Annotated in this window: 190 protein-coding genes, 3 tRNA genes, 2 pseudogenes and 1 riboswitch (2 of these 196 cut by a window edge); of the genes and pseudogenes, 105 read left to right on the forward strand and 90 right to left on the reverse strand. The window is 59.1% G+C overall.

Going from position 1 to position 230,686, the window contains the following annotated elements:
* The 4 genes from KQP88_RS02310 to KQP88_RS02325 form a co-directional block, all read right to left on the reverse strand.
* Positions 1-1,756, reverse strand: the 5' portion of a protein-coding gene (locus tag KQP88_RS02310; RefSeq protein ID WP_216704742.1) for a TonB-dependent siderophore receptor. The gene continues 662 nt to the left of window position 1, outside the view; the window shows 1,756 of its 2,418 coding nt (coding positions 1-1,756); its start codon is at positions 1,754-1,756; its stop codon lies off the left edge, out of view.
* Positions 1,757-1,844: 88 nt separating this feature from the next.
* On the reverse strand, positions 1,845-2,843 hold the full coding sequence (locus KQP88_RS02315; RefSeq protein ID WP_216704743.1) for a FecR domain-containing protein: 999 nt from the start codon (positions 2,841-2,843) through the stop codon (positions 1,845-1,847).
* Positions 2,840-3,358 carry an RNA polymerase sigma factor gene (locus KQP88_RS02320; RefSeq protein WP_216704744.1) on the reverse strand — a complete coding sequence of 173 codons (519 nt, stop codon included), beginning with the start codon at positions 3,356-3,358 and terminating at the stop codon, positions 2,840-2,842. Before KQP88_RS02320 ends, KQP88_RS02315 begins: the two co-directional genes overlap by 4 nt.
* Positions 3,359-3,587: 229 nt before the next feature.
* Positions 3,588-4,409 carry a DeoR/GlpR family DNA-binding transcription regulator gene (locus KQP88_RS02325; protein WP_198724278.1) on the reverse strand — a complete coding sequence of 274 codons (822 nt, stop codon included), beginning with the start codon at positions 4,407-4,409 and terminating at the stop codon, positions 3,588-3,590.
* 151 nt (positions 4,410-4,560) lie between these two features.
* Between KQP88_RS02325 and KQP88_RS02330 the strand changes: the two genes are divergently transcribed.
* The 3 genes from KQP88_RS02330 (at position 4,561) to KQP88_RS02340 (ending at position 6,334) form a co-directional block, all read left to right on the forward strand.
* Positions 4,561-5,400, forward strand: coding sequence for a DMT family transporter (locus tag KQP88_RS02330; RefSeq protein ID WP_216704745.1), 840 nt, complete (start codon positions 4,561-4,563; stop codon positions 5,398-5,400).
* Positions 5,401-5,411: 11 nt separating this feature from the next.
* On the forward strand, positions 5,412-5,810 hold the full coding sequence (locus KQP88_RS02335; protein ID WP_216704746.1) for an MAPEG family protein: 399 nt from the start codon (positions 5,412-5,414) through the stop codon (positions 5,808-5,810).
* Positions 5,811-5,890: 80 nt separating this feature from the next.
* Entirely contained in the window at positions 5,891-6,334 is a 444-nt protein-coding gene (locus KQP88_RS02340) for a c-type cytochrome (protein ID WP_253950539.1), read from the forward strand.
* Positions 6,335-6,504: 170 nt separating this feature from the next.
* Here the strand turns inward: KQP88_RS02340 and KQP88_RS02345 are convergent, their stop codons facing one another.
* On the reverse strand, positions 6,505-6,906 hold the full coding sequence (locus KQP88_RS02345) for a DUF1090 domain-containing protein (RefSeq protein WP_200993898.1): 402 nt from the start codon (positions 6,904-6,906) through the stop codon (positions 6,505-6,507).
* 53 nt (positions 6,907-6,959) lie between these two features.
* On the reverse strand, positions 6,960-8,642 hold the full coding sequence (gene ligB / locus KQP88_RS02350) for an NAD-dependent DNA ligase LigB (protein ID WP_216704747.1): 1,683 nt from the start codon (positions 8,640-8,642) through the stop codon (positions 6,960-6,962).
* Positions 8,643-8,827: 185 nt separating this feature from the next.
* Here ligB and KQP88_RS02355 point away from each other — a divergent pair, with 185 nt between their 5' ends.
* Positions 8,828-9,448 carry a LysE family translocator gene (locus KQP88_RS02355; protein WP_216705870.1) on the forward strand — a complete coding sequence of 207 codons (621 nt, stop codon included), beginning with the start codon at positions 8,828-8,830 and terminating at the stop codon, positions 9,446-9,448.
* 7 nt (positions 9,449-9,455) lie between these two features.
* Here the strand turns inward: KQP88_RS02355 and KQP88_RS02360 are convergent, their stop codons facing one another.
* From KQP88_RS02360 to KQP88_RS02370, 3 genes are all read right to left on the reverse strand, one after another.
* Complete coding sequence (locus KQP88_RS02360) at positions 9,456-9,875, reverse strand: hypothetical protein (protein ID WP_216704748.1); 420 nt, start codon at positions 9,873-9,875, stop codon at positions 9,456-9,458.
* 335 nt (positions 9,876-10,210) lie between these two features.
* Positions 10,211-11,401 (reverse strand): methionine adenosyltransferase, encoded by a 1,191-nt coding sequence (gene metK / locus KQP88_RS02365; protein ID WP_025258222.1) that lies wholly within the window; start codon positions 11,399-11,401, stop codon positions 10,211-10,213.
* Between the two features lie 20 nt (positions 11,402-11,421).
* Positions 11,422-12,417, reverse strand: a complete 996-nt coding sequence (locus tag KQP88_RS02370; protein ID WP_200993896.1) for an ArsR/SmtB family transcription factor — start codon at positions 12,415-12,417, stop codon at positions 11,422-11,424.
* A 256-nt stretch (positions 12,418-12,673) separates the two neighbouring features.
* On the opposite strand from KQP88_RS02370, the gene tkt reads away from it, so the two are divergent.
* The 7 genes from tkt to fba all read left to right on the forward strand — a co-directional run bounded on the left by tkt (position 12,674) and on the right by fba (position 19,183).
* A complete protein-coding gene (tkt, locus tag KQP88_RS02375; RefSeq protein ID WP_216704749.1) occupies positions 12,674-14,671 on the forward strand; it encodes a transketolase in 1,998 nt (665 codons plus the stop codon).
* 182 nt (positions 14,672-14,853) lie between these two features.
* A complete protein-coding gene (epd, locus tag KQP88_RS02380) occupies positions 14,854-15,903 on the forward strand; it encodes an erythrose-4-phosphate dehydrogenase (RefSeq protein WP_216704750.1) in 1,050 nt (349 codons plus the stop codon).
* Between the two features lie 16 nt (positions 15,904-15,919).
* Positions 15,920-17,083, forward strand: a complete 1,164-nt coding sequence (locus KQP88_RS02385) for a phosphoglycerate kinase (RefSeq protein WP_025258226.1) — start codon at positions 15,920-15,922, stop codon at positions 17,081-17,083.
* Positions 17,084-17,111: 28 nt separating this feature from the next.
* Positions 17,112-17,342 (forward strand): putative periplasmic lipoprotein, encoded by a 231-nt coding sequence (locus tag KQP88_RS02390; RefSeq protein ID WP_095067256.1) that lies wholly within the window; start codon positions 17,112-17,114, stop codon positions 17,340-17,342.
* Between the two features lie 82 nt (positions 17,343-17,424).
* Positions 17,425-17,622 (forward strand): hypothetical protein, encoded by a 198-nt coding sequence (locus KQP88_RS02395; RefSeq protein ID WP_095067255.1) that lies wholly within the window; start codon positions 17,425-17,427, stop codon positions 17,620-17,622.
* Positions 17,623-17,676: 54 nt separating this feature from the next.
* Entirely contained in the window at positions 17,677-18,003 is a 327-nt protein-coding gene (locus KQP88_RS02400) for an MliC family protein (protein ID WP_095067254.1), read from the forward strand.
* A gap of 115 nt (positions 18,004-18,118) precedes the next feature.
* The gene (gene fba, locus KQP88_RS02405) at positions 18,119-19,183 is read left to right on the forward strand and encodes a class II fructose-bisphosphate aldolase (protein WP_025258230.1); all 1,065 of its coding nucleotides are present in this window, start codon (positions 18,119-18,121) and stop codon (positions 19,181-19,183) included.
* A 214-nt stretch (positions 19,184-19,397) separates the two neighbouring features.
* Here fba and KQP88_RS02410 read toward each other — a convergent pair whose 3' ends face one another.
* Positions 19,398-19,811 (reverse strand): DUF3010 family protein, encoded by a 414-nt coding sequence (locus tag KQP88_RS02410; RefSeq protein ID WP_095067253.1) that lies wholly within the window; start codon positions 19,809-19,811, stop codon positions 19,398-19,400.
* Between the two features lie 56 nt (positions 19,812-19,867).
* Positions 19,868-20,278, reverse strand: a complete 411-nt coding sequence (locus KQP88_RS02415; RefSeq protein WP_095067252.1) for a lysozyme inhibitor LprI family protein — start codon at positions 20,276-20,278, stop codon at positions 19,868-19,870.
* Positions 20,279-20,506: 228 nt separating this feature from the next.
* Between KQP88_RS02415 and KQP88_RS02420 the strand changes: the two genes are divergently transcribed.
* The 6 genes from KQP88_RS02420 to etfB all read left to right on the forward strand — a co-directional run bounded on the left by KQP88_RS02420 (position 20,507) and on the right by etfB (position 28,278).
* A complete protein-coding gene (locus tag KQP88_RS02420) occupies positions 20,507-21,484 on the forward strand; it encodes a dipeptidase (protein WP_025258233.1) in 978 nt (325 codons plus the stop codon).
* A gap of 85 nt (positions 21,485-21,569) precedes the next feature.
* Positions 21,570-22,100 carry a 4-vinyl reductase gene (locus KQP88_RS02425; RefSeq protein ID WP_216704751.1) on the forward strand — a complete coding sequence of 177 codons (531 nt, stop codon included), beginning with the start codon at positions 21,570-21,572 and terminating at the stop codon, positions 22,098-22,100.
* A 15-nt stretch (positions 22,101-22,115) separates the two neighbouring features.
* Positions 22,116-24,176: an NADH:flavin oxidoreductase gene (gene dgcA / locus KQP88_RS02430; protein ID WP_216704752.1), complete on the forward strand. Its 2,061-nt coding sequence runs from the start codon at positions 22,116-22,118 to the stop codon at positions 24,174-24,176.
* 109 nt (positions 24,177-24,285) lie between these two features.
* Complete coding sequence (gene dgcB, locus KQP88_RS02435; RefSeq protein WP_216704753.1) at positions 24,286-26,247, forward strand: (Fe-S)-binding protein; 1,962 nt, start codon at positions 24,286-24,288, stop codon at positions 26,245-26,247.
* Entirely contained in the window at positions 26,247-27,467 is a 1,221-nt protein-coding gene (gene etfA, locus KQP88_RS02440; RefSeq protein ID WP_216704754.1) for an electron transfer flavoprotein subunit alpha, read from the forward strand. The genes dgcB and etfA overlap by 1 nt, the downstream gene beginning before the upstream one ends.
* On the forward strand, positions 27,457-28,278 hold the full coding sequence (gene etfB / locus KQP88_RS02445; protein ID WP_216705871.1) for an electron transfer flavoprotein subunit beta: 822 nt from the start codon (positions 27,457-27,459) through the stop codon (positions 28,276-28,278). The genes etfA and etfB overlap by 11 nt, the downstream gene beginning before the upstream one ends.
* A 717-nt stretch (positions 28,279-28,995) precedes the next feature.
* On the opposite strand, the gene gbcA is transcribed toward etfB, so the two are convergent.
* Positions 28,996-30,294 (reverse strand): glycine-betaine demethylase subunit GbcA, encoded by a 1,299-nt coding sequence (gene gbcA, locus KQP88_RS02450; RefSeq protein ID WP_025258239.1) that lies wholly within the window; start codon positions 30,292-30,294, stop codon positions 28,996-28,998.
* A 323-nt stretch (positions 30,295-30,617) separates the two neighbouring features.
* Between gbcA and gbcB the strand changes: the two genes are divergently transcribed.
* The gene (gbcB, locus tag KQP88_RS02455) at positions 30,618-31,718 is read left to right on the forward strand and encodes a glycine-betaine demethylase subunit GbcB (RefSeq protein WP_095067248.1); all 1,101 of its coding nucleotides are present in this window, start codon (positions 30,618-30,620) and stop codon (positions 31,716-31,718) included.
* Positions 31,719-31,905: 187 nt separating this feature from the next.
* On the opposite strand, the gene KQP88_RS02460 is transcribed toward gbcB, so the two are convergent.
* Positions 31,906-32,166 carry a hypothetical protein gene (locus KQP88_RS02460; protein ID WP_216704755.1) on the reverse strand — a complete coding sequence of 87 codons (261 nt, stop codon included), beginning with the start codon at positions 32,164-32,166 and terminating at the stop codon, positions 31,906-31,908.
* A gap of 362 nt (positions 32,167-32,528) precedes the next feature.
* Here KQP88_RS02460 and KQP88_RS02465 point away from each other — a divergent pair, with 362 nt between their 5' ends.
* Both KQP88_RS02465 and KQP88_RS02470 read left to right on the forward strand, forming a co-directional pair.
* The gene (locus KQP88_RS02465) at positions 32,529-33,497 is read left to right on the forward strand and encodes a WD40 repeat domain-containing protein (protein ID WP_253950540.1); all 969 of its coding nucleotides are present in this window, start codon (positions 32,529-32,531) and stop codon (positions 33,495-33,497) included.
* Positions 33,498-33,630: 133 nt separating this feature from the next.
* A complete protein-coding gene (locus KQP88_RS02470; RefSeq protein ID WP_216704756.1) occupies positions 33,631-34,467 on the forward strand; it encodes a 23S rRNA (adenine(2030)-N(6))-methyltransferase RlmJ in 837 nt (278 codons plus the stop codon).
* A gap of 97 nt (positions 34,468-34,564) precedes the next feature.
* On the opposite strand, the gene msrA is transcribed toward KQP88_RS02470, so the two are convergent.
* From msrA to aceE, 4 genes are all read right to left on the reverse strand, one after another.
* Positions 34,565-35,212, reverse strand: coding sequence for a peptide-methionine (S)-S-oxide reductase MsrA (gene msrA / locus KQP88_RS02475; protein ID WP_216704757.1), 648 nt, complete (start codon positions 35,210-35,212; stop codon positions 34,565-34,567).
* Between the two features lie 89 nt (positions 35,213-35,301).
* Entirely contained in the window at positions 35,302-37,995 is a 2,694-nt protein-coding gene (locus KQP88_RS02480; RefSeq protein WP_216704758.1) for a sensor domain-containing phosphodiesterase, read from the reverse strand.
* Positions 37,996-38,301: 306 nt separating this feature from the next.
* Positions 38,302-39,927 (reverse strand): dihydrolipoyllysine-residue acetyltransferase, encoded by a 1,626-nt coding sequence (gene aceF, locus KQP88_RS02485; RefSeq protein WP_216704759.1) that lies wholly within the window; start codon positions 39,925-39,927, stop codon positions 38,302-38,304.
* 151 nt (positions 39,928-40,078) lie between these two features.
* The gene (aceE, locus tag KQP88_RS02490; RefSeq protein WP_216704760.1) at positions 40,079-42,724 is read right to left on the reverse strand and encodes a pyruvate dehydrogenase (acetyl-transferring), homodimeric type; all 2,646 of its coding nucleotides are present in this window, start codon (positions 42,722-42,724) and stop codon (positions 40,079-40,081) included.
* 384 nt (positions 42,725-43,108) lie between these two features.
* On the opposite strand from aceE, the gene glnE reads away from it, so the two are divergent.
* From glnE to KQP88_RS02530, 8 genes are all read left to right on the forward strand, one after another.
* Positions 43,109-46,066, forward strand: coding sequence for a bifunctional [glutamate--ammonia ligase]-adenylyl-L-tyrosine phosphorylase/[glutamate--ammonia-ligase] adenylyltransferase (gene glnE, locus KQP88_RS02495; RefSeq protein WP_216704761.1), 2,958 nt, complete (start codon positions 43,109-43,111; stop codon positions 46,064-46,066).
* Positions 46,067-46,287: 221 nt separating this feature from the next.
* A complete protein-coding gene (gene waaF, locus KQP88_RS02500; protein ID WP_200993885.1) occupies positions 46,288-47,322 on the forward strand; it encodes a lipopolysaccharide heptosyltransferase II in 1,035 nt (344 codons plus the stop codon).
* Positions 47,323-47,324: 2 nt separating this feature from the next.
* The gene (gene waaC / locus KQP88_RS02505; protein ID WP_216704762.1) at positions 47,325-48,389 is read left to right on the forward strand and encodes a lipopolysaccharide heptosyltransferase I; all 1,065 of its coding nucleotides are present in this window, start codon (positions 47,325-47,327) and stop codon (positions 48,387-48,389) included.
* The gene (locus KQP88_RS02510; protein ID WP_216704763.1) at positions 48,389-49,513 is read left to right on the forward strand and encodes a glycosyltransferase family 4 protein; all 1,125 of its coding nucleotides are present in this window, start codon (positions 48,389-48,391) and stop codon (positions 49,511-49,513) included. Before waaC ends, KQP88_RS02510 begins: the two co-directional genes overlap by 1 nt.
* Positions 49,510-50,316, forward strand: a complete 807-nt coding sequence (rfaP, locus tag KQP88_RS02515; RefSeq protein ID WP_198724325.1) for a lipopolysaccharide core heptose(I) kinase RfaP — start codon at positions 49,510-49,512, stop codon at positions 50,314-50,316. The genes KQP88_RS02510 and rfaP overlap by 4 nt, the downstream gene beginning before the upstream one ends.
* Entirely contained in the window at positions 50,316-51,050 is a 735-nt protein-coding gene (locus KQP88_RS02520) for a lipopolysaccharide kinase InaA family protein (protein WP_198724326.1), read from the forward strand. Before rfaP ends, KQP88_RS02520 begins: the two co-directional genes overlap by 1 nt.
* Positions 51,047-51,802, forward strand: a complete 756-nt coding sequence (locus KQP88_RS02525; protein WP_200993882.1) for a lipopolysaccharide kinase InaA family protein — start codon at positions 51,047-51,049, stop codon at positions 51,800-51,802. The genes KQP88_RS02520 and KQP88_RS02525 overlap by 4 nt, the downstream gene beginning before the upstream one ends.
* On the forward strand, positions 51,802-53,235 hold the full coding sequence (locus tag KQP88_RS02530; RefSeq protein WP_216704764.1) for a lipopolysaccharide kinase InaA family protein: 1,434 nt from the start codon (positions 51,802-51,804) through the stop codon (positions 53,233-53,235). The genes KQP88_RS02525 and KQP88_RS02530 overlap by 1 nt, the downstream gene beginning before the upstream one ends.
* Before the next feature lie 19 nt (positions 53,236-53,254).
* Here the strand turns inward: KQP88_RS02530 and KQP88_RS02535 are convergent, their stop codons facing one another.
* A complete protein-coding gene (locus KQP88_RS02535) occupies positions 53,255-59,362 on the reverse strand; it encodes a membrane-targeted effector domain-containing toxin (protein WP_216704765.1) in 6,108 nt (2,035 codons plus the stop codon).
* A 321-nt stretch (positions 59,363-59,683) separates the two neighbouring features.
* On the opposite strand from KQP88_RS02535, the gene KQP88_RS02540 reads away from it, so the two are divergent.
* Genes KQP88_RS02540 through KQP88_RS02550 form a run of 3 tightly spaced genes read left to right on the forward strand, consistent with a single transcriptional unit; the run spans position 59,684 to position 63,283 of the window.
* Positions 59,684-61,438 (forward strand): carbamoyltransferase family protein, encoded by a 1,755-nt coding sequence (locus KQP88_RS02540; protein WP_216704766.1) that lies wholly within the window; start codon positions 59,684-59,686, stop codon positions 61,436-61,438.
* Complete coding sequence (locus KQP88_RS02545; protein WP_200993878.1) at positions 61,431-62,327, forward strand: glycosyltransferase family A protein; 897 nt, start codon at positions 61,431-61,433, stop codon at positions 62,325-62,327. The genes KQP88_RS02540 and KQP88_RS02545 overlap by 8 nt, the downstream gene beginning before the upstream one ends.
* Positions 62,327-63,283: a glycosyltransferase family protein gene (locus KQP88_RS02550; protein ID WP_216704767.1), complete on the forward strand. Its 957-nt coding sequence runs from the start codon at positions 62,327-62,329 to the stop codon at positions 63,281-63,283. The genes KQP88_RS02545 and KQP88_RS02550 overlap by 1 nt, the downstream gene beginning before the upstream one ends.
* A 15-nt stretch (positions 63,284-63,298) precedes the next feature.
* Here KQP88_RS02550 and KQP88_RS02555 read toward each other — a convergent pair whose 3' ends face one another.
* Positions 63,299-63,892 carry a BUD32 family EKC/KEOPS complex subunit gene (locus tag KQP88_RS02555; RefSeq protein ID WP_236249914.1) on the reverse strand — a complete coding sequence of 198 codons (594 nt, stop codon included), beginning with the start codon at positions 63,890-63,892 and terminating at the stop codon, positions 63,299-63,301.
* A gap of 57 nt (positions 63,893-63,949) precedes the next feature.
* Here KQP88_RS02555 and msbA point away from each other — a divergent pair, with 57 nt between their 5' ends.
* The 4 genes from msbA to hldE all read left to right on the forward strand — a co-directional run bounded on the left by msbA (position 63,950) and on the right by hldE (position 69,567).
* Positions 63,950-65,737 carry a lipid A export permease/ATP-binding protein MsbA gene (msbA, locus tag KQP88_RS02560; RefSeq protein WP_200993875.1) on the forward strand — a complete coding sequence of 596 codons (1,788 nt, stop codon included), beginning with the start codon at positions 63,950-63,952 and terminating at the stop codon, positions 65,735-65,737.
* Entirely contained in the window at positions 65,737-66,633 is an 897-nt protein-coding gene (locus tag KQP88_RS02565) for a GNAT family N-acetyltransferase (protein WP_216705873.1), read from the forward strand. The genes msbA and KQP88_RS02565 overlap by 1 nt, the downstream gene beginning before the upstream one ends.
* 14 nt (positions 66,634-66,647) lie before the next feature.
* Positions 66,648-68,075, forward strand: coding sequence for a PIG-L deacetylase family protein (locus KQP88_RS02570; RefSeq protein WP_216704768.1), 1,428 nt, complete (start codon positions 66,648-66,650; stop codon positions 68,073-68,075).
* Between the two features lie 70 nt (positions 68,076-68,145).
* Positions 68,146-69,567 (forward strand): bifunctional D-glycero-beta-D-manno-heptose-7-phosphate kinase/D-glycero-beta-D-manno-heptose 1-phosphate adenylyltransferase HldE, encoded by a 1,422-nt coding sequence (gene hldE / locus KQP88_RS02575; protein ID WP_200993873.1) that lies wholly within the window; start codon positions 68,146-68,148, stop codon positions 69,565-69,567.
* A gap of 87 nt (positions 69,568-69,654) precedes the next feature.
* Here the strand turns inward: hldE and KQP88_RS02580 are convergent, their stop codons facing one another.
* Genes KQP88_RS02580 through KQP88_RS02595 form a run of 4 tightly spaced genes read right to left on the reverse strand, consistent with a single transcriptional unit; the run spans position 69,655 to position 73,022 of the window.
* Positions 69,655-70,617 carry a metal ABC transporter ATPase gene (locus KQP88_RS02580; protein WP_117167285.1) on the reverse strand — a complete coding sequence of 321 codons (963 nt, stop codon included), beginning with the start codon at positions 70,615-70,617 and terminating at the stop codon, positions 69,655-69,657.
* 36 nt (positions 70,618-70,653) lie between these two features.
* Positions 70,654-71,469, reverse strand: a complete 816-nt coding sequence (locus tag KQP88_RS02585) for an aldo/keto reductase (RefSeq protein WP_216704769.1) — start codon at positions 71,467-71,469, stop codon at positions 70,654-70,656.
* Positions 71,466-72,641 carry an NAD(P)/FAD-dependent oxidoreductase gene (locus tag KQP88_RS02590; protein ID WP_216704770.1) on the reverse strand — a complete coding sequence of 392 codons (1,176 nt, stop codon included), beginning with the start codon at positions 72,639-72,641 and terminating at the stop codon, positions 71,466-71,468. The genes KQP88_RS02585 and KQP88_RS02590 overlap by 4 nt, the downstream gene beginning before the upstream one ends.
* Before the next feature lie 48 nt (positions 72,642-72,689).
* Positions 72,690-73,022, reverse strand: a complete 333-nt coding sequence (locus KQP88_RS02595) for a DMT family transporter (RefSeq protein WP_198724345.1) — start codon at positions 73,020-73,022, stop codon at positions 72,690-72,692.
* A gap of 136 nt (positions 73,023-73,158) precedes the next feature.
* Here KQP88_RS02595 and waaA point away from each other — a divergent pair, with 136 nt between their 5' ends.
* Positions 73,159-74,436 carry a lipid IV(A) 3-deoxy-D-manno-octulosonic acid transferase gene (waaA, locus tag KQP88_RS02600; protein ID WP_216704771.1) on the forward strand — a complete coding sequence of 426 codons (1,278 nt, stop codon included), beginning with the start codon at positions 73,159-73,161 and terminating at the stop codon, positions 74,434-74,436.
* A 46-nt stretch (positions 74,437-74,482) separates the two neighbouring features.
* On the opposite strand, the gene KQP88_RS02605 is transcribed toward waaA, so the two are convergent.
* Positions 74,483-75,922, reverse strand: a complete 1,440-nt coding sequence (locus KQP88_RS02605; RefSeq protein ID WP_095067237.1) for a TolC family outer membrane protein — start codon at positions 75,920-75,922, stop codon at positions 74,483-74,485.
* A gap of 157 nt (positions 75,923-76,079) precedes the next feature.
* Positions 76,080-76,184, forward strand: a riboswitch (TPP riboswitch).
* A gap of 141 nt (positions 76,185-76,325) precedes the next feature.
* On the opposite strand from KQP88_RS02605, the gene thiC reads away from it, so the two are divergent.
* Positions 76,326-78,215 (forward strand): phosphomethylpyrimidine synthase ThiC, encoded by a 1,890-nt coding sequence (gene thiC, locus KQP88_RS02610; protein ID WP_216704772.1) that lies wholly within the window; start codon positions 76,326-76,328, stop codon positions 78,213-78,215.
* 63 nt (positions 78,216-78,278) lie between these two features.
* Here the strand turns inward: thiC and KQP88_RS02615 are convergent, their stop codons facing one another.
* On the reverse strand, positions 78,279-79,025 hold the full coding sequence (locus KQP88_RS02615; protein ID WP_198724351.1) for an RsiV family protein: 747 nt from the start codon (positions 79,023-79,025) through the stop codon (positions 78,279-78,281).
* A gap of 208 nt (positions 79,026-79,233) precedes the next feature.
* Between KQP88_RS02615 and KQP88_RS02620 the strand changes: the two genes are divergently transcribed.
* The 9 genes from KQP88_RS02620 to KQP88_RS02660 all read left to right on the forward strand — a co-directional run bounded on the left by KQP88_RS02620 (position 79,234) and on the right by KQP88_RS02660 (position 88,482).
* Positions 79,234-79,851 (forward strand): NUDIX domain-containing protein, encoded by a 618-nt coding sequence (locus KQP88_RS02620; RefSeq protein WP_025258272.1) that lies wholly within the window; start codon positions 79,234-79,236, stop codon positions 79,849-79,851.
* Entirely contained in the window at positions 79,842-80,294 is a 453-nt protein-coding gene (locus KQP88_RS02625; protein ID WP_025258273.1) for a DUF1249 domain-containing protein, read from the forward strand. The genes KQP88_RS02620 and KQP88_RS02625 overlap by 10 nt, the downstream gene beginning before the upstream one ends.
* 99 nt (positions 80,295-80,393) lie before the next feature.
* Complete coding sequence (gene cpdA, locus KQP88_RS02630; protein WP_200995044.1) at positions 80,394-81,200, forward strand: 3',5'-cyclic-AMP phosphodiesterase; 807 nt, start codon at positions 80,394-80,396, stop codon at positions 81,198-81,200.
* 89 nt (positions 81,201-81,289) lie between these two features.
* Entirely contained in the window at positions 81,290-81,925 is a 636-nt protein-coding gene (locus KQP88_RS02635) for a YqiA/YcfP family alpha/beta fold hydrolase (RefSeq protein WP_216704773.1), read from the forward strand.
* A 16-nt stretch (positions 81,926-81,941) separates the two neighbouring features.
* Complete coding sequence (parE, locus tag KQP88_RS02640) at positions 81,942-83,846, forward strand: DNA topoisomerase IV subunit B (protein ID WP_200995042.1); 1,905 nt, start codon at positions 81,942-81,944, stop codon at positions 83,844-83,846.
* On the forward strand, positions 83,843-84,823 hold the full coding sequence (locus KQP88_RS02645) for an esterase-like activity of phytase family protein (RefSeq protein WP_216704774.1): 981 nt from the start codon (positions 83,843-83,845) through the stop codon (positions 84,821-84,823). Before parE ends, KQP88_RS02645 begins: the two co-directional genes overlap by 4 nt.
* Positions 84,820-85,341, forward strand: a complete 522-nt coding sequence (locus tag KQP88_RS02650; protein WP_216704775.1) for a retropepsin-like aspartic protease family protein — start codon at positions 84,820-84,822, stop codon at positions 85,339-85,341. Before KQP88_RS02645 ends, KQP88_RS02650 begins: the two co-directional genes overlap by 4 nt.
* Positions 85,342-85,351: 10 nt before the next feature.
* Positions 85,352-87,607: a DNA topoisomerase IV subunit A gene (gene parC, locus KQP88_RS02655; protein WP_216704776.1), complete on the forward strand. Its 2,256-nt coding sequence runs from the start codon at positions 85,352-85,354 to the stop codon at positions 87,605-87,607.
* Positions 87,608-87,786: 179 nt separating this feature from the next.
* The gene (locus tag KQP88_RS02660) at positions 87,787-88,482 is read left to right on the forward strand and encodes a PqiC family protein (protein ID WP_216704777.1); all 696 of its coding nucleotides are present in this window, start codon (positions 87,787-87,789) and stop codon (positions 88,480-88,482) included.
* Between the two features lie 179 nt (positions 88,483-88,661).
* Here KQP88_RS02660 and KQP88_RS02665 read toward each other — a convergent pair whose 3' ends face one another.
* Positions 88,662-90,200 carry a histidine kinase gene (locus tag KQP88_RS02665; RefSeq protein WP_216704778.1) on the reverse strand — a complete coding sequence of 513 codons (1,539 nt, stop codon included), beginning with the start codon at positions 90,198-90,200 and terminating at the stop codon, positions 88,662-88,664.
* Between the two features lie 129 nt (positions 90,201-90,329).
* Between KQP88_RS02665 and serB the strand changes: the two genes are divergently transcribed.
* Complete coding sequence (gene serB, locus KQP88_RS02670; RefSeq protein ID WP_216704779.1) at positions 90,330-91,544, forward strand: phosphoserine phosphatase SerB; 1,215 nt, start codon at positions 90,330-90,332, stop codon at positions 91,542-91,544.
* Positions 91,545-91,592: 48 nt separating this feature from the next.
* On the opposite strand, the gene KQP88_RS02675 is transcribed toward serB, so the two are convergent.
* The 4 genes from KQP88_RS02675 to KQP88_RS02685 form a co-directional block, all read right to left on the reverse strand.
* On the reverse strand, positions 91,593-93,377 hold the full coding sequence (locus tag KQP88_RS02675) for a molecular chaperone (protein WP_200995035.1): 1,785 nt from the start codon (positions 93,375-93,377) through the stop codon (positions 91,593-91,595).
* Between the two features lie 259 nt (positions 93,378-93,636).
* The gene (asd, locus tag KQP88_RS25205) at positions 93,637-94,500 is read right to left on the reverse strand and encodes an archaetidylserine decarboxylase (RefSeq protein ID WP_221528086.1); all 864 of its coding nucleotides are present in this window, start codon (positions 94,498-94,500) and stop codon (positions 93,637-93,639) included.
* 48 nt (positions 94,501-94,548) lie between these two features.
* Entirely contained in the window at positions 94,549-95,364 is an 816-nt protein-coding gene (locus KQP88_RS25210) for a rhodanese-like domain-containing protein (protein WP_221582478.1), read from the reverse strand.
* 44 nt (positions 95,365-95,408) lie between these two features.
* Entirely contained in the window at positions 95,409-96,944 is a 1,536-nt protein-coding gene (locus tag KQP88_RS02685; RefSeq protein WP_216704780.1) for an HDOD domain-containing protein, read from the reverse strand.
* Positions 96,945-97,144: 200 nt separating this feature from the next.
* Between KQP88_RS02685 and motA the strand changes: the two genes are divergently transcribed.
* Together motA and motB are read left to right on the forward strand one after the other, a co-directional pair.
* Entirely contained in the window at positions 97,145-97,996 is an 852-nt protein-coding gene (gene motA, locus KQP88_RS02690) for a flagellar motor stator protein MotA (RefSeq protein WP_025258287.1), read from the forward strand.
* A 3-nt stretch (positions 97,997-97,999) separates the two neighbouring features.
* Positions 98,000-99,016 (forward strand): flagellar motor protein MotB, encoded by a 1,017-nt coding sequence (motB, locus tag KQP88_RS02695; protein WP_200995031.1) that lies wholly within the window; start codon positions 98,000-98,002, stop codon positions 99,014-99,016.
* A 55-nt stretch (positions 99,017-99,071) separates the two neighbouring features.
* Here the strand turns inward: motB and rsgA are convergent, their stop codons facing one another.
* The gene (rsgA, locus tag KQP88_RS02700) at positions 99,072-100,103 is read right to left on the reverse strand and encodes a small ribosomal subunit biogenesis GTPase RsgA (protein ID WP_025258289.1); all 1,032 of its coding nucleotides are present in this window, start codon (positions 100,101-100,103) and stop codon (positions 99,072-99,074) included.
* A 107-nt stretch (positions 100,104-100,210) separates the two neighbouring features.
* Between rsgA and orn the strand changes: the two genes are divergently transcribed.
* Both orn and KQP88_RS02710 read left to right on the forward strand, forming a co-directional pair.
* A complete protein-coding gene (gene orn, locus KQP88_RS02705; protein ID WP_200995030.1) occupies positions 100,211-100,744 on the forward strand; it encodes an oligoribonuclease in 534 nt (177 codons plus the stop codon).
* Positions 100,745-100,843: 99 nt separating this feature from the next.
* On the forward strand, positions 100,844-101,455 hold the full coding sequence (locus KQP88_RS02710; protein ID WP_200995029.1) for a trimeric intracellular cation channel family protein: 612 nt from the start codon (positions 100,844-100,846) through the stop codon (positions 101,453-101,455).
* Between the two features lie 46 nt (positions 101,456-101,501).
* Here KQP88_RS02710 and queG read toward each other — a convergent pair whose 3' ends face one another.
* Entirely contained in the window at positions 101,502-102,584 is a 1,083-nt protein-coding gene (gene queG / locus KQP88_RS02715; RefSeq protein ID WP_216704781.1) for a tRNA epoxyqueuosine(34) reductase QueG, read from the reverse strand.
* Positions 102,585-102,647: 63 nt separating this feature from the next.
* Here queG and KQP88_RS02720 point away from each other — a divergent pair, with 63 nt between their 5' ends.
* The 12 genes from KQP88_RS02720 (at position 102,648) to KQP88_RS02775 (ending at position 117,669) form a co-directional block, all read left to right on the forward strand.
* Positions 102,648-104,144, forward strand: a complete 1,497-nt coding sequence (locus tag KQP88_RS02720) for an NAD(P)H-hydrate dehydratase (RefSeq protein ID WP_216704782.1) — start codon at positions 102,648-102,650, stop codon at positions 104,142-104,144.
* Positions 104,132-104,602 (forward strand): tRNA (adenosine(37)-N6)-threonylcarbamoyltransferase complex ATPase subunit type 1 TsaE, encoded by a 471-nt coding sequence (gene tsaE, locus KQP88_RS02725; protein WP_216704783.1) that lies wholly within the window; start codon positions 104,132-104,134, stop codon positions 104,600-104,602. The genes KQP88_RS02720 and tsaE overlap by 13 nt, the downstream gene beginning before the upstream one ends.
* Before the next feature lie 14 nt (positions 104,603-104,616).
* Complete coding sequence (locus KQP88_RS02730) at positions 104,617-106,032, forward strand: N-acetylmuramoyl-L-alanine amidase (RefSeq protein WP_308507693.1); 1,416 nt, start codon at positions 104,617-104,619, stop codon at positions 106,030-106,032.
* The gene (gene mutL, locus KQP88_RS02735; RefSeq protein ID WP_253950541.1) at positions 106,032-107,972 is read left to right on the forward strand and encodes a DNA mismatch repair endonuclease MutL; all 1,941 of its coding nucleotides are present in this window, start codon (positions 106,032-106,034) and stop codon (positions 107,970-107,972) included. Before KQP88_RS02730 ends, mutL begins: the two co-directional genes overlap by 1 nt.
* On the forward strand, positions 107,973-108,944 hold the full coding sequence (gene miaA / locus KQP88_RS02740; RefSeq protein WP_216704784.1) for a tRNA (adenosine(37)-N6)-dimethylallyltransferase MiaA: 972 nt from the start codon (positions 107,973-107,975) through the stop codon (positions 108,942-108,944).
* Between the two features lie 92 nt (positions 108,945-109,036).
* Entirely contained in the window at positions 109,037-109,297 is a 261-nt protein-coding gene (gene hfq / locus KQP88_RS02745; RefSeq protein ID WP_025258296.1) for an RNA chaperone Hfq, read from the forward strand.
* A 12-nt stretch (positions 109,298-109,309) separates the two neighbouring features.
* Positions 109,310-110,611: a ribosome rescue GTPase HflX gene (gene hflX / locus KQP88_RS02750; protein ID WP_200995023.1), complete on the forward strand. Its 1,302-nt coding sequence runs from the start codon at positions 109,310-109,312 to the stop codon at positions 110,609-110,611.
* Between the two features lie 96 nt (positions 110,612-110,707).
* Positions 110,708-111,886 carry an FtsH protease activity modulator HflK gene (gene hflK / locus KQP88_RS02755; protein WP_200995022.1) on the forward strand — a complete coding sequence of 393 codons (1,179 nt, stop codon included), beginning with the start codon at positions 110,708-110,710 and terminating at the stop codon, positions 111,884-111,886.
* A complete protein-coding gene (gene hflC / locus KQP88_RS02760) occupies positions 111,886-112,755 on the forward strand; it encodes a protease modulator HflC (protein ID WP_117167319.1) in 870 nt (289 codons plus the stop codon). The genes hflK and hflC overlap by 1 nt, the downstream gene beginning before the upstream one ends.
* 271 nt (positions 112,756-113,026) lie before the next feature.
* Positions 113,027-114,214: an ATP phosphoribosyltransferase regulatory subunit gene (locus KQP88_RS02765; RefSeq protein WP_198724385.1), complete on the forward strand. Its 1,188-nt coding sequence runs from the start codon at positions 113,027-113,029 to the stop codon at positions 114,212-114,214.
* 54 nt (positions 114,215-114,268) lie between these two features.
* On the forward strand, positions 114,269-115,561 hold the full coding sequence (locus KQP88_RS02770) for an adenylosuccinate synthase (protein WP_117167321.1): 1,293 nt from the start codon (positions 114,269-114,271) through the stop codon (positions 115,559-115,561).
* 173 nt (positions 115,562-115,734) lie between these two features.
* Positions 115,735-117,669 carry a methyl-accepting chemotaxis protein gene (locus KQP88_RS02775; RefSeq protein ID WP_216704785.1) on the forward strand — a complete coding sequence of 645 codons (1,935 nt, stop codon included), beginning with the start codon at positions 115,735-115,737 and terminating at the stop codon, positions 117,667-117,669.
* Positions 117,670-117,787: 118 nt separating this feature from the next.
* Here the strand turns inward: KQP88_RS02775 and KQP88_RS02780 are convergent.
* Positions 117,788-117,874 (reverse strand) — tRNA-Leu (locus tag KQP88_RS02780).
* A gap of 165 nt (positions 117,875-118,039) precedes the next feature.
* A tRNA-Leu gene (locus tag KQP88_RS02785) sits at positions 118,040-118,126 on the reverse strand.
* A 225-nt stretch (positions 118,127-118,351) separates the two neighbouring features.
* On the opposite strand from KQP88_RS02785, the gene rnr reads away from it, so the two are divergent.
* The 12 genes from rnr (at position 118,352) to azu (ending at position 136,009) form a co-directional block, all read left to right on the forward strand.
* Entirely contained in the window at positions 118,352-120,967 is a 2,616-nt protein-coding gene (gene rnr / locus KQP88_RS02790) for a ribonuclease R (RefSeq protein ID WP_216704786.1), read from the forward strand.
* Positions 120,964-121,725, forward strand: a complete 762-nt coding sequence (gene rlmB, locus KQP88_RS02795; RefSeq protein ID WP_198724388.1) for a 23S rRNA (guanosine(2251)-2'-O)-methyltransferase RlmB — start codon at positions 120,964-120,966, stop codon at positions 121,723-121,725. The genes rnr and rlmB overlap by 4 nt, the downstream gene beginning before the upstream one ends.
* Before the next feature lie 284 nt (positions 121,726-122,009).
* Complete coding sequence (gene rpsF / locus KQP88_RS02800) at positions 122,010-122,435, forward strand: 30S ribosomal protein S6 (RefSeq protein ID WP_002551828.1); 426 nt, start codon at positions 122,010-122,012, stop codon at positions 122,433-122,435.
* A 28-nt stretch (positions 122,436-122,463) separates the two neighbouring features.
* A complete protein-coding gene (gene rpsR, locus KQP88_RS02805; protein WP_002551829.1) occupies positions 122,464-122,694 on the forward strand; it encodes a 30S ribosomal protein S18 in 231 nt (76 codons plus the stop codon).
* A 39-nt stretch (positions 122,695-122,733) separates the two neighbouring features.
* Positions 122,734-123,630 (forward strand): YybS family protein, encoded by an 897-nt coding sequence (locus KQP88_RS02810; RefSeq protein WP_200995019.1) that lies wholly within the window; start codon positions 122,734-122,736, stop codon positions 123,628-123,630.
* Between the two features lie 20 nt (positions 123,631-123,650).
* A complete protein-coding gene (gene rplI / locus KQP88_RS02815; protein WP_025258306.1) occupies positions 123,651-124,097 on the forward strand; it encodes a 50S ribosomal protein L9 in 447 nt (148 codons plus the stop codon).
* Between the two features lie 124 nt (positions 124,098-124,221).
* Positions 124,222-125,616, forward strand: a complete 1,395-nt coding sequence (gene dnaB / locus KQP88_RS02820; RefSeq protein WP_200995018.1) for a replicative DNA helicase — start codon at positions 124,222-124,224, stop codon at positions 125,614-125,616.
* Between the two features lie 119 nt (positions 125,617-125,735).
* Positions 125,736-128,045 (forward strand): YgiQ family radical SAM protein, encoded by a 2,310-nt coding sequence (locus KQP88_RS02825; RefSeq protein WP_200995017.1) that lies wholly within the window; start codon positions 125,736-125,738, stop codon positions 128,043-128,045.
* Positions 128,046-128,409: 364 nt separating this feature from the next.
* Positions 128,410-131,682 carry a transglutaminase family protein gene (locus KQP88_RS02830; protein ID WP_216704787.1) on the forward strand — a complete coding sequence of 1,091 codons (3,273 nt, stop codon included), beginning with the start codon at positions 128,410-128,412 and terminating at the stop codon, positions 131,680-131,682.
* A 100-nt stretch (positions 131,683-131,782) separates the two neighbouring features.
* On the forward strand, positions 131,783-134,281 hold the full coding sequence (locus KQP88_RS02835; protein ID WP_216704788.1) for a circularly permuted type 2 ATP-grasp protein: 2,499 nt from the start codon (positions 131,783-131,785) through the stop codon (positions 134,279-134,281).
* The gene (locus tag KQP88_RS02840; protein ID WP_216704789.1) at positions 134,281-135,201 is read left to right on the forward strand and encodes a transglutaminase family protein; all 921 of its coding nucleotides are present in this window, start codon (positions 134,281-134,283) and stop codon (positions 135,199-135,201) included. Before KQP88_RS02835 ends, KQP88_RS02840 begins: the two co-directional genes overlap by 1 nt.
* A gap of 361 nt (positions 135,202-135,562) precedes the next feature.
* The gene (azu, locus tag KQP88_RS02845; RefSeq protein WP_025258312.1) at positions 135,563-136,009 is read left to right on the forward strand and encodes an azurin; all 447 of its coding nucleotides are present in this window, start codon (positions 135,563-135,565) and stop codon (positions 136,007-136,009) included.
* A gap of 152 nt (positions 136,010-136,161) precedes the next feature.
* Here azu and nadE read toward each other — a convergent pair whose 3' ends face one another.
* Positions 136,162-136,989, reverse strand: a complete 828-nt coding sequence (gene nadE, locus KQP88_RS02850) for an ammonia-dependent NAD(+) synthetase (RefSeq protein ID WP_025258313.1) — start codon at positions 136,987-136,989, stop codon at positions 136,162-136,164.
* A 27-nt stretch (positions 136,990-137,016) separates the two neighbouring features.
* A complete protein-coding gene (pncB, locus tag KQP88_RS02855) occupies positions 137,017-138,240 on the reverse strand; it encodes a nicotinate phosphoribosyltransferase (protein WP_216704790.1) in 1,224 nt (407 codons plus the stop codon).
* A 562-nt stretch (positions 138,241-138,802) separates the two neighbouring features.
* Between pncB and KQP88_RS02860 the strand changes: the two genes are divergently transcribed.
* The 6 genes from KQP88_RS02860 to KQP88_RS02885 all read left to right on the forward strand — a co-directional run bounded on the left by KQP88_RS02860 (position 138,803) and on the right by KQP88_RS02885 (position 145,415).
* A complete protein-coding gene (locus tag KQP88_RS02860; RefSeq protein WP_216704791.1) occupies positions 138,803-139,939 on the forward strand; it encodes an ABC transporter substrate-binding protein in 1,137 nt (378 codons plus the stop codon).
* 165 nt (positions 139,940-140,104) lie between these two features.
* Positions 140,105-141,019: an ABC transporter permease subunit gene (locus KQP88_RS02865; protein ID WP_216704792.1), complete on the forward strand. Its 915-nt coding sequence runs from the start codon at positions 140,105-140,107 to the stop codon at positions 141,017-141,019.
* 2 nt (positions 141,020-141,021) lie between these two features.
* A complete protein-coding gene (gene livM, locus KQP88_RS02870) occupies positions 141,022-142,323 on the forward strand; it encodes a high-affinity branched-chain amino acid ABC transporter permease LivM (RefSeq protein ID WP_216704793.1) in 1,302 nt (433 codons plus the stop codon).
* A complete protein-coding gene (locus KQP88_RS02875) occupies positions 142,320-143,195 on the forward strand; it encodes an ABC transporter ATP-binding protein (RefSeq protein WP_216704794.1) in 876 nt (291 codons plus the stop codon). The genes livM and KQP88_RS02875 overlap by 4 nt, the downstream gene beginning before the upstream one ends.
* Positions 143,192-143,908: an ABC transporter ATP-binding protein gene (locus KQP88_RS02880; protein WP_198724408.1), complete on the forward strand. Its 717-nt coding sequence runs from the start codon at positions 143,192-143,194 to the stop codon at positions 143,906-143,908. The genes KQP88_RS02875 and KQP88_RS02880 overlap by 4 nt, the downstream gene beginning before the upstream one ends.
* 742 nt (positions 143,909-144,650) lie before the next feature.
* The gene (locus KQP88_RS02885) at positions 144,651-145,415 is read left to right on the forward strand and encodes an SDR family oxidoreductase (protein WP_216704795.1); all 765 of its coding nucleotides are present in this window, start codon (positions 144,651-144,653) and stop codon (positions 145,413-145,415) included.
* Positions 145,416-145,554: 139 nt separating this feature from the next.
* Here the strand turns inward: KQP88_RS02885 and KQP88_RS02890 are convergent, their stop codons facing one another.
* The 6 genes from KQP88_RS02890 to KQP88_RS02915 form a co-directional block, all read right to left on the reverse strand.
* On the reverse strand, positions 145,555-146,685 hold the full coding sequence (locus tag KQP88_RS02890) for an AGE family epimerase/isomerase (RefSeq protein ID WP_216704796.1): 1,131 nt from the start codon (positions 146,683-146,685) through the stop codon (positions 145,555-145,557).
* A gap of 111 nt (positions 146,686-146,796) precedes the next feature.
* Complete coding sequence (locus tag KQP88_RS02895) at positions 146,797-147,597, reverse strand: carbon-nitrogen hydrolase family protein (protein ID WP_216704797.1); 801 nt, start codon at positions 147,595-147,597, stop codon at positions 146,797-146,799.
* Between the two features lie 18 nt (positions 147,598-147,615).
* The gene (locus KQP88_RS02900) at positions 147,616-149,295 is read right to left on the reverse strand and encodes a flavin monoamine oxidase family protein (protein ID WP_200995008.1); all 1,680 of its coding nucleotides are present in this window, start codon (positions 149,293-149,295) and stop codon (positions 147,616-147,618) included.
* A gap of 179 nt (positions 149,296-149,474) precedes the next feature.
* Positions 149,475-150,518, reverse strand: coding sequence for a methyl-accepting chemotaxis protein (locus tag KQP88_RS25370; protein WP_216704798.1), 1,044 nt, complete (start codon positions 150,516-150,518; stop codon positions 149,475-149,477).
* Positions 150,519-150,820: 302 nt separating this feature from the next.
* Complete coding sequence (locus tag KQP88_RS02910; protein ID WP_216704799.1) at positions 150,821-151,282, reverse strand: Lrp/AsnC family transcriptional regulator; 462 nt, start codon at positions 151,280-151,282, stop codon at positions 150,821-150,823.
* 11 nt (positions 151,283-151,293) lie between these two features.
* Entirely contained in the window at positions 151,294-152,361 is a 1,068-nt protein-coding gene (locus KQP88_RS02915; RefSeq protein WP_216704800.1) for an FUSC family protein, read from the reverse strand.
* A gap of 144 nt (positions 152,362-152,505) precedes the next feature.
* Here KQP88_RS02915 and KQP88_RS02920 point away from each other — a divergent pair, with 144 nt between their 5' ends.
* On the forward strand, positions 152,506-153,744 hold the full coding sequence (locus KQP88_RS02920; protein ID WP_216704801.1) for an acyl-CoA thioesterase/BAAT N-terminal domain-containing protein: 1,239 nt from the start codon (positions 152,506-152,508) through the stop codon (positions 153,742-153,744).
* Between the two features lie 122 nt (positions 153,745-153,866).
* Positions 153,867-154,757 carry a glycosyltransferase family 2 protein gene (locus KQP88_RS02925; protein WP_200995003.1) on the forward strand — a complete coding sequence of 297 codons (891 nt, stop codon included), beginning with the start codon at positions 153,867-153,869 and terminating at the stop codon, positions 154,755-154,757.
* Here the strand turns inward: KQP88_RS02925 and KQP88_RS02930 are convergent.
* The 12 genes and pseudogenes from KQP88_RS02930 to rpsU all read right to left on the reverse strand — a co-directional run bounded on the left by KQP88_RS02930 (position 154,747) and on the right by rpsU (position 170,640).
* The gene (locus tag KQP88_RS02930; RefSeq protein WP_216705874.1) at positions 154,747-155,949 is read right to left on the reverse strand and encodes an O-antigen ligase family protein; all 1,203 of its coding nucleotides are present in this window, start codon (positions 155,947-155,949) and stop codon (positions 154,747-154,749) included. The two genes, KQP88_RS02925 and KQP88_RS02930, sit on opposite strands and share 11 nt — an antisense overlap.
* A 531-nt stretch (positions 155,950-156,480) precedes the next feature.
* Positions 156,481-156,912 carry a hypothetical protein gene (locus KQP88_RS02935; protein ID WP_216704802.1) on the reverse strand — a complete coding sequence of 144 codons (432 nt, stop codon included), beginning with the start codon at positions 156,910-156,912 and terminating at the stop codon, positions 156,481-156,483.
* A 753-nt stretch (positions 156,913-157,665) separates the two neighbouring features.
* Positions 157,666-157,830 carry a recombinase family protein gene (locus tag KQP88_RS02940; protein ID WP_253950542.1) on the reverse strand — a complete coding sequence of 55 codons (165 nt, stop codon included), beginning with the start codon at positions 157,828-157,830 and terminating at the stop codon, positions 157,666-157,668.
* 132 nt (positions 157,831-157,962) lie between these two features.
* Positions 157,963-159,333 (reverse strand): DUF6602 domain-containing protein, encoded by a 1,371-nt coding sequence (locus KQP88_RS02945; RefSeq protein ID WP_216704803.1) that lies wholly within the window; start codon positions 159,331-159,333, stop codon positions 157,963-157,965.
* 439 nt (positions 159,334-159,772) lie between these two features.
* Positions 159,773-160,216, reverse strand: coding sequence for a hypothetical protein (locus KQP88_RS02950; protein WP_216704804.1), 444 nt, complete (start codon positions 160,214-160,216; stop codon positions 159,773-159,775).
* 35 nt (positions 160,217-160,251) lie between these two features.
* Positions 160,252-161,193, reverse strand: a complete 942-nt coding sequence (locus tag KQP88_RS02955) for a ParA family protein (RefSeq protein WP_216704805.1) — start codon at positions 161,191-161,193, stop codon at positions 160,252-160,254.
* Between the two features lie 280 nt (positions 161,194-161,473).
* The gene (locus KQP88_RS02960) at positions 161,474-162,550 is read right to left on the reverse strand and encodes a site-specific integrase (RefSeq protein WP_216704806.1); all 1,077 of its coding nucleotides are present in this window, start codon (positions 162,548-162,550) and stop codon (positions 161,474-161,476) included.
* A gap of 128 nt (positions 162,551-162,678) precedes the next feature.
* A tRNA-Ile gene (locus KQP88_RS02965) sits at positions 162,679-162,755 on the reverse strand.
* A 15-nt stretch (positions 162,756-162,770) separates the two neighbouring features.
* Positions 162,771-165,716: pseudogene (locus KQP88_RS02970) on the reverse strand (EAL domain-containing protein); the annotation flags it as partial.
* Between the two features lie 365 nt (positions 165,717-166,081).
* The gene (gene rpoD, locus KQP88_RS02975) at positions 166,082-167,932 is read right to left on the reverse strand and encodes an RNA polymerase sigma factor RpoD (RefSeq protein ID WP_200994996.1); all 1,851 of its coding nucleotides are present in this window, start codon (positions 167,930-167,932) and stop codon (positions 166,082-166,084) included.
* 67 nt (positions 167,933-167,999) lie between these two features.
* Entirely contained in the window at positions 168,000-169,955 is a 1,956-nt protein-coding gene (gene dnaG / locus KQP88_RS02980; protein ID WP_216704808.1) for a DNA primase, read from the reverse strand.
* A 469-nt stretch (positions 169,956-170,424) separates the two neighbouring features.
* Complete coding sequence (gene rpsU / locus KQP88_RS02985; protein WP_002551877.1) at positions 170,425-170,640, reverse strand: 30S ribosomal protein S21; 216 nt, start codon at positions 170,638-170,640, stop codon at positions 170,425-170,427.
* 198 nt (positions 170,641-170,838) lie between these two features.
* Between rpsU and tsaD the strand changes: the two genes are divergently transcribed.
* Positions 170,839-171,864: a tRNA (adenosine(37)-N6)-threonylcarbamoyltransferase complex transferase subunit TsaD gene (gene tsaD / locus KQP88_RS02990; RefSeq protein ID WP_200994994.1), complete on the forward strand. Its 1,026-nt coding sequence runs from the start codon at positions 170,839-170,841 to the stop codon at positions 171,862-171,864.
* A gap of 39 nt (positions 171,865-171,903) precedes the next feature.
* Here tsaD and plsY read toward each other — a convergent pair whose 3' ends face one another.
* The gene (plsY, locus tag KQP88_RS02995) at positions 171,904-172,473 is read right to left on the reverse strand and encodes a glycerol-3-phosphate 1-O-acyltransferase PlsY (RefSeq protein WP_200994993.1); all 570 of its coding nucleotides are present in this window, start codon (positions 172,471-172,473) and stop codon (positions 171,904-171,906) included.
* Positions 172,474-172,547: 74 nt separating this feature from the next.
* On the opposite strand from plsY, the gene folB reads away from it, so the two are divergent.
* Together folB and folK are read left to right on the forward strand one after the other, a co-directional pair.
* Complete coding sequence (gene folB, locus KQP88_RS03000) at positions 172,548-172,901, forward strand: dihydroneopterin aldolase (protein WP_198724423.1); 354 nt, start codon at positions 172,548-172,550, stop codon at positions 172,899-172,901.
* Positions 172,892-173,407: a 2-amino-4-hydroxy-6-hydroxymethyldihydropteridine diphosphokinase gene (gene folK / locus KQP88_RS03005; RefSeq protein ID WP_200994992.1), complete on the forward strand. Its 516-nt coding sequence runs from the start codon at positions 172,892-172,894 to the stop codon at positions 173,405-173,407. The genes folB and folK overlap by 10 nt, the downstream gene beginning before the upstream one ends.
* A 152-nt stretch (positions 173,408-173,559) precedes the next feature.
* Here folK and KQP88_RS03010 read toward each other — a convergent pair whose 3' ends face one another.
* The 11 genes from KQP88_RS03010 to KQP88_RS03060 all read right to left on the reverse strand — a co-directional run bounded on the left by KQP88_RS03010 (position 173,560) and on the right by KQP88_RS03060 (position 187,681).
* On the reverse strand, positions 173,560-174,801 hold the full coding sequence (locus KQP88_RS03010; protein ID WP_216704809.1) for a multifunctional CCA addition/repair protein: 1,242 nt from the start codon (positions 174,799-174,801) through the stop codon (positions 173,560-173,562).
* Positions 174,802-174,886: 85 nt separating this feature from the next.
* On the reverse strand, positions 174,887-176,449 hold the full coding sequence (locus KQP88_RS03015; protein ID WP_200994990.1) for a SpoVR family protein: 1,563 nt from the start codon (positions 176,447-176,449) through the stop codon (positions 174,887-174,889).
* Positions 176,446-177,717, reverse strand: coding sequence for a YeaH/YhbH family protein (locus tag KQP88_RS03020; protein ID WP_198724432.1), 1,272 nt, complete (start codon positions 177,715-177,717; stop codon positions 176,446-176,448). Before KQP88_RS03020 ends, KQP88_RS03015 begins: the two co-directional genes overlap by 4 nt.
* A 116-nt stretch (positions 177,718-177,833) precedes the next feature.
* Positions 177,834-179,756 (reverse strand): PrkA family serine protein kinase, encoded by a 1,923-nt coding sequence (locus KQP88_RS03025; protein WP_117166856.1) that lies wholly within the window; start codon positions 179,754-179,756, stop codon positions 177,834-177,836.
* A 335-nt stretch (positions 179,757-180,091) separates the two neighbouring features.
* The gene (glpE, locus tag KQP88_RS03030) at positions 180,092-180,412 is read right to left on the reverse strand and encodes a thiosulfate sulfurtransferase GlpE (RefSeq protein WP_200994989.1); all 321 of its coding nucleotides are present in this window, start codon (positions 180,410-180,412) and stop codon (positions 180,092-180,094) included.
* A 23-nt stretch (positions 180,413-180,435) separates the two neighbouring features.
* Positions 180,436-181,320 carry a symmetrical bis(5'-nucleosyl)-tetraphosphatase gene (locus tag KQP88_RS03035; protein ID WP_216704810.1) on the reverse strand — a complete coding sequence of 295 codons (885 nt, stop codon included), beginning with the start codon at positions 181,318-181,320 and terminating at the stop codon, positions 180,436-180,438.
* The gene (apaG, locus tag KQP88_RS03040; RefSeq protein WP_200994987.1) at positions 181,320-181,700 is read right to left on the reverse strand and encodes a Co2+/Mg2+ efflux protein ApaG; all 381 of its coding nucleotides are present in this window, start codon (positions 181,698-181,700) and stop codon (positions 181,320-181,322) included. Before apaG ends, KQP88_RS03035 begins: the two co-directional genes overlap by 1 nt.
* A 117-nt stretch (positions 181,701-181,817) precedes the next feature.
* Positions 181,818-182,624 carry a 16S rRNA (adenine(1518)-N(6)/adenine(1519)-N(6))-dimethyltransferase RsmA gene (gene rsmA, locus KQP88_RS03045; protein ID WP_216704811.1) on the reverse strand — a complete coding sequence of 269 codons (807 nt, stop codon included), beginning with the start codon at positions 182,622-182,624 and terminating at the stop codon, positions 181,818-181,820.
* On the reverse strand, positions 182,621-183,610 hold the full coding sequence (gene pdxA / locus KQP88_RS03050; protein WP_216704812.1) for a 4-hydroxythreonine-4-phosphate dehydrogenase PdxA: 990 nt from the start codon (positions 183,608-183,610) through the stop codon (positions 182,621-182,623). Before pdxA ends, rsmA begins: the two co-directional genes overlap by 4 nt.
* Positions 183,607-184,929, reverse strand: a complete 1,323-nt coding sequence (locus tag KQP88_RS03055; protein ID WP_200994984.1) for a peptidylprolyl isomerase — start codon at positions 184,927-184,929, stop codon at positions 183,607-183,609. The genes pdxA and KQP88_RS03055 overlap by 4 nt, the downstream gene beginning before the upstream one ends.
* Positions 184,910-187,681, reverse strand: coding sequence for an LPS-assembly protein LptD (locus tag KQP88_RS03060; RefSeq protein ID WP_216704813.1), 2,772 nt, complete (start codon positions 187,679-187,681; stop codon positions 184,910-184,912). The genes KQP88_RS03055 and KQP88_RS03060 overlap by 20 nt, the downstream gene beginning before the upstream one ends.
* A gap of 129 nt (positions 187,682-187,810) precedes the next feature.
* Between KQP88_RS03060 and KQP88_RS03065 the strand changes: the two genes are divergently transcribed.
* From KQP88_RS03065 to KQP88_RS03075, 3 genes are read left to right on the forward strand one after another with little or no spacing between them, the layout of a single operon-like run.
* On the forward strand, positions 187,811-188,824 hold the full coding sequence (locus KQP88_RS03065; RefSeq protein ID WP_216704814.1) for an aminoglycoside phosphotransferase family protein: 1,014 nt from the start codon (positions 187,811-187,813) through the stop codon (positions 188,822-188,824).
* Between the two features lie 46 nt (positions 188,825-188,870).
* On the forward strand, positions 188,871-189,545 hold the full coding sequence (gene murU / locus KQP88_RS03070; RefSeq protein ID WP_216704815.1) for an N-acetylmuramate alpha-1-phosphate uridylyltransferase MurU: 675 nt from the start codon (positions 188,871-188,873) through the stop codon (positions 189,543-189,545).
* Positions 189,546-190,313 carry a TerB family tellurite resistance protein gene (locus KQP88_RS03075; RefSeq protein ID WP_216704816.1) on the forward strand — a complete coding sequence of 256 codons (768 nt, stop codon included), beginning with the start codon at positions 189,546-189,548 and terminating at the stop codon, positions 190,311-190,313.
* Between the two features lie 106 nt (positions 190,314-190,419).
* Here the strand turns inward: KQP88_RS03075 and KQP88_RS03080 are convergent, their stop codons facing one another.
* Positions 190,420-191,379: an alpha/beta hydrolase family protein gene (locus tag KQP88_RS03080; protein WP_216704817.1), complete on the reverse strand. Its 960-nt coding sequence runs from the start codon at positions 191,377-191,379 to the stop codon at positions 190,420-190,422.
* A 106-nt stretch (positions 191,380-191,485) separates the two neighbouring features.
* On the opposite strand from KQP88_RS03080, the gene KQP88_RS03085 reads away from it, so the two are divergent.
* From KQP88_RS03085 to trpE, 9 genes are all read left to right on the forward strand, one after another.
* A complete protein-coding gene (locus KQP88_RS03085) occupies positions 191,486-193,498 on the forward strand; it encodes a sensor histidine kinase (protein ID WP_216704818.1) in 2,013 nt (670 codons plus the stop codon).
* A complete protein-coding gene (locus KQP88_RS03090; RefSeq protein ID WP_198724448.1) occupies positions 193,495-194,124 on the forward strand; it encodes a response regulator in 630 nt (209 codons plus the stop codon). Before KQP88_RS03085 ends, KQP88_RS03090 begins: the two co-directional genes overlap by 4 nt.
* Positions 194,125-194,395: 271 nt before the next feature.
* On the forward strand, positions 194,396-195,520 hold the full coding sequence (locus tag KQP88_RS03095; protein WP_198724450.1) for an ABC transporter ATP-binding protein: 1,125 nt from the start codon (positions 194,396-194,398) through the stop codon (positions 195,518-195,520).
* Positions 195,521-195,601: 81 nt separating this feature from the next.
* Positions 195,602-196,633 carry a polyamine ABC transporter substrate-binding protein gene (locus KQP88_RS03100; protein WP_198724453.1) on the forward strand — a complete coding sequence of 344 codons (1,032 nt, stop codon included), beginning with the start codon at positions 195,602-195,604 and terminating at the stop codon, positions 196,631-196,633.
* A 79-nt stretch (positions 196,634-196,712) separates the two neighbouring features.
* Positions 196,713-197,960 (forward strand): ABC transporter permease, encoded by a 1,248-nt coding sequence (locus tag KQP88_RS03105; RefSeq protein ID WP_198724455.1) that lies wholly within the window; start codon positions 196,713-196,715, stop codon positions 197,958-197,960.
* Between the two features lie 10 nt (positions 197,961-197,970).
* The gene (locus tag KQP88_RS03110) at positions 197,971-198,795 is read left to right on the forward strand and encodes an ABC transporter permease (protein WP_216704819.1); all 825 of its coding nucleotides are present in this window, start codon (positions 197,971-197,973) and stop codon (positions 198,793-198,795) included.
* A gap of 143 nt (positions 198,796-198,938) precedes the next feature.
* Positions 198,939-199,613 (forward strand): ribulose-phosphate 3-epimerase, encoded by a 675-nt coding sequence (gene rpe / locus KQP88_RS03115; protein WP_216704820.1) that lies wholly within the window; start codon positions 198,939-198,941, stop codon positions 199,611-199,613.
* A complete protein-coding gene (locus KQP88_RS03120; protein ID WP_216704821.1) occupies positions 199,610-200,428 on the forward strand; it encodes a phosphoglycolate phosphatase in 819 nt (272 codons plus the stop codon). The genes rpe and KQP88_RS03120 overlap by 4 nt, the downstream gene beginning before the upstream one ends.
* Positions 200,429-200,498: 70 nt before the next feature.
* Complete coding sequence (trpE, locus tag KQP88_RS03125) at positions 200,499-201,980, forward strand: anthranilate synthase component I (RefSeq protein ID WP_198724462.1); 1,482 nt, start codon at positions 200,499-200,501, stop codon at positions 201,978-201,980.
* A gap of 70 nt (positions 201,981-202,050) precedes the next feature.
* On the opposite strand, the gene KQP88_RS03130 is transcribed toward trpE, so the two are convergent.
* A complete protein-coding gene (locus KQP88_RS03130; protein ID WP_216704822.1) occupies positions 202,051-203,079 on the reverse strand; it encodes a bile acid:sodium symporter family protein in 1,029 nt (342 codons plus the stop codon).
* A gap of 85 nt (positions 203,080-203,164) precedes the next feature.
* On the opposite strand from KQP88_RS03130, the gene KQP88_RS03135 reads away from it, so the two are divergent.
* The gene (locus KQP88_RS03135; protein WP_253950543.1) at positions 203,165-203,968 is read left to right on the forward strand and encodes an AraC family transcriptional regulator; all 804 of its coding nucleotides are present in this window, start codon (positions 203,165-203,167) and stop codon (positions 203,966-203,968) included.
* Positions 203,969-204,202: 234 nt separating this feature from the next.
* Positions 204,203-205,099, forward strand: a complete 897-nt coding sequence (locus tag KQP88_RS03140) for a PA4780 family RIO1-like protein kinase (RefSeq protein ID WP_200994977.1) — start codon at positions 204,203-204,205, stop codon at positions 205,097-205,099.
* 237 nt (positions 205,100-205,336) lie between these two features.
* Here KQP88_RS03140 and cueR read toward each other — a convergent pair whose 3' ends face one another.
* The 3 genes from cueR to KQP88_RS03155 all read right to left on the reverse strand — a co-directional run bounded on the left by cueR (position 205,337) and on the right by KQP88_RS03155 (position 208,383).
* Positions 205,337-205,738, reverse strand: coding sequence for a Cu(I)-responsive transcriptional regulator (cueR, locus tag KQP88_RS03145; protein ID WP_200994976.1), 402 nt, complete (start codon positions 205,736-205,738; stop codon positions 205,337-205,339).
* Positions 205,735-207,933, reverse strand: a complete 2,199-nt coding sequence (locus tag KQP88_RS03150) for a heavy metal translocating P-type ATPase (protein ID WP_216704823.1) — start codon at positions 207,931-207,933, stop codon at positions 205,735-205,737. The genes cueR and KQP88_RS03150 overlap by 4 nt, the downstream gene beginning before the upstream one ends.
* A 69-nt stretch (positions 207,934-208,002) precedes the next feature.
* A complete protein-coding gene (locus tag KQP88_RS03155; protein ID WP_200994974.1) occupies positions 208,003-208,383 on the reverse strand; it encodes a hypothetical protein in 381 nt (126 codons plus the stop codon).
* Positions 208,384-208,529: 146 nt separating this feature from the next.
* Here KQP88_RS03155 and KQP88_RS03160 point away from each other — a divergent pair, with 146 nt between their 5' ends.
* Positions 208,530-208,730 carry a heavy-metal-associated domain-containing protein gene (locus KQP88_RS03160; protein WP_216704824.1) on the forward strand — a complete coding sequence of 67 codons (201 nt, stop codon included), beginning with the start codon at positions 208,530-208,532 and terminating at the stop codon, positions 208,728-208,730.
* A gap of 90 nt (positions 208,731-208,820) precedes the next feature.
* The gene (locus KQP88_RS03165) at positions 208,821-210,011 is read left to right on the forward strand and encodes a multidrug effflux MFS transporter (protein WP_216704825.1); all 1,191 of its coding nucleotides are present in this window, start codon (positions 208,821-208,823) and stop codon (positions 210,009-210,011) included.
* 48 nt (positions 210,012-210,059) lie between these two features.
* Here the strand turns inward: KQP88_RS03165 and KQP88_RS03170 are convergent, their stop codons facing one another.
* Positions 210,060-211,073: a zinc-binding alcohol dehydrogenase family protein gene (locus KQP88_RS03170; RefSeq protein ID WP_216704826.1), complete on the reverse strand. Its 1,014-nt coding sequence runs from the start codon at positions 211,071-211,073 to the stop codon at positions 210,060-210,062.
* 115 nt (positions 211,074-211,188) lie between these two features.
* Here KQP88_RS03170 and KQP88_RS03175 point away from each other — a divergent pair, with 115 nt between their 5' ends.
* Both KQP88_RS03175 and KQP88_RS03180 read left to right on the forward strand, forming a co-directional pair.
* Positions 211,189-212,100: a LysR family transcriptional regulator gene (locus KQP88_RS03175; RefSeq protein WP_216704827.1), complete on the forward strand. Its 912-nt coding sequence runs from the start codon at positions 211,189-211,191 to the stop codon at positions 212,098-212,100.
* Between the two features lie 436 nt (positions 212,101-212,536).
* A complete protein-coding gene (locus tag KQP88_RS03180) occupies positions 212,537-213,229 on the forward strand; it encodes an ArsR/SmtB family transcription factor (protein ID WP_200994969.1) in 693 nt (230 codons plus the stop codon).
* Positions 213,230-213,280: 51 nt separating this feature from the next.
* Here KQP88_RS03180 and KQP88_RS03185 read toward each other — a convergent pair whose 3' ends face one another.
* The 7 genes from KQP88_RS03185 to KQP88_RS03215 all read right to left on the reverse strand — a co-directional run bounded on the left by KQP88_RS03185 (position 213,281) and on the right by KQP88_RS03215 (position 220,294).
* The gene (locus KQP88_RS03185) at positions 213,281-214,234 is read right to left on the reverse strand and encodes an adenosine deaminase (RefSeq protein ID WP_216704828.1); all 954 of its coding nucleotides are present in this window, start codon (positions 214,232-214,234) and stop codon (positions 213,281-213,283) included.
* A 77-nt stretch (positions 214,235-214,311) separates the two neighbouring features.
* A complete protein-coding gene (locus KQP88_RS03190; RefSeq protein ID WP_216704829.1) occupies positions 214,312-215,280 on the reverse strand; it encodes a 2-oxoglutarate and iron-dependent oxygenase domain-containing protein in 969 nt (322 codons plus the stop codon).
* 80 nt (positions 215,281-215,360) lie between these two features.
* Positions 215,361-216,455 carry a BMP family ABC transporter substrate-binding protein gene (locus tag KQP88_RS03195; RefSeq protein WP_198724479.1) on the reverse strand — a complete coding sequence of 365 codons (1,095 nt, stop codon included), beginning with the start codon at positions 216,453-216,455 and terminating at the stop codon, positions 215,361-215,363.
* A 167-nt stretch (positions 216,456-216,622) separates the two neighbouring features.
* Entirely contained in the window at positions 216,623-217,414 is a 792-nt protein-coding gene (gene fecE, locus KQP88_RS03200; RefSeq protein WP_216704830.1) for a Fe(3+) dicitrate ABC transporter ATP-binding protein FecE, read from the reverse strand.
* A 4-nt stretch (positions 217,415-217,418) separates the two neighbouring features.
* Entirely contained in the window at positions 217,419-218,387 is a 969-nt protein-coding gene (locus KQP88_RS03205) for an iron chelate uptake ABC transporter family permease subunit (protein ID WP_216704831.1), read from the reverse strand.
* Positions 218,384-219,373 (reverse strand): iron-dicitrate ABC transporter permease FecC, encoded by a 990-nt coding sequence (gene fecC, locus KQP88_RS03210; protein ID WP_216704832.1) that lies wholly within the window; start codon positions 219,371-219,373, stop codon positions 218,384-218,386. The genes KQP88_RS03205 and fecC overlap by 4 nt, the downstream gene beginning before the upstream one ends.
* Positions 219,374-220,294 (reverse strand): Fe(3+) dicitrate ABC transporter substrate-binding protein FecB, encoded by a 921-nt coding sequence (locus KQP88_RS03215; protein ID WP_216704833.1) that lies wholly within the window; start codon positions 220,292-220,294, stop codon positions 219,374-219,376.
* 226 nt (positions 220,295-220,520) lie between these two features.
* Between KQP88_RS03215 and KQP88_RS03220 the strand changes: the two genes are divergently transcribed.
* Complete coding sequence (locus KQP88_RS03220; RefSeq protein ID WP_200994964.1) at positions 220,521-221,612, forward strand: calcium:proton antiporter; 1,092 nt, start codon at positions 220,521-220,523, stop codon at positions 221,610-221,612.
* Between the two features lie 175 nt (positions 221,613-221,787).
* Here KQP88_RS03220 and KQP88_RS03225 read toward each other — a convergent pair whose 3' ends face one another.
* From KQP88_RS03225 to KQP88_RS03275, 11 genes and pseudogenes are all read right to left on the reverse strand, one after another.
* Positions 221,788-223,146: an 8-oxoguanine deaminase gene (locus KQP88_RS03225; protein WP_216704834.1), complete on the reverse strand. Its 1,359-nt coding sequence runs from the start codon at positions 223,144-223,146 to the stop codon at positions 221,788-221,790.
* Between the two features lie 151 nt (positions 223,147-223,297).
* A complete protein-coding gene (locus tag KQP88_RS03230; protein ID WP_216704835.1) occupies positions 223,298-223,579 on the reverse strand; it encodes a helix-turn-helix domain-containing protein in 282 nt (93 codons plus the stop codon).
* Between the two features lie 2 nt (positions 223,580-223,581).
* Positions 223,582-224,022, reverse strand: a complete 441-nt coding sequence (locus KQP88_RS03235; RefSeq protein WP_407681811.1) for a type II toxin-antitoxin system RelE/ParE family toxin — start codon at positions 224,020-224,022, stop codon at positions 223,582-223,584.
* A gap of 56 nt (positions 224,023-224,078) precedes the next feature.
* Positions 224,079-224,765: an SDR family oxidoreductase gene (locus KQP88_RS03240; RefSeq protein WP_216704836.1), complete on the reverse strand. Its 687-nt coding sequence runs from the start codon at positions 224,763-224,765 to the stop codon at positions 224,079-224,081.
* 68 nt (positions 224,766-224,833) lie between these two features.
* A pseudogene (locus tag KQP88_RS03245) lies at positions 224,834-224,989 on the reverse strand (MerR family transcriptional regulator); the annotation flags it as partial.
* 128 nt (positions 224,990-225,117) lie between these two features.
* Positions 225,118-226,044, reverse strand: coding sequence for an ABC transporter permease (locus KQP88_RS03250; protein ID WP_216704838.1), 927 nt, complete (start codon positions 226,042-226,044; stop codon positions 225,118-225,120).
* Positions 226,044-227,144: an ABC transporter permease gene (locus KQP88_RS03255; protein ID WP_216704839.1), complete on the reverse strand. Its 1,101-nt coding sequence runs from the start codon at positions 227,142-227,144 to the stop codon at positions 226,044-226,046. Before KQP88_RS03255 ends, KQP88_RS03250 begins: the two co-directional genes overlap by 1 nt.
* 11 nt (positions 227,145-227,155) lie before the next feature.
* Positions 227,156-228,709 (reverse strand): ABC transporter ATP-binding protein, encoded by a 1,554-nt coding sequence (locus KQP88_RS03260; protein ID WP_216704840.1) that lies wholly within the window; start codon positions 228,707-228,709, stop codon positions 227,156-227,158.
* Between the two features lie 524 nt (positions 228,710-229,233).
* Positions 229,234-229,827: an IMPACT family protein gene (locus KQP88_RS03265; RefSeq protein ID WP_216704841.1), complete on the reverse strand. Its 594-nt coding sequence runs from the start codon at positions 229,825-229,827 to the stop codon at positions 229,234-229,236.
* 32 nt (positions 229,828-229,859) lie between these two features.
* On the reverse strand, positions 229,860-230,522 hold the full coding sequence (locus KQP88_RS03270; protein ID WP_198724497.1) for a TetR/AcrR family transcriptional regulator: 663 nt from the start codon (positions 230,520-230,522) through the stop codon (positions 229,860-229,862).
* A gap of 85 nt (positions 230,523-230,607) precedes the next feature.
* Positions 230,608-230,686: the end of a uracil-xanthine permease family protein gene (locus KQP88_RS03275; RefSeq protein ID WP_200994956.1), read on the reverse strand. Its footprint extends 1,319 nt past the window's final position; the window shows 79 of its 1,398 coding nt (coding positions 1,320-1,398); the start codon falls outside the window, past its right edge; its stop codon occupies positions 230,608-230,610.

Here is a 230,686-nt window from a genome sequence, read left to right on the forward strand (position 1 = left end):
AGATATACGGCGTGAAGCCATTATCGAAGACATAACTCAAGCCCGCATTGGCGCTGAAGTTCTTGTCGCTCTGGGTGCTGGTCACATCGTTGTTGTTATAGAACTTTGTGCCGGTATGCACCCAGTCTTCACGACCGCCGAGGGTCAGGCGCCACTTGTCCAGAGAGATCTGGTCCTGTGCATAAAGGCCGGTCTGTTGGGTTTTCTGGTTGTAGTCGTACAGTGACGAATAGAGCACGTTGGAGAAGTCAGCGCCGTACACCGGGCGGTTGACGTTGGTGCCCGGCACGTTGCCAAAGCCATACAGCCACTGATAGTTGGTATTGGAGCGCTGATGGTCCAGGCCCAGCAATACGGTATGGATCAAGGCGCCGGTCTGGAAGTCGGCCTGGAAGTTGTTGTCCACGGCAAACTGGCTGATGTCTTCGTTGACCACGCCTGTGGTGCGCCCGATGTTGCCGTCCGCATCGACGGCGGTCGGACCATTGTTGACGCTCAGAGCCTGGAACGACAGATCGCTCTTGGTGTAACGCAGGTTCTGGCGGAACTGCCAGACATCGTTCAGGCGATGATCGAATGCATAGCCCAGCGCGTAGTAGGTGCGGTCATAGAATTCCCAGTCTGGATCACCCAGGTTCTTGTGATGGGAAATCCTGCCGCTGGCCGACTCCAGTTTTGTGCCCTGCAAAGGCAGGAACTGGCCGGTGATCCCGGTATCGTCACGGGTGTATTGGGAGATGAACGTCAGGTGCGTGTCGTCATCGATATTCCAGGTCACGCTGGGCGCAATGTTGTAGCGCTTGTCCGGGATGTGGTCGATGGCCGAGCCGCTGTCACGCACGACACCGCTGACGCGATACAGGAACTGGCCGTCTTCGTCGATCTTGCCGGTGCTGTCGAAATTGATCTGCTTGTGTTCGTTATTGCCCACCTGCAGGCCGACTTCGTTGCTGCTTTCGGCTTGCGGGCGACGGCTGACCATGTCGAGCATGCCGCCTGGAGGCGTCTGGCCGTAGACCGAGGACGACGGGCCGCGCAGGACCGCGATGCGCTCAAGGTTCCATGGCTCGGGCTTGGGGTTGGCGTAGGAGCCGACCGGCATGGGCAGACCGTCAAGGAACTGGGTCGGGACAAAGCCGCGAATCCGCAGCCAGTCGTTGCGCGAGTCAGAGCCATAACCGCTGCTGACGACGCCTGCGGTATAGCGCAGGGCATCATTGAGGTTGAGTACGGAGCGATCATCCATCTGTTGGCGGGTCACCACCGAGATCGAACGCGGCGCTTCTACGATAGGCGTGTCTGTCTTGCTGCCGGCCGCCGTGCGGGTCGCGGTATAACCCGTGACAGGTCCCCATGCGGTTTCACTGTCACCCTGCGAGCCCTGAATGGTGGTTTCCGGCAAGGCCAGTGTCCCTTCCGGTGCGGCTTCCAGGCTGTAAGTGCCCGCGCTGCTCTGCACCAGTTGCAGACCTGTACCACGCAAGGCCTGACGCATGGCCGCAGTGGCCTCGAACTGACCTTGCACCGGCGCCGACATACGACCGCTGACCAGCGATGGGTTGATCGCCAGGGCCAGGCCTGCCTGACTGGCAATCTGATTCAGCGTGGTGGACAGCGCGGCGGCTGGCAGGTTGTAGGCGCGAACGCTTGAAGCCTGTTCGGCGGCAATCGGCGCGGTGCTCACCAGCGGCGCGCCGAGGGCGATTGCCAATGCCAGCAGGCTGGGACGCATAAGGGTTTCAAGCGGGCGAGACATACAAGGCTCCAGGGCAAACGGTATCTATTGCCTCTCTGCCGCACGAGTCTGAAAAAGTGACAGGGCTGCTGGTAAAAATATTTCCGGATCAGGGTTTTTCAGGCGATGCGCCGTCGTCTTGCCCGGTTCGTGCCTGGACTTTCACCCACCATGGCGTGTGCTGCACGATCTGCACCGGCAAGGTCGGCATCAAGGCCTTGAGGGCCAGATCGGTATTGCCCAGCGGGAAGCTGCCGGTAATCCGCAGATCCGCGACCTGAGGCGACACACCCAGATAGCCGACCCGGTAGCGGCTCAGTTCGTCGAGCATGTCGCCCAGGCGGGCGTTGTCCATGACCAGCATGCCGCGCGTCCAGGCATCGGCGCCTGAGGGCAGGCTCAGCAGCGGGCCGAGCCCGTTGGCTGTCAGCAGGACTTGCTGCCCTTCGCGCAAGACTTGCTCGTTCCCCTGGTTGCGAGGATTGGCCGCGACCGCCGATTGCAGCACGCTCAGGCGCGTGCCATCGGTTTCGCGCCTGACGAGGAAGCGAGTGCCCAGGGCGCGCATCCTGCCGTCGCTGGTTTCGACGATGAAGGGGCGTGGATCGTCATGGTTGCCGGTTTCGACCAGTATTTCCCCATCCTGCAGCACGACCCGACGCTGTTGCGCGTCGTAGTGCACATCGATTGCGCTGTGGGTGTTGAGGCGAATCAGGGTGTTGTCTGCCAGACGAATGTCCCGCTGTTCGCCGGTTGCGGTGCGCTGGTCGGCGAGCCAGTAATCCAGCGGCAGGTAGCGCTCGCTCATGAACAGCGCCAGGCCGCAGCTCACTAATACCCCGGCGAGTCCGCCGCCCAGCTTGCGTATACGACGGCGAAGGGTGCCGGGCGCCTGTTGCAAGGCCTTGCGTGCGGGACCTGCGGGAATGGCGAAGCGCTGGTTGAGCATGCCCAACTGGCTCCAGGCCCGGGCGTGCTCTTCGTTGGCGGCCAGCCATTTGCTGAACTCGTCCTGCTCGATCCCGTCGCCGGAATCCAGGCACAGTTGCCACGCAATGGCGGCATCCAGCACGTGGGCGGAAACGGGTCTTGAACCAGCGAATTTCATGTCGGCTCGCCATACAGGGCGATGTAGCACTGGCGCATGGCCTGGGCCAGGTATTGCCGGACCCGTGAAACCGAAACCCCCAGGCGCTCGGCGATTTCGCCATGGCTCAGGCCGTCCAGACGGTTGTACAGAAACGCCGCCCGGGCTTTGCTCGACAGCTTGCCCAGCATCCGGTCGATGGTCTTGAGGTCTTCAAGGATCAGCAATTGATCCTGCGGGGAAGGGTGTTCGGCTTCCGGGATCAGCATCAGTTCGTTGAGATAAGCCTGTTCCAGCGCTGCGCGGCGGAAGTAGTCGAACAACAGGCCTTTGGCGACCGCTGCCAGAAAGGCGCGTGGTTCATTCGGGGTCTTGAGTTCGTCACGTCCCAGTAGGCGTACGAAAGTGTCCTGGCTCAGGTCTTCGGCCCGCTGTGGGCAGGCCACATTGCGTCGAAGCCAGGCCAGCAGCCAGCTGCGATGGTCGCGATACAACACGCCAACGATCTCGTTATGAGTGCTTGGGGCTGACGACACGAATGGCCTCGAATGGAAATGTGTTAAATAACGAGAACGATTCGCGATTCTGTCAGAGCGCGTGGATACTGGCAATTGACGCTTATCGGAATACCAACTTCGCCCTGTGGGAGGGGGCTTGCCCGCGACGGCTTCAATGAAGCGGATAAAACAGTTTTTGACCTCACTGGCCCTGTCGCCGGCAAGCCGCCTCCCACAGTCATTGCCTGTTCATTCGCGAAACAAGAGATCAGCGCTTATTCCCGACCGGCGCCAGCAACAGCTCGATACGGTGCTTGCGAATACCATCGGCCGCGGCTTCTGCCAGTGCGGCATCGGTGATGATGGTGTCGAACTGTTCAAGGGCTGAAACCTTGTACATGCCGAAGGTGCCGTATTTCGAGCTGGTGGCGATCAGTACGGTCTGGGATGCCGACTGCATGGCCGCCTGTTTGACTTCGACTTTCAGTGCCGAAGGTGTGGTGGTGCCCCGTTGCAGGTCCCATGAGCTGGTGGACAGGAACGCCACATCCGTGGCCAGTTGACGCAATGTCGCAGCAGCCAGCCCGCCGACGCTGGAGCGGTTGGGATGGTCGAGCAGGCCGCCGGTATGAATGACATCCACATGAGCGGCATCGGCCAGGGCGTTGACGATGCCGAAGTCATTGGTGACCACGGTCATGCCGGACAGCGCCACGATATGCGGCACGATCTCCAGGGTGCTGGTGCCGGCGTCCAGATAAACGGTCATGTCCGGATGCAGCAACCCGGCTGCCAGCCTGGCCATGCCTTGCTTGTGAGGCAACTCCACGACAGCCTTGGATTGATGACTGGGTTCGCTGTGAACCTGGCTGGCGATACGTACGCCACCGGTCACCGAATAGGCGCGTCCTTCCTGTTCCAGCACGGCGATATCGCGGCGGATGGTCATGTGCGAGCACTCGAACATTTCCATCAGCTGGTGCACGCTGAGTACCTGGTGCTTGCGCAGTTGACGAAGCATCAGCTCGCGTCGTTGATCTGGGATCATCGGTGTACCGCCAACAATGGCGATATCCTCTTCGGTGGACATTCCTGCTCCTGTGCATCCATGAACGGCGGTCCTTGCATCTTAGCCAATCGCTCCGACAATCGCAGCAGCTCTCTCCACGGCAAATCTGTCGGCAACCGCTGAATCCACTATGCTCGCGCAGGTGCATGGAATTGTTTCAAGGAGAGTCTGAGTGCTGGCAACTGCTCTGGTATTGATGGCAGCGGTGCTGCATGCAATATGGAACACCCTCGTCAAATTCAGTGTCGAACGGCTGCTCGTGATTGCCAGCATGGATGCCGTGGCTCTGCTCTGTGCGCTTCTGGCGCTGGGGTTCGTCACTGCCCCGCAACCTCATATCTGGCCATGGCTGGTGGCGTCGGCGCTGTTCGAGCTGCTTTATCGCTATCTCTTGATCAAGGCTTATCGGGTCGGTGATCTTGGGCTGGTCTATCCGCTGATGCGTGGGCTTTCGCCGTTGGTGGTGCTGGGGCTGACTCTGGTGTTTGCGGGCGAGCAATTGAGTGGTCAGCAGATTTTCGGGATCTTGCTGATTCCTCTGGGGATGGTCTGTCTGCTTTGGCAGGGTGGAGGTGGCGCTCGTCTGCCGTGGTCGATGTTACCCGTGGTGGGCATGATTGGCGTATGCATCGGCAGCTACACTTGGATCGACGGGCAAGCCATTCGTTTGGGAGCACATCCGCTGGACTATCTGGTCTGGCTGACGCTGATCAGCGCCTGGCCTTTTCCGTTCCTGGCGGTCTGTCACAAGCGCTCGGCCTTCGTGTCGTTCTGGCGAGAGCAGTGGCAGTTGGGTCTGAGCGTCGGGTTGTGTGTCCTGTTCAGCTATGCGCTGGTGCTTTGGGCCATGCAGTCGGGATCGGTTGCCGAAGCGGCGGCACTGCGGGAGGTCAGCGTAGTGCTGGTGGTGCTGTTCGGTATGCGTTATCTGAAAGAACCTTTTGGCCGCCCTCGGCTGCTGGCTTGCGGGCTGGTATTGCTCGGCATGTTTCTAATGAAGTTCAAGTTATAGGAAGTTGAGGTATGACAGTTGCATTCTGGTGCGTATTGATTGCGATCATTTTGCCGATCGTTTGTGCTGGCATAGCCAAGATCGGAAGTGGCAGGTACAACAACAGGCATAATCACGATCCACGAAGCTTTCTCGATTCCCTGGGGGGGTTTCCCAAGCGCGCCCATGCGGCGCAATTGAACAGTTATGAAATCACTCCTGCTTTCGCTGCTGCGGTCATCATTGCTCACATAGCGGGCAATGCGCAGTTGGTCACTATCGATGTACTGGCCGTTCTATTCATTACCAGTCGGTTGCTCTACATCATCTTCTACGTTGCCGATCTGGCTACCATGCGTTCTGTGGTGTGGCTGATCGGTCTTGGTGCCATTGTAGGAATGTTTGTAGCTTCGGCTTTTCCGGCTGCCTGAGTGCAGCATTGCTGCACGTCTCTTCAACGGTGGTCAAGGACACTGGCCACCGTTGCCCATCCGATGCATCGAGCCCTGATTTGAAAAGACTGTGTGCTGTCCTGTTGTCCTGTCTGGTACTGAGCGCCTGTGGCGGTGTCGACCCCGATTCACCCTTGGGGCAGCGCAAGGCGATCTTCAAGGAAATGCTCAAGACCAGCGAGGATCTGGGAGGCATGTTGCGTGGGCGCATCGCATTCGATGGCCAGCGTTTCAGCGATGGGGCGATTCGTCTCGACAGCCTGGCCCATGAACCCTGGAAGCATTTTCCACAGGTCAGGGAATCCGACCATACAAGCGCAACGGATGCTGTCTGGCAGAAACAGGCACGCTTTCAGGACATGGCCCGTGCTCTTGAAACCGCAACCGGCAAACTGGTGAAGGTATCCGGCGTCAGGCCGTTTTCCGCCAGCAACCTGGCACCCGCAGTCGACAAGGTCGAGGCTGCATGCCAGGCCTGTCACCGGGAATTCAGGAATCACTGAATTCGCTACTGGATAATGCCGATCAGTCAAGGTCAATGAATCACTGTGTGGGAGGCAGCTTGCTGGCGACTTCAGCGTACGACGCAGAATATCTGTCAGTTTCAGGCCTTTTTCGCCAGCAAGCTGCCTCCCACATGTGTTGTTTGTGCTTTAACTGATCGGCACTATTCCTACTGGACTTTTTCCAGCTCGGTCTGGGCGTCCTGCAATTGTTTGCGCGACTCGGCGAGCTTGTCTTTGCGCTTGTCGATTTTCTCCGGGTCGCCCTTGGCCATGGCTTTGTTCAGGTCGTTCTGGCGGCGGCTCACTTCGCGCTTGGCATCCAGCACGTTCTGTTCCCGCTGCTTGAGCAAGGATGTCTCGGTGCAGTTGGCGTTGACCTCACTCAGGGCTTTTTCCAGGCCTGCCTGCTCGCGTTTATTGCCATCGGCCTTGGCTTCCTGAATCTTGCTGCTGATCTCCTGGCTCTTGACCAGGCACTCCGATGGAGGCGGGGCCTGTTCGGCAGCGAGTAACGGGGGGGCTGACAGCGTGAAGCTGCCGAGCAGAATAAGGGTGGAAAGAAACTTCATGTGAACTCCTTGAAAAACCATAACGTCCGGTCGCGCGGGCGATGAAAAAAATATTAAAAACCTGCGATACCTTGCTCCCGTAGCTGCTCGCGCAATGCCTGCACCTGCGGGTCCTGAAAAAACTGCCAGAGTCGTGCGGCCCTTCCTGGGCCTATACCCGGTTCGCTCTGCCATTGTTCGACACTCCTTGCAGCCAGCTCGTGCCATTCCATATCCGGCTTCAACCTGCCTGCCGGTGGAAGGCCGATAGCGACAAGCCAGGTCTGAAACGGCCTTTCGCGAGCGACCTGCAGGCTGTCGAGCAGTCTGGTGCTGCTGCGTTCTGCAAAGCCCGGAATTTTAGCAAGCTGCGCACGATCTAGGGTCATCCAGTCGAGCAGGCCGTTGATCTGGCCGGCTTCGATCAGTCTGTCCCATGTTCCCGGTCCAACCCCAGGCAATGCCAGACCCTTCTTGCCGCTGAGCCAGGCGAGTCTGGCCCGGAACTGACTTTCACATCCAGGTGTCGGCTGCCAGCAACTCAGACCATGAAAATCGCTTTGTTGTGGAACCGTCAGCACAATTCTTTCGCTATTGCGTGAAACCACCTTGTCCAGGCGGGGAATGGTAAGGCCTGCAAGGCTCAGGGAAACCTGATCGCCGGGGCGGATATCCAGTGTCTGCCAGCGTTGCAGTGAACCGACGCTGAGCCTGCTGATGGTCCGGTCATCCAGTCGCACAGGGCTCAGCTCCAGCACCGGGGTGATCCTGCCACTGCGTCCGATAGTGAAGTTGACCTTGCGCACTTCTGCCAGCACCTGGGCGTAGGGGTATTTCCAGGCTGCTATCCAGTACGGTGCCTTGGCTTGCCAGCGTTGGGCGGGTGGACGTTCACCCTGCCGCATGATGATGCCGTCAGTGGCAAAGGGCAGTGCATTGCGATACCAGTAATCCCGCCAGTCTCTGGCCTGCTCAAAGCTTTCCAGCGGCTGGGTGTAGGCGGCGCTGTCATCGAACCCTATGGCTTTCAGGCCTGCGATTCGTTCTTGCAGGGTTGCCGGCCCGGTGGGCCAGTCCCAGACGAACAAGCCGATCTGTTGAGCCTCGGTGGTGCTCAGGTCTTGCCGAGCCATCCACCCGGCAACCTTGCTGCGGGCATTGATGCTGCCAGCCGTGGCCTGCACATGCGCGGTCTGGCGCCAGTACAGTTCTCCTTGCAGAACCATGGAATCAGGCTGCGGCAATTGTTTGGGAATGGCGGATATGAGTTGTGCCTGATGTGTCCAGTCCTGGCCGTTGACACTGTCGCCACGACTGATGGCCTTGCTCAGCCTGCCGTTCTCATACACCAGCGAGACCGCTACGCCATCGACCTTGGGCTGTATCCACACGTCCTTGCGACCTTTCAGCCAGGCCTGCACAGCCCGCTCGTCTGCCAGCTTGGTCACGCCGGTATGGGGAACAGGGTGAGGAAGTGGCCCTCTGGCGGTTTTCAGAGGGTTGTCTTCGGAGGTGCCCGAGGCGAAGCAGGAGCGCAGGACACTCAGTCGCTGGCGGGACTGATCATAAATTTCATCTTCTATCAGGGAGACGCCTTCCCGGTGATAGCTGTCGTCCCATTGGGCGATTTGCTGCTGCAAAGACAGAATCTCGTTGTGAGCTCTGGCAGGCGACCAGTCGGGACATGGGCTGGCGGAAACCGCCGAGGCTATGAGAATCAGGGCTGCGCAGCCCACCAGACGTACAGCGTTCAACATCGAAGCATCCTTGCTTGAGGGAGTGGCTTTGAGGCTAGACGTTCTTCGCTGTCGCGAGGAATCAGGTGATTACCGGGTTTTTCAGCGGGTACAGATGAGGGCGAATTCTGTGAACAGCTGTGTCTTTAGTCTTTACTGCGAGCATGCAGAATAAGCATTCAGTTCAACTATCGATCGGGTGCCTCATGGATCTATCGACCCTCGCGGTTTTCATTCCTGCCTGTTTCGCCCTCAACATGGCGCCCGGCCCGAACAATCTGCTATCCATCAGCAACGCGACGCGCTACGGGTTTGTCCGGTCTTGTGTCGGTGGCATTGGGCGCTTATTGGCCTTTGTGATCATGATCTCGCTGGCTGCTGTGGGACTTGCGGCAGTGCTGCATACGTCCGAGTGGCTGTTCCATGTGATCAAGGTTGTCGGCGCGGCCTATCTGTTTTATCTGGCGGTGCAGTTGTGGCGAGCCAGTCCCCAGGATCAGGGCGATATGAGTGCTGTCTCGGCAAATGCATGGAGCCTGGCGCGCCAGGAGTTTCTGGTGGCCATCGGTAATCCCAAGGCGATTCTGTTGTTTACGGCTTTCTTGCCGCAGTTCATCGAACATACGGGCAATGTAACCAGCCAGTTCGCGATATTGGGCGGGCTCTTTATAGCTTTGGAGTGTGTGGCTATCAGTCTGTACGGCTACATGGGCGTGCATGCCCGCCGACTGTTTGCCCGGCCCAGCGGCAAGCGCTTGTTCAATCGCGCCTGCGCCGGGTTGCTTGCGGGAGCAGCTTCGGTGTTATTGGTGTCGCGGCGGGCTTGAGGGCCGGTTATTTCTGATGGTTTGTATCCTGCCCGCCAAAGATGTTGGAACGGCTGGTTGAGCTGCTGCCATCATTGTTTTGTGTGTCTTGCCCGCCGAAGATATTTGAGCGGCTGGTTGAGCTACTACCGTCGCTATATTGTGTGTCTTGTCCACCGAGGATGTTCGCGCGGCTGTTTGAACTGCTGCCATCATTGTTTTGTGTGTCTTGTCCGCCAAAGATGTTGGATCGGCTATTTGAACTTCTGCCATCACTGTATTGTGTGTCTTGCCCGCCGAAGATATTTGCCCTGCTCGTTGAAGTTGTTCCATTGTCATAACGGCAGTCATAACCGCCAAAGATGTTGGCGCTGCACGTATCGGCAAAAGCTTGATGCAGCGGTGAGGCGAGCAGAATGGAGCCCAACAGAATAGCCTTGAGTTTCATGATGTTCCTTACAATAAGTGCAGGAATAACGGGGCAAAGTCATCAGCCTCACTCGATACGGCGAGAGTGATTGAGTGGTTGGTGGCGGGGAAATATCAATGGCTTGTTTTTGGGACACCTCGTTAAGGTTCGAGTTAACAGGGTGGCCTTTTTCACCCTTTTAAATTTATACGAATATGGCGTTACGCCATTACTTATACAGACTGGATGTTCCAGGCTAAGTTTCGGGTGCAAGAAAATATATCGTCACGTCGCGTCGTCAGAGGCGGACTTGAAACGACAAAGCCCCGGACGAGCCAATCGTCCGGGGCTTTGTGTTGAAGCGTTAAAGCGTATTACAGACCGGCAGCCTTGCGCAGTGCGTCGGCGCGGTCGGTTTTTTCCCAGGTGAACGTGGTGAAGGTGTCGTCACCCACGGTCTTGGTTTGCGGCGTGCGACCGAAGTGGCCGTAGGCTGCAGTTTCCTGGTACATCGGGTGCAGCAGGTCGAGCATCGTGGTGATTGCGTATGGACGCAGGTCGAAGATGTCGCGAACCAGCTTGATGATCTTGTCATCGCTGATCTTGCCGGTGCCGAAGGTGTTCAGGGAGATCGAAGTCGGTTGAGCGACGCCGATGGCGTAGGAAACCTGGATCTCGCAACGCTCGGCCAGACCGGCCGCAACAATGTTCTTGGCAACGTAGCGGCCAGCGTAGGCAGCGGAACGGTCAACCTTCGATGGATCCTTGCCGGAGAACGCGCCGCCGCCGTGGCGAGCCATGCCGCCGTAGCTGTCGACGATGATCTTGCGACCGGTCAGACCGCAGTCACCTACCGGGCCGCCAATGATGAACTGGCCGGTCGGGTTGATGTGGAACTGGGTGTCCTTGTGCAGCAGCTCGGCTGGCAGCACGTGCTTGACGATCAGTTCCATCACGCCTTCGCGCAGATCGTTGTAGGAAACTTCAGGGTTGTGCTGGGTCGACAGAACGATGGCGTCGATGCCGACGACCTTGCCGTCTTCATAGCGGCAAGTGACCTGGGATTTTGCATCCGGGCGCAGCCAGGGCAGCAGGCCGGACTTGCGGGCTTCGGCCTGGCGCTTCACCAACTGGTGCGAGAACGCGATTGGCGCTGGCATCAGTTCGGCCGTTTCGTTGCTGGCATAGCCGAACATCAGGCCCTGGTCACCGGCGCCCTGATCTTCAGGCTTGGCACGGTCAACACCCTGGTTGATGTCAGGAGACTGCTTGCCGATGATGTTCATCACGCCGCAGGTAGCGCCGTCGAAGCCGACGTCGGAGCTGGTGTAGCCAATGTCGCTGATCACGTCACGAACGATCTGCTCGAGGTCGACCCAGGCACTGGTGGTGACTTCGCCAGCAACGATTGCAACACCAGTCTTGACCAGGGTTTCCACCGCTACGCGAGCGTGTTTGTCCTGGGCAATGATGGCGTCAAGAACCGCGTCGGAAATCTGGTCGGCGATCTTGTCTGGGTGTCCTTCGGACACGGACTCGGAGGTGAAAAGTGAGTATTCGCTCATCTCTACGGGTTTCCTGAATTTTACCGATGGTGAGTGTTGCCAGCCGGTCGCTGAAAGTGGCGAACCTGGATCTGGAAACCATTACGTAAGCCTACATACAGGCTTTCCCCGGGAACTAGCCCCGCAGCGATGGCCCAACGGGCCAGATCATCCTGTTCGAAACCTAACCAAAGATCGCCACAGGCCTCCCTGGCCCAGCTCTGGTCATGACTACACAACTCTGTTACCAGCAGGCTACCGCCGGGTTGCAATCGCTCGGCCAGTTGCCTCAAGGCTTCGGCCGGTGCGGCGAAATGATGAAGCACCATGTTCAGAACGACACAGTCGGCGCTTATTTTAGTGCCCGTAAGGGCGTCGGCCAGTACCAGCTCGACGTTATCCAGCTTCTCGCGCTCGCAGACGTCGCGGGCCAGTTCCAGCATCGCCGGGCTGTTGTCCATGGCTGTGACATGGGCAAAGCGCCTGGCCAGCTCAGGTAGAAAGCCTCCGTCGCCGGGGCCGACTTCCAGTGCTGTTGCCTGAGCGTTGAAGCTCAGTTTGTCCAGCAGGCTCAACAGGCTGTCGCGGTATTGGGCAAGGCCGGCGATCAGATCCTGCTGGGCGCGAAACTTTTCTGCCGTGCGGGCAAAGAAATCCTGACTGGCCTGGGCGCGCTGGCGGTGCACAAGGTCGATGCGCAGGCTGACATCCTCGGGGAGGGTCAGGACATCCACTTCATCGAGCAGGGCCGCGTGCAGCCTGCCGCCGGTCAACTGAGTGTGGGGCAGGGCGCGACGGTAAAAGATCGCGTTGCCTTCCCGGCGTGTCGCTACCAGAGAGGCCTGTGCCAGCACTTTCAGGTGATGACTCATGCCCGACTGGCCGATGGCAAAGATCTGCGCCAGCTCCAGTACGCCAAACGAATCGTTGGCCAGGGCGCGCAATACATTCAGCCGCAGAGGGTCGCCGCCGGCCTTGCACAGTGCAGAGAGGTCGTCGCAGTCGTCATGGCTGATTGCAGGCACACACAGGTTCATGGGGTCGCAGTCTAGTTAGCGACCGTTCCGGCTGCAAGAGCAATATCAAAAAGTTTTGATATTGCTTGGCGAGGGCTTTGTCCGTGATGGCCATCACGTTATTCCGTGGGCGAACCTTCATTACTGAAGGGAAATAAGGCGACAAGGCAGGAAAAACACCTGCCAACGACTATCTTTCATTGCTCCCAGGCAGTGCCTGAGAGAAAATGGTCGCCTTTTTTCCGATCCCATTCCTTCATTCTCCAGGAGATCAGCGATGCCAAGCCGTCGTGAGCGTGCCAACGCCATTCGTGCCCTCAGCATGGATGCCGTGCAAAAAGCCAACAGCGGCCATCCCGGTGCCCCCATGGGCATGGCGGATATCGCCGAAGTTCTGTGGCGCGACTATCTGAAGCACAACCCGGCAAACCCTTCTTTCGCCGACCGGGACCGCTTCATTCTGTCCAACGGCCACGGCTCGATGTTGATTTACTCGTTGCTGCATCTGACCGGCTACGACCTGTCCATCGACGACCTGAAGAACTTCCGTCAACTGCACAGCCGCACGCCGGGTCACCCGGAATACGGCTACACCCCGGGTGTCGAAACCACCACCGGCCCGCTGGGTCAGGGTTTTGCCAACGCCGTCGGTTTTGCCGTGGCCGAAAAGACCCTGGCAGCACAGTTCAACCGCCCAGGCCACAACATCGTCGACCACAACACCTACGTGTTCATGGGCGATGGCTGCATGATGGAAGGCATTTCCCACGAAGTCGCTTCCCTGGCCGGTACTCTGGGCCTGGGCAAGCTGATCGCCTTCTACGATGACAACGGCATCTCCATCGACGGTGAAGTCGAAGGCTGGTTCACCGACGATACGCCTAAGCGTTTCGAGTCCTACGGCTGGCAGGTCATCCGCAATGTCGACGGTCACGATGCCGACGAAATCAAGACCGCCATCGACACCGCCCGCAAGAGCGAGCAGCCGACCCTGATCTGCTGCAAGACCACCATCGGTTTCGGCTCGCCCAACAAGCAGGGCAAGGAAGAGTCCCACGGTGCTCCGCTGGGTGCCGATGAAATCGCCCTGACCCGTACTGCGCTGAAGTGGAACCACGGTCCTTTTGAAATCCCGGCCGATATCTACGCCCAGTGGGATGCGAAAGAAAAAGGCCTGGCTGCCGAAGCCGAATGGGATCAGCGCTTTGCTGCCTACTCCGCTGCTTTCCCTGAGCTGGCCAACGAATTCATCCGTCGCATGAGCGGTGAACTGCCTGCCGACTTCGCTGAAAAATCGGCTGCTTATGTGGCTGAAGTCAACGCCAAGGGCGAAACCATCGCCAGCCGTAAAGCCAGCCAGAACGCTCTGGGTGCTTTCGGCCCGCTGCTGCCTGAGTTCCTGGGTGGTTCGGCTGACCTGGCCGGCTCCAACCTGACCATCTGGAAAGGCTGCAAGAGCATCACCGGCGAAGACGCCAACGGCAACTACCTGCATTACGGCGTGCGCGAGTTCGGTCAGGCCGCAATGATGAACGGTATCGCCCTGCACGGCGGTTTCGTTCCTTACGGCGCTACCTTCCTGATCTTCATGGAATACGCTCGTAACGCAGTGCGCATGGCTGCTCTGATGAAGAAGCGCGTTATCCATGTGTTCACCCACGACTCCATCGGTCTGGGCGAAGATGGCCCGACTCACCAGCCGGTCGAGCAACTGACCAGCCTGCGTACCACGCCGAACCTGGACACCTGGCGTCCGGCGGATGCCGTGGAGTCGGCCGTGGCCTGGAAATACGCCATCGAGCGTAATGACGGCCCGTCGGCGCTGATCTTCTCCCGTCAGAACCTGCCTCACCAGACCCGTGACGAAACCCAGCTGGCGGATATCGCCCGTGGTGGTTACGTCCTGCGCGACTGCGCTGGCGAGCCTGAGCTGATCCTGATCGCTACCGGTTCGGAAATCGGTCTGGCTGTGCAGGCTTACGACGCCCTGACCGCTCAAGGCCGCAAGGTGCGCGTGGTTTCCATGCCTTGCACCAGCGTCTTCGAAGCCCAGGACCCGGGTTACAAGCAAGCCGTTCTGCCGTTGCAGGTCAGCGCCCGTATCGCCATCGAAGCTGCCCACGCTGACTACTGGTACAAGTACGTCGGTCTGGAAGGTCGCGTGATCGGCATGACCACCTTCGGCGAGTCGGCGCCTGCGCCTGCTCTGTTCGAAGAGTTCGGCTTCACTCTGGAGAACATCCTGAGCACGGCTGAAGAGCTGTTGGAAGACTGAGAAAGGATGCGGGAGCGGATGAATCCGCTCCTGCTCATGAATTAAAAGGAATTTGCGTAGGAGCGAATTCATTCGCGAGAGGCCCTTACATCCAGAGAAAATGTATTGCCTTCAATGACGTCTCGCGGATAAATCCGCTCCTACAGGTTTATGTGCAGTACGATTTGTCTTGCGAGACCACCATGCCTCAACACCGCCCTTACAAAGTTGCTCTGAACGGCTATGGCCGGATCGGTCGTTGCGTCTTGCGCGCGCTCTGTGAGCGAGGTGCGCGGGCAGGTTTTGAAGTGGTCGCGATCAATGACCTGGCCGATATGGCCAGTCTCGAATATCTCACCCGTTTCGATTCCACTCATGGCCGTTTCCCCGGCGATGTACGGGTCGATGGGGAATACCTGCACATCAACGATCACCGGATCAGAGTCCTGCGCAGCGCAACGCCCGAGGGTATCGACTGGGTGGCGCTGGGCGCGGATCTGGTGCTTGAGTGTTCAGGCGTCTATAACACCCGCGAAGATGGCCAGCGCTTTCTCGATGCGGGTGCGTCGCGGGTGCTGTTCTCGCAACCGATGGCCAGCGAATCCGATGTGGATGCGACCATCGTGTTCGGTATCAACCAGCAGAAGCTGACCGGCACCGAGCGCCTGGTTTCCAACGCATCCTGCACCACTAACTGCAGCGTGCCGTTGCTGCGCCTGCTGGATGATGCGCTGGGCCTTGAATACATTTCGATCACCACGATCCACTCGGCAATGAACGATCAGCCGGTGATCGATGCTTATCACCACGAGGATTTGCGCCGTACGCGCTCGGCTTTCCAGTCCATCATTCCGGTCTCCACTGGTCTGGCACGCGGAATCGAGCGGCTCCTGCCGGAACTTGCGGGCCGAATTCAGGCCAAAGCAGTTCGCGTACCGACGGTCAACGTCTCGTGCCTGGATATCACGCTGCAAACGGCGCGTGATACCGATGCTGTGGAAATCAACCGAATCTTGCGTGAGGCCGCCACCAGCGGCCCGCTCAAAGGCCTGCTGGCATACACCGAATTGCCGCATGCCAGTTGTGATTTCAACCATGACCCTCATTCGGCCATTGTCGATGCGAGTCAGACCCGAGTTTCCGGCCCCCGGCTGGTAAACCTGCTGGCCTGGTTCGATAACGAATGGGGTTTTGCCAATCGAATGCTCGACGTTGCGGACCATTTCTTGCGCGTCGCGGATCAACAACAGTAAAAAACAGGAACGCCTCATGACCGTGTTGAAGATGACCGACCTCGATCTGCAAGGTAAGCGTGTGCTGATTCGCGAAGACCTCAACGTCCCGATCAAGGACGGCGTTGTCAGTAGCGATGCCCGAATCCTTGCTTCGCTGCCGACCATCAAGCTGGCGCTGGAGAAGGGTGCTGCCGTACTGGTCTGCTCGCACCTGGGCCGTCCGACCGAAGGCGAGTTCTCGGCCGAGAACAGCCTCAAGCCGGTTGCCGACTACCTGAGCAAGGCGCTGGGCCGTGAAGTCCCGCTGGTTGCCGATTACCTCGATGGCGTCGACGTCAAGGCTGGCGATGTCGTGCTGTTCGAGAACGTGCGCTTCAACAAGGGTGAGAAGAAGAACGCTGACGAGCTGGCGCAGAAATATGCCGCACTGTGCGACATCTTCGTGATGGACGCTTTCGGCACTGCTCACCGCGCCGAAGGCTCGACCCATGGCGTTGCCAAATTTGCCAAGGTCGCTGCAGCAGGTCCTTTGCTGGCGGCCGAGCTGGAAGCACTGGGCAAGGCACTGGGCGCTCCGGCCAAGCCGATGGCGGCCATCGTTGCCGGCTCCAAGGTGTCCACCAAGCTGGATGTACTCAACAGCCTGAGCGCAATCTGCGACCAGTTGATCGTCGGCGGCGGCATTGCCAACACCTTCCTGGCAGCAGCCGGTCACAAGGTCGGCAAATCACTGTACGAGCCGGACCTGCTGGATACCGCCCGCGCCATTGCCGCCAAGGTCAGCGTGCCATTGCCGGTGGACGTGGTGGTTGCCAAGGAATTCGCTGAAAGCGCTGCCGCGACCGTCAAACTCATCGCCGATGTGGCCGATGACGACATGATTCTCGACATCGGCCCGCAGACCGCTGCACAGTTTGCCCAATTGTTGAAATCTTCCGGGACTATCCTGTGGAACGGTCCGGTCGGCGTGTTCGAGTTCGATCAGTTCGGCGAAGGGACCAAGACACTGGCCAAGGCTATTGCCGAAAGCGCAGCGTTCTCCATCGCTGGCGGCGGCGATACGCTGGCAGCCATCGACAAGTACGGCGTTGCACAGCAGATTTCCTACATTTCCACGGGTGGTGGCGCGTTCCTCGAGTTCGTCGAAGGCAAGGTCCTGCCAGCCGTTGAAGTGCTTGAACAGCGTGCAAAGGCCTGATTTTCCGGTTCAGGGAAGGGAGTAGTTCATGTTCAGGACGTTACCGTTATTGCTTGTCGCTGGGGTGCTGGCCGGTTGTGCGAGCAAGCCTGATGTTGACGATGCGGAACCTGAGCCTCAGGCGCAGCTGCTTCAATTGAGCTGCTATCAGGCCGGTTGGCAGGCTGAAACCGTGCCAGTGATCTACAAGCGTGGCGGTCAGGAGGTCTGGGACCGTTACGAGTTCATGCCTCGCACGGGAGATGTGGGCTGTCTCTGAGTCAGGTGAATGCTCGCAGGTAACATCTGCGAGCTTTGGCGGTCATTAAAGGGTGGGATCTTTTCCGAGAAGGAGTTTCGCCATGAAAATCGCCACCCTGGCTCTTGTGAGTTGCATTGTATTGGCAGGTTGCAGCAGTCCGGGCTCCAAAGCCCGAACCTGTGAAGTATTCAGCCCGGCTTCCGTGAATGTGCCGACGACCGACAACACCCAGCGGGTTGAGGCGCACGTCACGGGTGAACCGGCCAGTGATCGTAATCAGGAACAGAACTGCCCCTGATGTAGCGAAGCGAGCGGCACAGGCCGCGCTTCCCGGGGCAGGCCAGGAGACGTGATGAAAGGCTTGATTGCCCTTGCGGCATTTGCAGTGCTCGGTGGTTGCGCGACGTCAAAGGCGCCTCAGTCCAGTGATTCCTGGAACCACTGGGTATGTGACAGCAAGGCCGAGGTCCATTGGCGTTTTGCCGATTCGGCCAAAAAGGAAGTGGATGTACGCCTGAACCAGAGCGATCAGGTTTTCAGGCTCAAGGCCCAGCCTGGTGCTGCCAGCGGGACGCTCTACAGTAACAATGTGTTGGCGTTTGCCAACAAGGGTGACGAAGGCCTGATTTACTGGGACGCCACCAACGATTTGATCGGACGCGGCTGCAAGGCCAGATAAGTCGTAGCCGATGTACCACCTGCACGGCCCTTGTGGCCGTGCGTATAACTTGAATAGCAGTCGCCACTACGGCAGGCTTGCACGATTAACGACCCGACCGGGAGACACACAGACAATGGCACTTATCAGCATGCGCCAGATGTTGGACCACGCAGCCGAATTCGGCTACGGCGTTCCAGCTTTCAACGTAAACAACCTGGAACAGATGCGCGCCATTATGGAAGCGGCCGACAAGACCGATTCCCCGGTGATCGTCCAGGCTTCGGCCGGTGCCCGCAAATACGCCGGTGCCCCGTTTCTGCGCCACCTGATCCTCGCGGCAGTCGAAGAATTCCCGCATATCCCGGTGGTCATGCACCAGGACCACGGCACCAGCCCTGATATCTGCCAGCGTTCGATCCAGCTGGGCTTCAGCTCGGTGATGATGGACGGCTCGCTCGCCGAAGACGGCAAGACGCCTGCCAGCTACGAATACAACGTCGACGTAACCCGTCGCGTCGTTGCTTTCGCCCACGCCTGTGGCGTGTCGGTAGAAGGCGAACTGGGCGTTCTGGGCTCTCTGGAAACCGGTATGGCCGGTGAAGAAGACGGCGTTGGCGCAGAAGGTATCCTGGATCACAGCCAGATGCTGACCGACCCTGAAGAAGCCGCTGACTTCGTCAAGAAAACCCAGGTCGATGCCCTGGCAATCGCCATCGGCACCAGCCACGGCGCCTACAAGTTCACCAAGCCGCCTACCGGCGACATCCTGGCGATCGAGCGCATCAAAGAGATCCACAAACGCATTCCCAACACCCACCTGGTGATGCACGGTTCTTCGTCCGTTCCTCAGGAATGGCTGAAGATCATCAACGAATACGGCGGCGACATCAAAGAAACCTACGGTGTGCCGGTCGAAGAAATCGTTGAAGGCATCAAGTACGGCGTGCGCAAGGTCAACATCGACACCGACCTGCGTCTGGCCTCTACTGGCGCCATCCGTGAGTTCATGGCCAAGAACCGCAGCGAGTTCGACCCGCGCAAATACCTGGCCAAGACCGTCGTCGCCATGCGCGATGTCTGCATCGCCCGCTACGAAGCCTTCGGCACCGCTGGCAACGCCTCGAAGATCAAGCCGATCTCCCTGGATCGCATGTTCGAGCGTTACGCCAAGGGCGAGCTGGATGCCAAGATCAACTGAGTGTTGATCCGGTAATGAAAAACCCGCAGAGATGCGGGTTTTTTTGTGGGCGCGAATCGGGTGGCGCTCCGCTTATCTTCGCGGATAAATCCGCTCCTACGGTTTGCTCAGCAAATAAAGAGGGAGCGAATTCATTCGCGAGAGGCCCGTACATTCAAAGAAAATCTGTCGTCTTCAATGATGTCTCGCGAATAAGCGGAGCGCCGCCCGATTCCTACTTCATGAGGCTGGCACATGCCGCTTTATAGGCCTCATGCTGATACTTGTTCAACGTATCGGGCAGGGCGAAGTCGTGTTTTCTGTTCTGGGCATTGATGGTTTGCGGTGACACAAGGATCACGTCGCAGTCGGCCAGGAGCTGGAAGACGGTTTCGATCTTGAAGGTGGTGGGGCCACCGGCGAATTCGCCTTTCTTGCTGCGTTTCTTGATCGCGACATGGCTGATGCCGTTTTCCCTCACAAAGCTTGCGATCTTTGTGGCGAAGGCTTTGACGTTGCCAGCTTCGTCGTCATCCTCCAGGGCGATCTTTCGGGTTGCCAGCGGCACATGCGCGGTGCCGCCGTTCTGACGGGTGGCCAGGGCGAAGATGGCTTCACTGCCTTTGATTTCTACACCACAAATAATCATGGAAATGCCTGATGCCTTCGATTCATGTAAAGGAACAGGTTATCTCATCGCTGGCGTTATTCCTGCGCAATTGATTCCAGATATTCCGAACGCTCATCGCTCATGCGCGCAATGCAGTCGTTTTCGTTGATGCTGTAGGCCTTGCTACCCGCGGCAGACGGGAAGACTTCGACCGCGCAATCGGCGTCGCGCAGCTTTTCCCAGGCCTGTTGAGCGGTCTTGAGCTTGCTGGTGAAGTCGTTGTATTGCGACTTGTTGGCGACGAACTGCGACTGGACGCGATTGAGCAGGTTCTGAAAGTTTTCCTTGAGCAGCTCTTCTGCGGTGTGTCGGCTGTAGACCGAGCATTCCAGGGTCTGGTTGTCGCTGTCGACGCCGTCGCATGGCGTGCTGTCCGAATCTTGAGCCGCTTGTGCGCCAGTCACGGCGGTCGCCATGAGGGCCAGTGTCAGGAAAATCGTTTTCATCGAGTGGCTCCGATCCATTGATGCCTTGAATTCTGGCCTAAGCGCGAGGCAAAGAACAGGTTTACGACACATGCCGAGAGCGTCTCATGGCCCTTTGTCGCATCTTGACGCTTTCGGCAAACCCTCTGTCGTTTTTGCACCCGGCTCGCCGGACCCTCCGGCATATGCTGACCCCAATAGCGCCGACAGCCGATTCGGCGCGCAAGTACCTAAAAAGGGGACAGCCTGATGAGCCCAGCCGAACTGCACGCCGACAGCATCGTCATTGACGGGCTGATTATCGCCAAATGGAATCGCGAGCTGTTTGAAGACATGCGCAAGGGTGGCCTGACCATGGCCAACTGCACGGTATCGGTGTGGGAAGGTTTCCAGGCCACCATCAACAGCATCTGCACCAGCCAGAAACTGATGCGCGAGAACAGCGATCTGGTGATGCCGGTCCATACCACCGCCGATATCCGCAAGGCCAAGGAACTGGGCAAGACCGGCATTCTGTTCGGCTTCCAGAATGCTCATGCCTACGAGGACCAGATCGGCTACGTCGAGATCTTCAAGCAACTGGGCGTTGGCATCGTGCAGATGTGCTACAACACCCAGAATCTGGTGGGCACCGGCTGCTACGAGCGCGACGGCGGCCTGTCGGGCTTCGGGCGCGAGATCGTGGCCGAGATGAACCGCGTGGGCGTCATGTGCGACCTGTCCCATGTGGGCTCCAAGACTTCCGAAGAAGTCATCCTCGAATCGAAGAAACCGGTCTGCTACTCCCACTGCCTGCCGTCCGGCCTCAAGGAGCACCCGCGCAACAAGTCCGATGCAGAACTGAAGTTCATCGCCGATCACGGCGGTTTTGTCGGGGTGACCATGTTTGCGCCGTTCCTGGCCAAAGGCATTGAGTCGACCATCGACGATTACGCCGAAGCCATCGAATACACCATGAACATCGTCGGTGAGGACGCCATCGGCATCGGCACCGACTTCACCCAGGGCCATGGCCAGGACTTCTTCGAGTACCTGACCCATGACAAGGGTTATGCCCGTCGGCTGACCAGCTTCGGCAAGATCATCAACCCGCTGGGCATCCGCACCGTGGGCGAATTCCCGAACCTGACCGAAACCCTGCTCAAGCGCGGCCATTCCGAGCGCGTCGTGCGCAAGATCATGGGCGAGAACTGGGTCAACGTGCTCCGGGATGTCTGGGGCGAATAACTTTCTACGCGACGCCCCCTTTGAATTGATAACCCCGCTGCCCTGCGCGCAGTGGGCGTAACCCGAATTTCTGGAGTTTGACCCCATGGCTAAAATCGCCCCGCAACTGCCTATCGAAGTCGACAGCGAAACAGGCGTCTGGACCTCCGATGCATTGCCGATGCTCTATGTGCCGCGCCATTTCTTCGTCAATAACCACATGGGCATTGAAGAAGTGCTGGGTGCCGAGGCCTACGCCGAAATTCTCTACAAGGCCGGCTACAAGTCCGCCTGGCATTGGTGCGAGAAAGAAGCCGAATGCCATGGCATCGAAGGCGTTGCGGTGTTCGAGCACTACATGAATCGCTTGTCCCAGCGTGGCTGGGGGCTGTTCAAGATTCAGGATATCGATCTGGAAAAAGGCACTGCCAGCGTCAAGCTCGAGCACTCGGCGTTCGTGTATGTGTACGGCAAGGTCGGGCGCAAGGTCGATTACATGTTCACCGGCTGGTTCGCCGGTGCAATGGATCAGATCCTGGCGGCCAGCGGCAGCCCGATCCGCACCGTTGCCGAACAGGTTTACGGTGGCTCCGAAGAAGGTCATGACGACGGTCTGTTTGTCGTCAAACCGTTGTAAGTCGAGGATCGTGTTATGGCTTTCGAAGCAATGTTCCAGCCGATCCAGATCGGCAAACTGACGATCCGCAACCGTGTCCTGAGTACCGCTCACGCCGAGGTCTATGCCACCGATGGCGGGATGACCACCGACCGTTATGTGAAGTACTACGAAGAGAAGGCCAAGGGCGGCATCGGCCTGGCGATCTGCGGTGGTTCCTCCAGTGTCGCCATCGACAGTCCCCAGGGCTGGTGGAAGTCGGTCAACCTGGCCACTGACAAGATCATTCCGCACTTCCAGAACCTTGCCGACGCCATGCACAAGCACGGCGCCAAGATCATGATCCAGATTACCCACATGGGCCGTCGTTCCCGTTGGGATGGCGAGCACTGGCCGACCCTCATGTCGCCGTCCGGCATTCGTGAACCGGTCCACCGTGCGACCTGCAAGACCATCGAGCCGGAAGAGATCTGGCGGGTGATCGGCAACTACGCCAGCGCTGCGGCCCGTGCCAAGGCCGGTGGTCTGGACGGTGTCGAGCTGTCCGCGGTGCACCAGCACATGATCGACCAGTTCTGGAGCCCGCGGGTCAACAAGCGCACCGACGAGTGGGGCGGCAGTTTCGAGAATCGCATGCGTTTTGGCCTGGAAGTGATCAAGGCCGTGCGTAAGGAAGTGGGGCCTGATTTCTGCGTGGGTATCCGTATCTGCGGCGACGAATTCCATCCTGATGGCCTGAGCCATGAGGACATGAAGGAAATTGCCAAGTATTACGATGCCACCGGCATGATCGATTTCATCGGCGTCGTGGGCTCGGGTTGCGACACGCACAACACCCTGGCCAACGTTATCCCCAACATGAGTTATCCACCGGAGCCGTTCCTGCATCTGGCGGCCGGTATCAAGGAAGTGGTCAAGGCACCGGTACTGCACGCGCAGAACATCAAGGACCCGAATCAGGCCACGCGGATTCTGGAAGGCGGCTATGTGGATATGGTCGGCATGACCCGTGCCCACATCGCCGACCCGCACCTGATTGCCAAGATCAAGATGGGCCAGGTTGACCAGATCAAGCAGTGCGTGGGCGCCAACTACTGCATCGACCGCCAGTATCAGGGGCTGGATGTGCTGTGCATCCAGAATGCCGCCACGTCTCGCGAATACATGGGCGTGCCGCACATCATCGAGAAGTCCACCGGGCCGAAACGCAAGGTGGTGATTGTCGGTGCAGGTCCTGCGGGTATGGAAGCCGCTCGCGTGTCTGCCGAGCGCGGCCACGACGTGACGCTGTTCGAGAAAAAGGAATTCATCGGCGGCCAAATCACCACCGCCTCCAAGGCACCGCAACGTGACCAGATTGCCGGTATCACTCGCTGGTACCAACTGGAACTGGCGCGTCTGAAGGTCGATCTGCGCCTGGGGACGGCTGCCGATCCGGCGACCATTCTCGACCTGCGCCCGGACATCGTGGTGCTGGCAGTGGGCGGTCATCCGTTCCTGGAACAGAACGATCACTGGGGCGCGGCCGAAGGGCTGGTGGTCAGTAGCTGGGACGTGCTGGACGGCAAGGTTGCGCCGGGCAAGAACGTGCTGGTCTACGACACCATCTGCGAATTCACCGGCATGTCCGTGGCCGACTTCCTGGCCGACAAGGGCTCGCAGGTCGAGATCGTCACCGACGACATCAAACCCGGCGTCGCCATTGGTGGCACCTCGTTCCCGACCTACTACCGCAGCATGTACCCCAAGGAAGTGATCATGACCGGGGACATGATGCTGGAAAAGGTCTACCGCGAAGGCGACAAGCTGGTTGCCGTCCTGGAGAACGAATACACCGGTGCCAAGGAGGAGCGGGTGGTTGACCAGATCGTCGTCGAAAACGGCGTGCGTCCGGACGAAGAGCTCTATTACGGGCTCAAGGAAGGTTCGCGCAACAAAGGCCAGATCGACATCGACGCCCTGTTCGCCATCCAGCCGCAACCTTCGCTGAGCCAACCGGGGGATGGCTACCTGCTGTTCCGCATCGGCGACTGCGTGGCCCAGCGTAATACCCATGCGGCGATCTATGACGGATTGCGGCTGTGTAAGGATTTTTGAGGAAAGCTGCAAGCTATAAGCTGCAAGCAGCAAGAGAAGACAGCCGATCTGCTGTGCTTTTACTTGTGGCTTGCAGCTTATGGCTTGCACCTCGCCCGAGGTGATTCCGATGTTGAACACCCTTCTTCCCCTCCTGCTATTCACAGCCCTGGCCCTTGCGGTGCTGGGTGCTTTGCGGCGGGTAAAAATGTGGCGCAATGGTCGAGCCTCCAAGGTCGATCTGCTGGGCGGGCTGCTGGCCATGCCCAAGCGTTACATGGTCGATCTGCACCATGTCGTCGCCCGGGACAAATACATCGCCAATACCCACGTCGCCACGGCAGGTGGTGCGGTGGCGTCTATCGTGCTGGCGATTCTGGTGCATGGCTTCGGTCTGCATAACCGCTTCCTGGGCTATGCGCTGCTGCTGATGTCGGCGGTGATGTTCGTGGGGGCGGTGTTTGTCTTTCGTCGTCGTCTCAATCCGCCATCGCGCCTGTCCAAAGGCCCTTGGATGCGCTTGCCGAAAAGCCTGATGGCGTTTTCCGTCAGCTTCTTTCTGGTGACCTTGCCGGTTGCGGGAATTCTTCCCGAGAACTTCGGTGGTTGGCTGCTGGCCGTGATTCTGGGCGTTGGCGTGCTGTGGGGCGTCAGCGAACTGTTTTTCGGCATGACCTGGGGCGGGCCGATGAAGCACGCCTTCGCTGGCGCCCTGCACCTGGCCTGGCACCGACGTGCCGAGCGCTTCGGTGGTGGTCGTTCCACCGGTTTGAAGCCGCTGGACCTTACTGACCCAAGCGCGCCGCTGGGTGTGGAAAAGCCCGAAGATTTCACCTGGAACCAGTTGCTGGGTTTTGACGCCTGTGTGCAGTGCGGCAAATGCGAAGCCGCTTGTCCGGCGTTCGCTGCCGGCCAGCCCTTGAACCCCAAGAAGCTGATTCAGGACATGGTGGTCGGCCTCGCTGGCGGCACCGATGCCAAATTCGCAGGCAGCCCTTATCCATCCCTCGACGGCAAGGGCAAGCCCATCGGCGAACATGGTGGCAATCCGCATCAGCCCATCGTCAACGGACTGGTGGACGCGGAAACCCTGTGGTCCTGCACCACTTGCCGGGCATGCGTGGAAGAGTGCCCGATGATGATCGAGCACGTGGACGCCATCGTCGACATGCGCCGCCACCTGACCCTGGAAAAAGGCGCGACCCCTAACAAGGGCGCCGAAGTGCTGGATAACCTGATTGCCACCGACAACCCTGGCGGTTTTGCGCCGGGCGGTCGGATGAACTGGGCGGCGGATTTGAACCTCAGCCTGCTCAGCGAAAAGAAAACAACCGATGTGCTGTTCTGGGTAGGTGATGGCGCTTTCGATATGCGTAACCAGCGCACGTTGCGGGCGTTCGTCAAAGTCCTGAAAGCCGCGAAGGTCGACTTTGCCGTGCTGGGTCTTGAAGAGCGCGACAGCGGCGATGTGGCCCGTCGCCTGGGCGATGAAGCGACTTTCCAGATGCTGGCCAGGCGCAACATCCAGACGCTGTCCAGATACAGCTTCAAGCGCATCGTCACCTGCGACCCCCATAGCTTTCATGTGCTGAAAAACGAGTACGGCGCCCTGGGTGGTGACTACCTCGTGCAGCATCACAGTACTTACATGGCTGAACTGCTTCAGTGCGGCACGCTCAAGCTCGGGCAACACAAAGGTTCCAGCGTGACGTATCACGATCCGTGCTATCTGGGCCGTTACAACGGCGAGTACGAAGCGCCGCGCGAGGTATTGCGCGCCCTGGGTATCGAGATCAAGGAAATGCAGCGCTCGGGCTTCCGTTCCCGCTGCTGTGGTGGCGGTGGCGGCGCGCCCATTACCGATATTCCCGGCAAGCAGCGGATTCCCGACATGCGTATGGAAGACATCCGCGAAACCGGTGCCGAACTGGTGGCAGTCGGTTGTCCACAATGCACGGCGATGCTTGAAGGCGTGGTCGAGCCACGACCGATGATCAAGGACATTGCCGAGCTGGTGGCCGACGCCTTGATTGAAGAGCCGGTAGTCAGCAAGTCAGAGCCTGTAAGACGTGAACCAGCGGAGGTGCATTGATGAGCGACATTATCCGCCGCGACCCCCGTGCCGAATGGATCGCACGTAACCGTCTGCACCCTTTGCATGCCGCGATGCAGCCCGCACAGACCAGTTGGATGGGCCCCAACGGCCTCATGCGCAAGAACGTGCACGGTCTGGGCTTCATCGGCCCCAATGGCATCAAGCGTATCGACCGCAGTGGTGCGCAGCAGGGCGGGACGGTCAAACGCTCCGCAGCTGCCGAAATCAGCCTGCCGCTGCATCAAGTGCCGGAGCCTGCGTTTTACATCACCGTGGTGCCGGACATGGTCGGTGGCCGCCTGAGCAGTCATGACCGGGACCTGCTGGGGCTTGCCCATCAACTGGCGGGCAGCGCTGGGGCTGTATTGGCTGTGGTATTTGGCGAACACAAGGAAAGCACTTTCGAGACGGCGGGTGTCGACCGCCTGTTGGTTCTTGAAGGTGATGAGTTCAGCGGTTATTCACCGGAGCAGCGTGTGCAAGGGCTGCGGGCTGTGGATAACCAGTTCAACCCACGGCACTGGCTGCTGCCGGACAGCCGCAGCGGCGGTGGCGAACTGGGTCGGCGTTTCGCTGCCAGCCTGGGCGAACGTCCGGCGACTCGTGTCTGGCAGGTCAAGGATGAACAGTGCATCGGGCGTGCGGGAGCGGGGCGTGAAGACCTCGCTCGTCCGTTGGCGCGTCTGATTCTGGCGGCTGCCGAATGCGCCGAGCCGGTCAGTGAAACGCGCCATGAAGCGTTGCCGGTGGAGTTATCCACAAGTGTTGCGCGCAGTCTGGCACGCATCGAAGACCTTGGCGCGGTGGCCGTGGATCCTGCAGTTATCCCCATGGCCGAAGCGGAATTCATCTTATCGGGCGGTAATGGCGTCAAGGACTGGGACTTGTTCCATCGCACGGCAGCGGCTCTGGGCGCGACCGAAGGTGCGTCGCGGGTGGCGGTGGACGATGGTTTCATGAGCCGGGACCGTCAGGTGGGTGCCAGCGGCACCTGGGTCACAGCACGTGTGTATGTGGCTGTGGGTATCTCCGGTGCGATCCAGCACCTGCAAGGCATCGGCGCTTGCGACAAGGTGGTGGCGGTCAACCTGGATGCCAGCTGCGACATGATCAAACGCGCCGACCTGTCGGTGATCGGTGAAAGCGCAGCCATCCTCCAGGCCTTGATCGATGCGGTCGAGGCTTATCGCAACGAGGCAAAACGTGATGCGGCCTGAGCGCGGGAGTTCATCTGTGGATAATGCGTCATTGAACAAGGCCTCGTTGCAGGTCATGAGTCTGGTGTCCATCGGCGCTCACCCGACCTCGGGACGCGCCCGCCGCGCCGAGCAGGATGCCCGCGCCGTGGAACTGGGTTTGCAACTGGCTGGGGATAACTTGCAGGTGCTGCACGCCGGCAATGCCCAGGAGCCTGCACTGCGAGCTTATATGGGCATGGGTCTGGACGAACTGCAGGTGCTGGAGCAGCCTGAAGGCGCCGATGCACTGCCTGCGCTGACCGATTACATCCGTGATTCAGCGGTGCAGATCGTGCTCACCGGCAGCCAGGCTGAAACCGGCGAAGGCTCGGGCATGCTGCCGTTTCTGCTGGCGGAAAGGCTGGGCTGGCCGCTGGTGGTGGGGCTGGCCCAGGTGGAGTCTCTGGATAACGGCGTGGCCCTTGTCCTGCAAGCCTTGCCGCGAGGCCAGCGACGTCGCCTCAAGGTTCGCCTGCCGTTTCTGGCCACTGTGGATAACGCAGCGCCAAAACCACGCCAGAGCGCTTACGGTCCTGCACAGCGTGGGGCCTTGGGTGTGGAGCAGGTGGAAGTGGTGGAGGATGAGTTACTCACAGCCCATGGCCTGCAACCTGCCAAACCCCGCCCCAAACGCCTGAAAGTGATCAAGGCCAAGAGCGGCGCCGACCGCATGAAAGCCGCAACCGCCAAGGCCAGCGGCGGCACCGGGCAAGTTCTCAAGGGCGTCAGCCCGCAAGAGGGGGCCGCGGCGATCCTCAAGTTGCTGGTGGAAGAAGGCGTCATTCGATAAAACCCCTCAATTCTGTGGGAGCGAATTCATTCGCGAATGAATTCGCTCCCACAGGTGGAGTTGTGCACATTCCCTGTGCGCCCACCTGTGGATAACGTGTTCGCGGGTTTCTGAACCCCATGTAAACCGTGCCTTACAGGCCTCTGGTTGAAAAATGATCAACCTAACTTGCGGTTTTTACTGGCTTTTCCATGTGGATAAACAATCCACTGCTTCTCATCTCCTTGCTCAATTGCCCACAAACTCTGTTGGCCTCTCTGTGGACAAGTTGTTCGTGATCTCCTGTAGCCCATATAAAACGTGGCTTACAAGGTTTCGTATAAAAAATAATCAATTGATCGTCAATGGCTATAAATGCCGCTGTAAAGCCTTGCTGTATCACGCCTGGAGCAGTTTTCCACAGTGAGTGACTCACAAACCCGAAGTTGCCCCCAAAGTCTGTTGGCGCTTCTGTGGATAAGGTGTTCGTGATCCCTTGAAGGCCAATTAATACAAGGCTTTCAAAGGTTTGATCAAAAAATGAACAGTATGTCCCGCAATGGAGGCAATCAGTAAGTCACGGTTTTTTCAGGTTTTTTGAGAGCGAAAAAATCGACTTTCCCACAATTGCTGTGGGCTGCTCTGTGGATAAGTTGTTTGTTGTGTGCGGGAGAGGGCGGCAGGCTTGGTGTATGAGGGGGTTGGATGTTTTTTGATCAACATCCAACCCCCGCAGGGTCATTCGTGGTTGACCGCTACACCTTTGAGGTAGGGCGCAGGTTCTGCCCCGAGGTTTTCCAGTACCCGCGAGCTGTACCAGTCGATGAAGTTGACCACACCGAACTCATAGGTCTTGGAGTACGGGCCTGGCTGGTAGGCGCTGGAGTTGATACCGCGCTGGTTTTCCTCGGCCAGACGACGGTCCTGATCGTTGGTGGCGTCCCACACCTGACGCATGCGCTCAACGTCGTAATCGACGCCTTCCACGGCATCCTTGTGCACGATCCACTTGGTCGTGACCATGGTTTCCTGCGCGCTGATCGGCCATACCGTGAAGACGATGATGTGATCGCCCATGCAGTGGTTCCAGGAGTGAGGCAGGTGCAGGATGCGCATCGAGCCCAGGTCCGGGTTCTGGATACGGCCCATGAGTTTCTTGCAGCCGACCTTGCCATCCATGGTCATCGACACAGTGCCCTTGAGCAGCGGCATGCGCACGATGCGGTTGCGCAGGCCGAAGCTGGCGTGTGCGTAGGGAATCTTCTCGGCGTCCCAGGCAGCGGCGGAGGCGGCCACATGGTCCTTGAAGGTCTGATCGGCACGCGGGTCGGTGACGTCGTCCCATTCCAGCAGGGTTTTCAACAGCTCCGGGTGTGAGCCGTTGCAGTGGTAGCACTCGCGGTTGTTCTCGATCACCAGCTTCCAGTTGGCTTTTTCCATCAAGGTGGTTTGCACCGCCACCTTGGTGTTTTCCATGTCGTAGGGTTCCATGTAGTGCTTGAGCGTGGCCAGGAACTCATCGATGGCAGGTGGATTCTCCGCCAGGCTGATGAAGATATAGCCGCCTGCGGTTTTGACGTTCACGGGCTTGAGGCTGAAGTTCTTCATGTCGAAGTCGTCGCCCATCTCGGTGCCCGCGTACAGCAGGCGTCCGTCCAGCTCGTAGGTCCACTGGTGGTAAGGGCAGACCAGCTTGGCGACCTTGCCTTTCTCGCCGGTGCACAGGCGCGAGCCTCGATGGCGGCAGACGTTGTGGAAAGCATTCACGCTGCCATCCGGGGCGCGGACGACGAGGATCGGGTTCTTGCCGATCTGCAGTGTCAGGTAGTTGCCCTTGGCCGGGATTTCGCAGGTCATGCCCGCAATCAGCCATTCCTTGTGAAAGATTTCCTGCATGTCGATTTCAAACAGCCGGTCATCACTGTAGAAAGGCTGCGGCAGCGAATAGGTGCGCTCGCGGTTCTGCAGCATCTGGGCAGTGGCCTTGCGTGCAGGTTCCAGCGGGTCGCCAAGGCTCAGGGTTGCGGTGATGTCCATTGTTCAGATTCCCTCATGACCGCATCGTTGGCGGCCTGCGAATGTGGCTAATACGGTTCTTTGCAGCGCTGCACGCAAGGCGATTGGGGGTCGCTCATGCCGGTGAGTTTATTCATGGCTGTTAAGGGGCGAGTGTGGAGGCGGGCGCGGAGTGAACCTTATCCATGGGCGACATGGCCGAATCCGTTCCCGACTAGGGAACCCACGGTCTGTGGGGGCTGGTCGCCGTAAGTACGTGAATGTCGTTGATAGGTAAATGCGCCTCCTGCGCGTTACGCAGAATCCCCATCATAAAGGCCGACAGTCGGTCGTGGAGATCAAGCATGTCCCAGAATTTTCTCAACCCGGTAACCACCCAGACATGGGCCAATGGCCGCCATCTTGTGCGCGTCGTCAAGGTGATCCAGGAAACCTGGGATGTAAGGACCTTCTGCTTCATGGCAGACCAGCCGATCCTGTTCTTCTTCAAGCCCGGTCAGTTCGTCACCCTGGAGCTGGAAATCGATGGCGTGCCGATCATGCGCTCCTACACCATTTCCAGTTCGCCGTCGGTGCCCTACAGCTTCTCGATTACCGTCAAGCGCGTGCCGGGAGGCAAGGTCTCCAATTACCTGCACGACACGCTGCATGAAGGCCAGGAGCTGGCAGTGCACGGGCCTGTCGGCTTGTTCAACGCCATCGACTTCCCCAATCCGAAGATCCTGTATCTCAGCGGCGGTGTCGGTATCACGCCGGTCATGTCCATGGCCCGCTGGTTCTACGACACCAATGCCAACGTCGACATGGTGTTTGTACACAGCGCCCGCTCGCCCAAGGACATCATCTATCACCGCGAGCTGGAGCACATGGCGTCGCGGATCGATAACTTCAGTCTGCATCTGATCTGTGAGAAGCACGGCCTTGGTGAGCCCTGGGCGGGTTATCGCGGTTACCTGAACCAACGGATGCTGGAGTTGATGTCGCCGGACTACAAGGACCGCGAGGTGTTCTGTTGCGGGCCGACGCCATACATGGCTGCGGTCAAGCGCATGCTGCAGGAAAGCGGCTTCAACATGGCGCAGTACCATGAAGAGTCCTTTGGCGCGACGCCACCAGAGGTGCGCGCCGAAGCCGTGGAGCATGCGGAAATCGCTGCGGATGCGCCGGAAGTCGATTTGGCGGATCTGCATCAGGTGGAATTCACCGACACCGGCAAGAGCATTCGTGTTGCGCCGGGGGAAACCGTCCATGCGGCGGCTTCCAAGCTGGGCCTGATGATTCCCAAGGCCTGCGGCATGGGCATCTGTGGCACCTGCAAGGTCATGAAGCTCAGTGGCGAAGTGGAGATGGAGCACAACGGCGGTATCACCGACGAAGATGTGGAAGAGGGTTACATCCTGTCGTGCTGCAGCGTGCCCAAAGGGGATGTGCGGATCGAATATTGATCCACAGGGGCGCATGTCAGGGGCAATGAATCACTTTGTGGGAGGCAGCTTGCTGGCGACTTCAGCGTACAAACGCAGAATATCTGCCAGTTTCAGGCCTTTTCGCCAGCAAGCTGCCTCCCACAAGTGATAGACATACCTTGACTGATCGGCATTACATCGAAGGTGCGCCCGGTGCTTTCAGGTTTTACTTGTGACTCTGTTTGTAAGTCGCCAGTGCCGGCAGCAATTGCTGATCGATGGCCTGGCGCACCGCTGGCAGTATGGTCGCACTGCCCGTCAGCAATTGTTCAACCAGACGCCGCAAGGCTGTGGCGCGTTCTTCGGTCAATCCACATACCGCTTGTGCACAGGCCTGCTCGGCCGTTGAGCCAATTGGCATCTCGAACCCCAGCGCTCTGAGCTGGCTCAGCAAATCCTCTTGATCAACCAAATCCGCATGCATCATGACGAGTGTTCCTTTGATCGGGTAAGGCCCTGATTCTGGTAGCGCGTCACTGTCGCGGCAAGCCCGCCTGCCGGGGATGGCTTGATTACCTACGGGCAGGTCGCTTTTTGAACGGCTTGGTCCGGTAAAAAGCCGATCAGTGGTCAGGTTTATGCGCTTTACCTGTTATTTCTGACAGTACCCAACCCGTTGTTGCGGGTATTCAATAATGCCCTGTTATTCCTGATCCGATATGGAGGACGCGCTTTGGTAATGACTCATTCAATGGAGCACATCATTGATCTGTTAACGATTGACGTTTTAAAGGCAGCACCTGTTTTCTCGAATGATGGTCTGAACAGGCCAAGGGATTGGTGGGTTAAATGCAAAGAAAAATATTCACAGGTACGGCTTTCCTGAGCCAAAAGAAAGAATTTCCCTCCCATGTATCGTCTCCCCATGAAGCAAGACTTCTTGCCAGTATTCCTTTGAATTTTTCACCCAAGGAAATTGATGTAAGCCCGGATGACACTCTGCTTTTTGTTTCTCACGACGATGGGACCGGGGTCAGTTTTATCGATATCGAGAGCCGTGAAGTCGTATCCAGTATCAAGAGGGGTTGCGTAGGCGATGTGGCTGTCAGCCCGGATGGACGCAGGCTTTATGTCACAGGACAGAATGAATGCTCAGTGATTGATGTCCAGCGCAATGCACTGGTCGCGATCCTCGATTCGGAGGGTGTCGATAAAATTGCGGCCAGCCCGGACGGGAGTTTCATCTGCCTGTCTTTCCGCTACGCGCCCGGTGGGCTTATCCGTATGGTTGACGCCATTGATTACAATGCCGAAAGTGATTTCGACCTGGGCAAAATGTCGAATGCAGTTCTGGTCATGGCAATCAGTCCGGACGGCCATTACATCTATGCATCGGAACTTGCCGATGATCCCGACAGTGTTGTCGCGATGATCGATACGCGGGATTACTCGCAAGTGGATATTCCGGGCTTCAGAAACCCATGCTCCATGGCAGTCAGTGCGGATGGCAGTCAGCTTTATGTCGGCGGTTTTGATGAAATGTTCGTGACCGATACGGCCACGCAGAAGATTCTGTATACGCTGGAGTTCGGTTCAAGGGGTTACCCCGTCAATCTCATCGGTGGAACACCGGATGATCGCTATGTGTACGCCATTCATTCCTGCAATTTCGATTTGTACAGAATCGATACGATTGAAAGAACAGCCACGCGCATCGACTTCTTTCATTCGGTAGGTGGCGCAGTCTTGAACCGTAAAGGTGATCGTCTCTATACCACTCACCCAGACAGGAAGTGGATTTCCATTTATGCCTTGTAATGCGGGTAATGCCTGATCCTGTTACGTACAACTTGCCGGAAGGGTGATCAAAGCCGTTCACCCTTCGCCACAGAAAGCACTGTCTTGTTCCCGTCCGAGTTTTGCTAAACTGCGCAGCCTTCCAGGAGCTGCCATGAATTACCGTCACGCCTTCCACGCTGGCAACCATGCCGATGTGTTCAAACACCTGACCCTGACTCGCTTGATCGCCCTCATGGCGCGCAAGGAGCAACCTTTCGCCTATATCGACACCCACGCCGGGCTTGGGCTTTACGACCTCAAGGGCGATCAGGCCACCCGCACCGGTGAATGGCTGGAAGGTATCGGGCGCTTGTGGAATGCGTCGGACCTGCCTGCGCTGGCAGCCGATTACCTGCAAGTGCTGCACGACATGAACCCCGATGGCGAACTGCGTTACTACCCGGGCTCGCCGGAGCTGGCTCGTCGCCTGACCCGTGAACGCGAGCGCGTGCTGCTCAACGAGAAACACCCCGAAGACGGGCGGTTGCTCAAGGAAAACATGAAGGGTGACCGCCGGGTTGCCGTGCATCTGGGGGAAGGCTGGCATGTACCACGGGCCTTGCTGCCGGTTGCCGAGAAGCGCGCCGTGATGCTGATCGACCCGCCTTTCGAGCAGCTCGATGAAATGAAGCGCTGTGCCGTCGCACTCAAGGAAGCCATCGGCCGCATGCGCCAGACCGTCGCCGCGATCTGGTATCCGGTCAAGGACCAGCGTCAGCTCAAGCGCTTCTACCAGGACCTGGCCGAAACCGGCGCGCCCAAGTTGTTGCGCGTCGAGCTTCACGTTCATCCATTGGACACCCCGGCAAGCCTCAACGGCTCCGGCCTCGCCATCGCCAACCCGCCTTGGGGGCTGGAAGAAGAGCTGCGCGAATTGATGCCTTATCTGGCCGAGAAACTGGGACAGACCCGGGGTGGCTGGACGATGGATTGGTTGATAGCAGAATAGGGGGAGCTGCAAGCTGTAAGCCGCAAGCTTCAAGCGGGTTTTTCGCGAATGAATTCGCTCCTACATGGCCCGTAGGAGCGAATTTATTCGCGAAGCTTCAGGCCGGCAAACAAACCCCTGTCCCACCCAGCCCGCAATAACCCTGCGGGTTTTTTGCCAGGTATTGTTGGTGGTACGCCTCGGCGTAGTAGAAGGTCGGTGCCTGATCGATCTCGGTCGTGATCTCGCCCAGTCCGGCTTTGCTCAGCTCGGCCTGGAAGGCCTTTTCGCTGGCTTTGGCGGCTTCGAGCTGTTCTGGTGTGGTGCAGTAGATCACCGAGCGGTACTGGGTGCCGATGTCGTTACCCTGGCGCATGCCCTGGGTCGGGTTGTGCGCTTCCCAGAAGATCTTGAGCAGCGATTCGTAGCTGATCTCTTCTGGTTCATACACTACCAGCACCACCTCGCTGTGGCCGGTCAGGCCCGAGCAGACTTCTTCATAGGTCGGGTTGGGTGTCAGGCCGCCTGCATAGCCCACGGCGGTGCTGACCACACCCGGTTGTTGCCACAGACGTCGTTCTGCGCCCCAGAAGCAGCCCATGCCGAAGATGGCGAATTCGACCGTGCCCGAGAACGGACCCAGCAACGGGTTGCCGTTGACGAAGTGCTGTTCAGGAACGGCGATAGGTGTTTCACGGCCCGGCAGTGCTTGCTGGGCGGTAGGGAGTACATTTTTGTTCACTAGAATTTCCGAGCGAAGAGTCATGAACCATATCCTCTCGATAAGTGAAAACAGATTAGAGGGATAAACAGTCCGACAGTGTGCCCGAGAGTCCGGTGTACAGGGAAGAGGGGTCAGGCCGACGGTCTGCGCGTGTAGCGTTTCAGTTTCTCGATGAGTTCTTCGCCGGGAATCGGCTTGTCGAACAGGTAACCCTGCCCCACGTCGCAGCGATGGCGGCGCAGGAATTTCAGTTGGGCCGCGGTTTCAATGCCTTCAGCCACGACCTTCAGCTTGAGGTTATGGGCCATGGCGATCACCGCCGAGGTGATTTCCATGTCGTCCTCGTCGTCCGGAATGTCCCGGATGAAGCTGCGGTCGATCTTGATCACATCGATGGGGAATTTCTTCAGGTAACTGAAGGATGAGTAGCCGGTTCCGAAGTCATCCATGGCCAGCGACAGGCCGAGTTTTTTCAGCGAGTCGAGTTGCTGGCGAGTGTCTTCGGTGGCTTCCAGCAGCAGGCCTTCGGTCAGTTCCAGTTCCAGCAGGGATGCATCCAGCGCTTCCTCTTCGAGAATCGAGGCGATGGACGACACCAGATCCGGGTCCGAGAACTGCTTGGGCGAAACGTTGATCGCCACCTGCAGATTGCCGAAACCGGCTTCTGTCAGCGCCTTGCTCATGCGGCAGGACTGGCGGGCGACCCATTTGCCGATGGGGATGATCAGGCCGGTTTCTTCGGCAACGCTGATGAACTGATCCGGTCGGATCATGCCCTTTTCCGGATGGTTCCAGCGCAGCAGGGCTTCCATACCCAGCAAACGGCCGCTGCGCAGGCACAGCTTGGGCTGGTAGAAGACTTCGAGTTCATTCTGGGTCAGGGCGCGACGCAGGTTGTTTTCAACGAACAGCTTGTAACTGGCTTCGGCATTGAGCGCTTCGGTAAACACCTGGACCTGATGCTTGCCGTTGGCCTTGGCCTTGTGCAGTGCCAGACCAGCGTTTTTCATCAGGGTCTGCGGGTCGCGGCCATGCAGCGGAGCGCAGGCCAGGCCCACGGAGCCGGTGACACTGATCAACTGGTTGTCGACGAACATTGGCTTGTCGAGTGTCGCCAGCACCTGGCTGGCAACGTTCTGCCCGGCTTCAAGCCCGCTGTGATCGAGCAGCACGGCAAATTCGTTACTGGCAAAGCGCGCCAGAATGTCGGACGGGCTCAGGGTATTGCGCAGGCGCCGGGCCAGGCTGATCAGCAGCTTGTCGCCGGTCTGATGGCCCAGGCTGTCGTTGATGCGCTTGAAGTTGTCGATATCCACCAGCAACAGGCTCATGGGCGTGTCGCTGTCCCGTGCGAAGCGCTCGTCCAGGTTTCGGATGAAGGCTGGCCGGTTGCCCAGACTGGTCAGGTTGTCGGTGTAAGCCAGGCGCTCGATGCGCTGCTGCGCCAGCTTGCTCTGGGTGATGTCTTCGTAAATGCCGATGTAATGGGTCAGCTCGCGATTGTCGCCATAGACCTTGGAAATCGACAGCTGGCCCCAGTAGGGTTCCAGGTTCTTGCGTCGGCTCTTGAATTCACCTTGCCAGCTGTTGCTCTTGTTCAGACTGGAATTGGCATCGAGCAGCAAGGCATTGAGGTTTTCCAGGGCCGGCAATTCCGACAGCTTGTGACCGTGGACTTCTTCGGAGGTGTATTGCGTGATGGCCGTGAAGCTCGGGTTGACGTACTCGACCATACCCTCGCAGTTGACCAGCAGGAAAGCGTTGGCGCTTTGCTCGACGGCACGCTGGAACAGGTACAGCGCGTTGGTGGCGGCACGTCGGCTGTGGTTGTTGATGACCTGCGCGAACTGGTCGGCCAATTCACCGGCAAATGTTATTTCGTCAGGCTGCCACTCACGCTCCGAGCCGGTCTGCTCCAGGCACAGCACACCGACCACTTGGCCATCGATGCGGATACTGGCGTCCAGAATGGCATTCACGCCCCTTGGCAGCAGGGTGTCTGCTATCTCGCGGGTGCGCGGATCGTTCTGCACGTTGCTGACATCGATTGCCCGGCTGTTGTGCAGCGCATCGAGGTAATTGGGGTACTGGCTGATATCCAGCGGCTTGCGCACCTGATAGTCGCAGCTTTGCCGGTGATAGTCGGCAATCGACTCCAGGCGCTGCTCGTGCAGGCTCCAGATGCCGACCCGGTCGACATCGTAGATATCGCAGGCACTCTTGGTGATCAGTTCGGCGGCTTCCAGCACCGAGTTGGCGGTGGTGTAGCGATGGCGTGTCAGGCGCAGGATCAGCTCTTGCTGGGCGCGTACCCGCTCCAGGTGGGCGAGCTGATCACGTTGCGCACGCTGGTTGAGCTCCAGGGCGATCTGCAGGCGCGAGTTCTGGGTTTCCAGGTCCGGGCCGAAAGTCTGCTCTTCTTCTGCAAACAGTCCATCGACAACGAGAAAGTAGCCGCGCAGCAAATGACGATTGTGCTGTTTGTAGGCCTCACCGATTTCCAGAAGACCCAGCGGGCCTTTGGGGGTGTGCAGGGTATAGCGGACCAGATAGAAAGGAGTGGATGCCAGTTGCAACTGGATCTCGTCATGCAGCTTGTAGCGCGCCTCCGGCTCCATCAGGCTGGCGTAGGGCGAACCAATCAGGGCGCAGAGTTCCACGGCAGGCAGGCCGAACTGTTTTTCGCAGTTAGGATCGAGAAACAGCAGCGCCCAATTGGCTTCATTAAGCCGCTCGAAACGCAGCATGCCCAGGCGCGAGGGCACCGGCAATTGCGTTACTACCTCGGCTGCCGTTCTGCCGGCAGCATCGGTTTGGCTTTTCATGAACAAACTCGCTTCCGGAATTCTGATCGCGGTAGGGCATTGGCCCGGATTACTTTCGCGTATGGCAAGGTTGCATCATGCAGCTCGGGCTTACAAGAGAGGGCGGTGGCTTAGTGCTATAAAAGTGTCAGCCGGTTGACCTGGCTCGACAATACACCAGATGAGCGCAGAAAGCAGAGGTCTTGCCGAGCTATATAACCGGGACAGGCAGACAAAAAAAGCCCCGCTTGAAGGCGGGGTTGAGGTTCGAGCGTGGCAGCTCGCAAATACACGGCAAGGCCCGCCATGTGGCGGGCCTGCCCGGGCTTACAGCAGGATTGTGCGGATATCCGCCAGCAATTCGCTCAAGCGCTTGGTGAAGCGGGCAGCAGCTGCGCCGTTGATCACGCGGTGATCGTAGGACAGCGACAGAGGCAGCATTAGTTTCGGCTGGAAGGCTTTGCCGTCCCAGACTGGCTGGATGGTTGCCTTGGAGACACCCAGAATCGCAACTTCCGGTGCATTGACGATCGGCGTGAAGCCGGTGCCGCCAATGTGGCCGAGGCTGGAGATCGTGAAGCATGCGCCTTGCATGTCGTTCGCGGTCAGCTTCTTGTTGCGGGCCTTTTCAGCCAGTTCGGCTGCTTCGGCTGCCAGTTGCAGCAGGTTTTTCTGGTCGACGTTGCGGATCACAGGGACCAGCAGGCCGTCCGGGGTGTCCACGGCGAAGCCGATGTGCACGTATTTCTTGCGGATGACCGCTTTGCCGCTTGGTGCCAGCGAAGCGTTGAAGTCCGGAAGCTCCTTGAGCAGGTGCGCGATGGACTTGAGCAGCAGTGGCAGGATGGTCAGCTTGACGCCAGCCTTTTCGGCAACGGCTTTCTGCGCAACACGGAAAACTTCCAGGTCGGTGATGTCGGCCTGATCAAATTGCGTGACGTGCGGAATGTTCAGCCAGCTGCGATGCAGACCGCTCGCGCCCAGTTGCATCAGGCGGGTCATCGGTACTTCTTCGATTTCGCCGAAACGGCTGAAATCGACTTCAGGAATCGGCTGGATGCCCGCGCCGCCGCTTGCGCCGCCCGCAGGTGCTTCCTTGGCCTTCTGCATCATGGCCTTGACGTAAACCTGTACGTCTTCTTTCAGCACACGGCCGTGCGGGCCGGTTGCGCTGACGGCGCTCAGCTCGACGCCGAACTCGCGAGCCAGCTGGCGAACAGCCGGGCCTGCGTGAACCTTGGCACCGCTTTGAGCGGGGGCTGGTGCTGGAGCGGCTTCTGCCTTGGCGGCAGGTGCGGCAGCCGGAGCAGCTTCGGCCTTGGCCGGGGCCGCTGCCGGAGCGCTGGCAGCCGGAGCCGGTGCAGCAGCAGGAGCAGCGCCTGCGATTTTCAGTTTCAGGATCAGGTCGCCGGTACCGACTTCCTGTTCCAGCTTGACTTCAACGCTCTCGACCACGCCTGCGGCAGGAGATGGAATCTCCATGCTGGCCTTGTCGGATTCCAGGGTGATCAGCGATTGATCGGCCTGGATGCTGTCGCCTGGCTTGACCAGGACTTCGATGATCTTGGCCTTGCCCGACGAGCCGATATCAGGAACGTGGATGTCCTGAACGGTGGCGCTGGCAGCAGGAGCCGGTGCAGCAGCAGGTGCTTCGGCCGGTTCCTCGGCAGCGGCTGGAGCCGGAGCAGGTTCGGCAGCAGCGGCCGGAGCAGCCGCTTCGCCTTCGACTTCCAGCTCGAACAGCTCGTCGCCTTCTTTCAGGCGGTCGCCCAGCTTGACCTTCATGGCCTTGATGACGCCGGCCTTGGGAGCAGGGATTTCCATGCTTGCCTTGTCGGACTCAAGGGTCAGGATGCTCTGGTCGGCTTCAATGCGATCACCGACCTTGACCAGCAACTCAATGACTTCACCTTCACCGTTGCCGATGTCGGGTACGCGAATTAACTCACTCACAATGTTTCTCCTTCGCAGAACCTGTTCATTCGATTGCGCCGTATCCAGTTGCAACGAAACAGCCTTGGATGCTCATTTACGGGTGTAAATTCCGCATCCTCGGCTGTTTCACGCCTTTGAATGGCGCAGTTACCGATTTTGAAGCAGGTTCTTAACAGTCCAGTGGGTTGCGTTTTTCAGGATCGATACCGAACTTGGCAATGGCTTCAGCCACGACTTTAGGTTCGATGTCGCCACGGTCAGCCAAGGCTTCCAGGGCTGCCAGCACCACGAAGTTACGGTCGACTTCGAAGAAGTGACGCAGCTTGCGGCGGCTGTCGCTACGGCCGAAACCGTCGGTGCCCAGCACTTTGTATTCCTTGGACGGAACCCACTGACGGATCTGGTCAGCGAACAGCTTCATGTAGTCGGTGGAGGCGATGACCGGACCTTTACGGCCGCTCAGGCACTGCTCGACGTAAGTCTGCTTCGGCTTCTGGCCAGGGTGCAGACGGTTGGAGCGTTCTACCGCCAGGCCGTCACGACGCAGTTCGTTGAAGCTGGTGACGCTCCAGACGTCGGCGCCGATGTTGAACTCGTCGCGCAGGATCTTCGCCGCTTCGCGGACTTCACGCAGGATGGTGCCCGAGCCCAGCAACTGGACGTGGTGAGCAGCAGCCTTGGTGTCTTCTTCGAGCAGGTACATGCCCTTGATGATGCCTTCCTCGGCGCCGGCCGGAATGGCTGGCTGGGTGTAGGCTTCGTTCATCACGGTGATGTAGTAGAAGATGTCCTGTTGTTCTTCGGTCATCTTCTTCATGCCGTCCTGGATGATCACCGCCAGCTCGTAGCCGTAGGTTGGATCATAGGTGCGGCAGTTAGGCACGGTGGCGGCCAGGATGTGGCTGTGACCGTCTTCGTGCTGCAGGCCTTCGCCGTTCAGCGTGGTACGGCCGGCAGTGCCGCCGATCAGGAAGCCACGGGTGCGGCTGTCGCCAGCGGCCCATGCCAGATCGCCAATACGCTGGAAGCCGAACATCGAGTAGAAGATGTAGAACGGCAGCATCGGCTGGTTGTGGTTGCTGTACGAAGTACCGGCAGCGATGAACGACGACATGGCGCCCGCTTCGTTGATGCCTTCTTCGAGGATCTGGCCCTTCTTGTCTTCGCGGTAGAACATCACCTGATCTTTATCGACTGGCTCGTAGAGCTGGCCGACGGACGAGTAGATGCCCAACTGACGGAACATGCCTTCCATACCGAAGGTACGGGCTTCGTCCGGGATGATCGGAACGATGCGCTGGCCGATTTCCTTGTCCTTGACCAGTTGCGCCAGGATGCGCACGAAGGCCATGGTGGTGGAGATTTCGCGGTCGCCCGAGCCGTCCAGAATCGCTTTCAGCGTTTCCAGTGGTGGCGTCGGGATGCTGATGCTCTTGGCGCGGCGCTGAGGTACGAAACCACCCAGGGCGCTGCGGCGCTCGGCCAGGTACTTGGCTTCGGCGCTACCTTCTTCCGGACGGAAGAACGGCAGGTTTTCCAGCTCGGAGTCCTTGATCGGCACGTCGAAGCGGTCACGGAAGTGACGCAGGCTGTCGACATCGACTTTCTTGGTGTTGTGCGCGGTGTTCTTGGCTTCGCCTGCACCGGTACCGTAACCCTTGATGGTCTTGGCCAGGATGACAGTCGGCTGGTCTTTGTGGTTGACCGCCTGATGGTAGGCCGCGTAGACCTTGTACGGGTCGTGACCACCGCGGTTGAGTTTCCAGATCTCGTCGTCGGACAGGTCTTCGACCATGGCCTTGAGTTCAGGCGTGTTGAAGAAGTGCTCGCGAACGAACGCTCCGTCTTTTGCCTTGTAGTTCTGGTACTCGCCGTCGATGACTTCGTCCATGCGGCGTTGCAGGGCACCGTTGGTGTCCTTGGCCAGCAGTGGGTCCCAGAAACGGCCCCAGATGACCTTGTTGACGTTCCACTGGGCACCACGGAACACGCCTTCGAGTTCCTGGATGATCTTGGCGTTGCCGCGAACCGGGCCGTCGAGGCGCTGCAGGTTGCAGTTGATGACGAAGATCAGGTTGTCCAGCTTCTCGCGACCGGCCAGAGCGATTGCGCCCAGGGATTCCGGCTCGTCGGTCTCGCCGTCGCCCAGGAAGCACCAGACCTTCTGCTTGCCTGCCGGGATGTAGCCGCGGTTTTCCAGGTACTTCATGAAGCGCGCCTGGTAGATCGCCTGGATCGGGCCCAGACCCATGGATACGGTCGGGAACTGCCAGAAATCAGGCATCAGCCATGGGTGCGGGTACGAGGACAGGCCGTTGCCGTCGACTTCCTGACGGAAGTTGTTCATCTGGTCTTCGCTGATGCGGCCTTCGAGGAACGCACGGGCATAGACGCCTGGGGAGGCGTGGCCCTGGAAGTAGATCAGGTCGCCGCCGTGCTCGTCGGTCGGGGCCTGGAAGAAGTAGTTGAAACCGATGTCATACAGCGTCGCGCTGGAAGCGAAGCTGGAGATGTGACCGCCCAGGTCCGGGTCGTTCAGGTTGGTCTTGACGACCATTGCCAATGCGTTCCAGCGTACCAGCGAGCGAATGCGGCGTTCCATGAACAGGTCGCCAGGCATGCGTGCTTCGTGAGTAACCGGAATGGTGTTGCGGTATGGCGTGGTGATGGCGTACGGCAGCTGCGAACCACTTCTAGTGGCCAGCTCGCCCATACGGGTCATCAGGTAATGAGCACGGTCTTCGCCTTCTTTGTCGAGAACCGATTCCAGGGCGTCCAGCCATTCCTGGGTTTCGACGGGATCGAGGTCTTGCATGGCTTGCTCCAGGGCGGAAAGGCTTCCAGAATCGGTTGCCTGAGTTTGCGACTGGCCTTGTGGGCAGACGACATAAAATTCTTGGATTACCGGAGGGTTGTTCCGGCGGCGTGTAGTTTTACTACAAATCGACGACCATTTCAGCCCTTCGAGTTACATGCTCAGTAGTAAAACTACAGAGAAGCGACCAAATCGCTCCTGTCGTGTTGTGAGATAAAACGTTACCGTTGATGCGAATTTTATAATTTAGAGTGAAAAATTGGTGTTTTCTGCTAGCGATTCAGATTTTTCAGCAATTTATAACTTTTGTTCTACATTCGGCGGTTGCGCATGAAACTTGCGGACATGGCAGGTAGCCCATTGCACGCCGATCAAGGATAGACCATGAGCCTACCTTCGCTGGCCGATTTTCCGGCCATCCTGCTGCCTTTAGTTACCCGTGCACAACAGACATTTCGTACAGCGCTGGCTGCGTTGCAAGACGATTCGCTGGCCTCTTTCGAGGCCTGGCCCGAGTCGCGCCGCAAGGCGTTCGATCGTGTCTGTGCATCCAGCGACTTCGTCACCGAACAGGTTTGCCGCGACCCTCGCATGTTGCTGGAGCTGGCGGAGTCTGGCGAACTGGAGCGCAGTTTCAGCGCGGGCGAACTGCGCGGGCAAATCGCTGCCGCCGTACAGGCTGCCAGCAGCGATGATGAACTGGGGCGTAATCTACGTCGCCAGCGCATGCGTCAGCAAGTGCGGATTATCTGGCGCGATCTTACCCGTCAGGCAGAACTGATCGAAACCTGCCGTGATCTGTCCGAGATGGCAGATGGCTCCATCGATCTGGCGTATCAATGGCTGTATGAGCGTCACTGCCAGTTGCTCGGTACCCCGACCGGGCGCCGCACCGGTCAGCCACAGCATATGGTCATCCTCGGCATGGGCAAGCTGGGGGCGGTGGAGTTGAACCTGTCTTCGGACATCGACCTGATCTTCGCTTACCCCGAAGGCGGTGAAACGGTGGGCGCCAAACGCGCGCTGGATAACCAGGAGTTCTTCATTCGTCTGGGGCAACGGCTGATCAAGGCACTGGACCCGGTGACCGTCGACGGCTTCGTGTTCCGCGTCGACATGCGTCTGCGGCCTTACGGTTCATCCGGGGCGCTGGTGCTGAGCTTCAATGCGCTGGAGCAGTATTACCAGGATCAGGGCCGTGACTGGGAACGCTACGCCATGATCAAGGCTCGCGTCGTGGGCGGCGATCAAACGGCTGGCGAGCAACTGCTGCAAATGCTGCGTCCGTTCGTGTACCGCCGTTACCTGGACTTCTCTGCCATCGAAGCGCTGCGCACCATGAAGCAGTTGATCCAGCAGGAAGTGCGGCGCAAGGGCATGGCCGAGAACATCAAGCTGGGCGCTGGCGGTATTCGAGAAGTGGAATTCATTGCCCAGGCCTTCCAGCTGATTCACGGCGGTCGTGACCTGAGCCTGCAGCAGCGCCCGCTGTTCAAGGTGCTTAAAACCCTTGAAGGCCAGGGCTATCTGCCTTCTGCCGTCACCGACGAATTGCGCGAAGGTTACGAATTCCTGCGCTACACCGAACATGCCATCCAGGCTATTGCCGACCGCCAGACCCAGATGCTGCCGGACAACGAGCAGGATCAGGCGCGCATTGCTTTTATGCTGGGCTTTGCCGACTGGTCGGCCTTCCATGAGCAACTGATGCATTGGCGCAATCGGGTTTCATGGCATTTCCGTCAGGTGATTGCCGACCCGGATTCCGATGCCGATGACGAGCAGCAGGATGACGATGAAGTCATCGTGGGCGGTGAATGGTTGCCGCTGTGGCAAGAGTCTCAGGATGAAGAGGCGGCGTGCCGTCAGTTGTCCCAGGCCGGTTTTGTCGATGCCGACAAGGCTATCCGGCAACTGGCCAACCTGCGCGGCAGCCCGCAGTTGCGTTCGATGCAGCGCCTGGGGCGCGAGCGTCTGGATGCTTTCATTCCCCGTCTGCTGGCCCAGGCGGTCGAACATGAAAGCCCGGATCTGGTCATTGAGCGGGTATTGCCGCTGGTCGAAGCGGTAGCCCGGCGTTCGGCTTATCTGGTGCTGCTCACGGAAAACCCCGATGCCTTGCGGCGCTTGCTGACGTTATGTGCGGCCAGTCCCTGGATTGCCGAGCAGATTGCCCGCTTCCCGTTGCTGCTGGACGAATTGCTCAATGAAGGTCGTCTGTTCAATCCGCCGCTGGCGCCGGAGCTGGCGGCCGAGCTGCAGGAACGGCTGATCCGTATCCCCGAGGACGATCTGGAGCAGCAGATGGAGGCTTTGCGGCACTTCAAGCTGGCCCATCGTCTGCGAGTGGCGGCGTCCGAGATTTCTGGCAGTTTGCCGTTGATGAAGGTCAGTGATTACCTGACCTGGCTGGCCGAGGCGATTCTGGAGCAGGTCCTGGCCCTGGCCTGGCGACATACCGTTGCCCGACATGGCACGCCTTCGCGTCCAGACGGCAGTCTGTGCGATCCGAGTTTTGTCATCGTCGGTTACGGCAAGGTGGGCGGCATCGAGCTGGGACATGGCTCGGACCTGGATCTGGTGTTCATTCATGATGGCGACCCGCAGACCGAAACCGATGGCGCCAAGCCCATCGACGGGGCGCAGTTCTTCACTCGTCTGGGCCAGCGCATCATCCACTTGCTGACGACCCAGACCAACTCCGGCCAGCTTTATGAAGTCGATATGCGGCTGCGGCCCTCCGGGGCGTCTGGCCTGTTGGTCAGTTCGCTTGGGGCTTTTGGCCGCTATCAGGAAAATGAAGCCTGGACCTGGGAACATCAGGCACTGGTGCGTGCCCGGGTGCTGGTCGGCAGCCCTGATGTGGGCAACGAGTTCGGCAAGGTCCGGGCCACGGTGTTGGGGCGCGAGCGCGATCTGGACAAGCTTCGTGCAGAAGTCAGCGAGATGCGCGCCAAGATGCGCGACAGCCTGGGGACTAAACTGACGGTGGCGGGAACGGCGGCCAATGCTTTCGATCCGGCCATGGTGTTCGACCTCAAGCAGGATGCCGGTGGTATCGTCGATATCGAATTTATGGTGCAATACGCGGCCTTGGCGTGGTCCAGAGAGCATCCCGCCCTGCTGCGCTACACCGATAACATTCGTATTCTCGAAGGTCTTGAAGAGGCCGGGTTGCTGCCTGATGTCGATGCCAGCCTGCTGCGCGAAGCCTATAAGGCATACCGCGCAGCGGCGCACCGTCAGGCCTTGCAGAACCAGGCCGGGACAGTGGCCGGAGATCAGTTTGAAGTCGAGCGGCGCGAAGTGATGCGGATCTGGGCAGGTTTGGGACTGACCTGAACCATCTTGTAGGAGGCAGCTTGCTGGCGAAGTCGCCAGCAAGCTGCCTCCCACAAAGTAATTTATGCCTTAGCTGATGGCATTGTTGTAGGAGCGGATTCATCCGCGAAGGGACGTTCCTGCGTTTATCAAACGCTATATATAGCTATGACAGGGAGGCGTCAGGTTGTGTGGGAAGGTCACGCAATCTGAAAGCCTCCCTGGCTGTTTTTGGATCGAGCATGAAAATTTTGATCGTTGGGCCTAGCTGGGTCGGTGACATGGTGATGGCGCAAACGCTGTTCCAGTGTCTGAAGCAGCGTCATCCTGAGTGCGAAATCGATGTGCTGGCTCCGGAGTGGAGCCGTCCGCTTCTGGAGCGCATGCCTGAAGTGCGTGCTGCCTTGAGTTTTCCGCTGGGGCACGGCGCGCTGGAACTGTCGACCCGACGCCGGATCGGCAAGTCCCTGGCCGGTCAGTACGATCAGGCCATTCTGCTGCCCAACTCCCTGAAGTCGGCGTTGGTACCTTTTTTTGCCGACATTCCCAAGCGCACTGGCTGGCGAGGCGAGTTCCGCTATGGCCTGCTCAACGACGTGCGGATCCTGGACAAGCAGCGCTATCCCCTGATGATCGAGCGTTTCATGGCCATGGCATTCGACAAGGGCGCTGAATTGCCGCGCCCTTATCCCAAGCCGAGCCTGCAGATCGACACTCAGGTGCGCGATGCCGCGCTGGCCAAGTTCGGCCTGACCCTGGACCGGCCGGTACTGGCGCTATGCCCTGGTGCCGAGTTCGGTGAATCCAAGCGCTGGCCGTCCGAGCATTATGCCCAGGTGGCCGAGTCCCGGATTCGTGAAGGCTGGCAGGTCTGGCTGTTCGGCTCCAAAAAGGATCATCCGGTCGGCGAAAGCATTCGCGAGTACCTGATCCCCGGTCTGCGCGAAGAAGCCGTCAACCTCAGCGGCGAAACGTCCCTGGCCGAGGCCATCGACCTGCTGTCCTGCGCCGATGCGGTCGTCTCCAACGATTCAGGGCTGATGCACGTGGCGGCTGCGCTGAACCGTCCGCTGGTGGCGGTCTACGGTTCGACATCGCCGGGCTTTACGCCGCCTCTGGCCGATGAGGTCGAGATCGTGCAACTGGGGATCGAATGCAGTCCCTGCTTCGAGCGCACCTGCCGTTTCGGCCACTACAACTGCATGCGCCTGCTTGAGCCGGATTCTGTGGTTCAGGCATTGGGGCGTCTGGGCGGCACTCCGGTGGAGGTCGCCTGACTTTGCGGGTATTGCTGATCAAGACTTCTTCGCTGGGCGACGTGATTCATGCCTTGCCAGCGTTGACCGATGCGGCGCAGGCGCTGCCGGGCATTCAGTTCGACTGGGTGGTGGAAGAAGGCTTTGCCGAGATTCCCACCTGGCACCCTGCTGTGGATAAAGTGATTCCGGTGGCGATCCGCCGCTGGCGCAAGAACCTGTGGCAGACCTTCAAGACCGGTGAGTGGAAGGGCTTCAAGCAGCGCTTGCGCGAAACGCACTACGACGTGGTCATCGATGCCCAGGGTCTGTTCAAGAGTGCCTGGCTGACCCGTTACGTCAATGCGCCGGTTGCGGGCCTGGACAAGAACTCGGCCCGCGAGCCCATCGCCAGCCGTTTCTATGACCGGCCTTACCCGGTGGCGCGTGGACAGCATGCGGTGGAGCGGTTGCGCCAGTTGTTCGCTCAGGCGCTGGGTTACGAACTGCCTGCGGGCCTTGGCAATTACGGCCTCAAGCGCCTGTCGGCACTGGATGAAACGCTGCAGGCGCCCTTCGTGCTGTTTCTGCACGGCACCACCTGGGCGACCAAGCACTGGCCCGAGGATTACTGGCGGCAACTGGCGCAGTTGATGGCTGCCCGAGGGCTGCAAGTGCGTCTGCCGTGGGGCAACCCGGCAGAAAAGGCCCGGGCCGAGCGGATTGCCGAGGGCCTGGAGCATGCGCAAGTACTGCCGAAACTGAATCTGGCGGGTGTCGCCAGGGTTCTGGCCAGCGCCCAGGCCTGTGTCGCGGTGGATACCGGTATCGGTCATCTGGCCGCCGCACTGGATGTGCCGACCATTTCCCTGTTCGGGCCGACCAATCCCGGCCTGACCGGTGCCTACGGCAAGTCCCAGGTGCATCTGGCCGGCGATTACCCGGCGTGCGCCCCTTGCCTGCAAAAGAAATGCACCTATCAACCGACGGCTGACGATCAGCAGCGGTTTGACCTCAAACGCGAGTGGCCGATGTGCTTCACTCGCTTGAATCCCGAGCGGGTAGCGAGCCAGTTGGGCGCGCTGTTGCTGGCAAAGGAACACCACTGATGCAACTGGCTTTCGTACTCTACAAATATTTCCCGTTCGGCGGCCTGCAGCGCGACTTCATGCGCATTGCTCTGGAATGCCAGGAGCGCGGGCACCAGATTCGCGTCTACACCCTCATCTGGGAAGGCGATGTGCCGCCTGGCTTCGAGGTACTGGTGGCGCCGGTCAAGGCATTCTTCAACCATCGGCGCAACGAGAAACTCAGCGCCTGGATGGAAGCGGATCTGGCCAAGCGCCCGGTTGACCGCCTGATCGGCTTCAACAAGATGCCGGGCCTGGATGTGTATTACGCCGCCGATGGCTGTTTCGAGGACAAGGCGCAGAACCTGCGTAATTCCCTGTACCGCAAATGGGGCCGTTATCGCCATTTTGCCGAGTACGAGCGTGCGGTATTCGCCAGAGAGGCGAAAACCCAGGTCCTGATGATTTCCGAAGTGCAGCAGCCGTTGTTCATCAAGCATTACGACACGCCATTGTCGCGCTTCCACCTGCTGCCGCCGGGTATCTCCCAGGACCGTCGTGCGCCACCCGATGCGCCCGAGATTCGCGCCGGGTTCCGCAAGGAGTTCGGGCTGGCCGACGATGACCTGCTACTGGTGCAGATCGGCTCCGGTTTCAAGACAAAAGGCGTGGATCGCAGCCTCAAGGCGCTGGCCTCCTTGCCCGCCGAACTTAAAAAACGCACGCGTCTGTTTGTAATCGGCCAGGACGACCCCAAAGTATTCCAGCTGCAAAGCGCAGCACTGGGGCTGGGCGAACAGGTGACCTTCATGAAAGGGCGTAGCGATATTCCGCGTTTCCTGCTCGGCGCCGACCTGCTGATTCATCCGGCGTATAACGAGAACACCGGCACTGTGCTGCTTGAAGCCCTGGTGGCCGGCTTGCCGGTGCTGGTCAGTGCGGTCTGTGGCTATGCTCATTACATTGCCGAAGCCGACAGCGGCCTGGTGCTGGATGACCCGTTCGAGCAGTCACAGCTCAACGGTTATCTGGCCAGGATGCTCGAAGACGATGCGGCACGTCGAGCCTGGGGCGCGAATGGCCTGGTGTTCGCCGATACGGCGGACCTCTACAGCATGCCGCAGCACGCTGCCGATGTGATCCTGGCGGAGCACGATCAATGAAGCTGTTCCTCGCTGAGCCGTTCAAGAGCCTGTGGGCCGGGCGTGATGCATTCACTGAGGTCGAGGCGCTTGATGGTCAGGTGTATCGCGAGCTGGAAGGGCGTCGCACGTTGCGCACCGAGGTCGATGGGCGCGGTTACTTCGTCAAGATTCATCGTGGCATCGGCTGGAGTGAAATCGCCAAGAATCTGGTGACTGCCAAGCTGCCGGTGCTGGGCGCTGGCAAGGAGTGGGACGCGATAGCCCGTCTCAAGGAAGTCGGCGTGCCGACCATGACCGCCGTGGCTTATGGCGAACGTGGCAGCAATCCGGCTGCCCAGCATTCGTTCATCGTCACCGAAGAGCTGGCCCCCACCGAAAGCCTGGAAGATGTCAGCATCAACTGGCGTAACGAGCCGCCCGAGCCGCGCCTGAAACGGGCATTCATTGCCGAAGTCGCACGCATGGTCGGCATGATGCACCGCGCCGGGGTCAACCATCGGGACTGCTACATCTGCCACTTCCTGTTGCACACCGACAAACCGGTGACAGCCGACGATTTCAGGCTGTCGGTCATTGACCTGCACCGTGCCCAGACCCGCCGCGCAATCACGCCGCGCTGGCGTAACAAGGATCTTGCCGCGCTGTATTTCTCGGCGCTGGACATCGGTCTTACCAGACGCGACAAACTGCGTTTTCTCAAAGGTTACTTCCAGAAGCCATTGCGTGAAGTGCTGGCTCGTGAAGCCTCATTGCTGCGCTGGCTGGATAAAAAGGCGGACAAGTTGTATCAGCGTAAACTGCGTTACGGAGATGCGCTCTGATGGCGGGTTGGAATCTTGAGCCGGAATACGCCTTCCTGGCTGAGGACTTCGGCAATCTGGATGCGGTTTTTGCCTTGCAGGGCGAACAGCTGACCAGCGATCTGCTCTCCGAAGTGATTCGTGTGGAGCGTGGCGGCGTGACCTATTACGTCAAGCGCTACACCGGTGCCGGTAAAGGCCTGCGTCGTTATCTGGGGCGGCCACGGGTCAAGTCCGAATGGCAGAACCTCAAGCGTTTCGCCAAATGGGGAATCCCGACGGCCGACGTCGTGGCCTGGGGCCTGGAGCGCAAGGGCGCTGCCTACGATCGCGGCGCGCTTATCACCCGCGAGTTGCCACGTACCGAAGACCTGTCCGAACTGGCGCGTCATAAAGACTCGCGTCTGTCGGACCGTGCCTGGGTCGATGTCATCAGCCGGCAACTGGCCCGCTGCACCCGGATCATGCATGACCAGCACTTCACCCATAACGATCTGAAGTGGCGCAATCTGCTGGTCGACGATGAGTCCAGGCTGTTTTTCATCGATTGCCCCAACGGTGCGTTCTGGTGGAGCTTCATGCTTCGCTACCGGATCACCAAGGATCTGGCCTGCCTGGACAAGGTCGCCAAATACCATTTATCCGCCACCCAGCGACTGCGCTTCTACTTGCAGTACCGCCAGCGGGATCGTTTGAATGCATCCGACAAGAAGCGCATTCGTCATGTCGTCAGTTTTTTCGAGGGGCGTGAATGAGCGTTTTCATCGCCGATGCCGACCGTGCCCTGCTTGAGCGCCATGGTCTGGCCGACTTTCAGTCGCTGTGGGATATAAAGCTCGATGCTGTCGATGAGCCCAATACCGGGCGCGGCGGCTGGAGCAGTGTGTTTCGTCTGGAGCTGGAAGGTCAGGGCTTTTATCTGAAGCGTCAGAGCAATTACCTGACCCATACGCTGCATCATCCGTTTGGCGAGCCGTCGTTCTCCCGCGAGTTTCGCAATATCACACGCTATAAGAAGCTGGGTATCCCGGCGTTGCAGGCCGTGTTCTATGGCGACAGCAAGGTTGATGGCGAGCGCCGTGCGATTCTGATGACTCGTGCGCTGGACGGCTGGACGGACCTGTATGTCTTGCTTGAGCAATGGTCCAGCCTGGACGCCAGCCAGCACACCGCCATCATCAAGGCCTGTGGGCAACTGGCTCGCACCCTGCATCGGGCCGGGCAGGTTCACGGCTGTTTCTATCCCAAGCATATTTTCCTCCAGGCCCGTGGCGATGCTTACGTGGCGCAACTGATCGACCTGGAGAAAACCCGCCCGGTCTTTTTTGGCAAGCGTGATCTGATCAAGGATCTGGAACCCTTGCTGCGTCGTGCCACGGCCTGGGGCGCCGACGATTTGCGTGTGCTGCTGGCCGCTTATCTGCAGGCGGCTCCCGACAGTGCGCAGGTCGATGCCTGGTGTCTGCGCCTGGGCCAGCGTGGTCAACACAAGCGGGAGGCGCGCTGATGCGTTTGTCTGAACTCAAGAATGTCGGACGCACACCTGAGCTGCCTCTGAACGTGACGTTGGCCGACACCATTGGCCCGGCCGATCTGCAACTCTTGACGCTGCTGCGCGTGCTGCCGGGTCAACGCTATGTCGGCGCGGGTGTCTGGCGCGGTCGTACGGTGCTGGCGAAGCTGCTGGTGGGCAATAAGGCTGCCCGACATTTCCAGCGTGAGCTGGATGGCGTCCGTCTGCTGGCCGAGCAAGGCCTGACCACGCCACTGCTGCTGGCCGATGGCTTGCAGGAAGGCGAGGGCGGCTGGTTGCTGTTCGAGTTTCTGGATGGTGCCGAAAGCCTGGGCGATGCCTGGGAACAGGTCCGGAATCTGCCGCCGCTGGCCGATGAGCAGCAGTCGGTACTGGGTGAAGCGCTGTCAGCCATTGCCCTGCTGCATGCCAAGGGTTTGTGGCAGGAAGACCTGCATCTGGACAACCTGCTGCGCCATAACGGCCAGCTGTACCTGATCGACGGTGCCGGTATTCGTGTCGAAGAGGCCGGCAAGCCGTTATCCCGACAGGCCGTGCTGGAAAACCTCGGTGTGTTTTTCGCTCAGTTGCCCAAGTCGCTGGAGCCTTTCACTGAAGAGTTGCTGGTGCAGTATCTGTTGAGCAATGCCGAACACGCCTTGCCCATGGAAGCCCTGCAGAAGCAGATCGACAAGGTGCGTAGCTGGCGTCTCAAGGATTACCTGAACAAGACCGGCCGTGATTGCAGCCTGTTCAGTGTCGAAGACAGCGCTTCCCGGTTCCGGGCGATTCGCCGTGAAGAAGAAGCCGTTCTGTTGCCCGTTCTGGAACAGGCCGATGCGTTGCTCGACAAGGGCCACCTGTACAAGACCGGTGGCGCGGCCAGCGTGGGCCGGGTCGAAGTCAATGGTCGTCCGCTGGTCATCAAGCGCTATAACATCAAGAATTTCAGCCACTGGCTCAAACGCTTCTGGCGCCCGAGCCGTGCCTGGCATTCCTGGCGTGAGGCCAATCGGCTGGAGTTCCTGGGCATCGCCACGCCCAGACCGCTGGCGGTGCTGGAGCAACGTGTACTGGGCCTGCGCCGCAAGGCGTATCTGGTCACCGAGTTCTTGCAGGGGCCCGACATCATCAAGCGGTTCGCACCTCATGTGGAATCGGGGGATGTGCCGGAAAATGAACTGCTGGCACTGGACCGTCTTTTCGAGCAATTGATCCGTGAACGCATCAGTCATGGCGACCTCAAGGGCCATAACCTGTTCTGGCATGAAGACCGCTGGGCCCTGATCGATCTGGACGCCATGCAGCAACACAGTTCCCAGTCATCCTTTGCCGCTGCATTCGCCCGCGACCGTGCGCGTTTCATGCGCAACTGGCCGACTGACAGTGCGCTGCACCGGTTGCTGGAGCAGCGCTTGCCAAGGTAGGACACATCTGTGTCACGGATCAGGACACATACGTCATGTGGAACTCCTCAAGTGCTGCCACCAGTGCAAACATATTGTTGTAAGGCTTCATGTGGACGTTGGTCCAGGCCGGACGATCTATGTAGATCTTGCCTTCGGCATTGGTCTGGACCCGCGTGCGGTAAATGAATGTGTCCCGTGAGCGGTGAACGATGTTTTGCAGGCCGCCTTCCGATTGCTCGATCATGAACATTCCAGGCCTGAACAGTCGTTCCTCGATGGGCAGAGGCTGCTCGGGACGTAGGGAAATGGCCCGGGTCGCTCCCGGTATTTCCATTTCCACCAGATAGTCGCTTTTGATGGGCACGGTTTCAGTGCTCAGGCCGCGCCTTATGCTGTCGCCCGGATCGATTGTCACACCTCTGGATTGTCCGGGTGGCGCATCGGTAACCCGCAAGCCTATCCCTGCTTCCAGCTCGGCGATGCCCGGTATGATTTTCTGGTAGGTATTGGCGTGAGTGTTGCCCACCAGTGCGATCCACTTGTGCTTGCCCATGACTTCCTGATGTTTGCGAATGGTGATGTGAGCGAAGTAATTCATCATTTGCTGGCGGGAAGTGGGGGCTTCTCTGAGGAGACCCTTGAGGTAATAGCTCGCGGAGCAGTCGATTGCGCGGATTTCCACACCGTTCTGTTGTGCCTTGATCACTAACTGCTCGAAGTTATAGATCCCGTTCGGGTCGGTATGGTGGACTCTGTCGAGTATCTTGAGGTCATGCAGCAAGGTCTTGTTCATCTGTCCGGTTTCGAAAAACCGGTCCAGGTCCGCCTGATGCACGTCTGTCAGCAGATGTTCCATATACAGCGTCTTGACCTTCCGCTGCGATAACAGTGGCAGGTTGTCGATAATCAGCTTCTTGCTGGCCACTGCAGAGTGAGACTCGCCAATCACCAGCCCGTCGGTATGGTGGTAAAGCGTCTGCAGAAAGTCCGGCAATGGAGTTTGCGGATCGACGTTGGGCAGTTTCGGTCGTGCTGGCAGTTCGAGGGTGGCGATATTGCGGGCATCGGCTTGCAACTTGCTGCGCACCTTGAAGAACTTGTTCCTTACCTCGCCCAGTTCAGGGACCATGAAGAAGTAGTGCTGGTCCAGCCCCTTGTGTTCGAAGTTTGCCAACTGGTACAGAGTGGCTCTGTTCTCCACCGGAAGTTCGTAAGTAGCGTCTGCCAGCGACTGCTGGATGGCGCTCGGCGGGCTGTTGGGCGTCCATTGCTCGGGTTCTATGCGCAACCAGCCTTCGGTCTCGTTCCAGCGAAATCCGTATTCGCCGGCCCAGATTTGTACATTCTCCCGTCCTTGCCTGTTGCCCAGCTCCTTGAACAGGGCCATGTCCAGCAAAGTGCTTTCGGGTGGTTTTTTTGCCTGGCTGATGATCAACGGGTTGGCGAACTCTATGGTGAAGTCGCTGCGGGCTGCGTCGTCGGCTGAGGCCGTGCCTGCAGTGCTTCTGATCCTCGTATGGCTGCCGCTCGCAACTTCCTGGATATGAACGCTGGGCACGCCTTCAAGCTCGGCAATGCCGGGAACCTGGCCATGGGTCGTCGCCAGCTTTTCATCCAGCAGGGCGATCCAGCGCCTGGAGGGGTCGGCCGCCACATCACTGCTGATGACTTTATGGCCAAAGAAATTGCTCATTTTCTGGCCAGCGACCGCATCGTCAACGGCGGCCGAAACGGGGTGCCTGATGAGCGGGTAGCTGATCGAAGAGCTGAACGGGCGGACTTCGATGCCATGCCTGTGGGCCATCTTGATCAGGTGGTAATAATCGTACTCGGTCGTCTGGTTGTTCAGGGCCTTGTCGTTGATATATTCGAGATGCTCCTTGATTTCATGAGAGCCGGAGCGGGTCTTTTTGCCCAGTTGGCGATAGCGGGCAAGTTTTGGCAGATGCTTGTCAGTGAACAGATGTTCGATATACAGAATCTCCACCCGCTCCTTGGCCAGCAACGGCATGTTCTGGATCAGCAGTCGCTTGCTGGCGACCGATCTGGGCGTTTCGCTCAGGACCAGGCCGTTGTTCTGTGCAAGCAGGCTCTCGAACAGCGTGTCGATGCTTGCCTCGGGTTTCAGGGCAGGCAATGAGGGACGTGGTGGCAGGGTTGGGGAAGCAAAAAAGGCATTGGCATCGCGGTAAAGCTTTTCTCGGAGAGCGGTGAGTTTCCGGCGCATGTCCACGAAGTAGGTTTCGAAGTATGGCATCAGGCCCAGACCGCTCGGATCGTAGCCTTCCCCGCTGATAATAAGGTCCATATGAGGCCGCATCGACTCTGGTAGCTCGTAATCGCCCAGAATCGTGCCGGGGCTTGCAATCTCGTCCTCGGGTAATGGTCGGTAGTTCTGTGGGCTGTCACGTCCGCCGCCACGTAACTGCTGGCGGTCGGCGAGTCGCCATTTGCCCTGCTCGTCCAGACGAACGGGTTGTTTGCCGAAGAAGGCGAACGGGTTGTGAGGATCGATGATCTGCCAGCTGCGGATCTGCGCGTCGTATTGCACCTCGAAGCTTTTGCCGGAGAGTTCGATGTAGTGTTTGCCATTGACGATGCAGACGCCCTTGGCGTGACCATCGCCGATACGTGGGACTTTGTTCAGTGAAACATGGACTTCAAACCCGTGGTGCACCCCCGCATGGGACGGTGTTGCAATGTCGAGCGTCGAGCCCGAGGGCTGCCATGTCCCGCCAGCTCCGGGTTTGATGAATTGCCCGGTGCTGCCGACTTCGGTCGGGTAGCTGCTGACATTGCGCATGACCGGGAAGTAGCCGTTGCTGTCCGGTTTGCCGACCAGAAAAGTTTCATTGTTCAGGTTCACGGGATACAGGTCTTCGTAACGAGGTAACGAAGCTGTCCTTTGTAACGGGCGCAGTGCCGAGTCGGGAGGCGGTGGTGGGCCTGCCTGACGAACCACGCTGCCGAAACCCTTCAGGCCTGAATGCAGATCGCCTGCCGCTCCGAAGCTGTTGAGCATGGCGGTCAGTATGTAGGCGCTGGCGGTTTCGCTGTCGCCGTCACGCAATGACTGGAGCGCGCGTACGGTGTCATGCAGCGACAGCAAGGCACCCACGACAAAGCTGGCAGGCGGAAATGGCAGGGTGATAATGGTGGCTATCACTTCGACGCTGACCCAGATCAGACTGGTCAGCATGTCATTGCGCCCGGTGGTGGTTTCTTCCACATCTCTCAGTTTGCGCAGGATCGGACGGTTGAAGCAGGTATCCGCGAAGTCGGCAATGGATTCTCTGGGCAAAAAGGGTGCCTTGTTGGCGTTGCCCTTGCGCATATCGTTGAGAAAGAACGACAGGGTCTTGCGTGATTGCAGGCGGCAGCGGTCCTTGTAGTAATCGATCATGCCCGGCGTGCCCAGGGAATCGGTGAAGCTGCCGAACAGACGGAACTCGATGCCGTCCGGTGCCTGTGGCGTGTAAAGCAGCGCTGCCTGCCTGATGGACATTGGAAGAACGGCTATACAGCCTTGTACGGTTTCGACGTGAGTCAGGTTGGTGTCGGGGATGACCAGTTGATTGATACCTTCCAGTCTCGAGGCGATAAAGGGTTTGTCTATATGGATCTGCAAGGGATACAGCGGATATTGCGCGCGTATCGGGGCTCCGCTCAGGTGGGCGTGATCGATGGAGTCCCGCAGCCATTGATACTGCGTTGCGTTGATATGGCCCTTGAGCAGGCTGCGCAAGGCCGCGGCTTTCATCTGTAGCTGGGTTATCAGCAGGCTGGTATTGCGGCGGTATTCATAGCCTTGTGAGGCCGCATTGAGCAGAGTGCGCTTCACGAGAGCGATATATTCGTCGGCCAGCCATTGACTGCGTACCGACTCGGCGACTTTCTGCGGCGACAGCGCACTGAGGTTCACGCCTTTCGGACCGCTGAAACTGGCCTCGGTATCGGCGGTGCTGCGGATGATGCCTATGCTGTCGTCATAGCCATTGAGCAGCATGTCGGTGTAGGTGATGGTTTCGCGCTCACTGCGGATCACGATCAGGTCGGGGTCCACGCTGCCAGCCGGTACGCCGAGCAGCTTGCCGATCTGCTGGCTGGCCCGTTCGTGTACATAGTCCTTGAACGGCTGCATCTGGGTATGGGGTTTGTCGTCGTAATTCTTGCGTGCGCCGTTGGCGGCGTCTTCCAGGGCTAAAAGCTCCTGGCGCTGGGCGGGGCTGGCATTTCGGTACCAGGCAGGTGTGTGGTGTTCCTGTTCGGACATCGCCACGCGAGCATGCTGTTCGGCCAGGATGTTCAGAGCCCTGTCAAAGCCCGACAGGCTGACCAGTTGGAGAAAGTCCGCCGAAGGGTAGGGTTTGAGTTTCAGCGCCGCCAGTTTCTCTGCAAGTATGCTGCGACTCGTCACTTCGATCTGTTTGAGCAGGTAGTCGCACAACGGGGCCGAGGCGCTCCAGGAAACCAGCTCGTTGCGCAGTTGGGTTTCATTGTCAAAAGCCCAGAAGCACTGAGGCTGAGGAATGTCGAGCGCGACCATGATCAGGCGCTCCAGCTGGCCGCTTGCCGTTTCCTGGCGAATCACCAGCAGCTTGCTCAGTATCAGGCTGTTCATCTTGACCTGCTGGACCAGCAGCCGTGAGTTCGTTGTTGCCTGTTGCGGGTTCGTCACGGCTTCGACGGTTGTGACGTCTCCAGGCTGGATGTGGCCCTGCATTTTCGCCGCGTACGCCAGGGCGCTTATCTGACGGCGGGTCAGAAGCTCCATGAGTTGCTGGTTGTGTTCCTTGCGGTTCTCGGTCTGCTGAAAGGCGGCGAAAGTCAGTCGCAGATCGAGTTTTTCGATGACCTTTGCCAGATAAGCCGGAGTCAAGGAGGCGTAATCTTTTGCCAGCGGTTCGCCTTCAAGGCTGAAGGTCGTATGCTCCAGAAATTCCGAGCCTGCGGTTCGGTCACCGGGGTGCAGACCGTAGAGCGCCAGGTCTGCCAGTGAGCGGGGCACCGTGTAGGGTTCGCCTGTCACGGGAAGGGTGCGCTGAGTGCTTACAAGGAGCGCGCTCGGATCCAGTTCGTAACCCAGGTCGTTGGCCAGTCTCGTGCGCAGTTGTGCCCTGGCAAACTGCTCCGGGGAGGCGGCCGCATTCAGGGCGCTGATCGTGACGTTGCGGGCCTGATCGTACTGTCGCAGGCGCTCGGCATAGGCGTTGCGATCTTCCTGGCTGGCCATCTTGATCCAGTCCGGCAGGCTGCGGCGATAGCGTCTTTCCAGAGAGGCCAGCTCGCGCAGCTCCAGCATGGCGCCCGGTCCGAACAGGCCGCGCATGGCAATGGCATTCTGAATCCGTGTCTTGCGTGTTTTCCGGTCATCGCCCTTTGTCTGTGTGCAGGCGTAGCGGACATCTTCGTGCTGTTTATCCAGCAGCCTTTCCATGGCGTAGGTGTAAGGCGCACCGACGATGGGCGTGAGCAGCAGATCGGCGGCGGTGAAGGGGTCGAGATGCAGATCCGGATCGTTGTCGATGGCTGTCAGAACGTCCTGGTAGCGCTGTTCGGTGCAATTGAGCAGTGCATCTTTCAACGTCGGGTCATTGAGCCAGCCGGCGAGGGTTTTGCACATTTCTTCCAGGCTGGTGAAGCCCGCGACTCCGATGCCGGGCAGGACCAGCAGGGCAGGGCCCTGGTCCTGGGACATCACCAGGGCGCCAGCCACTTCTGCCCGTTCGTTTTCCTGAAGTTGCACATGCAGGGCAAAGTTTCTGGCTGGGGCCGCGCTGGTGCTGTCCGACCGACGGCGCGATGTGGGCAGGCATGCAAGATGCTGTGTACCGAGATCGCGCTCGTGAATCCTGATGCTCAGTTCGTCTCGCAGGGCTTGCTGCATGCCGGTCAAAAATTTCTCGTAGCGGGTTCCATCGGGCGCACTGGGCGCATCCCAGTAATCATTGATGCGCTGCAGCAGGCGGACGGTTTTATGCTCTTGCCGTGAGGCGTCTGCATCCAGCAGGGCGTCATCGACTGCCGGCAGCCCCTTGAGATCGGTGAGCAGGTCGATGCTCAGTTCCGAGAGTCTTTTGAGGGCGGCCGTAGCTGCCGGCAAGGTATCGTTGGGGAACCCGTGTGGAGGGGGTAATGTTTCCATCGTGTGTGTTTTCCGTTGAGCACTTTAAGCTCTGAGGTTTGATTGAGGGCCGTCGGGCCGACTGTGATGACCTTCAATCAATCAGAAACAGTGCGCAGCGGGGGCGTAGATAATTATTGGATGCCTGACATGGGGAAGGTATTCCCGCCTTTCGTTGATGGCACCTGGCTGTATATTCCCATCGGCTTTCAGTCCCCGAGCCAAATCCCCGGTCATTACGCTATAATCGCGCGCTTTAGCTGTCCCTGGCTCGCAGTGCGGGGGGCACACCTTATTCTCGGGCGCTCTGCGCCTGCATGCAGACTAAAGAGGCTAGACCCAGTGGCATTGACGATTCTTGGCCTGTCCGGCGCCCTTAGCCATGATCCTTCCGCAGCGCTTTATATCGACGGCAAGCTGATTGCGGCGGCTGAAGAAGAGCGTTTCGTTCGCGATAAACATGCAAAGAACCGCATGCCCTACGAGTCGGCGAAGTTCTGCCTGGAACAGGCAGGCATCAAGCCTTCGGACGTCGATGTGGTTGCGATTCCATTCGCGCCGATCAGCCTGTTCGGCAAGGCCCGCTGGCACTATGCCAAGCGCTACTGGTACGCACCTGATCGCGCACTCGATGCGCTGTTGATGGGCAACCGCCGCTACAAGCGCTATCGCAACAAGATTGTCTGGTGCCTCGAGCAATTGGGCTTCGATCCGAAAAAGATCAAGATCGAGCCGGTCGAGCACCACCTGGCCCACGCTTCCAGCGCTTACCATTGCTCCGGTTTCAAGGAAAAGACCGCGATCATGGGTATCGACGGCAAGGGTGAGTACGCCACGACCTTCTTCGGCTATGGCGAAAACGGCAAGATCCACAAGATCAAGGAATTCTTCGATCCGGACTCCCTGGGCGGCCTGTATGGCGCGATCACCGAGTTCCTCGGCTTCGAGATGCTCGATGGCGAGTTCAAGGTCATGGGCATGGCGCCGTACGGCGATGCGAGCAAGTACGACTTCTCGCGCCTGGCGACCTTTGAAAACGGCGAACTGATCATCAATACCGAGCTGGCCAACGTCATCGGCCTGCGTCGCTATAAAGAAAACGGCAAGGGCTTCTACTTCTCGCCGAAGCTGATCGAATGGCTGGGTCCGAAACGTGTGGGCGATGTGGCCGATGAGCCTTACATCCACTACGCCGCCAGCATGCAGGTGCTGTTCGAGAAACTGGCGCTGCAGATGATGGATCACTACCTGGGCGACATCCTCAGGGAAACCGGCAAGATCGCCTTCGCCGGTGGCTGTGCGCTGAACGTGAAGCTGAACCAGCGCATCATTGCCCGCCCGGAAGTGAAAGAACTGTTCGTCCAGCCAGCCTCCGGCGACGCCGGTACGGCGGTCGGTGCTGCTGCCTATGTGTCCCACGCCCGTGGCGTGCCGGTCGAGAAGATGGAGCACGTCTACCTCGGCCCGGCCTACAGCAACGAAGACGTGATCGCGGCCTGCGCCCGTCACCCGAACAAGCCGGTCTGGCGCCAGATCGAAAACACCCCTGAGCGCATCGCCAGAATCATGGTCGAAGGCAATCCGGTGGCCTGGTTCCAGGGCCGCATGGAGTTTGGTCCGCGTGCCTTGGGTGGTCGTTCGATCATCGGTTGCCCAAGCATTCCGGGCGTTGCCAACCGTATCAACGAACAGATCAAGTTCCGCGAGCGCTGGAGGCCTTTCTGCCCGTCGATGCTCGACACCGTGGCTCCACAGATGATCACCATCGATCACCCGGCGCCGTTCATGACCTTCACCTTTGAAGTGGCTGAAGAGTGGAAGACCCGCGTGCCGGAAGTCGTTCACGAAGACGGCACGTCCCGTGCCCAGGTGCTCAAGCGCGAATACAACCCGCGCTACTACGACATGATGAAGGCGCTGGAAAACCTGACCGGCAACGGTGTGTCGCTCAACACCTCGCTCAACCGTCGTGGCGAGCCGATGATCTGTTCGCCGACCGACGCGCTGAACATGTTCTTCGGGTCGGATCTGCAGTACCTGATCATGGAAGACATTCTGGTGGTCAAAGACGGCGTGGACACGTACGAGAATGCCTGAGCCACTGATCAGCGTCGTCATCCCGGCCTACAACTATGCTTCGTTGTTGCCGCGAGCGATTGATTCGGTGCTGTCTCAGTTGGCAGATGATGTTGAGCTGGTGATCGTCAATGATGGTTCCACCGACGACACCCGGCAGGTGCTCGATGACTATCAGGCTCGCCACGCAAGTGGCTTGACCGTGGTGCATCAGGCCAATGCCGGTGCGGCGGCGGCGCGTAACCATGGCGTGCGTCTGGCTCGGGGCCGCTATGCCCTGATGCTGGATGCCGATGACGAGTTGTTGCCTGATGCCCTGGCCGCGTTGCGCAAGGCCGTGACGGATAACCCTGACGTCGGGCTGGTGCTGGGTGGACAGGTTTCTGTCTACCCGGACGGGCGTGAGCGGGTTCGCCAGCCGACGCCGGCCCAAGGCAGTGCGCAGCAGTTGATTCGCCGGTATCTGTTGCAGAAGAAAATCGCGATTTCCCATTGCTGCACTCTGTTGCGGCGTGACCTTCTGCTCCAGCGTCCTTATCCGCAAAGCCTGCGTTCGGGCGAGGATATTCCGGTGTTTGCCTACGTCCTGGTCAGCGCACCTGTTGCGCTGGTGCAGCAGCCGATTGCGCGTATCTACAAGCATGCCGACAGTCTGCGCCATAGCCGGGCCGACGAAGAAAGCGTGGCCACAGGGCTGATCAAGGAAGTATTCGCACACTTGCCGGACGAGTGCCGTGTTCTTCTGCCTCGCTATTCGGCTCAGGTCTATCTTTCGTTGTTCCGTGCCGCTCAACTGGCTGGCGATTACTCCGTAGCGCGTCGCTATTACCTGCGTGCTCTTCGTTTCAGTCCCTTGCAGGCACTGAAGTGGAGTTACGTGCGCAAGGCGCTCAAGTTCGGGAAGCGCTGATGCGCATTCTGGTCCTGACCTGCACGCCGAGAGAGCCCGATAACCGCCAGCTGTGGCAGGGCCTCAAGCGCTTTGGCGATGTGGAAGTGCGCTACGTCGATCGCGAGCAGCACAAGCAGTTGGGCCGTGTCTTGAGCGGGATCGATTTCTCGCTCTATGACCGCGTCGTGGTCGATCTGCTCTTTCGCTATCTGTGCAGGCAGGCTCGTCAGCTCAAGCGTATTTCGGGGCTGCTGATCTACGAGGAAGACGCCTGTCAGGAGTTCATTTCCGGCTCGCGGTGGCAGGGGAAGTTTTCCGCTTTCTATCGCACGATACCCAACGCCAGGGTAATCATGACCGGCTTTCGGGTCGCCGAACGCTTTCGTGAAATGGGCGTCGATGCCCATTTTCTGGCCAAGGGCTATAACTCTTCCTCGTTATACGTCAGTGGCATCGAGCGTGATATCGAACTGGGCTTCATCGGTCGTCTGGGCAGTGATACGTACCGTGAGCGGCGGGATTTCCTGCAAGGTGCTGTTGAGCGCTACCAGCTTGAGCTCATGCGAACTGCGCCCGGCGACGAGTACCGTGAAGCGCTCAATCGCATCCGGGTATTTGTCAGTGCGGATATCGGACTTGGCGAATACATGGCGAAGAACTTCGAGGCCATGGCGTGCGGCTGTGTATTGCTGGCTTACCGCCAGGGGCAGGGCGAAGAGCAGGCGATCGGCCTGGAAGATGGCGTCAATGCCATGCTCTACGGCAATGAACGGGAGTTCTCGGAAAAGCTGGCACTGTTACGCAGTGATCCCGCGTTGCTTGCCCGTGTCGGGGAGCAGGGGATGCTTTTTGCGCAGCAGTATCTTGATTACTTCAAGCAGTCCGAAGTCGTTTTTCGGCACCTTTCGCAGGATTTCCCGGAGCCTGAGGCCATGAGCTTCTTTGACCGGCTGATGCTCAGGCTCGGAAGATAATCGCTCCGGCTTTTCTCAGGCCCTTGCCTGATTCGCAGCCACGTCATAAGCACGCATGAGCTCGTCCCACGGGAAATCGGAAATCTTGCTGCGCCGCAGGTAATTCTGCAGATGCTGGAAGTTGCGTCTTACCATCGACTTGCTGAGGGGCTTTCTCTTGAAACGGGTGTCGAGGAAGTCGATCAGGCCAAAACCCTGGTCGGGCGTACGCAGCACATTGCCAAGATGCAACGAGCGGAAATAGATGCCCCGTTGATGCAGGAAGAGGATGTAGCGGGCAAGTTCGGGCAGCAGGTTCATGAACGTTTCGAACGACTGCTTGTAGAGCGAGTCCAGAGGCGTGCCGGGCAAGGGTTGATACAGGCACGCGCTGATGCCTTTGGAAGGCTCGACCCAGAACACATCGTTGACCTGCGGCGTGCTGATGCCGCGCTCGCGCAGGCGGCAGCTTTGCTGATAAAAACGTTGAGCATCGGGGTTCAAACGAACCAGAAACGGATGGCGCCTGCTGCGAAAAATCTTCAATAGCTCACCGCTGGCAAGGCTGATGACCTTGGGGCCATGGCTGTCTTTTTCCAGAACGGTCCCTTCGGTTAGCCAATCTTGCATTTGGTTCGCTGTTACAATGCGCATCTGTCTCTCTTATGAATGGTACGGGGCGCTTTAATGGCCAGTTCTACCCAGCAGTCAAGCATGAAAATCTATCTGAGATTGTTGAAATACGTGGTCCCCTACTGGAGGTCGTTTGCCGTAAGTATCATCGGCTTTCTTCTGTTTGCCTCCAGTCAGCCCATGCTGGCCGACATGCTCAAACACTTTCTCAATGCCCTGCAGGAGCCGGATGGCAGCAAGTTTCTTGGCGTATCGCTGATTCTCGGGGTACCGCTGCTGATTGTACTCATTGCGGTCTACCAAGGCATAGGCTCATTTTTGGGTAACTATTACCTGGCAAAAGTGGCTCGTGGCGTCGTTCATGACCTGCGCTGCTCCCTGTTCGATAACCTGCTGACGCTGCCAAACCGTTATTTCGATAACCACAATTCGGGCCATCTGATCTCGCGCATCACCTACAACGTGACCATGGTCACCGGTGCTGCCACCGATGCAATCAAGGTGGTGATTCGCGAAGGCCTGACGGTTGTCTTCCTGCTCGCTTATCTGCTGTACAGCAACTGGAAGATGACCCTCGTCATGCTGGCCATCCTGCCGATCATCGCAATCATGGTCAGCAGCGCCAGCAAGAAATTCCGCAAGCAGAGCAAGAAGATCCAGGAAGCCATGGGCGACGTTACCCATGTGGCGTCCGAAGCTATCCAGGGCTATCGGGTTGTGCGCAGTTTCGGCGGCGAAACTTACGAGAAGCAGCGTTTTCATGACGCCAGCGCCAGCAACATGAACCGCAGCCTGGGGATGACCCGCACGCAGTCCATCTATACCCCGATGCTGCAACTGGTCATTTATGTGGCGATGGCGATTCTGATGTATCTGGTGCTGTACATGCGCGGTGACGCCTCTGCTGGCGAACTGATTGCCTACATCACGGCGGCAGGTCTGTTGCCAAAGCCGATTCGTCAGCTTTCGGAAGTGAGTGCGACCATCCAGAAGGGCCTGGCGGCTGCCGAAAACATTTTCGAGCAACTGGACGAAGAGCCTGAAGTGGACAGCGGCACCTGCGAGCAGGAGAACATCTCCGGTCGTCTGGAAGTGCGTAACCTGACGTTCTCCTATCCCAATGTCGAAACGCCTGTGCTCAAGGATATTTCCTTTACCGCCGAGCCCGGGAAAATGGTCGCGCTGGTGGGGCGTTCGGGTAGCGGCAAGTCCACACTGGCCAACCTGATTCCGCGTTTCTACCATCACAGCGAAGGGCAGATCCTTCTCGATGGTGTCGATGTCGAAGATTACAAACTGAACAATCTGCGCCAGCACATCGCGCTGGTGAACCAGCAGGTCACCCTGTTCAACGATACCGTTACCAACAACATCGCCTACGGTGATCTTGCCGGTGCGCCTATCGAAGACGTGCAAAAGGCTGCCGAAGCCGCCTATGCCGCCGAGTTCATCGTACAGATGCCTCAGGGCTACGAGACGCTGGTGGGCGAGAACGGTGTCCTGCTTTCCGGCGGGCAGCGTCAGCGTCTGGCGATTGCTCGTGCGCTGCTCAAGAATGCGCCGCTGCTGATCCTCGACGAAGCGACTTCGGCACTTGATACCGAGTCCGAGCGCCATATCCAGGCAGCACTGGATGAAGTGGTCAAGGGACGTACGACGCTGGTCATTGCTCACCGCCTGACCACCATCGAGAAGGCCGATCTGATCCTGGTCATGGACCGTGGGCAGATTGTCGAGCGCGGTACCCATGAGCAACTGCTTGCTCTCAATGGTTACTACGCACGTCTTCACGAGAAGGATTTCAAGGAAGAAAGCGAGGGCGTTACAGGAGGCGCCCTTTGATTCTCGGGCATCTTCGCAGTTGGCGTGAGCGTGGCTGGACCCCTGTTGATGCAAGCGAGTATGCCCGTATCTGGGAACGCTATGGTGGCAGTGTTGCCACCCATCCTCAGGTCATAGAGCGGTTGTCATCGCTGGTCGGCATCCCCGTGCGCTACCTGGCCGTAGTGCGCGACGGCCAGACGATTGCCGGGCTGCCAGCCTGGGGGCGTCATATTGCGCTTTCGCGTGATGTCACCAAGCGCAAGGGATTGCGTGGCATGTTCGATCTGGGCAACTCAGAGATCATCCTGCCCATAGCGGCAGATTGCACGGTGCCAGTGCGCCATCGCATGCGCTATGTCTCGGAACTCAACAGTGGCCGGGTCGGCAACCTGCGCCTTCAGTCCGAAGGCTTGGCGATGGCTCGTCGTCCCGAGGAATACAGCAAGAAGTTTCGTTATAACCAGCGTCGCGAGCAGCGCTTGCTGGAGGAGGCTGGCGGGCTGATTCGCCCGATGAGTGAGCTGACCTCCGCCGAGCAGGCTTCGATCTACGCAGACCTGTTTCACAAGCGCTGGGGGTTCGACGTACCCGGCAAGGATCATCTGACGGAAGTATTTTCCCTGTTGCGGGAATTCATGACGGGGTCGGTTGTGTACGTGGCCGACCGTCCTGCGGCCATACAGGTGCTGTACCGTGTCGATGCGCCTGAATGGGTGAGTCTCGAGTACGTCAATGGCGGCGTCGATCCGCAGTTCAATGAACTGAGCCCCGGTAGTGTCCTGAGTTTCGTGAACACCCAGACGCAATGGGAATACGCAGATTCCCTGGGCAAGCCATTGCGTTATTCGTTTGGTCGCGCAGACCGGGAATACAAAAGCCGCTGGTGTAACACTCACCCGGTGTATCAGATTTAAAGAAGAGGGCTGCCATGAGCGGGCGTAAGGACGAGTTGCTGAAGCGCCACAGGCGACGTAAGCGTTACCTGGCCGTTTCAGTGCTGATTGCACTGGTGCTGGTGGGTGTTCTTGTTACATGGTGGGTGCCGCCCGTGCTTGTGCTTCTGGCCTGGGTGGCTCACGAGGCCTGGTTTGCAGATCACCTGTTCTACGAGCCTGGCAGTGACTATTGCTACGACTTCCCGGACAGCGCCCGTGTTATTGAAGTCGGGTTGCGCAACGGCACGCTGGAACTGCCGACCGGAGCATCGCTGTCAGGCAGCGACACCCTGATTCTGGCTGTTGAACTCAAGGCCAACTGGCTGGGACGCTGGCTTGATCCTTATGTGCGTGTGGGTAACGATCGTCAGGATTTCGAGCGCGGGGTCGCAGGCAGGCGCTATCTGAACCTGACAGGCCAGGAAGCGGCATTGATGCAGGGGACGCTTTCACTTGTCCCGCACCGCTGCAAGGCCGTTGGTTCGCTCACGCTCTATGCCATGAGCAATCCCGATTACAGCGCTCAATCGCTTCTGGTGCTGGCCCCTCATGCCGATGATGCAGAACTTGCGGCCTTCGGCCTTTACAGTCGCGCACCTGATGCCGCGATCATGACCCTGACCCAGGGCGAGATAGAAGCCGAGAGCTACCGTCGCTTTGGTCTGGACGCTGAGCAGTCTGCGGTGCTCAAGGGGCGTCTGCGGACCTGGGACAGTCTGGCTGTGCCTTTGTGGGGCGGCGTGGCTCAGGATCATTGTGTCCAGTTGGGTTATTACTGTTTGCGTCTGCCTGAAATGCAGGCGCAGCCCACCGTGCCGTTCGGCTCCCGCGAGTCAGGGGAGAGCGATATCCGTCTCTGGCGCAAGGCCTCGGCCTTTGCCTTGCCTTCCGAGGCTGACGGGCTGGCGACCTGGAACAATCTGGTGGCTGACATTGTGCGTGTCCTGGAACATTTCAGACCGCAAGTAGTTGTCACGCCGCATCTGGAGCTGGATCCTCACCGTGACCATGTCGCCGCGACCGAGGCCTTGCTGCAGGCCATCGAGTTGAGCGAGTGGCGTCCCGGTACATTGCTGTTGTATGCCAATCACCTGCATGACAATGACCGCTGGCCCATGGGCCCGGCAGATTACGGTATAGCCTTGCCACCGGCGACGGCTGCGATGAAGCCTCTGGCTGTCTGCAGCATCCTTCTGGATGGCGCTCAACGCATGGACAAGGCAATGGCTCTGGCCATGCAGCATGACCTGCAGGATCCGCTGCCTTTCAAAAAGCAGGTCCGGCGGTGGATTCAGCAGTTGCTGGCTGGCAGGCGCTGGCCTGTTACAGGCAGTAACGAGTTTTTCCGCAAGGCTGTACGGCGCCATGAGCTGTTCTGGGTGCAGGATGTCAAACCTCGCACCAGCGCCGAAAAGGTATAGCTGCTTGCTGGCGTCTTGAGCCAAATTGGCTATGTTATGATCCGCGTCGTTTTTTGCCCCTGGAGTTTCCATGAAGTTGTCCATGCCGCGTTTCGATCAAGCGCCTGTCCTTGTGGTCGGCGATGTCATGCTCGACCGGTACTGGCATGGTGGTACCTCACGGATCTCTCCTGAGGCACCGGTGCCGGTCGTCAAGGTCGACCAGATCGAAGACCGTCCCGGCGGTGCTGCCAACGTTGCGTTGAACATCGCCGCCCTGGGTGCGCCTGCCGCGCTGGTTGGCGTGACCGGCGAAGACGAAGCTGCCGAAAGCCTGGCCAACAGCCTGAAGGCTGCCGGTGTGCGTGCGCACTTCCAGCGTATTGCCCATCAGCCGACCATCGTCAAACTGCGGGTCATGAGCCGTCACCAGCAATTGCTGCGCATCGACTTTGAAGAACCCTTCATGACCGACGCCCTGGCCTTGAGCGTGGAAGTCGATACCCTGCTCGATGGCATCAAGGTGCTGGTACTTTCCGATTACGGCAAGGGCGCCCTGAAAAACCATCAGGTGCTGATCAAGGCTGCACGTGATCGAGGCATTCCGGTGCTGGCCGATCCCAAGGGCAAGGACTTTGCCATCTACCGGGGTGCGAGCCTGATTACCCCGAACCTGAGCGAGTTTGAAGCCATCGTCGGCCATTGTGTCGACGAGAGCGATCTGGTCGCCAAGGGCGCAAAACTGATGAACGAGCTGGAGCTGGGCGCGTTGCTGGTTACCCGTGGTGAGCACGGCATGACCCTGCTGCGTCTCGACCATCCACCTTTGCATCTGCCGGCCCGCGCCCGTGAAGTATTCGATGTGACCGGTGCTGGCGATACGGTCATTTCCACACTGGCGGCAGCCATTGCCGCTGGCGAAGACCTGCCTCACGCCGTGGCTCTGGCGAATCTGGCGGCAGGTATCGTCGTCGGCAAGCTGGGGACCGCGGCGATCAGCGCTCCGGAACTGCGCCGTGCCATTCAGCGTGAAGAAGGCTCCGAGCGCGGTGTTCTGGGGCTGGAGCAACTGCTGCTGGCCATTGACGACGCTCGTGCCCACCAGGAGAAGATCGTCTTCACCAACGGCTGTTTCGACATTCTGCATGCAGGCCATGTGACCTACCTGGAGCAGGCCCGCGCTCAGGGTGATCGCCTGATCGTCGCAATCAATGACGATGCTTCCGTCAGCCGCCTCAAAGGTCCGGGTCGTCCGATCAACAGCGTTGACCGCCGTATGGCCGTTCTGGCCGGTCTGGGCGCTGTGGACTGGGTGATCAGCTTCCCTGAAGGCACCCCGGAAAACCTGCTGCGCCATGTCAAACCGGACGTGCTGGTCAAGGGCGGCGACTACGGAATCGATCAGGTGGTCGGCGCTGAAATCGTCCAGGCCTATGGTGGTGAAGTGAAGGTCTTGGGGCTGGTTGAAAACAGCTCGACCACCGCGATTGTCGAGAAAATCCGCGGGCAGTGATCGGCGGACAATGATTGTGGGAGCAAATTTATTCGCGAAAGGCTATTTTCGCGAATAAATTCGCTCCCACCTGTTATTTAGCAAAGCCTATTTACTCAGGCTCTTGCGCGCCATCTGCAGTAACTCCCTGGCCTTGCCGGTCAGGTTCTTGAGGCCGCTCTTTCTGGGTGGTGGTGTCAGGCCTTGCTGCCGGAGCCAGTCCTTCCAGCGAATCCGCTCTTCATGCACCACCCAGCCATCCTGGGCGGCGAAGCTTTCTGCCAGGTACAGGCCGCGTGTACTGACCGGCGCGAGCTTGTCCTGCTTGAGGGTATAAAGCTCGGGCAGCGGCACGCCGTTTTCCAGCGGCATCAGATACAGGTCGGGCTTGCTGCGGTTGAGGCGGGCGACCAGTTGCTCTTTTTCCAGGGTTTCATCCACATGAAACAGGCTCAGGGGACGTGCTTCCTTGGGAATCTCCAGGCGCATGTCGTAGATCAGTTGCAGTGACGCGGTCGGCAAATGCACGTAGGCGCGTGGACGCTCGATCAGGGTCATGCTGCCACAGCGCACCGGGCGTGCCGCGCCCGACAGTGAACTCAGACGAAAAGGCATGGCCTCGCGATAGTGCAGCGCCGCCGCATAAGGGGCCGGTAACCAGGTGTCGTTGAAACGCCCGCTCAGCCAGCCCTGAGGCGTTTCGATCAGGCACTCTTCAGCGACCTCCTGAATGGCGGTGTGCAGCGGCAGGGTGATTTCGTGAGCCGGTACGTAACCGGAAATCAGCTTGAGTACCACATCGCCACGGTCCTGGCGCCGTTGCCTGACCAGCACCCAGTAATCGCGATTCTGCCAGTTCAGGGTCAGCCGTATCGACACGCCCAGGTTGGCCAGCTCCGTGGCGAAGCGCTCGTTGTCCGGGACTTCGATCTTGCGGCGACGCTGCAAGGTCTGGGAAAAATTCAACGGCATCCCGACGCTCTGATAACTCAGGCTATCGGGAGTGGCTTCGACGAATAACGGCAGGGTCTTGAAGTCGCTGGGGTTTTTCCGGATCAGGGTTCGCGGCATATCGGCTCCTTCTTGCGTTGGGGTCGGCCGCCTGCATCAGGCTTGACGGCTAATCACAGCGGCTGCACATGCAACGTTGTGAGCCAGATGCAGGGGATTGATGGTCCCGACGATAGCACTGGCAACACCCGGATGTTCAAACAGCAACTGAAAACTGGCCTGTACCGGGTCGACTCCTGGGTTCAGACATATGTGACCGCTGGCGAGGGCCTTTTTCACCAGAATTCCTTTGCCATGAGCGGCAGCGTAGTCCAGCACCGGTTTTTCACCCTGTTCATTGAGATTGTAGGTGACCATCGCACAGTCGCCTTCGCGCAATGCCAGCAGGCCTCCTTCGACCGTCTTGCCGGAAAAACCGAAACCACGAATCTTGCCTTCACGCTTGAGCCCGGCAAGGGTCTGATAGACCTCTGTATCGTTGAGAATCGCCAGATCGTTGCCGTCCGAATGCACCAGAACCAGGTCGATGAAATCGGTTTCAAGACGTTTCAGGCTGCGCTCCACCGACAAGCGTGTATGTTCGGCGCTGAAGTCATGGCTCGATTGTCCCTCCACGAATTCTTCTCCCACCTTGCTGACAATCACCCAGTCCTGACGCTGGCCACGCAGCAACGGGCCGAGGCGTTCTTCGCTGGTGCCGTAGGCCGGGGCGGTGTCGATCAGGTTGATGCCCATGTCGCGGGCCATCCTCAAGAGCATCTGCGCTTGCTGATCGTCTGGGATCGTGAAGCCATTGGGGTACTTCACACCCTGATCCCGGCCGAGTTTGACGGTGCCCAGGCCCAGTGGCGAAATGCTCAGGCCGGTGCTGCCCAGCGGGCGATGCAGGTCGTGCAGGGTTTTCACGGTCATGGCAGCAGTTCATCCCAGACAGGTATCGCCAGAGGTGGCAAGGGCAGGTCGTTCATGGCCGGTTGAGGGGTTGGCTGAATGCCATCCTTCGACAAGGCCGCCAGGACGCGGTCTGCAAAGTCCGGTGCCAGTGCCAGTTTGGTGGGCCAGCCGATCATGAGGCGCTGCTGAACATCCACAAAGGCGTTGTCCGGACGCACCAGACCCGACTGAGCCGGTTCTGCACGGTCGACGCGCAAGGTTGCCCATTGTGCCTGGCTCAAGTCGACCCATGGCAGCAGCGACTCAAGCTCCTTGCGGGCCGCTGCGATCTGGGCCGCTGGCTCACGAGCCACGCCATCGGCTTCGGCAAGGTCGCCACCCAGATACCAGACCCACTGCCCATCGGCCGCTGGATGAGTGGTGACGGTAATGCGCGGCTTGGGTCCGCCGCCCAGGCAATGGGCGTACAGCGGTTTCAGGGTCGGGCCTTTGACCAGCACCATATGCAAAGGGCGACGTTGCATCTGAGGCTGGGAAACACCCAGTGCTTCAAGCAGGTCGGCATTGCCGGCGCCCGCGCTGAGCACCACACGCTGGGCGCGGATTTCCCGGCCATCCACACGCAAGCCTGCCAGTTCGCCATTTTCCTGAAGGGGTTCGATCTGCTGACCGGCGAGCAGGCTGTCACCGGCCAGTTCGGCCAGGCGTGCGATCAGGCTGGGGACATCGACCACCAGCTCTGCCAGTCGATATACCTTGCCTTTGAATTTGGGGTTTTGCAGCGCAGGTGGCAGTTGGTCGCCCTTGACCTGATCCACGCGCCCGCGCACCGCCTTGCTGGCGAAGAAGCTGGTCAGGTTGCCGGCGATGGTGCCAGGTGACCATAAATAGTGGGCTTCGGACAGCAGACGCACACCGGACAGGTCCAGTTCGCCTGTGCCATCAAGGGCTTCACGCCAGCGGCGCGGCATGTCGGCAATCGCTTCGGAGGCACCCGACAGCGCGCCATGCAGCGCGTACTTGGCGCCGCCATGGATGATGCCCTGAGACTTCAGGCTTTGCCCGCCACCCAGGTTCGCGCTTTCTACCAGCACTGTCGAGAACCCTTGACGACGTAACCGGGCATTGAGCCAGAGGCCGGCAATACCGCCTCCGACAATCAGGACGTCAGTGGAAATAACAGATGGCATGGGCACCTCAGTGGCGTGAAGAATGGGCCATTATAGGGGATCGTGATTTCAATGCCCGGCGGTTTTCGAGAACAACTGGATGACCACCACCCCGAGCACGATCATGCCCATGCCCAGCAGGGCCGGAAGATCCAGCTTCTGTCCGTAGATAAAGAACGCCGCGATGCTCACCATGACGATCCCCATGCCCGACCAGATGGCGTAGGTGATGCCCACCGGGATCGTGCGCATCACCAGAATCAGCATCCAGAAAGCAATGCCGTAGCCGACAATCACCAGCAGCAACGGCAGCGGCGTGCTCAGGCCTTTGACGGCTTTCATGGAGGTGGTAGCGATGACTTCGGCGCAGATCGCGATGGCCAGCAGATAGTAGGCAGGCATGGTGTCTCTCCTTTCAAGGCTGCGTATCTTAGCGATTTCTTCAAACAGCCACGGCACTCCATGCGCCGTGGGCAAGTGTGTTCATGCCTGCACGAGGTCGTGGCTTTGATGGGGTGTGCTGATAAACTCCGCGCCCATGAATAGAACTCTTTATACCCTGTTGTTTCATCTTGGCTTGCCGCTGGTTGCCCTGCGGCTGTGGTTGCGTGCGCGCAAGGCTCCGGCATACCGCCAACGGATCGGTGAGCGTTTCGCTGTCGGTCTGCCTGCGATGCAGCGCGGCGGTATCTGGGTCCATGCGGTGTCGGTGGGCGAGAGCATCGCTGCTGCCCCCATGATCCGTGCCTTGCTGGCTCAGTACCCCGGGTTGCCGGTTACTGTGACCTGCATGACCCCGACAGGTTCGGAGCGGATCAAGGCGATGTTCGCCAGCGAGCCGCGCATCCAGCCCTGCTATCTGCCCTATGACCTGCCATGGGCGGCGGGCCGGTTTCTGGATCATGTCCAGCCACGCCTGGGCATCATCATGGAAACAGAGTTATGGCCCAATCACATTCACCAGTGTGCCAGGCGCAATATCCCCGTGGTGCTCGCCAATGCGCGGCTGTCGGAGCGCTCGGCTCGTGGCTATGCACGTTTTGCAGGGCTGACACGCCCGATGCTGGCGGCCATGAGCTGGTTTGCCGTGCAGACCGAAGCGGAAGCCCAGCGCTTTCGTGACCTGGGTGCGCGTCCTGAATGCGTGGCAGTGACCGGCTCGATCAAGTTCGACTTGAGCATCGACCCGCAACTGCCCGAGCAGGCGGCTCAGCTGCGAGAACAATGGCAGGCTACCGGGCGACCGGTGTGGATTGCGGCCAGCACGCATGCGGGCGAAGACGAAAGTGTATTGGCGGCCCATCGTCAATTGCTGTCGAGCCATCCCGATGCCTTGTTGATTCTGGTGCCGCGCCATCCCGAGCGTTTCAACAGCGTGCATGAATTATGTCAGCAGCAAGGCTTCACCACTGTGCGGCGTTCGTCCGGGCAGGTGGTCACCCCGGATACCTCGGTGTTGCTGGGCGACACAATGGGTGAACTACTGTTTCTGTATGCCCTGGCAGACAGCGCCTTCGTCGGCGGCAGTCTGGTGCCCAATGGCGGGCACAACCTGCTGGAACCCGCTGCACTGGCCAAGCCGGTGCTCAGTGGCCCGCATCTGTTCAACTTTCTGGAAATTGCCGCGTTGCTGCGTCAGGCCGGAGCGCTGGAAGAGGTGAGCGATCCGGATGCGCTGGCAACGGCTGTGCAAAAGCTGTTCGATCAGCCGCAACTGGCGCGCAGCATGGCGGATGCCGGTATTGGTGTGATGAAGGCCAATCAGGGGGCGTTGCAGCGGTTGCTGGATGGGGTTGCCATTTGCCTTCGCGAATGAATTCGCTCCCACAGGGTGTGGGAGCGAATTTATTCGCGAAAAGGATTTACCGCTGTGCCGGCTTCTCGAAATTCTTCTGCGCTGCTGCGGCCAGGTCCGGTGGCAGGAAGTCCTTGTCCGGGTTGTAGTCGGATTTCAGGTAGCGGGACAGGTCCTGCAGGTCACCAGGGCTCAGGGTCCCGGCGGCCTGTTTCAGGCGCAGGTTATCGATGATGTAGTCATAGCGCGTGTTGTTGTAGTTACGCACCGAGGCATAGAGCTGACGCTGGGCATCGAGTACGTCGACGATATTGCGGGTGCCGACCTGATAGCCGATTTCCGTGGCTTCAAGAGCACTCTGGTTGGAGATGATCGACTGCTTGCGAGCCTGCACCTGTTCCACATCGGTGTTCACGGCACGGTGCAGGTTGCGGGTGTTTTCCACCACCTGACGGCGCAGGCTTTCCCGGCGCTGCTCGCTCTGGGTCAGGCGCGAGTAGGCTTCGCGAACCTGTGAGCTGGTCAGGCCGCCGCTGTAGATCGGAATATTCAACTGCACGCCGATGCTGCGTTGCTCCACATCACCGCCATAGTTGCGGCCCGTGTAGTTCGGGTTGCTGAAGCCCAGTGCGTCATTGTCGCCGCGCTGGTAAGTGGCGACCGCATCAAGAGTCGGCGCATGGCCAGCCTTGCGCTGGCGCAGGGTTTCTTCGGCTGCGCTGACGGCATAGTTGCTGGCCAGCAGGTTGAGATTCTGTTGCGCGGCAGTATCGACCCAGGCCTTGGCGTCGTTGGGGATCGGCGCCAGCACCGGCAAGGTGTGGACGATGCCTTCGATGGAGTTGTATTCGCGATTGGTCAGGGTCACCAGCGCCTGGAAGGCGTCATCCACCTGACGTTTGGCAATGATCCGGTTGGCCCGTGCGGTGTCGTAGCTGGCCTGGGCCTGCAGCACATCGGTCTTGTCGGAAAGGCCGACATCGAACCGCTCGTTGGCCTGATCCAGCTGCCGCTTGAAAGCGGCTTCTTCGGCCTTGGTCGAAGCCAGGTTGTCCTGAGCGCGCAATACCGCGAAGTAACTTTGGGCCGACTCCAGGATCAGGTTCTGCTCGGTGGCCGAGAGTTCCAGTGCCGCTTGCTCGTTGACGGCTTCGGCGGCCTGCAACTGGAACCAGCGATCGGCGCGGAAGATCGGCTGGCTCAGGGTCGCCTGATAGACCGTGCCGCTTCGGGTCGCAATGGCGCTGGGCTGATCGATGCTGGTGCGGGTGTTGTTGGCCTGTGCGCTTGCCGAAAGATTGGGCAGCAAGCCGGCGCGAGCCTGGGGGACGACTTCCTTGCGGGCATCGTAATCGGCGCGGGCAGCCGCAAGATCGGCATTGTTGTCCACGGCCTGTTGATAGACGTTGACCAGTCCGGTCTTGGTCGGAAGAGGCGCATCCGCGGCCAGGGCCTGTACGCTGCCGGCACACGACACGGCAATGACCAACGAAAGTTTGCGCAACATGAGGCATTCCCTGTTCATGGTAATGATGCCGGTTTGATGCAAAACCGGGTTAGCGAGTGTAGAGCCAGTTGTTGAGCGCAACAATCAGCTATTGGCCATTTATCGATGGCAGCATAAATAGGCTGGCATTTGCGGGGCCGACCATCATAGACTTGCGACGTTCTTGTCGGGGTGCCTTGCTGTGAGGCTGAGATCGGTTAAACCGGATCCCGTTGAACCTGATCAGGTTAGCGCCTGCGTAGGGAACAAGATTTCTCGTCTCCCGGCGAGTCCTCTTGAGTGTCGTCCGGGGTCGATTGTTCAAAAAATGAACAGCGCGCGCCTGCCGATACTCAGCACCTGTAAGGGTGCGTCCGTCCGTTTTATCAGGTTACTCCGACAACAAACTGTCTGGAGAGCCGTGATGAGTACAAAAGCAAAAAACGCCCCGCACTTGAGTGAGTCCGCCCAGGTCGATTCTGGATCGGTACAACCTTTTACCCGCTCGCAGAAAGTCTATGTCCAGGGTTCGCGCCCCGATATCCGTGTGCCGATGCGCGAGATCACCCTTGATGTGACCCCCACGGACTTCGGTGGCGAAATCAATGCGCCGGTAACGGTCTACGACACTTCCGGTCCCTACACCGACCCCAATGTGGTCATCGATGTGCGTCAGGGCCTGGCCGACGTGCGTTCGGCCTGGATCGACTCGCGCAACGACACCGAGCGTCTGGCCGGTCTGAGTTCGCACTTCGGCCAGCAGCGCCTGGACGATCCTGAGCTTACCGCCCTGCGCTTCGCCCACGTGCGCAACCCGCGTCGTGCCAAGGCCGGTGCCAATGTCAGCCAGATGCACTATGCCCGTCAGGGCATCATCACTGCCGAGATGGAATACGTCGCCATCCGCGAAAACATGAAACTGCAGGAAGCTCGCGCCGCGGGCCTGCTGAAGCAGCAGCACGCCGGTCACAGTTTCGGGGCCAGCATTCCGAAGGAAATCACCGCCGAGTTCGTGCGCGAAGAAATCGCCCGTGGCCGCGCAATCATTCCGGCCAACATCAATCACGTCGAGCTGGAGCCGATGATCATCGGCCGTAACTTCCTGGTGAAGATCAACGGCAACATCGGCAACAGTGCGCTGGGTTCTTCCATCGAGGAAGAAGTCGCCAAGCTGACCTGGGGTATCCGCTGGGGTTCGGACACGGTCATGGACCTGTCCACCGGCAAGCACATCCATGAAACCCGTGAGTGGATCATCCGCAACTCGCCGGTTCCGATCGGCACCGTGCCGATCTATCAGGCGCTGGAAAAGGTCAACGGCGTGGCCGAAGACCTGACCTGGGAGTTGTTCCGCGACACCCTGATCGAGCAGGCCGAGCAGGGCGTCGATTACTTCACTATCCATGCCGGTGTATTGCTGCGCTACGTGCCATTGACTGCCAAGCGCGTCACCGGAATCGTGAGCCGTGGTGGTTCGATCATGGCCAAGTGGTGTCTGGCGCATCACAAGGAAAACTTCCTCTATACGCACTTCGAGGAAATCTGCGAAATCATGAAGGCCTATGATGTCAGCTTCTCGCTGGGTGATGGCCTGCGTCCCGGCTCGATTGCCGACGCGAACGACGAAGCCCAGTTCGGTGAGCTGGAAACCCTGGGTGAACTGACCAAAATTGCCTGGAAACACGATGTCCAGACCATGATCGAAGGCCCCGGTCATGTGCCGATGCAACTGATCAAGGAGAACATGGACAAGCAGCTCGAATGCTGCGACGAGGCGCCGTTCTACACCCTCGGCCCGCTGACCACGGATATCGCGCCCGGTTATGACCACATCACCTCGGGTATCGGTGCGGCCATGATCGGCTGGTTCGGTTGCGCCATGCTGTGCTACGTCACACCCAAGGAACACCTGGGGCTGCCGAACAAGGATGACGTGAAGACCGGGATCATCACCTACAAGATCGCCGCCCATGCTGCGGATCTGGCCAAGGGGCATCCCGGCGCACAGATTCGTGACAATGCCTTGAGCAAGGCGCGTTTCGAGTTCCGCTGGGAAGACCAGTTCAACCTCGGCCTGGACCCGGACACTGCCCGCTCGTACCACGACGAAACCCTGCCCAAGGATTCGGCCAAGGTGGCGCACTTCTGCTCCATGTGCGGGCCGAAGTTCTGTTCGATGAAGATCACTCAGGAAGTACGCGAGTACGCCGCCAACCAGAAAATCGAGGCGGTTGACCTGTCGGTTGAAGAAGGGATGCGCGAGCAGGCGGAGCGTTTCAAGCAGGAAGGCAGTCAGCTCTACAAGAAAGTCTGACCTCTGGTTCAGCAGTGGGAGCGAATTCATTCGCGAATAAATTCGCTCCCACTGGTTTTAGGTTTAGCCGCGACCGGGGAACAGCTCCGGACGGATCACACCATTGAGCTGTGGATAAGGAATCTTCAGCTCGATATGGCCCATGGAGTAGGGCGCAATGGTGGTGACTGGATACTTCAGAATCACTGAACCATAGGTCAGGGCAATGTTGGGCGTTCGCTTGAACGGCCAGGTCTTCACGAACTCACTGTCCTGATTCATCTTGGTCGAAACCAGCCAGCCCTGATGGGCCAGTTCGGCTTTTGCCCAGAATTCGTTTTCTTTGCCCGGGATCACCATGTCCGCCAGTGTCAGGACTTTCTGTTGCTGGCGCGAATAGTTGATGAACGCTCTGCCGGGGTTGCCGTGGGCGCCACCGGTATCCAGATAACTCGACAGCTCGACTACCACGATACCGTCATGCTGTTCGCGTACCTTGGCTTGCAGATAGCTGCTGTTGCGACCCGAAGCGCTGCTCAGGAATTGTTCCTGATAGTCCTTGATCGACGCAGGCACCGGCGCGCCGGAATCCGTGCGGGTCAGTTGCAGCAAGGTCTTCTGGACAATGGCGTCCAGCCTTGGCTCGTCGGGGAAATGCACGGTATCGATATTGACCAGCGGGCAATCGGTGGTGGTGCAGCCCGGCTTGATCAGCTCGGAAGCATCGCGCTGGACTTGCAGCGGAGTACGCATGCCGGGTGTGAAAATGCTCTGGCAGGCGCCCAGCATCAGGCCCAGACAAGCCAGTGAAGTGATCCTCAATAACGACATGTTGGTCCTTGGCGATATCAATGGAGGCGGTTGCATTGTTCGTGTGCAGGCTGCTTGGACTGCAAACAATGTCTTCGGTTCGCCACTTGGCGGATTAGAAGTGTTTTATGCCATGGCCGTCTACCCTGCATCTTCAAGGGGGCTGCATCCTGGAGTCGATGCGCGTTAGGATGGTCTGAAGTCACAGATCACCGCAAGCGAGAAACCTATGCCCCAGAACACCCGATCAACGCCAACGGCTTTTGAGATCACCCGGCGCGAAAGCTGCTTCAAGGGGTTCTACAAGCTCGACAAGCTGTACCTGCGCCACGAGCTGTTTGCCGGTGGCATGAGCAATGAAATGAGCCGCGAACTGTTCGTTCGTCATGATGCCGTCTGTGTTCTGCCTTATGACGCCAAGCGCGATGAAGTGGTGCTGATCGAACAGTTTCGGGTAGGCGCGATGGAGAAAAGCGGCAACCCCTGGCTGATCGAACTGGTGGCCGGATTGATCGACAAGGACGAACAGCCGGAAGAGGTTGCTCATCGCGAAGCAGAAGAGGAAGCTGGACTTGTTTTCAGCGCGTTATGGCCGATAACCAAGTACTTTCCTTCGCCGGGTGGCAGTGACGAATTCGTTCATCTGTTCATGGGGCAGTGCGACAGTCAGGGGGCGGGCGGTCTGCACGGGCTGGAGTCCGAGAACGAGGATATCCGTGTGTCGGTCTGGTCGTTCGATGATGCGATCCAGGCGGTGGCTGACGGGCGAATCATGAATGCGGCAACCATCATTGCCTTGCAATGGCTGGCGTTGAACCGTACGGAAATAAGGGGGCTATGGTCGTGAATCTTTTGCGCGAGCGCTACCGTGTCGATCTTGCCGGGCTACAGGCGGCGTGCGAGGCCAACTACGCGCGCTTGATGCGTCTGCTTCCCGATATGCGTACCCAGAAAAGCTCGCGCCGGGTGGCGGTCACCCAGGGCGACCAGATGCTCGGCGTGCTGGCGGTCGAAGTGCTTCTCGACTGCCCGTACACCACAACCCTGCAGGTTCGCCAGGAGCACAGCCTGGCCTGGCTGCCGGTGCCGCGCCTCGAGGTTCAGGTCTATCACGATGCGCGGATGGCCGAAGTGATCGGCGCCGAGCATGCCCGACGCTTTCGGGGGATTTATCCGTATCCCAATGCCGACATGCACCAGCCTGACGAAAAGGCCCAGCTCAATCTGTTCCTGGGCGAATGGCTGAGCCACTGTCTGGCATGCGGTCACGAGTTTGAAGCGGTACGCTGACCCTGCCGCTCACTCAAATGTGATCCACGCACACTTTCCCGATTTACCTGCCTCCTCCTGCATCTCATAATCGCGCTGAATTCGCTCAAGGAGACGGCCTTGCCGAGCGCATCCCGATCATCGTCAGTTTTAGTGGTGCAACTATCCGACAGTCACCTGTTCGCCGAGGCGGATGGCACGCTGCTGGGCATGAAGACCCGTGACAGCCTGGAAAAGGTCGTCGATCTGGTGCTGGCCGAGCAGTCGGGCATCGATCTGGTGATTGCCAGTGGTGATATTTCCCAGGATGGCAGCGTGCAGTCCTATCAGGCCTTTCGTCAGCTCAGCGGGAGGATCGCTGCACCTGTGCGCTGGTTCCCCGGCAATCACGACGAATTGCCGCAAATGGCCCATGCCTCCCAAGACAGTGACTTGCAGCAGCCAGTGATGGATGTCGGCCAGTGGCGAGTGACGCTGCTGGATTCGGCGGTTCCCGGCTCGGTGCCCGGTTTCCTGCAGGAGCAGCAACTGCAATTGCTGGAGCAAGCCCTGAGCGAGGCTCCTGATCGTCATCATCTGGTTTGCCTGCATCACCATCCGGTGTCTATCGGCTGCGAATGGATGGCGCCCATCGGCTTGCGCAATGCCGACGCGCTGTTCGCGGTGCTGGATCGCTTTCCCCAGGTGCGTGCCGTTCTGTGGGGGCATGTTCATCAAGCGTTCGATCAACAGCGTAATGGCGTGAGGCTATTGGCTTCGCCTTCCACCTGTATCCAGTTCGCGCCGGGCAGTGTGGACTTCACGCTCGACACCGCCGCGCCGGGGTATCGCTGGCTGCGCCTGCACGATGATGGACAGCTCGAAACGGGCGTTTCCCGCGTGGTCGGTATGCAGTTTGAAGTCGATTATGGCGGCACCGGCTATTGATCCTTGTCGGGCTATGAATTCCCTTGAGGTCTTGAGCCATTTATCCCTGTAAACTACGCGGCTTTGTTCCGGGCTTCGGGAGAGACGGCTTGATCAGTGACACACCATCATTGCTGTACATTCACGGTCTGAACAGTTCTGCCCTGTCGAACAAGGCCTGTCGGCTGATCGCCCTGATGAACTCGTTGGGTATAGGCGAGCAATTGCGCGTCCCCGAACTTCATCACCATCCGCGCCAGGCCATGGTTCAGCTTGAGGCCGCGATACAGGCGCTTGGGCGGCCTTTGCTGGTCGGCAGCTCGCTCGGCGGCTACTATGCGACTCATTTGGCGCATCGGCACGGCCTCAAGGCGGTCCTGATCAACCCGGCGGTGAATCCGCACCAGTTGTTCGACGGCTACCTCGGTACCCAGCAGAACCTGTATACCGGTGAGCGCTGGGAATTGACCCAGGACCACATAACGGCCCTGGCGGAGCTTGAAGTACCGGCTCCACAGGACCCGGACCGCATCCAGGTATGGCTGCAGACCGGTGATGAAACCCTGGATTACCGCCGCGCCGAATCGTTCTACCGGGCCTGCGCACTGCGTATCCAGCCTGGTGGCGACCACAGTTATCAAGGCTTTGCCGAGCAGATGCCGGCCTTGCTGAGTTTTGCCGGATTTGCGCCTGATCTGTTGCGGGCAATCGATCTACCCGATTCGCGCCCTCGTACCCATGAATAATTGATGATGAGAACCCATGGCCAATCCCAGCGCTAGCTCTTATAACGCAGACGCCATCGAAGTCCTCTCGGGCCTCGACCCGGTTCGCAAACGTCCGGGCATGTACACCGATACCGCTCGGCCGAATCACCTTGCCCAGGAAGTGATCGACAACAGTGTCGACGAAGCGCTGGCCGGGCATGCCAGATCGGTCCAGGTGATCCTGCACGCCGACAACTCTCTGGAAGTGTCCGACGACGGTCGCGGCATGCCGGTGGACATTCACCCGGAAGAGGGTGTGTCCGGTGTCGAACTGATCCTCACCAAGCTGCACGCCGGTGGCAAGTTCTCCAACAAGAACTATCAGTTCTCCGGCGGCCTGCACGGAGTGGGGATTTCCGTGGTCAACGCGCTCTCGACCCAGGTCCGGGTCCGGGTCAAGCGCGATGGCAACGAATACGAAATGACCTTTGCCGACGGCTTCAAGGCCTCGGAACTGGCCGTTGTCGGCACGGTTGGCAAGCGCAATACCGGCACCAGCGTGTATTTCGCGCCGGACCCCAAGTATTTCGACAGCCCCAAGTTTTCCGTCAGCCGCCTCAAGCACGTGCTCAAGGCCAAGGCCGTACTCTGTCCAGGGCTGCTGGTCAGCTTCGAGGACAAATCCACCGGCGAAAAGGTCGAGTGGCATTACGAAGACGGCCTGCGCTCCTACCTTCAGGATTCGGTCACCGAATTCCTGCGCCTGCCGGACGAACCGTTCTGTGGCAGCTTCGCCGGTAACAAGGAAGCCGTGGACTGGGCGCTGCTCTGGCTGCCCGAGGGCGGCGACAGCGTTCAGGAAAGCTACGTCAACCTGATCCCGACCGCTCAGGGCGGTACTCATGTCAACGGCCTGCGCCAGGGCTTGCTGGATGCGATGCGCGAGTTCTGCGAATTCCGCAACCTGCTGCCGCGTGGCGTGAAGCTGGCACCGGAAGACGTCTGGGAGCGAATTGCTTTCGTCCTCTCGATGAAAATGCAGGAACCGCAGTTCTCCGGCCAGACCAAAGAGCGTCTGTCGTCCCGTGAAGCGGCCGCATTCGTGTCGGGCGTTGTAAAAGATGCTTTCAGCCTGTGGCTGAACACTCACTCCGAGCTGGGCCTGCAACTGGCGGATCTGGCGATCAACAACGCCGGTCGTCGTCTCAAGGCCAGCAAGAAAGTCGAGCGCAAGCGCATTACCCAGGGGCCTGCACTGCCCGGCAAGCTGGCCGACTGTGCCGGCCAGGATCCGGCGCGCTCCGAGCTGTTCCTGGTGGAAGGTGATTCCGCAGGTGGTTCGGCCAAGCAGGCGCGGGACAAGGAGTTCCAGGCCATCCTGCCGTTGCGCGGCAAGATCCTCAATACCTGGGAAGTCGATGGCGGCGAAGTGCTTGCCAGCCAGGAAGTCCACAATATTGCGGTCGCCATTGGTGTCGATCCGGGCGCTGCCGATATCAGTCAGTTGCGTTACGGCAAGATCTGCATCCTCGCCGACGCCGACTCGGACGGTCTGCACATCGCAACCCTGCTGTGCGCGCTGTTCGTCCAGCATTTCCGTCCTCTGGTGGATGCGGGCCACGTGTATGTCGCCATGCCGCCGCTGTACCGCATCGACCTGGGCAAGGAAATCTTCTATGCCCTGGATGAAAGCGAGCGCGACGGCATTCTGGATCGTCTGGTGGCCGAGAAGAAGCGCGGCAAGCCACAGGTCACCCGATTCAAGGGGCTGGGTGAGATGAACCCGCCGCAACTGCGTGAAACCACCATGGACCCGAATACCCGGCGTCTGGTGCAACTCACGCTGGATGACTTTGCCGCGACTTCGGAAATCATGGATATGCTGCTGGCCAAGAAACGCGCGGGTGACCGCAAGTCCTGGCTTGAATCCAAGGGCAACCTTGCCGAGGTTCTGGTTTGACAAGAAGCTGGCTTGCCGCCTTGATGCTGGTCGTCGCACCGGCCCTTGCTGCGCCTGTTGAAGAGCTGACACTGGTGTCCGAGCATCCGGTAGACGGTATGGTCGGCGGCAATCTGTCAGGTCTGGCGATGTGCAACGGCCGGTTGTGGACGGTATCGGATCGTGACGACAACCTGCTTTACAGCCTCGATACCACGAACAAGACCTGGGTGGCCGAGCCTCACGCCATGACTGTGCCTGAGCCGGTCAGCTACCTGCCTCTGAACCTGCGCTCGCTGGCCAGCCTGTCGTCCGTGATACGTGGCGGCAGTATGGATTTCGAGGGCGTAAGCTGTGATGCTCAGGGTAATCGGTATCTGGTCAGCGAAGCTCACGGCACTGTTCTGAAAGTACCGGTCACCGGCGATCCCGTATGGCTCGATCTGCCTGCGGCACTGATAGAACAGGCTCGTTCAAGAGGCATGCTGCAGCATTTCAACGCGATCTTTGAAGGCATCGCTGTCAATGCGGCAGGCGACAAGGTCTGGCTGGCGGCCGAGCGTGAGAGCCGCGGGCTGCTGGTGGTCCAGCGTGAAAAGGGCAAGTGGAACTGCAAGAAGAGTTGCGTGCTGCTTGTCGATCCGGGGCAGGCCGCTCCGCCACCGCAGTTGAAGGGCGACAAGTTATCCACAAAGGATTTCTCGGATATTTCACTGTTCAACGGCAAGCTGTTCACTCTGGAGCGTTCGGTCTATCAGGTCTGTCGCCGGACTCTGGAAACAGGTGAGGTCGAACATTGCTGGTCGTTCGCCAAAGAGGCCCTGCTGCCTGAGCGTATCTACGATCAGCCCTATGGCCTGACCGAAGCGCTGGTGGTCGATGAAACCGGAGCCTGGATCGGTATCGACAACAATTTCGGTGTCCGTGCCGATGGTGAGAAACGCCCGATTGTCTGGCGCTTTGCGGCTCCCGCCGGTGGCTGGAGTGCCGGGCAATGAACCAGGCGCTTCCCGGCAGGCGTGCGGGCAGGATCCTGATGTTCCTGGCCTGGGGCGCAGGACTGTTTCTGGCCACGCGCTTTTTCGGCGACTGGGAAGAGCGGCAGCAGAACCCCAACACCCAGGTCGTTTCGCAACACGGCGAGGGTTATATCGAAGTGCAATTGCTGGCTGATCGCCGCGGGCACTTCGTCAGCACCGGCAGGATCAATGGCCAGGTGGTCGAATTCATGGTCGATACCGGGGCAACCGATGTGGCGATACCGGCTGAAGTGGCTGACACGCTGCGCCTGTCGCGAGGCGTACCGGTTACGGTGAGTACCGCCAATGGCGAAAGCCGCGGCTATCGGGCCGTGCTCGACAGCCTGCAGGTGGGTGACATCACCCTGCGCAACGTGCGCGCCATTGTGGCGCCCGGCCTTGAAGGCGAGCAGATATTGCTTGGCATGAGCGCAATGAAACAACTCGAATTTACCCAGCGCGGCGGCACCTTGCTGCTGCGTCAGACGACAAAATGATGAGGCCCGCATGAGCGACTCCCTTGACCTCAGCCTGGATGGCGTAGAACGCCGATCACTGGCTGACTTCACCGAACAGGCCTACCTCAACTACTCCATGTACGTAATCATGGACCGTGCCTTGCCGCATATCGGCGATGGCCTCAAGCCTGTACAGCGACGCATTGTCTACGCCATGAGCGAGCTGGGCCTGGGTGCCGATGCCAAGCACAAGAAGTCTGCGCGTACCGTGGGCGACGTGCTCGGCAAGTTCCACCCGCACGGCGACTCGGCCTGTTACGAAGCCATGGTGCTCATGGCCCAGCCGTTCAGCTATCGCTACACGCTGGTGGACGGACAAGGCAACTGGGGTGCGCCGGACGATCCCAAGTCGTTCGCGGCCATGCGCTACACCGAAGCCAGGCTGTCGCGTTATTCCGATGTGCTGCTCAGCGAACTGGGCCAGGGCACGGCGGACTGGGTGCCGAACTTTGACGGAACCCTGGATGAACCTGCCGTCTTGCCGGCACGTTTGCCGAATATCCTGCTCAATGGCACCACCGGCATCGCCGTGGGCATGGCCACCGATGTGCCGCCGCACAACCTGCGGGAAGTGGCCAGCGCCTGTGTGCATCTGCTCGATGACCCCAAGGCCAGCATCGAAGACCTCTGCGTTCACGTCAAAGGCCCGGATTACCCGACTGAAGCGGAAATCATCACGCCTCAGGCCGACCTGCTGAAAATCTACGAAACCGGTCGCGGTTCGGTGCGCATGCGTGCCGTTTATCGCGTCGAAGATGGCGATATCGTGGTCACCGCGCTGCCGCATCAGGTGTCCGGTGCCAAGGTTCTGGAGCAGATAGCGGCCCAGATGCAGGCCAAGAAGCTGCCGATGGTGGCCGACCTGCGTGACGAGTCCGACCACGAAAACCCTTGCCGTATCGTCATTATTCCGCGCTCCAACCGGGTTGAAGTCGACGAGCTGATGCAGCATCTGTTCGCTACTACCGAGCTGGAATCCAGCTACCGGGTGAACGTCAATATCATCGGCCTGGACGGCAAGCCGCAGCTCAAGAACCTGAAGGCACTGCTCAACGAGTGGCTGGTATTCCGTATCGCTACCGTTCGTCGCCGCCTGCAATACCGCCTCGATAAAGTCGAGCACCGCCTGCACCTGTTGGACGGTTTGCTGACTGCCTATCTGAACCTGGATGAAGTGATCCACATCATCCGCACCGCCGAACACCCGCGTGCCGAGCTGATCGCACGCTTTGGCCTGACGGAAATCCAGGCTGACTACATCCTCGACACTCGTCTGCGTCAGTTGGCGCGCCTGGAAGAGATGAAGCTGCGCAGCGAGCAGGATGCCTTGCTCAAGGAGCAGGCCAAGCTTCAAGCCCTGCTGGGCAGTGAATCCAAGCTGCGCAAGCTGGTGCGTGCCGAGCTGATTGCCGATGCCGAAACCTATGGTGATGACCGCCGGTCGCCGATCGTGGCGCGTGCCGAAGCCAAGGCACTGTCCGAAAACGAACTGATGCCGACCGAGCCGGTGACGGTTGTGCTGTCCGAAAAAGGCTGGGTGCGTTGCGCCAAGGGCCATGATGTCGACGCCACGGGGCTTTCCTATAAAGCGGGCGATGGTTTCAAGACGTCAGCCACTGGGCGCTCCAACCAGTTTGCGGTCTTTATCGATTCGACCGGGCGCAGCTACTCGGTTGCGGCGCATACGTTGCCGAATGCACGGGGCCAGGGCGAGCCGTTGACCGGCAAGCTGCAACCACCGCCGGGCGCAAGCTTCGAGTGCGTGCTGCTGCCTGATGATGACGCGCTGTATGTCATTGCTTCCGATGCCGGTTACGGTTTTGTGGTAAAAGGTGAGGACTTGCAGGCCAAGAACAAGGCTGGCAAGGCACTTCTGAGCCTGCCGACAGGCGCAAAAGTCATTCTGCCGCGGCCTGTGGCCGATCGGGAGCAGAACTGGCTTGCAGCCGTGACCACTGAAGGCCGGTTGCTGGTTTTCAAGATCAGCGACCTGCCGCAACTGGGTAAAGGCAAGGGCAACAAGATCATTGGTATTCCGGGCGAGCGTGTGGCAAGCCGGGAAGAATACGTGACAGACCTGGCGGTAATCCCGCAAGGCGCTACGCTGGTGCTTCAGGCTGGCAAGCGCACACTGTCGCTCAAGGCCGATGACCTGGAACATTACAAAGGAGAACGTGGACGACGAGGGAACAAACTGCCAAGAGGCTTCCAGCGTGTGGATACCTTGTTGGTGGAAAACAGCTAGGAATATTCATGTAGAGCCAGCGGTCTTCATTTTGCCATGAAGATCGACGCATAATCGCTGGAGTCATGGCGAATATTCACGGATGATATGGTGTCTTGGGGTCTCGGCTGGCTTAGTGCCCGTACGAGCCTATAAGTATCTACACTGTGGCCGCCCGTGGTGGCCACCTGGATGGGACGATGAATTTTCTACGCCTTCCCTTTGTCTTGTTGATGACGGGCGTTTTAGGTCTGGCTGGTTGCAGCATGCATCAGCCGACAGCGCTTTATCAGCTCGATAGTGGTGACCCGGGCCAGCCGAAACAGAGCGCCGGGCTTGCCGTTTTGCTGGGTCCGGTTTCAGTTGCCGACTATCTGCAACGTGAAACCCTGCTGCAACGTCAGCCTGACGGTACGCTGACGGCTTCATCCGATGGCCGCTGGGCCGGCAATCTTTCCGCGGACATCGACCAGCTCCTGCTGCGTCAACTGGCCTGGAAGCTGGACAGTCAGCGAGTCGTACTGGCGCCTGCGGTTGCGAACTTCAAGCCTGATGTTCAGGTCGTGTTGTCCATCACCCGCCTGGATTCGGGGGCCAAGCAACCTGCCGTGCTCGATGCGCAGTGGCGTTTGCTGGACCGCAAGGGCAATGTTCGTGACAGCCGCCTGGTTCACCTGGAAGAGGTCCACAGCGGTGGCTCTGCCGATCAGGTCCGAGCGCAGGGTCTTCTGCTGCAACGACTGGCCGAGCAGGTCAGCATGGCGGTCAAGCCAATTGCCTGGCAGGTTGTTGACGAGCCGAAGAAGGCGCCGGTTGCGAAGGCCAAAGAGCCCGATAAACCGAAGATCCCGATGGCTTCACCGATACGCACAGACCTTGAAGTGTTCCGCTTCTAAGGAATGGCCCACAAAAAAGCCCGCAGCGATGCGGGCTTTTTTATTGGTCGGTTGATTGCTCGTGGGAGCGAATCGGGCGGCGCTCCGCTCATTCGCGAAAACGGTATTTCAAACGACGTTTATCTGTCGGATGTGATAACGCTTTCGCGGATAAATCCGCTCCCACGGGGCGGGGGTGATCAGGCCTTGTGCGTCTCATGCATCCGCGCCAGCTGGCGTTCCAGCATGGACGGGTAAGGCTCCATCAGGCGCTCGACGCAGCACGCACCTTCCGGGCTTGCGATCGGGCGGATGCGAGCGCGTTGGCGGATCAGGGTGTCGTCGTTGATCTTGCGCTCCACCAGCAGCAGGTTGCGGCTGTGCTGTGACAGCGCCAGTGCGTCCTGAGCGGTTTCGGTCAGCAGCAGATCGATCTGGCTCAGGCCGGACAGGCCTTCACCCAGCGTCAGGCCCAACTGCAATTGCAGGGTGATACCGCTGTCGGCGACTTCGATCTGCAAGGCATGGCTCAATGCGCGCAGCAGTTCGCCGCAGCAGATGGCATTGGTCAGGTAGTCCTCACCGCTTTCCTGGCTGTGGAACAGCATCAGTGTGCTGCCGTCATTCAGGGTGTGCAGTTCGCTGTCATACAACGAAGCCGCTTGATCGAGGCAGTCGCGATAGCGTTGCAGCAGGTCGGTCAGGCGAGCGCGTGGCAGGCGGCGCAGTTGGTCCTGAGCGCCCAGTTGCACGGCCAGTACGGCGCTGTGCTGTGGCTCGCCTGGAGTGGACAGAGCAGCAGGGCGAATGGCCGGAGTGTTGGAGCTGTCGCGAAGATCGGCAAACGGATCTTCCTCGTCCTCTTCATCTTCCTCGGCCACGAAGCGACGTTGCGCGGGAGGCGCGATCACGCGAGGCTTGGGCGTTTCATCGAAGCGGGTGTCCCGTGCCGAAAACGAAGGCGCGGGCTTCTCGTCTTCAGGCTCCAGGTACGCATCGTCGTCTTCGCTGTACTCGGGTTCCGGTGGTGTTTCAGGCTCGGGAACCGGTGGGGCGAAGGAGGAGCGCAGTTGCCGCGCCAGATCGCCGATTTCGTCCTGGCGGTCGGTGGCCGGTGTGTACGGGTCGATATCACGCAGCCAGATCCGCAGTTGCAGCAGTGGCGTGGAGATATGGCGGCCCAGGCGCAGGCTCAAGGTCAGCGCCAGCGCCAGCAGGATGCCCGCCAGAATGCCCATGCTTTGCAGGCTGATGGTCATGGGCTGCTGGAACTGCGTCATGTCCAGGCTGATGCGCAGGTGTCCGGCCATGACATCCTGGAAAGTGATCTTTATTTCATAAAGACCCTGGGCTTCACCCAGCAGGCTGTTTTTCGGACGTTGCCCGGCCTCCGCAAGGATGCGGTTGTCGACGCTATAGATAGCCGCGTGGGCCACCAGCGGGTTCTTGACCAGATTGCCCAGCAGCACGTTGAGGCTGAGGATGTCGTTTGACACCAGCAGCTCGGTGGCCGAGGTTGCAGTCTGTGTGGTCAGGGCCTGCCCCAGTGCGTCAGCCTGTTCGTGCATGGCCTGCTTGAATTGCAGGCCCATCACGCCAGCGTAAATCACCAACGCCAAGGCGACCAGGATCACGTTATGGCTGGCAATACGCAAAGCTATCGGTACACGGCGGTGGCGCAATGCACGAAAGATCAGCAGGAAGAAATTATCGGTTTTAACGGGCGTGGGCCGGTTCACAGAGCACGGCTCTTTCGGTGAAGTTGCGCGCAGTATAACGACCGTCCCAGTAGCGGCAAAGCGCTGGCTGTGCCCGACGGTCACAGAAAGTGGTTAGAATGCGGTTTTTTTCCACTGCTGGGGTGTGCCTTGCGCGAAATCGTCCTGATTAACATCACTGGTGTCGACCGTCCGGGTCTCACTGCGGCCATCACCGGCGTTCTTGCCCAGGGTGGCGTGAACATCCTCGATATTGGTCAGGCGGTGATTCACGACACCTTGTCGTTCGGCATCCTGGTCGAAATTCCGGATACCGAACAGGGCTCTTCCGTCCTCAAGGACATCCTGTTCACAGCCTACAAGCTCGATCAGCAGGTGCGTTTCACTGCGGTGTCCGAAGCGGATTACCAGCAATGGGTCGACGGGCAAGGCAAGGCACGGCATATCGTGACCCTGCTGACCCGCAAGGTTACGGCCGAGCAATTGCAGTGTGTCAGTTCCATCACCGCAAAATACGGCCTGAATATCGACCATATCGATCGTCTGTCCGGGCGCATGCCTCTCGACACGCCAGCCGACAAGGGCAAGGGCTGCATCGAGTTCTCCGTGCGCGGCGAGCCTGCTGACCCGAAGGCCATGCAGGCCGAATTCCTCAGCGTGGCCCAGGAGCTGAACGTCGATATCGCGTTCCAGCAGGACTCGCTGTTCCGCCGCAACCGTCGCCTGGCCGTGTTCGACATGGACTCGACCCTGATCGAGGCCGAAGTCATCGATGAGCTGGCCAAGGCTGCTGGAGTCGGTGAGCAGGTTTCGGAAATCACCGAGCGCGCCATGCGTGGCGAACTGGATTTCCGCGCCAGCTTCAAGGAGCGTCTGTCGCTGCTCAAAGGGCTGGATGTGAGCGTGCTGGATGAAATAGGTGCTTCCCTGCGCCTGACCGAAGGCGCTGAAACCCTGTTTGCCGAACTCAAGCGCCTGGGCTACAAGACCGCCATTCTTTCGGGTGGCTTCACTTACTTTGCCAAGCAGTTGCAGGCGAAGCTGGGCATCGACTATGTGTTTGCCAACGAACTGGAAGTGGTCGATGGCAAAGTGACCGGTGTGGCGGTCGAGCCGATTGTCGATGCGCAACGCAAGGCCGATCTGCTGCGCGAGCTGGCGAACAAGGAAGGTTTGAGTCTGGAGCAGACTATCGCGGTGGGTGACGGTGCCAATGACTTGCCGATGCTGGCGATTGCCGGCCTTGGGGTCGCGTTCCGCGCCAAGCCACTGGTGAAGCAGTCTGCAAAACAGGCGATTTCGACACTGGGTCTGGACGGGGTTCTGTACCTGCTGGGCTTTCGGGACCGCGAGGGTCGCGGCTGACACGCCCGATGTGTGTAGCTGTCGCAATCCTCTGAAGGCCTGCGGCAGCTACAGCGAACTCCACAACGAATCGAATTCCTGCCCCGGCTTCGGCTTTTCACTTTCCGTGGCCTTGGGCGCATCGTAGATCTTGTACTCGAACTGGTTATAGCTGGCGCTGCTGATGTGCCGGTTGCTCAGCGCTGCCCGGCGTTCTTCGCCATTGACGTTGATCATGACCTGGCTGTTTTCCTGAAAGGGCAGGCGCGGGGCGAGCACGGTCGGTGGCTTGCCCATGGCGCGGACTTCCGGAAGCATCAGGGTGCGCAGGTACTGGCTGTTCTGCCCTTCACGGATCAATTGCATGCCACAGGGCTGCGCAAACGGGGCGATCAGTTCGATGCCCATCTGCGTGCCGCCGCTGCGCACTTGCCTGACCCAGCGCACGATGGCGATGCTCCAGCCCTGACCGGCGTCATCCTGAATACCCACCAGTTCACCGGCCTGTAATTGTGGCGGGACCTCTTTGGGCCACGCCAGGCAATAGCCGCCGGGGCTGTGGTTGACGATATTCAGTTCGAAGGTCGCAAAGATGTTCTGGGCGTTGGACGCCGACTCGTTGTCGCCATCTACTGACTGGTATTCGATTTCCTCGAAAGGCAGCAAGACCGACGAGGTATTGCCGCGATGGGTATCGAAGGCGTTGGACCATGGGTCGTCGTTATTGTCGTTGACCAGCTTGAGGCTGAAGTCCGCCACGCTGCTCACGGCCGGCAGCAGCAATTGCTCGGTGAAGGACTTTTGCCCGCCGACGTAATAGTGCAGGGCGCTCATGCCGATGCACAGTTTGAGCGTGCCCTGGCCTGCGGTGCGCTGAAAGGTTCGCTCGGCCACATCGCCCCAGGCGGCTGCCAGATGTTGCAGCAGGTCGGTGGTGATACGAGACGGGACCAGTAATCTGGACTGCGAGCGCTGATCGGCGGGCAGTTCCAGGTATTTATTGAGGGCATCGGCCAGCGCCAGGGAATTGATCCCCAGCAGCTTGGGCAACTGCTCATCGGTAAACAGCGTGCGATAAAGCGGCGGTTTGTCGGACGTGGGGTCCAGAGCAAACAGGCTGTTTTCATTGGCTGGCGATTGCAGCGTGACCAGCGCGCTCCAGGCTTCCAGAGCTTCGGCCATCTTGCCGATATTCAGCTGGCGCATCTGATTGCTGCGTGAACAGCCCATCAGCAGCGCGATGGCGTAGGTCTGCTCGACGCTCAGGGTGCGAGTATGGGTGCCCAGCGGCTCGTTCACCGGCGTGCTGTGCAACTGATACTGGCGGGCAATCTGATAGATGTTGTGCAGCTCAAGCCAGAGACCGTCCTGCACCGGGCAATACAATTGGCTGGCGCGGATCAGGGGGCCGTTGAGTGCATGCATGGCGCGTTGCAAGGCGGTGGTGAGCAGAGCGCCCTGTTCCTTGCTGTAGCGTGCTGCCACATTCTGGATGATCTGTTTGTAGCCGGTTGCCAGGTGGTTTTGCAGCGCCTGGCAGAGATTGGCGACCTTGCGCGGACGCTCATCTAGCACGATGGCCTGATTGAGGAAGTGCCGCTCCAGATGGCTGCAGACGAAATAGACTTCCGGGCGCAGCAGCTCCAGCAGTTGGAGACGGTTTTCGCCGGGGGTCATCAGCAGGTTGAGTTCGGACAGCCCTTGATAGAGCTGGCGGGCCATTTCGCCGATGTTTGCTTTGGGCAGGCTGGAGATCCAGCGTTTCAGGTCGCGGGGATTGGGTTCACAGAATGACAGGCTCGACTGTGTTGGCGTGGGTGCACGCAACAACAGAGGTAAGCTCAAATTACTCATGTGACAGGCAGACTCCAGCTACTTCAAAGGCCCGAACGGTGGCTTTGATTGACGAACTTCATGCATCTTTGCAGTGAATTTATCGTGCATGCGTCAATTAAAGTGCGCTGCTTCCTGCAACACCGATAAGGCAACTTTAACAGCATCGGCACGTTCTCGCAGCTTTTATGGCCTCATGCCAGTACCTGTCTGCTTCCCTTGGAGCACTGGCTTGAGCACAGGTTCCTGAGAACCTGTGCATTTCAAGTCAACAGATGTTTCAGGCCTGTACAGGCGCTGCCATTGCTTGCCCCATTTGTACCTTGGAGCCAGCGGTCAGCTCCTCTGCCCATTTCACCTGATCCGGGCCAAACAGCACGATAGCGGTGGAACCCAGCTTGAAGCGACCCATTTCTGCACCTTTTTCCAGATGGATGGGCGCACGTGCGGCTTCGTCATAGCTCACGGTCTTCAGTTCGCGCTTGGGAGGTGTAACCAGCCCGGCCCAGACGGTTTCCACCGAGGCGACGATCATGGCGCCGACCAGTACCACGGCCATCGGGCCGCGCTCCGTATCGAACAGGCACACGACGCGCTCATTACGGGCGAACAGCTCGGGAACGTTTTCAGCGGTGGTCTGGTTGACCGAAAAGAGGCGGCCTGGCACGTAGACCATTTCGCGCAAGGTCCCGGCAAGAGGCATGTGGACGCGGTGGTAGTCCTTTGGCGACAGGTAGACAGTCGCAAACTGGCCGCCCATGAACGGGGCCGAGAGTTTTGGATCGCCGCCCAGCAGTTCGAGTGCGCTGAAGCTGTGACCCTTGGCCTGGAAAATACGACCGTGCTCGATAGGGCCCAACTGGCTGATGGCGCCGTCGGCCGGGCACAGGATGGCGCCGGGAGTGGTGTCCAGCGGACGTGCGTCCGGTTTCAGGGCGCGGGTGAAGAAGTCGTTGAAGTGCTCATAGGCAGTGAGGTCTTCGACCTGCGCCTGAGACATGTCCACCTGATAGCGGCGTGCGAACCAGGCGGTGAAGGCATTCTTGAACCAGCGCACGCGGCATTCGGCAACGCAGCCCGCCAGACGAGACAGAAGATGGTGTGGCAGCAGGTGCTGACTAAGGATGAACAGACGCTCTTTCATTTATATTCCTAAAGCTTGAGGGAGGAGCCGACTCGTTTGGAACTGATGTCACTTCTCGATCGGGGTGTCCGGGTGATTGCCCCATTCGCCCCATGACCCGGCGTAAGCCTTGACCCGTGGATAGCCGAGAGCCTTGGCCACCAGATAGGTGAAGCCGGAGCGGTGGTGGGTCTGGCAGTGGGTGATCACTTCCTTGTCGGGAGTGATGCCCAGGTTTTCCAGAATCTGGGGCATGTCCTGGCGGATGCGCAGGTTGCGGGCTTTATCCATGCCGGCAGTCCACTCGAAGTTGACTGCACCAGGGATATGGCCGCCTCGGGCTGCCAGGACTTTTTCCCCCGAATACTCGGTCGGGCCACGGGCATCCCAGATCGCCAGATCGGCAGCGCCGAGACGGGACTGGACATATTCGCGGGTCGCGGTGGGCTCGCCATGCAGGGTGAGGGCCACGGGAGCGGTCGCAGCCGCCGGCACATCGGTGGTCAGCGGCAAGGATTGCGCTTCCCATGCCAGCACGCCGCCATCCAGATAGTGATAGCCGGTGTGGCCGATGACATCCAGCAGCCAGATGAAACGTCCGGCCCAGCCGCCGCCTTCGTCGTCATAGACCACATAGACGGCGTCCGGGTTGTGGCCGAGTTCGCTGAACAGGAATTCCAGATCCCCATGAGCCGGCAGCAGGCCTGGCGCGGGAGGCTGGCCCAGTTGCGTACGTTTTGGGTCGACGAAGCGGGCGCCGCGGATATGACCAGCCTCGTAACGGGCGCTGCTGGTCAGATCGACGAGGATCAGTTGCGGGGCGTCAAGGCGCTCAAGCAGATCTTGTGGCTCGATGCCCAACGGCAAACCAGTGAAGACGGACATTTGCAGCCTCCGATAAAGGGGAAGTGCGAATTGTACGCCAGGCCTCAGGCTTTGCGTTGGCTAAAGATAGCCAGTGATCGCTCAATACATTGCGCGGTTTTTCCGAATGCCTGAACGGATATTTCCGACAATGGACCTCCACCCTGATCCGCGACCACCAGTAGCAGGACCCTGCCGTTGTTGCCCAATGAGCGGATCAACCAGTGCTCGCCCTTGAAGATGCTTTTCAGGGCGGCAGGCAGCAGCGCCGCAAATTGTGCGTGGTTGGTGGGGGTGATGCGCAGTTGGGTCGGTTGGGTCAGCAGGCGCTGCAGGAGCGTGCTTTCCTTGATGGAGAATTGCAGCCCCGAAACCTCTGGCGGCAGTCCACCGGCCAGATGCACGCGCAATATGCTGGCCGTCTTGTCCGCCATCAGCAGCATGACCCGCTCCATGCCGCAGGCCACCAAAGCGTCGCGAGCGGTCGTGGTCAGGTGCATGGAATTGAGGAACGGCGTGGGCTCGACCAGCAATTCGGCGCACTGCTTGCGCCACTGTTGCAGCGCGTCGGCGGAGGGGGGTGGCGCGACCTCGTTGTCGCGTCTGATGCGTCGGGCATCCCAGGGCCAGATCAGGGATTCGGCCGGATGCCACAAATCTGTTTCGGCATGGATGCGAGCGCTGCTGGCGGCGTTCTGGTGAGCCTGTTGCTGGACTTCTGCCAGTGGCTGTTGCAGATAAAGGCTGGCGAGCCGTTCCCAGCGCAGGCAATGCGGGCTGTTCCACGCCTGTTGGGCCGACAGCGCCAGACCATTGCCCAGCAGCACGGTATTGGCCGGCTGATTCAGCCAGCGACGCAGGTTCGGGTCGGCATCCATGAGTTGCTGCTGGCGCAACGGGTCTTGATCCTCCCGGGCGATGTGCAGGGCCTTGACCAGCTCTCGTCGCTCGTTGATCAGCACTTTGTAGCCGCGGGTGACCCAGACCGGCAGACGCCAGAACTCGGCCAGCGTCAGACACAGTTCCAGCAGGCTGACGCCGAACAGCTCTTTCTCGACCACACTGCTGGACTCGCCCTTGTGAATGACCCGCACTTCCCAGTCTTCCAGAAGCTTGGGGTGCGCGAGCGCCATGGGCCACAGCGGCGACAGAAACAACAGGCTGCCCAGATGGATGTCCTGCCACAGACGGGCGAGGCGACTGGCGAACAGCCCATTGGCCTGTTGCGTGGCATGCTGGCTGATAAGGATCAACTGGCGGAAAGCGGCCGGTATGTCCTTGGGGTCCTTGGCAGGCAGGCGACCGAGCAGGATTTCGGTGCGGGCCAGCCCCAGTCGGTTGATTGCAATTTCCAGACTTTCAGCCGGTTCCACCATGCCATGGCTTTTATGGTTGGCTTCACGCAGCACGCTCAATACCAGCTCCGGGCTTTCCTGCATCATGTCGGCGATTTCACGTAGCGAGCGGCGGCTGTCTTTCAGCGCGTCGCGAACGTGATTGTGGTTCACCGAGGGGATAGGCAAGTCAACGGCGTCCAGATGCTTGATCCAGGCATCGAGTGTCTTGGGTATCGAGTGCTTCACAGAGCTTGCGGTCGACATTGGAAGGCCTTTACAGCTGATTTTTTTATGCAGCGCAGGCTGCGATTCTTCAGGGCTGGACAGCTGTTTTCAAGCCTTTGTTCTAGTGGCGAACTGGTTTTTCACAAGAACTGACTATAGTCTGGACCAAGGAGGCCGATACGTAGAACAAGAGTTTCCGCACTTGCCCCTGAACCCGACTCGATAAGTATTTTCTACCTATGGCTAAAATTATCGGCATCATCGTCGTTTTCGCGAGCGTGCTCGGCGGATACGTTCTATCCCACGGACAGGTCGCAGCGCTGTTTCAGCCTTATGAAGTGCTGATTATCGGTGGTGCAGCCCTGGGTGCATTCCTCCAGGCCAACCCTGGCTATATGACCATGCACGTCTTCAAGAAGTCCTTGCAGATGTTCGGTACGCGTTTTACTCACGCCTACTACCTGGAAGTGCTTGGTCTGGTCTACGAGATCCTCAACAAGAGCCGCCGCGAAGGCATGATGGCGATTGAAGGGGATATCGAGGAACCGGCTTCCAGCCCGATCTTCGCCAAGTACCCTGGCGTGCTCAAGGATGCACGCATGACGGCCTACATCTGCGATTACCTGCGGATCATGTCGTCGGGCAACATGGCGCCCCACGAACTCGAAGGCCTGTTCGACATGGAACTGTTGAGCATGAAGGAAGAGCTTGAGCATCCTTCCCACGCCGTTACCGGTATCGCCGACGGTATGCCCGGTTTCGGTATCGTGGCAGCGGTACTGGGTATCGTGATCACCATGGCTTCCCTGGGTTCCGGCGACAAGGCCGCTATCGGTATGCACGTAGGTGCGGCTCTGGTAGGTACCTTCTTCGGTATTCTGGCGGCCTATGGTTTCTTCGGCCCGCTGGCCACTTCCCTGGCTCACGATGCCAAGGAAGAGATGAACGTCTACGAATGCATCAAGGCTTCCCTGGTGGCTTCGGCTTCCGGCATGCCGCCTTCGCTGGCCGTGGAGTTCGGTCGCAAGGTTCTGTATCCGGCGCATCGGCCCAGCTTCAGCGAGCTGGAACAAGCGGTTCGCGGTCGTTAAGTCATGGAAAATAATCAGCCGATAATCGTCAAGCGCGTAAAGCGCTTTGGTGGCGGACACCACGGTGGCGCCTGGAAGATTGCCTTCGCTGACTTTGCGACAGCGATGATGGCGTTCTTCCTGGTGCTGTGGCTGCTGTCTGCCGCCACGCCCGAACAGTTGATCGCCGTCGCTGGTTACTTCAAGGACCCGGTCGGCTTCACAGACAGTGGTTCGCCCTATGTGATCGATCTGGGCGGTTCGCCCGAGATGTCGCCGAACCAGACCCTCAACCCCGAGGTCAAGACCACGCCGTCCCCGGATACCGTGCCTATCGAGTCGGATACCTCTGAATCCAAGGCCGAGCAGGTCGAGCAGGAGCGTCTTGAGATGCTGTTGCAAGAGTTGCAGAACAAGGTTGAAGAGAACCCGCAACTGCTGAAGTTCAAGGATCAGATCCTGTTCGAGATCACTCAGGATGGCTTGCGGATCCAGATCATGGACGCTGATAACCGGCCCATGTTCGACTCCGGCAGCGCCCGTCTGAAGCCTTACTTCGAGGACATTCTGCTGGCCATGGCCGACACCATTCGCACGGTGCCGAACAAGACCAGTATCAGCGGCCACACCGACGCCAAGCCTTATGTGGGCAGCGGTGAGTTCGGGAACTGGGAGCTGTCGGCAAACCGCGCCAACGCTGCACGTCGTGCGCTGGTGGCAGGCGGTTATCCTGACACCCAGGTCGCCCGGGTGGTCGGGTATGCTTCTTCGTCGCTGTATGACCGTGAGCATCCGTTCAATCCGGTGAACCGTCGCATCGATATCGTCGTGCTGACCAAAAAGGCCCAGCAGCGTATCGAAGGTGATCAGGGAGGCGGTGCTGCGCCGCAGACCCAGCCTGCCCCGGCAGCGCCAGCGGCTCCGGGAGCGTCTACCACTACGCCGCCTGATCCGCAGGCCTATGCCCAGCCTCACGAGATTCGGCAAAAGCTGAACATCTTCGAGGAAGGCCAGTTGCGGGCTGAACCGGCCAAAAACTGAGTGGTGACAACCGATACAAAAACGCCGCGATCATCGCGGCGTTTTTGTGTGCGTTTCAGTAACTGTCTTGCGGCAGACTGGCGATGATCGAGCGGTAACTGTTCATGCGCTGCTGCTGAACCCGGCCATCTTCCAGAGCCTTGAGCAGGGCACAACCCGGTTCGCGGTCATGCTTGCAGTCGCGGAAGCGGCAGGTGCCGATCAGGTCGTTGAACTCGATGAAACCGGCTTCCACATCGGCACGGCTGACATGACCCAGGCCGAATTCGCGAATGCCCGGCGAGTCGATCAGGTCGCCGCCACGGGGGAAGTGGAACAGGCGGGCGGTGGTCGTGGTGTGCGTACCCTGGCCGGACAGCTCCGACAGCGGGCCGACACGTGTCTCGACTTCCGGCAGCAGGCTGTTGACCAGCGAAGACTTGCCCACGCCCGACTGGCCCACGAATACGCTGATATGGCCGTCGAGGCGGTTCTGCAACTGTTGCATGCCATCGCCATGGTGCGCCGACACTTCCATGACCGGATAACCCAGTGTGCGGTACACCGCCAGCAGGGCGTTGAGCGCCGGAGCGTTCTGCTCGTCGATCAGGTCTGCCTTGTTGAGCAGCAGCAACGGGTGAATGCCTGCATGTTCGGCAGCCACCAGATAGCGGTCGATCAGGTTGGCGTGAGGCTCGGGCATCGGCGCGAAGACAATCACGATCAGGTCGACGTTGGCGGCTACCGGCTTGAGCTGGCCGCGGGTGTCCGGTCGGCAGAGTTCGGTGGTGCGGGGCAGTTGGGCAACGATAACGCCAATGCCCTGGTTGCCGGCACGCCAGACCACCTGGTCGCCGGTCACCAGCGCTGGCAGGTTGGCGCGCAAGTGGCAGCGGAAAACCTGGCCACGCTGTTCGCCGTCCTGGGCTTCGACTTCAACCTGCACACCGAAGTGAGCGATCACAAGCCCGGTCTGCTCGGGGCCGAGGTCGCCGCCCTCCAGGGTTTCCAGAGCCTGCGTCTCGCGTTTTGCAGCGCGGGCAGCGCGCTCGCCCTGGATCTTTTCGATGCGCCAGTTCTGGCGGCGATTGAGTTGGCGTTTGGCCATGGGTGTTCCGAGTCGATAAAGCGAATGATTGGGTCGTACAGTGAATCGGGCGGAGTCTAGCACGCCGGGGTGAGCTAAACTGCGAAGCCTAGCCAAGGAGTCGTCACATGCAGAACAAGCAAAACCTGATCTGGATCGATCTGGAAATGACCGGCCTGGACCCGGACACCGATGTCATCATCGAAATGGCCACGATCATCACCGACAGTGAGCTCAACACGCTGGCCGAAGGGCCGGTGATCGCCATCCACCAGAGCGATGAAACGCTGGCGGGGATGGACGAGTGGAATACCCGTCAACATGGCGGCTCGGGCCTGACCCAGCGGGTTCGTGAAAGCACCATCAGCATGGCTGAAGCCGAGGCGCAGACCCTGGACTTCATCAAGCAGTGGGTACCGGAGCGCAGCTCGCCGATCTGTGGCAACAGCATCTGCCAGGATCGCCGCTTCCTGTATCGGCATATGCCGACACTGGAAAACTACTTCCACTACCGCAACCTCGACGTCTCTACCCTCAAGGAGCTGGCTGCCCGCTGGTCGCCGGAGTTGCGCTTCAAGAAAGGCAATACCCATCTGGCGCTGGACGACATTCGTGAGTCGATTGCCGAGCTGCGTTTCTACCGCGAGCACTTCATCAAGTAATGGGTTGCTGCGGGAGTGCGGCGAATAAACCTCGTCGCACTCTTTCAGTGCGTTGATCCGCTGGTTAGACTGCGCGCCTTTGTCGCAGGTGTAGTCGCCATGTTGCTGATGCTTTATCTGATTGCCATCACTGCTGAAGCCATGACCGGTGCCCTGTCTGCCGGGCGTCGCGGCATGGACTGGTTCGGTGTGGTGCTCATCGCCTGTGTCACCGCGCTGGGCGGCGGTTCGGTACGCGATGTGCTGATCGGTCATTACCCGCTGACCTGGGTCAAGCACCCGGAATACCTGGTCCTGACCAGCGTGGCTGCGCTGGTGACCATCTTCATCGCCCCCTTGATGCGCCACCTGCGCTCGCTGTTTCTGGTCCTCGATGCCCTGGGGCTGGTGGCTTTCACCCTCATTGGCTGCATGACCGCACTGGAAGCCGGGCACGGCATGCTGATCGCCTCGGTATGCGGCGTCATCACCGGCGTGTTCGGCGGCATCCTGCGGGATATCTTCTGCAACGACATCCCCCTGATCTTCCGCCGCGAACTCTACGCCAGCGTGTCCTTCCTCGCCGCCTGGTGCTTTTTGCTGTGCCAATACCTGGAACTGCCCACCGAGCAGAGCATCCTGATCACCCTCTCCGGCGGCCTCCTGCTACGCCTGCTGGCGATCCGCTTCAAATGGGAAATGCCGAAGTTCGTATATAAGGATGAACACTAGTGGGAGCGAATTTATTCGCGAAAACGGTTCGCGAATAAATTCGCTCCTACGTTTTGGTGTGTTGTTTCAGCGCCCATTCCACATGCTCGCGCACCATCTCTGACGGGTAATCGCGGCGGGCTTCCAGGGCCTGGAGGACGGGGATGGTGGAAGGGGCGTTGCCCAGGCCTACTGCCAGATTGCGCAGCCAGCGCTCGTAGCCGGCGCGTCGCAATGGCGAGCCTTCGGTGCTGCTGAGGAATTTTTCTTCATCCCACATGAACAGTTCGGCCAGCCCGGCGTTGTCCAGGTTGTGGCGTGGCTGAAAGTCGCTCTGGCTTGTGGGGCGGGCGAAGCGGTTCCAGGGGCAGACGATCTGGCAATCGTCACAACCGAATACCCGGTTGCCGATCAGGGGACGAAGCTCTTCGGGAATGGCCGTCTTGAGTTCGATGGTCAGGTAGGAAATGCAGCGCCGGGCATCCAGCATGTAAGGGCCGACGAAGGCGGCTGTAGGGCAGATGTCCAGGCACGCGGTGCAGCGTCCGCAATGCTCGGTCGCGTGCGGTGCATCAACCGGTAGCGGCAAGTCCACGAACAGTTCGCCAAGAAAGAAGAAGCTGCCCGCCTTGCGATTGAGCACCAGGGTGTTCTTGCCGATCCAGCCCAGCCCGGCCTGTTCGGCGATGGCCTTTTCCAGAACCGGGGCGCTGTCGACGAAGGCCCTGAAGCCGAACGGTCCGATTGACTGCTGAATGCGCTCGGCCAGTTGCTGGACGCGCTTGCGAACCAGTTTGTGATAATCGCGACCCAGAGCGTAACGCGAGACGTAGGCCTTTTCCGGTTCTGTCAGGCGCTGTGCCATTTCGGTATCGCCTGGCAGATAATCCATGCGTAATGAAACGACACGCAACGTGCCCGGCACCAACTCGTCTGGATGGGAACGTTTGCTGCCATGGGCTGCCATATAGTCCATTTCGCCGTGGTAACCCGCCTCGAGCCAGCGCTCCAGGTGCTGTTCATGCTCTGCCAGATCGAGCCCCGATATGCCGACCTGTTGAAAACCCAGCTCACGGCCCCACTCCTTGATCGATTGCGCAAGGCTGGTGAGGTCATCGGAAGTTGGAAGTTCAGCAGTAATAGCAGGCATGCGCAGAGAGAAACCGGGTCCAAGGTGCGTATAATTCTGCCAGACATCGGAGCCCGGATACGCATGTTCGACACTAAACCTCATTTACCCGACGCGCTGTACAGTGCCGATCAGGTCCGGGATCTTGATTCCCGGCTGATTTCAGCAGGTACGCCGGGCCTGGAATTGATGCAGCGCGCAGCCCATGCGACCTGGCGAGCGTTGCGTCGACAGTGGCCTCAGGCGGGTGAGTTGACGGTGCTGGCCGGGCGTGGCAACAACGCCGGGGATGGGTATCTGGTGGCGTCACTGGCACAGAAGGCCGGTTGGCGGGTGAGGGTGCTGGCGGTAGGAGATTCTGCCGCGCTGACGGGCGATGCCGCCACAGCCCATGGCGAAGCCGTTGCCACAGGTGTGGATATTCAGCCCTGGTCCGCTCAGGCGTTATCCGGTGTGGTGCTGGATGCCTTGCTGGGGACGGGTTTGAACGGCGAAGTGCGTGAGCCTTATCTGTCGGCGATCAAGGCAATCAACGCCAGTGGCTTGCCGGTTGCGGCGGTGGATATTCCGTCAGGCCTGAGTGCCGATACTGGACGAGTGCTCGGTGTTGCCGTACGTGCCGAACTGACCGTGACTTTTATCGGGCTGAAGCTTGGGCTGCTGACCGGTGAGGCGGCGGATCGGGTCGGTGAGCTGGTTTTTGATGATTTGCAGGCGGATTCGAGTCTGGTCGCGCAGACGCCCGTCAGTGCGAAACGCCTCGATACATTTAACTTGCCAGCGCTGGCGTCACGTCCCAAGGCTGCTCACAAAGGGCTGTATGGGCGGGTTCTGGTGATTGGCGGCGATCATGGTTTTGGCGGTGCGGCCCTGTTGAGTGCCGAAAGCGCATTGCGCAGCGGCGCCGGTATGGTCACTCTGGCGACCCGCAGTGAACATGTGCCTGCGGCGTTGGTGCGGATGCCGGAAGTCATGAGCGCGGCGATTCATTCTGCCAATCAGTTGCTGGCCCTGATCGAACCCGCTGCTGTGCTGGTGGTGGGGCCCGGGTTGGGGCAGACAAGCTGGGGCCGCAGTCTGCTGTCGGCAGCCGCTGTTGCCCGGCGACCTCAGGTCTGGGATGCGGATGCCTTGAATCAACTGGCCGGTGGCTTTGTGAGCCTGCCGCCAGACAGCGTGATTACTCCGCACCCCGGTGAAGCTGCGCGGCTGCTGGGCGTCAGCACCGCGGAAATCCAGGCAGATCGCCCGGCAGCGGCGCGTTCGCTGGCCCGTAAATTCAATACCGTCTGTGTGCTCAAGGGCAGCGGCAGCCTGATTGCCGATCCCGATGGGCGTCTGGCCTTGTGTGATCGAGGTCATCCGGCGATGGCTACTGCCGGTCTGGGCGATGTGCTGGCCGGGTTGATCGGCGCGTTGCTGGCGCAGCACATGACGCCATTCGATGCGGCCTGCCTCGGTGTCTGGCTGCATGCCCGCGCCGGAGAGCAGGCGGGTGCTTCAGGTCGCGGGCTGGCGGCCAGCGATACCATTCCAGCCATTCGTCAGTTATTGGAGGAGCTACAACCGTGTCTGAGTTAACGCTGCATTTGACTGGCGAAGAGGCCATGATGGGCTTCGGCTCGCGTCTGGGTCAGATCACCCAGGGTGTCGGCGTCATTTTTCTCGAAGGTGATCTTGGCGCGGGCAAGACCACGCTTTCCCGTGGCCTGATCCGTGGGCTCGGGCATGTGGGCGCGGTCAAGAGCCCGACGTTTACCCTGGTCGAGCCCTATGAAATCGGTTCGATACGCGCCTTTCACTTTGATCTGTATCGCTTGGTTGATCCCGAGGAACTGGAGTTCATGGGGGTGCGGGATTACTTCGATGGGGATGTGCTCTGCCTGATCGAATGGCCTCAGCGCGGCACAGGCTTTTTGCCAAAGCCCGACCTGACCATTACCATTAGGCCGCATGAGCAGGGGCGGTCTGTAACATTGAGCCCTCAAGGCTCCCGTGGCGAAACCTGGTGTGCCGCTTTGGCTTTGGAATTCAAATAGATATGGGGTTAGGTATGCGCATGCGCGCGCTGGTTACTGTAGTGGGCCTGCTAGTGATGGCCGTGGCCGTCGAAGCGCTGGCCGCTACCCAAGTACGAAGTGTCCGCTTATGGCGTGCACCGGATAATACCCGGCTGGTTTTCGATCTGTCCGGGCCTGTCCAGCACAGTGTTTTCACGCTGACATCGCCTGATCGCCTGGTCATCGATATCAATGGCGCGACCCTTGCCGGACCGCTGAATGTGGCAACGGCCAACACGCCGATCACCAGCATGCGTTCGGCTCAGCGTACTCCGACGGATCTGCGGGTGGTCATCGACCTGAAAAAGGTGGTCACGCCCAAGAGCTTCACCCTGGCGCCCAACCAGCAATACGGCAACCGTCTGGTGGTGGACCTGTTCGACAATGCCGCCGACGCCAATCCTGCGCCGACTATCCCGGACAACGTGGCCAATACCGCGCCCGCCGTTCCTGTGAGCCCGGCCAAGCCCGAAATCAAGCTGACGCCTGTGCCCAACGGCAAGCGCGATATCGTGGTCGTGATCGACGCCGGTCATGGCGGCGAAGACCCTGGCGCCTCCGGCGGCAGCGGCCAGCAAGAGAAACATGTGGTGTTGTCCATCGCCAAGGAGCTGCAACGCCAGATCAATGGTGAAAAGGGCTACCGTGCCGAGCTGACGCGCACCGGCGACTATTTCATTCCGTTGCGCAAACGTACGGAAATCGCTCGTGCCAAGGGCGCAGACCTGTTCGTGTCCATTCACGCCGACGCCGCACCTTCGAAAGCAGCCTTTGGTGCCTCGGTGTTTGCCTTGTCCGACAAGGGCGCAACCTCCGAAACCGCACGCTGGCTGGCGGACAGTGAAAACCGTTCCGACCTGATCGGTGGTGCCGGTGCGGTCAGTCTGGATGACAAGGACCGGATGCTGGCAGGGGTGCTGCTTGACCTGTCCATGACGGCTTCGCTGTCGTCGAGCCTGAACGTCGGGCAGAAGGTGTTGAGCAATATCGGACGGGTGACTTCGCTGCACAAGTCCCGTGTCGAACAGGCCGGGTTCATGGTGCTCAAGTCCCCTGACATTCCGTCGATCCTGGTGGAAACCGGCTTCATTTCCAACGCCAACGAAGCCAACAAGCTGACCACGGCTGCTCACCAGCAGGCGCTTGCGCGTTCGATCAACTCCGGCGTCAAACAGTTCTTCCAGCAGAACCCGCCTCAAGGCACTTACATTGCCTGGCTGCGGGATAACGGCAAGCTGGCGCAGGGGCCTCGTACCCATGTCGTGCGCTCGGGGGAAACCCTGGCGATGGTGGCTGCCCGTTATGACATGAGCGTGGCGACCCTGCGCAATGCCAACAACCTGAAGACCGATGCCCTGCGCATCGGCCAGGACCTGAGCATCCCGAGCACGGAGGTGGCGGCGCAATAATGAGTGACCTTCTTCTCGACGGCGATCAGGCCGATGCCGCGAATGCGGCCTTGAATGCAGCCCGTATCGAACTGCTCAGCCCGCGACTGGCCAACCAGATTGCTGCGGGTGAGGTGGTCGAGCGCCCGGCTTCGGTCATCAAGGAACTGCTGGAAAACAGCCTGGATTCCGGTGCCCGACGCATTGACGTCGATGTCGAGCAGGCCGGTATCAAGCTGCTGAAAGTCCGTGATGATGGCAGTGGCATTTCTTCCGATGACTTGCCTCTTGCACTGGCGCGACATGCGACCAGCAAGATTCGCGAGCTGGAAGACCTTGAGCGGGTCATGAGCCTGGGGTTTCGGGGTGAGGCACTGGCGTCGATCAGCTCCGTGGCGCGCCTTACCCTGACGTCTCGCACTCGCGATGCCGACAAGGCCTGGCAGGTTGAAACCGAAGGGCGCGACATGGCGCCGCGTGTGCAACCCGCCGCGCATCCGGTCGGTACTTCGGTGGAAGTTCGCGATCTGTTTTTCAATACGCCGGCGCGTCGCAAGTTTCTCAAGGCCGAGAAGACCGAATTCGATCACCTGCAGGAAGTCATCAAACGCATGGCGCTGGCGCGTTTCGACGTTGCTTTCCATCTTCGCCACAACGGCAAGACAGTGCTGAGCCTGCACGAAGCCCATGACGATGCTGCACGAGCGCGTCGTGTCGGGGCGATCTGCGGGCCTGGCTTCCTGGAGCAGGCGCTGCCGATAGAAATCGAGCGCAACGGCCTGCATCTGTGGGGTTGGGTCGGCTTGCCGACGTTCTCGCGCAGTCAGGCGGATCTTCAGTATTTCTTCGTCAATGGCCGTGCGGTGCGCGACAAGCTGGTGGCCCATGCGGTCCGTCAGGCGTATCGCGACGTGCTGTTCAATGGTCGGCACCCGACATTCGTGCTGTTTTTCGAGCTGGATCCGGCTGCCGTGGACGTCAACGTTCACCCGACCAAGCATGAAGTGCGCTTCCGTGACGGGCGCATGGTGCATGATTTCCTGTATGGCACCCTGCATCGTTCCCTGGGTGATGTGCGCCCCGACGATCAGTTGACCAGCGCGCCGATACCCGTGGTCGAGCGCCCAAGCGGGCCGCAGGCCGGGGAGTTCGGGCCGCAGGGTGAAATGCGTCTGGCGAACAATGTGCTGGAGCAGCCTCAGGGCGAGCCTTATGCACGACCGGCGTCTGGCGGTTCGGGCGGTGGCTATCAGTATCAGTACTCGCCACGTCCGACTTCTGCGTTGCCAACTGCCGAAGCGCAAAGTGCCTATCGCGAGTTTTTCGCGCCGCTGCCCGAGGCTGCACCGGCTTCGCTGCCGGAGTCGCAGAGCGATATTCCGCCACTGGGTTACGCGCTGGCGCAGCTCAAGGGCATTTATATCCTGTCCGAAAACGCCCACGGGCTGGTGCTGGTGGACATGCATGCCGCCCATGAGCGCATCATGTACGAGCGCCTGAAAATCGCCATGGCCAGCGAAGGCCTCAGCGGACAGCCGCTGTTGGTGCCCGAATCACTGTCGGTGAGTCAGCGCGAGGCCGATTGTGCTGAAGAGCACATCGCGACCTTCCAGCGCCTGGGCTTCGAATTGCAGCGCCTTGGCCCGGAAACCCTGGCCATCCGGCAGATTCCGGCCCTGCTCAAGCAGGCCGAGGCGAACCGTTTGGTCAGTGATGTACTGGCCGACCTGATGGAATACGGCACCAGCGACCGGGTGCAGGCGCATATCAACGAACTGCTGGGCACCATGGCGTGCCATGGCGCGGTTCGGGCCAACCGCCGTCTGGCCATCCCGGAAATGAACGCCTTGCTGCGCGACATGGAAAACACCGAGCGCAGCGGCCAATGCAACCATGGTCGACCCACCTGGACCCAGATGGGCCTGGACGACCTGGACAAATTATTCCTGCGCGGTCGTTGAATGAATGCTTTACCACCGGCCATCTTTCTCATGGGGCCAACTGCCGCTGGCAAGACCGATCTTGCCATCGAACTGACCAAAGTCCTGCCCTGCGAGCTGATCAGCGTCGATTCGGCGCTGGTCTATCGCGGCATGGATATCGGCACGGCCAAGCCCTCACGGGAACAGCTGGCCGAATTTCCCCATCGTCTGATCGATATTCTCGACCCGTCCGAAAGCTACAGCGCCTCCGATTTCCGTACTGACGCCCTGGCTGCCATGGCCGAAATTACCGCACGGGGAAATATTCCTTTGCTGGTGGGCGGCACTATGTTGTATTTCAAGGCTCTATTGGACGGGCTTGCCGATATGCCTGCCGCCGATGCACAGGTTCGAGCCGAGCTTGAAGCCCAGGCAAAGGCCCATGGCTGGCAGGCGTTGCATGATCAGTTGGCTGCCGTGGATCCGGTGTCTGCGGCACGTATCCATCCCAACGATCCGCAGCGTCTGATCAGGGCTCTGGAGGTGTATCGGGTCAGCGGGATGAGCATGACAGCGCATCGCGAGCAACAATCTGAGCAAACTGCTCAAGCCACAGCGTCCGGGCGTCAGCAATTGCCCTATACTGTGGCCAGTCTCGCGATAGCTCCGGCTGATCGCAAGGTGTTACATGACCGCATCGCGCTACGCTTTTTGCAAATGCTGGATCAGGGGTTTCTGGACGAAGTACTGGCTTTGCGCTCAAGAGGAGACCTGCATTCAGGGTTGCCATCGATAAGAGCTGTCGGTTATCGCCAGGTCTGGGATCACCTGGATGGGAAGCTGACACGGGAAGAAATGCAGGAACGGGGCATCATTGCCACGCGCCAGCTGGCCAAAAGGCAGTTCACCTGGTTACGCAGTTGGGAGAATTTGCACTGGTTGGACAGCCTGGCACGCGACAATCTGCCACGCACCTTGAAATACCTGGGATCGGCCTCCATATTGGGCTGAGTCCTTGCAATTGCCGTCTATCCTTGGGGGGTGGCCGGTTCAAGCCAATCGAATTCGTTTTATTATTATTGATCCTTAAAGGAGTGCGGCACATGTCAAAAGGGCATTCGCTACAAGACCCTTACCTGAATACCTTGCGTAAAGAGAAGGTCGGGGTTTCGATCTATCTGGTTAACGGCATCAAGCTGCAAGGCACCATCGAGTCTTTTGACCAGTTCGTCATCCTGCTGAAAAACACTGTCAGCCAGATGGTCTACAAGCACGCAATCTCCACTGTTGTTCCTGTTCGTCCGATTCGCCTGCCTAGCGCTACCGATTCCGATTCGGGTGATGCTGAGCCAGGTAACGCCTGATAGGAGTCTGCCTTGTTCTTTGAGCGCCACAGTGGTGGTGAGCGGGCCATTCTCGTTCACCTGGATGGTCAGGACCCTGAGGCGCGCGAAGATCCGCAGGAGTTTCAGGAACTGGCCATATCGGCGGGTGCCGATACCGTCGCGTTTATCAACGTGCCGCGTCATCGGCCATCGGCCAAATACCTGATTGGTACTGGCAAGGTCGAAGAGCTTCGCGACCAGGTCAGGTCCGAGCAGGCCGATCTGGTTATCTTCAATCACACCCTCTCGCCCAGCCAGGAACGTAACCTCGAGCGTGCATTCGAGTGTCGCGTGCTGGATCGCACCGGTCTGATTCTGGACATCTTCGCGCAACGTGCGCGCACTCACGAAGGCAAGCTGCAGGTCGAACTGGCCCAGCTTGAGCATATGAGTACCCGTCTTGTTCGTGGCTGGACTCACCTTGAGCGTCAGAAAGGTGGTATCGGTTTGCGTGGGCCGGGTGAAACCCAGCTGGAAACGGACCGTCGCCTGCTTCGGGTTCGCCTGCGGCAGATCAAGGCACGCCTGGAAAAGGTTCGCAGTCAGCGCGATCAGGCCCGCAGAGGGCGCAAGCGCGCCGATATCCCTTCGGTTTCACTGGTGGGCTATACCAACGCCGGCAAATCGACACTCTTCAATGCGGTGACGGACTCTGAAGTGTTCGCGGCCGACCAGTTGTTCGCAACCCTCGATCCGACCCTGCGCCGTTTGCAGCTCGACGACCTGGGGCCGATCGTTCTGGCCGACACCGTAGGTTTCATCCGTCACCTGCCGCACAAGCTGGTCGAGGCTTTCCGGGCGACGCTCGAAGAGTCGAGCAACTCGGACCTGCTGCTGCATGTCATCGATTCCCATGAGCCTGACCGCATGTCGCAGATCGAGCAGGTCATGGCGGTGCTGGGAGAGATCGGTGCCGAGGGCTTGCCGATACTCGAGGTGTATAACAAACTCGATTTGCTGGAAGGCGTAGAGCCTCAGATACAACGCGATGCCGATGGCAAGCCGCAGCGTGTCTGGGTGTCTGCCCATGACGGTCGAGGGCTGGACCTGCTCAAGCAGGCTGTGGCCGAGTTGCTGGGTGACGATTTGTTTGTCGGCACCTTGCGTTTGCCTCAGCGTTTTGCTCGACTGCGCGCACAGTTTTTTGAGTTGGGCGCGGTGCAGAGTGAAAACCATGACGAAGAAGGTGCCAGCCTGTTGGCAGTTCGTCTGCCGCGAGTCGAATTCAATCGCCTGGTGAGTCGCGAAGGACTGCAACCGCTGGAGTTCATTGAGCAACACACTTTGCAATAAAAGCGCGTTAAAGCCATTGTACGGCTTTAACGGGCATTCTGTAGCATTGGTTGGCGCGCCGTGGGCGCGTCTTTGCTTTATCAGATGGAGAGCGCTATGGCTTGGAATGAGCCGGGTGGCAACTCGAATAATCAAGATCCCTGGGGTGGAAAACGCCGTGGCGGCGACCGCAAGGGACCACCTGATCTCGACGAGGCCTTCCGTAAGCTGCAGGAAAGCCTGAATGGGTTGTTCGGCGGCGGTAAGAAACGCAGCAGTGACGGTAATGGCGGCGGTTCGGGTGGCGGCGGTGGCTTCGGCCTGCTGGGCATCGGCCTTGTCGTGCTTTTCGCTTTCTGGCTTTACAACGCCGTTTACGTCGTTGACGAGCAGGAGCAGGCTGTCGTTCTGCGTTTCGGCCAATACTACGAAACCGTAGGTTCGGGTCTGAATATCTATTTCCCGCCGTTCGATCGCAAGTACATGGAAAACGTGACTCGCGAACGTGCCTACAGCAAGCAGGGCCAGATGCTGACCGAAGACGAGAACATCGTCGAAGTGCCGCTGACCGTGCAGTACAAGATCAGCAACCTGCAGGACTTCGTGCTGAACGTCGATCAGCCTGAAATCAGCCTGCAGCACGCGACCGAAAGTGCGCTGCGCCATGTCGTGGGTTCCACGGCGATGGATCAGGTGCTGACCGAAGGTCGTGAGTTGATGGCCAGCGAAATCAAGGAGCGTCTGCAACGCTTCCTCGATACCTATCGCACCGGTATCACCATCACCCAGGTGAACGTACAGAGCGCAGCTGCACCGCGTGAAGTGCAGGAAGCCTTCGACGACGTGATCCGCGCCCGTGAAGACGAGCAGCGTGCCCGCAACCAGGCCGAGAGCTACGCCAATGGCGTGATTCCTGAAGCTCGTGGTCAGGCTCAGCGCATCATCGAAGACGCCAACGGCTACCGCGATGAAGTGGTTTCCCGCGCCAAGGGTGAGGCTGACCGCTTTACCAAGCTGGTTGCCGAATACCGCAAGGCGCCTGAAGTCACCCGCCAGCGTCTGTATCTGGACACCATGCAGGAAGTCTTCAGCAATACCAGCAAGGTTCTCGTGACCGGCGACAAGGGTCAGAACAATCTGCTTTATCTGCCGCTCGACAAGATGATCGAAAGCAGTCGTGGCGGTAGCACCGGAAACACCTCGGGTTCCGGTAGTCCATCCGCGACTGGAACGGATGTCGGTACGCGAGCGCCCGATACCCAGCAGCGCGATGTACGTACCAGGGAGAGTCGCTGATGAGCAATAAATCGCTGATCACCCTTATTGTTGGCGTGGTGCTGGCAATCGTTGCCTGGAACAGCCTCTATATCGTGTCTCAGACCGAGCGTGCGGTTCTGCTGCAATTCGGTCGTGTGGTCAAGGCCGATGTGCCGCCGGGCCTTCATGTGAAGGTTCCTTACATGAACCAGGTGCGCAAGTTCGATGGCCGTCTGTTGACGCTCGACGCGCCTACCCAGCGTTTCCTGACGCTGGAAAAGAAAGCGGTCATGGTCGATGCCTACGCCAAGTGGCGCGTGAAGGATGCGGAGCGTTTCTACACCGCGACTTCCGGCCTCAAGCAGATTGCCGACGAGCGCCTGTCGCGTCGTCTGGAATCCGGCCTTCGTGACCAGTTCGGCAAGCGCACCCTGCACGAAGTCGTGTCGGGTGAGCGTGACGCGCTGATGGCTGACATCACTGGCTCCCTGAACCGCATGGCCGAGAAAGAGCTGGGTATCGAAGTGATCGATGTCCGGGTCAAGGCCATCGACCTGCCCAAGGAAGTCAACCGCAGCGTATTCGAGCGCATGAGCACCGAGCGTGAGCGTGAAGCGCGTGAGCACCGTGCCAAGGGTAACGAGCTGGCTGAAGGTATTCGTGCCGATGCCGATCGTCAGCGCCGTGTACTGCTGGCTGAAGCCTATCGCGAGTCTGAAGAGACGCGCGGTGACGGTGATGCCCAGGCTGCTGCGATCTACTCCAAGGCTTACGGCCAGGACCAGGAGTTCTACGCGTTCTACCGTAGCCTGCGTGCCTACCGCGAAAGCTTCACGAACAAGAGTGACGTGATGGTGCTTGATCCGAGCAGCGAGTTCTTCCGCTTCCTGGAAAAAGCCAAGCCGTAATTCATCAACCCGCCGGGCGGCAAAACCGCCCGGTGGGGTGATCGTACGGTAAAACGTGTGTATGATGCGGCAGCCGGGAAATTCCCGGCTTTTTTGCGTCTGCACGATTGATTGGCCGCAGCCGACTTGGCGAGCGGCAAGATTTTTCGAGGAGAGTGGTCAGCAAGGCCTGTCTCGGGCGTTTGTCGTGCCCGTCATACGGGCGACCACTTTCTGCTTCACTCAAGGCTTGCCTCACGGCTGGCCACCCGGATCACAGGGGAATGGCGTAATGGCAACGGTTGACCGCTGGCTGCTACCAGATGGCATCGAAGAAGTACTGCCACCAGAAGCGGCGCGTATCGAAGTAGCGCGTCGTCAGGTGTTGGATCTGTTCCAGAGCTGGGGCTATGAGTTTGTCGTCACCCCGCATATCGAATATCTGGAGTCTCTGCTCACCGGAGCAGGCTCGGATCTGGATCTGCGCACCTTCAAGGTGATCGATCCGCAGTCGGGACGGCAAATGGGCTTTCGTGCCGATATCACGCCGCAGGTGGCGCGTATCGATGCGCACACCCTCAAGCGTGAAGGGCCAAGCCGTCTTTGCTATGCGGGCAGCGTCCTGCATGCCCAGCCGCGTGCCTTGTCGTCCTCGCGCAGCCCGATTCAGCTGGGCGCCGAGTTGTATGGCGATGCGAGCCCGAGCAGCGATGTCGAAGTCATCAGCCTGATGCTGGCGATGCTGCAACTGGCCGATGTCCCTGATGTTCACATGGACCTTGGGCATGTGGGTATCTATCGTGGGCTGGCCCGTGCGGCCGGTCTGTCGGGCGAGGTCGAGCAGCAGTTGTTCGATGCCCTGCAGCGCAAGGCCATCGATGAAGTCATTGCCCTGACGGCCGATCTGCCGCAAGAGCTGGCCACGATGCTGCGGGCTCTGGTCGACCTGTGTGGTGGTCGTGAAGTCCTGGCTGCTGCGCGCGACCGTCTGGCGAATGCGCCTGCGCCCGTGCTGGCTGCACTGGACGATCTGCTGAGCATCGCCGATCGCCTGTCTGCACGCTTCCCGCAGTTGCCCTTGTATTTCGACCTCGGTGAGCTGCGCGGCTACCACTACCATACCGGTGTGGTCTTCGCGGTGTTCGTACCGGGCGTAGGTCAATCGATTGCCCAGGGCGGTCGTTATGATGATATCGGCGCCGACTTCGGTCGCGCCCGTCCGGCAACCGGTTTCTCCACGGACCTGAAAACCCTGGTGACACTGGGCCGTGCAGAAATCGAACTGCCATCGGGTGGTATATGGATGCCGGACAGTACGGATGCAGCACTCTGGCAGCAGGTTTGCCAGTTGCGCAGCGAAGGGCAGCGTGTGGTTCAGGCTTTGCCTGGGCAGCAGGTGAGTGCAGCGCGTGAAGCCGATTGCGATCGGCAATTGATTCAGCATGGCGAGCGTTGGCAGGTAATGCCGCTGGCTTCTTGAGTATTCCTGCCGGCCGCCGCCGGCACCAAGTTTGCGTGAATGAGGACAAGTGTTATGGGTAAGAATGTCGTAGTCCTGGGCACCCAATGGGGTGATGAGGGCAAAGGCAAGATCGTTGATCTGCTGACCGAACATGCGACCGCTGTGGTTCGCTATCAGGGTGGCCACAACGCAGGTCACACACTGGTGATCGATGGCGAGAAGACCGTCCTGCACCTGATTCCGTCCGGTGTCCTGCGCGAAGGTGTGCAGTGCCTGATCGGTAACGGTGTGGTGGTTGCACCCGACGCGCTGCTGCGCGAAATCGTCAAGCTTGAAGAGAAAGGCATTCCGGTGCGCGAGCGTCTGCGCATCAGCCCTTCCTGCCCGCTGATCCTGTCGTATCACGTTGCTCTGGATCAGGCGCGTGAAAAAGCCCGTGGTGAACTGAAGATCGGTACGACCGGTCGCGGTATCGGCCCGGCTTACGAAGACAAGGTGGCGCGTCGCGGTCTGCGCATTGGCGACCTGTTCCATCGCGAGCGTTTCGCGGCCAAGCTGGGCGAGCTGCTCGACTACCACAACTTCGTGCTGGTCAATTACTACAAAGAGCCTGCCATCGACTTCCAGAAGACGCTCGACGAGTGCATGGAATACGCTGACCTGCTCAAGCCGATGATGCTCGACGTCACCGCTGCGCTGCATGAAATGCGTCGCGACGGCAAAGACATCATGTTCGAAGGCGCCCAGGGTTCGCTGCTGGATATCGACCACGGTACCTATCCGTACGTCACCAGCTCCAACACCACTGCTGGCGGCATTGCCACCGGTTCGGGTTTCGGTCCGATGTACCTGGATTACATCCTGGGCATCACCAAGGCCTACACCACTCGCGTCGGTTCGGGTCCTTTCCCTACCGAGCTGTTCGATGACGTCGGTGCTTTCCTGGCCAAGCGTGGCCACGAGTTCGGTGCTACCACTGGCCGTGCCCGTCGTTGTGGCTGGTTCGATGCAGTCATCCTGCGTCGCGCTATCGAGATCAACAGCATCTCGGGCCTGTGCCTGACCAAGCTGGACGTTCTCGATGGTCTGGAAACCATCAACATCTGTGTCGGCTACGAGAACGAAGACGGTGCAGTCATCGAAGCGCCTACCGATGCCGACAGCTACAACGGTCTGCGTCCGGTCTACGAGCAGATGCCAGGCTGGAGCGAATCCACTCTGGGTGCCAAAACTCTGGCAGAGCTGCCTGAGAATGCTCGTGCCTACATCAAGCGTGTTGAGGAATTGGTAGGCGCGCCTATCGATATCATCTCCACCGGCCCTGACCGCAACGAAACCATCGTTCTGCGTCATCCGTTTGCCTGATCGGGCTCGTTGAGCTATCTAAAAAGGGCCGCATCTTGCGGCCCTTTTTTGTTTCCGGCTGTCTGGTGTTCGGGTACTGGATTGTGCTTGCCGAACGGCACGGCGCTTGCTACACAGAAGCGTCAGAAAAGGTGCCATTATTTTAATGTCACCCATGGTGGAGGGATTCTCCCGTGTCAGCAGTGCTCTCTCTTTTACGCAGCCGCTTGCTGCGTCCGGTTTTCATCGCGCTTGGTATTGCCATTCTGGTGCAGGTGCTTGTTGCAGTCGCTCTTACCCGGAGCACCGTCACGGCGCTGGAGGCGGATCTCGCCAGCCGGTTGGGGGTAGATTCGCAACATTTGTCTTCTGAGCTGGAGCGGGCGAGTAGCGAGGTGACATCAAGTCTTGATGCGCTTTCTGCCAGCACCCGTCAACGCTTGAGTGCCGGCTTGTCTACGCGCCTCAAGGACGAACAGGTGCAATTGCGCGCTACGCTGGAAAAGAGTCTCAAGGATTCGGCTACCGATATGGCCGAGTTGCTGGCGGCGGTGGCGCCGCGGGCCATGTGGGATAACGACACGCCCACATTGTCCGAATTCGCCCGTCGTGCACAGCGCAATCCCAATGTGCTGTTCGTCGTCTACGACGATGCTGCCGGTGAGCACCTGACCCGTTATCTGAACCGTGACAACCCCTTGATCAAGTCGCTGCTCGCCAAGGGTGAAGGCGAGCGCGCCATGGACAAGGTCCTGAATGCCGCGAAAAGCGATCCATCGGTTTACTACATCGAAGCCTCCATCAGCCCTAATGGTGTCGAGATCGGCAAGGTGCGCATGGGGGTTTCCACGGCAGCGGTCGAGGAAAACCTGGTGGCGCTGGACAAGCGCTTCGCGTCCCTGATCACCAATGGCGAGCAACTGGTTTCTGAAAGCCTGGTGAGCGCATCGAAAGATAGCTCGGCAGCGCTTCGCACCCGCTTGCAGTCTGCCCAGAGCGCTGCAACTGCGATGACCAGCAATACAAGCCTTGCCGTTCAAGGTGCGGCTGAAGACCTGCGCTGGAGAATCGGGCTTGGTCTGGCGCTGGTCGGCCTGGGTGTGTTGCTGTTGCTGGCTGTGGTGCTGGGGCGTCGAGTGGTCAGCAAGCTGCATCTGCTGATTGCAGCCCTCAATGATCTGGCGGCAGGCGAGGGCGATCTGACCAAGCGTGTCAGGCTCGACAGCAATGACGAAATTGGCGATATGTCGGCGGCGGTCAACCGCTTCATCGACAAGCTGCAGCCGATCGTGCGCGAGGCGGGCGAAGTGGCTCAGCGTACCGGCGTTGAAATCGGTGTGATGAGTCAGCGTAACGCCGGCGCCGATGCGGCGGCTGAGCGGCAACGTGACGAAGTGGCGGCCAGCCTGAAGGCTCTTGAGCAGATGGCCGATGAGGCGCAGTCGGAAAGCAATGCCATGCAGGCTGCCTTGCAGCAGGTGGTTGGCATCAAGCAGGCGACCGACGAGAACACTCGCACCTCGAATCAGGTGGGAGGTTTGATCGAGGCGCTGGCCGGGCAGGTGGAAACCGGGGCGAAAGTCATCGAGCGTCTGGCGCAGCAGAGCGAGCAGATCGAAGTCGTGCTTGAAGTGATTCACGGCATTGCCGAGCAAACCAACCTGCTGGCCCTGAACGCGGCCATCGAAGCGGCTCGCGCTGGCGAAACCGGACGTGGTTTTGCGGTGGTGGCCGATGAGGTGCGTGCACTGGCCAGCAAGACCCAGAGTTCCACCGGAGATATCCAGGAGCATATCGGTGCCTTGCAGCGCGGTGCCAAGGAAGCAGTGGCTGCCATTGGTCTTGCCGGGCGGCAGGCCAAGGAAGGGTTGGCGGTTCTGCGCGATAGCGCGAAGCTGCAACAGACAGTGCAGGAGTCAGTCGAGCAGGTGCATGCGGCAATCGATCTGGCCACCAGGGCGGCGGAGCATCAGGCCGAAGGTGCTCAGGCGGTGCGTGGTCGTGTCGAAGTGATCCATGCTCAGGCCGAGCAGGCTGCCAAAGCGGTCGTCGAAACTACGGCCAGCGGCAAGGTGCTCAATGGGCTGGCTGCGCAGTTGAAGGCGAGTCTGGGGCAGTTCAGGGCTTAGTTGTGGGGTTTTCGCGAATGAATTCGCTCCCACAGTAGGGGAGAATTCATTCGCGATGCTACAAATTCCAAACCCCGAAAAGCACAAAACCGAGCGCTAGGCTCGGTTTTGTTTGAATTGGTGCCCAGAAGAAGACTCGAACTTCCACGACCTTGCGGTCACCAGCACCTGAAGCTGGCGTGTCTACCAATTTCACCATCTGGGCAGCATCTTCAGCGCTGTACGCCGTTGATGGGGCGCACTATACGGAGGGAGTTTCGATCTGTAAACCCCTGTTTTGGTTTTAATAATCAAAACCCTGAAATGCAAAAACCCGCTTTCGCGGGTTTTTGTTTGAGCCTGAAGATTGATGTAATCTGCAGCTCTGAATTGGTGCCCAGAAGAAGACTCGAACTTCCACGACCTTGCGGTCACCAGCACCTGAAGCTGGCGTGTCTACCAATTTCACCATCTGGGCAGTATCAACAAGTGTTTGCCTGTCGATGGCGCGCACTATACGGAGCGCCTTTTGAGCTGTAAACCCCTGTTGCCAAAAATATTTGGAAAATTTCGCAGGCGGCGTCCAGTACGGTTTTTCGCGCCATCCGGAAGGATTTTTAGAGGGGCAGGTGAGTCTGAAATTTCCCGTTTCAATAGGTGTATGCCAAACTAACCCACATATAGACAAGGTGAAAACTCTCTAATGGCCGATTGGCAGTCCCTCGATCCCGAGGCCGCTCGTGAAGCGGAAAAATACGAAAACCCTATTCCCAGCCGTGAGCTGATTCTGCAGCACCTTGCCGAGCGCGGTTCGCCGGCAAGTCGCGAGCAACTGGTCGAAGAGTTCGGCCTGTCCACCGAGGATCAATTCGAGGCCTTGCGTCGTCGTCTGCGGGCGATGGAGCGCGACGCTCAGTTGATCTACACCCGCCGCGGAACCTACGCGCCGGTGGACAAGCTGGACCTGATCCTGGGCCGCATCACCGGACACCGTGACGGTTTCGGTTTCCTGGTTCCCGATGATGGCTCCGACGACCTGTTCATGAGTCCGGCGCAGATGCGTCTGGTGTTCGACGGCGACCGTGCCTTGGCACGCGTTTCTGGCCTCGACCGCCGTGGCCGTCGTGAAGGTGTCATTGTCGAAGTCGTTTCCCGTGCTCACGAAACCATCGTTGGTCGCTACTTCGAAGAGAGCGGCATCGGTTTCGTCATCCCGGATAACCCGAAGATCCAGCAGGAAGTGCTGGTGACGCCCGGTCGCAACAACAATGCGAAAGTCGGTCAGTTCGTCGAGGTGAAAATCACCCACTGGCCGACGCCGCGCTTCCAGCCGCAAGGTGATGTGGTTGAAGTAGTGGGCAACTACATGGCGCCCGGCATGGAAATCGATGTCGCGTTGCGCACCTACGACATTCCCCATGTATGGCCTGAAGCCGTGCTCAAGGAAGCAGCGAAGCTCAAGCCGGAAGTCGAAGAGAAGGACAAGGAAAACCGCGTCGACCTGCGTCACTTGCCTTTTGTGACCATTGACGGTGAAGACGCTCGCGACTTCGACGATGCGGTCTACTGTGAAGCAAAACCGGGCAAGCTGCGCCTGTTCTCCGGTGGCTGGAAGCTCTATGTGGCGATTGCCGACGTATCGAGCTACGTGAAAATCGGCTCGGCGCTGGATGCAGAATCCCAGGTGCGCGGCAACTCGGTGTATTTCCCCGAGCGCGTGGTGCCGATGCTGCCTGAGCAGTTGTCCAACGGCCTGTGCTCGCTGAACCCGCTTGTTGATCGTCTGGCCATGGTTTGTGAGATGACCATCTCCAAGACCGGCGAAATGACCGACTACGTCTTCTACGAAGCCGTCATTCACTCCCATGCTCGCCTGACCTACAACAAGGTCAGCACGATTCTGGAGCAGCCGAAGACTTCCGAGGCCAAGGCGCTGCGTGGCGAATACGCTGAAGTGGTGCCGCACCTCAAGCAGCTTTATGCGATGTATAAAGTGCTGCTGGGCGCGCGTCATGTGCGTGGCGCAATCGATTTCGAGACTCAGGAAACCCGGATCATTTTCGGTTCCGAGCGCAAGATTGCCGAAATCCGTCCGACGACCCGCAACGATGCTCACAAACTGATCGAAGAGTGCATGCTGGCTGCGAACGTGGCCACTGCCGAATTCCTGAAGAAGCATGAAATTCCTGCGCTCTATCGTGTTCACGATGGTCCGCCGCCAGAGCGTCTGGAAAAGCTGCGCGCTTTCCTGGGCGAGCTGGGTCTGTCGCTGCACAAAGGCAAGGAAGGTCCTACACCGAAGGATTATCAGGCGTTGCTGGAAACCGTGCGCGATCGTCCGGATTACCACCTGATCCAGACCGTGATGCTGCGTTCGTTGAGTCAGGCGGTCTACAGCTCGGACAACAACGGTCACTTCGGTCTGAACTACGAAGCGTACACGCACTTCACTTCGCCGATCCGTCGTTATCCCGACCTGCTCACGCACCGGGCCATCCGCAGCGTGATCCGCTCGAAGCAGGATACGCCGCACGTTCGTCGTGCCGGTGCTGCAACGATTCCGAAGGCGCGTATCTATCCTTACGACGAAGCCATTCTGGAACAGTTGGGCGAGCAGTGCTCCATGAGCGAGCGCCGTGCCGACGAAGCTACGCGTGATGTGGTGAACTGGCTCAAGTGCGAGTTCATGAAGGATCGCGTGGGCGAGTCGTTCCCGGGTGTGATCACGGCCGTGACCGGTTTTGGTCTGTTCGTCGAGCTGACCGATATCTACGTCGAGGGTCTGGTTCACGTAACCGCCTTGCCGGGCGATTACTACCACTTCGACCCTGTGCATCACCGCCTTGCGGGTGAGCGCAGTGGTCGCAGCTTCCGTCTGGGCGATACGGTCGAAGTGCGTGTCATGCGCGTCGATCTGGATGAGCGCAAGATCGACTTCGAAGTGTCCGAGAAGACGACCAGTGCGCCTGTCGGTCGCAAGCGTCGCGGCCAGGAAACTGCGCCTGCACCTGCTGCCGAGAAGGAAAAGTCAGCGGCCAAGCCTGCCGGGCGTCGTGGTTCTTCGACCAAGGAAGCCGTATCCGAAGCCTATCGTCCCAGCGATGCCGCGGCGAAAAACGCCGAAGTGCGCAAGAGCCGGGAAATGAAAAAGGCTCTTCTGGATCAGGCAAAGACCGGCGGCAAGACTTCCTCGGGTAAATCCGACAAGTCGGGTTCTGCTGCGTCGAAACCCAGTAAACATCGTAAGGGTCCGTCCAAATCGGGCTCTGCTCCAGCTGCGAAAAGTGGCGGGGCGCGTAAACCCAAGGCCAAGTCATGAGTCAGTTGGAAAAAATCTACGGCGTGCACGCTGTAGAAGCGTTGCTGCGTCACCACCCAAAGCGGGTCAAGCACATCTGGCTGGCTGAAGGCCGGAACGATCCTCGGGTCCAGGTGCTTGTCGAGCTGGCTGGCCAGAATCGCGTCACTATCGGTCAGGCTGAGCGTCGCGAGATGGATGCCTGGGTCGAGGGTGTGCACCAAGGCGTGGTGGCAGATGTCAGTCCGAGCCAGGTCTGGGGCGAGGCGATGCTCGATGAGCTGCTGGACCGTACCGAAGGTGCGCCGCTGATTCTGGTGCTCGATGGCGTTACCGATCCGCATAACCTCGGCGCATGCCTGCGTACCGCCGATGCGGCCGGCGCGCTGGCGGTGATTGTGCCCAAGGACAAGTCCGCCACCCTGACGCCCGCTGTGCGTAAAGTTGCATGTGGCGCGGCGGAAGTCATTCCGCTGGTGGCCGTGACCAACCTGGCCCGCAGCCTGGAAAAACTCCAGCAGCGCGGTCTGTGGGTTGTCGGTACGGCTGGCGAAGCCGAGCAGGAGCTGTATCAGCAAGACCTCACCGGCCCGACCATCCTGATCATGGGTGCCGAAGGCAAAGGCATGCGCCGCCTGACTCGCGAGCACTGCGACTATCTGGTACGCCTGCCGATGGCCGGTAGCGTCAGCAGCCTGAACGTCTCGGTCGCAACCGGCGTCTGCCTGTTCGAGGCGATGCGCCAGCGCAGCGTCAAAGCGGCCTCGGCGAAGAAGTAGGTGTTAGCGGCAAGCTGCAAGCTATAAGCTTCAAGCGGTCATGGTGCGGCTTGTAGCGTGTAGCTTCCCGCTTGCAGCTTGCGGCTTGCGGCTTTCTCTTGCAGCTTATAGCTTGAGGCTTGCAACTTCCTCTTTCCCTTGCAGCTTCTTCTCCCCTTCTCTACAATTGCGCCCCTTGCTGTCACGGCAGGCGCTTTCGTGTCTGTCCCTGAGCAAGACTAACAGTGTCATTCACTCCTTGTCTGACCGCTTTGGCGGCAGGCTACAACCCGTAAGGAGCATTCATGCGTCATTACGAAATTATCTTTTTGGTCCACCCGGATCAAAGCGAGCAAGTCGGCGGCATGGTTGAGCGTTACACCAAGCTGATCGAAGAAGACGGCGGCAAAATCCACCGCCTGGAAGATTGGGGCCGTCGTCAACTGGCCTACGCAATCAACAATGTTCACAAGGCTCACTACGTGATGCTGAACGTTGAGTGCACTGGCAAGGCCCTGGCCGAGCTGGAAGACAACTTCCGTTACAACGATGCTGTGATCCGTAACCTGGTCATCCGTCGCGACGAAGCCGTAACTGGCCAGTCCGAGATGCTCAAGGCTGAAGAGAACCGCAGTGAGCGCCGTGAGCGTCGTGACCGTCCTGAGCACTCCGACAGCGCCGATGGCGATGACGGTGACAACAGCGACGTTAGCGATAACGCTGACGAGTAATCCACGGACCTTTTGAGGAGCCTATTACATGGCACGTTTCTTCCGTCGTCGTAAATTCTGCCGCTTCACCGCTGAAGACGTGAAAGAGATCGATTACAAAGATCTCAACACTCTGAAAGCTTATGTATCCGAGACCGGCAAAATCGTTCCAAGCCGCATCACCGGTACCAAAGCACGTTATCAGCGTCAGCTGGCCACCGCTATCAAGCGCGCCCGCTTCCTGGCCTTGCTGGCCTACACCGACAGCCACGGCCGCTGAGACCAGGTAGTCGACAAAACGTAACAAGGGATAGATAGCATGCGCGCCCTGGCTGAATTCATCATGCGCGGCCGTATGCAGGCCACTTTGCTAGTGGCTGGATGTGCGGCATTGCCGCTGTTGTTCTGGTTAAGTGCTGCTGCAGGTTGCCTTGTGCTCCTGCGACGCGGGTTCAGTGATGCCGTTGGTGTCCTGGCCTGGGCTCTGCTGCCGGCTTTGGCCTGGTGGTATTTCGGTGAGCCACGTACAGCCATGGTGCTGTTCGGTTCACTGAGTTTGGCAATGGTTTTGCGTGCCAGCGAGTCCTGGGTCCGCGTGCTGCTGGTCAGCGTGGCGTTGGGTATGTTGTATGCAGTGATTCTGGGCACGGTTTTCCGCGAACCCATTGAAGCGATGTCGCAGGAGTTGCAGAAACACCTGCCGGCAATGCTCACGGGGCTCTACGAGCAATTGAACGTAGAAGAGCGAGCGCGTCTTGGAGCACTGATTACACCGGTACTCAATGGCCTGATAGCGTCGTTGCTGCAAATCGTTACAGTGCTGACCCTGATCCTGGGGCGTTACTGGCAAGCGTTGCTGTACAACCCGGGTGGTTTCGGACGCGAATTTCGTGCCCTGAGACTCCCGCTGATACCAACATCGGTGCTGTTGGTGTGCATGCTGCTGGGGCCGAACTTCGGTCCGCAGATGGCGATGCTTACACCGCTGTGCAGCGTACCGTTGTTGTTCGCCGGGCTGGCCCTGATTCATGGGATGGTGGCTGAAAAGCGACTGGCCAGGTTCTGGCTGGTGGGGATGTACATAACGCTGCTGGTCTTCATGCAGCTGATCTATCCGTTGCTCGTGGTGATAGCCATTGTCGACAGCCTGATTGATTTTCGCGGTCGCCGGAAGCCGAAAGACTCCGGAGAAGGCCCTGCGAACGGTGAAGGTTAAAAGTTAAGAGGATTTTCCACATGCAACTGATCCTTCTGGAAAAAGTCGCGAACCTGGGCAACCTGGGCGACAAAGTAAACGTTAAGGCCGGCTACGGTCGTAACTACCTGCTGCCATACGGCAAAGCAACCGCTGCAACCGCTGCCAACCTGGCTGCGTTTGAAGAGCGTCGTGCAGAGCTGGAAAAACTGGCTGCAGAGAAAAAGGCTTCTGCCGAAACTCGCGCTGCCCAACTGGCTGAGCTGGAAGTGACCATCACTGCCACCGCTGGCGACGAAGGCAAGCTGTTCGGTTCGATCGGTACTCACGACATCGCTGATGCACTGACCGCCTCTGGCGTTGAAGTTGCAAAAAGCGAAGTTCGTCTGCCGAACGGCACTATCCGTAACGTCGGCGAATACGACGTTGCCGTGCACCTGCACAGCGACGTTGAAGCGACCGTTCGCGTTGTCGTGGTAGCAGCTTAAGCAGTACGCAATCGTCTGGCGGCTTTGCCGTTAGAGGATTAACATCGGGCACGATCCTGTTTACAGGTCGTGCCTTTTGTCTTTCTGCCAGCCCCTATTCTGTAAACCTCGAATTCAAGTGGCCATGAACGATATTTCCGCCCCCGAGCAATACGATCTGCAAACTGCTGCCCTCAAGGTGCCGCCGCATTCCATCGAGGCCGAACAGGCTGTGCTCGGTGGTTTGATGCTGGACAACAACGCCTGGGAGCGTGTGCTTGATCAAGTATCCGATGGCGATTTCTATCGGCATGACCACCGCCTGATCTTCCGCGCCATTGCCCGGTTGGCCGATCAGAACAGCCCGATCGACGTTGTGACCCTGTCCGAACAACTGGACAAGGAAGGTCAGACGTCTCAGGTGGGTGGTCTGGCGTACCTCAGTGAGCTGGCGAAAAACACGCCGTCTGTCGCCAACATCAAGGCCTATGCCCAGATCGTTCGCCAGCGAGCGACCCTGCGTCAGTTGATCGGCATCAGCAACGAGATTGCCGACAGCGCCTTCAACCCCGAAGGCCGTACCGCCGAGGAAATTCTCGACGAGGCCGAGCGGCAGATCTTCCAGATCGCCGAGGCGCGTCCCAAGACCGGCGGTCCGGTGGGCGTCAATGACCTGCTGACCAAGGCCATCGACCGTATCGACACACTGTTCAACAGCGATAACGCGATTACCGGCCTGTCCACGGGCTATACCGACCTGGATGACAAGACCAGCGGCCTGCAGCCGGCCGACCTGATCATCGTTGCCGGTCGTCCGTCCATGGGTAAGACCACGTTCGCCATGAACCTTGTGGAAAACGCGGTGCTGCGCAGCGACAAGGTTGTACTGGTCTACTCGCTGGAGATGCCAGGCGAATCGCTGATCATGCGTATGCTGTCTTCCCTGGGCCGTATCGACCAGACCAAGGTGCGTGCCGGCCAACTGGACGACGATGACTGGCCGCGCCTCACGTCGGCTGTGAACCTGCTCAATGACCGCAAGCTGTTCATCGACGATACGGCCGGTATCAGCCCGTCCGAGATGCGTGCCCGTACTCGTCGTGTTGCTCGCGAGCATGGCGACATCGCCATGATCATGATCGACTACCTGCAACTGATGCAGATTCCGGGCTCTGCCGGTGACAACCGGACCAACGAGATTTCCGAGATTTCCCGCTCGTTGAAAGCCCTGGCCAAGGAATTCAACTGCCCGGTCATTGCCCTCTCGCAGCTCAACCGCTCCCTGGAGCAGCGCCCCAACAAGCGCCCTATCAACTCCGACTTGCGGGAATCCGGAGCGATCGAGCAGGACGCCGACGTCATCATGTTCGTGTATCGCGACGAGGTGTATCACCCGGAAACCGAGCACAAGGGCATTGCCGAGATCATCATCGGCAAGCAGCGTAACGGCCCGATCGGTACGTCCCGTCTGGCGTTCATCGGCAAGTACACCCGCTTCGAGAACCTGGCGCCGGGCAGTTACAACTTCGACGACGAGTAGGGGCGAATGATTCGCCCTCATATGTGCTCAGTAATCCGACCACTATCGTCGGATTTGATCATTTTTTGTGCTATATTCCGCGCCCGCGATTTTTCCAACGTGCAAACGTAGGTCCTGACATGCAAGCAGCCAAGCCGTTATTTGACTATCCCAAGTACTGGGCCGAATGTTTCGGACCGGCGCCTTTCCTGCCGATGAGCCGGGAAGAAATGGATCAGCTTGGCTGGGATTCCTGCGATGTCATCATCGTCACCGGCGATGCCTATGTGGATCACCCGTCTTTCGGCATGGCGATCATTGGTCGCTTGCTGGAGTCCCAGGGTTTTCGCGTCGGGATCATTGCCCAGCCTGACTGGCAGTCCAAAGACGACTTCATGAAGCTCGGCGAGCCGAACCTGTTCTTCGGTGTCGCTGCTGGCAACATGGACTCGATGATCAACCGCTATACCGCGGACAAGAAGATCCGTTCCGACGACGCCTATACCCCGGGCGGTCTGGCCGGCAAGCGTCCGGATCGTGCGAGCCTGGTCTACAGCCAGCGCTGCAAGGAAGCCTACAAGCATGTCCCGATCGTGCTGGGCGGTATCGAAGCCTCGCTGCGCCGCATCGCGCATTACGATTACTGGCAGGACAAGGTTCGCAACTCGATCCTGATCGACGCCAGCGCCGACATCCTGCTCTACGGCAATGCCGAGCGTGCGATTGTCGAAGTCGCCCAGCGTCTGTCCTACGGCCACAAGATCGAAGAGATCACCGATGTGCGCGGTACGGCGTTCATTCGTCGCGATACGCCTGCTGGCTGGTATGAAGTCGACTCCACGCGTATCGACCGTCCGGGCAAGATCGACAAGATCATCAACCCGTACGTGAACACTCAAGACACCCAGGCCTGCGCCATCGAGCAGGAAAAAGGCCCGGTAGAAGATCCGAACGAAGCCAAGGTCGTGCAGATCCTGGCCAGCCCGCGCATGACCCGCGACAAGACGGTCATCCGCCTGCCTTCGGTCGAGAAAGTCCGTAACGACGCCGTGCTCTATGCCCACGCCAACCGCGTGCTGCACCTGGAAACCAACCCGGGCAACGCCCGTGCGCTGGTTCAGAAGCATGGCGATGTGGACGTCTGGTTCAACCCTCCGCCCATTCCAATGACTACCGAAGAAATGGACTACGTGTTCGGCATGCCCTATGCGCGCGTTCCGCACCCGGCGTATGGCAAGGAGAAGATTCCGGCCTACGACATGATCCGTTTTTCGGTCAACATCATGCGCGGCTGTTTTGGTGGCTGCACCTTCTGTTCGATCACCGAGCACGAAGGGCGGATCATCCAGAACCGTTCCGAAGATTCGATCATTCGCGAAATCGAAGAGATTCGCGACAAGGTCCCAGGCTTTACCGGCGTTATTTCCGATATGGGCGGCCCGACCGCGAACATGTATCGCATCGCCTGCAAAAGCCCGGAAATCGAATCGGCGTGCCGCAAGCCGTCCTGTGTTTTCCCTGGCATCTGCCCGAACCTGAACACCGACCATTCGGCACTGATTCAGTTGTATCGCAGTGCCCGCGCCTTGCCGGGCGTGAAAAAGATCCTGATCGCTTCCGGCCTGCGTTACGACCTTGCGGTCGAGTCGCCGGAGTACGTCAAAGAGCTGGTGACCCACCACGTGGGTGGTTACCTGAAGATCGCCCCGGAACACACCGAGGAAGGTCCGCTCAACCAGATGATGAAACCGGGCATCGGCAGCTATGAAAAATTCAAGCGCATGTTCGAGAAGTATTCGAAAGAGGCAGGCAAGGAGCAGTACCTGATTCCTTACTTCATCGCCGCCCACCCGGGCACCACCGATGAAGACATGATGAATCTGGCACTGTGGCTCAAGGGCAATGGTTTCCGCGCCGATCAGGTGCAGGCGTTCTATCCGTCGCCAATGGCTTCGGCAACTGCCATGTATCACTCGGGTAAGAACCCGCTGCGCAAGGTCACGTACAAGAGCGATGGCGTCACCATCGTCAAGAGCGAGGCTCAGCGTCGTCTGCACAAGGCGTTCCTGCGCTATCACGACCCCAAAGGCTGGCCGATGCTTCGCGAAGCGCTGGAGCGCATGGGCCGTGCCGACCTGATCGGCCCGGGCAAGCATCAGTTGATCCCGCTGCATCAGCCGGCGACCGACAGCTACCAGAGTGCCCGTCGCAAGAACTCGACGCCGGCTGGCAGTCACAAGGTGGGCAAGGGTGGCAAGACCAACCTGATCCAGACCCAGCACACCGGCCTGCCGCCACGTGGCAGCGACGGCAGCAAGCCTTGGGATAAGCGCGAAGAAGCCAAGGCCGCTGCGCTCGCTCGTAACAAGCAGGCTGCCAAAGAGCGGATGGAAGCCGCCAAGGGCGGAAAGGGCAAGAAGCCAGCCCGCAAGCCAGTGGTGCCGCGCTAACGGCTCAGCAGTCAAGGCCAATGAATCACTTTGTGGGAGGCAGCTTGCTGGCGACTTCAGCGTACAGACGCAGAATATTGGCCGGTTTCACAGGCCTTTTCGCCAGCAAGCTGCCTCCCACAAGTTTTGCGGCGTGACCCCGGGGGCGAATTCATTCGCGAAGCCCTTCGCGAATGAATTCGCTCCTACGATTGGGCTTCTGCCTCATTTTTGTGCGTCCCTTTGCACCACGAATCTGAATTGGCGCGATCCTGGTGCTGTGCTTAGCTGATCCAGTCACTTCAATATCGCTGGCGCAGGCTTTGTTCCGCATGGCATAAGTCTTGCGCGGTTCAATGACCGTCCAGGCCGCAGGAGGCACGCCGTGTCGATTCATATTGCCTTGCACCATGTCACGCATTACCGCTACGAACGTGCGGTTGAACTGGGTCCTCAGATTGTTCGCCTGCGCCCGGCCGCTCATAGCCGAACCCGCGTGTTGTCGTACTCGCTGAAAGTCTTGCCTGAAAACCACTTCATCAATTGGCAGCAGGACCCCCAGGGCAATTACCTGGCGCGTCTGGTATTCCCTGATAAAACCAAAGAGCTGCGGGTCGAGGTCGATCTGGTTGCCGAGATGGCAGTGTTCAACCCCTTCGACTTTTTTCTTGAGCCCTACGCGGAAAACATTCCGTTTTCTTATGCTAGTGAGGAACAGCGCGAGCTGGCGCCGTATCTGGAAAAACTGCCGCTCACGCCGCGCTTTGCTGCTTATCTCGAAAGCATCAGCCGTGAGCCGGTGCCCGCCATCGACTTTCTGGTGGGGCTCAACCAGCGCCTGAGTCAGGACATCGATTACCTGATTCGCATGGAGCCGGGTGTTCAGACCCCGGAGTTCACCCTGGAGAGCGCTTCAGGTTCCTGCCGCGACTCCGCCTGGTTGCTGGTGCAATTGCTGCGTCATCTGGGGCTGGCAGCTCGTTTCGTGTCGGGATATCTGATTCAGCTCAAGGCCGATGTCGAGGCGCTGGACGGCCCGTCCGGCACGGACGTGGATTTCACCGACCTGCACGCCTGGTGCGAGGTTTACCTGCCGGGTGCCGGTTGGGTCGGGCTGGATGCGACCTCGGGCCTTTTTGCCGGGGAAGGGCATATTCCTCTGGCGTGCAGCCCCGAGCCTTCTTCGGCGGCGCCGATCAGCGGGCTGGTCGAGCCGTGTGAAACCGATTTCAGCCATGAAATGTCGGTTGAGCGGATCTGGGAAGCGCCTCGCGTCACCAAGCCCTACACCGAAGAGCAATGGCAGGAGATCCAGGCCCTCGGGCATCAGATCGACGCCGATCTGGCCCGCGATGACGTGCGCCTGACCATGGGCGGCGAACCCACCTTCGTCTCCATCGATGATCGTGATGGCAGCGAGTGGAACACCGCCGCTCTCGGGCCGAACAAGCGGGCGCTGTCGGCTGAACTGTTTAAGCGGATGCGCGGACATTATTCCCCCAAGGGCATCGTGCATTTTGGCCAGGGCAAGTGGTATCCCGGTGAACAACTGCCGCGCTGGTCGCTCAACAGCTTCTGGCGCAAGGACGGCAAGCCGGTCTGGAACAACGATGCGCTGATTGCCGATGAAACCCTTGACTACGGCGCGAACGGTGAACTGGCCGGGCGCTTCCTGAGCAGCGTGGCCGAGCGGTTGAAACTGCCGACTCGCTTCGTCTTCCCGGCCTACGAAGACAATCTCTATTACCTCTGGCGCGAAGGCGCGTTGCCTGTGAACGTCACCGCCGAGGATTCCCGGCTGAGCGACGAACTGGAGCGGGCACGCTTGCGCAAGGTGTTCGAGCAAGGGCTGGATAAGGTGATTGGCCAGGTGCTGCCATTGGCGCGCACCGCTGCGGGTGATCGCTGGCAGAGCGGGCGCTGGTATCTGCGCGATACCCATTGCCGTCTGGTGCCGGGTGATTCCGCCCTCGGCTATCGCTTGCCTCTGGCTTCGCAGCCGTGGGTCAAGGCGGCGGAGTATCCGTTCATTCACCCGACCGACCACAACCAGGATTTCCCTGAGCTGCCTGAGCGTGACGAATTACAGTCAGACGCGCCGCTCGATACCGACCAGCCTCAGCCGGTCATCGACCAGTCCGCCGACTGGCTGACCCGCACCGCCTTGTGCGCAGAAGCGCGTGGCGGGCGTTTGTACCTGTTCATGCCGCCGCTGCAAAAGCTTGAGGAATACCTTGAGCTGGTGGCGGTGATCGAAGCCACTGCCGAAGAATTGCAGTGCCCGGTGCTGCTGGAAGGCTACGAGCCGCCGAGCGACCCGCGCCTGAGCAATTTCCGGATTACGCCGGATCCGGGTGTGATCGAGGTCAACGTGCAACCTTCCTCCACCTGGGACCAACTGGTGGAGCGCACCGAGTTTCTTTACGAGCAGGCCCGCCTGACGCGCCTGACCACTGAAAAATTCATGATCGATGGCCGCCATACCGGTACCGGCGGCGGTAACCACTTCGTGCTCGGTGGCGCGACGCCAGCTGATTCACCGTTCCTGCGTCGGCCTGACCTGTTGCGCAGCCTGATCAGCTATTGGCACAACCATCCGTCCCTGTCGTATCTGTTTTCCGGCCTGTTCGTCGGCCCGACGTCTCAGGCGCCGCGGATTGACGAAGCGCGCAACGACTCGCTCTATGAAATGGAAGTCGCCTTTGCGCAAATGCCCAAGCCGGGCGAGGAAGTTGCGCCCTGGCTGATCGACCGGTTGCTGCGCAATCTGCTGATCGATGTCACCGGCAATACCCATCGCGCCGAGTTCTGTATCGACAAGCTGTATTCGCCGGATGGTGCGACGGGGCGTCTGGGTCTGCTAGAGCTGCGCGCCTTTGAAATGCCGCCCCATGCGCGCATGAGCCTTGCCCAGCAATTGCTGTTGCGGGCGCTGGTCGCCCGTTTCTGGCGCGAGCCTTACGCACCGGCCAAGCTGGCGCGTTGGGGGACGGAGCTGCATGACCGTTTCATGCTGCCGTATTTCATCGAGCAGGATTTCGCTGACGTGATTGCCGAGCTCAATGACGTCGGTTATCCACTGCGGGCCGAATGGTTCGCCGCGCATCTGGAGTTCCGTTTCCCGAAAGTGGGCGACTACGCGGTCAACGGCATCGAGCTGGAGCTGCGTCAGGCACTGGAGCCTTGGCATGTACTGGGCGAAGAAGGTTCGGGCGGCGGCGCGGTGCGTTATGTGGACTCGTCTCTTGAGCGTTTGCAGGTACGGATCAATGGTTTGCCGCCGCAGCGCTACATGTTGACCTGCAACGGCATTGCGGTGCCTTTGCAGCCCACCGGTCGAGTGGGCGAGTTTGTTGCGGGTGTGCGCTATCGGGCCTGGCAGCCTGCCAATTGCCTGCAACCGACCATCGGCGTCCATGCACCGCTGGTCTTCGATCTGCTGGATACCTGGATGCAGCGCTCGCTGGGTGGCTGCGAGTATCATGTCGCCCATCCGGGCGGCCGCAACTATGAAACCTTGCCGGTCAACGCCAACGAAGCGGAAAGCCGGCGCCTCTCACGGTTTTTCCGTGTGGGGCATACCGCAGGCAAACTGGAGATTCCGTCGCTCAACATTAGCGATGAACTGCCGATGACGCTGGATATGCGCCTGCATTAATAAAACGGCTCAGTCAGTTGGATGCACACGGACGTGTCCACATCGGTGTGACATCTGACTGCGCTAACCTGAAGCCCTTATGCTGTTTGCCGAGCCTTCCATGCCTGATCTGCTTGACCGTTACCCGCTTTCCGAGGGGACCTATCACGAGATGCTCGATGCCAGCGGCGCTGTACGGCCGCATTGGCAGCGCCTGTACGAGCATATGCAGCGCAGTACTTCCATCCAGTTGACCCAGCGCCAGGCGCTGTTGACCCGCCAGATCCAGGAAAACGGCGTGACCTACAACGTCTACGCCGACCCCAAGGGCGCCGATCGCCCGTGGGAGCTGGATCTGCTGCCGCATGTCATCCCGGCAGAGGAGTGGCAGCATCTTGCGGCAGGCATCGCCCAGCGCGCCCGCCTGCTCAATGCCGTGCTGGCCGATCTGTATGGTCCGCAAGACCTCATCGCCAATGGCTTGCTGCCTGCCGAGCTGGTGTTCGGGCATAACAATTTTCTGTGGCCTTGCCAGGGCGTCAAACCGCCTGAAGGGACGTTCCTGCACATGTACGCCGTTGATCTGGCGCGTACGCCGGACGGGCGCTGGTGGGTCACTGCCGACCGCACACAGGCGCCTTCGGGTGCCGGTTATGCACTGGAGAACCGGCAGATCGTCGCGCGTGCGCTGCCGGAAGCCTACCGTGATCTGCAGGTCAGGCACTTGTCGGGTTTCTTTGGTGCCCTGCAACAGACTCTGGCCCGTCAGGCACCCACCAGCAGCGAAGCGCCGCTGGTGGTGCTGCTGACGCCAGGCCGTTTCAATGAAAGCTACTTCGAGCATTTGTACCTGGCTCGCCAGTTGGGCTATCCGCTGGTGGAAGGCGGCGACCTGACCGTACGTGATGCCACGGTCTACCTGAAGACCCTCAGCGGTCTGCGCCGGGTTCACGCGATCATGCGGCGTCTGGACGATGACTTCTGCGATCCGCTGGAGCTGCGCACCGACTCTGCGCTGGGCGTGCCCGGTCTGCTGGAGGCTGTGCGTCAGGGTAATGTTCTGGTGGCCAACGCCCTGGGCAGTGGGGTTCTGGAGTCGCCGGGGTTGCTGGGTTTCCTGCCGAAAATCAGCCAGTACCTGTTTGGCGAAGACCTGATCCTGCCCTCGGTTGCGACCTGGTGGTGCGGTGAGCCTCCCGTTCTGGCCCAGGCGCTGGAAAAGCTTCCCGAATTGCTGATCAAACCTGCGTTTCCGTCCCAGCGATTCGCACCGGTCTTCGGTCGCGACTTGAACGAAGAGCAACGCAAGGCACTGGCGGCTCGTATGCAGGCCCGGCCTTATGCTTATGTCGCGCAAGAACTGGCGCAACTGTCTCATGCGCCTGTCCTGCAGCCTGACTGCAAGGGGCTGCAACCTCGCGCGATTGGCATGCGGGTGTATGCGGTGGCGGGCATGGAGGGTTATCGCGTGCTGCCGGGTGGTCTGACCCGTGTGGCTGCCGAAGCCGATGCGGATGTGATTTCCATGCAGCGTGGCGGTGCCAGCAAGGACACCTGGGTGCTGGGCGAGCACTACTCGCATCTGGGCGAACCGTGGAAAGGGCAGCGCCCGCTGGGTGTCTACGACCTGATTCGTCGCGACCCGTACCTGCCGTCGCGGGTGGTGGAAAACCTGTACTGGTTCGGACGTTATTGCGAGCGCTGCGATGACAGCGCACGTTTATTGCGGATCATGCTGGCGCGCTATATCGATGGCGATGATCCTCTGGCCTTGCAGGCTTCCGTGGAACTGGCCGAAAGCCTGAACCTGTTGCCCGAGGCCGAGGAGGGCGAAGAGCTGCCCGATCGTCTGCTCACGGCGTTGCTGGGGGATGAGTGGGTGTTCAGTCTGCGCTCCAATCTGCAGCGCATGCAGTGGGCCGCGTCCCAGGTGCGGGGCAAGCTTTCCCGGGAGAACTGGCAGGCGCTGGTGGAGTTGCAGCGCGAAGCCGCAAGCCTGGAAACCAAGGAACCGGATTTCGGCGAGTTGCTGGACTTCCTCAACCGTCTGGTGATGTCTCTGGCCGCGTTGTCCGGGTTTGCACTGGACGACATGACCCGTGATGAAGGCTGGAGCTTCCTGATGATCGGGCGGCGTATCGAGCGCCTGCGGTTTCTCAGCACCAGTCTGGCCGCTTTTCTGCGGGCTGCGTCGGTGTCCGATCACTCGGGGCTGGACTGGTTGCTGGAGCTGGGCAACAGCAGCATTACCTACCGTTCGCGTTACATGGCCGTGCCGCATCTGATTCCGGTGCTGGACCTGTTGCTGCTCGATGAGCAGAACCCCCATGCCGTGTTGTTCCAGCTCAAGCAGGTGGAGCGTTCGCTGCGACGTTTGAACGACAGCTTCGGTGCGCCGCGGGACAGAAGCCTCGCGGTGTTGATCCAGCGTCTGTCCAGTTTCGACCTGGGCAGCCTGGAGAATCCATTGTTCGGTGACAGCAGCCTCAAGGCTGTGCTGGAAGGGCTGGCGGATCTGCTGCAAACCATCGGCGATGCCAGCGGACAGGTTTCCGACCGTCTGGCCCTGCGCCACTTCGCCCATGTCGATGATGTCAGCCAACGTACGGTATCCGTTTGATGAGTGCCCATTACCAGATTCTTCACGACACCCATTACAAGTACGACAGCCCGGTTTCCCTGGCGCAGCAACTGGCGCACCTGTGGCCGCGCAGCAGTCCGTGGCAACGTTGCAGCGAGCAGCATCTGGAAATCCTGCCGACGCCCACCACGCGCCGGGACGAGCTGGATGTGTTCGGCAATCCGCTGACTCGCCTGGCCTTCGAGCGTCCCCATGACGAGTTGCAGGTCAATGCCCGTTTGCGGGTGGAAGTGCTGAAGCGCCCTGAACTGGACTTCAACCTGTCGCCTGACTGGGAAGTGACACGCAGCGCCCTGACCTACAGCGCACAACGAATGAGCGCCGATCTTCTGGAAGCGTGCCGGTATCGCTTCGAGTCGCCCTACGTGCATCTCAAGCGCTCGTTCGCCGAGTTCTCGCAGGATTGCTTCCCGCCGGGGCGGCCTTTGCTACTGTGCGTGCAGGCCTTGATGGAAAAGATCTTCGAGGAATTCACCTTCGACGGCGAAGCCACCCAGGTGGCGACACCGCTGGTGGAAGTGCTGGAGCGGCGTCGCGGTGTCTGTCAGGACTTTGCCCATCTGATGCTGGCGTGCCTGCGCTCACGTGGGCTGGCAGCGCGTTATGTCAGCGGTTACCTGCTGACGCAGCCACCACCCGGCCAGCCACGGCTGATCGGGGCTGACGCTTCCCATGCCTGGGTTTCAGTGTTTTGCCCGGCGTCGGGCTGGGTCGACTTCGATCCGACCAACAACATTCAACCGGCACTGGAGCACATCAGCCTGGCCTGGGGACGGGACTTTTCCGATGTCTCGCCCTTGCGCGGCGTGATCCTGGGCGGCGGTAATCATGATCCCGAAGTCCGGGTGACGGTGATGCCCATCGGCGAGATGTATTCAGGCGTCGCCATTAATTCCTGAGGCCAGTGAATCGTTCATTAAGCGGCGCACTCGATTATCCGGCAGCGCGCCGCGCCTGATCGCAGGCATCGTGTGGACAACTGGCGCTGGCGCCACAGGCGTAAGCGGCAAGCAAACTGCGAAACAGGCTATTGAGCTGCATGACAGGCATTCCATGGGTGGCAATGCGCCGATGGTAGAGCCGCCTGCGCTGGCTGGCTGGCTGTTTGATTGTTTCGATGACGGCGATAGCCGGTATCATTCCGCGCCGCTGATCGATAAGCCTTCCTTGAGAGTCACGTTGACGCAGGTCATTGGAACCTGGCCCCGGATGGGGCAGTCTCTCATCACACTAATGAAGCACCCTGCCTTGGAGATTCATATGATTCGCAAGCTTGTAGCTATCTCTCTGTTGACGTTGGCCAGTGGTCAGTTGTTGGCTGCCGAATGCTCTACCACCGTCGATTCGACCGATCAGATGATGTTCAACACCAAAGCCATCGAGATCGACAAGAGCTGCAAGACGTTCACCGTCAACCTGACCCACTCCGGCAGTCTGCCGAAGAACGTGATGGGTCATAACTGGGTGTTGAGCAAAACGGCTGACTCGCAGGCGATCGCCACTGATGGCCTGAGCGTCGGTATCGACAAGGGATATCTGAAGGAAGGCGACACTCGCATTATCGCTCACACCAAGTTGATCGGTGCCGGTGAGACTGACTCCGTGACCTTCGATGTGTCGAAGCTCGACCCGGCCGAGAAATACCAGTTCTTCTGCTCGTTCCCGGGCCACATCAGCATGATGAAAGGCACCGTTACGCTGAAGTAGTGGGAATCACCCGCCGCCTTGGCGTCGCGCTGTCGCGCAGTAACCTGTAGGAGCGAATTTATTCGCGAGAGGCCCGTACATCCGAAGAAAATGTATAGCCCTCAATGATGTCTTCGCGAATGAATTCGCTCCCACGGGGTTGTGCTTGTTACTTACGGGGCATAAGGCAGTTCACGCTTGTGCTGGGTCTTGGAGTAGGTGTCGCAAATGATCCTGAACGCCTCTTCACGCACAGGTTCGCCGTGCAGGAAGGCATCGATCTCGGCGTAAGTCACGCCATGAGAGGCCTCGTCCGGTTTACCTGGCACCAGGTCTTCCAGATCCGCCGTAGGTACTTTTTCCACCAGTGATTCCGGTGCGCCGAAGTGGCGGGCGATGGCGCGTACCTGGTTTTTTACCAGGCCGCTCAGGGGGGCCAGGTCGCAGGCGCCGTCACCGAACTTGGTAAAGAAGCCCATGACCGCTTCGGCCGCATGATCGGTCCCCACCACCAGACCCTGATAAGCCCCGGCGATGGTGTACTGCGCCACCATGCGGATGCGCGCCTTGGTGTTGCCGAGCACGAAGTCCACAGTGCCAGCCGGTTTACCATCGAAGGCCCGGACTTCGGCGGCCAGTGCCTTGACGCTCTCGCCGATATTGACGGTATGACGCTCGTCCGGGTCGATGAAATCCACAGAAGCCTGGGCCTCGTGTTCGTCATGCTGCACCACATACGGCAGGCGTACGGCAACGAAGCGGTAGCTGTCGTCGCCTGTGCTGCTGCGCAGTTCCTTGACGGCGCGCTGGCACAGCAGGCCGGCGGTCAGTGAGTCGACGCCGCCGCTGATCCCCAGTACCAGCGTCTTGAGCCGTGCATTGAGCAGGCACTCCTTGATGAAGTCCACGCGGCGCGCCACTTCGGTCTGCAAAGCGTTGTGGTCGGCGAAAGGCGGCTGGACATTGAGCTGTTCTGCGATCTGCTGTTGTACGGCGTGCATGAGTCACTCCTCGTAAGTAGGGACAATTCAAACGGGTTTTTCAGGGGCAGTCAAAGCGGGCACCTTGAACACGTGTCGCAGGTACGAGACGAAGTTCGGGTCCTTGCATTGCGCCTTGCCTGGCTCATCGGAAATCTTTGCCACGGGTTGCCCGGCGCATGCGGTCATTTTCAGCACCATGTTCATCGGTGCAATACCCGGAATGTCGGCGGTGAGGTTGGTGCCGATCCCGAAACTGACATTGATGCGGCCGCGCAAGGCCCGGAAGATCTCCAGCGCCTTGGGCAGGCTCAGGCCGTCGGAGAACACCAGGGTCTTGCTCGTCGGGTCGATGCCCAGCCTCTGATAATGGCTGATGCATTTTTCAGCCCACTTCACCGGATCGCCCGAGTCATGGCGCAGACCGTCGAACAGCTTGGCGAAATACAGATCGAAGTCGCTCAGGAAGGCATCGGTGGTGATGCAGTCGGTCAGGGCGATACCCAGCAGCCCGCGGTATTCGCGAACCCAGCAGTCCAGCGCGGCGATCTGGCTGTCGATCAGGCGCGGGCCGAGTTGCTGGTGCGCCATGATCCATTCATGGGCCATGGTGCCCAGCGGCTTGAGATCAAGCTCGCGGGCCAGATGCACATTACTGGTGCCGACGAACTGGCCGGGGAAGTCACGTTTGAGCACTTGCACGATTGCTTCCTGCACGCCGTAGGAGAAGCGACGGCGGGTGCCGAAGTCAGCGACTTTCAGTTCGGCCAGCTCGTCCGGGCTGGCGTTGCTGGTCAGCCACTCGAACTTGTCGTAGAGACGTTCCCGCGCCTGACTGAGCATGATGTCCGGGTAACGATGACGATTGCGGACTTCGCTGACGATGGCCAGCAACGGCACTTCGAACAGAATCACATGCAGCCACGGACCGTGCAGGCGAATGCACAGCTCATCGTTTTCGATGCTGGTCTTCACATAGCGGGTATTGAAGCGGAACAGCCCCAGGAACCTGAGGAAGTCCGGTTTCAGAAAGGTGATGCGCTCCAGGAATGCCAGGTGTTCGTTGCTCAGCGACAGCTCGCACAGCAATTCGATCTGATGCCTGATTTCGCTCAGGTAGGGCCGCAGGTCTTCGCCGTTTCGGCAGCGAAACTCCCACTCCACATCGGTATTGGGATAGTTATGCAGTACCGCCTGCATCATGGTGAGCTTGTAGAAGTCGGTATCGAGCAGATTTTGCACGATGCGATTCGAGAAGGCGCTCCCGCTCATTGATTTGGATCTCCAGAGCAGCCGATAACGTTGGGCTCGCGAATGTCGTGTTCAGAGTGCTCGCGGCCTGCTGGGTTCCTATTGTCACCCTTAACTTGCCGGATGATCCAACTGTTCCCGCATTGCGTGCAGAAAAACCGGGACAGTGATGGGCGCGGAGAACTGTGGGTAACAGGTCGGCATGCCTCATGGCGGGGCTCGCAGTCCGGGTTTGTGCATCATCGCCAGCGTTTTCCTGTGCTTCCACTAACCTCAAATGGTGCGTCTCGTAGCGTATTCGCACTGGGGGTGTGCACTTCGGTGACGTGACCGGTTACAGCCGGGTTGCACGTCAGGTGGTGTGCGGTTTGCCGTTTATTCGCGCGACGGTTGCGCCATTTTTAAAGGTGGTTGCACCCTGTGCATTCCAGACGGTTGCACGGCCCTTTTTCAAGGGCTGATCACTGTCGGGGCGGCTGCGCGAACATTCCCGCCCGCCGAATGAAAAGTGATGGCACGCCCCTTGCTCTAAGCAATTCTTGTAGTTGCAGTGCTAATTAAAAAAACCTCAGGAGCACCACTCATGTCGCATACGTTTTACAGGAAAGGCTTTCTGGCAATCGCAGTGGCAACTGCATTGGGCGTGTCTTCGTTTGCTCAAGCTGACGTGAAGATTGGCGTTGCAGGTCCGATGACCGGTGCCAACGCATCGTTTGGCGAGCAATATATGAGGGGCGCGCAGGCAGCGGCTGATGCAATCAACGCGGCGGGCGGCGTCAATGGAGAGAAGATCGTACTGGTAAAGGGCGATGATGCCTGCGAGCCGAAGCAGGCCGTGGCTGTCGCTAACCGTCTGGTCGATCAGGACAAGGTTGTGGGTGTTGTGGGGCACTTCTGTTCGTCATCCACCATCCCGGCCTCTGAGGTTTACAGCGATGCCGGTGTGATTGCTATCACTCCAGGCTCCACCAACCCGACTGTCACCGAGCGTGGCCTCAAGGAAATGTTCCGCATGTGCGGACGTGACGATCAGCAGGGTGTTGTCGCTGGCGACTACATCGTGGACGTGCTCAAGGGCAAGAAAATCGCGGTTATCCACGACAAGGACACCTACGGTCAGGGTCTGGCCGATGCAACTCGTGCACAACTGGCCAAGCGCGGCGTGAAAGAGGTGCTGTACGAAGGCCTGACCCGTGGCGAGAAAGACTTCAGCGCCCTGGTCACCAAGATCCGTTCCGTGGGTGCCGATGTCGTCTACTTCGGTGGCCTGCACCCGGAAGCCGGTCCTCTGGTTCGTCAACTGCGCGAGCAGGGCCTCAAGGACGTCAAGTTCATGTCCGATGATGGCGTCGTGACCGATGAACTGGTGACAACCGCAGGTGGCCCTCAGAATGTGGATGGCGTGTACATGACCTTCGGTGCGGACCCGCGTCTGTTGCCTGACAGCAAGGCTGTGGTCGATGAGTTCCGCAAGTCCGGTTACGAGCCTGAAGGTTACACCCTGTATGCCTACGCCTCGGTGCAGGCACTGGCGGCCGGTTTCAATGGGGCCAAGTCCAACAAGGGCGATGCGGCTGCCACCTGGCTCAAGGCCAACCCGGTCAAGACCGTCATGGGCGAGAAGTCCTGGGACGCCAAGGGTGACCTGAAAGTCTCCGACTATGTGGTGTATCAGTGGGACGCGACGGGTAAATACAAGCAGCTTGAACAGCAGAAGTGAGATAGATACAGCGCCTGACCTGCCTCTTCGAGCGGGGCAGGCATGGTAACGGGCTCGCACCTCGGCGGGCCTGGACTCTTCTGTTGCCGCAGGACCTGCTCGTTGTGCCCCAGAGGGCAGGGCGAGCAGTGCCTTGAGCGGCCTTCAAGTGTGTGAGCGTGCGTGATGGACGGTATTTTCCTGCAGCAAATGGTCAACGGGCTGACCCTCGGGTCTGTCTACGGCCTCATTGCCATCGGTTACACGATGGTCTACGGCATCATCGGCATGATCAACTTCGCTCACGGCGACGTTTACATGATCTCCGCCTACCTGGCCGCAATCGGCCTGGCGGTCCTGTCTTTCTTCGGTCTGGAGTCCTTTCCATTCCTGATTCTGGGCACACTGATCTTCACCATCGTGGTGACAGGTGTCTACGGCTTCGTCATCGAACGGGTGGCCTACAAGCCGCTGCGCAACTCGACCCGGCTGGCACCGCTGATCAGCGCCATCGGTATTTCCCTGATCCTGCAGAACTACGCGCAGATCAGTCAGGGTGCCCGGCAGCAGGGCGTGCCCACGCTTCTTGAAGGCGCCTGGCGCTTCGAGATCGGAACCGGCTTCGTGCAGATCACCTACACCAAGATATTCATCCTGATTGCCGCTTTCGCCGGCATGGCGCTGCTGACCTACATCATCAAGTACACCAAGCTGGGCCGCATGTGCCGCGCCACGCAACAGGATCGCAAGATGGCGTCGATCCTGGGGATCAACACGGATCGTGTCATTTCCTACGTGTTCATCATCGGTGCTGCCATGGCCGCGCTGGCGGGTGTGCTGATCACCATGAACTACGGCACCTTCGATTTCTATGCCGGCTTCGTCATCGGCATCAAGGCGTTCACTGCCGCAGTGCTGGGCGGTATCGGCTCGCTGCCGGGTGCGATGCTGGGAGGCCTGATCCTGGGGGTTGCCGAGTCGCAGTTCTCCGGCCTGATCAACTCCGATTACAAAGACGTGTTCAGTTTCGGCCTGTTGGTACTGATCCTGATTTTCCGTCCTCAAGGCCTGTTGGGTCGCCCACTCGTGGCGAAGGTATAAGTATGTCTGCTCCTGTCGCTAAACCTATCGATATCAAGAAAAGCCTGATCGACGCCGTGATTGCCGGGCTGCTGGCGCTGATCGTCTTCGGCCCGATCGTGGGCGTCGTGCTCGACGGCTACAGCTTCAACCTGCAACCGACCCGTGTCGCCCTGCTGGTGGCGGTGGTCATGGCGGGTCGCTTCCTCATGAGCCTGTTCCTGCAGACACCCAAGGGCATTCGCATCAGCCAGAGTTTCGAGAGCTCCGGTTCGGGCGTGCATGTGCTCAAGCCCGATCACAAGTCGAGCCTCTACTGGATCATCCCGCTGCTGATCGTGATCGCCATCGTGTTCCCGATCTTCGCCAACAAGTACCTGCTGACCGTGGTCATCCTCGGGCTGATCTACGTCCTGCTCGGGCTGGGGCTGAACATCGTGGTCGGTCTGGCCGGGCTGCTGGACCTGGGGTACGTGGCGTTTTATGCCATTGGCGCCTATGGCCTGGCCCTGGGGTATCAGTATCTGGGCCTGGGCTTCTGGTCGGCGTTGCCTCTGGCGGCGATTGCCGCTGCATTGGCCGGGTGCATCCTGGGGTTTCCGGTGTTGCGCATGCACGGCGACTATCTGGCCATCGTGACCCTAGGGTTCGGTGAGATCATCCGTCTGGTGCTCAATAACTGGCTGTCCTTTACCGGCGGCCCGAATGGCGTTCCTGTGCCTTCGCCTACCTTCTTTGGCCTGGAGTTCGGACGTCGCGCCAAAGAGGGCGGCATTCCGATTCACGAATATTTTGGCTTCGATTACAACCCGGACCTGAAATTCCTGTTCATCTACACCGTGCTGTTCATCGTGGTGCTGGCCGTGCTGTTCATCAAGCATCGTCTGACCCGCATGCCTATCGGCCGCGCCTGGGAAGCGCTTCGCGAAGACGAGATTGCCTGCCGCTCGATGGGCCTCAACCATGTGCTCGTCAAGCTTTCAGCGTTCACCATCGGCGCTTCGACGGCCGGTCTGGCCGGGGTGTTTTTCGCCAGCTATCAGGGCTTCGTCAACCCTACTTCCTTCACCTTCTTCGAGTCGGCGCTGATCCTGGCCATCGTGGTATTGGGCGGGATGGGCTCGACGGTGGGCGTGGTGATCGCGGCCTTCGTGCTGACGGTGGCGCCCGAGCTGCTGCGCAGTTTCTCCGAGTATCGGGTGCTGCTGTTCGGCATTCTGATGGTGTTGATGATGATCTGGCGGCCACGCGGCCTGATCCGCATCAGCCGTACCGGCGTTGTGCCGCGCAAGGGCATGCTGACCAAAGAAGGAGCGGCGTCATGAGCAATGAAGTCATTCTTTCGGTCGAGCATCTGATGATGCATTTTGGCGGCATCAAGGCGTTGAGCGATGTCAGCCTGCAAGTGCGCCGCAACTCGATCTTTGCCCTGATCGGCCCGAACGGTGCAGGCAAGACCACGGTCTTCAACTGCCTGACCGGTTTCTACAAGGCCACAGGCGGACGTATCGAGCTGCATACCCGTGGCAAGACCACCAATGTGATCAAGCTGCTGGGCGAGTCGTTTGCCGCGACAGACTTCGTGTCGCCCAAAAGTTTCTTCAGCCGTGTGTACTACAAGATGTTCGGCGGCACCCATCTGGTAAACCGGGCCGGGCTGGCGCGCACCTTCCAGAACATTCGGCTGTTCAAGGAAATGTCGGTGGTGGAAAACCTGCTGGTTGCCCAGCACATGTGGGTCAATCGCAGCCTGATCAGCGGCATTCTCAATACCAAAGGCTACCGCAAGGCCGAGGAAGATGCGCTCAACACCGCGTTCTACTGGCTGGAAGTGGTGGATCTGGTGGATTGCGCCAACCGCCTCGCGGGTGAGCTGTCCTACGGTCAGCAACGCCGCCTGGAAATTGCCCGGGCCATGTGCACGCGGCCTCAGGTGATCTGCCTCGACGAACCTGCCGCAGGCCTCAACCCTCAGGAAACCGAGGCCCTGAGCGGCATGATTCGTCTGCTGAGGGACGAACATGACATGACCATCGTGCTGATCGAGCACGACATGGGCATGGTCATGAACATTTCCGACGATATTGTGGTGCTGGACCACGGCAACGTGATTGCCGCTGGCGGGCCGGAGCAGATCCGCAATGACCCGAAAGTGATCGCCGCGTATCTGGGCGCTGATGAAGAGGAATTGGTATGAGCAAGCCGATCCTCGAAATGAAAGAGATCGATGTGTATTACGGGCCGATCCAGGCTCTCAAGAAGGTTTCGCTGCATATCGATGAAGGCGAAACCGTGAGCCTGATCGGCTCCAACGGCGCGGGCAAGTCCACGCTTCTGATGTCGATCTTCGGCCAGCCGCGTGCTGCCAGCGGGCAGATCCTCTATCAGGGCATCGACATCACGCAGAAGTCGTCGCACTACATCGCTTCCAACGGCATTGCGCAGTCGCCGGAAGGGCGCAGGGTATTCCCTGACATGTCGGTCGAGGAAAACCTGCTGATGGGCACCATCCCCATCGGCGACAAGCATTCTGCCGAAGACATGCAGCGCATGTTCGACCTGTTCCCGCGCCTCAAGGAGCGCCGTAACCAGCGCGCCATGACCATGTCCGGTGGCGAGCAGCAGATGCTGGCCATCGCCCGAGCCCTGATGAGCCGCCCGAAACTGTTGCTGCTCGACGAGCCGAGCCTCGGCCTGGCGCCGATCATCGTCAAACAGATCTTCTCGACCCTGCGCGAACTGGCGGCCACCGGCATGACGATCTTCCTGGTCGAGCAGAACGCCAACCACGCACTCAAGCTGTCCGACCGTGCGTATGTGATGGTCAACGGTGAAATCCGCCTGTCAGGCACCGGGCAGGAATTGCTGGTCAATGAAGAGGTCAGGAACGCTTATCTGGGCGGGCACTGATTCCGTCAAAAAACAGCAGCGTTTATCCATGCGCCCCGGGTGTCTTTCGCTCGGGGCGCTGTTTTTTCAAATTGTGGAAAACAATTTTGACAGGCCACTCAAACGCGACATAAAGCCGCTGCAAACGGTTGTTTTGTCACGGTTTTGACTTGTTCAGGTTTACTGTGGAACTGACTGTTAATAACTTGGGAGTATTTGGCTGGAGGCCTTTAGATATAAGGGCTATAGCGCAGTGGTTGTTTTTTGATCAGTCATTTTTGGATGTTCTCTACAGGCTTTTGTCAACGCCTTGATACCTGTTTGTTCATACAGTCTGTGTGGTGGGCAAGCCTGTGGATAAGTCTGTGGGCAAGCGTTGGAAATAGTCGGGTAAGCGGCATTGTTATTGGTCTGGAGGGCAACACAGGGTTTTACCTGCTGTTACAGGGCTTGGAGGTTGGTTACAAAGTCAAGGGGAAAACTTCTCTCGATGCGCTGCAGCCCTTGAAATGCAAGCCATCAAGGGATTTACACTTGCCCCCAGAGATTGTGGGCCTGACTGTGGATAAGGTGGGCAAAACCCCTTGCAGGCCTTGTGATGCGTGGCTTTGCTGGCGTTGTTCGTTTTTTGTACAGTTATGATTTTTTCGGCGCTGATTTACCCACATGCTTGATCCAGAAGGCCAGGGGCGGGCATCCTGCCGGTCTTGCCGAATACTTATTAACAGGCTGCGCTTTCAGGGCGCCATGTCAGGAGAACGAAATGACTTCCACCGTATTCATCACGGGCGCTACTTCCGGGTTTGGCGAAGCTTGCGCCCGTCGCTTTGCCGAAGCGGGCTGGTCGCTGGTGCTGACCGGCCGCCGCCAGGAGCGTCTGGATGCCTTGAGCGCCGAGCTGTCAGCGCAAACCAAGGTTCATACACTGGTGCTGGATGTGCGTGATCGCGCCGCCATGGAAAGCGCCATCGCTGATCTGCCGGAAGAGTTTTCGACCATTCGCGGACTTATCAACAACGCAGGCCTGGCGCTGGGCATCGACCCTGCACCCAAGTGCGATCTGGATGACTGGGACACCATGATCGACACCAACGTCAAAGGCCTGGTTTACACCACACGCCTGCTGCTGCCGCGTCTGATCGGTCACGGCCGTGGCGCGAGTATCGTCAACCTGGGTTCGGTGGCGGGCAACTACCCGTATCCGGGCGGCAACGTGTATGGCGGCACCAAGGCATTCGTGGGCCAGTTCTCGCTGAACCTGCGCAACGATCTGGTGGGCACTGGTGTTCGCGTCACCAATCTGGAGCCGGGCCTGTGCGAAAGCGAGTTCTCGCTGGTGCGTTTCGGTGGCGATCAGGCCAAGTACGATGCGACCTATGCCGGTGCCGAGCCTATCCAGCCGCAGGACATCGCCGAGACGATCTTCTGGATCATGAACACCCCGGCGCACGTGAACATCAACAGCCTGGAGCTGATGCCCGTCAGCCAGACCTGGGCCGGCTTTGCGATCGACCGTAATCGCGGTTGATGCCGATCAGTCAAGGCACAAACAAAATGTGTGGGAGGCAGCTTGCTGGCGAAACGGCCTGAAAACCGACAGATATTTTGCGTCTGTTGAAGTCGCCAGCAAGCTGCCTCCCACAAAGTGATTTGTGATCTTGATTGTCCTACAGGTATTCGGCCAGGCCGATGTAACAGGTGGCCAGGTGATAGGGCGTTGTTGAAGGCATATCGCTGCGGCTGACCTTGCCTTCGGTGTCCAGGCATTCATGCCAGCCACCTGCATGCAGGAATCGTTGCTGCATCGCGATCATCTGATCGGCCAGACGGTTATCGTTATCCGGCCGTAGCGCCAAAGCCCGCAGGTATTCGGCCTGTGCCCAGATTCGCTGGGTGGCATCACGTACCACACCCTCACAGGTCAGCATCGCGGTTACCGCGCCGGTTTGCTGATCGACACCCTGAGCCTCTGCCAGCATGAATGCCCGGTTCAACGAGGCATAAAGCTCAGTGCTGTGCAGATCCCCAGAGGTGTGCAGCAAGAAGAACCACTCGAACTGGTGTCCCGGTTCATACCAGTTATCCACAGCCCCCAGCGGTTTTTCCAGCATCACACCCGTTGCCGGGTCGATGAAACGACGCTGCATGTGAGTGACCAGCCCATTCAGAGCCGATTGGGTCTTGGGATCCGGACGTACCGACAGTGTTGCCAGAAACGCCTCCGCCAGATGCATCAACGGGTTCTGCAAAGGCCCGCTGCCCAGCGGGGACCAGTCTTCATCCAGGCTCGCTTCGTAAAGACCTGCACCATCGTCGAAACGCTCTGCGACAACGTTCAGCGCGGCATTGAGTGCCGACTCGGCCAACGGCGCTTTGACCCTGGCCCAGTAATGGGCGAAGGCAAAGATGATGAAGGCATGGGTGTAGAGATCCTTGCGACGATCCAGCGGTTGGCCTTGTGGATCGATGCTGTAAAACCAGCCACCGTGTTCCGCATCATGAAAGTGTTGCTGCATGGAGCGAAACAGCGCGCCAGCGCGAGTCGCGGCGTCCGGAAAGTCCGGGTGACCGATCAGGCTGGAAAACAGGAACAACTGTCGGGCGCAGGCCATGGCTCTGTAGCGCTGTGGCGGCAGAGGATGGTGCTGCGCATCCAGCGCTTCATAAGGCAACGCCAGTTGCGCATTCCAGCCAGGACCTTGCCAGAGCGGCACGACGACTTTGAAGAAGTGTTCCTGAAGGCGGGTGAAGCTGGAGGTCAACTCAGACCTTGAGGCAGAACTGGAAGCATCGGGCATCGGCTGGCGTCACGGCAGTGTCGAGATGCGCGACATGTTAGCAGGCGGCGCTCGGGATTTGCGCCCAAGCCGCCGCAGGAGCGAATTTATTCGCGAACGATACGCTGAAACTCAAGACCTGGTCAGATCGCCGTACAACCCTGGCCGCCGATCATGGAAATAGGTTGTGATCGCCCGCGTGCCTTCCAGCAATGGCTTGTCCAGCTCACTGACCATCAGCGTTTCATCTCGCGCCGCCAGGGCCGGGCGGCTGCCGTCCGGTGCGCAAATACTGCTTTGTCCGCAGTAGTGAATCTCGCCCTCGCGGCCACAGTAATTGGCATACACCACATAACACTGGTTCTCGAACGCCCGCGCCCGCACGGTAATGTCGCAGACGAAATCGTAAGGCTCCATATTTGCCGTGGGCACCACAATCAGTTCGGCACCGGCGAGTGCCAGGCGACGGGTGTTTTCGGGGAATTCCACGTCGTAGCAGATCAGCAGGCCGAGACGCCAGCCATCAAGCTCCACCACCGGAAAGTCATCGCTGCCCGCCGTGAACATCGACTTGTCCAGATCACCGTACAGGTGCGTCTTGCGATAATTGGCCAGGCTCTGGCCGTGGCTGTCGATCAGTTGCGCTGCGTTGTAGATATGCCCGTCACTGCCGAGTTCGGGATAGCCATACACAATCGCGATACCGTGGTTCCGGGCAATGGCTGCGACACGAGACGCCGCCAGCCCGTCGGCCGGTTGCGACAGTTTGCGGGCGGCTTCTGCCCCGATGTTGTAACCGGTCAGGAACATCTCCGGGCAGACCAGCAGACCTGCCTTTTGCTCTGCCGCCGCCCGCGCCTGTTGCTCCAGCCGCAACAGGTTGGCGTCGATATCCAGCGGTATTGGCGTGCATTGATAGAGCGCGATACGCATGGCTGTTTTCCTCCTGAATCAGTCGGCCAGGGCGATGGGGCCGATCTCGTGGAAGACATCCCCCGGCCCCGGATTTTCCGGGAACGTCTTGCCGCCAAAGTGAGTCATGATGCCCCACACGGCGTTCAATGACGTCTGCACTGCGCCCTCGACCCAGGCGGGTGTCCAGGAAATATCGTCGCCGGCCAGGAACATGCCGCGGTGTTCTGCAGGCATGTCCTGCTGCATGAAGTGCGAGTACATCCGCTGGTTATAGCGGTAATGGCCCGGCAGCGCACCTTTGAAGGCCCCGAGGAAATGCGGGTCGGCTTCCCATGAAATGGTGATCGGATCACCGATGATGCGCGCGGAGATATCCACTTTCGGATAGATCTTCTTCAAGGCATCCAGCGCCAGTTTCACCCGCTTCTCGATAGGCTGCGGCAGCATCTTCAGGGCGTCGCTCATCCATGAATAGGACAGGCAGATCACACCCGGTTTGTCGTCACCGTTATCGAACAGGTAAGTGCCTCGGGTCAGCCGGTCGGTGAGGGTCATGCTCATGAGGTCGCGGCCGGTTTCCGGGTCTTTGTCTTTCCAGAACGGACGATCCACCATGACGAAGGTTTTCGAGGACTGCATGTAGCGGGTGCGATCCAGGGCCATCCACATCTTTTGCGAGAACAGCGACTCTTCACACTCGATCTGGGTGGTCAGCAACCAGCTCTGGCAGGTGGTCAGCACCGCCGAGTAATGCCGCGTATCGCCCCAGTTGTCGGTGACGGCCAGGTTGCCGTCCTCGGCCCGCGCAATGCGTTTGACCCCGGTGCGTGGCGCGCCGCGATGCAGTGACGACAGGCTGGTGCCTTCAGGCCAGTGGGCACAACGTTCCGGTACATGACGCCAGATGCCCAGTGGAACCTGTTCCACTCCGCCCACGATCAGGTGCTGGTTTTCGTCGCAGTTGGTCATGACTACGCGGAAGATTTCCAGCATCGAGTTGGGGAAGTCCGAGTCCCAGCCGCCCGTGCCAAAGCCTACCTGGCCGAACACTTCCCGGTGATAGAACGACAGTTTGGCGAAGGCTTTGGAGGTGGCGACAAAATCGTAGAACGTGCGGTCGTCCCAGAGCGGAACCAGCTTGTTCCACAGCTCCTTTAGGCGCGGCACATCGCGGTCGCGAATGGCCTGCTGGATATCGGCAAACTGCGAGCCGCACTCCAGAGCGTCCGCCCATGCATCAGCCACTTCCTGAAAAAGCGCAGGCAAGTCCGACAGTTTTTGTGCGTAGTAAGTCGTGCCTTCCAGGTCGATGACGGTACTGCCCGAAGCAGCCGTCAGCGGGTTGGGGAAGGGGCGGGACTCAAGGCCCAGCTTGTCGACGTAGTGATAGAACGCGGTGGACGATACGGGAAAGCGCATGCCGCCCAGTTCCGCGATGATGCCTTCGGCACCCTCGAACGCCTGGGAGCGCAGGCGGCCACCCATTTTCGAGGCTTCGTAAACCACAGGTTTGAGGCCCAGCTTCATCAGTTCATAAGCCGCCACCAGCCCCGCGATCCCGGCGCCAATGATCGCCACTTCCTTGCCGTGGTTTTCTGCCGGAATGCTGCCCAGGCCTGCCGGATGCTCGATCCAGTCATCAAAGGGAAAAGGAAAGTCAGGGCCAAAAATGGTGATCGGCTTTTTGCCGTCCTGGGGATGACGATTGTTTTTCATGACAGACCTTGATTCGGCTACAGCGAAAACAACAGTCTAGATAAGCGCGAGCACGTTAATAAGACGCAAAGTGTCGTCGTTATGATGTGATTTTGTTCGATGTGACGAGAGTCGCGGTCACTTTGTTGGTTTGGCTGCGCAAGCGAGCCAGTGGTGTCTGGCTCGCGGGTTTGGCCGCGTCAGGATTCTATGGCGGGAAGTTGCTGTTCGATCACGCCAAGCCATCCCATGCCTGGCCAGGTTTCAAAGCCGGGTGTCAGTGCATAGCCTTGAATGGCGTTATTCTGCTGAGTGCCGTAGCCGCTTTTTTGACCGGCCCTGGTTTGCAACTGGAGGGGTTCGCCGAGCAGGCTTTCTGTATCCGAACTGGCAATGATCCGGTGATTGGCATCGACCATCATGACCCGGCTGCGTGCGCGCTCTTCGTCACTCAGACGAACGCCGTCAATCACGGATTTGGCCTGGCTCTGCCAGTCGAAGAAAATGCCGATGACGCCGACGACGGGGCTATGGGAACCGGCGTTACTGCGCACGGCCGCACTGAAGGCGCATGTCTGCGAGTGGTTCAATAACGGTTCTACCGCCACCTGCCCCGCGTAGTACTGGTCGCTGGAGCTGTGACGCAATGCGTTCTTGAACCAGGGCTCTTCGGCAACATTGGCTCCCATGACTTTCTCATAAGTGCCAGCACGGCCACAGGCAACAACTCGACCTGTCGTGTCGGCAACCCAGATGTCCAGGTAGACGGTGTAGCTGTCCAGAATGATGCCCAGACGTTTGCTGGCATGAGCGCATGTCTGCGGTGTCTGAGTGGTCAGCATGTCGACCAGCGAGGCATCCGTTGCCCACCAGCGGACGTCACACGTTCGTTCGTACAGGTTGCGGTCGATGATTTCGATCATGTTCAGGGACAGGTCGGCCAGGCGCTGGCCGCGCATGTCGAAACACATGCTCTGGCCCAGTTCGATCAACTGATTGACCGAGGCTTGCAAGTCATGAGTCAGGGCGCCGGCGATCTTTGAAACACGCTCGGAGATATTCTTGACCTCTTCAGCCACGACCGAAAAACCTTTGCCTGCGCTGCCGGCATGAGCCGCCTCGATCAGGGCATTGATTGCCAGCAAGCGTGTCTGTCGAGTGATGACTTGAATATCACTGACGCCCCGATTGGCTAACGCCTCTACTTCTTTGGACAGGATGACGATCCGCTCTGGCTCAATCATTTTCGTTCTACTTGAAAAATGTGGGAGTGGCGGCAGCGTTCTCGAAATTCGAGAAAATAAAACTGAAAAAGGGCCTGTTGGCCCCCTGTCATATAGTTGTCCCTGATTTATTGTTTGTTTATTGATGGCGTCCTTGATGTGTGCAAACTATCTGAAAAACATCAGTAGTGTCATCTTGCTTGTATTTAGTTTTAGTTATTACTCAGCAATGTCGTAATAAGGTAGGCAGGTGTCGTAATCAGGTTTTCAAGGAGACCCAGTTACCCACTTTTCAGACTGATCAGCCCATTACAGAAGTCCGATCAAACAGCGTGACCACGATCGATCTTGCTGCTGAGAATGATCGAGGTCGTGGTCTTTTCCACACCGTCGATACTGCCGATCAGGTCCAGCAACTGGTCCAGCTGTTCCGGCGAATCGGTGCGCAGCCAGGCGACATAATCGAACTCGCCACTGACAGCACATAACTGCTGAACCTGCGCCAGGGTGCTGAGCCGACGCAGCACCTCTTTGCCCGAGCGAGGCTGGACGGTAATGCCGACGTAGGCCTGCAGGCCGCCACCCACGACACGCTGACTCAGGCGCACGCCATAACCGGTAATGACTTTGGTGCTTTCCAGGCGGGCGAGGCGTGAAGTGACAGTGGTGCGGGCAATCCCCAGTTGCCGCGCCAGCATGGCCACGCTTTCCCGGGCATTGAGTTGCAGGGCTGCAATCAACTGACGGTCGATATCGTCCAGAGCGAGAGGGCGGCTATCGGACACGGTGCTCTCCTTCAAAATTTCCAGCGTCTGGCGGTCTTGGACAGGCGCTCTTGCAGGCCGTCGAGGTTGTGCGCCAGTTGCTGAGTCATCAAGTGGTAACCGGTCAGCTCGGCAGGAATCGCAGCCTGGGTGGCAGTGTTTTCCGACGTGCGTGCCAGACGTTCGGTCGCACCGGTCTGCAGGGCGCGGGCCATGCCGATCAATTGCCTGCGGATCTGGCGGTAGTCGGCGTCCATGGAGGTTTTCAAGGCTGTGCCTGCGGCCTGATCGAGGTCGGCCGGGCGAATGTTGGAAAGGATCTCCAGCGTGCTCAGGCACATCCGGAAATGGCCCTGGATCGCATCCAGCTCGACCATGGAAATCTTCACTTCCTTGGACACCGACGGCAGCAGCGAGCGCAGTTGCAGCATCGTGGCGTTGAGTCTTGCGGTCAGCTTCAAGTGCTCATCGGCACTGATCGGCTCGCCCTGATGGATGCGCCCGTACACCTTGGCGCAATCGCGCAGGCCGCTGGCCAGGTTGTAGCGCCAGGAGAAGACTGCATAGAGCGGCAAGGCAAAGGAGAAAGCCAGGGCCAGCGCGATACCGATCATGATATCCAGCGTTCGCCACAGACCATCACTGATCGGGTTGACCCCATGCCCGGCCACGATAAACAGAGTGATGGCCGACAGCAGCGCGGTGTAACCGCCCTTGCCGATGGCGTGATACGCGAAGAACCCGCACATCACGGACATGATCACGTAAGTCAGCAACGGGATTTCCAGATACCCCTGCTGCACCACCACAAACAGCCCAAGGCCTGCGCCAATCAGCGTTCCGTATGCGCGCTCCACGGACTTCTTGCCGATATTGCCATGGTGCTGCAAACCGCCGATCACGATCAGCATCGTCACCGAAGCCCACTCGCCATGGGGCATGTTCAGACCGGACGTCAGCAGAATCGACACCAGCAGCCCGACCACGATACGCGCAGCATGAATCAGCCGCGCATGCCGGTAACGGCGATACGGATCAAGCACAGGGCGCAGAACAGGGCGGAGCCAGGAAGGGATGAAAACAGAGCGCGAATTCGTCATGCGTTAAATGGCCGCGAGGGTTGGGAAAGTGTCCATGCTTTGATGGTAGCGATGCCCAGTAAGCCACAACTGAAGGGGGAATTGTTTATTGCTTTGCTGCTTTGAGTCATTGTGGCGGGTAGCAATGACTCATGGGAAAAGCTGATGCCGCATTTATCAATCACTCCGCTGGATGCTCTGCTCGACGAGCCACGACGTATTTGTGTCGATGGGCTGGCCGCGGGCCAACAGATAACCCTCACGGCAACGACCCGTCGTGGCGCAGGCCTGCCGTGGCAGAGCCATGCGACTTTTGTGGCCGATGCCCAAGGGGTTGTCGATCTGCAACGCGATGCGCCGATAGCGGGCGATTACGCTGAGGTATCGGCCATGGGGCTGCTCTGGAGCCAGCGTCCGCAACATGAAGCGAGCAAGGAAATCTTCCCGGATTCGGTGCTCGAACCGCTGCTGACCGAAGTCGCGCTTTCGGACAGCGATCAATCCGTGACCATGATTCAGCGTCTCGCCGGACCAGGCGTCAGCCGCCGCGAGATTCGCGATGAAGGGTTGGTGGGCACGCTATTCATGCCCGCAGGTGACGGCCCCCATCCTGCCGTAATGGTCCTCAATGGCTCGGGTGGCGGTATCAACGAAGCACGAGCGGCACTCTATGCCTCGCGAGGTTATGCCGCCCTGGCTCTGGGTTATTTCAAGGCGCCCGGCCTGTCGGGCTACATCTCCAACACGCCACTGGAATATTTCCAGCAGGCGTTGCTCTGGATTCGTCGCGAGCTCAAACCGGAAAATGACTTCATTGCCCTGAGCGGCCAGTCCCGTGGCGGCGAACTGGTGTTGCTGCTTGGCAGTCTGTTTCCCGACTTGGTATCCGCCGTGATCGGCTATGTTCCCAGCGCTCTGGTTCATGGCGGACAAGCGGCTGCTGACCCGGCCATAGGGCGCGACGGCCCCGCCTGGCTGTATCGCGGCCAACCGCTGGATCACCTGTGGAACAACAACCGAACCGCCAATTGGGAAGCCCGCGACGCCGGACGCCGCAATGCCGAATCCATCCTCACCGCACTCGACGATCCTGAAGCGGTGGCTCGCGTAGGCATCGAAGTCGAAAGAATCCGCGGCCCGGTCATTCTCCTGTCCGGCACCGACGACGCTGCATGGCCCTCCAGCCTGTTCGGACGCATGGTCGAGCAGCGGCTGAAAAAGCATCAGCATCCATGGCCGGTACAGCACTTGGACTTCCAGGATGCAGGGCATACCATTCTGCTGCCTTACATACCGGCGACCTACAGCGATGATGGCAATCCGAGCGCGAATGCGCGGGCAAACGAGCTGTCGTGGCAGGGTGTCAGGAGGTTCCTGGAAGGGGCGCTCGCTACGAAAACATGACCGATTCAAGTAGTATTGCCCGCAACTATACCAACCAAGGTTCTCAAGCCTTGAGCCCGGCATTCACCCTGTTCAGCCAGGAAATACTGAATGCCGTACAGATTCGACCCAGGGGATTTTTTATGTCTGCTCAACGTCACGAGGTCAGTGACACACCGCTGGTGACAGTGATCATCGCTTCCTACAATCACGCTCGCTACATAGAAGACAGCATCAATAGCGTCATCAATCAGACCTACCCGAATATCGAACTTCTGGTCGTCGACGACGGCTCCAAAGACGAGAGCCCGGAGCTCCTGAAACAGCTTCAGGAAAAGCATGGTTTTGATTTGCGTTTTCAGGCCAACCAGGGCCTCGCCCGTACCCTCAATGACGCGATCGAGCGTGCGCAGGGCGAGTTGATTGTGCCGTTCGGCTCCGACGACATCATGTTTCCCCATCGTATTGCCACCCAGGTGGAATACATGAAGGACAAGCCCGAAGTGGGTATCTGCGCGGCCAACATCGAAACCATCGACCAGGACGGCAAGGTCATGGGCGAGCGTGAGCAGCGCAACCGCAATCTGGCATTCCGCCGCCTGGATTTCGACGACCTGTTCCTCAATCGCAAACCGGGACCGGCGTCAGCTACCTTGATGTTCCGGCGCGAAGCGTTGGACAAGGTCGGCGGTTTCAACCCCGAGATTCGTCTGGAAGATATCTACATCGAGTTGTCGATTGCCCGTGCCGGTTACTTCATCGACATTCTTGGCGAGGTATTGGCGCAGTATCGTGACCACCCCAGCAATACCTTCAAAAACGGCCGCTTCATGGTGGACAACGTCTTGAAGACGTATGAGGTATTCAGCGACCACCCTGAGTACGAAAGGGTGTGCATGAACTTTCGTAACTCCATGATGCTCAAGTATGCCAACCGCGATAAAGCACTGACCCGGGAAATCCTGGCGGATATCCCGGTCAAGTACTGGAACAGAAAAACCTTGCGCGGTATGTGGCGCCTGATCACTTCCTGAGTGCGCGTTCCTGCTTCCAGAGAATCAGCGACTGGGCGTAGATCAGCGCCATCGGCATCCAGATCAGGAACCAGTGCTCTTTCGGGCGTGACAAGAAGGCATTGCCTTCAGTCAGCCCGGAAGCAAATCCGAACACCAGCCAGGTCGCCGCAATGGTCACGGCGGCGTGACTGCGGTAAACCCAGCAAAAGCGGATCGCCAGGCCATACAGCGTCATCCACAGAGCCAACCCTACGATGCCGCCCGAATAGAGCACGCCCAGCTCCATATTGTGCGGGTCGGCAAGATTGTAGGACATACCTGGAATCACCACTGTCATCGATGTGCCGAAACCATGGCCCAGCCATGGGTGCTCGCTGATCTGGCGCAGCGACTCCATCCATATCGCGGGACGGTAGGACAGACCGCGTTGTGTGATTGCATCGGGATGAATCAACAGGACAGTGATCAGGACAGCAACAGTTGCTCCTATGGCCAACAGACTGCGGCGCCGATCGCCCACAAGCAACAGCCACCCCAGAGCTGCCGTCAACCCGATCAAGGGCGTCCTTGACCCGGTTGCCATGATGGCTGCGCCCAGAAACGCCAGGCAGATAATCGGCACCGGATTCCATGGCTTGCGCGCCTGAAACCAGGTGGCCAGCCAGAATGAAGCGAATGCACCCAATACATGAGCGGTGAGCAACGGATTTTCGAGCACGCCGTAGCCATTCAGGCGGTTCTCGCCGCTCGGCATCTCGATAAACATGAAGTAGGCCAGTGACAGGCAGGCGACCAGTGCTGCAAAGAGGGCCGAAAGACGTGTGTACTGGTCCAGCCTTGCGGGGTAATTCAAGGCAATGATGCCGGTAGAAAACAACAGCAGCATGACGTACATCGGACGTTTGATCAGGCCTGGGAGATCATCCTCCGTCACGGCCCACGCAATGCTGATGAGGATATATACACTGAAGACACTGAAGGCGATGAATAGCGGATTACAGATGAGGGGCTTCAGCAAGCGTGGCTGCAGGACCAGCGTCAGAAAGGTGGGGAAGGCCAGGAAAATATAAAAAAGCTTGTGGTAGAGCGCCCGATCCCAGATCCAGAAAATCCCTGTCAGGGTAATCAGCCAGCCCAGCGGTAGTAAGTATTTGTTGATCAGATTACTCAAGCGTTGGTTTCTACTCTCTACTGACGCATCAGCTGACATTTTTCGTGCCCATCTAAATAAACCCTTTAATTGTATGGGATACGCATCTGATTTATCAGGGGTATCTTGCGGGCTGTTTTTGGTTGGTGTTCCTGAAAACGGTGGGCCGTAGTTCCATGTCAAAAATCCAGGCAGCTACTCGTCTGTATAGCAGACCTGCGGTACTCCATCCCTGTACCTGCCAGCCATCCTCAACGTGACCGGTGCCCGTAGCTTACACGTCAGCGGGTGAAAAGGGCGTGTGGCTTTTATTCAAAATCGTTCCAAGTTCATCATCTGTATGGAGAAATCTCCAATTCAGCGGGGTTGAGAGGCTTCCATGAGGCGATTCGAGCGTCTCTGGCGCTGGAGGTTCCCGGATGGCTACGCAAGAGTGCCGGGAGCGCTGGACTGTGAGTTCTCGGTTATACCAGCTGTCATGGCTGCGCTTGATGAAATGTGATGACGGCCCTGTAGCAGGTTGCAACGCCGGAGGTGCAGAGTGGAGACGCATGTGCAGTGCCCCTCTCTGCAAGAGACAGATGCTCTTGGTCAGCTGTACACATTGACCATCTGTTGGCGTATTTCGGCGGCGGTCTTGCCTTTGGTTTCCACCATCATGCCCGGAGCCTGGATCCTGGCAATATCCATATCGTTCAATCCCAGACTGCGCAAGCCATCCACCCACCGCTGCAGACGTTCCGAAGCCGTATGCCTTGCATTGGGCCCTTTGGCCTTCAGGCAAGAGCTGCACATGTCATCCGGAAACGACCGGCTTTCCCATGTGCCGGGTCGACGGTATTCAAACAGCCCGCAATCACAGCGACACCACCAGAGGGTTCCCTTGCCTGAACGGCTTGGACGATACCAGGCAATCGCAGTCATCTTTCCGCGTCGCTTGCCAGTGTGATCGGCGGCGTTTTCGGGGCGGGGAGAGAGGTTTGGCAGGTGATTGAGGGGAAGTCGGGTCCTTGAGTTGTTCATGTTTGCTTCCTTGGGTGATCGGTTTCTGTCAGGCAGTGGAGCTTTTGGTATGGCGGCGACAGATTGATGGCTCGGGGCTGATACCAGAGGTTCAAGGCTAGCTAGGTGGGGTTGTTTTTAACAGGAGGTATATTTCCTGTTTTGGCTTCTGTTTATCGGGGGGAATGACCATTTTCTGAGCAGTCCTTGATGGACTGCGGCGTGCCTTAGAGTACTTGCGATGCCTGAAACGCATGGCTCGGGAAGGTTTTGGGGTGTTGGTGAGTGGGTGCTATGTCCGGATGTTGGAGAAAGCTAGTACTCGGCAATATTCGATCTCGCCTTGGTCTTGCAGGTGAGTCCGGTCACGCTGAGTACTTTGGTGTGGACGCGGGAAAACTGCTGAAAGATGCGCTGAGTGATGTGCAGGCTTTTGGTGAGCTTGAATTAGCGAGGTGATGCCGGGTTTATGGTGATCAGGTTTTTGCGGGTTGCTATGTCATTAACAAGGTGGATGCTGAGCTTGGTGGCATCTACGCCGATTGCCTGCGCTGTAATAGCTGGCACCCGTTTTCCTGTAGATATTTCAGAAAGCTGAAAGTAAGAAGGTCTGCCCTGAGGCTGGCCTTTCTTTGATCTAGTGGGTCCACACGGACTCGAATTCTTATGGGGGAGGCTAGGGGAATAAAAAGGAAATCCTAGGAAATACAGTAGGCTGGAGAGGTTTCAAAGGTGCACGCAGAGGACATATTTAAAGGACACATATGAACGTTGCTATGGCAGATCGAGCATGCGTGTAAGCTCAGGCCTATCACGCTTTGCACCACTGACCTTTCCTTCGAAGATTCGGGCGCAGTTCAACGTGGTTAGCTGTGCACGCTGCTGTTCGAGGTTCAGGCCTTGTATGGACACCCTTGCGTAGCCATTAAGGTGAGTCATGAATATACCGCGATCTGCGACAGACTTATGCTACAGGCGTGAAGTGTGGACCCGGCAACCCCGGCCTTGTCGCATAACTTAGAATTCGTGCGACGAATCGTCTTCGTCGCGGCCCGCAAGGTGTCGATGTCGCTAGGTGATTGTTTTCTGTGATTTTGTTTTTTTCAGTTTTTTATCGCATTGCGGACATGTTTGTACCAGCTCTTCTTTTACTTGGTAATAATAAGGAATGCACATGTTTAGGCCGCTGCTTTCTATGACGTCGAACGCAAGCGCTTTTGTAGAAATCAATCTGCCTTCATAATAGCTGTTAGCGTCACGCACCAATACTTGAGTGAGTGGAAGGCTTTCAGGATTGTAAATTCTAATATCTCCTGGCTGTCTGGCGTAGGCCTCAGTGTTGGTGCCATCATGACCATAGGCTAGTTCAGTGGCTTTGATCCAGTTAATAGGCTCGGCGGTTTGACACCATGTGATTACCCTTTCTAGTTTTTCTGGTGTGTAGGACCGCGCATAGTCACCATGCTCATCGCAGACGCCCATCTCCGCAAATCCCCCGATGTTATACCTGTAAGAGTGTTCGCCAGCTGTCAACGGAAGCCGAGCATAATGATGAGGCCGGGCCTGATAAGAGATAGTGTCAGCGCAGAAGTCAAAGACCAAACTGTATAGCTGATAAAGGCAGTGGCCTGAAGTGTCCGGGTTGCCATAAATTAAAGTTTCCTGGATCTTCTGCATATCCGAGTTGTAGTATTTAGCTGACTGCTCATCGCCAAATAGAAACCAGCCCTTCGATAGAATAAATACAGCATTTGGTAGATGCTTCACATCACCAGATGAGCCAAGAGCTTTCAGCTCTTCTGCCAACTCATCCCAAGCAAGGTCGGTGTCGTAGGCGAATATTATTCCGAAGCCATTGAATTCTGGTCTGCGGGTGCCCATGTAGCTGACGCTTGTAGGCACCATTCGCTTTAATTTTTTATAAGATGCAATGTTGGCGAAGGCCTTCTTTAATTCAGTTTTGGTCAGTTTGGATTTTACCTGTATCGCACCATACGTGTACTCAACGGGAAGAACTTCATATACGTGCTGGCGCTGCATAAGAGAAAAGCAATCGTCTGCGTTGTAAAATAGCAAATCAAGCTCGTTGCTAAGATGTCCTGAAGTTGAGGCTACACGAACACTTACTTCGGATACGGCGTATTTTTTTGGCAGTAGTTTAGTCTCTATAAAAAATGCGCGAATCAAAACCTCCCTTGCCGCTCCAACATCCCTTGGATGTTTGATGTCTTTGCTTTTCTCATAGTTGGCAAGTAGTTCTTTTTGAAGGTCCAGCAGTTCTCGCTCAAGGCCATGAAACTCTTTTTCTTTTGATCGGATCTTATTTGACCGTATTGCCAGACCTGTCAGGAACTCTTTCGTTTGTTCATGGCGTTCCTCGTATTTTTTTCGCTCTTCCTTTTGCGCCGCAGTTAGTCGCTTTCGTTTCTGTCCTTCAGTCATTTAAGTTCTCCCTTCATTCAAGGATGGTATATAGAATGTCCATGACACTAATCACCGAAATGGTTATGCCATTCTCTCAACTCTACAGTGGGTGCTGAGCAATACCTTTCGTTGTTAAGCGCGTAGAGTAACCTCAGCTGGTGTTGTGGAGGTTATCATAACTGGTTCCCGAAGCTGGTTTGAAGGCCTGACTCTCCCTTTAGCTGTACAGCAAAATCGCCTACCGGCTAAACTCTGCCCAATCGGTAGAAGCTTACGAAGCGCTGTTGCCGTGGAGCTGCTCACCGGAAATGCCACGGTAAACGAACTGCCTATCTTGCGGTAGGTGGGGTTTGTGGAGCGGATACGGTTATTCATCTTGGTTGCCATCATCGGCTCTGTTCAGTATGCGCTCGGTAGTAGGGCGGGATTTGTCCCGTCCTACTACTAGTCGTAAACATCAAGAAGTCCTTTTCTCGCCATCTTTATCGGCTTCTGTAGAAATTATTTCAATTGAGGCTTCGTGCAATAGTGCGGAGGTGATCGCTGCTTTTACTTCTTCAATTCGACTTCTCTTTAGTTGTGATGTTGGCATGGAGAATCGAGCAAAAGCCAGCGCAATTAGTTCGTCTTTTGTTTTGCGTTTGTTTAGTAAGAAGTCACTAATGGCGTTGTGGTCAAGAGTTTTTAGCTCGGCTATTTTTTCCTCTGAAATGAGCGGAGCCTTGTTATGTTTTTTTCGTTGGGGTGAGGCTGTACCTGCCCAACCGTTTCGTACGCTATGTGCTAATTGGAGCAAGGCTAGTGAAAGTTCCGAGTTTCCAAGCTTGGGTGCGGAATGAAGTGCAGCAAGCCCCTCCAGAAAAGCAGCAAGATCCTGAGCCGATAGTCCTGGTTTCGGCATGTTAGGTCCAAGTTCGGTTCGGGAGTATTTTTTTTTCACAATTGATCTACCCGTTTTTTGACTTCAGTTGTTAGTTTTTCATACAGAGTGTTTAGGCCGCGTGAACCCACGTTTTGGGTGTGCGCACGATCATAAACAGGTACTCCATCATCCAGCGCTTGTGAGATGCCAGTGCCTTGTTCGATATATGGGGCCAATAAGTATTTTCCCCACTGCTTCTTCAACGACGCCAGATGACGTGTATGATCATCGGTATAGCCCGATGTTGCTGGGCCATGAGTCTGAATTCGAGTGATAACAACTCCGGCCAACTTTGTTTCAGGTACATACATCGAGCGAGGTGTGCCCATAGCGGCCAATGCATTCATTCTCATGTCAATCCCACTTTTAATCATGCCTGAGAGGTGAGGAGCACCACGTTCCATCACGGCTTCGGGAATTACAGGAATAATATAGCCATGACTAGCGGCGATCGCGTTCTGAGATACAATTTTAGTCGCGGGGGGGCAGTCAAATAATATATAGTCGTAGTCATCATCTACTGATGATTCTTCAAGCCACCGGCATACAAGTGTGCGCTTGTCCCATTCAGATTTAATTGCATTTCCTTGGTGGGAAGCTGTTAACTCAATTTCAATATCGTCCAGCTGAAGGCTTGCAGGAACGATGTCTAAAGTTTTGTAGTTTCCGGTGACGAACTGGCTTCTAATTGCTTGTTTTGCTATTAAGCTTTTGTTGGGGAACGGTGTTTGACTGATAAATGGTTTAAATATCTCATTCATGGTCTGGTTTTGCGCGACCAATTTTTGCCAAACAGGCGCGGTGAGAGATACAAGAGATAGGCTGCTCTGGTGATCCATATCCATTAACAATACGCGCGCGTTATGATATCGAGCCAAGCCCGCGCCTAGCTGGTAGGTGAAGGTTGTCTTACCAACGCCACCTTTGAAATTAATGATGCTTATCCGTTTAGCCATTATGAGTCTCTTCCTAGATGCGCGTTAACCACAGTATTGTTGAATGATGAGTCGCTGAGTCAGCAATCCACGCGCTAATGTAAACCTTTTTCAACATCCGCGGGGATGACAATCGAGAGCACGCTACTGTTGAAACGCTTCCTGTCAGCTGAAAATCCCGAGCATTGGCCCACGCAAGCTCTCTCAGGTCATGATCGCAGAGCTAGTCCCATGAGCGATTTCAGCGATGCGACTATCGCTGTAGGCGGGGGGAAAAGGCTCTGGTGTGCACCTAGCTACTTTACAACGTGTCGAGGGTGGTCAGCCTCTTGATGTTGTCCAATTTCCCGACTAAGTCTTCGGCTCTCAAATGTGTATGCCTTTTGAGCATTTGCATCGTCTTATGACCACTGATGGCCGAAACCTCTTGATCAGATAACCCGCCTTCGACAAGGCGACTCACGGCTTCATGACGTATGTCATGAAACCTGAAGTCAGGTAGGTCGAGCTTCTTCTTGAGCTGTCCCCAAATCTTGGTGAAGGTATACGGCCTGCGCTTCCCGTCCTTTCCAGGCTCACCGAAAAACACCAGATTGTAGTCCATTGGTCGTACCTGATTATCCATCGCAGCTTTGAATACGTCAGTGGCACGCTTGCTCTGTGGAACAGTACGAGAGCCGTCGTTCTTCTTGTCTGAGAGACGTATGACGCGCTTTGCCAAATCCACTTGAGGTCTACGTAGGGATGAGATCTCTGACGAGCGCATACCCGTTTCCAGAGCGATGCAAACAATCCAGCCCAGCATGGGGTTGCTGTGTCGATTCACAGCCGCGAGCAGAAGGCGTTCTTCCTCCGGCGATAATCGTCGGTCACGACCATCCCCAGGGCTCGGCTTACGGACGTTCAGCGCTGGGTTGAACGTCAGACCTAAACCCCATTCCTGAATCGCTACCGTGTACAGGTGGCTTAATAGGGCCTGTTCGAGGCGAGCAGTGTTGTTGCTGATGGTCCCGCCACGGCTGGGTTCGTTCAGGCGCTTATCGCGATAGCCGGCGATGATGTCAGCGGAGAGCGCAGCCAGTGAGTATTTGCCCAGGTGCTCGATAAGCTTCTTGGCTTTCGAGGTTTCGCCACGCTGAGTGGTGGGCTTTTTGGTGGGGGTGATGTCAGCGAGGTAGCGGGTAAGCGCTGCCTCCAGTGTCATGCGCTCGGAGCCGCTGCGCTGGATGTAAACACCGCGAACCATTTCGTCTTCTGTACGTCGAGACCAGCCCTCCGCATCACGCTTTGTACGAAAGGTTTTGGCTACTGTTGGCCAGCCGGTTTTACGGATCAAAGCCTTCCAAGTGCCGGAAGGAGTTTTGACTAATGTTGCCATCTGAAAGGATTCCAAAGGTGTACTGGCACACCAGCGCCGTACTGATTTTGTACCTTTTGACCATAGGGGTGAATCTGAGGTGTTCCCGCCAAAAACGAAAAAAGCCGCGCAATGCGCGGCTTTGGAGTTGGTGGGCCCACACGGACTCGAACCGTGGACCAAAGGATTATGAGTCCTCTGCTCTAACCAACTGAGCTATGGGCCCTCAGTAGGCCGCGGATTATAACGGCGGTTTCGCGGCTGTGCTATCCGAAAAATCCGAAAGATTCATAAGAAGAAATCTGGAGCAGAATTCCTCGGGTGGCAAGGGGAGGCTGACGATGTAGCCCTGGATCTGTTCGCAGCCTTGTTCGGTCAGGAATTTCTGTTGTTCGGGGTTCTCCACGCCTTCGGCGATGATGGTGAGTTGCATGCTGCGGCCCAGGGCGATGATGGCGCGGACGATGGCGGCGTCGTGGGTGTCTTCCGGGAGGCCGCGGACGAAGGACTGGTCGATTTTCAGGATGTCCAGCGGCAGGCGTTTGAGGTAGCTCAGGGATGAGTAGCCGGTGCCGAAGTCGTCGATAGCTAGCTGGACGCCGAGTTTTTTCAGTTTGTGGAGTACGGACAGGGCTTCTTCTGTCTGGCTCATGATGAAGTTTTCGGTGATTTCCAGTTGCAGGCAGCCGGGCTCCAGGCCGTTGTCTGCGAGCAGTTGTTCGATGCGTTTGAGCAGGTTGGGCTGGCGTAGCTGGGCGCCGGCCAGGTTGACCGAGAGCGGGCCGAAGGGCGCGTAGATCTTGCGCCATTCATGCATCTGGCGACAGGCGTGTTCCAGAACCCAGTCGCCTATCTGCAGGATCATGCCGTTCTCTTCCGCCAGCGGGATGAAGTGCTCGGGCGGGACTTCGCCAAAGGTCGGGTGGCTCCAGCGAATCAGGGCTTCGGCGCCTACCAGTCTGTTGGTCAGCAGGCTGGTCTTGGGCTGGTAGGACAGGCTCAGTTCGTTGCGTTCGATGGCTCTGCGCAGTTCCTGTTCAAGGGCGATCCGTTCGCTGGCCTGGGAGGTCAGGTCGCGGGTGTAGCTTTCGATCCGGTTGCGGCCCTTGGCCTTGGAGCGGTACATCGCCGCATCGGCGTTCTTTACCAGCGTGGCGACGTCGGTGCCGTCCGTGGGGAACAGGCAACTGCCGATGCTGGCGCTCATGAAGAACTCGTGCTCTCCAGCCTGGAAGGGCGCCGTGAAGCAGGCCAGGAGTTTGCTGCCGATGGTGTGTGCATCGCCGGGTTGCAGCAGGCCGGGCAGCAGGACGATGAACTCATCGCCGCCCAGACGCGCCACGGTGTCGATGTCGCGCAGCGTCTCCTTGAGGCGCTGTGCGATGCCTTTTAGGAGCAGGTCGCCCACGGGGTGCCCAAGGCTGTCGTTGATGTGTTTGAAGCGATCCAGGTCGATAAACAGCACGGCACCGAGGCTGCCCGACTCTTCGCTGTGCAGCAGGGCGGATTGCAGGCGGCTTTCGAACAGGGTGCGGTTGGGCAGGCCGGTCAGGGGGTCGTGATGGGCCTGATAGTCCAGGCGTGCCTGGGCGTGCTTGAGACTGGAAATGTCGGCAAAGACGGCGACGAAGTGGGTGATGAATCGATCCTTGTTGCGCACGGCGCTGATCGTCAGCCAGCACGGGTAAAGCTCGCCGTTCTTGCGACGGTTGCAGATTTCTCCTTGCCAGTGTCCTTCTGCGCCCAGTTGATGCCACATGGCCGCATAGAATGCGCTGTCATGCTGGCCCGAGGCGAGCAGGCGAGGTGTCTGGCCCAAGGCTTCTTCCTCGCCGTAGCCGGTAATTTCGCTGAATGCCCGGTTGACGGCGTTGATGCGCTGGCGGGTGTCGGTGATCAGCACGCCTTCGGCGGTACTCTCGAAGACGGTGGCGGCCAGGTGCAGTTTTTCCTGCATCTGTTGGCGCTCGGTAATGTCCCGGGCCAGGGTCATGATGCATTCTTCCCCGGCGATGAGCATGGGATGCGATGACATTTCGCAAAGCCGGACCTGGCCATCCAGGCGCCGGATCTGGCCGCGAAAATCCCGTACCACGCCATTTTGCTGCAGTTGCTTGATCAACTGCTGGCGTTCGTTCGGGTCGACCCATATCTGCAGGTCGAGGCCTGAGCGTTCCAGGCACTGGCTTTCGCTGTAGCCGGTCATCCGGCAGAAACCTTCATTGACCTCCAACAGCAGGCCGTCGCTGGTCCGGGCGATAACCAGGCCATCGGGTGATGAATGGAAGGCCTTGGCGAACTTCTCTTCAGAGAGTTGCAACTGCTGCTGGGCCTGCTTGAGGGGCGTGATATCGCTGATGGTGAGCAATACGGCCGGCGTGGCGCTCATCTCGAAGGGTTCGGCTGACAACAGGCTGGAAAAGGTACGTCCGTCCTTGCGCCGCAGAGGCATTTCCAGATTGCGGATCCGGCCCTGTTGCAGGCGCTCCAGCAAGCCCGGACCGACTCCCTGCACTGCCCACAGGTTGATTTGCGTGGCGGTTTTGCCGATGACGTCTTCGCTGCTCAGGCCGATCTGGGTCACGAAGGCCTTGTTGACCTCGAGAATGGCGCCGTCGGACAGGCGGGCGATGATCAGGATGTCCGGGCATTGGGCAAAGACCGAGGCGAACTTCCCCTCGGACAGTCGCAGGGCTTCCTCGGTCTGCTTGCTGTCGCTGATGTCGATCATCAGCCCGCGGATAACGGGATCGGGGCCGCGTTTGATGAGGCTGACGATGTCCCTGATCCAGAGGATCCGACCTTCGGCGTTGCGAACCCGGTAGTCGAGGCTGTGGTCGTTGCCGCTCAGGGCCTGTTGCTTGCAGAAGGTTTCTGCTGCATCCACGTCTTCGGGATGCACGATGCTGCGCCAGAAGCCAGGTTGCAGCCATTTCGACAGTGGATAACCCAGCAGGCTTTCTGCCTGCGGCGAGACGTAGTTGTAGGTCATCTTTTCCAGGTTGGCTTCCCAGGCCACGGCGGAGAGGCTTTCCACCAGCCCCCGGTAATGATGTTCGCTGCCTCGAAGTTTCTGTTCCAGCTCGATGCCGCGGGAAATCTCCAGGCTGAGCTTTCGGTTATTACGGATAACCACTGCAAGAGCAGCCGAAAGTAGTAATAAGCCGGGCAGGCCATAAAGTAGAAAATTTTCCCAATGCACCGGTTCGTGATTTACCCAGCTGTGGACTTCGGACTGTTGCAGGCTCGTCTGCGTGCTGTCCGACGCGAGTAGCAAGGCGTTGGAGTCCTGCTGGGCGAGCCATGAGCCTGGGTTCTGTGTTTGATTAAGCCGGGCAGGCAAGTCCTGAGTGTTGGCGTTTGCTATGGAGCCGATCAGACAAAAGAGTGTGATGGCCGACAGTCGTAACATGGCAGCCTCATAGCGGCGGATAGTAATGAGACGAGTGTAGACGGCGTTGGGGAAGGGGTGAAAAAACTACTAACCGGAAAGTGTTATTCCAGAAAAGCAAAACCCCCGGCGGGCCGGGGGTTTTTGACTTGCGTGTGCTGTTACTCGTCAAGGAACGAGCGCAGGTGCTCGCTTCTTGTCGGGTGACGCAGCTTGCGCAGTGCCTTGGCTTCGATCTGACGAATCCGCTCGCGGGTTACGTCAAACTGCTTACCAACCTCTTCCAGCGTGTGGTCGGTATTCATGTCGATGCCGAAACGCATGCGCAGAACCTTGGCTTCACGGGCGGTAAGGCCCGACAGCACTTCGCGTGTGGCTTCTTTCAGGCTTTCAACAGTGGCGACATCGATTGGCGACTGCATGGTCGAGTCTTCGATGAAGTCACCCAGATGCGAATCTTCGTCGTCACCGATCGGGGTTTCCATGGAGATCGGCTCTTTGGCGATCTTCAGTACCTTGCGGATCTTGTCCTCAGGCATTTCCATGCGTTCGCCCAGCTCTTCCGGAGTCGGTTCGCGACCCATTTCCTGCAGCATCTGGCGGGAAATACGGTTGAGCTTGTTGATCGTCTCGATCATGTGCACCGGAATACGGATGGTGCGTGCCTGGTCGGCGATCGAGCGAGTGATCGCCTGACGGATCCACCAGGTTGCATAAGTCGAGAACTTGTAGCCACGACGGTATTCGAACTTGTCCACCGCTTTCATCAGACCGATGTTGCCTTCCTGGATCAGATCGAGGAATTGCAGGCCGCGGTTGGTGTACTTCTTGGCGATGGAGATCACCAGACGCAAGTTCGCTTCGACCATCTCTTTCTTCGCGCGGCGGGCCTTGGCCTCACCGATCGACATGCGACGGTTGATGTCCTTGATCTCGGCAATCTTCAGGCCGGTTTCTTCTTCGAGCGCGGTCAGCTTCTGCTGGCAACGCTGGATGTCCGGCTGCAGACGGGCAATGGCTTCGGCGTACTTGCTCTTGCCTTTGGCCAGTGCGTCGGTCCAGCTTTCGTCAACTTCATTGCCCGGGAACTGGCGCAGGAAGTCGGCACGCGGCATGCGGGCATCACGAACACAGAGTTGCATGATCGCGCGCTCTTGGGCGCGGAGGCGATCAAGTGCACTGCGAACGCGCTCTACCAGGCCTTCAAACTGTTTTGGAACCAGTTTGATCGGCATGAACAATTCGGCCAGGGCAACCAGCTCGGCGATGGAATTCTTGTCTTCACGACCGAATTTCTTCAGCGCCTTGCGGGTGATTTCCATCTGGTCGGCAACGGCGCCAAAGCGCTGCTGGGCAATGACCGGATCAGGACCGCTTTCGGCTTCTTCTTCATCGTCGGAAGCGTCGCCCGATTCTTCCTCGTCATCGTCGCTGTCGTCAGCCTTGGCTGCCTTGGCGTCGAGAGGTGGCGGGACTTCGGCCGGCGGTGCAATGCCGTCGTCCGGGTCGATGTAACCGCTCAGAACGTCGGACAGGCGGCCGCCTTCGCTCGTGACACGCTCGTATTCGGAGAGAATATGATCAACCGTGCCAGGGAAGTGCGCGATGGCGCTCATCACTTCACGGATGCCTTCCTCGATACGTTTGGCGATTTCGATTTCGCCTTCACGGGTCAGGAGTTCAACGGTACCCATTTCGCGCATGTACATACGCACGGGATCGGTAGTACGACCGATGTCGGTTTCAACCGCTGCCAATGCTGCGGCCGCTTCTTCTGCGGCGGCTTCATCGGTATCGGCATCGGCCAGCATCAGGGCGTCTGCGTCCGGAGCACTCTCGTGTACCGGGATCCCCATGTCGTTGATCATGCGGATGATGTCTTCCACCTGCTCAGGATCTGAAATATCCTCAGGCAAGTGGTCGTTGACCTCTGCGTAAGTCAGATACTTCTGCTCACGACCCAGGGTGATCAACTCTTTGATACGAGACTGCTGTTGCGCTTTTCCGGACATAACACCCTATCCACTGAAGGTCTTGGCGGGCAAAAAACAAGCCGAGGATTATACCCGAGCTATGACCTCACGCGCCAGTTGAGGTCGGGTTTTGTGCAGAAACATTGCGATTATATAGCTGGACGAGCAGGGTTTTTTCCTCTGCTGTCAGGCCGATTTTGCTGCCTTTATCGACCAGTTCATCAATGCGTCGCACACGTTGTCTATCTGATAGCCTAGTTATAGTGTCGAAAAACTGTTGTTCAAGGTTATCGGCCTCGATCAACCATTCCTTTTCTGCCAATGCGCGCAGCAATCGGCCCTGTTCCGTGCCATGCCAACGCGCTATCAATTGTAACGACCGAAGATTCGGATTCTTTTGCCTGGCCTCGATCAAGGCGACCAGTAACTGCGCCTGTGCGTGGTCTTCTGCGGCGAAATGGCTCGCATTTTCGACTTTCTCGGCCAGTTCCGGGTGATGCAGCAGGGTTCTCAGTGCCGCTTGCAACGGCGGTTCTACGGCCGTTGGTACACGTGGTGCACGAGGTTCGAACTCCTGACGCTTGCCCTTTTTGTCCCAGGGCTTCTTGTCCCATTTTTTCTGATTCTGACCACCGGTTTTCTTGGGCGTCCATTGCGGCTGCTCTTCGTAGCCGCCTTGCTGCTGGTAATCCGCGAAATCCGGCATTGCGTCGTAATCGACGTACGGATCGTAGCTGGGAGGCACATCTGCAGGCGCACTTTGTACCAGCTGGCTGACGGCTTCGTTGTTGAGGCCGGTGATTTCGCTCAGGCGCTGACGCATCAGCGTGCGCAGATTGGCGCCGGGAACCTTGTCGATCAGCGGTGCTGCGAGGGTGGCCATGTGGGCCTTGCCTTCGAGGGAGCGCGGGTCGGATTCCCTGGTCAACTGCTCGAAAAAGTAGTCGGCCAGCGGCTGGGCATGCTGATTGATGCGCGCCTTGAAAGCGTCGGTGCCTTCGGAGCGCACCAGGGTGTCCGGGTCTTCGCCTTCGGGCAGAAACAGAAAGCGGGCGCGGCGTCCGTCCTGCAGGCTCGGCAGCGTGGCTTCCAGTGCGCGCCATGCGGCATTGCGGCCAGCCTGGTCGCCGTCGAAACAGAACAGCACGTTGGGCACGACCCTGAATAGCCGTTTCAAGTGCTCTTCGCTGGTTGCGGTGCCGAGTGTCGCGACGGCATTGCGCAGGCCTTGCTGGGCCAGGGCGATGACGTCCATGTAGCCCTCGACGACGATGATTTCGTCGAGGTTGCGATTGTGTTTGCGTGCCTCGAACAGGCCGTACAGCTCCTGGCCCTTGTGAAAGACAGGGGTTTCAGGGGAGTTCAGGTACTTGGGTTTGTCGTCGCCCAGTACCCGGCCACCAAAGGCAATGACGCGGCCTCGTGAGTCGCGGATCGGAAACATGACCCGGTCGCGAAAACGGTCGTAGCGCTTGCCGGTTTCCGCGTTCTCGATCAGCAGGCCAGCATCGATCATGACCTTTTGCTGAAGCGTGTCGCTGCTCAGGTGCTTGTAGAGGTTGTCCCAGCCGGGCGGGGCGAACCCCATGCCGAAGTCCCGTGCGATCTCGCCGGACAGGCCGCGACCCTTGAGGTAGTCCACGGCGGCCTTGCGCATCGGGTGGCTTTTCAGGGCCTGACGATAGAACTCGGCGGCGGCTGCCAGCAGCGGGTACAGCGGGGAGTCGGTCGGCTGGCGCGGCTTCTGGCCTTTGACGTTCTGTTCCCGGGGGACTTCCATGCCTGCTGCTTTGGCAAGCTCCTCGACCGCCTGGGGAAAGTCCAGGTTGTCGTGGTCCATGACGAAGCCAAGCGCGTTACCGCCTGCACCACAGCCGAAGCAGTAATAGAACTGCTTGTCCGGGCTGACGCTGAAAGAGGGTGTTTTCTCTTTGTGGAACGGGCAGCAGGCGCTGAAATTCTTCCCGGTTTTCTTCAATTGCACGCGCGAGCTGACAACATCGACGATGTCGGTGCGGTTCAGAAGGTCGTCAATGAAGCTTTGGGGAATCAGCCCTGCCATGGCGTTCTCGTCATCAGGCGTATTACGAAATTATCGTGGCGAATCTGTAAGCGTGCGCGAACATTTCAGCCGCCTTTGTCAGCAAGAATAGCGAGATGCGGGCGGGTATCGGCATCCGATAATCGGGCCTGCAGCCTTGAAAGGAAATAAGTGTGCAGCGATTTCATGTGAATTCGACTCAAGCCTTGAGCTTTGGTGTTCACTGAGTGATCGCAAGAGACGCTGCCTTGGCTGAGCTTCTTGCGAAGTCATCAAGGCATGCTCGTCATGCTCATTGATCAAGCCTGCCCGAAGGACAGATCGATCAACGTTGCCTGAAGCAGGCTGGACGTGCTTTGACGGATTTGTCTTGGTCGCGTGTGCGGCTTCGACAGCCTCTGTCAATGAAGCGTGAGGCTAGTGCTCCAACTGCCGACAGCCCGGCTTTGATGGCCGGGCAAGGCAGAAGCTTGCGACGTAAGGCTGTAAATTAATACAGACGAACGGCGCGGCGCTGTTCGCGCTGGACTTTCTTGGCGTGACGCTTGACAGCAGCAGCTGCCTTACGCTTACGCTCGGAAGTCGGCTTCTCGTAAAATTCGCGGCTACGAACTTCAGCCAGAACACCGGCTTTTTCGCAGGAGCGCTTGAAACGACGCAGAGCTACGTCGAAGGGTTCGTTCTCTTTAACTTTGACGGCTGGCATCCAGAGCTACCTTCATTCATTACCGGGGTCAACGCCTCGTGCAAACACTGCACAAAAGTACGTCGGTTTTTAAGGGTTGCGGATGTTAACCCCTCATTGAGAGGAATGCAAAGCCTCTGATCGAAAACCGCTGGTCGGAGCCTTTTGCGACGACTATCATGCGCGCCTTCAAATCTGCCCCCTACAAGGCGCAAACCCATGTTAGTACTGGGATTAGAAACTTCCTGCGACGAAACCGGCGTCGCTCTTTACGACAGCGAACGCGGTTTGCTGGCTGATGCATTGTTCAGCCAGATCGACCTGCATCGCGTTTATGGTGGCGTGGTGCCGGAGCTGGCATCGCGTGATCACGTCAAGCGCATGCTGCCACTGATTCGCCAGACGCTGGCCGAAGCGGACTGTGTCGCGACCGATATCGATGCCATTGCCTACACGGCCGGGCCAGGTCTGGTCGGTGCCTTGCTGGTGGGTGCGTCATGTGCCCAGGCCCTGGCATTCGCCTGGGATATTCCGGCCCTTGGCGTTCATCATATGGAAGGCCATCTGCTGGCGCCGATGCTTGAAGAGCAGCCGCCACAGTTTCCGTTCGTCGCCTTGCTGGTATCCGGCGGGCATACGCAACTGGTTCGGGTCGACGGTATCGGTCGCTATGAACTGTTGGGCGAAACCCTGGATGACGCCGCGGGCGAGGCTTTCGACAAGACTGCCAAGATGATGGGCCTGCAATATCCGGGTGGTCCCGAGATTTCCCGTCTGGCGACTCGCGGTGTAGCGGGGCGTTTTGTATTTCCGCGTCCGATGACCGACCGTCCGGGCCTGGAATTCAGCTTCAGTGGTCTGAAAACCTCTGCACTCAATGCCTGGCAGCAGTGCCAGAGCGCTGGGGACGACAGCGAGCAAACCCGTTGCGACATCTCTCTGGCCTTCCAGCAGGCGGTAGTGGAGACTTTGACCATCAAGTGCAAGCGGGCACTCAAGCAGACCGGCCTCAAAAGCCTGGTCATCGCCGGTGGCGTCAGTGCCAACAAGGCGTTGCGAGAGTCGCTGGAGAGCATGCTGGCGGACCTGCGCGGTCATGTTTACTACGCTCGTCCCGAGTTCTGCACCGATAACGGCGCGATGATCGCATTTGCCGGTTGTCAGCGTCTGCAGGCGGGCCAGAAGGAAGATTTGAGTATCAGTGTGCAGGCACGCTGGCCAATGGAGCAGTTGTCGGGTATCTGAGGTGCGCGTGCCGAAGGTGAGCCGTTTTCATGCGCTTCTTCAGAAATGCCGTTCGCGCCCGGCGAGCAGGTCGCGTAGATTGCCGCGATGACGCCAGACGATCAGCAGGGTCAGGACGCTCATGGGCAATAATGCCCGGGGTTCCTGCCAAGCCAGCAGTGGCAGGGTCAACGGTGTGGCGATCAGCGCGGCGAGCGAACTGGTGCGGGTCAGGTAGAACGTCAGCAGCCAGGTCGTGATGGCCAGGGCCGCGGCGGGAGGATAAAGCCCCAGCAGCATGCCGGCGGCGGTTGCAACGCCTTTGCCGCCCTTGAAACGAAAGTACAACGGAAACAGATGGCCCAGTACGGCGCAAAGGCCTATCCAGGCCTGGTCCCGCGGGTCAAGGCCGCCAAGGCTGGCCAGCAGTACGGGGAGCAGGCCTTTACAGAGGTCGCCTATCAGGGTCAGGACGGCCGCTTTTTTACCGGCCAGACGCAGCATGTTGGTCGCGCCCGCATTGCCCGAGCCACTGGCACGTGGGTCCGGGCTGCCATTGAGGCGGCTGAGCAGGATGGCGAAGGACAGTGAGCCGAGCAGGTAGGCGAAAATAGCCAGTGACCAAAACATGCTAACCATTCCGGGCGAGGATGCCCTGATTCTAACGGCGCATCGCGCCCTTGTCGTGCAGTGGAGAGTAGTGCTTGGACAGAGTTTTCATTGACGGTCTTGAGGTCGATACAGTGATCGGCGCTTATGACTGGGAACGTGGCATCCGCCAGTGCTTGCGGCTGGACCTGAGTTTTGCATGGGATAACCGCCCTGCCGCAGCGGGTGACGACCTGAGCAAGGCCCTGGACTATGCGAGTGTTTCCGCTCGTATCCAGGCTTTTGCCGAGCAGGCGCAGTTCCAGTTGGTGGAAACTTTTGCCGAGCGTCTGGCCGAAGTGCTGATGAGTGAGTTTCATATTCCCTGGCTGCGTCTGAGGCTGACCAAGCCGGGCGCTGTCGCCGCTGCCAAGGGCGTGGGCGTGGAGATCGAGCGCGGATGTCCCTGACTCGGGTTTTTCTTGGGCTCGGCAGTAATATCGAGCGCGAAAGGCATTTGCATGCCGGGCTGGATGCGCTCGATTCATTCCTGAGCGATCTGACCTGCTCTCCGGTCTTCGAAAGCCAGCCGGTGGGAATCAAGAGTGGTCCGTTCTTCAATCTGGTCGTCTCGGCCCTGACCGACCTGCCGCTGCTGGATCTGGACCGCCGTTTGAAGATGATCGAAGCCGATAGCGGTCGTTATGCACCGGATCGCAAAGGCTTGCCGCTGGATATCGATGTGCTGCTGTATGGCGAGCAGGTCGGTAACTTCGACGGTTTGATCCTGCCGCGTGCAGAAATCCTCAAGAACGCCTTTGTGTTGTGGCCCTTGTCACTGATCGCGGCAGACCGCCTGCATCCGGGTGTTGGCGTGCCTTTCGGCACGCTCTGGGCTGATGCTCAGATCGATCAGCAGCTGTGGCCTGTGGCGTTCGAGTGGCGCGGAAAGCAACTGACGCCAGAGGGCGTGTAGGAATAATCCCGATCAGTTAAAGCAATACTGTCACTTGTGGGAGGAGCCTTGGCCGCGACGACCTGCTCACAGGCAACACATTTTTAGCGCCTGAAAGCTGGCTGTCGCGGCCAAGGCCCCTCCCACGGATTGTGACCTTGCCTCTTGACTGATCAGCATCCGCGAAGCGCAGCGCACTCGGCCTTGTACACCTTGAGTGCATCCAGCCTTTCGTTTTTCAGCGCATTGCCCAGGTCCTGTCCCTTCAAACCCTTTTCCACCAGCGGCTGTACCGCAACGGTTCGGGCTGCATGGGCTGCGCCGCGCAGATAGTCAGCCTGTGGATAATTGCGCTCCTCGAAACCGTCGCGTCCACGAGCGTCCATCTCGCAAGCCACAATGAATTCTTCAAAGCGTTGCGGGCGACGGTAGACGTCGAAGCTGTGCAGTAGCTCCAGCAGGGTCAGGGGTTTCAGCTCAAGGGCGCGATGTCCATGAGTGTGATACTGGCCAACCAGCAGCGCCAGTTCCTGACATTCCTTCGGCACCTTGAAGCGCTCGTTGACCGCTTTTATCAGGCGCAGGCCTCTGTGTTCATGGGCGATATGCCGAGGCCATTCGGATTCCGGTGTCAGCCCTTTGCCCAGATCATGCAGCAGGCAGGCCCAGCGTACGCTCAACGGCTGTTGATGAAGGGCGGATTGTCCCAGCACGCTGAGTACATGCTTGCCTGTGTCGATTTCCGGGTGATGGGCGGCAGGCTGCGGTACGCCGAACAGCGCGTCGACTTCGGGAAGCAGTTCCTTGAGAGCGCCGCAGTCATGCAGCACCTGAATGAAAACCTGAGGCTGATCTTCCATCAGCGCCCGGGAGATTTCCTTCCAGCTGCGCTCGGGTGTCAGGGCCTTGAGTTCACCGGATTCGCTGAGCTGGCGCATCAGCTCCAGTGTTTCGGGCGCTATGCTGAAACCCAGAGGTGCATAGCGGGCTGCGAAGCGGGCGACACGCAACACTCTGAGCGGATCTTCGGCGAACGCGGGGGAAACGTGGCGCAAGATCCTGGCTTCGATATCATGCTGTCCGCCATAGGGATCGGTCAGATTACCGTCCTTGTCTTCAGCTATGGCATTGATGGTCAGGTCGCGGCGGATCAGGTCCTGTTCGAGTGTGACGTCAGGGCTGGCGTGAAAGACGAAGCCGCCGTAACCAACGCCGCTTTTGCGCTCGGTGCGGGCCAGTGCGTATTCCTCACCCGTCAGTGGATGAAGAAAGACCGGAAAATCGGTACCTACCGGACGATAGCCTTTGACCAGCATCTCATCGGCGCTGGCGCCTACGACGACCCAGTCCGTGTCGGTAACGGGTTGACCCAGCAGGCGGTCGCGTACAGCGCCACCAACTTTATAAATCTGCATAAAAACCTCCGTAAGCACGACAGGATAAACCTGAGTCGTCCCTACGGAGGTTAAAAGTTAACAACATTCTCTGCTGCTACGTTCTTCAGAGATGAACGACAGCCATGTCGAGTCGCGGGTAATCACCCTCGGCATGCTCTCCGCGTGGCGGGACATGGTGAGTTTTCATCACCTGATCGCCTTGCAGGGTTTCCAGATGGATATCGAAGCCCCACAAGCGGTGCAGGTGTTTGAGCACTTCGTCCGTGGAGTCGCCCAGCGGTTTGCGGTTGTGTTGTTGGTGGCGCAGTGTCAGCGAACGGTCGCCACGGCGGTCGATGCTGTAGATCTGCACGTTGGGTTCGCGGTTGCCCAGGTTGTATTGAGCGGCCAGCGTTTCCCGAATGGTCCTGTAACCGGCTTCGTCATGGATGGCGGGCACCAGCAGGTCGTCTTTCTGATCGTCATCCATGATGCTGAACAGCTTGAGGTCACGAATGACCTTGGGCGACAGGTACTGGAGGATGAAGCTCTCGTCCTTGAAGCTGGACATGGCGAACTTGATTGCCGTCAGCCAGTCTGTGCCGGCAATTTCCGGGAACCAGCGGCGATCTTCTTCGGTAGGGTGTTCGCACATGCGCCGAATGTCCTGGTACATGGCAAAACCCAGCGTGTACGGATTGATGCCGCTGTAATAGGGGCTGTCGAAACCCGGCTGGTAAATCACGCTGGTGTGCGACTGCAGGAACTCCAGCATGAAACCGTCGGTGACCAGGCCTTCGTCGTACAGGTCGTTCATCAGGGTGTAATGCCAGAACGTTGCCCAGCCTTCGTTCATCACTTGGGTCTGGCGTTGCGGGTAGAAATACTGGGCAATCTTGCGGACGATGCGCACCACTTCGCGCTGCCAGGGTTCCAGCAGCGGCGCGTGCTTCTCGATGAAGTACAGGATGTTTTCCTGCGGTTCGGCCGGGAAGCGGGCGTTGTCTTCCTTGCTGCTCTTGTCGGCGCTTTTCGGGATGGTGCGCCACAGGTCGTTGATCTGCCGTTGCAGGTGCTCTTCGCGATCCTTCTGTCTGCGTCGTTCTTCCTCGGCGGAAATCGGGTAAGGCCGCTTGTAGCGGTCGACACCGTAGTTCATCAGGGCATGGCAGGAGTCGAGCAGGTCTTCCACTGCATCGATGCCATGGCGCTCTTCGCATTGCATGATGTACTGCTTGGCGAAGACCAGGTAATCGATGATCGAACTTGCATCGGTCCAGGTGCGGAACAGGTAGTTGCCCTTGAAGAAGCTGTTATGCCCGTAGCAGGCGTGGGCAACTACCAGTGCCTGCATGCAGATGGTGTTTTCTTCCATCAGATAGGCAATGCACGGGTCCGAGTTGATCACGATCTCGTAGGCCAGACCCATCTGGCCGCGAGTGTAGGATTTCTCGGTGCTCAGGAAATGCTTGCCGTATGACCAGTGGTGGTAGCCCAGCGGCATGCCCACCGAGGCATAGGCATCCATCATCTGCTCGGCCGTGATGACCTCGATCTGGTTTGGATAGGTATCCAGGGCATAACGCTCGGCGATACGGCTGATTTCGCGGTCGTAGGCCTGGATCAGTTCAAATGTCCACTCGGACCCCGTGGAGAGGGGTTGGCGCTTCTGCTCTCTAGCGGTCATGTCACTAACCTGCGCTGGAAGAGTTCACGGAATACCGGATAGATATCGCCGGCTGAGACCAGCTGTTGCTGGGCAAAGGTGTCGGCAAATTCTTCACCGATGCGTTCGTATTCGAACCATAGGGCCTGATGCTCTCGGGGCGTGATCTCCACATAGGTGTAGTACTGCACGAACGGCATGATCTGCTTGGTGAGGATTTCGCGGCAGATCGGTGAGTCATCGTTCCAGTTGTCGCCATCGGAAGCCTGGGCGGCATAGATGTTCCATTCGTTGCTCGGATAGCGCTCGGCCATGATCTCCTGCATCAGTTTCAGGGCGCTGGAAACGATGGTGCCGCCGGTTTCCCGTGAATAGAAGAATTCCTCTTCGTCCACTTCCCGGGCGCTGGTGTGATGGCGAATGAACACGACTTCAATCTTGTCGTAGTTTCGCTTGAGGAACAGGTACAGCAGGATGAAGAAGCGCTTGGCGACATCCTTGGTTGCCTGGGTCATGGAGCCGGAGACGTCCATCAGGCAGAACATCACCGCCTTGGAGCTTGGATTGGGTTGCTTGACCAGCAGGTTGTACTTGAGGTCGAAGGTGTCCAGATAAGGCACACGACGAATCCTCGCTTTCAGGCGGTCGATTTCTACTTCCAGTTCCTGAATATCGCCGAAGTTGTCCGGTTCTTCGCGCTTGAGACGCTCCAGCTCGTTCACTGTTTCCTTGAGCTTGGCGCGGCTGCTGCCGGACAGGGCGATACGGCGTGCATGTGCCGAGCGCAGGGTCCGGATGATATTGATGCGCGAGGGGTTGCCCTCGTTGCTGATGCCTGCGCGTACGGTCTTGAAGGTGTCGGTGCCGGTCAGGTTGCGTTTGACGAGGTTGGGAAGCTCCAGGTCCTCGAACATGAATTCGAGAAATTCTTCCTGAGTGATCTGGAAGACGAACTCGTCCATGCCTTCGCCGGAGTTGCTGGCCTTGCCAGGCCCTTTGCCACCGCCACCGCCTTGCGGACGGGCGATGTGCTCGCCGCTGGAGAATTCCTTGTTGCCGGGGTGCACCACCGTCTGTTTGCCACCACGGCCATGATGAAGCACCGGCTCGTCGATATCGCGACCGGGAATGCTGATTTGTTCGCCATGCTCCATATCGGTTATGGAGCGACGGCTGACGGCTTCTTCCACTGCTTTTTTGATGTGATCACGATAGCGCCGCAGAAATCGCTGGCGATTTACCGTGCTCTTGTTCTTGCCATTGAGGCGTCGGTCAATCACATAACTCATAGGCCCTCCGGGCAGCCGCAAGTAGAAAGCAGCTTCAAGCCACAAGCTGGCGACGGTCGTATCTGTCGAACCGGCCGTTCCAGCCTGTTGCCTGATGCTTGTAGCTTACCGCTGCATCACTGCGACTTGCGCACGCGCAGATACCACTCGGAGAGTAGACGCACCTGTTTGTCGGTATAGCCCCGCTCGACCATTCGGGTGACGAAGTCGTTGTGTTTCTGTTGATCCTCTTTGCTGGCTTTGGCGTTGAAGCTGATGACTGGCAGCAGGTCTTCGGTGTTGGAGAACATTTTCTTCTCGATCACCACGCGCAGTTTCTCGTAGCTGAGCCAAGTCGGGTTCTTGCCGTTGTTGTTGGCGCGGGCACGCAGCACGAAGTTGACGATTTCGTTGCGGAAATCTTTCGGGTTGCTGATGCCAGCAGGTTTCTCGATCTTTTCCAGTTCTTCGTTCAGGGCAACGCGGTTGAGAATCTCGCCGGTTTCCGGATCGCGGTATTCCTGGTCCTGAATCCAGAAGTCTGCGTAAAGCACGTAGCGGTCGAAGATGTTCTGGCCGTATTCGCTGTAGGACTCCAGGTATGCGGTCTGGATTTCCTTGCCGATGAACTCGATGTAGCGCGGTGCCAGGTATTCCTTGATGAAGCGCAGGTAGCGTTCACGGGTTTCGGCCGGGAACTGTTCCTGTTCGATCTGCTGTTCGAGCACATAGAGCAGGTGCACCGGGTTGGCAGCGATCTCGTGGGGGTCGAAGTTGAAGACCTTGGACAGAATCTTGAACGCGAAACGGGTTGAAAGGCCGTTCATGCCTTCGTCGACGCCCGCGCTGTCTCGGTATTCCTGGATCGACTTCGCCTTGGGATCGGTGTCTTTCAGGTTTTCGCCGTCATACACGCGCATCTTGGAGTAGATGTTGGAGTTTTCCGGCTCCTTGAGGCGCGACAGGGTGGTGAACTGCGCCAGCATCTTCAGGGTGTCCGGCGCGCAGTGCGCCTTGGCCAGGGAGCTGTTGAACAGCAGTTTGTCGTAGATCTTGATCTCATCGCTGACGCGCAGGCAGTACGGCACCTTCACGATGTAGATCCGGTCGATGAAGGCTTCGTTGTTCTTGTTATTGCGGAAGCTGTGCCATTCCGATTCGTTGGAGTGGGCCAGCAGGATGCCGGTAAACGGAATCGCGCCCAGGCCTTCGGTACTGTTGTAGTTGCCTTCCTGGGTCGCAGTCAGCAGCGGGTGCAGGACCTTGATCGGCGCCTTGAACATCTCGACGAATTCCATCAGGCCCTGGTTGGCCCGGCACAGTGCGCCCGAGTAGCTGTAGGCATCGGCGTCGTTCTGCGGGAATTCTTCCAGCTTGCGGATATCGACCTTGCCGACCAGTGCGGAAATGTCCTGGTTGTTCTCGTCACCCGGCTCGGTTTTCGCCACGCCGATCTGGTTGAGAACCGATGGATAGAGTTTCACCACTTTGAACTGGCTGATGTCGCCCCCGAACTCAGCCAGACGTTTTGTCGCCCATGGCGACATGATGGTATTGAGGTAACGCCGCGGGATGCCGAAGTCTTCTTCGAGAATTGCGCCGTCCTCGGTTGCATTGAACAACCCCAGCGGTGACTCGAAGACCGGCGAGCCCTTGATGGCGTAGAAGGGGACTTTTTCGATCAGTTGTTTGAGCTTTTCAGCCAGAGACGATTTGCCGCCACCCACCGGGCCGAGGAGATAGAGAATCTGTTTCTTCTCTTCCAGGCCTTGGGCTGCATGGCGGAAATACGACACGATCTGGTCGATGCATTCTTCCATGCCATGGAAGTCGGCAAAGGCCGGATAACGCCGGATTACCTTGTTGGAAAAGATCCGCGACAACCGTGAGTTGGTGGAGGTGTCCACCAGCTCCGGCTCGCCAATGGCCATCAGAAGACGTTCTGCGGCAGAGGCGTAGGCGCTGCGATCCTGTTTGCAGAGCTCCAGATACTCCTGTAAGGAGAGCTCTTCCTGACGTGTGGTTTCAAAGCGTTGTTGGAAGTGGCTAAAAATACTCATGACGTCACCTCGCTCGATACGTTGAGCCGGCGGCGGATCGTCAGTCGATGCTGGCAGCAGCTGAGTATCCAGATGCCGTTTACCCCCCAGAACACCATAAAAGTAACTACCGATGACCCACGCGCCGGTGTACCGGCTCTCCCCTGATTACGGATGGCCTGAGGCTAAGGATAGTTCGGATTCGGAAAGATAAAGAAGGGATGAGCGAGAAGTGTGGCTGACCGTTCGTCAGTTTGGGCGCGAACCCGCGCAGGACGCGGGATCAGCCGGATAAAAATATTTTTTCAGAGTGTGCCGGGTGTTTCTGCGTGTCTGCACCAGCATCCGTTCTGTCGTTAACCCTGCGCCGTTTCGTCAGGGAAGGTGTTGCGCCACAACTCGAACCCGCCGTCGAGGCTGTAGACGTCGGAGAAGCCCTGGCCCACGAGGTAGGCGGCGGCACTCTGGCTGGAGTTGCCGTGGTAGCAGACCACTACCAGCGGTTTGTCCAGATCGGCCTTGGCGATGAAGTCGGCGATCGAGTGATTGTCCAGGTGTTGCGAATCGGTAATGTGATTGCTGGCGAAAGCCTGCGGATCACGAATGTCTACCAGTACGGCACCCTGTTCGCGAAGGGCATGGGCCTGTTCAGGGGGAATGCGTTTGAATTCGGTCATGGCTGGACTCCTGAGCTGATCTTTTAGCGCCGGGCCTCGCTGGCCTCTGGCTGGGGAATTGGGGATGTTGCCAGCCGCGTGGCGGCATTGCCGACAGCATCGCAATCGCAGCGGTGACGTTCAAGGGTGTCGACGTTCATCAGGGTCATGGCGCCGCCCCATACACACCCGCTGTCCAGCGCATAGACGCCGGGTTCATCGCAATTGCCTTCAAGGGCTGCCCAGTGGCCGAAGATGATCTTCAGGTCACGGGTCTTTCGATTCGGGTGCTTGAACCATGGCTCGTAGCCTGGCAGGGCGGTTTCGATGCCTTCCTTGCTCTTGAGGTCGAGCTTGCCTTCGCGGGTGCAGAAACGCATGCGGGTGAAGTAATTGGTGATCACCCGCAGTCGTGTCACGCCTTGCAGATCGTTGTCCCACTTGACGGGTTCATTGCCGTACATGCCGTCCAGGAAAGGTTCGTACAGGTTGTCGTCCTGCAGGGCCTGTTCGACTTCGCTGGCGTATTTGAGGGCTTTCTTCAGTGACCACTGCGGAGGAATGCCTGCATGGGTCATGGCGATATTGCGCTGTTCATCGTAATGCATCAGCTTTTGCCGACGCACCCAGTCCAGCAGGTCGTTGCCGTCGGGCGCCTCGATGATTTCGCGCAGGGTGTCTGATTTCTTCAGGCGCTCGATGTTCCGCGATGCAGCCAGCAGATGCAGGTCATGGTTGCCCAGCACGCAGACCACGGATTCGCGGATGCTGTAGAGAAAGCGCAGCGTCTCCAGCGACTGTGGGCCGCGATTGACCAGGTCGCCTACCAGCCACAGCTGATCCTTTGCAGGATCGAACCGGACATCGCCCAGCAGGCACTTCAGGGGCTCAAGGCAGCCTTGCAGATCGCCAACGGCATACACAGCCATCAGTGAAGGGAGCCCGGAACGGCGAGGCGGAAGGGCGCAATCACTGCATCGAAGCGTTTACCGTCCTCGGCGAGCATCTGATAGGAGCCTTGCATGTTGCCGACTTTCGTCGTCATCACCGTGCCGCTGCTGTAGGTATGGCTCTGGCCTGCCTTGATCAGTGGCTGCTGGCCCACGACGCCCTCGCCACGCACTTCTTCGACATTGCCGTCGCCGTCGGTGATGACCCAGTGCCGTGACAGCAGTCTGGCCGGCAGCTCGCCGTTATTCTGAACGGTGATGGTGTAAGCGAAGGCGAAGCGATTCTGCTCGGGTTGGGACTGTTCTGCGAGGAAGCGCGTGACGACGCTGACGTCGACCTGATAACGGGAATCGGGCATACGGTAGACCTTGAAAGCTATAGCGGAAAAAACTGGAGCGTTCGATAGACAGGTCAGTTTAGGACAAGTAAACGGAAAATGACTAATGGCACATGGCCGTTTACTTGTCCTTTCAGGTTATTCCACTGCTGCCTTTTCGCTGAGTTTGTCCGCCAGACGGACGAATGCTGCAAGATCCAGTTGTTCGGGACGCAGGCTGCCATCGACACCGGCGGCTGCAATCTCATCGGCACTCAGCAGCAGCTTCAGAGTGTTGCGCAGGGTCTTGCGGCGCTGGTTGAAGGCTTCGCGCACCAGGCGTTCCAGCAGGCGGTGATCCTTGGCTGGATGAGGCAGTGTTTCATGGGGTACCAGACGGACGATGGCCGAGTCCACTTTCGGAGGCGGGTTGAACGCTCCCGGGCCTACGTTGAACAGGTGTTCCACACGGCAATGGTACTGAACCATGATCGACAGGCGGCCCCAGTCGCCACCACCCGGTCCGGCTGCGAGGCGCTCGACCACTTCCTTCTGCAGCATGAAGTGCATGTCGCGGATCAGTGCTGCGTTCTGCAGCAGATGAAAGATCAGTGGCGTGGAGATGTTGTAGGGCAGGTTGCCCACTACACGCAGGCTGTTGGGCGCAGCACCCAGGCTGTTGAAGTCGAACTTCAGTGCATCGCCCTGATGCAGATTGAAGTTCGGCTTGCCTGCGAACTGGCCATTGAGGATCGGGATCAGGTCCTTGTCCAGTTCGACCACGTCCAGGCGTGCGCCGCTGTTGAGCAGGCCTTCGGTCAGGGCACCCTGGCCCGGGCCGATTTCCAGCAGGCGGTCTTCAGGCCTGGCGCGAATGGCGCGCAGGATCTTGTCGATAACGCCTGCGTCGTGCAGGAAGTTCTGCCCGAAGCGCTTGCGCGCCCGGTGTTGGTATTGCTCGGTCATGAATGAGTCTCGGCCATCTGGTAGGCGGTTTGCAGGGCTACTTGCAGGCTGCCGGTGTCGATCTTGCCGCTGCCTGCCAGATCCAGCGCAGTGCCATGATCGACGGAGGTGCGGATGATCGGCAGACCGAGCGTGATGTTGACTGCCGCGCCGAAACCTTTGTATTTCAGCACGGGCAGGCCCTGGTCGTGATACATCGCCAGCACTGCGTCGCAGTGCTCCAGATATTTGGGGGTAAACAGAGTGTCGGCAGGCAGCGGGCCTCGCAGGTCGATGCCTTCGCTGCGCAGACGCTCCAGGGTTGGTTCGATGATGTCGATCTCTTCGCGGCCCAGATGGCCGCCTTCCCCGGCATGGGGGTTGAGGCCGCAGACCAGAATGCGTGGCCGGGCGATGCCGAATTTGTTGACCAGATCGGCATGCAGGATGCGTGTGACGCGCTCAAGGCGTTCCGGTGTGATTGCATCGGCAATGTCGCGCAATGGAAGGTGAGTGGTCACCAGTGCCACGCGCAGATCACCCGTAGCCAGCATCATCACCACCTGTTCGGTGTGAGTCAGCTCGGCAAGAAACTCGGTATGCCCGGAAAAGGCGATGCCGCCTTCGTTGATCACACCCTTGTGGACAGGAGCGGTGATCATCCCGGCGAACAGACCGTCGACACAGCCTTGGGCGGCGCGGGTCAGGGTCTCCAACACAAAGGCCGCGTTCGCCTTGTCCAGCGTGCCGGTTACCACTCTGGCTTGCAGCGGGGTATCCCAGACATACAGGCTGCCAGCAGGCGCCGGTTGCTCGGGAAAGGCATCGGGAGTGACGGCAATCAGGTTGACGGCCATGCCCAACTGCGTGGCCCGCTCCAGGAGCAGGTCACGGTTGGTAATGGCAATCAGGGGGTGTGGCTGAGGCTGAGTGGCGAGCAGCAGGCAAAGGTCAGGACCAATGCCGGCCGGCTCGCCGGGTGTCAGTGCGAAACGCTTTGGTTTCACTGTGCAGCCTGGGCCGCGCCGGGAAGCTTGATCTCGACGTAGGCTTCGTCACGGATCTGACGCAGCCAGGTTTGCAGCTCTTCGTCGTACTTGCGGTTACGCAGTACGAGCAGGGCTTGCTGGTCACGGGCCTGGCTGGTGGCGTCGGTGGCGCGACGACCAAGAACTTCCAGGATGTGCCAGCCGTAGGCTGTCTTGAACGGCTTGGACAATGTGCCTTGCGGCGTATCGTTCATGGCTGCACGGAATTCCGGAACCAGCGAGTTGGGGTCAACCCAGTTCAGGTCGCCGCCGTTGAGCGCCGAGCCAGGATCTTCCGAGAAGCTCTTGGCCAGTTCGCTGAAGTTCTCGCCAGCTTCGATGCGGTCATAAAGCTTGGTCGCCAGACGACGTGTCTCTTCTTCGCTGCGGATTTCGCTTGGCTTGATCAGGATGTGACGCACATGCACTTCGTCGCGCATCTGGGTCTGGCCTTCGCCGCCGCGTTTTTCCAGCAGCTTGAGGATGATGAAGCCGCCCGGTGTACGTGCCGGAGGCGTTACTTCACCCGGACGCATGGAACTGAGCATGTCACCGAAAGGTGGTGGCAGTTGAGCAGCCTTGCGCCAGCCCATGTCGCCGCCTTCCAGTGCGCTTTCGCTTGCCGACCGTGCAACGGCCAGTTGAGCGAAGTCGGCGCCTTTCTGCAGTTGACCGTAGATATCCTGAGCCTGACGGGCCGCCGCCTGGATCGCATCCGACGAAGCGCTGTCCGGTGTTGCGATCAGGATATTGGCCAGATGGAACTCTTCGGACAACTGAGCCTTACCCAGGTCGGAGGCCAGGAAATTCTTCACTTCCTGCTCGGAGACCTGGATACGCTCTGCCACACGACGCTGACGCACACGGCTGATGATCATCTCGCGACGAACCTGCTCCCGGGCATCGTTGTAGGACAGGCCGTCATGAGCCAGGGCAGCACGGAACTGCTGGACACTCATGTTGTTGCGCTGGGCGATGGTTTCGATGGCCTGGTTCAGCTCTTCATCGGTAATGCGAATGCCGGAGCGTTCGCCGATCTGCAACTGAAGGTTTTCCAGGATCAGACGATCGAGTACCTGCGACTGCAGCGCTTCGGCCGGTGGTGTACCGGCTCCGCGCTTGGCAATGGTCTGCTGGACTTCGCGAACACGCTGGTCCATCTGGCTTTTCATGATCACGTCGTTGTCGACGATGGCCACTACGCTGTCCAGAGGTTGAACCGCTGCATGAACAGCGCCGCTCAGGAGTAATGCGCCCAGCATCAGCGGGCGCAGACAATCAGAAAGCTTGGTCTTCACGTTCACGATAACCTTGAATGCCTTTGTCGAGGAAGCTCTCTACTTTGGCGCCGGTAACGCCGCCCAGTCCCTTCAACACAATTTGTAGGAATACGCCGCGGTCGCCTTTCTCGTTCTGAGGAGCAGCCTGGCTGTATTCGTCGTAGTCGACCCAGTAGCGGTTGATCAGACGCAGTTTCCAACAGCAGTTGTCGTACTCGAAACCACCAAAGGCTTCAAGGGTACGGTCGCGGTTGTAGTCATACTGCCAGCGGCTGATAAGGCTCCATTGCGGCACGATTGGCCAGATGACCGAGAAATCGTGTTGCTGGATCTTGTAGTAGTCCTTCACGTAGCCCGGTTGACCTGGCGTGCCATAGTCACCACCGCCCACTGTCCAGCGACCGGTGTTCTCGTCATAGCGGACCTGGTCGTTGCGATAGCGATAACCGGCGTTGATGATCTTGCCCGGGTTATCTTCAGGCTGGTAATGCAGCATGGTGCTGCCCGAACGCGTGCTGCGGCTGTCCGGATCCCAGTTGAAGTCGGAGTTGATACGGAAGTCGCGGTTGAAGCGATATTCGTGCTCCAGCGCATAAGGCGAAACATTGGCCTTGGCATCGTCGCGGTCGGCGAAGGTGATACCTGGCAGTTGAACCTTGCGATCGCTGAAGTACACCGCCTGACCGATGCTGAAGCGCTGACGCTCAAAGCCGTTCTCTTCGATCCAGCGGTTGGTGACACCGAAGGAAAGCTTGTTCTCGTCACCGATACGGTCGTAACCGGTAAAGCGGTTGTCGCGGAACAGGGACGAGTAGTTGAACGTGCTTTCACTCGTGTCGAAAACCGGAATGTCTTCCTGGTTCTCTTCCGGCACGTAGAGATAGAACATGCGCGGTTCCAGTGTCTGGCGATAATCCTTGCCGAACCACTGGGTATTGCGGTCGAAATACAGGCCGCTGTCGACACTCACGATAGGCAGACTGCGGGTCTGTTTGCTTTCGAAGTCAGTGACGGCGGCTCTGCCGCGGCTGTCCAGATCCAGATCGTACTGGGTGTAGACATACTTCAGTTTCGGCGTCAGGAAACCATAGGTCCAGTTCATCGGCAGGCTGACCGACGGAGCCAGGTTCAGACGATCACCGTTGGCGCGAGCCAGGCCGGCCACGTTGGTGTCCAGACGAGCTTCCGGGTTACCGTCCTTGTCGAAGTAGGTACCGCTCTGCAGGTCGCGCTCGAAGCGCACGGCTTCGGTTTCATAATCGAAACGCAGGCCGGCAGGGTTGTATGGCAGCGTGCCGTTGAGCGTGAGTTGTGGCACACGGTCATACGGTGTGATGTTGGCGATCGATGCCAGTTTGTAGGCATGGACGTTGAGCATTGCCCTGTAGCTGTCACCGCGATAGGTCAGGGACCCTTGCTGGTTGAGGAACTCGGGTGTGTTCACGCCGATCTGGTCGGTGTCCAGATCCTGGAAGTAGTACGGGTCGCTGATGTCGGTGTAATCGACCTTGGTCAGCCAGCGGGAGTCAAGACCACCGGTGTGCTGCCAGTTGAGCATCCAGCGCTTTTTCTCGTACTCGGACTGCAGTCTGCGCTCGTCATCTTCGTCATTGAGGTAAGCGCCGCCGAACTGGCCTTCGCTGCTCTTGGTGAGATAACGGAATTCGCCTTCCATCAACAGGCCGCGGTCGGCCATGTAGCGTGGGTACAACGTGGCGTCGTAGTTGGGCGCCAGGTTGAAGTAGTAAGGCGTGACCAGAGTGAAGCCGTTGTCGCCACCGGCAGCAATGGTCGGCGGCAGGAAGCCGGACTGGCGACGGTCGTCGATCGGGAAGTAGATATACGGCGTGTAGAGTACCGGTATGTCCTTGACCCGCAGCGTGACGTTGGTCGCGGTGCCGAAACCGGTGGCCGGGTTCAGCGTGATGTTGTTGCCCTTGAGCGTCCAGGCGTTGCTGCCCGGTTCGCAGGAGGTATAGGTACCATCCTTGAGGCGGATGATCGCGTTCTCTGCACGCTTTGCGTAGCGCGCGTTACCGCGAATGTTCGACTTGTGCAGGACGTATTCCGCGTTGTCGACCTGGGCTTCGCCGGTGTCGAGTTGCAGTTCTGCACGATCGCCGACGATCAGGGCGCCGTTGTCGCGCAAACGGACATCGCCGTTGAGCTCGCCACGGTTCTCGGCCTGATACAGAGCGGCTTCCTGAGCCTGGGCCTGCATGCTGCCCTGACGCAAGACGACATCGCCAGCCAGGGTCGCGATCTGCTGTTCCTGCTCGTAGCGCGATGCCTTGGCACCGACGAACAGGGGAGCATCGCTCTTGGGCGTCTTGTCATCCATGCCTGGACGGATCGGCTCGACATAGGCTCCCGAGCAATAAGGACCGGTTTCGGCCAATTGCGCAGCCGTGAGCTTTTCACGGGGAACCCAGTCAAGGTGGCTGTAGTCAGCACTACGCGACGCCAGACCTTTACCCTTGGCTTCGCTGACCAGTTTGGTCGTGTCGACAGTCGTTCCGGCCGTGGTGCCTTGCGAAATCACTGTGCCGTTGGAGCTGACCTCGGTCGCGCTGTGCACGGGACGTGGAGGCAGCGCTGCAGCAGCCGTATTCGATTTCGGCGCACAGTTCCAGGCACCCGAAGCAGAGACTGAGCAGTCATACTGTTCCGCGGCAACCACGAACTGAGTGGCCAGGGGTTGCATCGCCAGCAGACTGCCGGTTACGAGCAACGGAAATTTTTTACGAAACGCGGGGGATTTCAATGCCATCTTATTAGTCCGGGCTTCCTGCGCGCCATCTGCCCGCGGGGGGGCCGCACGCCTCTCGATGGGCTGAAAAAGATCCCGGATAATAAAGCATGACCCGCTTGACGGCTAGCGCCGTCGGAGACCCTTGTAATGTCAGACCAAGATATACGCCTTCAATCCCTGAAAGTTTGGCTCGATGAGCAGTTGCCAGCGCTCTTTGCCAGACAGAAATGGGGCGCCGTACCCCCGGCCACGTTGACTGCGGCCAGTAGCGACGCAAGTTTCCGTCGCTACTTCCGTTGGGAAGGCGGCGATAAAACTTTTATTGTCATGGATGCGCCTCCACCGCAGGAAAACTGCAAACCCTTCGTGGACATTGCTCATTTATTGGCCAGCTCGGGCATTAATGTTCCGAAAATTCATGCCGAAGACCTGACGCAGGGCTTTTTGCTGCTCAGCGATCTGGGGCGTCAGACGTATCTGGACGTGATCGATGCGGACAACGCCGATGCATTGTTTGCCGATGCCATCGAAGCGCTGCTGACTTATCAGCAACTGCCGATGGATGCACCGTTGCCCAGCTATGACGTGGCCTTGTTGCGTCGTGAGCTGGAGCTTTTCCCCGAGTGGTATGTAAAGCGTCACCTGGGTATTGAGATGGACTCCGCGCAACTGGCCAGTTGGCAGCATGTCAGCGACCTGTTGATCGAAAGCGCCCTGGCGCAGCCCAAAGTGCTGGTTCATCGCGACTACATGCCGCGCAACCTGATGATCAGTGAGCCCAATCCGGGCGTGCTGGATTTCCAGGATGCGGTCTACGGGCCGGTCACTTATGACATTACCTGCCTGTTCAAGGATGCGTTCCTGAGCTGGCCTGAAGAGCGCGTTGCCGGTTGGCTGAACACATACTGGAACAAGGCTCGCGCCCTGGGTATCGAGGTTCATGAAGACTTCGCCGCCTTCTCGCGGGCCAGTGATCTCATGGGTGTGCAGCGGCATTTGAAGGTCATCGGGATTTTTGCCCGTATCTGCCATCGTGATGGCAAACCGCGCTATCTGGGCGATGTTCCGCGCTTCTTCTCGTATATAGAGGCCGTTGTGTCGCGACGTCCGGAGCTGGCAGAACTGGGGCAACTGCTAACCAGCCTGCGACCATCGGCGTGAGGTGTGATTATTTTGAAGAAGGATCGATTGTGTTGAAGAGGCTTGCATGAAAGCGATGATTCTCGCCGCCGGTAAAGGCGAGCGGATGCGACCGTTGACCTTGCACACACCAAAACCTCTGGTGCGTGCCGGTGGCGTTCCCTTGATCGAATACCACCTCAAGGCATTGCAGGAGGCCGGGTTTCACGACCTGGTCATCAACCATGCCTGGTTGGGCCAACAGATCGAAGACTATCTTGAGGATGGCCAGCGCTGGGGCGTGAACATTCGCTACTCCCCTGAAGGCGAGCCACTGGAAACCGGTGGCGGTATCTTTCGCGCACTGCCACTGCTGGGGGATGAGCCCTTTGTCGTGGTCAACGGCGATATCTGGACCGATTACAACTTTGCCGGGCTGCGCACGCCGCTGACCGGGCTTGCCCATCTGGTGATGATCGATAACCCCGCTCACCATCCGACTGGCGATTTCGCTCTGGTCGACGGTCTGCTGCAGGATGCTTCTGCAGAAGATTTACCGCGCCTGACCTACAGCGGCATTGCCATCCTGCATCCGCGCCTGTTCGCCGGCTGCGAAGCCGGTGCCTTCAAGCTGGCTCCGTTGCTGCGTCAGGCAATGGCGCAGGGGCAGGTGACGGGTGAGCATTTCCGGGGTACCTGGATTGACGTCGGCACTCATGAGCGTCTTGGCGAAGTCGAGCGATTGCTGTCGGGGACCCGCTAGATGCTGTGGCCAGGCACGCTGCTCGGCGCCGGAGCCGGATATGCCATTGCCGATATTCCGGGCGCGATGTTAGGTGCCTTGCTTGGGCAGGCTCTGGATCGTCGGCTGCAGCTGCACACCTGGGCGCATCTGCGTGAGCGCCTGGGTGGCCGTTCGGCGGTACGTGACGAAGATCTGCTGTTCGTGCTGCTGGGGCGTCTGGCCAAAAGTGGCGGTCGGGTCATGGCCAGCCATATCCATCAGGCTCAGGCGGAAATGCGTCGCTTGAACATGGATGAGGCGGCACAGCGTCTTGCCATTGCCGCTTTCAATCGCGGCAAGGACGGCGCTGACGGATTGCGCGGTTATCTGCGTCGTCTGCGTGGCCAGCCGGGCATGGCTGAAGGCCTGTTGCGGGCTTGCTGGCGCATGGCCTGGGCCGACGGCAAGGTCGGCCGTATCGAGCGTGAGTTGATCGCAGCCTGGGGCATGTGGCTGGGCTGGTCGGAGCTGAAAATCGAGGCGCTGGCTGCCGAGCACGACCCGATGAAAAGGCCGTCCGTCAGCAGCTCGGACGAATACAGCGGGGCGCTGTCACTGTTGGGTGTGCAGGCCGATACCGACCCGGCGAGCATCAAGCGCGCCTATCGTCGTCTGCTCAGTCGGCATCATCCGGACAAGATCGCGGGAGGCGGTGCCAACACGTTGCAAGTGCGTGTTGCCACCGAAAAGACCAGTGAGTTGCACAGTGCCTATAGAGTGATCAAGGCGCGTCGGGGGTTTCGTTGAGTTGGAGGGGCCTTGGCCGCGACAGCCAGCTTTTCAGGCGCTGAAAATGTGTTGCCTGTAAGCAAGTCGTCGCGGCCAAGGCCCCTCCCACAAGTAACAGATGCCTTCACTCAGCCTCTACCCAACCCCGGATACGGCGGAAGATCTGTTCCTGCTCGGCCTCTTCATTTCCCACAATGTTGATCAGTGCAACCTGAGTAAAGCCCGCACCCTTGGCGCGTTTGCTGACTTGCAGGCGAGCGCTGGCCGCCTGTGGGGACTGGTTCTTGTAGATGAAATCTGCGGTCTTCATTTTCAGCGTCGGTACCAGCTCCAGCAGCGAAGGCTTGGCATTGACCGGCTCGCGGGCCGCCACCATCGCGAACTTCTGCACCAGCGGAGATTGCCGCTCGTTCAGGAAGCGTGCTGCCCAATAGGCACCGCTGCTATGGCCGATCAGCACAATGCTGCGTGCCTTGTTCTGCTGGGCAAAACTGATCGCGCTTTCGATGCGGGCAAAGACGTGTTCGGCTTCAGCCTTGGCGCGCTCTTCGGCCTCTGCGGCTTTTGCAACCTCGTCACCGGCCTGCGCCTGGGTATCGGCTGCCTTGGCGGCATCATCCTTTGGCGCGTCCTTGGGCTTTTCTTCAGCGGCAGGCGCATCCGGTTCGCGTGGCATCAGGGCTTCGTCCTGCACATCCGGCAGGGTGATGCTCAGCGTGGCCCAGCCGGTGTCCGGAAACTTGCGACGCAACGGGCCGACGATATCCGGCCAGTCCGCCGACTCGCCCGCACCCGGCAGCAGAATCACCGCGCCCTTGGGTTCGGCGCTGTTGGCCGGTTTCCAGAGTGCCAGGAAGCTTTCGTCACCAGCCTGTAGTTGTTGCAGATCCTGAGGCGGCAGTTGACGTTCGAGGGCGATGGCATCTTCCTGTGCCCGGGTCAGCAGCGGCGCGCGTTCCGCAGGGGCTTCGGCGGAGGCGGCATCCTTGGCCGGTGCAGGATCGGCAGCCACCACCGGCAGTGCACAAGGTACTATCAGCGACAGGAGCAATGCAGGAAGCGTTGCGCGAAAGGTATGGGGCATCGAATATTCCAGGCCAGAAACTATTCTGGCAGCCTAATGCGTTGATCGGTATTTGTCAGGTCCCGGGACGGTGCATGGCCGCCAAACGAAAACACAAGAGAACGACATGATTGGTCTTCTGCGCATTGGTTTTATCGGCTGCCTGGCTCTGCTCTTGATGGCTCGGGTGTCGAATGCATGGGCTGATGAATCAGAGCCTGTTGCGCAGGCATTGCTCAGCCAGGAGCAGCGCACCTGGCTGGACCAGCATGGTCCGTTGCGGGTCGGTCTGGTGATGCATGCGCCTTATGCCCAGTTCGATCAGCGTCTGCAGCAGCTCTCCGGTGCCAACGTCGACTTGATGAATGCGCTGGCGGCGGCTCTGCGAGTGGAGTTGCTGTGGCGCAACTTTCCCGATCAGGCCGCGCTGGAAAAGGCTGTGGCGGCAGGGCAGGTGGACCTTGCACCCGGCCTGATGCAAACCCCGTCAGGGCTGCGCACCTGGATGTTTTCCGATCCTTACCTGCGGGTTTCGCAACTGGTGATCGGGGAGCGCGATGGCAGCTCCGGGGTGGATCTGGAAAAGGTCGACGAGCGTTCGCGAGTGGTCGTGCGCATGCCGAGTCCGACCGCCGATTACCTGCGCAGCAATTACCCTCATCTGAATCTGCAAGGCGTGCCTCTGGAGCGCCAGGCCCTGCAACTGTTGTTGAGTCAGCAGGCGCGCTATGCCGTGGTGGACGAAGCGCAACTCAGCCGTCTGTTTCGCGAGCCGGAGTTTGCCGGGCTGGCCGTGGTGGGCGATATCGGTCTGCCGCAACTGCTGCGGGTCGCAACACGCCGGGATATGCCGCAACTGGCCGCCATCGTCAGCGAAGGCCTGCATGTGATTCCCGCCAAGGCGCTGGATCAACTGCATACACGCTGGATGCCGCTCAAGTCTTCACGTTTCAGCGAGTCGCCCGGGCTGTGGCAGAACCTCTGCCTGTTGTTGCTGGTGATGTTACTGGCCTGCTTTGCGATTGTGGTCTGGCAGCGTCGCCAGCAGCAGGCACTGGAGCAGGAACTGGTCGATGCGCGGGAAGACATTGCCCGGCGCGTGGAAGGTGAGGAAGGGCTTCGCCTCGCCCAGTTCTCCATTGATCAGAGCACGGTGGGCATTCTCTGGGTCAACTGGGACAGCCGGGTGCGCTATGCCAACCATGCGGCAGAATCCATGCTCGGTTATGCGTCGGGCGCAGTGGTGGACCGGCCGCTGATCGATTTCGAGCCCGGTCTGCACATGGATCGCTGGCTTAGCCTGTGGAAGAACGCCCGGTCCATGGAAGACAGTCCGCAGGTGTTCGAGACCAATTGCATTCGCGCCGATGGCAGCGTGTTGCCAGCGGATGTGTCCCTGAGTTTTCTGCGCTTTCGTGAAGCGGAATATCTGGTGGTGTTCCTCAGTGACGTCAGTGAGCGCCGCCGTGCCCATGATCAGTTGCGCGAGTTGTCGGCGCATCTGGAGAGTGTCCGCGAAGAGGAAAAGGCTCGTATCGCTCGGGAGGTGCATGATGAGCTGGGCCAGATGTTGACGGTGCTCAAGCTGGAAACGTCCATGTGCGAGCTGGCCTATGCCGACCTTGATCCGGGCCTGAGCGAGCGGTTGAACAGCATGAAGCGTCTGATCGCTCAGCTCTTCCAGTTGGTCCGCGACGTCGCCACGGCCCTGCGCCCGCCGATTCTCGATGCCGGCATTGCCTCGGCCATCGAGTGGCAGGCGCGGCGCTTCGAGGCTCGCACGCAGATTCCGTGTCTGGTACAGGTGCCGGACAACCTGCCGCCGCTCAGCGATGCCAGAGCCACCGGCATGTTTCGCATTCTTCAGGAGGCGCTGACCAACGTCATGCGTCACGCTCGGGCGCACACGGTTGAAGTCAGCCTGACGCTGGACGACGAGGTGATGTGCATGACCATTGCCGATGACGGCCAGGGTTTTGTGATGCAGTCGCAAAGGCCTGTCTCGTTCGGTCTGGTGGGGATGCGCGAGCGTGTCCTGATGCTGGGTGGCAGATTGGAACTGGACAGCGAGGTCGGTGAAGGCACAACCTTGCGCGCATATATCCCGTTGGACCCCGTTGGGCAGGAGCGAGAACATTGATTCGTGTACTGGTCGCTGAAGACCACACCATCGTGCGTGAGGGCATCAAGCAACTCATCGGCCTGGCGAAGGATCTGCTCGTCGTGGGCGAGGCCAGCAATGGCGAGCAGTTGCTCGAAACCCTGCGGCACGTGCCCTGCGAAGTGGTGCTGCTGGATATCTCCATGCCGGGCGTCAACGGGCTTGAGGCGATTCCCAGGATCCGGGCGTTGAATAACCCGCCGGTGATTCTGGTGCTGTCGATGCACGACGAAGCGCAAATGGCTGCCCGTGCCCTGAAGATCGGCGCGGCGGGATATGCGACCAAGGACAGCGATCCGGCCTTGCTGCTGACGGCCATTCGTCGGGTGGCCGCCGGTGGGCGTTATATCGATCCCGATCTGGCTGACCGCATGGTTTTCGAGGTCGGTCTGACCGACAGTCGCCCGCTGCATTCGCTGTTATCGGAGCGCGAGTTTTCGGTGTTCGAGCGTCTGGCTCAGGGGGCCAACGTCAATGACATTGCCCAGCAACTGGCCTTGAGCAGCAAGACCATCAGCACCCACAAGGCGCGCCTGATGCAGAAGATGAACCTGCACTCCCTGGCGGACCTTGTGAAATATGCTATGGAACACAAGCTGCTCTGATCCTGAAAACGACAAGTGGGAGCGAATTCATTCGCGAAAGAAAGCTGCACTGTAGTGTCAGGTAGAGCGCTTTCTCGAATGAATTCGGTCCCACGGCTGCAAGCCTGCAAAAAATGCCGAATCCTCACTTATCCAATCCCGTCATCCTTGTAGGGCAATCCCTACAGCGGAGCTTCCAGCCTGCCTAGGCTAATCTCTCCTGGCTCCCGATTTGCGCGTCATGCGGGCTGTTCTAGTCTTGAAACACGCAGACAAAACAAAGGTGTGGGTAATGAGCTACGTCGATTCAAGCGCTGGGGCAAATGATGTTCTGGTCAGCTTTCGTGGTGTGCAGAAGAGCTACGACGGCGAAGCACTCATCGTCAAAGACCTGAACCTGGATATTCGCAAAGGCGAATTCCTCACCCTGCTCGGACCATCGGGCTCCGGCAAGACCACCAGTCTGATGATGCTGGCCGGTTTCGAGACGCCGACCGCAGGCGAAATCCTGCTGGGTGGCCGGGCCATCAACAACGTGCCGCCCCACAAGCGCGACATCGGCATGGTGTTCCAGAACTACGCACTGTTCCCGCACATGACGGTCGCCGAGAACCTGGCGTTCCCGCTGTCGGTGCGCGGCATGAGCAAGAGCGAGATCGGCGACAAGGTCAAACGCGCACTGGGCATGGTTCAACTGGATGCCTTCGCGCATCGCTACCCGGCGCAGTTGTCCGGCGGACAGCAGCAGCGTGTGGCCCTGGCCCGTGCGCTGGTGTTCGAGCCGCAACTGGTGCTGATGGACGAACCCCTCGGCGCACTCGACAAGCAATTGCGCGAACACATGCAGATGGAAATCAAGCACCTGCACCAGCGTCTGGGCGTGACGGTGGTCTATGTGACCCACGACCAGGGCGAAGCCCTGACCATGTCGGACCGGGTTGCGGTGTTCCATCAGGGCGAAATCCAGCAGATCGCACCGCCGCGCACTCTTTATGAAGAACCCGGCAACACCTTTGTCGCCAACTTCATTGGCGAGAACAACCGTCTCAACGGGCGTCTGCTCAGCCAGACCGGCGACCGCTGCGTCGTCGAGCTGGAGCGGGGAGAGAAGGTCGAGGCACTGGCAATCAATGTCGGCCAGACCGGCGAGCCGGTCACCCTCTCGATCCGTCCGGAACGCATCAGCCTCAATGGCCGTAGCGAAAGTTGTGTAAACCGTTTCTCGGGCCGTGTTGCCGAGTTCATCTATCTGGGCGACCACGTTCGTGTGCGTCTGGAAGTGGCAGGCAAGACCGACTTTTTCGTCAAGCAGCCTATCGCCGAACTGGATGCGGCCTTGAGCGTTGGCGATGTCGTGCCCCTTGGATGGCAAGTCGAGCACGCTCGCGCGCTCGATCCCTTGCAGCAAGTGCATTGATCTATCGATAAAAGCAACAACAGAGGCGAACGATCGCCCGTCCCAATCGCTTACCAACACTGCTCGTGGAGAAAAGAATAAATGCTGAAATCATTGAAGTTCACCGCTATCACGTTGGGCATGATGTGCGCGTCGCAAGCCATGGCCGCTGATCTGACCGTCATTTCCTTCGGTGGCGCCAACAAGGCCGCCCAGGAAAAGGCTTTCTATGCCCCTTGGGAGAAAGCAGGCAACGGCAAGATCATTGCTGGCGAATACAACGGTGAAATGGCCAAGATCAAGACCATGGTCGACACCAAGAGCGTGTCCTGGGATCTGGTAGAAGTCGAATCGCCAGAGCTGTCCCGCGGTTGTGACGAAGACATGTTCGAAGAGCTGGACCCTGCGATGTTCGGCAAGGCCGAGCACTTCGTGCCGGGCGCGCTGACCACTTGTGGCGCCGGTTTCTTCGTATGGTCCACCGTGTTGGCTTACAACGCCGACAAGGTCAGCACCGCTCCGACCAGTTGGGTCGATTTCTGGGACACCAAGAAATTCCCGGGCAAGCGCGGCCTGCGCAAGGGTGCCAAGTACACCCTGGAATTCGCACTGATGGCTGACGGCGTAGCGCCGAAAGACGTCTACAAGGTGCTGGCCAGCAAGGACGGTCAGGACCGCGCCTTCAAGAAGCTCGATGAGCTCAAGCCAAACATTCAATGGTGGGAAGCAGGCGCTCAGCCGCCTCAGTACCTCGCTTCCGGCGACGTGGTCATGAGCTCGGCCTACAACGGTCGTATCGCTGCCGTGCAGAAAGAAAGCAACCTGAAAGTGGTCTGGACCGGCGGCGTGTATGACTTCGACGCATGGGCCATTCCGAAGGGTTCGAAAAACGCTGAAGCGGCGAAGAAGTTCATCGCTTACATCCTGAGCCCGGAGCAGCAGAAGACCTATTCGCAGAACATCGCCTACGGCCCGGCCAACACCCAGGCGGTTGCTCTGCTGGACAAGGAAACCCTGCAGAACATGCCGACCACTCCTGAAAACATCAAGGATCAGGTGCAGATGGACGTGACGTTCTGGACTGACAACGGCGAGTCGCTGGAGCAGCGTTTCACCGCTTGGGCAGCCAAGTAATCGCGTCAACCTGAGTTAGATCCAGGAGCGTTTCCGGTTCAGGAAACGCTCCCCTCGTTCGTAGATTTCGGAGTTCGATATGGCCACCGCCGTGCCCCTGACTGAAGGCGCCAGCCCCAACCTGAAGCAACGCCTGGCTCGCGCCGAGCGGGTCAACCGCTGGAAAGCACAGGCCCTGATCGCTCCGTTGGTCATCTTTCTGTTGCTGGTCTTTCTGGTGCCCATCGCTGCGCTGCTCTACAAGAGCGTCAGCAACCCGGAAGTCGTTTCGGCACTGCCGAGCACCGTGATTGAAGTCGAGAAATGGGACGGCAAAGGTCTTCCGCCCGAGTCGGTCTACAAGGCGCTGAGCCTGGACCTGGCTGAAACCCGCAAGAATTCGACCCTGGGCGATCTGTCCAAGCGTCTGAACATGGAACTGGCCGGCTATCGCAGCCTGCTGAGCAAGACCGCTCGTGCCTTGCCCTTCAAGACCGAGCCTGCTTCTTATAAAGATGCACTGGAAGCGCTGGACGAGCGTTGGGGCGATCCTGCCTATTGGCAGGCCATTCGTCGCAATACCAGTAGCGTCACCCCTTATTACCTGCTGGCCGCTGTTGACCATCGCATTGACGATGTCGGTGAAGTGGCTGTAGCGACCCCGGACCAGGCCATTTACCTGGATATCTTCACCCGCACATTCTGGATGGGACTGGTCATCACCTCCATCTGCCTGGTGCTGGCTTATCCGCTGGCCTACCTGCTGGCCAGCCTGCCAGCGCGCCAGAGCAACCTGCTGATGATTCTGGTTCTGCTGCCGTTCTGGACCTCGATTCTGGTACGGGTCGCGGCCTGGATCGTGTTGCTGCAATCGAGTGGCCTGATCAATGGTGCCTTGATGGCCATGGGCATCATCGACAAGCCCATCGAACTGGTCTTCAACCGGGTCGGCGTCTACATCGCGATGGTGCACATCATGCTGCCGTTCATGATTCTGCCGATCTACAGCGTGATGAAGAACATCTCCCCGACCTACATGCGTGCGGCCATTTCCCTGGGCTGTCACCCGTTCACCAGCTTCTGGCGCGTGTACTTCCCGCAGACCTATGCCGGGATCGGTGCCGGTTGCCTGCTGGTCTTCATCCTGTCTATCGGCTACTACATCACCCCGGCACTCCTGGGCAGCCCGAACGACCAGATGGTCAGCTACTTCGTGGCCTTCTACACCAATACCAGCATCAACTGGGGCATGGCGACGGCGCTGGGCGGCCTGCTGCTGTTGGCGACCGTCGTGCTGTACCTGATCTATAGCTGGCTGGTCGGCGCAAGCCGCCTGCGTTTGAGCTGAGGGAATCATCATGCTGAATTCGTATTCGTCGCCCATCGAGCGCATCTGGTATTACGCGCTGCGCATCATCTGCGCACTGGTGCTGTTGTTTCTGGTGTTGCCGGTGCTGGTCATCGTGCCGCTGTCGTTCAACTCGGGCAGCTTTCTGGTCTATCCGCTGCAAGGCTTTTCATTGCAGTGGTATCAGGACTTCTTCGCTTCTGCCGAATGGATGCGCTCGCTGAAGAACAGCATGATCGTCGCACCGGCTTCCACGCTGCTGGCGATGATCTTCGGCACACTGGCCGCCATCGGCCTGACCCGGGGCGACTTCCCCGGCAAGCCGCTGGTCATGGCGCTGGTGATCTCGCCGATGGTGGTGCCGATGGTGATCGTCGGTGTCGCCAGTTATCTGTTCTTCGCACCGCTGGGGCTGGGCAACAGCTACACCTCGCTGATCCTGGTGCATGCGGTGCTGGGCGTGCCGTTCGTGATCATCACCGTGTCGGCTACCTTGCAGGGCTTCAACCACAACCTGGTACGCGCCGCCGCCAACCTCGGCGCTTCGCCGCTGACGGCATTCCGTCGAGTGACCCTGCCATTGATCGCACCCGGCGTGATTTCCGGCGCACTGTTCGCCTTCGCGACCTCGTTCGATGAAGTGGTAGTCACCCTGTTCCTCGCCGGCCCCGAGCAAGCGACCCTGCCGCGCCAGATGTTCAGCGGCATCCGCGAAAACCTCAGCCCGACCATCGCCGCCGCCGCGACCTTGCTGATCGCCTTCTCGGTGGCATTGCTGCTGGTGCTGGAGTGGTTGCGCGGGCGTAGCGAGAAGCTCAGGACGAAGGCAGAGTAGGAGGGAGCTGCAAGTTGTAAGCGGCAAGCTACAAGCTTGAGGTTACGGCTTGAGCTTGTGGCTTACAGCTTGAAGCTTGCTGCTTCTCTTTCCCCATTCGCTTACAATGCGCGCCACCGTGATTCTGCTCAAACAGGTGCGCCATGCAGCCCTTCGTTATTGCCCCATCGATCCTTTCCGCTGACTTCGCCCGTCTGGGTGAGGACGTCGACTCTGTACTGGCCGCGGGTGCCGACTTCGTTCACTTCGATGTCATGGACAATCACTATGTCCCTAATCTGACCATCGGTCCGATGGTGTGCAGCGCGCTGCGCAAGTATGGCGTCACTGCGCCCATCGATGTGCACCTGATGGTCAGCCCGGTGGATCGCATCATCGGCGATTTCATCGAGGCCGGTGCCACCTACATCACCTTTCACCCTGAAGCGACCCAGCATATCGATCGTTCTCTGCAACTGATCCGCGAGGGTGGCTGCAAGGCAGGTCTGGTGTTCAACCCGGCCACGCCACTGAACCTGCTGGAATACGTCATGGACAAGGTCGACATGATCCTGCTCATGAGCGTCAACCCGGGCTTTGGTGGTCAGAAGTTCATTCCCGGTACGCTGAACAAGCTACGCGAAGCGCGGGCCTTGATCGATGCGTCGGGGCGTGACATCCGTCTGGAAATCGATGGTGGCGTCAACGTCACGAACATTCGTGAAATCGCGGCTGCGGGTGCTGATACCTTTGTTGCCGGCTCGGCTATTTTCAATGCTCCCGATTACAAGGAAGTGATCGAGAAAATGCGCAACGAACTGGCGGCAGCCCGCGCATGAGCGGCTTCGAGCATTTGTTTGCGGGCAAGCTGCCCAGGCTGATCATGTTCGATCTGGACGGGACCCTCGTGGATTCCGGGCCTGATCTGGCCGTGGCCGTCGACAAGATGCTGCTCGAACTCGGTCGCCCGCCGGCTGGCCTTGAGTCGGTCCGGCAATGGATCGGCAATGGCGCACCGGTACTGGTGCGTCGGGCGCTGGCCAATGACATTGATCACAGCGGTGTCGATGACGCCCTGGCCGCACAGGCGCTGGAAATCTTCATGCAGGCTTATGCCGAAAAACACGAATTCACCGTGGTCTACCCCGGCGTTCGTGAAACCCTGAAGTGGTTACAGAAGATGGGCGTCGAAATGGCCCTCATCACCAACAAGCCGGAGCGCTTCGTTGCTCCGCTGCTGGATGAAATGAAACTGGGACGTTTCTTTCGCTGGATCATCGGCGGCGACACCCTGCCACAGAAGAAACCGGACCCTGCGGCTCTGTTCTTCGTCATGAAAATGACCGGTATTCCGGCTTCCCAGTCACTGTTCGTCGGCGACTCTCGCTCCGATGTGCAGGCGGCCAAGGCAGCTGGCGTGGCCTGTGTCGGGCTGACCTATGGCTACAACCATGGCAGGCCCATCGCTGAAGAATCCCCGTCGCTGGTGATTGATGATCTGCGCAAGCTGATTCCCGGTTGCCTGGATCAGGACGCTGAGATACTGTTGCCCGATATTCAACGTCCCTCCCTTAGAGATTCCATCGTGGTGGTCACCCGCAAACTCTGGATGAAAGTCATCAAGGCCCTGGCCCGTTGGCGTTGGCGCGCCTGACTTGATCCCGGCCGCCTGCGCGGCACGTTTGCCTACCTGACCGTTTTACCCTCAAACCACGAGGCTGCTCATGAACCGTGAAGAATTCCTGCGTTTGGCTGCTGCTGGCTATAACCGCATCCCGCTTGCCCACGAAACCCTGGCTGACTTCGACACCCCACTGTCGATCTACCTGAAACTGGCCGACCAGCCGAATTCCTACCTGCTGGAGTCGGTACAGGGCGGCGAGAAGTGGGGGCGTTACTCCATCATCGGCCTGCCATGCAGCACCGTGATGCGCGTCCATGGTCATCATGTGAGCGTGACCCACGAAGGCGTGGAAGTCGAAAGCCATGACGTCGAAGACCCGCTGGCCTTCGTCGAAGAGTTCAAGGCGCGTTACAACGTCCCGACCATTGCCGGTCTGCCGCGCTTCAACGGTGGTCTGGTGGGTTACTTCGGCTATGACTGTGTGCGTTATGTCGAAAAGCGTCTGGCCAACTGCCCGAATCCGGACCCGCTGGGTGTGCCTGATATCCTGCTGATGGTTTCCGATGCGGTCGTGGTATTCGACAACCTGGCGGGCAAGATGCACGCCATCGTATTGATCGATCCGGCCCAACAGGACGCTTATGAAAGCGGCCGTGCGCGCCTTGATGAACTGATGGAAAAACTCCGTCAGCCCATCACGCCACGCCGTGGCCTGGAACTGGACAGACCGCCTGCTGCAGAGCCTGTGTTCCGTTCCAGCTTCACCCAGAACGATTACGAAAAGGCAGTCGACACCATCAAGCAATACATCCTCGCCGGGGATGTAATGCAGGTCGTGCCGTCGCAGCGCATGTCCATCGATTTCAAGGCGGCACCTATCGATCTGTACCGGGCGCTGCGCTGCTTCAACCCGACGCCCTACATGTACTTCTTCAACTTCGGCGACTTCCATGTGGTCGGCAGTTCGCCGGAAGTGCTGGTGCGGGTCGAGGACAATCTGGTCACCGTTCGCCCGATTGCCGGTACACGCCCGCGTGGTGCCACCGAAGAGGCCGACCGTGCCCTGGAAGAAGACCTGCTGTCCGACGACAAGGAAATCGCCGAGCACCTGATGCTCATCGATCTCGGTCGTAATGACACGGGTCGTGTTTCGGAAATCGGTTCGGTCAAGCTGACCGAGAAGATGGTCATCGAGCGTTATTCCAACGTCATGCACATCGTTTCCAACGTCACCGGCCAGCTGAAAAGCGGGCTGACGGCCATGGACGCCCTGCGGGCCATTCTGCCGGCAGGCACCTTGTCCGGTGCGCCGAAGATCCGCGCCATGGAAATCATCGACGAGCTGGAGCCCGTGAAACGTGGCGTCTATGGCGGTGCGGTGGGTTATATGGCCTGGAACGGCAATATGGACACTGCGATTGCCATCCGTACCGCAGTCATCAAAGACGGCGAACTGCATGTGCAGGCGGGCGGCGGTATTGTTGCCGACTCGGTGCCGGCCCTTGAGTGGGAGGAGACCATCAACAAGCGGCGTGCGATGTTCCGGGCCGTTGCTCTGGCCGAGCAGACGGCAGGGGATTGAGCTTCAAGCGGTAAGCTACAAGCTTGAAGTGAAACGCGGTGTCTGCCTTGAGGCGGCACCGCGTTTTTGTTCATGCTGCCCGTGCTTCTTCCAGGGCTTCGGCGGACAGTTGCTGGTTGTGGCGGTTGGCGTAGTTCTCGGCCATGACCGAGCAGACGATCAACTGCATGGGGTGGTAGATCATGATCGGCAGCAGGATCAGGCCCAGGCCCGGATTGGCACCGAAGATCAAGGCGGCCATGGGCGCTCCGGCGGCCAGGGATTTCTTGGTGGCGCAGAACACGGCTGCGACGCGGTCGCCATGATCGAACTTCAGGGCGCGGGCGGTGCGGGTCGTCATGAACAGGATCACGGCCAACAGCACGGCGGTGCCGATAAAGGCGGTCAGAATCACACTGCTGCCCTGGGCTTGCCACATGCCCGAAATCATCGAGTTGCAGAACGCCGCATAGACCAGCAACAGGATCACGATCTTGTCGATCAGGTTGGTGTACTTCTTGTGCCGGGCAAAGAACTTGCCTACCAGCGGGCGCACCAACTGGCCGATGACCAAAGGCAGCAGCAACATGCCGCACAGGTCCAGCAGTGTCGAACCCAGATCAATCCCGCCGGAACCGGTGCCCACCACCAGGCTGACCAGCCAAGGGGTGATGAAAATCCCCAGTACGCTGGACAGGCTGGCATTGAGAATCGCCGCAGGCACGTTGCCTTTTGCGCTGCCGGTCAGGGCGACCGATGAAGAAATGGTGGAGGGCAGTGCGCACAGGTAGAAGAAACCCAGCATCAGCAGGGCAGGGACATAGGCGCTCAGCAGCTTGTTGCTGACCAGCCAGAGAACCGGGAACACCACAAAGGTGAAGGCCTGGATCATGATGTGCAGGCGCCAGTTCTTGAGGCCGTTCCTGATCTGCTCGCTGGACAGGTTGACGCCATGCAGGAAGAACACCACGAACACGCCGATATTGATGACGTATTCGGCATGCATGCCGCCGCCCGTGGCGCCGAAGTGCGGGAAGAAGTAGGCCAGAACCGTCGCCAGGACCATTCCGCAGAGGAACCAGTCGGTCACGACGCGCTTGAGGTGTTTGAGTGCTTGCATAAGAGGCTCGCGCATTCTTTGTAAAAGTGAATGTCCGCAGGCTACTCTGTTGTCTTGTAGCCGTCTTGCGACATAAGGCCATTAGATGCCGAGTAACGGACAAAACACGTCACATCTTCCTACGGGCGAGCGGCACATACCGGTCTTGCAGGATTTGCCGCGCCCGCTTTATGCCCGTGCCGAAAGCCTGAGCGCCGGGTCCTGGACGCCGCCTCATCGCCATGACTGGGTGCAGTTTTCCTACGCCATCAGTGGCGTCCTGGGTGTACACACTGCAGAAGGCAGTTTCTTCGCGCCGCCGCAGTGGGGTGTGTGGGTGCCTGCGGGGCTGGAGCATCAGGTGGTGACGTCCATGCAGGCCGAGATGCGCAGTCTGTATGTGCGAACCCAGGATTCCGGTTGGGCGCCGGAGCGTTGCCGGGTGCTGGAGGTAACGCCGCTGGCCCGGGAACTGATAAAGACTTTCTGCCTGCTGCCCGTGGCTTACCCGGAAGATGACAGCCCTGAGGCGCGTCTGGTGCAAGTGCTGCTGGATCAGCTGTCGCAACTGCCGGAGGTGGGATTTTCACTGCCATTGCCCCGGCATCCCAGATTGCTAGGCTTGTGCAATGAACTGATTGAAAACCCTGCCCGGTTGATCACGTTGCATGACTGGGCCACACGCCTCGGGACGTCGGAGAAAACCCTGATGCGCCTGTTTCAGCGGGAAACCGGCCTGAGCTTTCGAGGCTGGCGTCAGCGGGCGAGGTTACTGTCATCGCTCAGCGCGCTGGAGGAGGGCGACAGTGTGACCAACGCGGCTCTGGCATGTGGTTATGACTCCACTTCAGCTTTTATTGCGGCTTTCAAGGGGCTTTTCGGTTACACGCCTGGTGAACTCTTCAAGTAGATTTCGGCATGAAAGAGCGGCGGATTGCTGCTTTTTCCTACAGCAAGAGTTTTTGAATTCGTAATATCTTTCACCGCTCATTCGGCACGAAAGGTGCTTGAATCAAGGAGTTGAGGCCGTTTTCCACGAAAACTATTCAATCCCGACTGCCATTACCCCTACTCGCTGGCGGAGGATTGCCGTATAACGGCAACAATCGCGTATCTGGCAACAAAGGACCCACAATAAAAGCTGATGAAAACTCCTAAACGCATTGAACCCCTGATCGAAGACGGTCTGGTCGACGAGGTGCTGCGCCCGCTCATGAGTGGGAAAGAGGCAGCTGTTTATGTGGTGCGCTGTGGCAAGGAGCTGCGGTGTGCCAAGGTTTACAAGGAGGCGAACAAACGCAGTTTCCGTCAGGCGGCCGAATATCAGGAAGGCCGCAAGGTACGCAACAGCCGACAGGCCCGGGCCATGGCCAAGGGTTCCAAGTTCGGTCGCAAAGAAACCGAAGACGCATGGCAGAACGCCGAAGTGGCAGCCTTGTTCCGTCTGGCCAGTGCCGGCGTCAGGGTTCCCAAGCCTTTCGACTTTCTGGAAGGCGTGCTGCTCATGGAGCTGGTTGCCGACGAGTACGGCGATGCGGCACCCCGTCTGAACGATGTGGTGCTGGAGCCGGATCAGGCGCGGGAATACCACGCCTTCCTGATCGAGCAGATCGTGCTGATGCTGTGTGCCGGTCTGGTGCACGGTGACCTGTCCGAGTTCAACGTGCTACTGGGGCCAAGCGGTCCGGTGATCATCGACTTGCCTCAGGCGGTGGATGCGGCTGGCAACAACCACGCCTTCAGCATGCTGGAGCGGGATGTGGGCAACATGGCTTCCTATTTCGGACGCTTTGCGCCTGAGCTCAAGGCCACTCGTTACGCCAAGGAAATGTGGTCGTATTACGAGGCCGGTACGCTGTCACCGTCTACGGTGCTCACAGGCCAGTTCGAGGATACGGAGGAAGCGGCTGACGTCAGAGGCGTGCTGCGCGAGATCGAAGCGGCGCGTCTGGATGAAGCCCGTCGTCAGGCTGCCCGTGCCGCCGATGATGCGCCACCCGGCAAACCCAACGAAGAACCGCCGCCGCCCTGGATGCAGTAGTGGTTTATCGCGAAGGAGCGGAGCGCCGCCCTATTCGTACACACTGTAGGGGGTAATGCTGATCAGTTAAGGTCAATAAATCACTTTGTGGGAGGCAGCTTGCTGGCGACTTTGGCGTACGACGCAGAATATCTGCCAGTCTCAGGCCTTTTTCGCCAGCAAGCTGCCTCCCACAAGTGTTGTTTGTGCCTTAACTGATTGGCCTTACTCTGTAGCGAATTTATTCGCGAAGGCTGTTCAGCCACAACACCCCCCCGAAGCCAGGTCCTTGAGGATCGGGCAATCGGGGCGGTCGTCGCCTTGGCAGTGTTCCACCAGTTCCTGCAGGGTATCGCGCAGGCTCGCCAGTTCTTCGATCTTCTGATTCAGGTCGTCGATGTGTTTATGAGCCAGCGCCTTCACATCGCTGCTTGCACGCTGACGATCCTGCCAGAGGGTCAGCAGCTTGCCGACTTCCTCCAGCGAAAACCCCAGATCCCGCGAGCGTTTGATGAACGCCAGGGTGTGCAGGTCTTCCGGGCTGTACAGGCGGTAGCCGCTGTCGCTGCGACTGGCAGGCCGCAACAGGCCGATGGACTCGTAATAACGAATCATCTTGGCGCTCAAACCGCTTTTGCTGGCCGCCTGGCCGATGTTCATTGCGCGTCTCCCACGTCATCCGGTTTCCAGGTCTTCAACAGCAGAGCGTTGCTCACTACGCTGACACTGGACAAGGCCATGGCGGCTCCTGCCAGCACGGGGTTGAGATAACCCAGGGCTGCCAGCGGAATACCGATCAGGTTGTAGACAAAGGCCCAGAACAGGTTCTGGCGGATCTTGGCGTAGGTCTTGCGGCTGATCTCCAGTGCTGCGGGCACCAGGCGTGGATCGCCGCGCATCAGGGTGATCCCGGCGGCATGCATCGCCACATCGGTGCCGCCGCCCATGGCGATACCAATATCGGCCGCCGCGAGGGCAGGCGCATCGTTGATGCCGTCACCGACCATGGCCACCACATGATCCCTTTTCAGGACTTCAACGATCGAGGCTTTTTCGTCGGGCAGCACTTCGGCGTGTACATTGCGGATACCCAGGGCATCAGCGACCGCTCTGGCGCTGCCGGGGTTGTCGCCGGTGAGCAAGTGGCAACTGATGCCTCGTGCGCCCAGTTGCTGCATGGCCTGTTCCGCGCCGGGCTTGAGGGTGTCGCCAAACGCGAACATGCCCAGCACCACCGGTTGAGGGCCCAGTTCGATCAGCCAGGACAGGGTTCTGCCTTCGGCTTCCCAGGTTCTGGCGGACTCGGCCAGTTCGCCCATCTGCAAGTTGTTTTCTTCCAGCAGACGCCGGTTACCCAAGGCCAGTTGATGTCCTTCGACGTCACCGGCGATGCCGCGCCCGGTGAGTGCCTGGCTGTGTTCGGTGTTGTCCAGCTTCAGTTGCCATTCGCGACACACATCCAGCACCGCCTTGGCCAGCGGATGCTCACTCCCGCGTTGCAGGGCGCCCGCCCGTTCCAGTAACTGTTCTTCGTTGCCTTTCACGGCAATCATGTTGGTAATGCGTGGTGTGCCGCAGGTCAGTGTGCCGGTTTTGTCGAACACCACGACGTCCACTTCATGGGCGCGCTCCAGTGCTTCGGCGTCCTTGATCAGAATGCCGTAGCGCGCCGCCACGCCCGTTCCGGCCATGATCGCGGCGGGCGTTGCCAGGCCAAGGGCGCAAGGGCAGGCGATGACCAGCACGGCGACAGCATTGATCAAGGCGACTTCCAGCGATGCTCCGGCCAGCATCCAGCCTGTCAGGGTAAAAAACGCGATGACCAGCACCGCAGGCACGAACACCTGGCTGACTTTATCCACCAGTCTCTGGATCGGCGCCTTGCCCGCCTGAGCGTCCTCGACCAGTTTGATGATGCGCGCCAGTACCGTCTGGGTGCCCAGGGCCGTGGTCCTGATCAGCAACCGGCCTTCGCCGTTGATGGCGCCGCCGGTGACGTTGTCGCCGGGCTGTTTGGCCACCGGCAGGCTCTCGCCACTGATCAGGGCTTCATCGGCATGACTGCGGCCTTCCACGACCTGCCCATCCACCGGGAAGCGCTCACCGGGTTTGACCAGCACCAGATCATCGAGGCGCAAGGCGCTGATGGCGACATCGTGCTCCTGGCCGTCAATCACTTGCAGGGCGCGTTCCGGTCGCAATGCTTCCAGAGCGCGGATGGCGCTGGCAGTCTGACGCTTGGCACGGCTCTCCAGGTATTTGCCCAGCAGCACCAGCGCGATGACCACGGCCGAGGCCTCGAAATACAGGTGCGGCGTCTTGCCGGGCGCTGCGCTGATCCATTGATAGAGGCTCAGGCCGTATCCGGCACTGGTGCCGATGGCAACCAGCAGGTCCATATTGCCAGCGCCTGCCCGCAAGGCTTTCCAGGCGGCGACGTAAAAGCGTGCGCCGAGGATGAATTGCACCGGGGTGGCCAGTGCAACCTGAACCCAGGCGGGCAACATCCAGTGCACGCCAAAAGGGCTCAGCAACATCGGCATGACCAGCGGCAAGGCCAGGACCAGCGCCAGTACCAGGGCCCAGCGTTCGCGGTTCAGTTGGCGGATCCTGCTGGCGGAATCGGCCTGCTCGTTCTGCAGCAGTGTCGCGCCATAGCCTGCCTGGCTCACGGCGTCGATCAACGTCTGCGGGTCGGTTCCGTTCCCGGTCTGTACATGGGCGCGTTCACTGGCCAGGTTGACTGTGACGCTGGTGACCCCGGGCACTTTGGCCAGGGCACGCTCGACCCGACCTGCGCAGCTTGCGCAAGTCATGCCGGTGATCGGCAGGTCGAAGGTGGTGGGTTCTTGCATCTTTTCACTCCCTGAAGGCTTGATGCCTACAAGGGTCAACCTTGCCACATGGGCAAGGTCAAGTGCGAATCAATAGTTCAGGTCGGCTTTCTTCAGGTACATGCCGTTCAGGTCGGTGGCGATGCGGTATTTGAGGATGTCTCCGGCGCGCAGTTTGATCTTGGTGCTGCTCTGGGCCTCCATTCCGGCTGCGCAGCCGACCACGTTGCCTGGCAGCCTGCGCAGGCGCACCGAAACGTCGCCCGGTGGCAGGTTGAAGGATACGGAGTCTTCCTGGAACAGGCGGCCAGCCAGCTGGTCCTGGATATAAATGCCGATTTCGCAGGAAGTTGCGACTTCCAGGCGCTCTCGGGAAATGATCAGGATGCCGTAGTCCTGAGCGGCCTGAACGCTGGGGGAAGCGGCCAAGAGACCGAGAATGCCGAAGAGGCTCAATACTGACCAGCGCATGGCTGATACTCCTGCTGTAGACGTCGATGACGAAGCTTGGCCCAGGCCTGCAACTAATACCAGCCCGGCAGGAAAAACAGAAACTTGACCTTGCCACGATGACAAGGTTGAAGATGCCTCGCATCCATCACTCAAGGAGCATCGGCATGCAGTTATTAAAGGTACAAGGCATGACGTGCGGGCATTGTGTCCGTGCAGTGACTCAGGTCATCAAGAACGATGATCCGGCCGCCGAGGTGCAGGTCGACCTGGCCAGTTCGCAGGTGCGTGTGCAAAGTTCGTTATCCACAGAGCGGCTCATCGAACTGATTGGCGAAGAGGGGTATCAGGCACAGCCTGCTGGCTGAAAAATCCTGAATTAATTTTCCCTGTCCGGCGTTATGGGCAAGGCAAGCCGGTTAGACTAGCCAGCTGCCTTGCACATGTCTGGACCCCCAATGAATTTCAAGACCATTCTTATTCTTGGTGCCTTGAGCGCCTTTGGCCCGTTGGCCATCGACTTCTATCTTCCCGGTTTCCCCGCCATGGCGGCGTATTTCGCAACTGACGAAAAGCACGTGCAGTTGACCCTGGCAGCCTATTTCCTGGGCCTGTCCATCGGGCAACTGGCCTATGGACCTGTGGCGGACCGTTTTGGTCGGCGGATTCCGTTGCTGGTCGGTGTCACGCTTTTCACGCTGGCTTCGCTGGCCTGCACCTTTGCGCCGAGCCTGGACTGGCTGATCGCCGCCCGTTTCGTTCAGGCCCTCGGTGGTTGTGCCGGTATGGTGCTGGCGCGGGCCATTGTCAGTGACAAATGCAATGCCGTGGAGTCGGCCAAGGTCTTCTCGCAGTTGATGCTGGTCATGGGGCTTGCGCCTATTCTGGCGCCGATGCTGGGAGGCGTGCTGGTCAATGTCGCTGGCTGGCAATCGATCTTCCTGTGCCTGACGATCTTCAGTGCGCTGTGCCTTGCGGCCGTGGCCATTGGTCTGCCGGAAAGCATGCCGGCCAGTGTTCCGCGTCAGCCGCTGCGTGGTGCGTTGAAGCAGTACGGCAACTTGCTCAAGGACCGGGTCTTCATCGGCCATGCCCTGACCGGCGGTATCGTCATGGCCGGGATGTTCTCCTACATTGCCGGTTCGCCTTTCGTGTTCATCAAGTTGTATGGCGTCCCAGCCGAGCATTACGGCTGGCTGTTCGGCATGAATGCGGCGGCGTTCATTCTGGTGGCTCAGGTCAATGCACGTCTGTTGCGCAAGCGCAGCCCGGCGTTTCTGTTGCTGCGTACCATCTGGGTCTATCTGGCGGCAGCCCTGACACTGCTGGGCATCGCCAGCCTGCGTACCGAACAGCTCTGGCCGTTGCTGGTTCCGCTGTTCATCTGCATTGCCAGCCTGGGCTGCATCATCCCCAATGCTTCGGCTTGCGCCATGAATGGTCAGTGGGCGCGGGCCGGCAGTGCGTCGGCGCTGATGGGATGCTTGCAATTCAGTGTTGCGGCGGGCGCCGCGAGTCTGGTGGGTGTTCTGCATGACGGCACGGCAACGCCCATGGCGGTCGTGATCAGTCTGTGTGGGGTGCTTGCAACGATTGTCGCGCTGTACACCCGACGCGTGCAGACGCGCCGGGATGCGCAGGCTCTGTAAGAGAGGATGAGCCATCGCGGTTGACTCGCGATGGCTGGCCGTCCCTGATCAGAAACCTTCGAGCACGATCTTGCCCTTGGCCTTGCCGCTTTCCAGCAACTCATGGGCGCGACGCAGGTTTTCGGCGTTGATGGTGCCGAAGTGTTCCCCGAAGGTGGTTTTCAGGGTTCCGGCGTCAATCAGTTCGGCGACCCGGTTGAGCAGGTTGTGCTGTTCGATCATGTCGGGCGTCTCGAACATCGAGCGGGTGTACATGAACTCCCAGTGCAGCGACAGACTCTTGCGCTTGAGCTTGGACACATCCAGCGCCTTTGGATCATCGATCAAGCCCAGTTTGCCTTGCGGCTGGAGCGACTCCACCAACTGATCCAGATGCAGATCGGTCTGGGTCAGGCTGGCAACGTGAGTCACCTGATTCTGGCCGATGCGCTTGAGCTCTTCGCTCAGCGGCTTGCTGTGATCGATGACGTCATGAGCGCCCAGGTCGCGCACCCAGCTTGTGGTTTCCGGGCGGGATGCCGTGCCGATGACTTTCAGCGAAGTCAGCTGGCGAGCCAGTTGCGTCAGGATCGAGCCGACACCGCCCGCTGCACCGACGATCAACAGGCTTTGCTCTTTATCAGCCTGGCCCTCTGCGATCTGCAAACGCTCGAACAGCAATTCCCAGGCAGTAATCGCCGTCAGGGGCAGAGCCGCCGCGTGGGCGAAGCTCAGGGACTTGGGCATGTGCCCGACGATCCGCTCATCCACCACATGCAATTCGCTGTTGGCACCCGGCCGTGTCAGCGAGCCTGCGTAGAACACCTTGTCGCCCGGCTGGAAAAGCGTCACTTCGCTGCCGACCGCTTTCACTACGCCCGCCACATCCCAACCCAGAACCTTGGCAGCGCCGGCTTCGGGCTGGACGTTCTGACGAACCTTGGTATCCACGGGGTTCACGGAAATTGCTTTGACCTCCACCAATACATCGCGAGCACCCGCGACCGGCTCTGGCAGCTCGATATCCTGTAGCGCATTGAGGTCGCTGATGGGCAGTGACTGGTAATAGGCGATGGCTTTCATGCAAGGCTCCTTGAGCAGGGAAGTTGATGAGCAGATGATTCGCCATTTCCATTAAAGATAAAACCCGCTAAAACGGTACTCTCTTTCAATATTATTTTGATAATCCGGGGCTGGAATGCTGCGTTTCGATGATTTGCAGTTGTTTGTGCGGGCGGCTGATCTGGGCAGTCTTTCTGCGGCGGCACGGGGCATGGACATGTCGGCGGCAGTGGCCAGTGCGGCCCTCAAGCGCATCGAGCAGCAGCTTGGTGTACGCCTGCTGGCACGTTCCACGCGCAGTTTGCGCCTGACCGCCGACGGTGAAGGCTTTCTGGAATATGCCCGTGCAGCCCTTGGCAGTCTGGAAGACGGTCGACGTCTGCTGGCCAGCAATCAGGAAAGCTGCAATGGCGTCCTGCAGCTCTCGGCACCTTCGGATTTCGGTCGCAATGTGCTGTTGCCCTGGCTCGACGAGTTTCAGCAGCAACACCCGCAGTTGTCCGTACGCCTGCTGGTGGGGGATCGCGTTGACGATCTGTTTCGTCAGCCTGTGGATGTGGCCTTGCGTTATGGCGAACCTGGCGATTCGAGTCTGGTGGCACGGCCTGTGGCGCCTGACAACCGGCGAGTGCTGTGCGCCTCTCCCGATTATCTGGCTCGCCATGGCGAACCGCAGCAGGTGGGCGAGCTGGCGCAGCATAATTGCCTGTTGCTCATGCTCGGGGACCGGATTCACGATCACTGGACCTTTCACGATGGCAAGCGGGAAGTGAGCCTGACCGTGGGCGGCAACCGCTTCAGCCCCGATGGTGACGTTGTGCGTCGCTGGGTCTTGGCGGGGGCGGGCGTGGCTTACCGCTCATGGCTGGATATCGCCGCTGATGTCCATGCCGGACGCCTTAAAGTATTGATGCCGCATTTGCGCGGTGAAGCCGTGCCGCTGAATCTGTTATGTGCTCATCGAGTGCAACTGAACAAGCCTGTAAATCTGTTGCTCGAAATGCTTCGTGCTCGATGTGCGCGACACTCTGTGCTCGCAAGTCGTTAGTTGTTTGGATGAATAAAGAATTTTAGGAAAAGACTGACGGATACTTCGGAAAATATAAGAGGCAAATACAGTTTTCAATTTCAAAGTGCCAACATAAGGACAGGCGTTGCAAACGACTGCGATCAAGCGTTTTCGGTGCCTTGGCCACAAGGGTTTGCGGTTGCTCTGGAGGCCTGAGAGCGGAAAGCTTTGAGTGGCGATGTCGGCACGGAAACATGAGGGTTTTCATCTTCAGGAAGGTCCTGCAGACTTCGGGCATGGCGTTACAAATATGTCTGGTATTGATCGGGTTAATGTAACTTTTACCTGATCGGGTGGCAGATCATAGAGTTTATACTTGTCATTTAAGGTTGGATCCACGTTTCAACTTTACGGGAGCGGGATTGTTATCAATATGCCATCGCTATAGACGAATGTTTCAACAGGGAGTGAATACATGGAATATGCACCTTGCATCAGTCAGATTGCGACACTGCTGGCCGACCCCAAGCGTAGCGCAATGATTTGGGCATTGATGGATGGTACCGCTCGTCCTGCCAACGAGCTGGCATTAATGGCGGGGCTCTCGACGTCTTCGGCAGGTGCGCATCTGGCGCGACTGGCCAGTGGCGGACTGTTGAAACAGGAGGCACGTGGGCGCACACGTTTCTTCCGGTTGGCAGCGCCTGAAATCGGGGCCGCCGTGGAGGCGCTGGCCAATGCCTCGATGGTGAGTGCCGACCAGATCAGCCGCAATGTGGCGCAACCCATGCCGCCGTTGCCCATACGTCGCGCACGTATCTGTTCCGATCACCTGGGAGGGGAAATGGCCGCCGAGCTTTACCAGCGTTTGCTGGGTGCCGGCTGGATCGAGCAGATGGAGCATCGGGTCGAGGTGACCAGCAAGGGAATGGCCAAGTTCGCCGAGCGAGGCATCTATGTTCCGGCGCTGGCGCAACGGCAACGGGAGACGGTCTGTGTCTGCCCGGATTGGAGCGAGCGCAGCCCGCATCTTGGCGGCGCGCTGGGTGCAGGGCTTTTGCAGTTGTTCATTCAGATGGGATGGCTGCGCCCCACCGAGGAGTCCAGCACATTGCAGGTTTCTTCCAACGGGCAGCGTGAAATCGGCAAGATCGCATCAGCGGCCTGATGCAGCGCAATGGCGGGCAGCGCCTTGTGCGCCTGCCCGCGATGCCGTTGATTACGGCTTGACCAGACGCGCATCCAGACTGTTTTGCGCCAGGCGCTTTGCCTGATCCTGAGTCATGCCCAGATGGGTGTGCAGAGCGTGGAAGTTCTCGGTGACATAACCTCCGAAGTAGGCCGGGTCATCGGAGTTCACGGTGACTTTCACGCCACGCTCCAGCATGTCGAGAATGTTGTGTTGGGACATGTGGTCGAACACGCACAGCTTGGTGTTGGACAGCGGGCAGACGGTCAGCGGAATCTGTTCGTCGATGATCCGCTGCATCAGGCGCTCGTCTTCGATGGCGCGTACACCATGATCGATTCGCTGGATCTTCAGCAGATCCAGTGCTTCCCAGATGTACTCGGGCGGACCTTCTTCACCGGCATGGGCCACGGTCAGGAAGCCTTCGTTGCGGGCGCGGTCGAAAACACGCTTGAATTTGCTGGGCGGGTGGCCCATTTCCGAGCTGTCCAGGCCCACGGCCACGAATGCATCACGGAACGGCAGTGCCTGATCCAGGGTTTTCTCGGCTTCTTCTTCGCTCAGGTGGCGCAGGAAGCTCAGGATAAGGCCGCTGCTGACGCCCAGTTGCGACTGGCCATCCTTGAGGGCTCCGGTGATGCCTGCCAGCACCACTTCAAGCGGGATGCCCCGGTCGGTGTGGGTCTGCGGATCGAAGAAGGGTTCGGTATGGATGACGTTCTGCGCCTTGCAGCGTTGCAGGTAAGCCCAGGTCAGGTCGTAGAAATCCTGCTCGGTGCGCAGCACGTCCGCGCCCTGATAGTAGAGGTCCAGAAACTCTTGCAGATTGTTGAAGGCATAAGCCCCGCGCAAGGCCTCGACGTCGTTCCAGGGCAGTGCGATTTTGTTGCGCTCGGCCAGAGCGAACAGCAACTCAGGCTCCAGGGAGCCTTCCAGGTGCAGGTGCAATTCTGCCTTGGGCAGGGCGTTCAACCAGTCGTACATGTTCTTTTCTCATCAGGTGCAGATGGCGGCATTCTACAGATGCAGCGCACCGGCAGGGTTAAAACCTGACCGTCAGTTCAGGTAATTGCCTCCTGCTCGCGCCGATACGCATAGGTGTCGGCAAAGCGTGACAGCAGAAACTCCGCGCAAGTGGTTACAGGGTAGCGTGCCGGGCTGGCTTCGCTCTGGCAGCCTGGCAGGCATTCGATACGGGTGTCCGGATGCGGTTCCGCGAAGAAGGGCATGGAGTAGCGGTCGACACCCAGCGGGCTGATGACCCGGTGCGGCGTGGACACATAACGGTCGTTGCTCCAGCGCGCCATCATATCGCCGATGTTGACTACAAAGGTCCCTTCAAGGGGCGGCGCGTCGATCCACTGGCCACGCACGTCACGGACCTGCAGCCCACCGGCGGCATCCTGATACAGCAGCGTGATGCAGCCGTAATCGGTATGGGCTCCGGCACCCTGCTGTTCGGTGGAGGTCGCGGTATGGCGCGGCGGGTAATGGATCATGCGAAAGACACTGACCGGGTCCTTGAAGCGCTGATCGAAAAAGTCGGACTCGATACCCAGTGCCAGGGTCATGGCCCGCAGCAGTGTCTGGGCCAGGGCCTGCATATCCAGGTAATGCTGCTCCATCAGGCTTTCCCAGCCCGCTATGTCCGGGTGGCGATTCGGTCCGCGCAAGGGTTTGCCGGCCAGCACATCGGGATGGGCTGCATCCATGTGCAGGCCCATGTCGAAGGTTTCCTTGAGGTCGCTTGGCAGGTTCGGGTCCAGTTGCTCGGTGGCAATGGCGCCATAGCCGCGGTGATGCGAGCTTTGGGTGATATCGATCTTGAGTTTCTCAGCCAGGGGCTGAGCAAAGAGCTGCTTGCCGGTGCTCAGTACCTGTTCGATACGCTGGGCCGTGATCGGGTGGCCCTTGATGTAGAAAAATCCCCACTCGCGGCAGGCCTGATCGATCTGGCTGGCAACGGCTTGCCAGGCGTGTTCGTCAGGTGTGTAGAGCGGGGCGATGTCGATGATGGGAAGCTGGTTCATGAACCATTCCTGAGTGTTCGTTGTGTTGCCTGAATGGGGCGAGCAGGCGGGCGAATACCGTCCTGCTCGCGAACGAGCGCTTACTTCGGCAGCTCTGCCTTGATCCCTTCAACGTAGTAGTTCATCGAGGCCAGCTCGGCATTGGTGGCGACCTTGCCTTCGGGGATCTTCACGGCGCCTGTCTGGTCCTTGATCGGGCCGGTGAAGGGATGGAATTCACCGCTCTCGATGCTGGCGATGATCTTCTGGGCTTCGGCTTTCACGTCAGCCGGGACGATATCGCTGATCGGCAGCTCAACCGTGCCTTCCTTCAGGCCGCCCCAGTAGTCCTGAGGTTTCCAGGTTCCGGCAATCACCCCTTCGGTGGCCTGGATGTAATGCGGGCCCCAGTTGTTGACGATGGACGTCAGGACTGCCTTGGGTCCGAAGTGCGCCATGTCCGAAGCGTAGCCGACTGCGTAGACGCCACGGCGCTCGGCGGTCTGGATCGGGGCCGGGCTGTCGGTGTGCTGGAACACCACGTCCACGCCCTGATCGATCAGGGCGTTGGCGGCATCGGCTTCCTTGCCCGGATCGAACCAGGAGTTGACCCACACCACCTTGATCTCAGTACCTGGGTTGTACTTGTTCAGGGCCAGCTGGATGGCGTCGATATCGCGCAGGACTTCCGGGATCGGGAACGAGGCGACATAACCGATCTTCTTGGTCTTGGTCATCTTCGCCGCCAGGAAGCCGCCTACATAGCGACCTTCATAGGTACGGGCCAGGTAAGTGCCCATGTTCTTGTCCTGCTTGTAGCCGGTGGCGTGCTCGAACTTCACCTTCGGGAACTGCTTGGCGACTTTCAGCGTCGGGTTCATGTAGCCGAATGAGGTACTGAAAATCAGGTCGAAGCCGCCCTTGGCCATATTGCGAATCACGCGCTCGGCGTCCGCACCTTCCGGCACGTTCTCGACGTAACTGCTGCTGACCTTGTCGCCCAGCGCCGCGACCATCGCCTTGCGGCCCTGCTCGTGTTGATAGGTCCAGCCGTGGTCGCCGATAGGGCCGATGTAGACGAAGCCGACTTTCAGAGGATCGGCAGCCGAAGCGAGCAGACTGGAACCCAGGCCGACAACGGCAGCCATGGCACACAGCAGTTTTTTCAGAGGACGACGTGGGTTGGTCAGGTGCATCGGGTCTAGCTCCTTGCAATCTTGTTGGCATGACCGACTAAGCGGGGTATGCCTCCAGCCAATGCAAATAACTGACCACAAAGACAACTTGTGACGGACTGCCGTTTCCCGGCTTCAAGGCCCGTCGCGGCATGCAGCCCGAAGGTGCAGAAGCGCTTGCCGCGCTTCTAACTGGTGCAGCGGGTGCTGCGCTCGACAATGCACATCGGCGTGCCTGCCACCGGCTCACGCATGATCTGCACCTGCACATCGAAAACCCGGCTCACCAGCTCGGCATCCAGCACTTCGTCGGGCGTTCCGCTGGCCACCAGACGTCCCGCCTGCATCACCGCCATATGGTCGGCATAACGGCAGGCCTGGTTGATGTCGTGAAGCACGGTAATGACCGTCTTGCCCTCGGCGCTGAGCTGACGCATCAGGTCCAGCAGTTCCACCTGATGGCTGATGTCCAGGTAAGTGGTGGGCTCATCCAGCAGAACGATGGCGGCATCCTGCGCCAGCACCATCGCCAGCCAGGCCCGTTGACGCTGCCCGCCGGACAGATCGGAAAGAGGGCGCTCGGCCAGGGTTTCCAGCTCCATGCGCTGCAGGGCCTGATCGACACTGCTGCGGTCGGCACCGCTCAAACGTCCCCACAGGCTGTTATGGGGGCTGCGCCCGTAAGCCACGAGTTGCCGCACGCTGACGCCTTCGGGAATTGGCAGCACCTGCGGCAGAAAGGCAATCTTGCGCGCCAGTTCCCGTGGCGAAAGCTGCGCATAGGCCTGGCCGTCCAGGCTCAGCTTGCCCGCCTGCGGGATGAGAATCCGCGCAAAGGCCTTGAGCAGGGTGGACTTGCCGCAGCCGTTGGGGCCGATCAATGCCGTGACCTTGCCGGGCGGCGGGCTGAACGACAGCGCCTGGACGATACGGGTATCGCCGTAGCCGATGTCGAGTTGCTGTGCCTGGAGAATGCTCATGGAATCAACCTTTGAATCGTGCCAGCAGCCAGAGGAAATACGGGGCACCGATCACCGCCGTGAGGATGCCGGCAGGAATCTCGCTGGGCGCGATCAGCGTGCGCCCAAGGGTGTCGGCCAGTACCAGCAACAGCGAGCCCAGCAGCATCGAGGCCGGTAACAGATATTGATGATGACCGCCCACCAGACGCCGGGCCATGTGCGGGGCGACCAGCCCCACGAAGCCCACCGGGCCGATGATGCCGACGCCTGCACTGGTCAGCAGTACAGCACCGCCCATGGTCAGCCAGCGGATACGCTTCAAACCGGTACCAAGGCTCTGGGCGGCTTCGTCACCCAGGCCGATCAGGTTCAGGGGCTTGGCCAGCAGCAGGCAGGCGGGTATCAGCAGCAGAAACGGCAAGGCCAGCCAGACGTGGTGCCAGTTGCGACTCCACAGACTGCCGGTCAGGGCCAGCAGGGCAGTGTTGATGTCCAGCGGGTTGGACAGGATCAGAAACTCGGTGATGCTCGACAATGTCACTGCAATCGCCACCCCGGACAGCGCGAACCGTACGCCGGAAAACTGTACGCCGGTGTTGTACAGCGCCAGCAGCAAGGCACCGGCCGCGCCACCCAGGCACGCCACCAGCGGCAACCAGGCCACCGGCATCTGTGGAAAACCTATGATTGCGATGGTCAGCGCCAGACCGGCACCCTGAGTGACACCGAGGATTTCCGGCGAGGCCAGCGGGTTGCGGATCACGCCTTGGACGATGGCACCGGCCAGCCCGAAGGCGCTGCCGGTCAGAATGGCGATCAGCCCGCGTGGCAGCCGATGGTTCCAGACCTCGAAGTCCTTGCTGTCGTGGGCGATCAAGTGATCGAACACCGCGCCGGGTGTCAGCCAGACCGTGCCCGCGCTCAGGCTGAGCAGCAGCGCAAGCAGTAACAGCGCGAGCAGAATCAGCAATCTCGAACGTGGCTGATTCATAGCGTGCGCCTTGCCAGAAACAGAAAGAACGGCGCGCCGATCAGCGCCGTGACCACACCGGCCGGCGTTTCTACAGGAAAGGCCACGGCCCGGCTGATCAGGTCCGAGGCCAGCACAATCCCTGCACCCAGCCCGGCGCTGATGGGGATCAGCCAGCGGTAGTCGTTACCCAGCCATTGGCGGGCGATGTTGGGCGCAATCAGGCCGACAAAGGCAATCGGCCCCACGGCACAGACACTGGCACCCACCAGCAACAGGCTGACAACGAACACCAGAAAACGCAGCGCGCCGATCCGCACGCCCAGGGAGCGTGCGGCATCTTCGCCCAGGTTGATGAGGTTCAGGCGTGGCGCACAGGCAACTGCCAGGACCAGGCCGATCAGGGTGCAAGGCCAGAGCAACTGCAATTGTTCTGCGCCCACATTGGCCAGCGAGCCGGCCAGCCAGTTGAGGACACTTTGCGCCTGGGCTTCCACCAGAATCACGGTCAGCCGGGTCAGCGCCGCACACAGTGCAGCCACTGCCACACCGGCCAGTACCAGTCTGCCCTGAGCGGTGGCAGGCGACCATGCACCGCCGAGGCTGAACACCGTGATCCACGCCAGCGCGCCGCCAATGGCTGTCATCAGCAAGGCGCCGCCAGGGAAGGGCGGAGTGACAAGACCTGTGGAAAACAGCGCGAGCCCCAGAGCCGCGCCCGCCGTCACACCAAACAGCGACGGCGAAGCCAGTCGGTTACGGGTGATGCCCTGCATCAAGGCACCGGCGACACCAAGGCACGCACCGACCAGCGCAGCACACACCGCTCGGGGCACCCGCAGTTGCGCCACGATGTAAGCGATGTTGCCGCCTTCGCGCCCGAGGGTGAACAGGCCGTTCCACGCATCGATCTGCCGGATGCTGAACGGCGACAGCGCGAACAGCGACGCCCAGAACAGGCCCAGGCACGTCACGGCAATCACTGCCGCCATCAGCCAGCGGCGCATTTATGGATTCAGTACGGCCTTGCCGCCCTTGAGAATGGCCAGGGTGTCATCGGCGATCTGCTCGGAAGCCATGATGCCGCGATTGCGCGCCCAGCTATCGCCATCGACTTCAGCGACCTGCTTGTTGCGCACTGCACCCAGCACCTGCCAGAGCGGTTGCTTGCTCCAGGTGTCCACAAGGCTGGGACGACGATAGTGGCCGACCAGCAGCCAGCCCGGATCCAGAGCCAGCAACTGCTCAAGGCTGACGAACTCGGTCGGTGCCGCGTTCTTGCGTACTTCAGGGACTTGCAGACCGATGGCCTGCAACACGCTGCCCGCGTAGGAGTGCGGGCCATGGACCGAGAAGCTGTCTTCACGGGCAACCCCGAACAGCGCCTTGGTGTTGGCCGGGATCTGCGCTGCGATGTCTTTGAGGTGTTTGCGGTTTTCGGCAATCCGCGCCTGCATCTGCGGGCCTTTGCCCAAGGCGACGCCAATCAGTTCGGCGGATTTCAGGCTGCCTTCATAGTCTTCGCCACGCGACGGCAACATCAGCGTTGGCGCGAGGCTGGCCAGGTCGTTGTACAGCGCCTGATGGCGACCGAGGTCGGCAATGATCAGGTCTGGCTTGAGGCGGGCAATCACTTCGATATTGGGCTGCGAGCGCAGGCCCACCGACTGCCATTCACCCACGGCCTTGCGCACCTTGGGCAGCACGCGGTTGGCATCGCCGTCATCGGCAGCACCGACCGGTGTCACGCCAACCGAGGCCAGCCCGTCGAGAAAGGAAAACTCCAGCACCACCACGCGCTTGGGCGCGTCCGGCAGATGGACCTTGTGTTGGCCGTCATCGATATCGATGGGCGCTGCCTGAGCGACGCTGGCCGAGAGAGCCAGCAGACCGCAAGCCAGCAGACGGGAAAGGCGGGAAGTACGCATGGGCAATACCTTTGTAGCGGAAACAGTCGTGCCAGAGGGCACGAAGAAAACGGCGGGCACTATTTCATATCGAGGCGGCATGATCAAAAGTCATTTGCCCATGAGGTTGGTTCTCGTCTGTCCTGCTTTATGAAACCTTTTGTCACAAACCCCACTCTCAACCACTTCATCACTACTGACCTTCAAGGATGTCACGCGACAATCTGTCGCAAGGGCATGGACTCTAATGGGCTCATTACTCAGGCAAGAAAAGTTTCTGTTGCTGGCGATCATCGCCACGTTTGTCGCCTATCCCCTGGAGCATGTGCTGCTGGGCAATGGCCAGACGGTGGCGCTGATTGCCGGGCTGGCGCTGGTGGGCTTCATCGTCTGCGCCTCGTTGCGGGTGGCGCATCATGCCGAGCAACTGGCGGAGAAAGTCGGTGACCCTTACGGCACCATGATCCTGACCCTTTCGGCGGTGCTGGTCGAAGTGGTGATCCTGGCGATCATGATGAGCAACGAGCCGTCACCGACCCTGGTGCGTGACACGATCTACGCCGCCGTGATGCTGGATATCAACGGCATCCTCGGGCTGGCGGCCCTGATGGGCGGCCTCAAGCATGGCGAGCAGGCCTACAACGATAATTCGGCGCGCACCTACAGCGTGATGATCCTGACCGCCATGGGCGTGTCGATGGTGGTGCCCGAGTTCATTCCCAAGGGTGACTGGAAACTGTATTCGGCATTCACCATCGGCGCGATGATTGTGCTGTACACCTTGTTTCTGCGCATGCAGGTCGGGCCGCACAGTTATTTTTTCAGCTACAGCTATCCCGAGAAAAACAGACGCAAGGATCAGCCTGAAGAGCAGAGCGAATCGATCAGCCTGACACGCTCCATCGTGACGCTGGTGTTGGGCGTGGTGGTGATCGGGGCCCTGGCGGAAGTGATGTCCAAGACCATCGACCTTGGGCTGGAAGGCTCGGGAGCACCGCCCGTGCTCACGGCGATTCTGGTGGCGGCGATTTCTGCTGCCCCGGAGATCCTGACCGCCTTGCGTGCCGCTTTGGCCAACCGCATGCAGTCGGTGGTCAACATTGCCTTGGGTGCCTCGCTGTCCACCGTGATCCTGACGGTTCCGGCGATGGAAGCGATGGCGCTCTACAGCGGACAACCGTTCCAGATGGCCATGACTCCTGTGCAAACCGTGATGGTCTTCATCACGCTTCTGGTCTGCGCCATCAACCTCAATGACGGAGAAACCAACGCCATCGAGGGCATGACGCATTTCGTGTTGTTCGCGACCTTCATCATGCTCTCGTGCCTCGGCTTGTAGGACCGGATTTATCCGGGAAGAGGACATTCCAGGCGATAGAGAGGCTGTGAATGCACAGGCCTTTTCCCGATCAGTTAAGGCATCAGTCTGTGGGACCGGATTTATCCGGGAAGAGGATATTCCAGGCGATAGAGATGTTGTGAATGTACAGGCCCTTTCCCGGATGAATCCGGTCCTACATCGCGTTCAACAGTTGGTGTGCGGCCTGGCGGTGATCGGCGATCAGTTGCTTCAGATCCAGGCCTTCGACCTGCCCATCCACCACTCGCCAACGGCCCGCGATCATCACCCGATCGGCCCGGTCAGCGCCGCACAGCAACAGCGCCGACAGCGGGTCATGGCTGCCGGAGAAGCGCAGTTCATCGAGCTTGAACAAGGCCAGATCTGCCTGCTTGCCCACGGCCAGTTCGCCAATATCGGTACGCCCCAACAACTGCGCCGACCCCTTGGTTGCCCAGCCCAGCACACGCTCTGGAGTAATGTCCTGCGCGCCGTAGCGTAGCCGCTGCAGATAGAGCGCCTGCCGCGCTTCGAGAATCATGTTTGAAGCATCGTTGGAGGCCGAGCCGTCGACACCAAGACCCAATGGCGCGCCGGCGGCGGTGAGGTCCAGCGTCGGACAGATGCCCGAAGCCAGACGCATGTTCGAGCTGGGGCAATGACAGATCCCGGTGCCTGCTGCACCAAGGCGCGCGATTTCATCAGGGTTGAAATGAATACCGTGTGCCAGCCAGGTGCGAGGTCCGAGCCAGCCGACGCTGTCCAGATAATCCACCGTGCGCAGCCCGAAGCGTTGCAGGCAGAAGTCCTCTTCATCCAGGGTTTCGGCCAGATGGGTATGCAGGCGCACATCGAGTTTCTGCGCCAGGGTAGCGCTCTCTGACATGATCTGCGGCGTCACCGAAAACGGCGAGCAGGGTGCCAGGGCAATCTGGATCTGCGCGCCGTCGCCGCGCTCATGGTACGTCTCGATCAGGCGCTGACTGTCGGCCAGGATCACTTCGCCCTGTTGCACCGTCTGTTGCGGCGGCAACCCGCCATCGGCTTCGCCCAGGCTCATGGAGCCCCGGGTCAGCATGGCGCGCATGCCCAGTTCCCGGACACTCTGCACCTGAATATCGATGGCCTGCTCCAGCCCATCGGGAAACAGATAGTGATGATCGGCCGCAGTGGTACAGCCCGACAGCAGCAACTCCACCAGCGCAACCTTACTGGCCAGAGCAAGTTTTTCCGGTGTCAGGCGCGCCCACACCGGGTACAGCGTCTTGAGCCACGGAAACAGAGGCTGATTCACCACCGGCGCCCAGGCACGGGTCAGGGTCTGATAGAAGTGATGGTGCGTGTTGATCAGCCCCGGCAGCAGCACATGCTCCCGGGCATCGAACACTTGATCGCAGGGGAGGGAAGGTTGCTGACCGGCAGCCAGCAGCTCAACGATCACGCCATCCTCGACCACGAGCCCGCCACGGGCGTCCAGGTCATTGGCAGTGAAAACGGCAAGGGGATTTTTCAACCAGATACGGATCGCGGGCATGGGCCGGCTCCTCTGAAAGTGGGTTCAGGTTAGCCAGCTCAGTGTTGCCCTGTCTGCTGATCCAGGGTTGCCGGTGCTTGTGAACGATACACGGGCAAGGCGAAGGAGTTTATTACTCGATCACCTCACAATCAAACATCAAACCCGAGCTTCATGCAGCGTCCAGATGCATGGAGACAACAAGCCCAGCGGATGCCGCCAGATCGACCAGAGCATCAAGGCTGAACAGATCCACTCGCCCTGACTTCAGATTGGAAAAGCGGGGCTTGGTAATACCGAGGCGGGCAGCTTTTTCGGTATCGGTGCCCGGCCATTTCTTGATGGATTCATTCAGCTCGATCATGAGTACTGAACGTACCTTCAGGTGGGCTGCTTCCTGAGCGGTATCTGCCAGGGCATCCCAGACACTGGAAAATGTTTGCTCTTCGGTCATGTTTAACCTCTCATCAAGTCACGCAGTCTTGCGGCTGCCAGATCAATATCCTGCTTCTCGGTCTTTTGCGTCTTCTTGCGAAATGCATGCAGGACATACACAGCATTTGGCAAGGTCGCCAGATAAATGACCCGAAAGGCACCTGACGCTTCACGCACACGAATCTCTCTAACACCCGGACCAATGATTTTCATTGGTTTCCAGTCATCGGGTTCAATACCACGCTGTATGCAATCGAGTTGGAAGCCTGCAATCGATTGTGCTGCCAGCGGGAACCCACGTAATTGGTCGAGAGAGTCACCAAGAAATTTGAGTGGTTTCATGCTTCGCTGCCAATTTGGAAAGGAAGCGATTGTTATCGAAACCGATAACTGGATTCTAGCAGCACTGTTTCTGTTGTGTGCAGGAAAAAGCTGAGAGGATTGTGAGTCATCGCCATTCATGAACAGTCCTGCTCTGGAAGCCAAAGCAGAACTCGCTCACCTGTCAGCGTGTTGCTTCACCAGGCAATCGTCTCGCCCTTGTAGTTGATGAAGTAATGCCCGCCCTTGCCGGCGTAGTCGTTGAGTTGTTTGACCAGGCCGGTGGTGCTGGTCAGAACATCGATCTCGGCGTTTTCGCCGCCCATTTCGGTTTTCACCCAGCCCGGATGCAGGGAAAGAACGGTGGGGCGGTTTTCGCCCAGTTTGCTGACGAAGGTGTTGGTCATGGAGTTGAGCGCAGCCTTGCTGGCCTTGTAGAGCCCTATTTCCGCTCCGTCCGGGCAGGCGACACTGCCCAGCCACGAACTCATGAACGCCAGTACGCCGGTTCCGGGACGAGTCTGCCCGACCAGACGCTCGGCCAGACGAATGGGCGCGACCGCGTTGGTCAGGAACAACTGGCCCAGTTCGGCGGCGGTGGACTGCGCTGCGCTCTGATGTCTGGGGCCCATGACGCCGGCGTTGACGAACAGCACATCGAACACCTCGCCCTTGAGCTTCTGGACCAGCACTTCCAGTGACGCGACTTCATCGATATCCAGCGTCTCGATGCGAACCCCGGGAATGTCCTTGAGGCTATCGACCTTCTGCGGATCACGAACGGTGGCGATCACATTCCAGCCTTGTTCGCTCAGACGCTGGACCAGCCCGAGTCCCAGGCCACGGGATGCACCGATGATCAGAGCGGTTTTGGTAGCGGTCATGAAAAAACTCCTTGGCAGTTAAAAAGAAAATCTCAGGGGCTCAGAGGGCAACTCTGGCGCAGGCGCTACGCAACCTTGATGAAGCGCGCCCGTTGCACCGTCTCCACAGGGTAATGACGATAGCTGTTGCCGGTGCGCTGTGCGGAAATCAGGCCGCGCTGCTCGTAAAAGCGCAGCGTGTCGCGACTGACGGCGGTGGCGTGAGCCAGTTCACCAATGCGCATGCAATTCCATCCTTGAGAGCTTGACCCTGGAGCGTACTCCACCCTTTAGCCTGTTGATATCCTTCGCGACTGAAGTCACTCCTACCGGTTCGGCGTAGGAGCGACTTCAGTCGCGAAATGGGGCTGCCTCAATGCCCCGCCTGCCAGGGCTGCCCCAATGAAACCGGTGCATACAGTTTGGTTCTCAGGGCATCCCGCGACAGCAGGACCAGGACGATGATGGTCGCGACATAGGGCAGCATTGCCAGCAGGTTTGAGGGGATTGCCAGGCCGATGCCTTGTGCGACAAGGTGCAGGATGCTGGCGAGGCCGAAGAGGTAGGCGCCCAGCAGCAGGCGCCAGACTCGCCAGCTGGCGAACACCACCAGTGCCAGGGCGATCCAGCCGCGGCCGGCGCTCATGTTTTCAGCCCACATCGGCGTGTAGGCCAGCGACAGATAAGCGCCGGCCAGCCCGGCCATTGCCCCGCCGAACAGCACGGCCAGGGTTCGCACCCGCAAGACCGGCAGGCCCATGGCGCTGGCGGCATCGGGGTTTTCGCCGACGGCCTGGATGATCAGGCCGATGCGGCTTTTGAGCAGTGCCCAGGCCACCAGGGCAAACAGCGCGAAGGACAGATACACCAGCAGATCCTGGGCAAACAGCATGCGACCGATCAGCGGGATATCGCTCAGAAAGGGAATGGCCATCGGCTCGAAACCCTGCAGGGGTTTGCCCACCCAGGCTGCGCCCACGAAGCTCGAAAGACCTACGCCAAAAATGGTCAGCGCCAGTCCGGTTGCCACCTGATTGGCATTGAATACCAGCGCAACAACGGCAAACAACGCCGACAGCAGCATGCCAGCCAGCATGGCCAGCAACACGCCGAGCCACAGGTTGCCGGTGCTCAGGGCGATGATGAAACCGATCACCGCGCCGAACAGCATCATGCCTTCCTGCCCCAGGTTGATGACGCCGCTTTTTTCGCAGATCAATTCGCCCAGGGCCACCAGCAACAGCGGCGTGCCGCAGCGGATCATGGCGTAGAAAATATTGCTCAGCAGGTCGATATCCATCATGCGGCTCCCGCGACAGGCGCCATCTGGCGTTTGGCCCAGCGCAGTTTCAGGCGCGGGCGATAGAGGATCAGCACATCACAGGCCAGCAGGAAGAACAGCATCATCCCCTGGAACAGTTGAGTAATGGCCAGTGGCAGGTTGAGGGTCATCTGAGCTTGTTCGCCGCCCAGGTACAGCAGGGCAATCAGCAGGCTGGAAAACAGAATGCCGATCGGGTTCAGGCGTCCGAGAAAAGCCACGGTGATTGCGGCATAGCCATAACCGGGCGACACCTGCGGAACCAGTTGGCCGATGGGACCGGTCACTTCACTGACGCCCGCCAGGCCAGCCAGTGCGCCACTGATCAACAGGGCCAGCCAGACCAGATGTTTTTCGCGAAAGCCCACGAATCCCGCTGCCCGCTTGTCCAGCCCGAGGACTTTTATCTGGAAGCCGACAAAGCTGCGTTGCAGCAGGACCCAGACCGCCACCAGCGCCAGCAGGGCAAAATACACACCGATGTGGGCGCGGCCATCTTCCGTCAGCAGCGGCAAGCGGCTGGTATCGCCGAAGGTGGCGGACTCCGGGAAGTTCATGCCTGCCGGGTCCTTGAGTGGCCCGTGGACGAAGAACAGCAGCAGGTTCAGGGCGATGTAGTTGAGCATGATGCTGGTGAGGATTTCATTGGCATTGAAGCGGGTGCGCAGCCAGGCCGTCACGCCAGCCCATGCAGCACCGGCCAAAGTGCCAGCGACCAGAATCATCACCAGCGCCCAGCGGCTCTGTACATCGATCACGTTGACCGCCACGGCACTGCCGGCCAATGCGCCCAGCAGCAACTGGCCTTCTGCGCCGATATTCCAGATGCGGGCCTGATAGGCGACCGCCAGCCCGAGGGCGCAGAGCAGGATCGGCAAGGTCTTGACCATCAGTTCCGACACGCCATACCAGTCACTGACCGGCGCGATCAGCAGGGTATGCAGCGTCACCCACGGATCGAGCTTCAGGCCGATGAACAGCAGCGAGCCGCAGACAAGCGTCAGAGCGGCAGCCAGCAAGGGCGAACACCACAACATGGCGCGCGATTGCTGGCCGCGCGGTTCCAGGGAAAGCAGCATGTTTGGCTCCGTTAACCCAGCGCGACGGCTTGGGGGTGAGAATGATCGAACTGTCCAGCCATCCAGCCGCCGATCTGCACAGCGTTGGTCTGTTCGGTGGGGACCAGTTCCGAAAGCTTGCCGCTGCTCAGGGCTGCAAGGCGGTCGCTGATCTGGAACAGTTCGTCCAGATCTTCCGAAATCACCAGAATCGCCGCTCCGGCATCGCGCAAGGCAATCAGTGCCCGATGGATCGCCGCCGCTGCGCCGACATCAACGCCCCATGTCGGGTGAGCGGCCACCAGCAGTTTCGGGTTTTGCAAAATTTCGCGGCCCAGAATGAATTTCTGCAGATTGCCGCCCGACAGGCTGCGTGCCGCGGTCTGGGCATCGGGTGTCTTGACTGCAAAGCGGCGAATGATTTCGTCGGCCAGTGCCCGTACCTTGCTGCGCTGGATCAGCCCGTTACTGACCAAGCCTTGTTGAAACGCCGTCAGCAAGGCGTTGTCGGTCAGGCTCAGTTCCGGCACCGCGCCATGGCCCAGGCGCTCGGCGGGGACAAAGGCCAGGCCGAGTTTGCGACGGGCGTCCGGGCGCAGGTTGCCGACCTTGTCATCGGCAAAGCGGATAGTCGCGGCTTGCGCGTTGGTCAGTGTCTGTTCACCGCTGAGCAAGGCAAGCAGTTCGTCCTGGCCGTTGCCCGCGACGCCTGCAATCCCGACGATTTCGCCGCTGCGCACCTCAAGGTCCAGGTCCTGCAGCGAACAGCCAAAGGGATCGGGGTTGTGCCAGGAAAGTTTTTCGACCCGCAGGAAAGGCGCCGCGCCATGTTTCTTCTGGTAGTGCGCGGTCAGCCCTTGTGCATCGCCGACCATCAGGCGCGCCAGTTCCAGATCGGTGCATTGCGCAGGAATGCAGTGCCCGGAAACCTTGCCGCCTCGCAGCACCGTCGCGCTGTGGCACAAGGCCCGAACTTCGCCCAGTTTGTGGCTGATGAACAGAATGCTGCAGCCTTCCCCGGCCAGACGCCGCAGCGTGACAAAAAGCTCATCGGCTTCCTGAGGGGTGAGCACCGAAGTGGGCTCGTCCAGAATCAGCAGGCGGATGTCCTGCATCAGGCAGCGGATGATTTCGACTTTCTGGCGTTCGCCAATGGACAGGCTGTGGACAAGTCGTTGTGGCTCAAGCGCCATGCCGTAGCGTTGCGACACTTCGCGAATGCGCGGTTCGAGTTGCTTGGGCGTGCCCGCCGAGCGGCCCATGGCCAGGGCAATGTTCTGCGCGACGGTCAGGGTTTCGAACAGGGAGAAATGCTGAAACACCATGCCGATCCCCAACCCTCTGGCCTGTGCCGGGTTGCGCATGCTCAGCGTCTCGCCTTGCCAGACGATCGAGCCCGAATCAGGTTGGGTCACGCCGTAGATAATCTTCATCAGCGTGCTTTTGCCGGCACCGTTCTCACCCAGCAAGGCGTGGATTTCGCCGGGCTGGATGCTCAGGTCGATAGCGTCGTTGGCCAGACAGCCGGGGTATTGCTTGGTGATATGGCGCAGTTGCAGGCGCGGGGGCGGCGCGTGGTTTGGCATGACAGGCTCGGATCATGGAGTGGGTCGCCGGGGGATAAAGCAAAATCCTGGCCAGTGAGTCAGGTTTGTGGTGAATGTCGTCAGGCGGGCGTGTGCAGCGTATGTCCAGGCCTCTGGCGAAGCTACCGAAAGCGCTTTGGCACCAGTTCGGGGCGTTCCTCGGCAGGAGAGGTGCCATTATGGATCATCGGGTTTGTACAAAAAATGTACAGCAGCCCCGGAGGGCGATACCCCAAGCGATTGCGCGACCCTTGCACCTGTTATCCACAGGTTGTTCCACAGTAACTGTGTGAAAGCCGAAACCGGGGTAATAAGGGGCTCTGCGCTAGTTTCCAATGGTGCTAAAGAGCGTCAAGACCCTGTTTTAGCACTGTTTTTATCTGGCAGGATCACGGTTGTGCAAAAAATGATCACTTGTCTGCACCGTACGTCTGCCAAGGCGTGCAGGCTGATGTGCTCAGCTTATCCACAGCCGGATGCACAGTAGATGTGGGCAAGTTTGCCTAACGCCCGGGAACGTCGGTTTACTGATCATGCGCTGGATGCAGCAGGATTCTGCCACGGCTCAGATCCGCCAGTTGCCGTTGCAGCGAGGCGAGGTGTTCCGGACCGATGGCAATCGACATTTCCACGCCATTGGCGGTGAAGTTTTCTGCCTCTACCAAGCCGTTGCATTCGGCCAGGCGTACTTTGACCAACGCCAGTTCGCTGAAGCTGCATTCCAGATTGAAGTGCTCGCGATTGATCAGCGGCAGACGCTCGGCCTGTTGCAGGCATTTGTTGGCGCCGCCGCCATAAGCCCGGGCCAGTCCTCCGGTGCCCAACTGGATGCCGCCATACCAGCGAATCACCAGCACCACGACCTGATCGAACTCCTGGGCTTCGATGGCTGCCAGTATCGGTCTGCCAGCCGTACCACCGGGCTCTCCGTCGTCGCTGCTGCGGTATTGAGCGCCCAGTTTCCAGGCCCAGCAATTGTGCGTCGCATTCAGGTCGCTGTTCTGCTCGATGAATGCCTGTGCTTCGGCCGGGCTGGCAATGGGCGCTGCGAGGGTGATGAAGCGGCTTTTGCGAATCTCTTCCCGATATTCGCAAAAGCCGGTGAGGGTAAAAGGCATGGAGGCTTCCAGCAAACGACAAGGTCCGAATATTACAAGACCGGCGGCGTAAGCCCACACCCTTTGAGAATGATCTGGATCAGATTGGCGCTGGCATCATCCATGTCCTGTCTGGTTTGCCGGGTACGCCCGGTTACCCGACAGATCTGTGTGGCAAAGTCGGCGTAATGCTGAGTGCTGCCCCAGAGCAGGAAAATCAGGTTGACCGGATCCACCGGGTCCATTTTTCCGGCATCGATCCAGGCCTGGAAAACGGCGGCGCGGCCCTGAAACCAGAGCCGGTAGTCCTGGTTGAAATACTCGCTCATGCACTCGCCGCCGCTGATGATTTCCATGGCGAAAATCCGAGAGGCCTGCGGGTTGCGGCGGGAGAACTCCATCTTGGCGCGGATGTAGCGGGCCAGGGCTTCTGCCGGATCGTCTTCCACCGTCAGGTTGTTGAAGGTGCTGTCCCACTGCTCGATGATGTTGCTCAGCACCGCAGCGTACAGCCCCAGCTTGTTGGTGAAGTAATAATGCAGGTTGGCTTTCGGCAGTCCGGCCTTGAGCGCGATGGTGTTCATGCTGGTGCCCTTGAAGCCATGACGGGCAAATTCGTCTTCGGCGGCCTTGATGATGGCTTCTTCGTTTTTCTGGCGAATACGGCTTGCAGGCTTGGTGCCGTGAGAGCTGTGGGCTGGGACTTCAAGGGTCATGTGCAGGTCCGGACAGGGTCATGGGGTGCAACGGGTGAACAGATAACCCACCCGCGTGAATCCGACAAGCGCTCATGCAGGAAAATTATTCCTGCGGTTCAAGGGTTCTGGCTGGCTGTTCGTGGTTTTCCCTGGTGGCGATAACCTTTTCCTCCGGAATCAGC

Origin of the sequence: Pseudomonas lijiangensis, assembly GCF_018968705.1 — a bacterium.
In the GTDB taxonomy this organism is placed as follows: domain Bacteria; phylum Pseudomonadota; class Gammaproteobacteria; order Pseudomonadales; family Pseudomonadaceae; genus Aquipseudomonas; species Aquipseudomonas lijiangensis.

Bases quoted from the DNA above. Each gene is read 5' to 3' on its own strand.
- KQP88_RS02315 (WP_216704743.1), bottom strand. From the start codon at position 2,843: ATGAAATTCGCTGGTTCAAGACCCGTTTCCGCCCACGTGCTGGATGCC.
- KQP88_RS02325 (WP_198724278.1), bottom strand. From the start codon at position 4,409: ATGTCCACCGAAGAGGATATCGCCATTGTTGGCGGTACACCGATGATC.
- KQP88_RS02335 (WP_216704746.1), top strand. From the start codon at position 5,412: ATGACAGTTGCATTCTGGTGCGTATTGATTGCGATCATTTTGCCGATC.
- KQP88_RS02345 (WP_200993898.1), bottom strand. From the start codon at position 6,906: ATGAAGTTTCTTTCCACCCTTATTCTGCTCGGCAGCTTCACGCTGTCA.
- ligB (WP_216704747.1), bottom strand. From the start codon at position 8,642: ATGTTGAACGCTGTACGTCTGGTGGGCTGCGCAGCCCTGATTCTCATA.
- KQP88_RS02355 (WP_216705870.1), top strand. From the start codon at position 8,828: ATGGATCTATCGACCCTCGCGGTTTTCATTCCTGCCTGTTTCGCCCTC.
- KQP88_RS02360 (WP_216704748.1), bottom strand. From the start codon at position 9,875: ATGAAACTCAAGGCTATTCTGTTGGGCTCCATTCTGCTCGCCTCACCG.
- metK (WP_025258222.1), bottom strand. From the start codon at position 11,401: ATGAGCGAATACTCACTTTTCACCTCCGAGTCCGTGTCCGAAGGACAC.
- KQP88_RS02370 (WP_200993896.1), bottom strand. From the start codon at position 12,417: ATGAACCTGTGTGTGCCTGCAATCAGCCATGACGACTGCGACGACCTC.
- tkt (WP_216704749.1), top strand. From the start codon at position 12,674: ATGCCAAGCCGTCGTGAGCGTGCCAACGCCATTCGTGCCCTCAGCATG.
- epd (WP_216704750.1), top strand. From the start codon at position 14,854: ATGCCTCAACACCGCCCTTACAAAGTTGCTCTGAACGGCTATGGCCGG.
- KQP88_RS02385 (WP_025258226.1), top strand. From the start codon at position 15,920: ATGACCGTGTTGAAGATGACCGACCTCGATCTGCAAGGTAAGCGTGTG.
- KQP88_RS02390 (WP_095067256.1), top strand. From the start codon at position 17,112: ATGTTCAGGACGTTACCGTTATTGCTTGTCGCTGGGGTGCTGGCCGGT.
- KQP88_RS02395 (WP_095067255.1), top strand. From the start codon at position 17,425: ATGAAAATCGCCACCCTGGCTCTTGTGAGTTGCATTGTATTGGCAGGT.
- KQP88_RS02400 (WP_095067254.1), top strand. From the start codon at position 17,677: ATGAAAGGCTTGATTGCCCTTGCGGCATTTGCAGTGCTCGGTGGTTGC.
- fba (WP_025258230.1), top strand. From the start codon at position 18,119: ATGGCACTTATCAGCATGCGCCAGATGTTGGACCACGCAGCCGAATTC.
- KQP88_RS02410 (WP_095067253.1), bottom strand. From the start codon at position 19,811: ATGATTATTTGTGGTGTAGAAATCAAAGGCAGTGAAGCCATCTTCGCC.
- KQP88_RS02415 (WP_095067252.1), bottom strand. From the start codon at position 20,278: ATGAAAACGATTTTCCTGACACTGGCCCTCATGGCGACCGCCGTGACT.
- KQP88_RS02420 (WP_025258233.1), top strand. From the start codon at position 20,507: ATGAGCCCAGCCGAACTGCACGCCGACAGCATCGTCATTGACGGGCTG.
- KQP88_RS02425 (WP_216704751.1), top strand. From the start codon at position 21,570: ATGGCTAAAATCGCCCCGCAACTGCCTATCGAAGTCGACAGCGAAACA.
- dgcA (WP_216704752.1), top strand. From the start codon at position 22,116: ATGGCTTTCGAAGCAATGTTCCAGCCGATCCAGATCGGCAAACTGACG.
- dgcB (WP_216704753.1), top strand. From the start codon at position 24,286: ATGTTGAACACCCTTCTTCCCCTCCTGCTATTCACAGCCCTGGCCCTT.
- etfA (WP_216704754.1), top strand. From the start codon at position 26,247: ATGAGCGACATTATCCGCCGCGACCCCCGTGCCGAATGGATCGCACGT.
- etfB (WP_216705871.1), top strand. From the start codon at position 27,457: ATGCGGCCTGAGCGCGGGAGTTCATCTGTGGATAATGCGTCATTGAAC.
- gbcA (WP_025258239.1), bottom strand. From the start codon at position 30,294: ATGGACATCACCGCAACCCTGAGCCTTGGCGACCCGCTGGAACCTGCA.
- gbcB (WP_095067248.1), top strand. From the start codon at position 30,618: ATGTCCCAGAATTTTCTCAACCCGGTAACCACCCAGACATGGGCCAAT.
- KQP88_RS02460 (WP_216704755.1), bottom strand. From the start codon at position 32,166: ATGATGCATGCGGATTTGGTTGATCAAGAGGATTTGCTGAGCCAGCTC.
- KQP88_RS02465 (WP_253950540.1), top strand. From the start codon at position 32,529: ATGCAAAGAAAAATATTCACAGGTACGGCTTTCCTGAGCCAAAAGAAA.
- KQP88_RS02470 (WP_216704756.1), top strand. From the start codon at position 33,631: ATGAATTACCGTCACGCCTTCCACGCTGGCAACCATGCCGATGTGTTC.
- msrA (WP_216704757.1), bottom strand. From the start codon at position 35,212: ATGACTCTTCGCTCGGAAATTCTAGTGAACAAAAATGTACTCCCTACC.
- KQP88_RS02480 (WP_216704758.1), bottom strand. From the start codon at position 37,995: ATGAAAAGCCAAACCGATGCTGCCGGCAGAACGGCAGCCGAGGTAGTA.
- aceE (WP_216704760.1), bottom strand. From the start codon at position 42,724: ATGCAAGACCTCGATCCCGTCGAAACCCAGGAATGGCTGGACGCCCTG.
- glnE (WP_216704761.1), top strand. From the start codon at position 43,109: ATGAGCCTACCTTCGCTGGCCGATTTTCCGGCCATCCTGCTGCCTTTA.
- waaF (WP_200993885.1), top strand. From the start codon at position 46,288: ATGAAAATTTTGATCGTTGGGCCTAGCTGGGTCGGTGACATGGTGATG.
- KQP88_RS02510 (WP_216704763.1), top strand. From the start codon at position 48,389: ATGCAACTGGCTTTCGTACTCTACAAATATTTCCCGTTCGGCGGCCTG.
- rfaP (WP_198724325.1), top strand. From the start codon at position 49,510: ATGAAGCTGTTCCTCGCTGAGCCGTTCAAGAGCCTGTGGGCCGGGCGT.
- KQP88_RS02520 (WP_198724326.1), top strand. From the start codon at position 50,316: ATGGCGGGTTGGAATCTTGAGCCGGAATACGCCTTCCTGGCTGAGGAC.
- KQP88_RS02525 (WP_200993882.1), top strand. From the start codon at position 51,047: ATGAGCGTTTTCATCGCCGATGCCGACCGTGCCCTGCTTGAGCGCCAT.
- KQP88_RS02530 (WP_216704764.1), top strand. From the start codon at position 51,802: ATGCGTTTGTCTGAACTCAAGAATGTCGGACGCACACCTGAGCTGCCT.
- KQP88_RS02535 (WP_216704765.1), bottom strand. From the start codon at position 59,362: ATGGAAACATTACCCCCTCCACACGGGTTCCCCAACGATACCTTGCCG.
- KQP88_RS02545 (WP_200993878.1), top strand. From the start codon at position 61,431: ATGCCTGAGCCACTGATCAGCGTCGTCATCCCGGCCTACAACTATGCT.
- KQP88_RS02550 (WP_216704767.1), top strand. From the start codon at position 62,327: ATGCGCATTCTGGTCCTGACCTGCACGCCGAGAGAGCCCGATAACCGC.
- KQP88_RS02555 (WP_236249914.1), bottom strand. From the start codon at position 63,892: ATGCAAGATTGGCTAACCGAAGGGACCGTTCTGGAAAAAGACAGCCAT.
- msbA (WP_200993875.1), top strand. From the start codon at position 63,950: ATGGCCAGTTCTACCCAGCAGTCAAGCATGAAAATCTATCTGAGATTG.
- KQP88_RS02570 (WP_216704768.1), top strand. From the start codon at position 66,648: ATGAGCGGGCGTAAGGACGAGTTGCTGAAGCGCCACAGGCGACGTAAG.
- hldE (WP_200993873.1), top strand. From the start codon at position 68,146: ATGAAGTTGTCCATGCCGCGTTTCGATCAAGCGCCTGTCCTTGTGGTC.
- KQP88_RS02580 (WP_117167285.1), bottom strand. From the start codon at position 70,617: ATGCCGCGAACCCTGATCCGGAAAAACCCCAGCGACTTCAAGACCCTG.
- KQP88_RS02585 (WP_216704769.1), bottom strand. From the start codon at position 71,469: ATGACCGTGAAAACCCTGCACGACCTGCATCGCCCGCTGGGCAGCACC.
- KQP88_RS02590 (WP_216704770.1), bottom strand. From the start codon at position 72,641: ATGCCATCTGTTATTTCCACTGACGTCCTGATTGTCGGAGGCGGTATT.
- KQP88_RS02595 (WP_198724345.1), bottom strand. From the start codon at position 73,022: ATGCCTGCCTACTATCTGCTGGCCATCGCGATCTGCGCCGAAGTCATC.
- waaA (WP_216704771.1), top strand. From the start codon at position 73,159: ATGAATAGAACTCTTTATACCCTGTTGTTTCATCTTGGCTTGCCGCTG.
- KQP88_RS02605 (WP_095067237.1), bottom strand. From the start codon at position 75,922: ATGTTGCGCAAACTTTCGTTGGTCATTGCCGTGTCGTGTGCCGGCAGC.
- thiC (WP_216704772.1), top strand. From the start codon at position 76,326: ATGAGTACAAAAGCAAAAAACGCCCCGCACTTGAGTGAGTCCGCCCAG.
- KQP88_RS02615 (WP_198724351.1), bottom strand. From the start codon at position 79,025: ATGTCGTTATTGAGGATCACTTCACTGGCTTGTCTGGGCCTGATGCTG.
- KQP88_RS02620 (WP_025258272.1), top strand. From the start codon at position 79,234: ATGCCCCAGAACACCCGATCAACGCCAACGGCTTTTGAGATCACCCGG.
- KQP88_RS02625 (WP_025258273.1), top strand. From the start codon at position 79,842: ATGGTCGTGAATCTTTTGCGCGAGCGCTACCGTGTCGATCTTGCCGGG.
- parE (WP_200995042.1), top strand. From the start codon at position 81,942: ATGGCCAATCCCAGCGCTAGCTCTTATAACGCAGACGCCATCGAAGTC.
- KQP88_RS02650 (WP_216704775.1), top strand. From the start codon at position 84,820: ATGAACCAGGCGCTTCCCGGCAGGCGTGCGGGCAGGATCCTGATGTTC.
- parC (WP_216704776.1), top strand. From the start codon at position 85,352: ATGAGCGACTCCCTTGACCTCAGCCTGGATGGCGTAGAACGCCGATCA.
- KQP88_RS02660 (WP_216704777.1), top strand. From the start codon at position 87,787: ATGAATTTTCTACGCCTTCCCTTTGTCTTGTTGATGACGGGCGTTTTA.
- KQP88_RS02675 (WP_200995035.1), bottom strand. From the start codon at position 93,377: ATGAGTAATTTGAGCTTACCTCTGTTGTTGCGTGCACCCACGCCAACA.
- asd (WP_221528086.1), bottom strand. From the start codon at position 94,500: ATGAAAGAGCGTCTGTTCATCCTTAGTCAGCACCTGCTGCCACACCAT.
- KQP88_RS25210 (WP_221582478.1), bottom strand. From the start codon at position 95,364: ATGTCCGTCTTCACTGGTTTGCCGTTGGGCATCGAGCCACAAGATCTG.
- KQP88_RS02685 (WP_216704780.1), bottom strand. From the start codon at position 96,944: ATGTCGACCGCAAGCTCTGTGAAGCACTCGATACCCAAGACACTCGAT.
- motA (WP_025258287.1), top strand. From the start codon at position 97,145: ATGGCTAAAATTATCGGCATCATCGTCGTTTTCGCGAGCGTGCTCGGC.
- motB (WP_200995031.1), top strand. From the start codon at position 98,000: ATGGAAAATAATCAGCCGATAATCGTCAAGCGCGTAAAGCGCTTTGGT.
- rsgA (WP_025258289.1), bottom strand. From the start codon at position 100,103: ATGGCCAAACGCCAACTCAATCGCCGCCAGAACTGGCGCATCGAAAAG.
- orn (WP_200995030.1), top strand. From the start codon at position 100,211: ATGCAGAACAAGCAAAACCTGATCTGGATCGATCTGGAAATGACCGGC.
- KQP88_RS02710 (WP_200995029.1), top strand. From the start codon at position 100,844: ATGTTGCTGATGCTTTATCTGATTGCCATCACTGCTGAAGCCATGACC.
- queG (WP_216704781.1), bottom strand. From the start codon at position 102,584: ATGCCTGCTATTACTGCTGAACTTCCAACTTCCGATGACCTCACCAGC.
- KQP88_RS02720 (WP_216704782.1), top strand. From the start codon at position 102,648: ATGTTCGACACTAAACCTCATTTACCCGACGCGCTGTACAGTGCCGAT.
- KQP88_RS02730 (WP_308507693.1), top strand. From the start codon at position 104,617: ATGCGCATGCGCGCGCTGGTTACTGTAGTGGGCCTGCTAGTGATGGCC.
- mutL (WP_253950541.1), top strand. From the start codon at position 106,032: ATGAGTGACCTTCTTCTCGACGGCGATCAGGCCGATGCCGCGAATGCG.
- miaA (WP_216704784.1), top strand. From the start codon at position 107,973: ATGAATGCTTTACCACCGGCCATCTTTCTCATGGGGCCAACTGCCGCT.
- hfq (WP_025258296.1), top strand. From the start codon at position 109,037: ATGTCAAAAGGGCATTCGCTACAAGACCCTTACCTGAATACCTTGCGT.
- hflK (WP_200995022.1), top strand. From the start codon at position 110,708: ATGGCTTGGAATGAGCCGGGTGGCAACTCGAATAATCAAGATCCCTGG.
- hflC (WP_117167319.1), top strand. From the start codon at position 111,886: ATGAGCAATAAATCGCTGATCACCCTTATTGTTGGCGTGGTGCTGGCA.
- KQP88_RS02765 (WP_198724385.1), top strand. From the start codon at position 113,027: ATGGCAACGGTTGACCGCTGGCTGCTACCAGATGGCATCGAAGAAGTA.
- KQP88_RS02770 (WP_117167321.1), top strand. From the start codon at position 114,269: ATGGGTAAGAATGTCGTAGTCCTGGGCACCCAATGGGGTGATGAGGGC.
- rnr (WP_216704786.1), top strand. From the start codon at position 118,352: ATGGCCGATTGGCAGTCCCTCGATCCCGAGGCCGCTCGTGAAGCGGAA.
- rlmB (WP_198724388.1), top strand. From the start codon at position 120,964: ATGAGTCAGTTGGAAAAAATCTACGGCGTGCACGCTGTAGAAGCGTTG.
- rpsF (WP_002551828.1), top strand. From the start codon at position 122,010: ATGCGTCATTACGAAATTATCTTTTTGGTCCACCCGGATCAAAGCGAG.
- rpsR (WP_002551829.1), top strand. From the start codon at position 122,464: ATGGCACGTTTCTTCCGTCGTCGTAAATTCTGCCGCTTCACCGCTGAA.
- KQP88_RS02810 (WP_200995019.1), top strand. From the start codon at position 122,734: ATGCGCGCCCTGGCTGAATTCATCATGCGCGGCCGTATGCAGGCCACT.
- rplI (WP_025258306.1), top strand. From the start codon at position 123,651: ATGCAACTGATCCTTCTGGAAAAAGTCGCGAACCTGGGCAACCTGGGC.
- dnaB (WP_200995018.1), top strand. From the start codon at position 124,222: ATGAACGATATTTCCGCCCCCGAGCAATACGATCTGCAAACTGCTGCC.
- KQP88_RS02825 (WP_200995017.1), top strand. From the start codon at position 125,736: ATGCAAGCAGCCAAGCCGTTATTTGACTATCCCAAGTACTGGGCCGAA.
- KQP88_RS02835 (WP_216704788.1), top strand. From the start codon at position 131,783: ATGCCTGATCTGCTTGACCGTTACCCGCTTTCCGAGGGGACCTATCAC.
- KQP88_RS02840 (WP_216704789.1), top strand. From the start codon at position 134,281: ATGAGTGCCCATTACCAGATTCTTCACGACACCCATTACAAGTACGAC.
- azu (WP_025258312.1), top strand. From the start codon at position 135,563: ATGATTCGCAAGCTTGTAGCTATCTCTCTGTTGACGTTGGCCAGTGGT.
- nadE (WP_025258313.1), bottom strand. From the start codon at position 136,989: ATGCACGCCGTACAACAGCAGATCGCAGAACAGCTCAATGTCCAGCCG.
- pncB (WP_216704790.1), bottom strand. From the start codon at position 138,240: ATGAGCGGGAGCGCCTTCTCGAATCGCATCGTGCAAAATCTGCTCGAT.
- KQP88_RS02860 (WP_216704791.1), top strand. From the start codon at position 138,803: ATGTCGCATACGTTTTACAGGAAAGGCTTTCTGGCAATCGCAGTGGCA.
- KQP88_RS02865 (WP_216704792.1), top strand. From the start codon at position 140,105: ATGGACGGTATTTTCCTGCAGCAAATGGTCAACGGGCTGACCCTCGGG.
- livM (WP_216704793.1), top strand. From the start codon at position 141,022: ATGTCTGCTCCTGTCGCTAAACCTATCGATATCAAGAAAAGCCTGATC.
- KQP88_RS02875 (WP_216704794.1), top strand. From the start codon at position 142,320: ATGAGCAATGAAGTCATTCTTTCGGTCGAGCATCTGATGATGCATTTT.
- KQP88_RS02880 (WP_198724408.1), top strand. From the start codon at position 143,192: ATGAGCAAGCCGATCCTCGAAATGAAAGAGATCGATGTGTATTACGGG.
- KQP88_RS02885 (WP_216704795.1), top strand. From the start codon at position 144,651: ATGACTTCCACCGTATTCATCACGGGCGCTACTTCCGGGTTTGGCGAA.
- KQP88_RS02890 (WP_216704796.1), bottom strand. From the start codon at position 146,685: ATGCCCGATGCTTCCAGTTCTGCCTCAAGGTCTGAGTTGACCTCCAGC.
- KQP88_RS02895 (WP_216704797.1), bottom strand. From the start codon at position 147,597: ATGCGTATCGCGCTCTATCAATGCACGCCAATACCGCTGGATATCGAC.
- KQP88_RS02900 (WP_200995008.1), bottom strand. From the start codon at position 149,295: ATGAAAAACAATCGTCATCCCCAGGACGGCAAAAAGCCGATCACCATT.
- KQP88_RS25370 (WP_216704798.1), bottom strand. From the start codon at position 150,518: ATGATTGAGCCAGAGCGGATCGTCATCCTGTCCAAAGAAGTAGAGGCG.
- KQP88_RS02915 (WP_216704800.1), bottom strand. From the start codon at position 152,361: ATGACGAATTCGCGCTCTGTTTTCATCCCTTCCTGGCTCCGCCCTGTT.
- KQP88_RS02920 (WP_216704801.1), top strand. From the start codon at position 152,506: ATGCCGCATTTATCAATCACTCCGCTGGATGCTCTGCTCGACGAGCCA.
- KQP88_RS02925 (WP_200995003.1), top strand. From the start codon at position 153,867: ATGTCTGCTCAACGTCACGAGGTCAGTGACACACCGCTGGTGACAGTG.
- KQP88_RS02930 (WP_216705874.1), bottom strand. From the start codon at position 155,949: ATGTCAGCTGATGCGTCAGTAGAGAGTAGAAACCAACGCTTGAGTAAT.
- KQP88_RS02935 (WP_216704802.1), bottom strand. From the start codon at position 156,912: ATGAACAACTCAAGGACCCGACTTCCCCTCAATCACCTGCCAAACCTC.
- KQP88_RS02940 (WP_253950542.1), bottom strand. From the start codon at position 157,830: ATGACTCACCTTAATGGCTACGCAAGGGTGTCCATACAAGGCCTGAAC.
- KQP88_RS02945 (WP_216704803.1), bottom strand. From the start codon at position 159,333: ATGACTGAAGGACAGAAACGAAAGCGACTAACTGCGGCGCAAAAGGAA.
- KQP88_RS02950 (WP_216704804.1), bottom strand. From the start codon at position 160,216: ATGCCGAAACCAGGACTATCGGCTCAGGATCTTGCTGCTTTTCTGGAG.
- KQP88_RS02955 (WP_216704805.1), bottom strand. From the start codon at position 161,193: ATGGCTAAACGGATAAGCATCATTAATTTCAAAGGTGGCGTTGGTAAG.
- KQP88_RS02960 (WP_216704806.1), bottom strand. From the start codon at position 162,550: ATGGCAACATTAGTCAAAACTCCTTCCGGCACTTGGAAGGCTTTGATC.
- rpoD (WP_200994996.1), bottom strand. From the start codon at position 167,932: ATGTCCGGAAAAGCGCAACAGCAGTCTCGTATCAAAGAGTTGATCACC.
- dnaG (WP_216704808.1), bottom strand. From the start codon at position 169,955: ATGGCAGGGCTGATTCCCCAAAGCTTCATTGACGACCTTCTGAACCGC.
- rpsU (WP_002551877.1), bottom strand. From the start codon at position 170,640: ATGCCAGCCGTCAAAGTTAAAGAGAACGAACCCTTCGACGTAGCTCTG.
- tsaD (WP_200994994.1), top strand. From the start codon at position 170,839: ATGTTAGTACTGGGATTAGAAACTTCCTGCGACGAAACCGGCGTCGCT.
- plsY (WP_200994993.1), bottom strand. From the start codon at position 172,473: ATGTTTTGGTCACTGGCTATTTTCGCCTACCTGCTCGGCTCACTGTCC.
- folK (WP_200994992.1), top strand. From the start codon at position 172,892: ATGTCCCTGACTCGGGTTTTTCTTGGGCTCGGCAGTAATATCGAGCGC.
- KQP88_RS03010 (WP_216704809.1), bottom strand. From the start codon at position 174,801: ATGCAGATTTATAAAGTTGGTGGCGCTGTACGCGACCGCCTGCTGGGT.
- KQP88_RS03015 (WP_200994990.1), bottom strand. From the start codon at position 176,449: ATGACCGCTAGAGAGCAGAAGCGCCAACCCCTCTCCACGGGGTCCGAG.
- KQP88_RS03020 (WP_198724432.1), bottom strand. From the start codon at position 177,717: ATGAGTTATGTGATTGACCGACGCCTCAATGGCAAGAACAAGAGCACG.
- KQP88_RS03025 (WP_117166856.1), bottom strand. From the start codon at position 179,756: ATGAGTATTTTTAGCCACTTCCAACAACGCTTTGAAACCACACGTCAG.
- glpE (WP_200994989.1), bottom strand. From the start codon at position 180,412: ATGACCGAATTCAAACGCATTCCCCCTGAACAGGCCCATGCCCTTCGC.
- KQP88_RS03035 (WP_216704810.1), bottom strand. From the start codon at position 181,320: ATGGCTGTGTATGCCGTTGGCGATCTGCAAGGCTGCCTTGAGCCCCTG.
- apaG (WP_200994987.1), bottom strand. From the start codon at position 181,700: ATGCCCGATTCCCGTTATCAGGTCGACGTCAGCGTCGTCACGCGCTTC.
- rsmA (WP_216704811.1), bottom strand. From the start codon at position 182,624: ATGACCGAGCAATACCAACACCGGGCGCGCAAGCGCTTCGGGCAGAAC.
- KQP88_RS03060 (WP_216704813.1), bottom strand. From the start codon at position 187,681: ATGGCATTGAAATCCCCCGCGTTTCGTAAAAAATTTCCGTTGCTCGTA.
- KQP88_RS03065 (WP_216704814.1), top strand. From the start codon at position 187,811: ATGTCAGACCAAGATATACGCCTTCAATCCCTGAAAGTTTGGCTCGAT.
- murU (WP_216704815.1), top strand. From the start codon at position 188,871: ATGAAAGCGATGATTCTCGCCGCCGGTAAAGGCGAGCGGATGCGACCG.
- KQP88_RS03075 (WP_216704816.1), top strand. From the start codon at position 189,546: ATGCTGTGGCCAGGCACGCTGCTCGGCGCCGGAGCCGGATATGCCATT.
- KQP88_RS03080 (WP_216704817.1), bottom strand. From the start codon at position 191,379: ATGCCCCATACCTTTCGCGCAACGCTTCCTGCATTGCTCCTGTCGCTG.
- KQP88_RS03085 (WP_216704818.1), top strand. From the start codon at position 191,486: ATGATTGGTCTTCTGCGCATTGGTTTTATCGGCTGCCTGGCTCTGCTC.
- KQP88_RS03095 (WP_198724450.1), top strand. From the start codon at position 194,396: ATGAGCTACGTCGATTCAAGCGCTGGGGCAAATGATGTTCTGGTCAGC.
- KQP88_RS03100 (WP_198724453.1), top strand. From the start codon at position 195,602: ATGCTGAAATCATTGAAGTTCACCGCTATCACGTTGGGCATGATGTGC.
- KQP88_RS03105 (WP_198724455.1), top strand. From the start codon at position 196,713: ATGGCCACCGCCGTGCCCCTGACTGAAGGCGCCAGCCCCAACCTGAAG.
- KQP88_RS03110 (WP_216704819.1), top strand. From the start codon at position 197,971: ATGCTGAATTCGTATTCGTCGCCCATCGAGCGCATCTGGTATTACGCG.
- rpe (WP_216704820.1), top strand. From the start codon at position 198,939: ATGCAGCCCTTCGTTATTGCCCCATCGATCCTTTCCGCTGACTTCGCC.
- KQP88_RS03120 (WP_216704821.1), top strand. From the start codon at position 199,610: ATGAGCGGCTTCGAGCATTTGTTTGCGGGCAAGCTGCCCAGGCTGATC.
- trpE (WP_198724462.1), top strand. From the start codon at position 200,499: ATGAACCGTGAAGAATTCCTGCGTTTGGCTGCTGCTGGCTATAACCGC.
- KQP88_RS03130 (WP_216704822.1), bottom strand. From the start codon at position 203,079: ATGCAAGCACTCAAACACCTCAAGCGCGTCGTGACCGACTGGTTCCTC.
- KQP88_RS03135 (WP_253950543.1), top strand. From the start codon at position 203,165: ATGCCGAGTAACGGACAAAACACGTCACATCTTCCTACGGGCGAGCGG.
- KQP88_RS03140 (WP_200994977.1), top strand. From the start codon at position 204,203: ATGAAAACTCCTAAACGCATTGAACCCCTGATCGAAGACGGTCTGGTC.
- cueR (WP_200994976.1), bottom strand. From the start codon at position 205,738: ATGAACATCGGCCAGGCGGCCAGCAAAAGCGGTTTGAGCGCCAAGATG.
- KQP88_RS03150 (WP_216704823.1), bottom strand. From the start codon at position 207,933: ATGCAAGAACCCACCACCTTCGACCTGCCGATCACCGGCATGACTTGC.
- KQP88_RS03155 (WP_200994974.1), bottom strand. From the start codon at position 208,383: ATGCGCTGGTCAGTATTGAGCCTCTTCGGCATTCTCGGTCTCTTGGCC.
- KQP88_RS03160 (WP_216704824.1), top strand. From the start codon at position 208,530: ATGCAGTTATTAAAGGTACAAGGCATGACGTGCGGGCATTGTGTCCGT.
- KQP88_RS03165 (WP_216704825.1), top strand. From the start codon at position 208,821: ATGAATTTCAAGACCATTCTTATTCTTGGTGCCTTGAGCGCCTTTGGC.
- KQP88_RS03170 (WP_216704826.1), bottom strand. From the start codon at position 211,073: ATGAAAGCCATCGCCTATTACCAGTCACTGCCCATCAGCGACCTCAAT.
- KQP88_RS03175 (WP_216704827.1), top strand. From the start codon at position 211,189: ATGCTGCGTTTCGATGATTTGCAGTTGTTTGTGCGGGCGGCTGATCTG.
- KQP88_RS03180 (WP_200994969.1), top strand. From the start codon at position 212,537: ATGGAATATGCACCTTGCATCAGTCAGATTGCGACACTGCTGGCCGAC.
- KQP88_RS03185 (WP_216704828.1), bottom strand. From the start codon at position 214,234: ATGTACGACTGGTTGAACGCCCTGCCCAAGGCAGAATTGCACCTGCAC.
- KQP88_RS03190 (WP_216704829.1), bottom strand. From the start codon at position 215,280: ATGAACCAGCTTCCCATCATCGACATCGCCCCGCTCTACACACCTGAC.
- KQP88_RS03195 (WP_198724479.1), bottom strand. From the start codon at position 216,455: ATGCACCTGACCAACCCACGTCGTCCTCTGAAAAAACTGCTGTGTGCC.
- fecE (WP_216704830.1), bottom strand. From the start codon at position 217,414: ATGAGCATTCTCCAGGCACAGCAACTCGACATCGGCTACGGCGATACC.
- KQP88_RS03205 (WP_216704831.1), bottom strand. From the start codon at position 218,387: ATGAATCAGCCACGTTCGAGATTGCTGATTCTGCTCGCGCTGTTACTG.
- fecC (WP_216704832.1), bottom strand. From the start codon at position 219,373: ATGCGCCGCTGGCTGATGGCGGCAGTGATTGCCGTGACGTGCCTGGGC.
- KQP88_RS03215 (WP_216704833.1), bottom strand. From the start codon at position 220,294: ATGCGTACTTCCCGCCTTTCCCGTCTGCTGGCTTGCGGTCTGCTGGCT.
- KQP88_RS03220 (WP_200994964.1), top strand. From the start codon at position 220,521: ATGGGCTCATTACTCAGGCAAGAAAAGTTTCTGTTGCTGGCGATCATC.
- KQP88_RS03225 (WP_216704834.1), bottom strand. From the start codon at position 223,146: ATGCCCGCGATCCGTATCTGGTTGAAAAATCCCCTTGCCGTTTTCACT.
- KQP88_RS03230 (WP_216704835.1), bottom strand. From the start codon at position 223,579: ATGACCGAAGAGCAAACATTTTCCAGTGTCTGGGATGCCCTGGCAGAT.
- KQP88_RS03235 (WP_407681811.1), bottom strand. From the start codon at position 224,022: ATGAATGGCGATGACTCACAATCCTCTCAGCTTTTTCCTGCACACAAC.
- KQP88_RS03240 (WP_216704836.1), bottom strand. From the start codon at position 224,765: ATGACCGCTACCAAAACCGCTCTGATCATCGGTGCATCCCGTGGCCTG.
- KQP88_RS03250 (WP_216704838.1), bottom strand. From the start codon at position 226,044: ATGGATATCGACCTGCTGAGCAATATTTTCTACGCCATGATCCGCTGC.
- KQP88_RS03255 (WP_216704839.1), bottom strand. From the start codon at position 227,144: ATGCTGCTTTCCCTGGAACCGCGCGGCCAGCAATCGCGCGCCATGTTG.
- KQP88_RS03260 (WP_216704840.1), bottom strand. From the start codon at position 228,709: ATGCCAAACCACGCGCCGCCCCCGCGCCTGCAACTGCGCCATATCACC.
- KQP88_RS03265 (WP_216704841.1), bottom strand. From the start codon at position 229,827: ATGCCTTTTACCCTCACCGGCTTTTGCGAATATCGGGAAGAGATTCGC.
- KQP88_RS03270 (WP_198724497.1), bottom strand. From the start codon at position 230,522: ATGACCCTTGAAGTCCCAGCCCACAGCTCTCACGGCACCAAGCCTGCA.